Source organism: Corallococcus sp. BB11-1 (assembly GCF_026626625.1).
GTDB lineage: Bacteria > Myxococcota > Myxococcia > Myxococcales > Myxococcaceae > Corallococcus > Corallococcus soli.
In genome coordinates this window covers 1-191,845 of the sequence record NZ_JAPNJY010000029.1, presented here as the reverse complement: position 1 = coordinate 191,845, position 191,845 = coordinate 1, and the positions used below count along the sequence as shown (strand labels likewise).

The following is a 191,845-nucleotide window of genomic DNA, read 5'->3' as shown; positions in this document are numbered from 1 at the left end:
GCCCCGCTGAAGAAGGAGCAACGTTCCATGGATGAGACGCTCAAGGCCCAGTTCGACCAGACGGTGAAGTCGCACCCCATCGTGCTCTTCATGAAGGGCAACGCGCTGTTCCCCCAGTGCGGCTTCTCCGCGCGGGCGCTCCAGCTGCTGCAGCCGCTGGGGCCGGTGCACACGGTGGACGTGCTGGCGGACCCCGCGGTGCGCCAGGGCATCAAGGACTACTCCAACTGGCCCACCATTCCGCAGGTCTACATCCACGGGAAGTTCGTGGGCGGCTCGGACATCCTGACGGAGCTGGCGGAGCGGGACGAGCTCCAGGCCCTGGTCGCCGCCGGCGGCAAGTAGTCACGGCACCCCGAAGCAGGGGGGCGTGCGGGCCCGGGGGAGACCCGGGCCCCGTCCCCCGCTTAGGATGGGCGGCGGTCGCCTAGAGGGGTCCCGCCGCCTTGCTCACCGTCACACCACCTGAATCCAAGCCGCAGGACGAGTCCACCGAAGTGCCCGGGGTTCCGGTCGCGGGGGGCACGTCGCCGCCGGCCGCGAACGTCGCCGTCGCCACGTCGGCCGCCGTCGTGGACCCGGACGACCTCGTCAGCACGGAGAAGGCGCCCACGCTGGTGGACCGCGTGCAGGCCTTCCGTGCGAAGTACGAGAAGCAGGAGATGGCCCTCTTCTTCTTCGCGGGCTTCCTCTACGACGTCCTCACGCTGAGCTCCATCGACGACAAGCAGACGATGGTGCAGAACTTCGTCTACCTGGCGCTGCTCGCGGGCCTGCTGATGCTGGAGCAGCGCTACACGGCGGACGCGGAGCCGCCGAAGCTGCTCGCGAAGGTCTGGCGCTTCCGCGAGGACGCGGTGCACTTCCTCCTGGGCAGCCTGCTCAGCGCCTTCACGCTCTTCCTGTTCAAGAGCTCGTCGGGCATCACGCCCCTGTTGTTCCTCGCGGTGATGTTCTCGCTGCTGGTGGCCAACGAGCTGCCGCGCTTCCGGCAGTTGGGGCCCGTCATCCGCGTGGCCCTCTTCAGCCTGTGCGTGACGCTCTACTTCGCGTCGCTGCTGCCGGTGCTGCTGAGCCGGGTGGGGTGGTGGATCTTCACGCTGTCCGTGGCGCTGGGCTCCGGCAGCATCTACGGCATGCTGCGGCTGCTCAAGCGCTGGCGCCCGGATGAGAAGGCGCTCCTGCGCACGGTGGCGGTGCCGGGCTTCGGCGCGCAGGCGGCGCTGCTCGGGTGCTACTTCCTGGGCGTGATTCCGCCGGTGCCCCTGGCGGTGCAGTACAGCGGCATCTACCACCAGGTGAAGCGCGTCTCACCGGGCGTGTACCACCTGACGTCGGAGCAGCGGCCGTGGTGGAAGGTCTGGACGCTGTGGCACCACGGCGACCAGGACTTCACCGTGCGGCCCGGCGAGCAGCCGGTGTACTTCTTCCGCATCTTCGCGCCCAAGGGCTTCGAGCGCTACCGCGTGCGCGTGCGCTGGTATCACGACCACCCGCAGAAGGGCTGGACGCAGCAGGGCAACGGCTTCCTCGCCACGGTCAGCAGCAACGGCACGGAGGGCGGCTACCGCTACTACGCGCAGCCGGGCACCACGCCGAAGCCGGGGGACTGGCGCGTGGTGCTGGAGACGGAGGACGGGCATGAGATCAACCGCCTGGGCTTCACCGTCACGCCCGACACGCGCACGGAGCCGCGCCCCACCACCGTGGACGTGTCCGCGCTGAAGGTCATCAAGCCCATTGCGCTGGCGGAGTGGGAGAAGAGCCACCCGCGCGCGGCGCCGGCCGTCCCGGAGGCGCCGTCCGCCGAGCCCCAGGGCGTGGTGGAGCCGGGGCCTACGGCGCCTTGAGCAGCGTCACCTGACCCAGCAGCACCGGGACGGCGGTCTCCACGCGCAGGATGCGGGGGCCCAGGGAGAAGGGCTGGAAGCCGTGGGCCTCCAGCAGCTCCGCCTCGAAGGGCACCCAGCCTCCGTCCGGCCCGATGGCGAGCACCACCCGCCGCGCCTCGGCCACCCCCGCCGCCTGCAACGGCTGCTTCGCCGGGGGGTGGGGGAGCAGGCGCAGCGCTTCGGTGCCGAAGACGGCGTCCAGCTCGTCCTCGACGAAGGGGCGGAAGCGCTCGCGGACCAGGACCTCCGGGGGGCGCGTGTCCCGGGCCTGCTCCAGGCCCTGGAGGAGCAATTCGCGCACGAAGGCCGCGTCCAGCACCTTGGAGTCGAAGTAGCTCTTCTCCACGCGGGCCGCGTTCACCAGCACCACCCGGTCCACGCCCAGGGAGGCCACGGCGGGCAGCACCTTCTTGAGGGCCTTGGGGCGGGGGATGGCCAGCAGCAGGTCCACGCCCGCGCGGGGCGGTGGGGCGTCGGTGAGGGTGACGCGCAGGTGGAGCAGGCCGGGGGCGTTCTGAAGCACCTCGCCCGTGCCGGTGAGGCCGTCCAGGCGACCCACGCGCAGGGATTCGCCGGCTTCGGCCTTGAGGACGTCGCGGGCGTGCTGGGCGCGGCGCCCGGTGAGCCGGGCGGTGCCATCCGGCTGGAAGTCCTCGTCCAGGAGCAGGAGCAGGTTCACGGTAGGCCCCATGTAGCCGTTCCCGGGCGGGTAGGGGAGGGGGCGTCCTGCCTGCCTGCGTCCGGGCCCTGGCCCCGGGCCGTCCGCGCGGGAGCGTGATAAAGGGCCGGCGTGCGTTCCTTCTGCGTCCGTTGCCTGCGTCCCGAGAGCGCGTGTTACTGCGCGCACGTTCCCCAACTGGAGACGCGCACGCGCGTGGTGTTCCTCCAGCACCCCCGGGAGCGGCGCGTGGCCATTGGCACGGCGCGCATGGCCCACCTGTCGCTGCCGAACTCCGAACTGCACCGGGGCGTGGACTTCACCGGCCACGCGCGGCTGGAGGAGCTGGCCCGCAACCCGGAGCGCGTCGCCGTGCTCTTCCCCGGCGAGGACGCCATCTCCGTGGAGGACGCCCGGGTGAACCCGCCGCAGACGCTCATCGTCGTGGACGGCACCTGGCCGCAGGCGAAGAAGGTGGTGATGCGCAACCCGCTGCTCGCGGGCCTGCCGCGCATCGGCTTCGTGCCGCGCCGCCCGAGCAACTACCGCATCCGCGCCGAGCCCGCCGACCACTGCGTCTCCACCATCGAGGCGGTGGCGGAGATCCTGGGCCAGCTGGAAGGCCGCCCGGAGCACTTCGACCGCATGCTGGGCGCGTTCGAGTTCATGGTGGACACGCAGCTGGAGCGGCAGGAGACGCGCTCGGGGCCGGGCCGCCGCCGCATCTACAAGGGCGAGTGGCGTCCGCCCCTGGAGCTGCGCTCGCTGGCGGAGGCCTCCGAGCAGTTGGTGCTCTTCTACGCGGAGGCCAACGCGCACCCGCTGGAGGCGGACATCCCGCCGGAGCTGGTGCACCTGGTCGCGCGCCGGCTCTCCACCGGGGAGCGCTTCGAGGCGGTCATCGCGCCGGAGCAGCCGCTGGCCTACAGCACGCCGCTGCACGTGGAGCTGTCGGAGGAGGCGCTGCGCGCGGGGGAGCCCCGTGCGCAGGCGCTCGCGCGCTTCGAGGCGTTCCTGCGCCCGGAGGACGAGCTGACCGTGTGGACCACCTTCGCGTTGGACCTGCTGTGGAGCGGCGGCCTGTCGCGCAAGGCGGCGCGCAACGTGCGGCTCGCCACGGCGCGGGCGCTCAAGGGCAAGGCGGGTGGGGTGGAGCAGGCGGTGGAGATGCTCGGGGCTCCGGCGGTGGCGCCGTGGGCCCAGGGGCGCGCGGGCCGGCGCATCGCCGCGCTGGAGTCCGTGGTGCGGGAGCTGGTGGCCCGGGGGCTGGCGACGCAGCCTCCGGCGCGGCTGCCTCGCACCGGCACGGAGGGCTGAGCCGGCGCATCAGGACGCGGGACGCCGCGGGGCCCGTGGGGTGACGCGGGGGCGTCTCGGCGAGGCCGGGCCGTGCGCTACTGGCCCAGGCGGGCGGTGCCCACGCTGGCGCCCAGCGTCGTGGAGCCGGAGCGCCAGGGCTGGGCCTGCTCGCGCACCCAGCGACCCAGGCGGGCCACGAGGTAGCAGCCCGCCAGCAGCGCCACGGACACGCCCAGCGCCGCCGCGATGCCCAGCCGGGGCCCGATGCGCTGCGCGAGGCCGGCGATGTCCGCCCAGCCGTACACCACCGGCAGGTGCAGCACGTAGAGCCACAGCGACAGCCGTCCCAGCGGCGCCAGCAGCCCGCTCAGCCGCCGCGGCAGCAGGTTCACCGCGCCCAGCACCAGCAGGCCCTGCGCCACGCGGAACATCACCATGGTGGGACTGGTGGGCGTCCACTCGACGGGCACCCAGCGGGTGAGCGCCAGCAGCCCCCCACCCAGCGCGATGAGCGCGAGCCCCTGGGGCCAGCCCGGCTTCAGCAGGTGCAGCGCGTGCGCGGCGAAGGCGCCCGCGAAGAAGAAGCCCGCCCACGGGAAGAACGGGAAGCGGCTGCCCTCGCCGTTGCCGATGAACTGCTGCACCGGCACCGGCAGGAGCGCGCCTGCCTTCCAGAGCACGGCGCTCGCCAGGGGGATGCCTACCGCCAGCCCGCCCAGCGCGAGCGCCCGCGCGCCCAGGTTCGGCGTCAGCACCAGCGCGAACGCGCCCACCAGCAGCGCCGCCCCGATGCACTGGAGCGCGTCGAACTGGAACACCTTGGCCAGCATGGCGTTGGAGTAGCCCAGGTCGCGCACCGCGCCCCAGCCCGGCCAGTGCAGCAGGTACCCCAGGAACAACAGCAGCAGCGCCCGGCGGATCCGACGCCCGAAGGAGTCCTTCGCCGCGCCGGGACGCGTGCCCAGCGCCATCACCACCGCCCAGCCGCTCACCAGCAGGAACAGCGGCGCGGTGATGCCCCGCAGCTCCCAGTAGCGCTGGACCCACGGGTGATCGCGGAGCGCGGGAGCGAGCAGCGCATCCAGCGTGTGCCCCATCACCATGGCGACAACAGCCAGACCCCGCGCACCATCGAGCGCGGGGTGACGGGTCTGCCGGAAGCTGAGCGAGGCGCCGAGTCCGTTCAAAGCGCTCGCGAGCATAAACCCAGCAGTGGGCCTCGTCTCCAAAACGCACCAACCGTGAGGGTTGGCAGGCTTCAGGTCCGCCCCATATTTCACTCGGGGAGAGGGTCGCACCTCCGCTCCCGGATGCTACAGGATGGATGCATGTCCCCGCGCACCGCCTTCGTCTCCGCCCTCGCGCTCCTCGTCGCCCCGACCTCCGCTGTCGCCCAGGCAGGGGATGACTGGTTTGGCCCCGACAAACCCAAGCACTTCGCCGCGTGCCTGGCCGCGTCCGGGGTGGGCTACGGGGCGGGCGCGCTCGTCTTCGACACACCGGGAGCACGGGCCCTCACCGGCGCGGGGGTGGGGCTGGGCGTGGGGGTCGCCAAGGAGGTGTACGACCGCGCACGCGGCGGCGCCTTCTCCATGAAGGACCTGGCGTGGGACGCGGCGGGCACGGCCACCGGGCTAGTGGCCGCGTTCCTCGTGGATCGCTTCATCACCCAGGTGCTGCTGCCCCCGCCCCGGAGCGTCGCCGTCGCTCGCGGTGGTGGTGGTGGGGGGCTCCGGCGCGTCAGGGCGGGCGCGGCGCTCCACGAACTTCAGCAGCAGGTCGCGCTGCATCCGCGGCTCGACGAGCAGCAGGCGTCCCTCGGGGTCTCCAGTGTCGGTGACGAGCACGGTGACCTGGCGGCGCGGGCACTGGTTCATGCAGCCGGTGGGCATGACGCGGACCTGCCCGGCGAGGCCGCGGTCGGCCAGCTCCCCCTGGAGCCAGCGCGGCAGGTCCTGGCCCCCGCTCCGGGCGCACTTCGTCAGGCACTTGCGACAGACGAGCACCTCCACCTCACGCCCCTTGTCGCCCGCATCGTCCTGCATCCGTCGTCCTCCGTGGTCTTCGCTTCCCGTCCGGGCCTCCGCTTCCAGGCGGATGCCCCGGTCCGGGCTCCCGGCACCTCGCCGGCACCGTAGAGGAAGGGGTAGCGGCGAGGGTCTTGTTCCGCAGGGACCGTGGGCCCCGTCCGGCGGGTCGCTGCCCGGGCAGGCGCCGGACTGATGGACACCGGTAGGCAGGGTGGGGGATGCGACGTTCCGTCAGGGCGCGATAGAGGCAGGGCGCTGGTACGCTGCGCCCGCGCTGTGTCGCTCGCGGAAGGCTCCCTCCACATGCTGCGAACTCGACTGCTTCCCTGGTTCACCCTGTCCGCCCTGGGCCTTGGCACGCTCGCCGGTTGTGAGCGCTCTCCGGAAGCGCCCGCCGCGCCCGCGCCGGTGCCCGCCGCCGCCGCCGTGAAGCCGCCCGCGCCGCCCGCGGTGCCGGATGCCGCCGCGGTGGCGAAGTTGGCCTCGCACTTCTTCCAGGCGCCGCGCAACGAAGCGCCGCTTCCCGTGGACACCGAGGCGCAGGTGGCCCTGGGGCGCATGCTCTTCCACGAGCCCCGGCTGTCGAAGAACCATGACGTGTCGTGCAACACCTGCCACGGCCTGGACACCTTCGGCGTGGACAACAAGGCGCTGTCGGACGGACACCGGGGCCAGAAGGGCAGCCGCAACTCGCCCACCGTCTACAACGCCGCGCGCCACATCGCGCAGTTCTGGGACGGCCGCGCCGCCACGCTGGAGGCCCAGGCGGAGGGCCCCATGATGAACCCGGTGGAGATGGCCATGCCCGGCGCGAAGCACGTCGAAGCCACGCTGTCCTCCATGCCCGAGTACACCGCGCGCTTCCGCGCCGCCTTCCCCAAGCAATCCAAGCCGGTGACGCTGTCGCACGCCGCCAGGGCCCTGGCCGCCTTCGAGCGCACGCTCACCACGACGTCGCGCTTCGACCGCTTCCTCGCGGGCGAGCACGCGGCCCTCAGCGTCGCGGAGCAGCGCGGCCTGGAGGCCTTCGTCACCACCGGCTGCACCACGTGCCACAACGGCCCCGCGGTGGGCGGCACGTCGTTCCAGAAGCTGGGGCTGGTGGAGGAATACCCGAAGCTCACCGACGCGGGCCGCTTCGACGCGACGAAGAACGAGGACGACCGGGGCTTCTTCCGCGTGCCCACCCTGCGCAACGTGGAGAAGACGGGGCCCTACCTGCACGACGGCAGCGTGGAGGACCTGCCCACCATGGTGCGCCTGATGGGGCGCTACCAACTGGGGCGCACGCTGAAGGACGGCGAGGTGGACGACATGGTGGCGTTCCTCAAGAGCCTCACGGGCGAGCTGCCCCCGGCCGAGCACATCTCCGCGCCGCCGCTGCCTCCGAGCACGAAGCGCACCCCCAAGCCGGATCCGTCTTGAACGTCGCGTCCTGGCCGGCGGGTGGTAAACCTCCCGCCCCATGACCTTCTTCTTCCATCTCCACTCGGGGCTCCGTTACCTGGCGCTGCTGTCCGGCGTCATCGCGCTCGCGTACTTCGCGTTCGGCGTCGCCACGAAGAAGCCGTTCGACAAGGTGGGGCGCATCATCGGCGCGTCCTACTCCGGCTTCGTCCAACTGCAGGTGCTCGTGGGCATCGGGGTGCTCGTCACGCGCGGCTACTACCCGGCGCTCATCGGCCACATCGTGATGATGGTGCTCGCGGTCGGTGTCCTCCAGGGCTGCCTGTCGGCGAACCGTCGGCGCACGCCGCCGGGCTACGTGCTGCCCCTGGTGGGCACCGTGCTGTCGCTGGTGTTCATCGCGGGTGGCGTCATGGCCATCGGTCGCGGGCTGTTCACGTCCACCGCGTTCTGATGCGTCCGGACACCGGGCTCGCCGTGGGGACGTGGACCTTCGCGGCCCACGTCCCTGTCGAGCAGGGCCCCTTGTGTCTTCGCCAGCGTCGGGCGGCAGGCTGGGCCCGGACGCGTCGCCGCTAACGCCGGGCGCGGCGGCGCAGGGCCAGCGGCACGAGCAGCGTGAGGAGCATGGGCAGCAGGCCCGGGCTCGCGCTGCACCCTCCCTCATCCTCCTCCGGCGCTTGCGGGTCCGGGTTGGAGCCCGTGCCCGCGTCCGTCCCCCCCCCCGTGCCCGCGTCCGCGGCGCCCGAGCCTGCGTCGGCCGTGCCGCCCGTTCCAGCATCCGTGCCGCCCGTTCCGGCGTCAGGCGAGCCCGCATCCGCCGCGCAGTCGCCCAGCGAATGTTCGAGCGCGCCCAGCGTGTACGCCGCCGTCGCCGGCCGGGGCCTCGCGCAGAAGTCGTCCGGCACCGACGCGTTCCGCGCGGCGGCGCCGATGAGGGTCGACACGTCGCCCTTGAGCGTCAGGTCCCCCTTGAGCGGCGCCACGTACCAGGAGGCCCAGGTGGCGGTGGTCACGTTCGTCCGGTTCGTGCCCGCGGTGAAGGTGCCGCCTTCGCGCACGCGGATGACGGACGACAGCACGTTGCCGTGGGCCTCTCCGGTGGAGGCGGCGAAGCGGAAGTCCACGCCCGTGGTGCCCACGAACGTGTTGAACAGCACCCGCGTGTTCGTGGCCTTGTTCAGGTAGACGGCGACGTCGGAGCAGTTGGCGACGATGTTGTTGCGCAGCACCCCGTCCGAGTGCTCCGGCGTGCACGGCACCGACGCATCGAAGGCCGGCGCGCAGAACGCGGCACCCGTCCCGCCTCCGCCGAAGGACAGGCCGATGCTCGTGTCCGCCAGGGCGCGGTCCTTCGCGCAGACGACGAGGTTGCGCTCGAAGAGGCCCCGCTTGCCGCCGCTCTTCATGAAGGCGCCGTGGGCGATGCCGCCCTGCCTGGAGAAGTCATGCAGGTAGTTGTCGCGGACCACCCAGTCCTCGCCGGTGTCGATGTTCAGCTTGTTCACCGGCTTGCCCGTCACGCGGGCACGCGTGTCGTAGATTTCATTGTGTTCGATGAGGCCCCGGTGGGGGATCTCCCAGACGCCCGCGTCGTTCTTCTGCGCATTCGACTTCAGCTGTGAGTTGAAGTCGCGCACGCGGCTGTTTCGCAGCACGAAGCCCTCCGCATGGCCGGTGACGTGGAAGGCGTGCTCGCAGTCGTTGTCGTTCGCGCAGATGCCCTCCACGGTGAGCCCGTCGAAGGTCCAGTACCGGCCGGACACCTTGAAGCCCTCCACCGCGTTGAAGCGCACGAGCGCTCCGTGACGGTTCGCCGCGCGCACGGTGATGGGCAGGCTCTGGGTGCCCTCCGCCTGGCAGTTCAGGTTCGCGTTGACGGTGTACGTGCCGTTCGCCAGGACGATGTCGTCACCGGCCTTCGCGGAGGCGAGCGCGGCCTGGAGTTCGGTCACGTTGGAGACGTTCTTCACCGCCGCGCCGCCAGTCAGGGGCAGCAGGAGCAGGACGAGGGAGGTGGTCCGCATCAGGGGACTCCGGGGGAGGAGGGGAAAAAGACCCTATCGGATTCCCATGCGGCAGGCAGCCGGCCGGTCGCAGGGCTCCCGGTCGCTAGGGAGGCGACGCGCGCGTGAGCACCTCGTGTCTCATGGCATGCCATTCCAGGTTCTCGCGGCGGGGCCGTTCGACACTCATGGGCGCGGGGCTCGCGGGGGCGCTGCTGCTGTCCCCGGGCGCGTTCGCGCTCCCTCCGGCGGGACAGCCGCTGCCGGCCTTCTCCGCCCGGGACCTGACCGAAGGGGCCCACGCGAGCGAGGAGCTGAAGGGGCGTCCCGCGCTGGTGGTCATCATCACCGACAAGGACGCGGGCGAGGCCATGCGCGGGTGGTTCGCGGAGGCGGACACGCGGATGCCGGACACGGTGCGCCGCCAGTCGCTCATCACCCTCAAGCTGCCGTTCATCGTCAGCGAGGGCGCGGCGCGGGGGAAGGCGAAGAAGCATGTGCCCGAGGGCTTCTGGAAGGACACCTGGCTGGACAAGAACGGCGGAATGGCGAAGGCGCTGGGCCTCGCCTCCAGCCGCACGCCCTATGTCCTGGCGCTGGATGAGGACGGTCGCGTGGTGGCCAGCGTCCACGCGACCGTGGACTCACCGGAGGCGCGGGCCATCTGGTCCGCGCTCTCCCGGCGATGAGCCTGGGGGCCTGCTAACCCCCTTCAGGGAAGTCGGGTAAGGGGCTACCGGTTACGTCATGGAGAGGTGGCGTCCATGGCGTGGCAGCCAAAGCACTGGACGGCGCAGCAGCTTGAGGAGCGGCGGCTTGCAGCCGGACAACTCCTGCGACGGGGGCACCTGTCGCAGGCGGAGGTGGCGCGCCGTGTGGGTGTCAGCGAGGCCTCCGTCAGTCGTTGGGCGCGGCGACTGCACGAGGCAGGCGGCAGTCCACGCGGGTTGAAGGCGAGGCCGCGCACGGGCCGGCCGTCGAAGTTGAGTTCGGGGGAATGGCGGCAGGTGGCGGAGCTGGTAGGGGCAGGGGCGCGCACCTGCGGTTTCCCTACCGAGCGCTGGACGCTGACGCGAGTGGCGCACCTCATCCACCGCACGTTCGCAGTGCGCTACCACCCCAACTACCTGGCCGAGCGCCTTCACCGGCTGGGTTTGAGTCCGCAGCAGCCCCGCACGCGAGCCAAGGAGCGTAACGATGCGTTGGTGGAGGCATGGCTGAAGCGCGACTGGCCCCGCATCAAAAGGGGGCTCGAAGAAGCGGGCGGGCCATTGCCTTCGTGGACGAGACAGGTAGTTCGTTTCGGGCCCGCGTAGCGTCTACCTGGGCGCCCGTCGGGCATCCGCCCACCTTGCGCCGTCGTGACAAGCGGCGCGAAGTCTCCAGCATCGTCGCCCTCGTTGCTCCGTACGGCCGCAGGCCGGCGCGCCTGTATTCGCGCCACCGAGAGGGCAGCTTCACCAGCCAGGACATCATCGCGGCCCTGCGCTACTTCCGCGGGAAGGTGGGCCGTCCTCTCACCATCGTGTGGGACGGCCTCAACCAGCACCACAGTGCCGAGACGCTCGACTTCGTCGCCCGCCACCCCGAGGACTTCCGCCTTGAGCGGCTGCCAGGCTACGCGCCAGACCTCAATCCCGAGGAGGGCTGCAACGGCGTGGTGAAGGCCGAGCTGCGCAATGCCACGCCCGACTCTGTCGTCGAGCTGCGCGCCCAGGCACGCGCTTCATTCGTGCGCCTGGGCCACCGCCACGACGTTCTCGCCGCCTTCTTCCTTCACGCTGGCTTGCGCCTTACCGGACTTCCCTGAAGGGGGTTAGCGCCCGTCCAGGATCTCCTGCAGCTTCTGCTTGTCCGAGGAGAAGGGGAACGCCTGGAACAGCTCATAGCTGTTGTTCATGTCCAGCAGCGTGGGCCGCATCACCCGCACCACCTCCAGCTTGTCGTTGGAGAACGAGAACTGGTTGAGCACCGTCAGCACGTGCGTCACCAGGAAGTGCTCGCGCGGGGCGACCTGCCCCAGCACCCGCATCTTGTCGCGCGCGAAGCTCTCGCGGGCCATCGCCTGGGTGAGGCTGCGGAACTGCGCCTCCGCGATGGGCCGCACCACCGGCAGCGGCACCGGGTGCTGCGGGCCCGGGTAGTTGCCCGGCGGGGGCGGCAGGCCCGTGCCGTACGGCGCGGCGTCGTCCACGTACTCGCTGAGCTTGTCCAACTCCTCCATCGCGGCGCGGATGCTGGCGCGGCCCTGGTTGTCCCGCGTGCGGGCCATCGCGTCGCGCAGCGCCTTCTCCAACTTGTCGATGCGGCGCTCCATCACCTCGCGGTCGACGACGGCCTGGTTGCGCATGGGCGGCTGCGGCGGCATCGGCTGCGGTGGCCGGGGCGTGGAGTGGCCCGGCGGCGGCGGGCGCCGCAGCTCGGCGGCGGCGGCCGCGGCGGCGTTGACGGGCCCCTCCGTGCGCGGCGCGGTCTGGGCCAGCGAGGCGGCGGAGGAGAGCAGCACGACAGCGAGGGTCAGGGCCTTCATGATGTGCATCCTTGGGGGTGTTCGTACCTCGGAGCATCAGACGGGACGGGGGGCCGTACATTCAACCCCCCTTCCGTCGGACGCGCGGGAAGGCACGTCACCGCGCCCCTGGAGCGCGTGGGACCCAGCCTTGATGCGTCAGGGCGTGGCGCCGCGCTTGGAGACGACCTGCCCCTCGGGGGTGACGTCGTAGACGACGGGCACGCCGGTGGCCAGCTCCAGCGCCACCACGGCCTCGCCGGACAGCTTGTCCAGGCGCATCACCAGCGAGCGGTTGGAGTTGCCGTGGGCCACGACGAGCACGTTCTTGCCCTGGCGCAGGTCCCCGGCGATGGCGCGGTCGTAGAAGGGCAGCACGCGCTTCGCGGTCATCTCCAGCGACTCGCCATTGGGGGGAGGCACGTCATAGGAGCGGCGCCAGATGTGGACCTGCTTCTCTCCGAACTCCTTGGCAGCGTCCGCCTTGTTGAGGCCCTGGAGGTCGCCGTAGTGCCGCTCGTTGAGGGCGGCGTCGCGGATGACGGGCGGGCGCTGGCCCAGCGCGTCCAGGAGGATGCTGAGCGTCTCCTGCGCGCGGCTCAGGGCGGAGGTGTAGGCGACGTCGAACTTCAGGCCCTTCAGGGCGTCAGCGGCCTTGCGGGCTTCGTTGCGGCCCTGCTCGGTGAGGGGCACGTCCACGAAGCCCGTGAAGCGGTTCTCGTGGTTCCAGAGGGACTGACCATGACGGACGAGGGCGAGGATGGGCATGCCCCCTCTGCTAGCGCATCCGGGGGGAGCGGGAAAAGGGGCAAGGCCGCTCCCCCTGTCCGGCCCGTTGGTTCCCGGGCACGCTGGGGCGCTCAGGTGCCCAGCGCCGCCAGGCCCCGGGGCCGCAGGGCGCGCGTGAGCGCCACGATGCCGAAGAAGAGCAGGGCGGCCCCCGCGGTGATGGGCCGCACGCCCAGCCGGTCCGACAGCATGCCCAGGCCCCAGACGCCCATCATGTAGCCCAGGTTCACCAGCAGCAGGAACAGGCTGCTCACCCGCGCCTGGAGCTCCGGCGGCGTCCTCGCCTGGCACACCGTCTTCAAGCCCGTGAAGGCCACGAGGTACACCGCGCCCAGGAAGAACATGGCGACCATCGCCACGGGCAGGGTGGGGGACAGCCAGAAGAGCGCGGAGCACAGGCCCACGAGCAGCACGGACGCCTCCAGCATCCCCCGCCGTCCCATCCTCGCCACGACGGCCCCCGTCCCGAAGGCCGCGAGGACCGCGCCCGTGCCCTGCGCCGTCAGCAGCAGCGACGTGGTGGCCGCGTCTCCCCCCAGCACCTTGAGGGCGAACACCGGCACCAGCCCCACGAACGGGGAGATGAGCAGCCCCACGAAGAACGACGTCCCCAGCGCCAGCGCGATGCCCGCGTCCTCCCACGCCAGCTTCATGCCCCGGACGATGCCGGCCCACAGCGCCTCCCGCTTCGGCATCACCGCCTGCACCGCGCCGTTCATCTGGGCCAGCACCAGCAGCACCGCGAGGAACGACAGCGTGTTGAAGAACAGCGCCCCGGCGATGCCCGCCTGCGTCAGCACGAGCGCCGCGACCACCGGCCCGATGATGCGGCCCAGGTTGAACTGCGCCGAGTCCAGGCTGAGCGCGTTGTGCAGGTCCTCCGGCGGGACGACCGCCACCGTGAGCGCGGTGGCGCACGGAATCACCAGCGTGTTGAGGGCGCCGTTGAGCAGCGAGATGGCCGCCACCCACGGCACCGTGAGGTTTCCCGTCGCGGCCAGCACCGTGAGCAGCGCCGCCAGCAGCCCCTGGAGGCACACGCACACCGCCATGAAGGTTCGCCGGTCGAAGCGATCCGCCAGCGCTCCACCCAGGGGCGCGAGCAGGAGCGACGGCAGGTGGGCGAGCGCGGCGACCCCGCCCGTCCACCCCGCCTTGCCCGTCACCTCCGTCACGTACACGCCCAGCGCGACGGTCTCCATCCACGTGCCGATGTTGGACACGAGCATGCCCGTCCACAGCCAGGCGAAGTCACGGTGCGACAGGGCCCGCAAGGAGGACGCGCGCGAAAGCAGGGAGGAGGCCACGGGGAGCCCGGTTCTACAGCGCTCCTTCCCCGCGTGCTCGGTGGGCGCACGCCTACACGTTGACTCCCTGCCTGCCATGGGGGACGGGGGGAGGCATGACGCGGCACAAGGTCCTGGTCGTCCCCCGTGAGATCGCAGGCGAGCGGTTGGATCGCTTCCTCACGAAGCATGTCCCCGGTCTCACGCCCGAGCGGGCCCGCGCGCTGCTGGAGTCGGGGCGGGTGCGCATCCGGGGCAAGAAGGCGCAAGCCACGCGCAAGCTGTGGGGCGGGGAAGAGTTGGAACTGGAGACGCCCGCGCCCCGCGCCTCTTCGGCCGCTTCGCTGGAGGGGCCCGACCTGCCGGTGCTGCACGACGACGCGGCGTTGATCATCGTGGCCAAGCCGCCGGGGCTGGTGGTGGAGCCGGAGGGCCGCGCACCCTCCGTGGTGGGGCTGCTCGCGGCGCGCTGCCCACCGTTCGACGTGGAGGGCGTGGCCCAGCCGGGCGTGGTGCACCGGTTGGATCGGGAGACGAGCGGCTGTCTGGCGCTGGCCCGGACGGATGACGCCGTGGCCGCGCTCCTGAAGGCGTTCCAGGAGAAGCGCGTGGACAAGCGCTACCAGACGCTGGTGCTGGGACAGCCGCCGGACACCGGCCGGCTGGAGGGCCCGTACGCGCGCGACCCCAAGGACCCGCGCCGCTTCACCACCCGCGTGCCCTCCGCGCGCAGGGCCGCCCTGACGTTCACCGTGCGCGAGCGGTTCCGGGACGGGGCCCTGCTGGACATCGACCTGGACACGGGCCGCACCCATCAGATCCGCGTGCAGCTCTCCGAAGCGGGCTTCCCCGTGCTGGGAGATGCCGTCTACGGCACGCCAGCGGCGCGCACGCACCCGGCCGCGCTCGCGGTGGGACGGCAGGCCCTGCACGCGTGGCGCCTGGAGGTGCCCACCTCCGCGACGGGGCAGCTCATCCAGGTGGAGTCCCCGCTGCCCGACGACTTCCTGCGTGGGCTGGCCGTGCTGCGCGGTTGAGGGCGAAGCCTCTCCACCAGGGCAGGCCCGCTCAACGCCAGGACAGCCACCCGCCACGGGGGGCGGCCGTCTCATTCAAAATAAGAAGTTTCTTATCATCCGGGCTGATCGGCCTATCTCTTGACATCAGGCATTGATGGATTTAGTACGTCCTGAAAATGAGAATGCTTATCATTTTCATTGCCGGACTGCTGTCTACAAGCGTCCGTGTTGGATGACACGTCCCCCTTCTTCCACCGCAGAGAGGCCTTCTCCGATGAAGCATCCTGTTGCCTTCCCTTCCTTGCGACGCTCCGCCGCCGTGTTGGCCCTGACCCTGTTCACGGGCTGTGGTGACTCGGAGGAGCCGGGCACCGACGACAACGGGTCGCTGTATGCCATCACCACGCAGCTGCTCGTTGAAGACCCGGTGCAGAGCTACGTCGTCGTGACGAACCAGGCGGAGCAGACGGCGTCGCTGTCGTTGGACAACGCCATCAAGGTGTCGGGCCGGGCGCTGGGCGTGGGCATCCCCAAGTCCGGTTCGCTCTACGTGGTGAGCGACGAGAGCCCGGTGGTGACGCGCTACACGCTCAACGGCGCGGGGGGCCTGGACGCGGCCGGCACGGTGAGCTTCGCGCCCCAGGGTGTGACGTCGCTGGGCGAGTACCAGGCCAACTTCCAGTTCGTCTCCGAGACGAAGGCATACTTCTTCGACGGAGCGACCGCGCAGGTCGTCATCTGGAACCCCACGGCGATGACCGTGACGGGCACCCTTCCGCTGAAGGCGCTGGAGATTTCCGACACCGTGCTGGCCTTCTCGGGCGCGGTCGTGCACGTGGGCTCGCAGATCATCATGCCCGTGGGCTGGCGTCCGGTGTCGGGCGTGGGCATCACGAAGAAGGCGGGCGTGGTCTCCCTCGACACGGCGACGGACACGGCCACCATCGCGACGGATGAGCGGTGCGGCTACACGCACGACGCGGCCCTCGGCCTGGATGGCAAGGTCTACATCGCGACGGAGGCGTATGGCGCGGCGGTGTTCCGCGTGGTCCCGGACTCGCCGGAGCCGTGCCTGCTCAAGTTCGATCCCCAGACGCGTGCCTTTGACGCGACCTTCTACCGCTCGCTCCCGGCCCTGGTGGGCGGCGGCACCGCGGGCGCGCTCATCCCCGGGGCGCCGGGGACGGCCTACGTGCGCGTGCTGGATGAGAGCATCGCCCCGGTGACCGAGGGCACGCATCCGCGCACGATGGCGAGCGGGACCGGCTGGCAGTGGTGGGAGCTGAAGCTGGACACGCTGACCGCGACGCGCAAGGCGGACTTCCCCTCCACCTCCGGCAGCGTCTTCCTCTTCGAGTCGGAGAACCAGACGCTCTACACCGAGTTCGGCGCGGGCGCCGCGTCCACGACGTTCCGCGTGCTGGGTGAGAGCGGCAAGCCCACGGTGAGCACGCAGGGGCTGTCCTTCTCCTTCGTCCAGTTGCGCTAGCACCGTCATTCATCGAAGCAACCCGGGCCCCCGAGCCCGACGGGCGAGAGCCTGTCGGGTGGGGGCCCGGCTCGTAGGCACCACCTGGTTTCACCCTCCATGGAGATTCGATGCGTCATCTGTTCCGTATCGCGGGCGTGTTCGCTGTTTCGTCGCTGTGGGCCACTCCGGCCTTCGCCACCAGCACGGGCATCACCGGCCAGTCCGGCAAGGACGGCGTGATGTGCAGCACGTGTCACAAGGGTGGGGATGTCCCCACCGTCGTGTTGGAAGGCCCCACGACGCTGGAGCCGGGCGCCACCGGCCAGTACACCTTCATCATCCGGGGGGGAGCGGCGAAGACGGGGGGGGCGGACATCGCGGTGGACAGCGCGGACGCGAAGCTCCAGGCCGGCACCGGGACGAAGCTGCTGGGCGCGGAGCTGGTCCATTCCGCGCCGCTGGCCTTCACGGGAAACGAGCTGCGCTTCAACTTCTCCCTCGTCGCGCCTGCGACGGATGTCACGCTCAAGCTCTTCGGGGCCGGCAACTCCTCCAACGCGGACCAGAAGAGTGACGGGGACCGCGCGGCGGCCACGACGCTGAGCGTGACGGTGGGCAAGGGCACGCCCGTCGTGGACCCGCTCCCGCCGGAGGGCGACGAAGGGGGCTGCTCCGCCGCGGGCAGCGCGCCCGTGTGGGGCCTGGCGCTGGCCGGGCTGGCACTGCTGCGCCGCCGCCGGAGCTGAAGAACTCCCAGTCCGTGAGCGGTGCCGGCGTCGCCACCCTGACGCCCGGCACCGTGGTGGCGGACGCTCAACCCGAGACGGGGTCCACCGCCGTGTCGAAGAACGACACGTTGCCTTCCACGGTGCCAATCCCGCGCGCCGTCAGTCCCAGGATCAGCGTCTGGAGATACATCCCCACGCCCACCGCGTCCACGAGTCCCAGGTCCCGGTGCATGCACAGGATGCCGGCCGTCGGCGCGCCGAAGAATTCGTAGTTGCGCTGGGCCGCCCGCGCCCTCCCTGCCTCATCGTCCCGGGCCACCCCCATCGCTCCGTAGACGAGCGCCCCCAGCTCCCGGCGGTGCGCCCGGAAGGAGGCGGGCAGCGGCGCCAGCTCCCTCGGATTTGAATGCACCTCCTGTCGCAGCGCCTCCCGCAGGCGCTCGATGCGTTCGCCTTCCACGATGAACAGACGCCAGGGTGGATGTTTGAGTTGGAGGGCGCGAGCTGCGCGAGTGACAGCGCCTCCGCGAGCAGTCCGCGAGGAACAGGGGTGGGCAGGAAGCGGCGGACCGAACACCGGCTTCGCACGAGCGCCTCGAAGTCGAACATGGGTTTCCTCAAACACAGCGCAGGGGCCTGTCACGATAGAAGGCGTGCCTGCCGGGCAACAAGGGCAACACTCCTTGTGGTCCCGCCAGCAACAGGCGCCCGCGGCAGGGGCTTACGTGCCGGGGTGTTCCAACCCCTCTCTTCAGAGTGTGGCGTGAATTGCCATTGCCTCCTCCAGGCCCTGCCTTCCGCGCCGGAGACAGGTTGGTACGGCGCGTGAAGTGAGGGCTTCCGACACTTCTGGAGTGGAGGCAGGACCATGCAAAGCCGCAAATGGCGAGTCATCTCCCGTGCAGGCGCCACCGCCATGACCCTGGGCCTGATGTCGGGCTCCGTGGCCATGGGGGCGGAGACCCAGCCCGGTTCGGAGCAGGGCTCGAGCACCCCGCCCAGCCGCATCGTCGCGGGCCGAAAGCTGCACCAGCCGCCTGGGTTGGGCGGGACGGGGATGGAGGCCCGCAAGAGCGTGCAGGCGTTCATCACCTGGGCGGGCCAGTCCGTGGTGCTGGAGCAGGAGGACGCGCGCCAGGTGCTGCGCGCCGCCGCGGACAACCCGGACATCATCCAGGCCTTCGCCGAGGAGATCCTGGAGACGCACAAGGAGGGCGACGCCAGCCGCACGCTGGTCGCGCTGGGCCTGCTCGGTGAGATGCGCACCCACGAGGGCGCGAAGTTCCTCGCGGAGTTCGTCCGCATGCCGCTGCCCACGAAGGGCACGGTCATCGAAGGGGAGCTCCAGGAAGAGGCCCAGCAGGCGCGCCTGCAGGCCAAGGCGGTGGCCGGCATCGCGTACCTGCGGAATCCGGAGTTCGACCGGGAGGTGCTCTACCAGGCGGGCGCGCACCCCTCCGTCATCGTTCGCGCGGAGGCCATCAGCGCCTTCCTGTGGAACCGGGGCGATTCGCTGGAGGCGCGCAAGGAGGTGGAGCCGTACGTCCGCGCCGAGGAGCGGCTGCTGCTGGAGCGCGTCCGGCGCGTCAGCGGCGAGAAGGCGGAGACGTTCAACCGCAAGCTCAACGCCTACCTGAAGGCCCACCCGGAAGTGCAGGCGCCGAACCCCGAGCCGAAGGAGCCCCGGCCGCCCGAGGAGAAGCCCTACACCTTCGACGTCACCCCTCCGAAGTTCTGACCTGACCTCACAACCGGGGAGCGAGAACGCCCATGAATCTCAAGCAATGCATGACCCTGATGTCGTCCCTCCTGGCCCTGGGCCTGGGAGCCGAAGCCGGCGCCGTCTGTGTCCAGACAGGTGCGAGCCAGGCGGACCGGGACCTCTGGAGCACCCACGGCTGCTGGCGGGACTTCTACCTGTGGCAGTACCGGGCCTACGGCCTGAAGGGTGGGGAATGGAGCAACCGCGGCTGGAGTGACGCCTGCAACGTGTCGCTCGAGTTCCCCAAGCACTGGAACGCGGCCTATCTGCTGACGTACGGCATGGAGGACAACTTCGCCCAGTCGTTCCACGGTACGGAGGACTACCGGGGCACGGCGGAGGCGCCCAGCAGCAACTTCCACGACAGCCTCTACCACGGCATCTCCGACCGCACGGATGTCCTGGGCACGTTCATCCCCCGGTTCTGGCCATGGGACAAGGACAAGGTGGAGACCGCGTGCCCGGTCTACAACTCGAGCGCCATCAACTCCAACCCGGCCTCCCGCGCGGGTGACTACATGCACGAGGGCTGGCACGCCAACTTCGACAAGTACAACATCCACAATGGCAACACCGGCGGCCACCGGCCCGGGCCCCAGGGCGCCTGCACCCTCAGCAGCTGTGACTACTTCTACTTCCATGGCATCAGCAAGTATGCCTTTGGCGCCATGTGGGAGAACAACGGGACGGCCAGCCGCTTCCACTCTCCCCATCAGGTGCAGGTGGAGTTCCTCTGCGACGTGGCGGACCAGTCGCAGTGGTGGATTCCGTTGAGCGTGCGGCAGACCGCCGCGGCGGACGCCAACGGCCGCGCCGTGTCGCGCTTCATCAACGGCCCGGGGTACAGCTGCGGCAGCCCCCGTCCCTGGTAGACGCGAGCAACCCCGATGGCGCATTCGGAGCGTGAAGCCATGACGCCGTTTCGGATGCGCCTGTCTCCCTGCCTGAGCCCGCTCGCGCGGGTCTGCTGTTCCAGTTCCCAGCCACGTCCTCTTCGACCACGACCTCCTGGCCCGGGCGCCGTGACTTTCGTGTTGAATGGGCTTCGTGCCCCCGAACCGACTCGACGCCCTGGGTGAAGCGACGACCCTCCTGGAACTCCGCGCACGTCTGCGCTCGCATCGCTGGGCGCCGGAGCTCGACGCCTTCGAGCGCGCTCCCGGTGCTGTGCGGCTCCTCGCCGCGGGCCTTGATGCTCCAGAAGAAATCGACACGGGGAACGGCCCCTACGTCGTCCTGGTGGAGGGCCCGCTCAGGACGACAGGCCATCTGCACCTGTGGACGGACGACTATCAGCCCGGCCTCGTGATCGTCCGGGGCGACCTGGAAGCGCGGACCCTGTCGTTCGGCAACGGGGCGCGGGTCTTCGTGGAAGGCTCGGTGCGCGTGGAGGGAGAACTCTTCGGCCAGTATGGGGACCACAATGCCGTCCTCATGGCCGCAGGAGAAATCCGGGCGAGGGCCATCTTCCTGGACACGACCGCCGGGGTGTACGCCGAGGGCGGTGTCCAGTCCCTGATCCATGCGCCGCTGCGCATGTATGAATCACTCGCGCCAGACATCGAGAACGAAGGGGTCGGGGATGGGGTCCACAGCTTCGATCCGGCGGTGCTGGATGCCTATGGCGACCTCGACTTCCGCAAGGCGATCCAGGCCGCGCGTGAAGGGCGGCCCCTGTTCCTGCCCGGCATTGAAGAGCGCTTCCCCCTCCGACTGACGCTCCGCGCAACGCGGTAGCCCTGGCGCATCCAGCCCCGACGCGTCGGGTTGGGCGAGGGGCTCGGCCGTGGCGGGACGCCTGGAAGGCTGGTGCGGACGCGGGACCGGGAACAAGATGGCCGCATGGCGATCTTCAATGGCAACTACCCTGCGGACATCTATGAGGCAGCGGGTGAGTCCTCCTCCATCACCGACCTGGCGGACTCCGTGGGGTTGCTCTGCATCCAGGGGCAGAAGTTCATTGGCGCGTCGGGCCTCACGTTGAGCACGTCCCAGAAGTACTTCAGCCAGCCCCACTACCCGGATGGCATCAAGGGCGGCCGGTTGTGTGATGCGCTCGCCAACGAACCCGCGGTGTGGATGGTGGGGACGGCGTGGGTCTACAACCGCAGCCAGATCGCGACCGCCGGTCACAACGTCATCAGCCTTCTTGAGGAGGTGGATGGCGCGAAGGTGACCGACCTCCGCTTCGTCACGGGGTACTACCGGAAGTCGAGCAGCCGCTCCTCCTTCACCTACAAGGTCTACAAGATCAAGGCGCGCGAGATGACCGCCCACGACACGGCGGTGCTCACCATCGAAGGGTACTTCGAGACGAAGCTCATCCTGGATCAGGCGAGCAAGGCGGAGGCAAGGACGGTGGCGAACGGCGATCTGATCCAGATGCTGGGCCACCCCCTGGGGCAGCCGTTGAAGTACACCGAAGGGACGGTCGCTGCCGCCGATCCCCACCGCGATCGCAGCACCTTCGACACCTGGCTCAGCGGGGTCTCCGGCAACTCCGGCTCGCCCGTGTTCTGGAAGGGCAAGGTGCTGGGAATCTTCACGGGCGGCGGCTGGCCCAACGAGTTCGCCGACGGGAAGGACGGCGGCGGCTACAGTCACGCGACCTACGACAACAGCAACATCGATCACTCGGGCACCGCGGCCTACGTCTCCGACATGGATTGACCCGGGGTGGGGCGCGTCGCGGTAGGCTGTGCCCATGTCCTATCAACGCCCCCCGGTGAAGGCGCCGCGTCTCTCAGGCATGGCCCTCAAGGCCTTCGTCAACACGCTGGAGCGGGGCGGCGTCGGGCCCGCGCTGGTGGAGAAGTTGCTGCGGGACAGCGGCATTGACGTCTGGCGGGAGCTGTCCGCCGGAGATGCGCCGCCCATCCAGTATCCGCTGCCGCCCGGTGCGCCGCCGACGGAATCCCAGACGCCACAGGAGCAGGCCGCGCGCGCGGTCGCCGCGTCTACTTCGGAGCCGAAGCGGGAGCCGAAGCGGGAGACGGTCGCGGCCTTCGCGCGGGCCTACCGTGACGGCGGGACGGAGCCCGTCACCGTGGTGCGAAGGCTCCACGAGGCCATCGAGCGGCTGGACGGTGGCGCGGACCGCCTGGGCCTCTTCATCGCGCGCAAGCCGGAGGAGGTGCTGCGGGCCGCGGAGGCGGCGGGGGAGCGGCTGCGCGCGGGCAGGCCCTTGAGCGTGCTGGATGGCGTGCCCGTCGTCCTGAAGGACGAGGTGGACCTGGCGGGCTTCCCCACGTCGCTGGGCACGACGTTCCGCACGCAGGTGGCCACGGCCGATTCGACGGTGGCCGCGCGCCTGAAGGCCGCGGGCGCCATCATCCTGGGCAAGGCCAACATGAATGAGATTGGCATCAACCCCATCGGGTTGAACCCTCATCACGGCGCCGCGCGCAACCCGTGGAACCGGGGCCACATCACCGGCGGAAGCTCCAGCGCCTCGGGCGCCGTCGTGGCGGCGGGCCTGTGTCCGCTGAGCATCGGCGCGGACGGCGGAGGCTCCATCCGGATCCCCGCCGCGCTCTGCGGCATCGTCGGACTCAAGGCCACATGGGGGCGCATCCCGGAGACCGGCGTGCCACCGCTGTGCTGGAACGTGGCGCACGTCGGTCCCATGGGCCTCACCGTGGACGACGTCGCGGCGATGTATGCGATTCTCTCCGGCCCGGACGGACATGACGTCGTCGCGCGGCAGCAACCCGCGCACCACCTGTCAGGCTACGAGGACGGCGCGCTGAAGGGCATCCGCCTGGGGCTCTGCACGCCCCACTTCGAGGACGCCGACGCGGACGTGGTGGCCCGGTGCCGGGAGGCGGTGCGGGCCCTCACCGACGCGGGCGCCACGGTGGTGGAGATTCCACCGCCCGACCTCAACACCCTCCTCTGGACGCACAGCTGCATCATCCTGAGTGAGATGACCGAGGCGATGCTCCCCCAACTGAAGGCGAAGGCGTCCGTGTTCGGCCTCGACTCGCGCACCAACCTGGCGCTGGGGCGGCGCTTCCGGGCCACGGACTTCGTCCACGCCCTGCGGCACCGGCACCGACTGACCCGGGAGCTCTTGTCCGTCATGGCGGACGTGGACGTCATCATCACCCCGACGACGGCCACCACCGCCCCGGCCATCCCCGAAGCCACGCTCCCCGACGGCGAGTCGAACCTGCCGGTGGTGGACGCGCTGATGCGCTTCATCCGCCTGGCGAACCTCACGGGCTGCCCGGCCCTGTCGGTGCCGGCGGGCTTTGATCGCGCGGGCCTTCCCGTGGGCGTGCACCTCATGGGGCGGCCGTTCGAAGAGCACCTGCTGCTGCGCCTGGGGCGCGTGGTGGAGCGCGCGGTGGAGCGCCGCACGCCGGGCATCCACGTGAGCGTCCTTCCCTGAGGGCGCGGGCCTGACGCGAACGTCGGGCCCTCCACACCCGGTCGCGGGCGCTGCGTCCCGGCCCGACCGCGGGGCCCGCGCGCATCCGGCATTTGTTAGCCTTGGCTTCGTCCCGCCAGGGTGGCGCGGACAGGAGGCGACACCGGGATGGATTCACACGACGCGCGCCTGGAGCGGTTGGAAGCCCGCCTCCGGCGGTTGCAGGGACTCACCGGCGCCGCGCTGGTCCTGGCCGTCCTGGGCCTGGGGGCCGCGGCCCTCCGGAGCCCGGTGCCGCCCGCAGGAGAGGTTGTCGCCTCCCGCCTGGTGCTCACGGATGCGAAGGGCCGCACCCGGGCCACGCTGGACACGAACAAGGGGGGCGGCGCGTCCCTGGTCCTGCACGACAGTGCGGGCCGTCCCCGGGCGCTGCTGGGCGTGGGCACGGACGACTCGCCCCATCTCCGCTTCTCCACCGCGGAGGGCGAGTCGCTGGCCGAGCTCACGGTGTTCTCCGACGAGGCCCCCCGCCTGACGTTGTCCAAGTCCGGCGGCGTGGACCTGTTCTCCGTGGGGCTCCAGGTGGACGGCTCATCGCGGCTGGAGCTGGCGGACGCGGATGGCCGCCCCCGCGCCATCCTGGGCGCGGACGAGCATGGCCAGCCCGGCCTGCGCCTGGTGGACCGTCGCGGCCAGACGCGGGCGGCCTTGCGCGTGGGCAGCTCGGACGAAGGGAGCCTGGTGCTGGAGGGCCGCGAAGGCGAGCTGTTCCGCGCGCCCGTCGTCCAGTGAGCCGGAGCTTGAGCGGCGGGTGCCCGCCTCGCATCGCACCCGCCCGGGGCCTCCTCAATCCCAGCCGCGCAGCTGCACGCGCACGCGCCGCACCAGGAACTCCCATTCCTGCCGCTTGACGGTCGCCAGCACCCGGCCGCCCACGATGGTGAGCCCGGTGAGCGTCATCACCAGGAAGCCGATGCGGTGATCCCGCAGGCCCGCGTCGAGCAGGTTGGCCACCACGTCCAGGGTGAGGAACAGCGTCCCCAGCGCCAGGTAGGCGCGGATCTGCAAGGCCATCCCCAGCGCCACGCCGAGCAGACACACCGCCCCGAAGACGAGCGCATACGTCCCGTCCTCCGACTCGCCCATCCGCATGGCCAGCTTGGCCGCCGCGGGCACGTACAGCAGCAGGCCCCCCAGGATGCGCACCGCGTTGCGGGCCGCCTGGGGAAGGCTGGACGTGAAGAGCTGCCCCATCATGAGCAGCAGCAGGCCCAGCGGTGCCAGGTATACCTCCAGGCCCTCCAGCCCGAACGCGAGCGCGGCGATGAGCAGCGCCAGGTTGCAGGCGGCCGCCGCGAACGCGCCGAACATCCGGCTGCGCTCCACCGCGCCCAGCGCCGCGTACAGCAGGCCGGAGCCACCCGCGAGCAGGGCGGCCTCGCCCGTCGCGTCACCGGGGAGCACCAGCGCCATGCCAATGGGCAGCAGCGCCGCGAAGCGCCGCGTCGCCCGCTCCACGGGGCGCACGCCCGCCCTGCGCGCGAGCACCGTCACGCCCACCAGCACGAAGCCCAGCGACAGCGCGAAGAGCGCGTCGTGTTCGCGGCGAAGCCCTTGCGCGTACAGGCCTCGCACCAGCGCGTAGACGCCCACCACCGACACCTGCACGAAGTACACGTGCCGTCCGGTGTGCTCGCGCCAGGCGCAGTGCAGGGACACGCCGACCGCCAGTCCAATGGCCGCGAGCGCCAGGGGCAGGGCCTCCTGCGTGGCCTGCCCCTCCACCGCGACGATGGCGAGCAGCACCCCGGTCGCCACCAGCCACAGGTCGCGCCCCCAGCGCATTCCACCCGCCACATCGCCCCTGTACCGCGCGGTGACGCGCTGGGCGACGTGCAGCGCCAGGGCGCTCCCCGCGGCGGCCAGGGCCAGCGCCGCTCCGGAGACCGTGAAAAGGCTCCGGTAGCCCGGCGCCCATCCTGACCCGCTCGCGCTGATCACGATGAAGGCCATCAGCGCGCAGACGGCGGCGCCTCCCAGCAGCATCGTCGCGGTGCTGGCGATGAAGCCCGCGAGCGCGCCCCGCCATTGGAACGCCGCGATGAGCAGCGTCGCGGCGATGAGCGCGAGCGTCAGCGGATGGGCGGCGGAGACCATCCACGTCCCCCCCATGCCCAGCAGCATCCGCCACAGCAGGGTGGGCACGGCCAGCGTCGGCCCCGTCTCACCCGTCACGGCCAGCGCGTACGCCGCCCCGGAGAGGAGGAAGGGCAGCACGGCCAGCTGGGTGCGAAGGCGCGTCTTGCCCTCGTCCAAGCCCCGCCGCCGCGCGACCCACGGACCGAGCGCCATCACGCCCAGCCCCAGCAACGCGAGCGTGGGCCCGGGCCACGCCTCGAAGAAGGCCGCGCGGTGGGCCTGGGCATGGACGAGCAGCAGCAGCCCGCCGCCCAGGACGACACGCCCGGCCTTGCGCGCCCCCCCGCTGAACAGCACGGCCCCCGTCGCGAAGGCGAGCCCCGCCGAGGCAATCCCGGGCTGGAAGAACGCCGCCGCCGCCACGAGCCCCACGGCCGTGATGGCGCACTGGCGCAGGACCTGGAGGAAGGGCTCGGGGAGGTCCTGGTCGTCAGGCCAGAGCATCAGGCGGCGCACGAAGGCGCGCCCCGCGCCCAGGCCCGCCACCGCGATGGCCGCCCCCGCATAGACGAGTCCGGCGGCGGCGATGCCCGCGAACGCCCGCTGCCAGGAGAGGAAGAGCGTGTCCCCCGGGGCCAGCCAGGTCGACGGCTGGAGCCACACCAGCTCGTACGGCCCGGTGAGCACCACCGGCGTGGCGAGCACCCATTGCCCGTCCGGAGGGCTCAGCGCCATCAACGGGGCCCCGAGCAGGGCCTTCTGCGCGGCCCAGAGCGCGGCACCGGGGAGCCCCAGCAGCAGGCCCAGGTACGCCAGGGGCCGCGCGCGGAACGAGGCCGCCAGCAACAGCGTCAGCAGCGCCGGGCCCAGCACCAGGAGCGGGGGCACCACGCCCAGCGCGAAGGATGGACCCGGCCACCCCACCCGCACGGCGGAGCGCAAGAGGACGACGACCAGCGCGGCCACGCCCAGGCGCGGCACCGCGTGGTAGAGCGGTCCATGCAGCGGGTTCTCCAGGCGCCGGCCGAGCCACGGACCGAAGCGCCGCGTCGCCAGCGCCAGCGCCCACAGCGCGATGCCGATGAGCGGCAGGCGCCAGGCGCTCACGTCGGGCGGAAGCGGCCGTCCAGCCCGGTTGATGATCGCGGCCAGCGCGATGAACCCTCCGCCCGCGGCGAGCGTCACCACCGAGCCACGCAAGGCGAACGCCACGAAGCCGCGCGACACGAAGGCCAGGAGCGCGGTGGCCACGAGCAGCCCTCCCGCGAGCAGGAACCCGGGCCGCTCTGCGTCGGCGGGCACGGGGACCCAGTTCACGAGCGTGAGCGCCGCGACGCCGACCTGCACGAGCGCCGCCGCCGCGAACCCATCCGTGAAGAGCGGGCGCCCTTGCGCCCCGAACGGCAGGGGGAGGAGGTCCACCAGCCGTCGCCCCTTCGCCTTCAGCGTCTCCCCGGCGCCGGGGCCGCGACCACGCAGGGCCGCGATGACCGCGAAGCCGAACCCCAGGGACGCGGCCACGAGGGCGGCGCGCACCGAGGTGAAGTCGGAGACGGTGCCCATCGCCTGCGACACCGCGAGCGCGAGCCCGGAGGCCGCGACGAAGCCCACGACCCGGCTCGCGTCCCTGCGCAGGCGCAGCAGCAACACCGCCGTGGCCAGGGCCGTGGGCGCGCAGCCGAGCAGCGCGCGGAGGCTGGCTCCCTCGACCGAAGCAAGGACGTCCGGCAGGGCAGGGGACACGCCCACGGCGAGCGCCACCCCGAGCGCGGCCATCCCCAGCGACAGGTCCTCCAGGGGCCTGAGCGCGTCGCCCCAGCCGGTGCGCCGGGTCCACCCCTCCTGCGCGAGCCCCGCGAGGCCGTAGCCCCCGGCCGCGAGCGCGAAGACGGCGAGGCTCGCCACGTCCGAGGCGAGCCACGGTGTCCCAGCGACGAACGCCAGCGCCCCGAAGAGCGCGGCGACTCCGCCCAGGTAGTGGAGGCCCCGCCAGCGCCGCCCCCCCGCGACGTGGGCCGCGACCGCGACGCTCAGCCCTGTCAGCGCCTGGGGCCAGAAGCCGCTGACGCCCGGGTCCCACGACAGCACCGCGACGGCGGGCATCGCCGCGAGGGATGCCACGACGCCCCAGGCGAGCAGCCGGATGCGCAGGCCGCTGGCCACGGTCGTGCGCGCCACGAGCAGCAACGCGGAGGCCACGGCCGCGGCCCCGAAGCCCCACCATGAGGGTTCCAGGGGCGCCAACGTGCGCGCCAGCAGCGCCCCCGCGAGCAGCGCGGCCAGGACCCCCGGATGCACCAGCGCCCGGCGCCGGTACTCCAGCAGGAAGAAGAGCAGCGCGGCCAGCACGGGCGCGCCCGCGGACGCCACGTCCACCCAGGCGTCGTCACCCGGCATGACGGAGAACCCGCTCAGGGCTCCGGCGAGCGCGCCGCTGGCCACCACCGCGTGCGCCAGCGTTTCGAACACCGGACCCGCGCGCGGATGCGCCTCCCGGACGGACTCCGTGGACGCGGCCATCGCCACCACGGACGCCAGCGCCATCGCCCAGAGCGTGAGACCCGCGAACAGGGGGCTGCCTGGCTCCAGCTCCTCGAACCCGAAGGGCGCGCTCGCCACGCAGAAGACCGCCAGGCAGAGCGCGCCATAGAGCGCCGCGCCCGCGCTGACGAACCCCGACTTGGCCGGGGACGCCCCGCGCGCGCGCCACACCGTGGCCCCGAGCGCCACCACCCCGGCGGACGCGCACAGCGTTCGCAACCAGGGCGCGTCGTCCAGGCCCATCAACGGAAGCCCCGCCAGCAGCGACGGGAACAGCGCCACCGCGAGCGACGTGGCGGACGCCCCATGCAACAGCCGCCCCGCGCTCCTCAACGGCAGGAGCCCGACGGCCGCGACCCCCAGCGCGACGGGGACGCCCAGGACTGGCGACAGCGCCACCAGCGCCGACAGCGCGACGAACACCACCGGCAGCAGGGCCAGGCCGATGCCCGCCAGGACGCGCCCGGCCGACAGCGAGCGCCGCGACAGGAACACCCCCAGTCCGATGAAGGCCGCGTGGTAGCCGAACAGCGCGCCCGTGACGATGAGCTGCCGGGGCACGCCGCCCAGGGCCCGCCACGCCTCGCGCACCCCCATGAGCGAGCCGCCCAGCACCAGGACCGCGCCCAGGAACCACCAGATGTATTCGTGGAGGCGGGGCGCGCCTTCGCCCTCGTCGAGCGCGACCATGGCCTCCAGCCCGCCTCCCAGCGAGCCCATGAGCCCCTGGGAGAACAGCGCCTGCCCCGAACCCAGCGCCGAGCCCAGCTCCTCCTCGCTGGAGTCCTCCCGGCGGCCCGAAGAGGCCTTCAGCGCGGCGGCATGTCTCAGCGCGGCCTGCTCCCGCTCCGCCTTCGCCGCCGCGTCCAGCGAGTGCGCGAGGGCGGCCACCCAACCCGGCCGCCATCCCCCCGCGCGACGAAACGACGTGGCCACGTCCTCCGCCCAGGCCTCCACGCGCACCGACGCGTCCTCGGAGGGCACCACCGGGGGCGTCGCGACCGGCTCGGCCTCCGTGACGGCGGCCTCCGGGGGCGCGTCGAGCGACGCTTCAAGCCGGTGGGCGGTGTCCGCGTCCACCAGCCCGTCGAAGCGCCAGCGCTCGATGCGCCGTCGCAACAGGACCCGAACGAAGTCCTCGAGGTGCGGCCCCGTGGCGGGCACGAGCGTGGCGCCGCACTCAGGACATGAGGCCTCTGGGGCGGTGGCGCGGAGTTCCGCACAGACTGGACAGATCATGGGCCGTCAGCATAGCGGGGAGCCCTCACACGTGGGTCGCCCCCCTGGTGACACTGTCACCCGCGCCAGCCCTCTCGAATCCGGAGAATCTGGGGCCGCCGGCCTCGAAAGGGGGCGGCCGTCGGGACCGCCACGGGCAAGGCGGCGGCCCCGAAGCCCGTCTCAATCGCAGTAGTACGTCGGCGCCAGCTCCAGGACGCGCTGCTCGGCGATGGGGGAGAGCGCGCGCAGGCGCGAGAGGAAGAGGGGCGCCTTCATCCCCATTCCGATGAAACCCCAGACATACGAACGCTCCTGGGACTCGGACAGGTGCTTGTGCTCCTCCGGCGTGAACGCGCGCCCCACCGCCTTCTCCAGCGTCTGGAGATCCAGCGCGAGCTGGGCGCTCAACGTCCCCCGCAGCGCCTGGAGCAGCTCCGCGTACTCCGAGAGGGCCGCGTCCAGGGTGTCGGGCTCCCGGGCGAGGATCTTCTGCGCCTCCAGGAAGTCCAGCCGGGTGTGCTGCGCCTCTTCGAGCCAGTGGTGCTTGAGCAGGTTGCAGAACAGCGGATTTAGCGTCTCGGTCTTGTTGCCGCGGACCGTCTCCAGATAGTGCTGCTGGGTCATCAGCTCCAGGTGCAGGTTGAAGATGAGCACCCCCAGGTTCGACTTCGTCATGATGGCCCGCGCCACCTCGACGTGGTTGTCGAGCAGGGCGGGGACGACCTTGAACCCCCGGGCGAACGCGCCGGTGAAGCGCGCGAAGAGCTGCTGGTGCTTCAGCTCCTCCTCCGTGAAGCGCAGGAGCGCGCGCATGTGCGTCGCGTTGCCGTGCAGCTCCAGGCCGGCGCGCTGGGCGGCCAGGGCCACGGCGTACTCCTCCAGGAACAGGAACAGGTGCGCATAGCTGTTGGAGCGGATGTGATTCAGCAGCAACCGCTCCTCGGCGTTCAGGAAGGGAATGGCCTCCGTCCCCGTCAACGCATCCGAAAGGAACCGGTGGTTGAAATCCAGGACGGTGTCCTTGGGCAACAGCTCATCAAGACGCCAGGAAACCTTCTCCGAGCTCTGGATGCAGGATTGGTACTCCGAGGTTTGATTTAGCATTCGCGAATCAAAAGGCTCTTTCCCGTGGCGAGTCAATCACTGCCCGTGTGAGAGGATTTGTCGCAAGGCGTCAGCCTTCCTGGGGGCGAGGCGCCCCTCCACCTGCCAGGTGGGGAGGGCGGATTGTTCAAATATTCCCGCGAAACATGATTATTCATGAAGAGGCCGAGCGGGCGCGGAGGGGGTGTCTTCACGGCCCTGACCTGTACAGTCTTGCCTTCAGAAAACCGGCCCTACCTGTTGATTCCAGTTGTGCATGAAATCTTGGGTCGCGTTGTTTTCAGGACACATTGTTGGTACTGTTGATTTCTGGATTCAGTCCTCTTCGTGGCGGTCGGCCCACCCCACGGCAATGGCTCACATTGGTGAGGACGGGGGTTCGTGTGTCTGTACTCCCGAAGGGGCCTGGTACCCACCCATCGTCTCGTTGAGTCTCCATGGCCTCCGCCCGAAAGCGGCTGACCCGGAAGCATCCCCACGACATCCCCTCGCCTGATCCAGCTCCGCCCCGTGCGGGATGGACGCGCTGACGATGGGACCGGGGGACATGACATCGGAAGCCACCGCGGAGTGGGAGAAGGTGCTGGGCATCTTCTCGGACGAGGCCGAGGGCCTGGTCGCCTCCATGGAGGAGAACCTCATCGCGCTCGAGGTGGCTCCCGCGGACTCGCTGCTCCAGGCCATCCTGCGCGGGGCGCACACGCTGAAGGGCGCCGCGGGCTCGCTCGGCTTCCAGGCGGTGACGGACTACACGCACGGCGTGGAGGACCTCCTCCAGGCGCTCATCGACCGGCGCGTGGCGGTGGACGAGGAGCGGGTGTCGCTCCTGCTGGGCGCCGTGGACCACCTGCGGGACCTGAGCCGGGCGTCGCTCGCCGGCGTGGACTCGCTGGGCGCGGTCCACCGGGCGCACCTGGCGCGGCTCAAGCAGGGCGCCAGCCCCCATCCCGCTCCGGAGGCGGCCTGCGCTCCGGCGCCAGCCAGCCTCCCGCGCATCCAGGACAACCCCGGGGTGAAGCGGGGCCGCTCGCGGATGGACCTGGAGCGCCTGGACCGCATCGTCACCCTCACCGCGGAGCTGTCCGTGGCCCGGGGGCGCATGACGCAGTTCCTGTCCCGCGCGGAGGAGTCCGGCGCGAGCTGGGAGGATGCGCTCGCGCAGCAGCGGGAGATGGATCCGCTCTTCGAGGAGCTCCAGGAAGAGGTGATGAAGGTCCGGATGGTCCCGGTGGGGCCGCTGTTCCGCCAGCACCTGCGCACCGTGCGCGACCTGGCGCGCTCCCAGCACAAGCAGGCCCTGCTGGAGCTGGAGGGCGAGGACGCCACCCTGGACACCGCGGTGCTGGATGCGCTGCGCGACCCGCTGCTCCACCTGCTGCGCAACGCGCTGGACCACGGCATCGAGTCGCCCGACGAGCGGCGGGCCGCGGGCAAGGACCCGCGCGGGCACCTGCGGCTGCGGGCCTTCCATGACGCGGGCAGCGTCGTCGTGGAGCTGACCGACGACGGCCGGGGCATCCAGCGGGACAAGGTGCGCGAGCGCGCCCGGGAGCGGGGCCTGGTCACGGCCCCCGAGCGGCTGCGCGACGACGAGCTCCTGCGCCTCATCTTCGAGCCCGGCTTCTCCACCGCCGCCTCCGTGACGGAGCTGTCCGGCCGCGGCGTGGGCATGGACGTGGTGCGCCGGGACATTGAAGCGCTGCGCGGCTCCGTGTCCATCCAGAGCCAGGAGGGCCGGGGCACCACCCTGACCCTGCGCCTGCCCCTCACGCTCGCCGTCATCCAGGGCTTCGCCATGGGCGTGGGCGACCAGGTCTACGTCGTCCCCATCGAAGGCGTGCAGGAGTGCATGGAGGTCCCCGCCGACGAGCGCACCACCCAGGCGTCCGGCGTCCTGTCGCTGCGCGGCCAGCCGCTGCCGTACCTGCGGCTGCGTCAGGTCTTCGACCTGGGCGGTGGGCTGCCGGCCCGGGAGAACGTCGTCGTACTCAAGCACCCGGATGGCATGGTGGGCCTGGCGGTGGACGAACTCCAGGGGGAGGGCCAGCGGGTCATCCGGCCGCTGGGCAAGCTCTTCCAGGGCATCCCCGGCATCTCCGGCTCCACCATCCTGGGCGACGGGCGCGTGGGCCTGCTGCTGGACACGCCCTCCCTGGTGCGCCGGGCCATCCACCGCGCCTCCGAACACCCCGAAGCCCCGCCCTCCCCGCAGGATTTCCCTCCTCCCACCGACGCGCCCCGCGCGCCCTCACGGCAGTCCCCCCTTCCGGAGTAGCCATGTTCAACAACCTGAGCATCACGGCGAAGCTGGTGTTCGCCTTCAGCGCGATGGTCGCCATCATCATCGGCATCGTAACGGTGGTCTACATGACGCTCGACAAGGTCGCGGTCTCCGCGCTGGGGGACACGGAGAGCCAGCAGATGATGATCGCCGTGCGCACCCTGGAGGGGGACATGGCCGACCTGGAGACGGGGCAGCGCGGCTTCCTCATCACCGGCGACGACAAGTTCCTGGAGCCCTACAACCAGGCCCGGCTGAGCGTGTCGCAGAACCTGGACCGCATCCGCGAGCTCACCCAGCGCGACCGCCGCCAGCAGGAGCGCCAGCAGGAGATCCGCGACCTGATGCAGCAGTGGGTGGCCCAGCACCTGGAGCCGCTCATCGCCCAGCGCCGGGACGTCACCGCGGGCCGCGGTGACATGGCCCAGCTCATCGCGGTGGAGCAGGCCGCGCGCGGCAAGCAGACCGCCGACCGCATCCGGATGATGCTCACCAAGCTGGCGGACGACGAGGCGTCCCTGCTGCACGAGCGCACCACCCGGACCTCCGCGATGGCGCAGGACCTGTACAACGTCATCATCATGGGCGGCGTCGTGGGCGTGCTGCTCGCGGCGCTGCTGTCCTTCCTGCTCACCCGCAGCATCGTGCAGCCGCTCACCGAGGCCGTGAGGGTGACGACGCAGGTGACCGCCGGCGACCTCACGGCGAACATCACCGCCCGGGGCACCGACGAGACGGGCCGGATGATGGGCGGCATGCGGGACATGATCCAACGGCTGTCGGGCGTCATCAGCGAGGTGCGGGGCGCGGCGGGCTCGCTGTCGTCCGCTTCCCTCCAGGTGGCCTCCGCGGCGCAGGGCCTGTCGCAGGGCACCAGCTCCCAGGCGGCCTCCGTGGAGGAGACCACCGCCAGCCTGGAGCAGCTCAACGTGAGCATCCGCCAGAATTCGGAGAACAGCCGGGAGATGGAGCAGACGGCCCTGAAGGGTGCCCGGGACGCGGAGGAGAGCGGCCGCGCGGTGAAGGAGACCGTGGAGGCGATGAACGCCATCGCGGAGCGCATCTCCATCGTGGAGGAGATCGCCTACCAGACGAACCTGCTCGCGCTGAACGCCGCCGTGGAGGCCGCGCGCGCCGGAGAGCACGGCCGGGGCTTCTCCGTCGTCGCCACGGAGGTGCGCAAGCTGGCCGAGCGCAGCCAGAAGGCCGCGAAGGAGATTGGCGGCCTGGCCTCCTCCAGCGTGAAGGTCGCCGAGCGCAGCGGCCAGTTGCTGGCCGAGCTGGTGCCCGCCATCCGCCGCACGTCGGAGCTGGTGCAGCAGGTGACCAACGCCTCGCGCGAGCAGTCCATTGGCGTGTCGCAGATGAACCGGGCGATGACGCAGGTGGATCAGGTGACCCAGCGCAACGCCTCCGCCGCGGAGGAGCTGTCCTCCACCGCGGAGGAGATGGCCACCCAGGCGGAGTCCCTCCTGCAGATGATGACGTTCTTCCGGTTGGTGGAGGGCTTCGGCTTCAACGCGCCCTCCAGCCCGTCGCGGCCCCAGGGCCACCGGCTGCCGGCCTCGCCCGTCCGGGGCCTCCAGGCCGCGGCGCAGGGGTCGCTCGGCGCGTCCCCGGTCTCCGCCCTGTCCCGGCTCCAGAACGGCGCGGACGGCCCGGCCCACCAGGACTTCCAGCGGTTCTAGGGGAGACAGCCCACCATGAACCAACCCATCGAACCGGGCGGCGGCGACCGCTCCAGCTACCTGAGCTTCATGCTCGCGGGCGAGGAGTACGCCGTGGGCCTCCTGCGGGTGCGGGAGATCATCGAATACCGCCCCATCACCCGCGTGCCGGGGATGCCCGTCGCCGTGCAGGGCGTCATCAACCTGCGCGGCAGCGTGGTGCCGGTGGTGGACCTGGCCGTGAAGTTCGGCCTGCCGCCCCGGCCCATCACCCGCTGGTCCTGTTTCGTCATCGTGGAGGTGTCGCTCGACGGCCAGCAGACGGTGCTGGGGCTGCTCTCGGACACCGTGCGCGAGGTGCTGGAGCTGGGCCCCGACGACATCGAACCCCCGCCGGCCTTCGGCACCCGCGTGCGGCTGGAGTTCCTGCGGGGCATGGGCCGCCATGGCGACGCGTTCATCCTGTTGCTGGACCTGGACCGGCTGCTGTCGTTGGAAGAGCTGCTGCGGCTGACGACCGCCGCCGACGAGGCCACGGCCCCGGTGCCCCCTCCGGCGTCCGTGGCCCCGGCGCCGGAAGTCCCGGGCAGCGGGTGAGGCCATGAACGCCCATGGACCGGAGTCGCACGCGTTGCCTCCCGCGCTGTCGCACTCGGAGCTGATGCTGTTCCAGCACCTGGTGGAGGCGGAGACGGGCATCCACCTGTCCATGGCCAAGAACGCGCTGGTGGCGAACCGGTTGTCACGGCGGCTGCGTGAGCTGGGGCTGGGCTCGTTCGCCGCGTACCACGCGTACGTCACCACGCGCGGGAACGAAGCGGAGAAGGTGCGGATGCTCGACAGCCTCTGCACCCACGAGACGTCCTTCTTCCGCGAGTCCCGGCACTTCGACCTGCTGCGAGAGCACGTCCTGCCGGAGTGGGCCGCGCAGGGGGCCCAGGGGCGGCGACCCCGGAGCCTCCGCGTCTGGAGCGCCGGGTGCTCCACGGGCGAGGAGCCCTATTCGCTGGCGATGACGCTCCTGGAGGCGTTCCCCCGGGAGTCCGGATGGAACCTGGAGCTCGTGGCCACGGACCTGTCCACCTGGGCCGTCCAGCGCGCCGAGGAGGGGCTCTGGAGCATGGAGAGGGCGCGCACCATCCCGCCGCACCTGCTGCGCAAGTACATGCTGCGTGGTGTGCGCAGTCAGGACGGGCTGATGATGGCGGGGCCGGAGGTGCGCCAGCCCCTGCGCTTCGCCCGCGCGAACCTGCATGTCCCGGCCACGTGGCCGCAAGGCAGGTTCGACATCATCTTCTGCCGCAACGTGCTCATCTACTTCGGCGCGGAGGCCCGCGCGCGAGTCATCCAGGGGCTGCTCGAACGCCTGCCGGAGACGGGGTACTTCTTCCTCGGGCACGCGGAGAGCCTCATCGGCATCACGGCGGCGGCCCGCTCGGTGAGCGCCAATGTGTACACGCCGCGTCCGGGGCCCGCGGCGCTGTCCCGCGAGTGAGCTGGGGCCGCGCCCCCCGCTTCCGCGCCGCGTAATTCCAGGGCACCCCTGACGCCAGCGCCCGGTGCGCGGCCAGGGGGCCGCGCGGGCTGAGGCAAACCCCAGGCGGGAGACAGCAGGCTGCTCGTCACGACGTCTTCGCAGTCGTTCATGAATGTCATGGACTGCCGGAGTCCTGGGGCGGGATTGCCACTCCCCTGGGGCGCGCGGACATTGACCGGAAGCCGTCGTCGGGGGCTGTGGTAGGGTTCACTCCATGTCCTTGTCCATCACCGGATTGGGCTTGGTTTGCACGTTGGGCCATGACGTGGTCTCCGGCTGTGCCGCGCTCCGCTGCGGAATGGCCCGACCCCATCCGCTCGACCTCCAGGTCGCATCCACCGGTGATGAGCCTGGAGTGGAATCGGTCGTGGGGCATCCCCTTCGGGGGTTCAGCGATGGCTTCGTGGGGTTGGGACTGTATGGGCTGCTCGCCGAGGGCGCCGTTCGGGACCTCCTGGCCTATTCCAGGGTCGAACCCGGCGATGGTCACTTCTGGGGCGACACGGGGCTGTTCCTTTGTCTCTCTCCGGCACGAATCCCTGAGCGGGACGAACTCGAAGCACGACTGCACGAGCGACTCCCTTCCCTCATCATGCGGCGCACCCGGTTGGGGATCCGCTCGGAGGAGCAGCGTGTGGTGCCTCAAGGGCACGTTTCCGTACTCGCGGCGATGGCGGCTGCCGCTGAGGCCTTCTCAGAGGGGCGGCTTCAAAGGGCGCTCATCGTCGCGGTGGACAGCCTGACGAGCGACCTGGACGTGCTCGAAGCCCTGGCCATGAGCAGACGCCTCAAGACGCCGAACCTCCCGGTAGGCCTGATGCCCGGAGAGGCGGCGGCGGCGCTCCTGGTCGAAAGTGAATCCTCGGTGCGTCGTCGTGGAGTGCGAGCCGAGGCGGTCGTGGAGGCGCTTCGTGTGCGCGAACTGCCGGCGCAGGAGGTTCCACCCGAGGGGCCGCCACCCGTGCTGCGCCTCTCGGAGGTCCTCGACGAAACGCTGGCGGGCGCCACGCGGGTGGGAGACGTGTACGGCGACCTCAATGGAGAACAGTCGCGTGCCATGGATTGGGGCATGGCCCTGGCGCGGCTGGATGCGAGGTCCGTGCTGACCAATGCCAGGGCCCACTGGCCGGCGATATCGCTAGGCGATACGGGGGCCGTCAGTGGTGCGATCTCCGTGGCTGCGGCCACCCGCTCGTTTGTCAGGAACTACGCCCATGGAGACGAGATCCTCGTATGGTCCAGGGCTGACTCAGGCAGCGTCGCATCAGGCCTCCTCATCCGTCCACGGGAGTGAACACGCATGGCATCCAGCGACAATCACCTGGCCTGGGATCCGAAGACCCTCAACCACACGGACCGGCCCTCCGGCTTCGGCTGCCTCTGGAGGCACACCCTCACGGACAACGCGGGGTGGAGTTCCCACCCATGCAACCATATGGCCAATGGCTACAGGGTGTCCCTGAGTGAGCGCAGCGCGCTCTACAACAAGGACCACCAAGCGATTGCCCGGCGGATGCGACTCGTGGGCGAGGACTTCGGGCTGCGGAGCAAGGCCCTGAAGCGCACCTGGAAGCGATTCCCTGACAACGCTGGCTCCAAGCGCAAGCTCACCCTTTCGGACTTCTTCAAGAAGGCGAGGGGCTCTCTCTACTGGCTGAGCCGAGGACCCGAGGGTTGGCACATTGGTGCGAAGCACCTGTCACCTGTTCCCAACCAGCGACTGAAGGTCGGCAGCCGTCCGCAGTTCCAGCCTCGCCAGAACAAGGTACAGGGCGGCTACGGCGCCTTCTATCCGTACGAACACAACTACCACCACCTCATTCCCATCGGAGCCGTCGAGGAGTGGGTCGTCGGGAATGGCGCTCCTGGCGGAGCAACGCGCTCCGACCAGGTGGTGAAGATCATCCTCATCTCGCGCTGGAACATCCACAACGAGAAGAACATGCTCCTGCTTCCTCAGCAGGAGTTCGAATCGCTCATCGTGGGGCTTCCGGCTCACTGCCCCTGGGGTGTGCCGAAGCACACGGCCTACCAGGCATCCCTCAAGGAACGGTTACGCGATTTGCGGAGCGAGGTTGACAGGGACCTTCGGCAAAAGAAGCATCCCAAGGACATCAAGGCCGATATTCTTGGTGCATTGACCGCCTTGTCGGAAGTGCTGCTGGCGCAGGTGAAAGCCATGCGGGCGGGTGCCCAGCTCGCGGCCGCCATCCTTTGAGCTACGAACCATGCCTTATTCCTATTACACATTCGGACATGCCTTGGATTCTCGCGCGGTGGAGATCGTCGACCTGCCGGATAAGGTCGAGGACTACTTCTACCTGCGCGATGGTGTTCCCATGGCGTCCTACCTGCCACCGACAACCCAACTCAGTCTGTATGAGGAGGCGGGCGACATGTTCACTGACTTCATCGACAACCCAGATCGAGTGCTCTACGTCTCTCAGCGGGTGGGCGAGATCCTGTCGAGCCGCGGCCTGGTAGGAGCCGCCGTTGAAATGCTGCCCTTTGTCCTGCTGGACAAGCGTGGGCGGCGCGTCCAGGAGTCCTATTTCATCGCCAATCCGCTGGTGAGCATTCCGTGTCTTGATTTCGAGCGTTCGAAGTACCGTCGTCGTGCCAGCAATCCGAATGAACTCGCGGAAGTCAATCTCTTGCATCTGCGCGAAGATGTCCTCCCCGAAGATGCTCAGCTCTTCAGGGTCGCGGAGTTCACGGACCTGATGGTGCTGCGCTCCGATCTCCTGGACGCCTTCCATCAAGCGGGGCTCACCGGGCTCGCGGTTCATCCTTCAGGCACAACCATCCCGGGTTGAGGCCGTTTCTCATGGAGCTCATTCTCGACAACCTCCTCTTCCTGCTGAGCCAGCGGATGCCCCGGCTTGAGTCGCCGTCGGCGGCGCCGGACGCGAAGCTCGTCCTGGAAACGGCAGCGCTCTGGCGCCAGTATGGTTGCGGCTTGCTTCTGTCGGAGTTGGACGAAGAAGGTTTCCGCGAGAGCCTCGAACAGGCGGCGACGCTCTACCGGGACCTGCTGGTGCGCCGGAATGGCTGCCCGGAGTCCGAGCACTACTACCTCGCGCGCAGCAAGGGGGAGCCGCTCTTCGATGCCCTGGCCGTGGGTGCATGGGAACTCGCACGGCAAATCGCGGCGGAGATGACGCCGGCCTGGATGCAGCGGATGGAATCCGAAGAGGACTTCCATTACTTCGGTGCGCTCATCGGCGTGCTCCTCCAGCGTGATGACCTGGACACGGAGCTGTCGGCTTACGAGCGCTGCCTTCAGGGAGGGCAGTCCTTCCGCTTCGACGTGGTGACGGCGCTGGCTGCCGCGGATGGGGATGCGTTCGACGCAGGACTGCAGGGGATGATCGAGGAGCAGTCGGCCTGGGTGGCGCGGCAACAGCGCTCCGGAGTCTTCGACCCCTATCGGCAGAAGACCTCCGCCTTTGTCTTCGTCGAGGGCGTCGCGCTGGTCCGCCTGGCGCGGCACAGGGCCCTGAAGACCCAGCAGCGGTATCGCCTCATTCCTGCGCCCGCTCTCAACGCTGGCGCTGCGTAGGCCGTCGCGGGAGCAGGCGTCTTCGCTGGGCAGGCCCCGCGCTGGCACCGGGACGCGGGGCGATGAAGCCGCGTCCCTATTGCCTCGTCCCGGCCTTGCGCTCGCGCAGCGCCTTGCACGGGTCGTCTTCCGGCATCGCCGGGGTGAACCAGACGTAGTCGTAGGGCAGGGACGGGGCGTCCACGGTCGCCGCGTAGTCCTGGGGCTTCAGTGCTTCTGGAGACACCTCCAGGAGCGCAACGCTCAGCACCTTCGCGTTCGGCTCCCGGCGCGTCAGGTGGGCGGGGACGGCCCGGTCCTTGCGCACGTGGCCGTTGCCGGTGATGAGCAGCGCGCCATTGCCCACCCTCAATCCCAGCAACTGGTCCGCCATCATCGCGTCGCGGGCCCGCTGGGCCAGCGCCATGGGCTCCAGCATCTCTTTGGGGAGGTGCCCGCAGTGGGAGCGGTCCAGTTCCTCGCGCACTGCCTTCGCTTCGGCTTCGGGGACGGGCGCGTCCAACTGCAACCGGGTGCGCAGCTCCGTTGGCAGGGCCTCCGGTCCCTTCATCACCAGCTCGCGCACCTGGGCGCGGGGCAGGTTGGCGGCGACGATGGGCAGCTGTGCTTCGAGGCCCGCGTTGAATACAGGCGCGTACAGGCTGAAGTCGGGCCAGCCGCTGTTCGCCCAGTCCAGTGCCTGGGCCAGCGCTTCGGCGTCACCCGGGTTCTTCTTCAGGGACGCGGCCACCGTGGACCACTGGGTGACGTCCAGCATCTCGAACGCGAGCGCGGGGCGTCGGCCCGCGGTGGTCGTCGCTCGCACCAACTCCGCCTGGAGCCGGTGGTGGTCTGGATGGTCGTGCCGCTCTCCCAGCAGGACGTACTGCGTGGAGACCACTGCCTGACGCAGGGCCTCCTCGTCCACGAACCTTCCGCCCGCCACATCCCAGATGCGGCCTGCCAGCGGGTGGTCCTGGTGCAGCGTGGCGGTCCACTGGGTGGAGGAGGCAGGAGGTCGCGCGTCCTTCACGGGGGCCTGTCTGCTGGCACAGCCTGCGAACATCAGGAGGGCGGCGAGGGTGGATAGAGGGCGTCTCATCCTCCCATCCAAGCTGGAATGCGTCGCGATTACTTCCTCGAAATGGAGCAGGCCCGCGCTCCCGAACAGAAGGAGGCGGGCCCATCTGCTGTCCTGCGAAAAAGCCCGACTCTACTTCGCGTCATCCTGGATGACCCACCATGGGGAGCAACTGGAGGTCAACGCGCGATGACCGTATACCAACCGTTGCAGCTCATGAGGGATTGGCCGCTACCGATGCAAGCGCGGACGGACAAGATCGTGCCGGAAGCAAAGGAGAGGTTGAGGGGAGGGCCATTGCCGACACCAGTCCGGTTCCAGATGGTAAAGATTTGGCCGTTGAAATTGAGCTGGGCCACGGCTGCGAGGCCATCCGCTGAATTGTCCCTGGCGTAGAGATTGTCATCATCCGTGAAGAGCGCGTCGGAAGCGCCGCCCGGGCCTGGAATGACGTCGGTCGCGAGCGCCGAGACGGGCCTGTCCGTACTTTCTGTCGGCCCCTGCGTGTCCGGCGTCTCCAGTCCCTGGGTGGGCCCTTCATCCCCGGGCTGCCCACCGCAGCCGAAAAGCAGACCGCACAGTGACAGCGTCAGCGCAAACTTCGAACCAGACATGGAATTCTTCCCTTTCATGAGCGCGGAATGGCGCTCATGAGGAGGAGTTAGGAATTGATTTCTGGTCTGTCAAGCAAGGCTTGAATTTCCCGTCCGCGTCTGTTTCCTGACAAAGACAGGGCCCGCGCTCCTGGAGGGGAGGCGGGCCCGTGTCTGACAATGGCTTGTCCGGCCGCGGGGGACTACTTGGAGTCCACCACCAGCACCATCCACCGGTCAGTGCCGTGGTCGATGCGCACGTTGGAGGCGCCGGCCTCCTGGAGCTGCTGCACCACGCGCTCCAGGAACTGGAGGTGCTCCTGCGGCGCGTCCACGAACACGTTGCGCACGCCCGGGCCCTTCGCCTTCGGCTTCTTCGCCGGGGCCGAACCGTTCAGCAGCTCCGGCACGGCCGCGGACTTCAGGAGCACGCCCGCGTCCTCCGTGGTGACCTCGGGACGGTCGTCATGGGCTTCCACTTCGGGCTCCTTGTGCACGGGCGCGCTGGGGCTGGAGGACAGGTCCTTCTTCGCCTGCTCGCGCAGCTCGTTGAAGGTGCGCAGGTTGATGGTCGCGCCGAACCGGTCCTTGAAGCTCTCCAGGGCGTCCTGGCGGCTCAGGTCGGGCTGGGTGCGGAAGAGGTCGAGCAGGAACGCGTGGCGCTCCTGCGACTGCTCCTGGGAGGTCCTGGGCATGGGTGTGTGGCTCCGGCGGTGTCGGGTGCTTGAAAAGCGGCGCACCCTATACCCGAGCCACCCCCCTGAACGAAAGCCGAGGCCTACTGCCGTCCGCGCGGGCCCGGACGCGCCGTGCGTCCTCCCGTGCGCCCCGACGGGCGCGGCTGCACCGGGCGGGGCCAGGCATTGGTCGCGAGTCCCTGCTGCTCTCCACCGCTGTCCCCCGCGCGGCGCAGGCGCGCGGCCTCCGCGGCGGACTCCGGCGGCACCAGCGCGTTGGGGCCCCGACCGATGAGGTCCTCCCGCCCGGCGAGCCGCAGCGCTTCGCGCGCCAGCGGCCAGTGCTCCGGGTTCCAGTAGAGCAGCAGCGCCTTCTGCATGCGCTTCTCGCGCAGGCCCTTCGCCGTGTACACGGGCTCCATCTTCAGTGGGTCCAGGCCCGTGTGGTACATGGCCGTGGCCACCGACATGGGCGTGGGGATGAAGTCCTGCACCTGCCGGGGCCGCTTGCCCTTCTCCTTCAGCCACTGCGCCAGCATCACCATGTCCTCCAGCGTGGAGCCGGGGTGGCCGCTGATGAAGTAGGCGATGTCGTACTGCTCCTTGCCCGCGTCCTCGCTCGCGCACGCGAACATGTTCTGGAAGCGCTCGAAGCTCTCGATGCCGGGCTTCTTCATCTTCTCCAGCACGCGCGGGGACACGTGCTCGGGCGCCACGGACAGCTGGCCTCCCACGTGGTGCGCCGCCAGCTCCTTCACGTACTCCGGCGAGCGCTCCGCCAGGTCGTACCGCACGCCGCTCGCGATGAAGACGTGCTTGATGCCCGGCTCCTCGCGCACCTGCTTCATCAGCGAGATGAGCGGCCCGTGGTCCGTCTGGAGGTTCTCGCACACGCCCGGGTGCACGCACGACAGCTTGCGGCAGCGGCTCTCGATGTCCTCGCTCTTGCACTTGAGCTTGTACATGTTCGCCGTGGGGCCCCCCAGGTCCGTGATGGTCCCCCGGAAGTCCCCCATGCGCCGCACCTCGCGCACCTCGCGCAGCACGCTCTGCGCGGAGCGGCTCTGGATGACGCGCCCTTCGTGCTCCGTGATGGAGCAGAAGGTGCAGCCGCCAAAGCAGCCACGCATCAGCACCACCGAGTGCTTCACCGTCTCGTAGGCGGGGATGGGCTCCTTGTACATGGGGTGCGGCACGCGGTTGAGCTTCAAGTCGTACAGCTCATCCATCGCCACCGTGGCGGTGTCGCCGGGCTTCGCGCCGGCGCCGTCCTCCAGCGGGCGTGCGGGCGGGTTCATGTAGATGGCCCGGTTGCCGTGGCGCTGCGCGATGGCGCGCGCGTTGCCGGGGTTGGTCTCCATCTGGAAGTCGCGGCTCATCACCGCGAAGGCGCGCGTGTCCGCCACCACCTCCTCGTAGGAGGGCAGCACCACCACCTTGTCGCGGTCCGCGGCGCGCTTCGCCGGGTCCGCTTCGATGGCCTTCATCGCCGCGTCGTTGATGAGGTGGGCGGTGCCCCGGATGTCCTTCAGGTCCTCGACGCGCTCGCCACGGTTGAGCCGGTCCGCGATCTCCCAGATGGGCCGCTCGCCCATGCCGAACACCAGCAGGTCCGCCTTGGCGTCGAAGAGGATGGACCGGCGGACCTTCTCGCTCCAGTAGTCGAAGTGCGCGATGCGGCGCAGGCTGGCCTCGATGCCACCCAGGACGACGGGTACGTCGGGGAAGGCCTCGCGGCAGCGCTGCGCGTAGACGATGGACGCGCGGTCCGGCCGGCAGTTGGTGCGCCCGCCCGGGCTGTACTGGTCCTCCGAGCGGTTCTTCTTCTGGGCCGTCAGCCGGTTGAGCATCGAGTCCAGGTTGCCCGCCGCCACCCCGAAGAAGAGCCGGGGCTTGCCCAGCGCCTTGAAGGGCTCCGCCGAGTGCCAGTCCGGCTGCGGGATGATGCCCACCTTGAAGCCCCGCCCCTCCAGGAAGCGCGCGATGAGCACCGGGCCGAACGCCGGGTGGTCCACGTAGGCGTCGCCGCTCACGATGATGATGTCGCACTGCTCCCACCCCCGGGCCTGCAGGTCGGCGCGGGTGACGGGAAGGAACGGGTGGGCGTAGCGCGGGGTGACAGAGGCCATGAGGGTCCTCCCCAATGAAGCGGGGCGGGGCCACCCAACCCCATCGGGCAGGGCTCTGTCCACTGTCGCGCCCGGTTGCCTCCCTGCCCCCCAGCCCCCCTCCCGGGAGGCCGACACACCCGGAGTGTCACCCAATACCAGACAGCCCGTGCTGGAATTCTCAATTCCTCGCAAAGGCTGCTCATGGGTCATTTGTGCTCCAAGTGGGTGTATGGCCACTTCATCCCCTGGTACAGCCTTTCGGGTATTGCTAGAAAATTATGTCTGTGGCAAAGAATGTTCACGGGCTCTGACTGTCAATGTCTGGCGGCAGACCCGTACCCACCCGCAGGCTTCGCGCCCTCTGGAGACAGACATGACACTCCTTCGTCCGCTTTCCCTCTTCGCCGCCCTCGTGACGCTGGGGGGCTGTGGCACCGACACCCATGACGAGAGCCCGGCGCTGCGTCAGTCCGAGGCGGCCGTGATGACGGGCATCGACCTGAGCGTCTCCGAGCTGGGCGTGACGTGCGATGGCCAGGTCCTGACGGTGACGGGGGCCATCCGCAACGAGGCGCCCACGGGCATCGACCCGTCGATCGCGGGCATCTACGCCGGGGACCCGGCCCAGGGGGGCACGCTGCTGACGACGGTGAGCGTGCCCTGGCTGGTGGGCAAGGAGCGCTACCCCTTCCAGGCGGTGGTGGAGGTGCCGGAGGGGACGCAGAAGCTGTTCGTGGTCGCGGACACCTTCGGCTTCTTCCCGGAGGACGACGAGCTGAACAACACCGCGTCCGTGACGCTGGCGGCCGGTGGCGGCTGCGTGGTGAACCAGCCGCCGGTGGCGCTGTGCAAGGACGTGACGGTGTCGGCCTGCGCGGCGCAGGCGTCCGTCAACAACGGCTCGTACGACGTGGACCTCTTCCCGCAGCCGCTGAGCCTCTCCCAGAGCCCGGCCGGGCCCTACCCGGTGGGCACCACGCCGGTGACGCTGACGGTGTCGGACGGGATGGAGTCGAGCACGTGCTCGGCCACGGTGAAGGTGGTGAACCCGTCCGCGCCGGTGGCCGGGGCGAGCAAGGACCTGGTGCTGCCGTTCATGGTCAACGCGGAGTACAAGCAGGTGACGCTGGCGGACTGCGCCCAGCCGGCGACGGACAGCTGCGGCGGGACGTTGGATCTGCAGCAGTCGGGCTCCATCATCCGGGTGGTGTCGGATGAGACGGAGGACGCGCTGTCCGGGCTGCGGCTGCTGGCGTGCAAGGACATCAAGCTGAGCGCGGACCGCAAGTCGGCGCAGCTGCGCGCGGAGTCCGGCCTGCTGGGCAACGGCCGCGTGTACACGATGGTCTATGAAGTGAAGGATGCGTTTGGCAACGCGACCACCAGCAGCTGCAAGGTGAAGGTGCCCAGCCTCCAGGGCATCCTCTCCGTGGGCCTGGGGCCGGTGTACTGCCAGGGCACGGCCTGCCCCGCGGGCACGGGCGGCGGGCTGCTCTGCTCGCTGCTGTAGTCCCAGCACGCACTGTCCTTTGAAGGTGGACGGCCCGGGGTGCGCGAGGTGCGCGGCCCGGGCCGTCGTGCGTGAAGGGGAGGAGCGCTTCACCGCCGGTGCAGGCGTGCGAGGGAGCCACGGCGTGCGTTGACGCAGATCGGAGCCTCCCCTAGCTTGGCCGGCTTCCCGGCGCCGCCGCTTCCGAAGGTGAGGAAGGGCCGTGTCGCGAACACCCCTCATGATGCGCAGGACGGACGAGGATTCGGGTCAAGGGGAGGTGCCGCGGGACGAGCGCGCGCCGGATGGCCTCATGCCCGTGCTCCGCGTGGAGTACGACACGGACGTCGAGGCCGGTGGACAGGTGGCCCCGGTGCTCCGGGTCCGGTCGGTCTGGCCGCCGCCGGAGGCCGGGGAGGAAGCGCTGCCGCCGGAGCCCGTCGCCGGGACGGCCGCGAGGGGCGCGGCCTCGAACGTCGTGCGTGAGGGCTCCGTGCGTGAGGGCTCCGTGCGTGAGGACTCCGTGCGTGAGGACTCCGTGCGCGAGGACTCCGTGCGCGAGGACTCCGTGCGCGAGGACTCCGTACGCGGCAGCGCGGGCTCGAACTTCCTGCGCGACAGCTCCGCTCGGCCTGCCACGCTGGATCTGCTCCGCACCGCGGCCCTGCGGCTCTCCGCGCCGAAGCCCGCGCGCGAGGCTGCTCGGGAAGTCATGGCTCGCGTGGTCACGGCTCGGGAGGTCCCCGCTCCGGAGCTCGTGCGCGTGGACGATACCGCCGGCAGCCCTCCTCCCGAGGAGGCCCCGGCCCGGGACGTGTCCGCCACCGGGGACATCACCCCCGCCGAACGCCAGGCCATGCAGGCCGCCGTGTCCTCCGGTCGCCGCAGGGAACAGTGGGTCGCGCCGACCTACCTCCCGGAGGAGCTGCGCGACGCGCTGGTGGCGGAGCGCGGCCAGTACCGCGCGCAGCGGCTCCAGGAGGCGCGCGAGGTGGGGCTGGCCGGGCCCGGCGTGCTGGGCCTCGTGCCGGTGCCCGCCGCCGACCCTGACTGGTCCGGGGGCTCGCTGCTCGGCTTCATGGGCGAGGAGCTGGTGTTCGCCGGGAACATCGTCCACCTGGACTTCGAATCCGGCCGCGTCTTCGCCGCTTCGGACTCCGGGGAGGACCTGGACCGCCGCGCCCTGTCCTGCGAGCGCTGGTGCTACCGGCCCTATGACTTCGCGGAGGCCCTGTGCGCGGCGGCCTCCGCCTACGAGGAGCGCGTCCCCGCCCTCACCACCGCCCTGGCGCGCGCCCGGGGGGAGAGCGCCGCCTCCACGCCCTCCGCCCGCGACGCGGAGCTCATCCCCGTGGACCGGCTCTGGCGCCAGCCGTGGGGCTGCGTCTGGGGGCCTCCCGGCACCGGCAAGACGACCGCCGTCGCGGACCTCATCGCCCGGGCCCTGCGCGCGTACCCGAACGAGCGCATCCTCGCGGTGGCGCCCACCAACCGCGCCGCGGACGAGCTGGTGCTGCGCGTCAGCGCCCTGCTGGAGCGCGAACCCATCCCGCTGCGCCCGCTGGCCCGCAGCATCTTCCGGGGCGGCACCGGCGCGAGCGAGGCCCTGGGGAAGCTGCCCACCGTGGCGCTGGAGGAGAACAAGACGAGCAAGCTGCGCAGCACCATCCAGGAGCGCGAGCGCGAGCTCACCCTGGAGCGCTCCCGGGGCGGCGCCGCGCCGGAGCTGGCCAAGATGCAGGCGGAGCTGCGCACGCTGCGCGGCCGCGTGAAGGACCCCACGCTGAAGGAGGCGGAGAAGGGCGACAGCCCCCTCATGGTCCTCACCGTGCACCGCGCGCTCCGGCTGGTGTCGGAGCTGGAAGGGGAGGAGACCTTCCAGCGGCTCGTCGTGGACGAGGCGGGCATGGTGACGCGCGCGGCGACGGCGCTGCTCGCCCCGCTGGCGAAGCAGGTGACGCTCGCGGGCGACCCCAAGCAGATTGGCCCCGTGAGCCGCGCGGCGGAAGGCGCGGGCGGCGGCGCCCAGACGTGGCTTCGCGCCAGCGCCCTGTCCCACCTGGAGGACGCGGTGAAGGACGCGGCGCGGCCGGACGTGCTGCTGCTGCGCACCCAGCACCGCATGCACCCGGACATCGCCCGCGTGGTGAGCCACTTCTGCTACGGCGGCGCGCTGGAGGACGGCGACCTGGTGAAGGACCGGGCCCAGCGCCCGGCGCCGGTGCCCGCGTTCCCCGCGCGCGCGATGTGGCTGGTGCTGGACGGCCTGAGCCGCGACCACCGCCGCCTCACGCACGGCCGCGGCGAGACGGGCTCCGGCTACCAGCGGGAGCTGTCCGCGGAGCTCGCCGTCACCCTGGCCCGGCAGGCCGTGCGCCTGGGCCTCACCGTGCTGTGCGTGACGCCCTACCGCGCGCAGGCGGCCCTCTTGCGCAAGCTGGGCAACGCGGCGGGGTTGCGCCACGACATGTTCAGCGCCTCCACCATCCACCGTCAGCAGGGCACGCAGTACGACGTGGTGATGGTGGACACCGTGGCCGGCGGCCGGCCCTTTCCGCCGCACACGCTCGTTCCCATCCTCAACGTGGCGGCGAGCCGCGCGAAGGACTACCTGCTGGTGCTCGCCTCGCGCGCGGAGGCCGGCGCGTCACCCGTGCCCCGGCGCTTCCTCTCGCTGCTGCCCCCCGTGCGCGTGCACCCGGGCACGCCGCCCCGGCTGGAGCTGATCGCCTCACAGCCGCGCCCGCCGCCGCCCCCGCCTCCGCCGCTGTTGCCGGTGGGCCTGGGCGGTGAAATCGACGGGGGCCGCGACGTGGGGCCCCTCTTCACCCAGGAGCAGGTGTCGCTCTTCGAGCGCCGCTTCGACGACGGACACCACCTGGTGCGCGGCGTGGCCGGCAGCGGCAAGACGTACGTGCTGGCGCACTGGGCCGCGCGCTACCTGCTGGAGAACCCGCGCGCCCGGGTGCTGGTGTCCTTCTACAACCGCTCGCTCGCGCCGCTCGTGGACAAGCTCCTCGTCGAAGCGCTCACCGTGCGCGCGGGCGCGTCCGCCGTGCCCGCGCTCAAGGCCCAGGTGACGGTGAAGCACGTGGGCGCGCTCCGGCGCTTCGCCCCCCAGGCCTTCGACGCCGTCTTCGTGGACGAGGCGCAGGACATGGACGCGAAGGCGCTGGCCGCCCTGCACGCGCTGGTGCGCCCCCGCGTGGGCGAGGACGGCCGCGAGTCCCGCTGCTTCCAGCTGTTCATGGACGACTCGCAGAACGTCTACGGCCAGGTGCCCATCGACACGCTGAAGGAGCAGCTGCCCGAAGGGCTGTCCTTCCGGGGCCGCACCCGCGTGCTCAAGGAGACCTTCCGCGCCACGCGCGACATCCTCGACGTGGCCTTCAACGTGGTGCTGGACCCGTTGCGCCAGCACCGCGTCACCGACCCCGGCATGCGCGAATACATGAAGGCCGGGGAGCTGGCCCGCGAACGGCTCCTGTGGCTGCCGGAGGAGACGCTGGAGGGGCTCTACCGCGTGCAGTCCACCGAGCGCGGCGGCGTGCTGCCCCAGGTGAAGGCCTTCGCCTCCAGCACCGGCGAGGCGCGCTGGGTCGCCAAGGAGGTCGCGCGGCTGGTGCGCGAGGAGCACGTCCACCCGGGGGACATCCTGGTGGTGGCGCCCGTCATGCCCGCGTCGTTCACGGACGCGCTGCGCAAGGCGGGCGTGCCCGCGGAGGCCTACGGGGGCAAGGGCGGACGGGACGTGGCGGACTTCCGGGTGAGCGGCGTGGACCACGTGCGCGCCACCACGGTGTTCTCCTGCAAGGGCCACGAGTGCCCCGTCGTCTTCTTCGCGGGCCTGGAGGCGCTGGACTCCATCGAGGCGTGGATGGCGGGGGCCCGCCAGCGCACCGAGCGCGAACACGAACGCATCCGCCGCGCGATGTTCTACGTGGGGGCCACCCGCGCCATGAAGCGCCAGTACCTCACCGGCGTGCGCGGAGGCCGCTTCCTCCAGGTGGCCGCGTCCTACGTGGAGACGCTGTCCGGCCACCGCACCGCACCTTGAAGCGGAAGGCGGCAGGGCACTTCACCCGCCGACTACATCCGCCAGGCCGTCGCTCCCGCGCGCTTGCCGAACACCGGCTGGCCGTACACCTCGCGGAAGCGGGCGCGCAGCATGTCGAACGTCTGCTGGAGGTCCGGCGTCGCCGGCTTCGCCTCCGGCAACTGCCCGCCCATCCGCGAGAAGCAGCGGCTCATGGCGCCGTCCAGCCACTGCGTCGCGGCGGTGGTGTCCTGGTCCTGCAACCGCTCGAACACGGACAGGGCGCGCTCCAACGTCTCGCCCACCAGCTCCGTGGCGTCGATGGTGCTGCCCGCGCACAGCTTCGCGGCCCGAACCTCCAGGGCCGGACGATGCGTGCGAACGAACTCCCCGAAGGCATGCAGATTCACGATCACCATTCTTAATCCCTCGCCCCGTCGCTGTCAGAACGTCCGACAACAAAAACCTTGGATCCCGGCTTTTATGCGCGCCCGGGTGGAAAATGGTGGTGGGGTTGACTGATAGGTTCCCTGGAGTCTCAGGAAGCAAGACAGCGGGGGGACTTCCTGCTGTGCGGCGGGCCTGCGAGCCTTCGTTAGGGGTGGGCGGGCAGAGCCCGGGCGCCAGCGCTGTTGTGGGGCCCGCCTGAACAGGGAGACGCGAATGCGCCGCGCGGTGGAACTGACGGACATCGGTGGGGGCTGTGAAGAGGGGCCGCGCGTGCTGCTCCTGCCGGGGCTGGGTGCCCGGGGCACGGGCTTCCGGGCGCTGGCCGAGCGGCTGGCGGACGTGGCCCGTCCCGTCCTGGTCGAGTACCCGGAGGGCGAGCATGCGGCGTGTGGCGCGCGGGCGCTGGCCGAGCAGGTGCTCCGGGCGGCGGGGACGGTGGACGCGGTGGTGGCCAGCTCCTTTGGCGGCATGGTGGCGGCGCACCTGGCCGCGGGCGGGGCGACGCGGGGCGTGGCATTCCTGGGCTCGTTCACGCGCACCACGCACGTCGGCCCCCGGGGCCGGCTCATCGCGATGATGGGACCCATCGCGGTGCTGGGACGTCCGGGGCGCGTGGCGGCGTCGCTGGCGGCGTGGCGGCCGGTGCCCTCCGCGCAGGTGGCGGACGTGGTGCCCACCACGACGCTGGAGCGCCTGACGACGCTGCGTCGCGCCTTCGCCATCCACACCGAACCGCCCCCGCCGGACCTGCGTGCGTCGAAGGTGGCGTGCCTGTGCATCCAGGGGGACCGCGACGTGCTGGTGCCTCCGGCGACGCTGGAGCGGCTGGTGGCGTCGCTGCCCGCCGGCACGCCCCGGCACCTGCTGCGCGGCGCGGGCCATGTGCCCTACTTCTCGCACCCGGAGGAGTGCGCGCGGCTGCTCGGGCCGTGGCTGCGGGAGCTGGGGCCGCTGGGGTTCGCGGCGGCGGCGGGCGCGGGCCTGGGCTCCGCGGCCTGAGGGGGCGCATGGGGCCGTCCGGAGCCTTGACGCACGGGGCCGGGACGACGGATCCATCCGTCCCGCGGGGGGGTGTACGGATGCGCGCCCGGGCGGTAGTTTGCGACCGCCGATGTCGACCCGTGCTCTTCGTGCGTTCCTCCTCCTGGCGTCCCTGTCCACGGCGGCCCACGCCGCCTCGGAACCTGCTTCCGGGGTGACGGCCTCGCCGGTGCTGCCCACCCTCCCCACCCAGGAGGTGGCCCCCGCGCCAGCGCCAGAGCCCCGGCGCACGGTGCTGCTCCTGGGCGACAGCCTCATCGCCACGGGCTTCGGGGAGTACCTCCAGACGCAGCTCTCCGCGCACCCGCGGATCCGCTGCGAGCGCCGGGCGAAGTCGTCCACGGGGCTGGCGCGTCCGGACTTCTTCGACTGGCTGGAGGTGGGCCAGCAGGAGGTCCAGCAGCACCAGCCGGACGTCGTGGTGGTCATCCTGGGAGGCAACGACGGACAGGCCCTGCACACCAAGGTGGGCCAGGCCACCGTCGCCTGGGGCAACCCGGACTGGGGTGAAGGCTACCGGCAGCGCGTGCAGGAGTTCACCACGGCCATCTCCGCGCCGGGCCGGAAGATCATCTGGTTGGAGCTGCCCGCGACGGGCCGTCACCGCTTCGAACAGAAGCTCGCGTTGATCCGCGGCCTCCAGCGCGAGGTCATCACCGCCCGCGAGGACGCCGTGCACCTGGACACCCGGCCCTTCTTCACCGACGCGCGCGGCCGGGCGCTGAACAAGGCCCCCGTGGAGGGCTTCCGCAAGCCCATGCGCCTGCGCATGACGGACGGCGTGCACTTCACCGTGGCGGGTGGGCGCTACTTCGCGAGCAAGGTGTACCCGGAGGTGCTGGGCGTGCTGGGGCTGGAGCCCGGGCAGAAGCACACCGCGCGCCCGGCCGGGGGGCCTACGCCGGCGCGGCAGGCCCGCGCCGCTCCGTCGTCACCGTGACGGGACGGCCCGGGCTTCAGGAGTGACCGGACCAGGAGGGCTCGCTGCCCGCGTCCGGGCGGAGCCTGCGGACGGCGCGCAGCAGCAGCTCCTCGTCGCGCGGGTTGGCCAGGAAGCCCCGCGCGCCCAGCTTCCGGGCCCGCTCGAAGCCCTCGTCGTCGGACGTGCCATGCACGATGAGCGAGCCCTCGATGTGGACCTCGCCCGCGAGCAGCCCCTCCATGGCCTGCAGGGGCGCGAGCACCACGTCGTTGTCGCGCGTGTGCAGCACCTCCAGCGGGGTGGCGACGCGGGACGTGATGCCGTTGCGCGCCAGCGTCCGCGAGATCAGCACCGCGGTGACGGGCGGCCAGCCGTAGAGCATCAGCGGTGGACTGGGCACCGCCGGGCGTTGGGGCTCCGGCGCGGACCCGGCCGCGTCGCGGATGCCATAGAGGGCGCTGAGCGCGCGGGACAGCGCGCCGTCGGAGGCCAGGTGCGGCTCCACGCGGGCCTTGCCGGACACGGCGCGCACGTCGTCCACCGCGTCCAGGGACAGCGGCGCGGGCACGGCCAGGTGGAGCACCTCGCGGTCCTCGCGCTGCTCCAGCCCGAGCGGCACGACACCGTACTGTCGGGCGATGCGCGCGGGCACCAGCGCGGTGAGGGAGCGGTCGAGCGGGTGCCGGTCCAGGTCCACCGCGTCCACGTCGAACTGGACGGCGAGCCCGCGCAGGACGTCCGCCTCCGTGCACACGCCTTCGCTCACCAGCGCGCGTCCCAGGGGGACCCGGACCTCGTGATGGTGCACGAGTCCCAGGCGGAGCTGGCCCCTGTCGACCACTCCAAGTTCCAGGAGGATTTCCCCCAACGGGCGTCTGGTGCCGATTTCCATGCCTTCTCAACGTGGCAACCCGACCCGCGCGCGACGACACCCGGCCGTGCGCCCGCCTGCCCGCTCGCCCTCATCGCGCGTGAAGGGGAGGGGGCGGCGGGGAGCCGGGGCCCTGCTACCCGCGCGCGGGGAAGAGGGCTTCGTAGGCCTCCGGCCGGAAGCCGACGGTCACCGACGTGGGGGGTGACGAGCACGGGCCGCTTCACGAGCTTCCCGTCCGCGGCGAGCCATTCCACCAGCTCCGCGTCGGAGGCCGCGTCGACCTTCTCCTTGCCCAGGGCGCGGTAGCTCTGGCCGCTGGTGTTGAGCCACTTGCGGACGGACAGCCCGCTCAGGGCAATCCACAGGAGGAGCTCCGAAACGGTGGGGGGCTGGTCGACGATGGGGCGCGTCCGGTAGGAGACGCCGCGCGCCTCCAACCATTTTTGCGCCTTCTTGCAGGTGTCACACCCGGAGTACGCGAGCACGAGGATGTCTTCGGACATGCGCGGCTTCTAGCAGACCCGACGCTGGCGGGACGCGCGTGCTGGCATCCATGGATCCTCACTGGGAAGAGTGCACATGAACCGCTCACGAAACCGCTCCGTCGCCCTGTCCGTCCTTTGTGCATGCCTGGGCGCGGTGGGGTGCGCGGGCGACGCCAGGCCAAACGCGGAGGTGCCCTTCGTGCCCGGCACTGACTCATTGGGAGGCGGCGACGCGGGAGCCCCGGAGCAAGACGCGGGACCCTCCGGGGACCGGGACGCGGGTGGCCCCAGAGACGCCGACGCGGGGCAGGCCGACGCGGGAGCCCCGGACGCGGGCTCCTCCGGAGGCACGGACGCCGGCACGTCCGACGGTGGCCTGACGCTCCCCACCAACGGCGGCACGCAGGTCACTGGCACGATGCCCGTGCGCCTGACGCTGGCGGGCTCTCCCTACCGCGTCGTGGGCAATGCGCAGTACGTCGTCACCATCCCCAAGGGCCAGACGACGACGGTGGAGCCGGGCGTCGTCATCGACTTCCAGGGCAACCCCGACGTGACACAGGCGGACGTGCGGGACGGGGCGCAGGACGTGATGAACCACCAGGACGGCCGCGTGGAGCTGCGCGTGTATGGCCGCATCCTGGTGCAGGGCACCGCGCAGGCGCCGGTGACGCTCACCTCCACGAACCCCTACGGCTGGTGGGGCATGAACTTCTTCGGGGACGCGTCGAAGGGGACCGGCCACCCGTCCTTCGTGCACATGGTCTTCGAGAAGGTCCGCAAGAACGAATACAACGGTGACCGGGACCGCACGCGCGGCGCGCTCTGGGCGTACTACCCGGGGCCGGTGACCATCCAGCACTCGCTCTTCCGCGACAACGAGTCCTCCGGCAAGTGCGGCGCGCTGGACCTGATGTTCACCGACGGCTCGGTGGTGACGGACACCGTCTTCGAGAACAACCGCACGCTCGACGTCGACCGCTTCGCCTCCGGAAACGGGGCCACCTCCGGCGGCGGCGCGATGTGCGTCACCCACGGGCGCAACTCCACAGTGCGCGGCAACACCTTCAGGAACAACACGCTGTCGGCCTTCCGGGGCAGCCACGCCAACGCCCTCGTGTCGCGCACCTACGAGGTGTGGCCCAACGGCTCCAATCACTACGACCTGGGGGGCGGGGGGGCGCTGCACTACTTCCAGCCCGACAACGACCTCATCGAGGACAACCGCTTCGAAAACAACACCGCGGTGGGAGGCCCCGGCGCGGCCCTCTACCTGGAGGACGTGCCCAACGCGGGCGTCACCTTGAAGGGCAACCAGTTCATCGGCAACCGCGCGGGCGCCGGAGGCGTCATCGTCTGCAATCGCGGCAGTGGCACCGGCGTCGAGTTGGTGCTGGGCGCGGGCAACACCTTCAGCGGCAACACCATCAACGGCGCCGTGGCCCCGCAGGTGACGGGCGACTGCGCGCGCTAGCCACACCGCTGAAGGGGCCAACACGCCGGTCGCCGACCCTTCCGCCTGGAGGGCGGACGGGCTGCCGTGCCCCCCGACCTGCCCCGGTGTACGTCGAAGCGCATCCTTCCGGAGACCGTCACACCCGGAGGTCTTGGACGCATGGAGGGCACCCGCGCGCAACCCATTCCCCCACTCGAAGGGGCGCTGGACGACGTGCCCACGAAGCGCCGCCGGGGCTGGTGGATTCCGGGCGCGCTGTTGCTGGTCGCGGTGCTCGCCTTCCTCTTCTCCCGGCACGCGGAGGAGAAGGACTTCCTGGACCTGCTGCGCCAGGCCCGGCCCGGTTGGTTGCTGGTGGCCGCCGCGTTCCAGGTGGGCACGTACCTGTGCGTGGCGGGCATCTGGCGGACGGTGCTGCGCCGCTCCCGGGTGCGCACCTCGCTCTGGTCGCTGACGCGGCTGTCGCTGATGAAGCTGGCGTTCGACCAGGTCATCCCCACCGGCGGCGTGGGCGGCTCGCTCCTCGTCGGGCGGGGCCTGCGCCGCGAAGGCGCGAGCGCCGGCACCGCCGCGGGCGCGGTGCTGCTGACGGTGCTGTGCTTCTACGTCGCGCAGGCGCTGGGCGTGGGCGTCAGCCTCTTCTTCCTCTGGCGCAGGGCGGAGCTGAGCGAGTGGATCCAGTGGCTCGTCACCGCCTTCGGCGTGCTGGCGGTGGCCATCCCCGTCGGCATCCTCTGGGCGACGCGGCACCGCGAGTGGAAGCCGGGCCGCTGGGCGAAGCGCATCCCCTCGCTGGGCACGATGCTCAAGGCCATCGCGGAGGTGCCCCCCGGCCTGCTGCTCGACCCCGGCCTGCTCGCGCGCGGCGTCGCCCTCCAGTTGGGCGTCTACGTGCTGGACGCGGCCACCCTGGGCGCGATGCTGCTCGCGCTGGGCCAGGAGGCTTCGCCCAGCACCGTGTTCGTCAGCTTCATGGTGGCCTCCATGGCGGAGACCGTGTCCATCATCCCCGGGGGCGTGGGCACCTACGAGGCCGCGTCGGTGGGCATGCTCAACCTCTTCGGCGTCCCCGTGGAGGCCGCGCTCGCGAGCACCCTGCTGCTGCGCGGCTTCACCCTGTGGCTGCCGCTCGGGCCCGGCTTGTACCTCCTGCGCCACACCTTCCGCGGGGGCCCCCCGGCCGGCAGGCAACCGGGCTGAGCCGACTGGCGGACGTCGCGGACCCCCAGGCTTCTCCGCGCGCCGTCGCGCCCGCCGCCGCTTCCCGTCGCCGCCCGGGTGCGCGATGGTTCGCGTCCGTGGACACCGGAAGCGGGGATGAAGCGCGGATGAACCAGGGCCCGGCGTTGTTCCTCCATCCCGGTGTGAAGGTCCGGCCCTGCGAGTGGGGGATGGGCGTCTTCACCGATGCCTTCATTCCCGCGGGAGCGCTCATCGAGGAGTGCCACTACCTCAAGGTCCCCCAGCGCCAGTGCCGGGGCGAGCCGCTGGACGACTACGTCTTCGAGATCCGCTGGCACCGCCACGAGAATCCCCGCGAGGGGGACTGGGTCGCGCTCGTGATGGGCTACGGGATGATCTACAACCACGCCAACGACCCCAACGCGTCCTACAGCCGCGCCGTGGACCTTGATGTGTTCCGTTATCACGCACTGCGGGACATCCACCCCGGTGAGCAGATCTTCATCAGCTACGGCGAAAACTGGTGGACCGCGAGAGGCGAGGAAGTCCCTCCCTGAGTCGCATCTGCACCGTGTGCGTACCTGACAGGTGCGTTCCCACCTCATGCTCCGTGGGGTGGTGAGGTTCCTCTTAAGGAATGGCGAAACGGGCGGAAATCAAATCCCCGCTGAAAGCGTCGGCCGCAAACAGTAGGATACGCTCGCCTGTGCGCCGGTCATCAGGCCGCTCGGGTGCGAGGAATGCCAGACACCATGTCACTGCGTCGTTTCTACCTGTCCTCCGCTCTCGTGATGTCCGCTTCCGCCTGCACCGGCAACATCGGTGGCGCGGATGAGACGCCGGAGAGCGCGGCGGCTCCCGCGCGCGTGCGTCGGCTGACGCGCGAGGAGTTCAACAAGTCCGCGTCCTCCGTGCTGGGCACCCCCGTCGACATCGCCCAGGGCTTCGCGGCCGAGGACACCATCCTCGGCTTCTCCACCCACGAGCGGCTCCAGGTGACGTCGCTGCTGGCGGATCAGATCGACACCGCCGCGCTCACGCTGGCGGAGCAGGGCAAGTCACAACTCAGTGACTTCTACACCTGCCCCAAGAGCGTCACCGCGGACGACTGCGCCAGGTCCTTCATCCAGAGGGTGGGTCAGCGCGCCTTCCGCCGGCCGGTGACGGCGGAGGAGGAGGCGGACCTGCTCGCGCTCTTCAACGCGGGCAAGCAGGGCGGCAGCATGAGCACGGGCGCGGAGCTGGTGCTCCAGGCGCTCTTCTCCTCCGCGTCGTTCCTGTACCGCACGGAGCTGGGCCCCGACTCCGCCCGCAAGGGCCAGGTCGTGGAGCTGACCCCCTACGAGGTCGCCTCCGAGCTGTCCTTCATGGTGACCGGCGGTCCCCCGGACGCCACGCTGCTCGCCGCCGCCCAGGCCAACACCCTGTCGTCGCCCGACGAGCGCGAGAAGCACGCGCGCCGCCTGCTCCAGACGCCGGAAGCCCGCCTGAAGCTGCGCCAGTTCTTCATTGAGTGGCTGGGCATTGGTGGCCTGAACAAGGTCAACAAGAACAACCAGGTGTACCCGGACTACAGCGTGGAGTTCCGCGACTCCATGGTGCGGGAGCGCGACGCCTTCATCGACTTCATCGTGAAGGACCACGGGGGCTCCGTGGAGGAGCTGCTCAGCGCGAACTACTCGTTCGTGGATGAGACGCTCGCGAACTTCTACGGCGGCCTGGAGCGCACCAACGTGGACGACGAGGGCATGGGCCGCGTCACGCTGCCCCCGGAGCGGCTGGGCATCATCACCCAGGCGGGCGTGATGTCCACCTACGCCCACTTCGACTCGTCCTCGCCCATCAAGCGCGGCAAGTTCGTGCTCACGCGGCTGCTGTGCCGCACGGTGCCGGCGCCGCCCGCGAACGTGTCCACCATTCCCCCGGCGGTGTCGGAGAACGCCACCACCCGCGAGCTCTTCGCGGCGCACACCGACAACCCGGCCTGCGCCAGCTGCCACAAGACCATCGACCCCATGGGCTTCGGCATGGAGAACTTCGACGGGCTGGGCCAGCACCGCACGGAGGAGAACGGCCGTCGCGTGGACGCCTCCGGTGGCGTGGTCGCCCCGGACGGCACGATGACGCAGCCCTTCACGGGCGGCGCGGAGCTGGCGCGCCACCTGGCGACGAACGACGAGCTGGTCAACTGCGTGCCCCTGCAGCTGGTGCGCTACGCGATGGGGCGCGACGAACACGCCTCCGACGCGCAGATGCTCGACGCCATGCGCACGGGCACCTATCGCCAGGACCATCTGAAAGTCACCGAAGCGCTCGTCGGTCTGGTGCGCTCGGCTTCCTTCACGCAGCGGCGTCTGCCCACCCGTTGAGCCAGAACCCCATGCCCCGCGACATCTCCCGACGCAGCCTCCTGAAGCTCCTGTCCGGCACGGCCATGGCGGCGCCCTTCGCGCACCTGCTCACCAGCTCCGTGGCCGAAGCGGCGGACGCCGCCCCGTTGCGCTTCATCGCGCTGTTCACCCCCCACGGCGTCCTGCCCGAGTACTGGACGCCCAAGGGCGGTGAGACGGACTTCAACATCGACTTCGAGAACTCCGTCCTCCAGCCCCTCCAGCGCCACCGCTCCAAGCTGCTGGTGCTGGACGGCCTGGACTACCGCGTCCTCTACGAGCACGGCCGCACCGGCCACGAGGGCGGCCCCGTCACCTTCCTCACCGGCAGCGAGGTGGTGGTGGACAGCGGCGACGAGCTGCCCGGCGGCCCGTCGTTGGACCAGGTGATTGGCAACACGGTGGGCGGCTCCACCCAGTTCCGCTCCCTGCAGCTGCACGCCTTCGAGCAGTTCGGCGCCCAGCACGTCTACAACAGCATCAGCTTCACGGAGAACGGCTCGCGCGTGCCGTTCGAGCTGAACCCCGCCAACGTCTACAAGCGGCTCTTCGGCAGCATGGGCGGCTCCAGCGCGGAGGCGCAGGCCATCCTGTCCAAGCGCAAGAGCCTGATGGACTTCCTCATCAAGGACGCCACCCGGCTGAAGAAGCGGCTGGCGACCGCGGAGGGCCGGAAGCTGGACACGCACCTGGAGGCGCTGCGCGACATTGAGCGGCGGCTCACCAACGTGGGCGCGCTGGGGTGCGTGAAGCCGGAGGCGCCGTCGGAGGCGCTGAGCGACCTGGGCAACCTGGACAACATGCCCGGCCTCACCCAACTGCACATGGACCTCATCGCCCGCGCGTTCGCGTGTGACCTGACGCGCGTGGTGACGATGACCATCCCCGGGCCGTCCATGCCGTGGATCGACATCCCGGAGGACATCCACAACGACATCGCGCACCGCACCGACACCCAGTCGCAGCCGGAGCGCACGGAGATCCGCCTGCGCATGGTGCGCGTGCAGCAGTGGTACTCCGAACAGCTGGCGCTGCTGATGGACAACCTGGCGGCCATCCCGGAGGGCAGCGGCAGCGTGCTCGACAACACCGTCATCCTCTGGGGCAACGAGCTGGGGGACGCGGCCGGCCACATGAACGTGTCCATCCCCACGGTGCTGGCGGGCGGCGCGGGCGGCAAGTTCCGCATGGGCCGCTATCTGGCCCTGCGCCCCAACGACCGCGACCCGCTGGGCAACTGGAAGGGCCCGGGCAACCCGCTGCCCGGCGCGGTGGAGCACAACAAGCTGCTCACCTCCATCGCCCAGGCCTTTGGCATCAACGTGGACCGCTTCGGCCACCAGGACTACACTGGCACGCTGAGCGGCCTCACCTGACGCTCACGGGCCGCCCACGGCCCTCCAGCCCCCTGCCTTCAAGGGGGCTGAAACGACAACGGGAGCGGGCCTGGTTTCTGGCCCGCTCCCGCTTTCATTTCCGGACTTCGCGTGAAGCGGTGGGGCTACCCGCCGAGCGCGCCGTTGATGAGGGGCGCGAGGATGCTCATGCCCGCGTCCTCGTTGTTGTAGTTGTTCGCGGGCTCGTAGATGCGCACGCGCTGGTTGCCGTTGATGAAGCGGTTCAGGAACACGTCCATCGACACGAACTCGCTGTGGCAGGCGTAGGACTGCCAGGGGCTGGAGGCGTACTCGTACCAGTACTTCTTCTCCATCTTCTGGCAGGCGTGCGCGCCCACGAACGTGATGATGGTGCTGCAGTGGCTGGCGTTGATGGGGCGGTGGTGCGGGATGAAATAGCTGAAGTTGTTGTACTTGTTCAGCTCGTTCACGAACGCGTCCTGGTCCTGCTTCCAGTAGGCGTGCACGGAGGCCTGGTCGTTGGGCGTCTTGAAGCGCTCATAGGAGTAGCGCGAGTAGTTGTAGTCCCGCGTGTAGCCCGTGTACGCCAGCTGGTCGTTCGGGAACTCGGTGGCCACCATCTTGTTGATGGTGCCCATGTCGTTGATGTTGAAGCTGGCCGGCAGCAGGCTGAACACCGAGTCCAGGTTCCACGACGAGCGGATCTTGTCGTGCAGGGGGCGCGACAGGGAGTTGCTGTTCGGCGCCATGAAGATGGGGCCGGAGTCATTGAGCAGGTAGCCGCGCGCCGGGTTGATGGCCTTGCGGATGAAGTAGTAGCCCGCCGACGTGGACGTGCCGCCCGCGCTGTAGCCCGTCACCAGCAGCTTCTGCACGTTGGTGAAGTTCTGCTTGGCGTAGTTCGCCGCGGCGATGGTGTTGGTGTAGCCGGAGTGGTGCCACACGAGGGGCGCCTGGCCGCCGGTGGTGTCCGTGTACGTCTTCACGTTGTTGCCGACGTGCACGTCGCCCGTGCAGTACGGCAGGTAGACGATGTTCCAGTCCTTCGTGGCGATGTCCTTGCGGTCACGGAAGGGCAGGCCCGGGTCCGCCCCGTTGACGATGGGGGACACGTACTTGGCCGTGAACTGCGTCATGTAGTCGTCGGGGATGCCGTTGGGGTTCGCCGCCCCCAGGATGCCCGTGCGGCCGCTACAGGAATCGTAGTCCCAGCACGCACCGCCACCTTCCATCATGAACAGCAGGTTGGGCGACGACGTGCGGTGCACGAAGAACTTGTACTGCGAACCGTTGCCGCACTTGGTGCCGGGCAGCGTCACCTTCTGCCAGTTGTAGGTGTTTCCGCCGTCCACCAGGACGTCGACGATGCCTTCCACCAGCACCTCGGCGCGAGCGGAGCTCACGGGGGCGGCGAGGGCCAGAAGGCTCATCCAGAGAAAACTTCTCATGCGGCTTTCCTCCACGGGGGGTTGGGTTTCGGCCGGGGATGATACGCTTTGTTTATCAGCCGGAAGCAGGGAAGCAGGGCATGAGCTGAAAATAGTGAATTTCACGGAGGGCGCAGCTTTCCAGCGGGGAGGACTGGAATTGCCGCCTCGCGTCAGGGATTGAACAGTCTTTGCCGCGTCGCGCCATCTGTCTCATGTATCATTTGCGCACCGCGTCGCGGTGGCCGCGTGAATGGGTTGCGGTGGGCGTCAGGCGCGCGGTATGGCCTTGGGCATGAGCACGCATGCGCGGTGGAAGCTGCCCCTGGCCTCGGCGGGTGTCCTGGTCCTGGCAATGGGCGCCTGGCTGACCCTGGGAGGCCCTCCCGCGGACGACACCGGGGCGGCGCCCCCGGCCGCCCCCGTGGCCATGACGCCGGTGCAGGGCCCCGCGCCCGTCTTCAGCGGGGGGGCCGCGGTGCCCCGCATGCAGGACGGCGGGCTGGACCTGGTGGGCGCGGCGGCGGCCCAGGTGCAGGCGGAGGCGCCCCCGGAGGAGCCCTCCGGCCCCTACCCGGTGGACCTGGAGGCCCTGCGCGCGAAGCTGCCGGACAACCTGTACTGGGAGACGGGCGTGCCCACGACGGAGCCGGCGGAGCTGCGGCGGCGCGCGGAGGTGGAGGCGAAGTGGAACACCCTCTTCGGCCGGGTGCAGTCCAACGAGGCCACGGTGGAGGAGGTGCAGCAGCACTTCGAGCACCGCCGCAAGGTGTCCGAGGACGCCATCACCTTCGCCACCACGATGCTCGCGGACTACGGCGACAAGCTGCCGACGCAGGACAAGGGCCTCCTGGAGTTGAGCGTGCGCCTGCACCGCGCGCGGCTGGCGGAGATCCCCCGGCAGCAGGAGGACGCGCTCGCGCGCCGCGAGGCCCATGCCCAGCGGCAGCGCGAGTGGCGTGAGCGCGGCGGCGGCCGTCAGCCCTGAAGGGCGTCCACCGCCCCCGGGAAGGTCCGGATGAGCGGGGAGCGCACGGCGGCGGAGGCCACCCACAGCTGGTGGGAGGAGCGGGTGACGGCGACGTGCAGGCGGCGGCGGGCCTCGTCGTCCGCGGGGTAGGCGCGGGCCGTCACGTCCGGCAGGACGACGTAGTCGAACTCCAGCCCCTTCACGTTGTCCACGTCCGTCACGTCCACGCCGGGCTCGAAGGAGAAGTCCCCCTCCAGCACCAGCCGGGCCCAGGGCATCTCCGCGATGACGCGGTGGAAGGATTGGGCGGCCTCCCGGCTGCTGGCGATGACGCCCACCGACGCGTGCGGCTCGCGCAGCACCAGGTCGCGCAGCGCGTCGCCCAGGAACAGCCAGGCCTGGGCCTCGTCGGGGAAGTGGTGGAAGCCCACGGGCGCGCCCTCGCGGCCGGCCTTCGCGGGGGAGGCGGGGGCCTGGGTGCCCAGCACGTGCTGCGCCAGCTCCACCACGGGGCGCGGGCAGCGGTAGGACACCTGGAGCCGGCAGGTGGCGGCGTCGCGGATGCCCAGCTCCTCCAGCGCGGCGTCCCAGCCGGCGAAGCCCGCGGTCGTCTGCTGCATCTCGTCGCCCGCGAGCGTGCAGCTGCGACTGTCGCCCAGCAACTGCCCCACGACGAAGAGCTCGAAGAGGGAGAAGTCCTCCGCCTCGTCCAGGACGACGTGCGCCAGCCGCTCCGCGCCCAGCGCGCCCCTCTGCGCCTTGAGGAACATCAGGATGGGCAGGTCGTCGAAGTCCAGCGTGCCCGCGAGCGCGTCCGGCGTGTCGGCTTCAATCGCCTTGCCGTCCACGGTGGCGAGCCGCTCCTCGTCGTAGTCCCGGTACTGGCGCTCCAGCGGCACGGCCGTCTGGAGCTTGGTGTGCTCCACCGTCTCCGCCACCACCGTGCGGGGCAGCTCGCCCTTCGCCTCCGTCACCACGGACTCCAGGAAGGCGCGGTCCATGAAGGCGTCCGCCAGCCGGATGCGCAGCCGCTCCAGGGTGAGGGGCTGCGCGCCCTTCGCCCTGGGCAGGCTCACGCGCTCCGCCAGCCTGTGGCGCAGCACGGGGTGGCGCTTGAGGCGTGAGACGAGCGCGGGCGTCTCCGGGGCCAGCTTGAGGCCCGGCACGCTGAAGGCCGAGCGCGCGGTGCTGAGCGACCAGGCCTCCAGCGTCTCCACGGACACCTTGCCCAGGCCCAGGGGCGCGAGCAGCCGGCGCGTCAGCCGGGCCAGGCCCTCCTCGGGGACGACGACCTTGGTGCGCGCCTGGGGGAACTTCTTCGCGTCGTCGAAGGCGACCTTCGCCAGCCGGTGCAGCGCCACCGTCGTCTTGCCGCTGCCCGCGCTGCCCAGCACCAGCAGCGGCTGCTCCGGCCCGGTGCTGACGGCCGCGTACTGCTCCGCGTCCAGGAGCGCCGTCACGCCGAAGGCGTCCTCGACGTGCGTGGCGCCCCGACCCACGCCCAGGGCGCCGGGCCGCGCGGCGGTGCCGGTGCCGCCGGAGAGCACGGAGGACGCGTCGCGCCCTCGCGCGTGCCAGCGGCCCTGCGCGTCGCGCTGGAGCAGGTGGGGGCCGGTGCTGATGCGGGTGAGGACGCCCTTCTCGATGATGACCAGCCGGCGGGCCTCCACCTCGCCCTCGGAGAGCCGGTCTCCGAAGTACTCCTCGTAGGAGTCGCCCTCCTCGTAGTTGTAGAAGACGCGGGCAACGGGGGCGAACCTCCAGTCGATGACGCGCACCCCGGCGGCCAGGTTGGCGAAGCTGGTGCGGCCGAGCAGGTAGTCGCGCTGTCCGGTGGGGCCCGCGAGGCGCAGGTGGGCGAAGTAGGGGGCGTTGCTGTCCGGCAGGGGCACGACCTCCTGCCGCTCCAGCATGGAGCGCACCTCGTTCATCTGGGTGAAGACGTGCGGCAGGTCCGCCGCGTGCGCGGTGGTGGCGTCGTCGCGCAGCACCTGCAACTGCGCCATCAGCCCCCGCGTGTCCAACGTCCGCTCCGCGGCCAGACGGCGCGCCTCCGCGAGGGCGTGCTGGACCCGCGCGAGCAGGGCCTCTTCCTCGGCGATGAGCGCGAGCGCCTCCGTCGACAGCTCCTGCTCCGGGCCGGCCATGTCCCTTCCTTTCGCGCCGCGCGAGGAGGCCGGCGCCACGCCGGTCTCCCATGCGCGCATCCAGCTTCGCGGCGCGTGCAAGTTGACGTCTGGTTCATCCCCGGTCAACCCGTTGGATTTTCGGGCCGTCTTGCTATGGTGAAGCGCGTGGTTGAGGCGCCGGTCCGGCCCTCCCACGTCGCTTCGCTCCTCCTTCGACTTCCGCCGTGGTGGGTTGCCTCCCCGGAGGACGAGGCGGGTGTCGCCGACTGGTCGCTCCGGGGGGCCGTCTGTCGGGTGGCGGCGCGCACCGGAGGCGGGTGGCTTCTAACGGCGCGTGGGGCTTGCTTGCGTCCGCGTCCAGCCCGAACACGGAGGATGCACCGGATGATCTCGAAGAACTCGTCGTTCCGCTGGACGCTCTCGCTCGCCGTCGCGCTGGGGGTCGCCACGTCCGCGTGGGCCCAGGACTCCGAGCCCCTGACGGAGACGGAGACGGAGACGCGCACGACGACCGTGATGACGGAGCCGGTGCGGCCGCAAGGGCGCATGGGGCCGGAGTTCGCGGTGAGCGGGAACGTGGGCCTGGGCGCGGGGTACGTCTACAAGGACGGACTGAGCTCCACGGGCACGGTGGAGAGCCTGAAGATCACCGAGTCCGCGAAGGTGTCCATCCCCATCATCGCGGAGCTGGGCTTCCGCGCGACGCCGAACTTCTACCTGGGCGTGTGGGGCAGCTGGGAGAAGGTCTTCACCAAGGAGAACCCGGTGTCGTGCCCGACGGGCTTCGACTGCTCGACCCATCAGTGGCGCGTGGGGCCGGAGGTGCGCTACCACCTCGCGCCCGACGCGGGGTTTGATCCGTGGATCGGCCTGGGCGTGGGTCTGGAGATCCTCAAGAGCCACGTGGAGGGCACGACGCAGGTCCCGGTGGCCCCGGGCGTCGTCGTCCCCGCGACCGTGGACACGCGCGTCACCGACAGGGGCCCGACGTTCGCGCGCCTCGCGCTGGGGGCTGACGTGCGCCTCACCCGGGCCCTTGCCGTGGGACCCATCATCACCGCGTCCATTGGCAGCTACACGGTGCGCACCGGCACCCAGACGCTGGACATCACCGGCGTGGGCGAGCGCCCCGGGGTGCTCGCCCGGGTGGATGACGGCTTCCACGCGCTGTTCACCGTGGGCCTGCGGCTGGCCGTGCTCCCGCTCTGAGTCTTGGATGAAAGCGGGACGGCTCCGGAACCCGGAGTCCGGGTGAGGTGTCTGGGGGCGCGCCCCCCACCTCCCCGGAGGGAGCATGTCTCGCAAGGTGTTCGTCGTGGTGGGCAGGCTCGCGCTCCACCGGGGAGGCCAACCGCTGTCGCTCACGTTCACCCGCGCCCGCCTCCGAAGCTCAGGCCGCCTTCCGCGCGGAGTTCTCTTCCAGCCACTGGGCCAGGTCCGCCGCGGTGCCCTTCTTCTCCATGGGCGGGACGAGCGCCGTGCGCCGCGACACCTCCAGCTCCCAGCTGGCGTCGAAGTAGGGGCCCACCTTGATTTCAGGCGCGAGCGAGATGCCCTTCTGCGAGTAGGGCGTCGCCTTGAGGCTCACCTCCGCGTCCTTGCCCGCGGCCTTCAGCGACCCCGGCACGTCGCCGGTGAGCAGGCGCTCCAGGGCGCCGCTCTCCTGGAGCTTGCGTGAGTTGCCCTCGATGCTGACCTCCACCGCCATGCCCACGCCGTTGCCCTGGTAGGTGCCGGCGCCGTCCAGCGACAGCGTCACCTTGCTCTTCTTGCCGGCGCCCATCTGCTCCTTCGCGGAGCCGAGCGTGCCCCTGGGGTCCTCCAGGAGCTTGTCCACCGTCACGCCGGAGGGAATGGGGAAGCGCGTCTCCATCTCCACCTTGCCGTTGACCTTGCCGGTGCCGCCCAGCGACACGCCGCCCTCGAAGGGCAGCTTCATGTTGTCTGGCCCCGTCACCGTGCCCTTCGTGCCCAGGCCCTTGCTCAGGCTGCCGCTGAGCTCCACCTGGAGGTTCTCCTTCAGCACGAGCTCGGAGGGCTTCCCGTCCTTGAACTCGATGCGCAGCGACTTCTCCCCCCGGCCCTTGACGTCCGCGCCCGCCGAGTCCACCAGCGTCCCCTTGAGGTCCAGCTCCGTGGTGAGCTGCGCGACGCTGGCGCCGCGCACCTCCATGGCGGACATCTTGCTCTGGAGCCAGTCCATGTCCTCCTGCGAGGGGGGCGGCCTGGGCGTGCCCGCGATGTTGCACTCCGCGCCGGACTGCACGCGCCCCATGATGTCCTGGGCCCTGGCCACGTCCTCCGGCGTGTCGAGCTTGTATTCGACCTTGCCGCCGCCACCGCCCAGCGCCTTGAGCTCCAGGCCCTTGAGCTTGCTGGTGCCAATCCCTCCCAGCACCTCCGCGTCCATGCTCAGCGTGTAGACAGGCTTCTTCTGCGTCGCGCCCGTCTTCGGGTCTGTCTTCTCCTCCGCGTCACAGCTCACTTCGTACTGGGCCTTCGTGTTCAGCCGGCCCAGCTTGATGCCACCGTCGAACCCGCCGGACAGCGAATACTTGTCGCCGGGCTTCATGGATTCGATCTGCTTCTTCGCGTCGAGCACTTCAGGCTTCGCGTTGCTCAGCGCCTTCAGCGTCCCGTCCACCTTCGACTCCAGCCAGGCATAGCCGGGCAGGTTCTGGCGCGCGGTCTCCTGCAACTGCTCCAGGACCCCTGGCGGCTCCGCGGACGCTCCGCCCGAGGCCCGCACCTCGGGCGCGACGACCCCCTCCACGCCGCCGGAAACCCCCAGGCCCCCGTGCAAGCCCTTCACCCCGCCCGCGGCGCCACCGGCCGCCTGCGGCCCTGCGCGGCCCCTCACCTCGAACACATCCGCCGTGTGTCCGGGAGCAGGCCGCTGCGCGGGCCGGTTCGCGGGCTCCTGCGTGGGCGGTGCGGGCGGCCGACGGGGGACGACCGGAATGGAGGGAGTCTGCGTGCGCGAAAGGAAGGTCATGGCCGGGCTCCTGGGCAGGGTGGAACCTGCCTCACGCATCCAGGACAGCCGGTCCGGGATTCTTTTGCATTGCCGGCCGCGCCTTTTCCGAACCCCCTGATTCCAGGAGGTCCGGAGCCGGCGACAGGCAACGCGGGGCTACTTGCCCAGGATTCCGCCGAGCATGCCGCCCAGTCCGCCACCGCCCTGGGTGCCGCCGCCGCCGCTCGCGAGCATGGGAGCCACCGCGAGGATCTTCCCCACGAGGCCGGGGTCCAGCCGGGACTTGAGGAAGTCGAGCAGCAGGGGTGCCACCAGGGTGGCCTTGCCCGCATCCAGGTTGAAGCGCTGGAGGATGGCCACCACGCCGGCCACCTCACCCGCGTGGGCCGCCGCGCCGCCCAGGGCGCCCATCAGGCCGCCACCGCCGCCGCCACCCATGAGGCCTCCCAGGGCGCCCATCAGGCCGCCGCCGTCCGCCGCGGGGGCCTGGGCTTCGGCCTTCTGCTGCCAGCCCTGCATCTCCGGGATGGCCTGGTCCATCTGCTTCGCGGCGTCCGGCCCCACCTTCTCCTGCACCGTGCCCTGCACCATCTTCAGGAGCGAGCCCGCGAGCCCCTGCGCCTGCGTGCCGTCCACTCCAAGCTGCTGCGAGAGCTGTCCGATGAGGTCCATGCCGCGCTCCTTTTGTATGTCCGCGTGAGAGGCGGACGGTTGTAGCGGGCTGGAGGGGAAAGCTCGCGGGAAACCGTGGGGGAGGCCTCGCGAGCGTTGGTCGTCGGACGCCCCGTGGCCGGCCCTACAGCCGGGTGAAGGACCAGCTCACGGCGCGACCGTCGGCGTAGGGCATGACCCCGTGGAAGGGGCGGGGGTCCGCGTCGAACACGAGCGGCAGGAAGTGCCGGTCCCCATCCCACAGGGACAGGGACAGGATGGACGACACCGGGACCCACGACAGGGAGCCCTCGGGGTTCTTCTCCAGGGGTGTGCCTTCGAAGGCGTCGATGCGGAAGATGAAGCCCAGCCAGTCCTCGCCGTGCTTGCCGAAGCCGGGCCAGGACAAGGTGCCCCGGAGCACCATCCGCGTGCACTCGATGCCGGCCTCCTCGCGGATCTCCCGGCGCATGCACGCGGCCACGTCCTCGTCGCGGTCCAGTTTGCCGCCCAGGCCGTTGTACTTGCCGTAGTGGGCGTCGTCCGGGCGGGCGTTCCGGTGGATGAGCAGCACCTGCTGGCCATCCGGCGACAGCACGTAGCCCAGCGTGGCGACGATGGGGGTGTAGGGCATGGGGCGGCCTCCTTGGGGCGGCGAAGGGACGCGTGGACATACCGCGCCCGGGCCCGCCGGCAAGAGGGAGGGCGCCCGTACTGCCCGTGGTGGTGGGAAACACAATCGGTAACCAGAGGGACATTTTCGCGGCACATGGGGGGCGCACCTTCTCGTCCTGTCAGCCCGGAAGCCCCGGGCCTTCGGCGACACGGGTCCTCGTGGGGGCAAACCCCTCCCAGTCGGTCCCCCACGGGGTCCCCGTGTCGTCAGGCCCCGGCTCCCGGGTGCGGTCATCCCGCGCGCGCCGCGCACCCACGAGGAGAGCATCACCATGAAGCGCCACCTGTTCATGCTGGGCCTGCTGCTGTCCGCTCCCGCCTTCGCCGAAGCCACCACCTCCACCTCGCAGGCCGCGCCCCGGCCGCCGTGCGAGCGCCCGTCCCAGGTCCAACTGCTGCTGGCGCACCGTCAGGACCTGGCCCTCTCCGACACCCAGGCCGAAGGCCTGGAGCGCATCCAGGCGGCGCTGGACACGAAGAACGCGCCCCTGAAGCAGTCACTCGAAGCCCTGCGGCCACCCCGCATGCCCGGTGACGGGATGCGGCCCCAGGGGCCGCCGCCCGACCGAGGCACGCAGGAGGACGCCGCGCGCCGCGCGAACCGGGAACAGGCCCACGGCCTCTTCGACCAGCTGCGCGCGAACGACACCCAGGCGTACCAGGAGGCCGAGCAGCTCCTGAGCGACGCCCAGAGGACCCAGGCCCGCGCGCTCATCCAGGCGGCGATGGACGCCCACCGGCCAGGGCGGGGAGGGCGGGGTGGCCGCCCTCCTGCCGAGTAGCCCCGGCAGCCCGGGCCGGGCCCCCCCGGTCGCCCGGGGGACGGGAGACCCGCCGGTTGGAATGTCGTTTCCTGAAAGTCACGAACTCCCCGTCAGGATGTCAGAGGGGCCCCGTATGTTTCCGGGAACATGGGGGCGCAGATGCAGACGATGTTGGTGTTCGTACCGGTGGTCCTGTTGGTGGGGGCCGTGTTGATGATTCCCCGTTCCCGTCGCCGCGTGCGGCGGTGGAAGGTGCGGGCCGGGTAGGGCGGATCCGGGGGCCGGATCCGACCCCCGAAAAGGGGGTGGAACGGAATGATCAGCGAACCGAAAACGTATGCTTGACTGAGGCGTGCGGGCTCGGTACAAGCGGCCTCACTGAAGCAACGGCGGGCCGCCAAGGGCGGATAGCTCAGCGGTAGAGCGGCGCCCTTACAAGGCGATGGTCACAGGTTCAATCCCTGTTCCGCCCAAGAGATTTTGTGGGGAGTTAGTTCAGTTGGTTAGAACGCCGGCCTGTCACGCCGGAGGCCACGGGTTCAAGTCCCGTACTCCTCGCCACTGAAGGGCCCGGAACCGAAAGGTTCCGGGCCTTTCGTTTTTTTAGCCTCCCGCATGCGTCCTCAGCGTGCCCCTCCGGCGTCTGTGTCCGGATGCGGGTCCGCCTGCGCGACAGCTTCTTCCACCGGGGAGGCCACTCCCTGCTCGCCAGACAGCCCGTCTCGCGCATTCGTTCGCAGCCGGGCACGGAGGTGGCCCTCCGCGTCCTCTTCGGCGGGCCACGGTCGCGGAGCTGGCTTGTCACCTGGGCATGCACTCCTCGGCTCCAGCCCTCACCCGCCACAGGGTCTATCCCGCCCATGGGCCCCCTGGCGGACCGGAGTCGGAGTGGGCGAGGCTCCCTCCATGTCCATCAACTCCTTGCAACGTTCGAGACTCCTCAGCGCGGCGCTCTTCAGCGCAGGGCTCGCGCTCGGCTGGCCCTTGTTCGCGGGCGCGAAGCTCCAGGGCGGAGTGTGTGATCCGCTGATTGACGAAGCCGAGGGCTTCCGGCTCCAGCTCGTCTCCGCCACCGCGGACGGCGTGTCCATCATCCCGGAGGAAGGCCTGGGACGGGAGAAGGAGTTCTTCGCCATGCGAGCCGTGCGTCCCGAGGACGGGACGACTGGCGAGGCCATGGCGGCCACGGTCTTCGAGGCGAAGCCCATCCGCGGCACCGCCGAGCTCTACCGGGAGCTGCGCCTCCAGAGGCAGCCATGAAGAAGCTCGGCATCGTCCTCGCGGGCCTGCTGACGAGCGGCCTGGGTTCGGCCTTCCTGACGGCCTGCTGCCCGGATCGCGAACCCCGCAAGTTCTTCAAGCTCCCCGCTGGCGTCTACGGCATGCGGGACAACGCTCGCACGCCCGAGGGTGACACGGGGTATCGCCTCGTCATCTCCGACGACGGCCTGCGCGCCGTCGAGGAGTTCGAGCGCGAGGGCAAGGCCTACCGGCAGGAGTACCGGATCACCGAGCGATGGGAGGGCGATGTCGCTCCCTGATTCACGGCCCGGGAGAATCCGTCGTGTCGTCGGGATTGAAGAAGCATGAGCGCACTGGCGCTGCGCGGGGAGCAGGGGAGCGAGCGGGTCTCCTGCTTCCGCACGACGGAGGCGCGACGTCCGCGTGAGCGGTGCCAGGCCGTGCTGATGACGTCCCGAGGACTTGGACAACGACCGGATGACCGCGGCATGAATCAGTGCGTCCGCTGCGCCAGCCACACGCAATGGTCGCCGCAGTCCGGATCGTTGAAGACCCGTTCGACCACCGAAAATCCATTGTCCGCCAGGCGCCGCGTGTATTCCTCCGGCGCGAGGCTGGAGTGGTACAGCGTCTCACCGTGATAGTCGCCGTAGGCTTCGCCGTGGTCCGCGCCGCTGGTGAACATCAACATCGCGCCGGGCAGGGCATGGTCGCGGAAGACCGGAAACATCGCCCGCTGCGCGTCGTGACCCAGATGGAAGAAGCTGTCCCAGGCAATCACGCCGTGGAATCGTCGCGAGAGCGCCAGGGTGCGCATGTCCGCGACCCGCCAATCCCCATCGAGCAAAGTGGCGCGGCAATGGGCGATGAGCCGCGGTGAGGTGTCGATGCCCGTCACGGCGCGGCCCCGCGACAGCAAGTAGCCACCGATTGGAGTGCCCGCTCCGCAGCCGAGGTCGAGGACGCTGCCGTCCGGCGGGATGTGGGTCAGGAATTTTTCAAGCCAGGGGCGCTCGTTCCACGGCGCGTTCCGCCGATCCGCGATGTAGCGCTCCGCGAGGCGGTCGTAGAGTTCGCGGATGAGGGATTCATGGACAGACATGCGCTGCTCCGGTGCGGTGGGACGCGCAGCGTAGCTCGGCCATGTCAGCTTGGCCGAGTGCGAGCGAGCGGTTGAGGCCTCAAGGCAGGCGGCGGAGTCAATCTTCGAGCTCTCCCTATGCTCACGTCCAAGGGAAGCGTGCTGCCTGCCTTCACGGCTGGATGCCGGTGAGCGCCAGGCGCAGCACCCGGCGCGCGGTGAGCGGGTCGTCTTCGTTGGCGACGGCAATCGCGTTCGCCAGCCGCATCAGGTCCTCCGTGGTGGCGTTGGCGTGAATCGCGCCCGCCGATGACGCCTTGTCCACCAGGACGCGCAACACGTCGCGCACCATGTCCGTACAACAGATGTCTTCGGCGGAGAGGCCCTCCGGGCCCGTCAGCAACGCGGCGGCGAGCCCTCGATGGGTCGCGGTATGGACCGTCAAATCCTCGAGCCATGCCGCCAGTTCGGCTGCGGGATTCTTGCCCGGCTGCGCGGTGGCCCGCGCGCAGAGCTGCGCGACACCCTCCCGGAAGACCACCTCCAACAGCGCCTGCCGCGACGGGAAGTGCCGGTGCAGGGTCGCCGAGCCCACCCCCGCCTTCCGGGCAATCTCCTCCAGCGACGCCTGCGCGCCATCCCGGGCGACCAGCTCCGCGGCCGCCGCGACAAGGCGCTCCCGGTTGCGTCGCCCATCCGCGCGCAACGGCTTCACATGCTCCACGACACTCCTCCTCGGGCTCCCTTCCTTGACAAACGGGGTCCCCCTCCGTATTCAATCACGGATATAAGCGGTGGGGTCCCCCGTTTACAAAAAGGAGCTGCCCATGAGCACGCAGACCGTTCTCGTTACCGCCGCCACGGGGCGCCAGGGCGGTGCCACCGCCCGGGCCCTGCTGGCCGAAGGCCACTCCACGGTGCGCGTGCTGGTGCGCGACCCGGAGGCGCCGAACGCCCGGGAACTCGCGGCGGCGGGTGCCGAGGTGGTCGTCGGGGACCTTGATGATCTCGCGTCGTTGCGCGCCGCGTGCGCCGGGGCACGGGCGGTCTTCTCGATGCAGTCCCCCATCCTCTCGGCGACGGGGATCGACTTCAGCAAGGAGCGCCAGCAGGGGAGGAACCTCATTGAGGCCGCGCTCGCCGAGGGCGTCGAGACGTTCGTGCACACCGCGACGTCCGGCGTCGGAGACCACCGCGACATCGAGGGCTGGGCAGAGGGACGCTGGAAGGCCCAAGAGGTGTACTGGGAGAACAAGCTCGCCACCTGCGAGCTCGTCCGTGGCGCGGGCTTCCGGCACTGGACCCTCATCCTGCCCTCCACCTTCATGGACCATCCCATGTTGGACCCCGCCGGCTTCGTCGACAAACGCCGCATGGTCACGGCGATCAAGCCGGATCGACCCATCCCGTTGATTGCCCCAGAGGACATCGGCAAGGCCGCTGCGGCGGCAATCCAGCATCCTTCGACGTTTCACGGCGTGACGCTGCAACTCGCGGGGGACGTGCTGACGCTTCCGCAAATCGCAGAGGTCCTCTCCCGCGTCGACGGCCAGGAGTACACCGTCCAGTCGGGCACCGTCGAAGAGGCCGTCGCGGCCGGGCTGCACCCCGGCGTGGTGCAAGGCTTGACGTACATGAACGTCGCTCCAGTGCTGGCACGGCCCGAACTCGCGCGCGCCTACGGTCTGACGCCCATGAGCTTCGAGACGTGGGTGAGCCAGCGTCGCAGGCTGGCCTGACCGCTCATCTCCCGGGAGAGGCAATCCTTGCCAGCCACCTTTCGCCCTCGGGAGAAGGGGCCGGCAGGGTCGCCAGCATCTTCAGGAGCCTGTCTTCAATCTCCGTGATGGAGCGGGCCAGGGCTTCTGGCACGAGCTGATCCACGTCCTCCAACTCCGTCGCCAGGTGGATGGCGTGGCGCAGCTCCGGATGCACTTCCATCGCTTCCAGGCGGGTGAGCAGTGCGGGTCCAAAGAGCCGGCTGCATGCATACGCTGGCGAGACAGCTCCCTGGAGGAGTGCACGGCACATCCCCAGGGCCGTGACCGCCACGAAACGCTGTACTTCCTCGGGCCCCGTTGCCTGGAGCGTCATGGCGTCCAAGGCGCTCACAGGTTGCTCCATCCAGGCTTGACCTTGAAGTCGAAGACCTTCCCAGAGGGACTTTCGAAGTAGTGGAGTGACACCTTTTTTTCGCCCACCCAGCCGTCCTTGTAGACCTTGACCCAGGTCCCCCGCTCGACCTTCCGAAGCTTCTCCAACAGCTCCTTGTTGGACACCTTGTTCCGGGTCGTCCCCTTCTCGACGGACTTGAATCTGGACGGATACCCAGGGGCGGCCTTCACGCTGTTGTAGACCTGCGCCAGGTCCTTGTCGGATGCGCCAACGGCGACCTTCCACAGGGTCGCGGCCACCGAGAAGGATTGGGGCTCGGCCGCCAGGACCGACACCGCGAAGGTTGAAAGCGGGGGCGCACACCCGACGCAAAGCACTCCCAGGAGCAGCAGGTACAGGCCACGTGGGGACATCCCGTTTTCGTAGCACGGCTCCGCAGGGTGTTCATGCGCCTCCTCCAGGATGCGGGCCAACCCTGGAGCAGGCGAAGATGATGGGGGCCGACCTTGACCAGGATGTACCGGTGGCTTCCACGTTCCCCGGTGGCAATCCTTCATCATCAAAGACGTGACGGACACACCGTTGCTCCTCGTCACCGAGGAGCTCGCGGATCAGCTTCCCGCAGGCAGTCCCGCGATGGCCTCCGCCCCGAAGCCGGGCGTGGGCGGTGCGCCGAAGAAGCGCGCGAGCTCGGCCTGGGCCTCGCGGGCTTGCGCGGCGCTGATGCGTCCCTCGCGCTCCAGCCTCACGAGGATGACTCCCGCCCGGGTGCGCAGGGCTTCGGGTCGCTGGGCCGGCAGCCAGCGGCGCGGGGCGGGCAGCATGGCCGCGAGCATCGCGCCCTGCGCCACGCTGAGCGCCCGCGCCGAAACGCCGAAGTGCTCGCGCGCCGCCGCCTCGATGCCGTAGACGCCCTCGCCCCACTCCACGACGTTCACGTACAGCGCGAGGATGCGCTGCTTGGACAGGTGGGCCTCCAGCCGGCGGGCGAGCAGCAACTCCTTGCCCTTGCGCAGCAGGCTCCGGTCCGTGGAGAGATAGAGGTTCTTCGCCAGTTGCTGGGTGAGGGTGGAGGCACCGCGACCCATGCGCGCCTCGCGCACCGACTGCTCGAGGGCGTTCTCCACCTCGGTCCAGTCCACGCCTTCGTGCTTGTAGAAGCGCGCATCCTCGGAGATCAGCACGGCGTCCCTCGCGTGCGGGGCCACCGTGCCCAGGGACACCCAGGCCTGGCGCACGCGGGGCTTCCTGCCCGCGTCGCGCGCCTCCTCGGCTCGCTGCGCCATGAGCGCGGTGGTGGGCGGGTTCTGCGTCCGCAGGGGGCTCACGTCAGGCAGCCGCACGTACTCCACACTGAGCCAGAGGACGAGCAGCAGCCACCCGCCGAGCGCCCATCGGCCCCAGCCCGGGCCAGAGCACTTCCCCACGACGCGCCGCGCGCCGGAGGTGAGCTGCTTCGTCTTCTGCGTCCGGATGGACGAGGCTCGCGCGGAGGGCGGTCGGGAGGCCATCGGTGTGCCTACATCTGCCCCGGTAAGCATCCGCTGTCCAGAAGACGGCCAGCGGCACCCGGTGACCCGCCCCTTGGGGAATTGAGCGGCAGGGCGCGGCTCGCGTGCCGCTTCCCGCGAAACATGCACCGTGAGCTTGCCCGGGTTCGGCGGCTCTCCCGCGCCGGGTGTGGAGCCCTGACTTGGAGTGGGCACTCCAGAAACGGAGCCCATGGGGGCGCCCCGCCGGAGGCGGCTCGCCAGAATCTGTCCGACTGTCGGACAGGTTCGCGCCATGCGCCCCCCATCGGGGATCATTCCAGTGGCTGAAGATGCTGCGCGGGGTGTGAAACGCTCAACTTCCACGAGCAGCGCGGACGTCGTCGGCGGGTTGTTCGCGCGCCGCGACGGGTGCTGCGCGCTGCAAGCGCGCTTGGGTCCGCTACTCCTCGATGGGGCAGCTCTGCATGCAGTTGTCGTGGCGCTCGAAGCACACGAGCATGTGGGTGGTGCCGAGGCGCAGGCAGGTGTTGAGCCGCTCGTCACACTTGTCCGTGCAGGCGCTGGACGCGCGGACGGGGTCGCAGAACGTCTCTTCGCACAGCACGCGGGACTCCTCGCACAACTGCGCGGCTTCGGACGTGTTGGCGCGACATACACCGCACGAAGAGCCACGAGCAGTCGTTACACGCCAGGGCCGCGACCTCTCCGCGCTCATCGCCCGCAGGAGCGGACCCGAACCCCGTGTCCTCGATGCCACCGCCACAACCCGTCATCAGTCCCGCGACCAGCATGATGCCCATGACAAGAGACTTCACCTGCATGTGTCGCCTGGAGCAGGACCTTGATGTCGACTCCGCCGAAGCCATGCTCTTCCTGGGCACCACCGTCATCATCCTGGGGCAGGTCTGGGGCAACAACATGGGGACCTGGAAGGTGAAGACCGCGGGCAAGCTGGAGCTGACGACGTCCTCGTCCTGCAACCCCAACGGCGAAAACGCGTTCGCGCCCAGCACCTCCATCTTCACCTTCGCGGTTCGTGGGGACGAGCTCTTCACCCGGTACGACGACGACGAGCAGGCGTGCGCACGGCATGCACGTCGGGCGGGGAAGGCGCGCACGAGCAGGAAGTCCACCAGGGCCTCGCGGCACCGGTCGCACGCATCCAGGTGGACCTCCGCGCGCACGCGCAGGGCTTGGGTCGGAACGCCATCCGTCAGGTCGAGCAGCTCGACCTCTTCCAGGTGCGGCGTGGACTGGGACATGGGTAGGGCCTTCAGCCTTCCCTCAGGAGGGACGCGATGCTCACGTCCAGGTTGCCGTCCAGGACGCGCAACAGGCTGTCGAGCCGCGAGGCGTTCAACGCCGACCCCACGGGGGACGTTGGCGAAAGCCTCCAACCTGGCGGAAGGGCCCGACTCCGCCCGCCTGAGCCCTCCCCGACAAGGCGACCCACGAGGGGGCTTCGGGGGGGGGCCACCTCGCGGGTCGCAGGCCGGCATGTCCTTGGGGCGCCAGGAATCCGCCGGTGGCCGCGAATCGCCCGGAACGGTGGGGCATCCCACCGGCGCACGAAGCCGGGCGCAGGCCCTGGAGGATGCGGACATGAAGATTGGAATCATTGGCGCAGGTCTGATTGGTGGGACCCTCGCGCGCAGGTGGGTGAAGTTGGGGCACGAGGTTTCCATCGCGAACTCACGCGGCCCCGACACGCTGCGCGAACTCGCGGCGGAGACGGGCGCGAAGGCCGTCACCGCCCAGGAGGCCGCCAGGGCCGGGGAGGTCGTCGTCGTGACCATCCCCCAGAAGGCGGTCCCCGAACTGCCGAAGGACCTCTTCGCCAACGTGCCCAGGGACGTCGTCGTCATCGACACGGGCAACTACTACCCCGTGCGCGACGGCAGCATCGCGGCGCTCGAAGGCGGCCAGGTGGAGAGCGAGTGGGTCGCGTCGCTGCTCGGGCGCCCCGTCATCAAGGCCTTCAACAACATCTTCTTCCAGAGCCTGCTGGAGAAGGGCACGCCGAAGGGGACTCCGGGGAGGATCGCGCTGCCGGTGGCGGGGGAGCCGCCCGAGGCCCGCGCCAAGGTCCTCAAGCTCGTGGAGGAGCTGGGCTTCGACGCCATCGACGCGGGCAGCCTCGCGGACTCCTGGCGCCAGCAGCCGGGCACCCCGGTCTACACCCAGGACCTGGACGCGGCCGGCGTGAAGAAGGCCCTCGCCGCCGCCGAGCGCTCGCGCCTCCCGGAGTACCGCGACGGCGCGAACACCTGGCTGAAGAACTTCCTGGCGTCCCAGGGCGGATAGCCACCAGGCGCCCCTCGCCGGGCCACGCTCAGCGGTTGAAGAAGGAGGCCTGCTGGAAGCGCATCCCGGCGAGGATCTGCTGGACGCGCTCGTCCGACAGCGTCCCGATGTATCCACCCAGCCGTGTCTTCTCCACCGAGGACACCTGCGACACGACCAGGACGCTCTGCCGGGGCAGGTTGCCCTCACCCACGTCGAGGAGCACGTTGCCGGGCTCGTTCGCCCGCTTCAGGTTCGACGTCAATGCACAGACAATCACGGTGTGGATGCGGGAGCGATTGAAGACATCCTCCTGGATGACCACGTGGGGGTGGGGGATGGCCGGAATGGACCCCCGCGACTCGTCCGACTCCAGCCAGAAGACGTCCCCTTGATGGATGTCCCCCGGCCCCCGGTCCATCCGTGTGGCTGTCTTCGTCTCCATTCGCGCCTCCACCGGTTCGCGCGCACGCATCCCCTGCCTCCTATCCCAGCGGGGGGGACGGGCAAAGCCCCGTAGGAGGAGGGGAGGGTGGGGCTCACGGCTCCCAGCGGACGCGGTAGGAGCAGGCGTGGCCGTCGAAGTCGAAGGGCTCCACGCGCAGGCTGCGGGCCCCGGCCTTCGTCAGGCCCGCTTCGATGATGCCCTGCAGGTAGCCCGGATTGCCGTTGCACTCGCTCACCCGGATGACGTGGTGCGCGGGGCCCTGGGTTTCGAGCTCGGTCTTCTGGTAGTTGTTCACGGTGGCGAAGCTCTCCCGGATCCGGACGACGACCCGCTCCGGACCGAAGATGGGCCACATCGACACGAGCGCCTTGCCCAGCATCGTCTGCTCCACGCCCTGGATGATGCCGATGCCGAGCTGCCGGTAGCCCTCGGAGACCTCCGCGTCCGGATGCAGGTGCTGCGCGGTGATCCGCAGGACCTCGGCGAAGACCGTCCGGGGCGTGTTCCGGGGAATCGGAACGTCGAGGTCCAGACCTGCGTCCCGCAGCTTGTTCCTGAGGTCTGGCGTGAGACGTCTGCCAATGGAACGGAAGAGCCCTTCAATCGTATGGCGATAGACGATCTCATCACTCATGTGACATCCCCCCCGGCACACGGCGTCCCATCCCGCCGCATTCACGCAAGCGTAGCGCATCCCTTCCGCGGACACGCAAGGCCACCTCACCGTGAACCGTTCACTCGTTCTTGAATAACATTGATACCTTGGAAGCCTTGAACTGCATCGCGCGCTTCGCACCGCGTCCCGGGTTTCGCGTCTCCCGCCCGATGAATCCAGTGACGCGGTCTCTTTCCTGGGGCTCTCCCTCTACATCGCGGTGCGTCCAGGCGATGGATGGAAGCGGGCACACCCATTGCTGTGTTCGTCTCCCAGGAGGCGTTCATGAACCCGTTTCGCGTCAGCGTCGTCGCAGGGGTCGTCGGACTCGTGTCCACCGGCTGCACCACCACGCTGTACAAGTCGAACCAGGTCAGTGCCCCGCTCCTGCGTGAGCAGGGTGAGTTCAAGGGCAGCATCACTCCCAGCGACGTGCAGCTGGCGTATTCGCCACGCGAAGGCGTGGGGCTGCTGGCCAATGGCTATTACGAATCCTACGAAGAGGGGCGGCGAGAGGCGAACGGGCTGCTCGCGGAGGTGGGAGGAGGCCTCTACGGACGCTTCCTGGAGAACGCGGTGTGGGAAGCCTACGGAGGCGTGGGCTACGGGCGCTCCACGGCCAGTGATCAGCTCGACGCGGGGGGCGGTGCCTTCCGGGACGTCGGCTTCACGGCGAAGGGCGTGCGGGCGTTCGTGCAGCCGAACCTGGGCTACGTCACGCCCTACTTCGAGGTGGGAGGAAGCCTTCGCATGTCCGCCGTGAAGTACCTGTCGCTGGACGTGCAGGGCTACACGGAGTCAGAGCGTGCGCGGGAGTTCCTGGGGGAGGATCAGGTGACGGACCCCGTGTGGCTCTTCGCGGAGCCCGCGCTGACGGCGAAGGTGGGCTACAAATGGGTGAAGGCCTTCGTGCAGCACACGTGGACGCTCAAGCTGGGCGGTGACGCGCTTCCCCATGAGGAAGACACCACCGTGGTCGGGCTCAGCGTGGACGTGGCGAGCTGGTACCACGACTTCAACTGGAGCTCCCGGGCAGCCTCCGCCAGCAACTGACGGGCTGGGACCTGGCGTGTCTCATCCCCCCAGGGGCCGAGCGTGTGCCCAGAGCAGATCCCAGGTCCAGGTCGGAGAGGTGTGCCCGGACATGACGACGCAAGCGACGACCTGGGTGGCAGTGACCTGGGCCCCCTGTCGTCGCGCCTCGGCGAACAACTGCGCGCGCAGCGAGACGCCGTCCACGTAGCTCGTGGACAACAGGCCCGTCCCGCCCAGGGGGACGGGCGGCGCGAGGTCCGGTTCGCGCGGCTCAAGCCCCCAGGCTTCGAGCACGTCCGGATACAGCTCGTCCAGATCGTACAGCGGGGCGTGGATGCCCCGGGCCCCACAGGGACAATCCCAACCAAAGCCCCGGGCCAGCATGCCCTGATGGAGCAGCCTGCCTCGCGACGGCGTGCAACAGAAGCCACACTTCACCGGGGCCAGGTCGCCCACCAGCTCTTCCTGGGCGTCGAATTCGATGCGGATCACGTCGGTGGGTTCAGGCTTCATGGGATGGAATCACATCACCTGGCCCCCGCGAGCAGTCGCAGTAGGTTCGGGCGGAAGGTGGACGTCAACCCCACTCGCTGGAGCCACGCCATGTTGAAGGTGCTCGTCTTTCTCACGAAGAAGCAGGATCTCGAGACGCAAGCATTCATCGAGTACTACGAGAAGAACCACGTCCCGCTGGTCTGCGGCCTGGCTCCCCCGCCCATCGTCTACAAGCGCAACTTCCTGGTGCGGGGCGATGCGCTGAACATGGACGACGGCTCAATCGACTTCGACGTCGTCACCGAAATGGTGTTCCCCGACCGGGAGACCTTCCATGCCTGGGGGGCCCTGCTCTTCGCTCCCTCCAACGGTGACGCGATCGCCAAGGACGAGCAGAACTTCCTCGAACGCTCACGGACCCGGGCCTACGTCGTCGAGGAGCGCGTGACGACCTCCGGGTGACCGGTGGCCCCTCCGCCTCATGCGCGGGCATCACGACCGCCCGGCCCCGACGCGGGGCCGAGCGGCGGGGGGCTCAGCCTTCGGCGGGCATGTCGCACGTCCAGTCGTGCTGGTAGGTGCAGACGCAGTTGCTCGTGGTCTGCGCGTCCAGGCAGCACTCGCGCCAGACGTTGGTCTGCGCGCACGCGGTGCCGATGAGCTCCCTGCACGACGCGGTGGCTGTGCAGGACGTGGGGTTCGTCGTCGGGCAGAACTGGTACGCGCCGTCACACTGCACGTGGTCTCCATCCGCGGCGGAGCAGGTCGTCCCCGTACAGGAGAGCGGCCCCGAGGAGCACATCGTCGAACAGGACACGAGGGCGCTCGACTGCTGGCCCAACGCCTCCGCTGTCGCCTCGGTGGTGTCCATTCCGCCGCAGGCCCCCAGGACCGTTGCGAGTGCCGCGATGACTGCCAGAGCATGCTTCATGGTGTGCCTCTCTCCTTGGGTTGACGTCAGGCTGTTGGTTTCGCGGCCACAGCCGGGGCCAGGGTGTTGGAATCCGAAATGCTCGGCCCCCGGGTGGAGAGGGCGATGCAAAGCTGCGCGGCCCAGTACAGCAGCATGATGGCGTAGCCCGCGCCGGGCAGGGGACGCACGAACAGCTTGATGGACAGCAGGCCGTCACTGGCGGCGAACAGCAGCGCGCCCGTGAACGCCAGCCATTGCTCGCGCCGCGAAAGCCCTGGTGCTCCCAGCAGGGCCCAGGCCCGCCAGCCCATCGTGCAGATGACGGCGACATAGGCCATCACGGGCAGCGCCATGTCTCCCAGCCCGGGCCCCAGGGCCACGCTGGCGCCCACGGCCAGGACCAGGAAGGGGAGCGCACGGGCCAGGTGCGGCCTTCGCGTCACGCTGAGGTACGCGGCCACATAGCTGACATGGGCCAGCAGGAACGCGCCCAGTCCCGGCAGGAACAGCTCCGGCCCCACGTCCAGCAGCACGTCTCCGAGCAGCGAGAGCGCCAGCCCGGCGAAGATCCACCGCGAATAGCGCCCCCGGGGCTGCCACAGCCACAGGAGCAGGCAGAGCATCGGCAGCGCCTTGGTGACCACCCGGATGTCCCGGCGCTCCAGGTCCAGCACCAGCAGGAAGCCCACCGCACCCGCGAGGCCCACGCCCGCGAGGATCCTCGCTCCTCCTGTCAGCTCCCGGCCCATGGCGGGCACCTTACCCCGGCGGTGCGCGCCAACCCCAGACACCTGCGTTTCCATCCTCTGGGATTTTTTCCGCGAGACAGGACCGCCTCCGGTGCCCGGTTCAATGACAGCTGTATTTATTCGCCAGGGCCCGGTGCGTCATTTTGGCTTCATCTTGAAGAATAGGCCCCACCGTGGCCCTGTTCAGAGGGAGGTGATGGGCTCGGCCGGCCTCGGCTGTCGCATGCGTCCGGGCTCCGCCCCTGAAAAAAGCTCGACCTTGGGCCTTGTGGCATTTGGGATGGGCTGGCACCATTTGGAACGAAATGCTGGATATGCCGGGATGGCGGATGTCGGTATGGATGCCATTCGAATGGAGATCAGCGTGCAACGAACGGATGTGATCCGGCTCACCGACGGCCGTCTTCAGCATCACGAGCACTTCGGAGATTCGTCGCGGGTCGTGTTGCGCGTCAGCGAGCGCTATCGGTTCGCCCTGGAGGTGCTGGCGCGGCGGGACGCGCGTCTGCGTGAGGTGGCGACCCGCGTCGAGGCGTTGGACGCCGTGACGGCGGAGACCGTGTTCGGCGATCTGCTGGTGCGCGCGGCGCTGGAGACCGCCATCAGCCGGCTGGAGACGTCAGGCGCGGACGGTGCCGCGGGCGAGGAGCTGCCCGGGTTGCTGGGGGAGGCCCTCGACTGCGTGGCGCGCACGCCGGGCCGTTGCCTCTCCCGCTCGGCGATGGGCCGCGACCTGTCCGTGGGCCCCGGGGGCAAGGTCTGGGTATGGGACCTCCCGGAGGAGCCGACGCCCCTTCGCGACCGGCTGCGCGAGAGCATCCGCACGGGGTTCATGCCGGGCGCGGAGAGCAGCGTCGACATCATCCGCCCCACCCCGGCCATGGTCGCGGGACTGGAGCGCGCCTGCGCGTTGATCCAGCGGCTGGTGCCGGAGATGACGGCCAGCGTCTTCCGGCACCTCCACTCCATCGCCATCGCGAACATCCGGGGCCCCCGGGGCCGGATGTTGACGGGCTCCGGAGGGGACGGCACCCCGTGCATGATCTTCATCGACCCGCACGAGCTGGAGAACCCCTGGGACACGGCGGGCCACATCCTGCATGAAGCCGTGCATCTCAAGCTCTCCGACCTGATTCGCACGGGCGCCATCGTGACGGACGACGGTCCCGTCGAGCTGGCCTGGGGCCGGAAGACGTCGCTGTCGAACAGCATCTTCGCCTACCACGCGTACGTGCACATGCAGGTGTTTCGCGCCGCCGTGGAGCACCTGGGGCCCGGCTGCCACGCGGAGTTCGGCGCGCCCCGGGACTACGTCGCGCCAGCACACGCCATGTCGGTGGTGAACAACGACACCCGCAAGCCCTTCTCCCGCGCGGAGGAGCGGCTCGACTTCCTGCACACGCAGCTGGAGGGCCCCCTGGCGTCGCGGGTGACGCCGTATGGGCGCGAGCTGAACGCCTGGCTCTGGGAGGCGATTCGTCCCCTGGAGGCCCTGGGGGCGCCGCTGTCCGGCGGACAGCCCACGCCCGTCGCGAAGCCGTCGGCGCCCGCGCTCGGACGGGCCCCGGCGCCGGTGCGCTATCGCCAGGGGAGGGACCTCTCCCTGCGCCGCTCCCCGTCCACGGAGGTGCTGTTCGCCCTGGACCCGGGCTCACGGAAGATCGTCACGCTGAACCTCGCGGCGTGGCTGGCCTTCGAGCTGTGCGACGGCAAGACCGAAGAAGAGATGCTGTCCTCCTACACCGCTTCGCTGGGACTCGGGGCCGAGCGCGCCTGGGCCCAGCTCGCGCCGACCCTCGAGGGGCTCGTGTCGAGTGGAATGATTGAACCGGTCTCCGAAGGGCGGGTGTCGTGATGGGCGCTTCGGACGTCATCCAGGCGGCGGACCGGGGTCTGGTCGCGCATCCCTCCTTCGGAGACTCGCCGAGGATCCTCGCGAAGGTCCTGACCCGCTATCGCTTCGGCCTGGAGCTGTTCGCCGAGCGGCTGCCCTCCCTGGCGCGCGCGGTGACCGCCGTGGAGGCGCTCGACGATGTCGACGCTCGCCGGATCTTCTTCGACCCGCTGGTGCGGCTGACGCTGGAGCAGGCCTTCTCCGACCTGGAGGCCGGCCGGCTGGCGTCGCCCCACCCGCTGGAGGAGATGCTGCCCGGCGCCCTGGAGGCGCTCCCCCTGGGGCTGTGCGAGTCGCGCATGCCGTCGCGCTTTCGCGTGGGCACGGAGACCCCGAAGTGGCTGTGGGACGTGGCCCAGCGCGGTGACGCCTATGCCAACGCGCTGCACTCGGCGTTCGACGGCATCTTCCTGACGAACCCCAAGAGCGGCGGGAAGCTGCTGAGCCCGGATGCGTCCGCCCAGGGGAAGATCAACGACTCCATCGCGCTGCTCTCCCAGTTGATGCCGCATTCGGGGGCGAGCGCGCTGAGGCACATCGAAGCCATCGCGCTGCTCAGCGCCCGGCTCGAAGGCGGCACCGTCCTGTCCGCCGCCGGTGGGGACCTGACGCCCTCCACCATCTTCCTGTCGCTGAAGGACCTGGGGAATCCCTGGGACGTCGCCGGGTGCCTGCTGCACGAGGGGCTCCACATGAAGCTCTTCGACGCCACCCGCTCGGTCTCCATCGCGGCGAAGCCCGAGGAGACCATCCAGGTGCCCTGGCGCGACGTGCGCTGGTCCATCGTCCGCACGGTGTTCGCCTACCACGTGTACGTCCACCTCGCGCTCTTCAAGGCCGCCGCGCTCTCGGCGGACCGTTCGTTGATTGAGCGGTTCGGGGACCCGTCCGCCTATGCCTCGCGGCCGCATGCGATGTCGGTGGTGAACAACGACGTCCGCTCCCGCTTCGGGCGCTCCGTCGACCGGGCGCGCTACCTGGGCGAGCAGCTGCTGACGGAGTGGTCACACCTGCTCACGCCCCAGGGACGGGACTTCGTCCGCTGGCTGAGCGAATCCCTGGCCCCTGTCGACCGGGAGGTCTTCAGCAAGGCGCCGGGGGGGCAGGCGGACGCGCTCGAAGGGGCGACGTACCGCAAGGTCAACGGTCTGCGGGCACGCCCTTCGACCCGGGGCGAGTGCCTGATGGTTTTCTCGCCAGACGCGCCAAGGCTGCATTGGCTCGATCTGAATGCGTGGCTGATCTTCGAACTCAGTGATGGCCGCACCTTCACTGAATTGGAGCGGGCGTATCTGGAGGCCATCGGGGGGCGTGTTGCCCCCGACGAAGCGCGCCGCCAGCTGCGTTCGGGACTGGAGACGCTTGTACGCAGCACCCTCGTAGAGCCAACCCGACAGCAAGGAGAAGCGCCATGAACAACGGATCGCAGTGGCTTGAGACCGTGAAGGACCTCCTGGCCAAGAAGGAGCAGCTGCAGGAGCCGACCGTGACGTGCGGTTCGAGTGCGGAGCGCCAGTGGTGGCCGCCGTACATCGTCTCCGACACGGCGAAGAAGGAAGACTGATTCAAGGTCGTCCGGTTCGCTGAACCGCCCGCCGTGTCCGCGCTCCAAGGCGGGCGCGGCGGGCCCCGGACCGGCTGTCATTGCAGTGTGGACCTCCCATACCCGCCGAGGGCATCCAGCGAATGAGCACCTATGACGTCGTGGTGGCGGGAAATGGCGCGCTGGGTCTTGCGACCGCGCGTTCCCTGACGCTCCAGGATCCAAACCTGCGCATCGCCGTGGTGGGGCCCGCGGGCAGGCCTGGAGGCGCCTCCGGCGCGGCCGGGGCCATGCTGGGCTGCTACGGAGAAGTGACCGCGCCGCTGCTGCGCACCGCTCCAGGCCGGGCCCGGCACGCGCAGAGCGTGCTCGCCGCGCGCCTCTGGCCCTCGTGGCTGGAGGGGCTGAACAGCGCGCTGCCCGCGGAGGACCAGGTGCGGCTGGATGCCGGCACCATCGTGTTCAGCAACGCGAAGTCCGGGACGATTGAAGACGAGAACTACGCCGCCATCCACGAAGCCGTGAAGGCGGACGAGGAGCCCTGGGAGGAGCTGGATCCCAACCAGGTGCCCGGCCTGAACCCCGCGGAGGACTGCCGGCCCAAGCGGGCCCTGTTCCTGCCGCGCGAGGGTTCGGTGGACGCAAGCCGCCTGCTGCGGGGGCTCACCCGGGTGCTGGAGCAGTCTCCGCGCGTCTCGCTCATCGACGGGGCCGTCAAGGCGCTCGACGTGCAGGCGGGGCGCATCACCGGGGTCCGGCTGGAGGATGGAAGGACGCTCGCGGCCGCGCAGGTCGTGCTCGCGATGGGCGTCGGGACGCAGGCCGTGCTGGACGAGCTCCCGGAGCTTGCCCGCCGCATCCCGCGCATCTTCAGCGGGGGCGGGACGTCACTGCTGCTCCAGGTGCCGAGGACCCAGCTCAAGCACGTGGTGCGGACGCCGAACCGCGCGTTCGCCTGCGGCCTGCATGGCATGCCGCGCGCGGGCAACCAGCTCTACTTCGGCGCGACGAACATCCTGATGGCGCGGCCCATGCTGCGCACCACGCCGGCGGACATGTTCTTCCTGCTCGAGTGCGTCCTGGAGCAGATTGATCAGGACCTCTGCGCCGCGCAGCTCGTCGGCTGGCAGGCGGGCAACAGGCCCGTCACCGTGGACACCTGTCCGTTGATTGGGCCGACGTCCGTGGAGGGGCTGTGGTTGCTCACCGGCACGTACCGCGATGGCCTGTTCCAGTCACCGCTGCTCGGCCAGCACCTGGCGCGGCGCATGTGTGGCCAGCCAGGGCTCATCAACGAGGACTTCCCGCCAGAGCGCAAACCCATCGCGCTCTACACGCTGGCGGAGGCGCGAGCGGAGGCGCTCAAACACTATCTGGCCATGGGCTGGGAGCACGGCATCCGGCTGCCGAAGGTCGGCTGGCACCGCTCGTTCCCCCGCTTCTATCAGCAGATGCTGGACTCGCTCTACGAGGAGCTGGGGGAGGAGGAGTTCGTGATGCCGCCAGAGCTCCTGGCCATCGTCGACGGCCACCGCGCGGTGATGGTGCCCTTCTTCCGCAACTACTACGCGGAGGTCCGCAAGGCCTGGGCCTGACGCACCCGGCCGCCCATGCCTGTCATGACAGAACCATGACAAAGGCATGGCGCGGCCATGAGCACCGCGCTTGACCCTACGCGGTAGGTTGAGCACCGTCGCCGCCCCAGCCCCGGTGCAACCTCCATGCGTGTGCTCACCCCCGACCTCCTCGTGGCCGCAGTCACTGAACTCTCCAAGGGCACCCGGCTCGTCCGGGCCAGGGACGTGGTCGCGTGGTGTGAGCGCAACCTGGTGGACCCCCAGGGGGACGGGCTCAAGCACCAGGCGCTCTGGGACGCGGACCAGGACGAGGCCCGCGGCCAGTGCCGGCTGCTCAAGTTCAAGAGCGGGGAGAGCAAGCAGTCACGGATGGGCTGGGCCCTGGTCGCCCATGGGGCCCGGGCGCGCGAAGCCGCGGCGCACCTGGGGTGGGGCGAGCAGCGCTGGAGCGGAGAGCGCTGGGACTGGCTGGGCGGCAGCGCTCCGGTCCCCACGCGGCGCTACGGCTCGGGCGGCGTGAATGGCCACGCGGAGCCGGCGGCGCAGGGCACCTCGCCGGGCTGAGTGGCTCGGGGAGGGTGCCCCGAGCCGGCAAGGCTAGACGATGGGCCGGAAGACCTTCAGCCCGGAGCGGCCGCCGGCGCCGAGCGTGTTGCGCTCGATGAAGTCGCTCACGGACGAGCGGCCGTCGCCGGTGGTGATGGCCGTGTGGCCGTAGATGCTGCCCAGGCGCGACGAGGTCTTCTCCCAGGTGAGGACCAGGCCCGGCGTCTTCAGCGCTTCCTCGAGCGACATGTTGACCTGCTTGAACTTGTCGCGCGGCAGGTTGTTGTCAATCTGGTTGCCATTGCCCCAGACCTTGACGCCGAAGGCGTTCTGGATGGCGCGGCTGACGCCCGTGGCGCACAGGCCCTGGCTGTTGTAGCCGCCCATGCCCATCGCGGCCGCCCGGCCCGCCTCCGCCAGCTTGCGCATCGCGGGCGTCGCCGGGCCAGAGCTTCCGGTGCCACGCGGAGCCCCCACCGAGCCGCCCCCCGCCGCGCCGCCGTTGCGACCCGCGCCGCCGGGCCCCTTCGCGCCACCGCCCCTGGCGGGCTGGAAGCTGTCCGTTCCGCCATGGCCGGGGACGCGCAGCGAGCGGCCCGCGTAGATGAGGTTGGGATTGGCGATGTTGTTGGTGCGCGCCAGCGCCGAAACGCTGGTCTTGAAGCGGGAGGCGAGCGCCGAAAGGGTGTCGCCCGGACGAATGCGGTAGTTGGACATGCGAATCTCCTGAGGCCATTTTCGCGATGTCCGTGATTGAGTTGCGCGAGTTTCCAGCTTTCTAGGAATCCGACTGGCTTTCCGTTGAGGGTGTTCCGGGAGGAGATCCACCGTCACCCGAAAATGTCAGTCGCGGCGATAGCCGAAGCTCTTGCGCATGAGCGCGACGTCATCAAGGAGCTGCGCGGCCGTCGCTGAGGCTGGCGACGGCCGCGCTGGCGGACTTCAGTTGGTGGGGCAGCTTCCGCCCGAGCAGTAGAAGCAGGCGCTGGTGCAGTTGGAGCCGCTGCAAAGCGAGATCTCGGGGCCGTGGCAGGTGGGCGACGAGATGTCCGTCATCGTGTAGGAGGTGTAGATGTCGCCGCAGGCGATCACCCGATCATCGGTGCCGCCATTGGCCTCCACCGACAGGCTGTTGCCCACGTACGTCGTGCCGCTGGCGGGCTTGCCCGTCTTCCACTGGCCATAGCTCACGAAGTTGGCGGCGTTCCCGGGGACGATCTCCGACCCCAGCTTGACGTGGAGCATGCCGTTGACCGGCACCTGGAGGGTGGTGGTGCTGGCCGTGCCCCGCTTGTAGTTGAAGTCCACGGGCCCGTTGCCGGTGCAGTTGGCGACGCCGAAGTGGGCGAAGTGTCCCGGGTGATTGAAGTTGGGGCCGCCCCACCAGTTCGTGGCGCGCAGGCGAACGACGCTCGCCGTCCCCTTGATGATGTCGCACGAGCGGAGCTTGGGCTCACACGTCCCCTTGTCGAAGGCCCCGAGCGTGTAGTCGCAGCCGCTGGTGCAGTACGTATCGCTCGGGTGGACGGTCTCGATGACCTCCTGGCTGGGGTCTCCGCACGAGGCATCGCCATAGACGGTGCCGACCCAGCCGCGGAAGAACTCCGAACAGCTCGCGGCCAGGGACTGGCCTCCGGAGTCGCGGGTCGAAGGCATGCTGGCGAGCGCCGCCGCGTTCTCACGCTGGAGCTTCTCCCGCATGTCGCGGTCCACCACGAGGCGCGCGTTCCGCATGAGGGCCGTGGGCAGCGCCTGGTTGGCGGGAGCCACCGCGAGGAACACCTCCGCCGCCGTGTGTGACTTGAGGAAGCGGGGGGCGATGAGGGGACGCAGCGGATAGGTCGCCGCGACCGCCACATCCACCTCGCCCTCGTCGTTCTCAAGGAAGACGACGTGGTTGCCGGGCGCCCCGCTGACCCGCGCGAGCTCACGCGGTCCGGAGGACGCGGGCGCTGCCGCTTGGACGGGGGACGCGCCGATGAGCCAGCCGGCGCCGACGAGTGCCAGGGCGAGGGAGGTCGAGGACGGTTTCATGGGGGATGCTCCAGGGGAGGAGGGCGTTCATTCGCCGTTTCCCCCAGAACGTGGGTTCCCCGTTTTTCTCCTCACTCCCAGGACGCGAATTCCGGGACGTGGCCAACGAAGGCGACACGGCCAGCGCGCGAGGTGGCGCGGGGCGTGCTCTACCTGCGGCCTCATGCCTTCCTTCCAAGCGCCGCCGCGCGCCCTGCTCTGTCTTCTTCTCGTGTTCATGTCCGCCTGTGGCGATGATCCGGAGCCGGGCGCTCCCTCCGACGCGGGCGTCTCCAGGCCGGATGCGGGCGTGGACGCGGGCCGTCCTCCGCCTGAAGTCGTCGCGGTGCCCAGGACGCAGGTGATGCTCGGCGGGCGTGAGTACCGCGCCTACCAGCGGCCGGGAGACACCTTCCGCGTCGTCTGCGAGGAGCCCTGTCCCCTGGAGGAGACGTACCTCTTCGCGCGCTACGCGGGGTTCCGGGCCGTGAAGGACGACCTGGTCTCCGTGGCGGGGGTGGACGTGTCGCCGCGGATGGTGCCGGTGGACATCCACCTGGCGGGCGACAGCCTCTGTGGCCCGAAGGGGACCGTGTCCGGCAGCGCGTTCATGAACCAGACCGGGCTGGAGCCGGGACCGGGCTCGAATGTCTGTCTCTGGGAGCTGGAGGCCTCCCGGGCGCCGCCGCCGGAGGTCCCGCGGCCTTTGACTGTCGAGAACGCCGTGGCGCTCGAGCACCAGGTGCTGGTGGCGCACGAGTACGCACACGTCGTGCTCTTCCTTCGCCACGAGCTGTCCCACGAGTGGCTGGTGCGGGCCATCTCCTACCGGGTGGGCGGACAGGCGGGCAGCCTCTGCGATGACGTCAACCAGCAGTTCGCCCCCACCGCCTGGGAGCTCTGCCAGCGCAACGGGCTGGACTACGCGCAGCTGGCGGAGGGCCTGCGGAAGACAGACACCCTGTGGTCGACGGGCGGGGGCACCGTGGCGCTGCACGCGGGCGTGCCGCTCGCCACGTCGGTGTACCAGTACCGGCGCATCCTGGATGCGCTGGCGGGCGGTGACACGCTGGCCGCCTGCGTCGCGGGTGGCGAGCTGCGGGCGAACCAGTGCGGGGACTCCGCCCGGTTCACGCCGGCGGGTGGCACCGTGAACATGTACGCGGGGCAGGTGCGGTGGGAGCTGCCCGCGGGGGCGCTGGTGGCGGACGTGCAGGTGGAGCCGGGGGCCTGGCGCTCCGGCATGGTCGTGCCCACGCCCTGGAACGCCTTCATGTCCGCGCACAACTACGCCTTCGAGCCTGCGTCCGGGGCGTTCAAGCAGCCGGTGCGGCTGACCGTGGCGTACGATCCGAAGCTCATTCCAGAGGGGGGCGCGGAGGCGTCGCTCACGCTCTACTGGAAGCCTGACGACGGGCCGGCCCAGGCAGTTGTGGGGGCCCAGGTGGACACCGGGGCGAACACCGTCAGCGCGTCCGTGTCGAAGCTGGGGCGCTACATCGTCTCGCCCCGCTGAAGCCCGCCGGGCCGCGGAGGGGAAGTCCCCCGCGGCCCGTGGGCCGTCACTCAGTTCGGGACGCTGAGCCGCAGCCGCAGCAGCGTCGGCTCCACCCAGGTGCTGGCTTCAGGGCCACCGGCGGCGGCCTGGGCATCCAGGGTGGCGTTGACGGTGTCCCTCAAGCGGTCGGCCCGAGACGTCACCGCCGGGTGCAGGTCCGCCAGGATGTTGTGGGTCGGCGGCGTGGTGGCGGCGCTGAACAACGCATACATGTCCATCACGTCGTTCATCACCGGGGAGACCTCCACGTCCTGGAGGGTGTCGTAGCCCGACATCACCGCGTCCTCGCCGTACAGCAGCCCGCGCAGGTTCTCGTCGTGCTCCAGCGACAGGGGCAGCGCCAGCGCCACGTAGGCCTGCCACAGCAGCCGCGTGCCCGTCATGCGCTTGGACTGGACCTGTAGCGGGTCACCGCCCTGGTTCATCCGCGCGGCGATGGAGCCGTAGAACTGACGCTGCTGGTCCTTCAGCACCTCCACCATCCGGGCGCGCACGGTGGTGCGCAACGCGGTGGCCATGGGGTAGTCGGACGAGGCGATGTTGGCCTGCACGTGGCCCCAGCGCGTCACCATCGCCTTGTGGGGGTCTTCCGCCGAGTTCGGGTTGTAGGTGGGCCGGTCCACCCCGCGCACCAGGGCGACGAACTCCATGCCGCCGGTGAAGACGTGGCCGAACACCCGTTCGGACTTCACCGAGTTCGTGGCGGTGTCCCAGTAGGTGTAGCGGACGTAGATGTTGGACTGCAGCCGGTACTTGCGCTCGTACATGCCGCCGAAGCCGGTGAAGACCTCGGAGTAGAGCTGCCAGCTGCCCTCGCCGCACAGGTCGATGGCGGCGCCATCCACGTTCATGTTGTCCGCGATGAGCAGCGGGCGCAGCACGTCATGGTTCCAGCGGGCGGGATTCACGGAGATCTCATCCGGCGCATTGTCCGCGTTGTAGTCGCCCCACGCGCCGCCCCAGCACGGCACGATGGCCTTGTTCGCCGGCTTGAGCACGTGCGCCGTCGGCTCCTGCTCCGGAGCGCCCCACGGGTCGACGCCGTACATCCCCCGGTTGGGGTCGGTCCGCCAGGTGTTCTCCGCGCTCTCGATGAGCGTCTTGAGCACGCTCCAGTCCGCCTGGTAGCGCTCGTGGAGCTTGGTGAACAGCGGCTTGCCAATGTTGCGCAGCGCCGTGTCCAGCTGCGTGCCGGCGGTGATGAGGTTGGCGTGGCGCGTGGTGAGCATGGTGGCGCCCAGGACCGGCTGCTCCTCGAAGAGCTGCGCGTAGGCCTCCGAGCCCGCCATCCAGTCCTTCGGGCTGGAGATGCGCTCGGCGTGCAGCATGCCCAGGTTCAACTGGAGCGGGAACTCCCGCAGGTAGTTGATGTTGTAGGTGAGCTGGTGCGAGGACAGCTCGTCCGTGGGGCTGACGTCCGGGTTGGCGCCCCGGCCGTCGATGCCGGAGAGGATGGTGGAGAAGCGCGCGTCCACCGCGCCCCACTTGGAGAACTGGTTCTCCGCGGGGACGAACTCCTCTTCGTAGCGCATGGGCGTGGGGTGGCGTGAGCTCCAGCCCAGGTAGGACCACGCCGACAGCTCGAACGCGTCGTTCTTCGTGTCGTTGAAGTATTCGTACATGCTCTGGTCCACGCGGTTCAGCCCCGCCTGGAGCGAGTGCAGCGACTGCTGGACCTCCTGCACGTTCTGGTTCGCCAGGCCCAGGTTCCAGTCCACCAGGGCGAAGCGGTCGTGCATGTCCCGGTGGATGTCATTGAGCTTCCGGTCCACCCGGTCGAAGCGACTGAACATGCGATCCTGGAGCTGTTCCACCAGCTGATGCAGCTTGCGGACCTCCAGGAGGATGGTCTGCTCGATGGGCGGCTCCTGCGGCTTGCGCAGCATCGAGAAGAGCTGGAAGACGGCGCTGACGATCTGCCCGGTGAACACCGCGCCGCTGACGATCTCAAAGCCCTTGGCGCCCAGGTCGAGCAGGCCGGTGACCTTCTCCGCGATCTTGATGGAGCTCTCCGCGTACTTCGACACCGCCTCCAGGGTGGTGCTCAACGCCTGGGTGAACCTCACCAGGTCGTCGGCGAAGTCCACCGCGCCGTCCCTCCGGAAGAGGTCCGCGACCACGCCGAGTCCGCCCGTGACGCCTTCCCGCACGCCGTTGAGCTGATCCTTCAGCTGCGTGCCCCGCGCGCGGGCCGCGTCGATGGCCGTCCGCAGCGCGGCCTCCTCCGGCGCGGCCGTGGCCGTCGTCATCGCCTCGTCGCCAGCGCCACCCGTCAGGGCCAGCGGGGTGACGGGCTTCTTCAGGGCGATGGCGGCGCGGTACGCCTGCTCCGCCGTGTTCAGGGCGTGGAGCATGTCGGAGTACTGCTGCACGGCGGACAGGCCCTGGGTGCTCGCGAGCACCATGAAGCTCCGTGCGTCCTCCGGCGTGGCGGACAGGCTCCCGTCCGCGCCGAGGCGGGGCAGGATGAAGCCCGCGAGCGGCCCCAGCGGATGCACGGCCAGCATCTGCGCGGCGTTGTGGGTGGTGTGGACGCCCAGCGCGCCCCCGATGCCGCCGCCATTCACGGCCGCTGCCAGCGCGGCGTTGCCCTGCGCGAGGTCGAACAGCTTGCCCCAGGTCTCCTGGGTGAAGGCTTCAGCCTCCGCGTAGCGCTCCACCAGGGAGTGGGCGTTGGCGAGGCCGCGCTCCAGGTCCAGGCCGTTGTGCATGCTGGCCAGCAGGGCGCGGGCGTGGGCCCGCAGCGCCCGGCCGGGCGCCGTGGTGGTGGACATGGCCGGCTCGGCGCGGGCGAGCATGCGGAGCATCACCCGCATCATCGGACCGCTGCCGTCCTTCGCGGGGTCGAAGGGGTAGGCGTTGAGCGCGGTGGAGAGGGTGTTGATGCCGGCCGTCAGCTCCGCCTGCGTCAGCGTCGGGTTGTCGCGGGCGAGGGCGTACGCCGCGCCGGCCAGCAGGTTCAGCTTGGGCGCCTTCTTGTACATGGCCACCGTCGCGTAGATGCGACGGTCCACCTCCTGCTTGGACAGGGAGAAGCTGCTGCGGCACTCCGAGCAGGTGATGGGCGCGTCATAGACGGGCGCGCCCGGGCTCCCGGAGGCGGCCCACTGCGCCGCGGCCTGGGCCTGCACCTGCGAAACCGAGGAGCTGCCGGCGGCCTGTCCGTCCACGAAGCCCGCGCCGCAGTCGGCGTCCGGCGCGGTGCCGTGGCCCGGGTCGCGGCAGGCGTTGTAGAGGGGCGAACCGCTGCCGGGGCCGCACGCGCCCACCATGGTCCCGCACGCCAGCGCGTCGGTGACCCAGGCGCCATTCACCTGGCACGTCCGGGGGGTCGTGCACGCCACCGTGCACGCCGACTCCACGGTGCCGCACTGGGGCCCCGTGCCCGTCGCGATGACCGGGTAGTTGGAGAAGGTGATGTAGCAGGCCTCCGGGCCGATGCTCGCGGCGGCCTTGCGGGGCGCCGTTCCCCCGCGCACGGACTCCTCACCGCCCGGCAGGTTTCCGATGTACCAGAGCCAGGTGATGCCCGCCCGCTGCTCAAGGGGCACGTTCATCCGCAAGTAATTGCCCGCGAGCCTGTCGCACGTCGTGCCCGAGAGGCTGTCGAAGGGCAGCACCGCTTCGTGGATCTCGCCGGTGTACCCGAAGTCCTCGTGCTGGCACGAGGCATAGGACGTACACGTCTTGGGGGTGGTGTCCTGGCCACACGCTGCGGAGTTCGTCCGCGCGTAGCACTCCAGGCTGTAGGTGAAGTTGCCGGAGCACACCCAGTCACCGCTGGCGATGTCGTCGGCCGTGCAGGACAGGCCCTGCTCCGCGGTGCCAAGGGCGACGGGGGCCTCCGCGGGCTCGGCGCTGGGGGGCACGGCCTCACCGCAGCCCCAGAGTCCCAGCGCGGCCACCACGCCCTGGAGCCAACGCAAGCGAAGGCCTTCCGTGCGCACGGGCGCGCCCGGTGGACGCACCCCTCCCAACAATGACGGTTCTTGCAGCGTTCGCATGGCGGGCTTTCCCCCCTCAAGCGGACCGGACATGGCCCGGGACGACGATGGTCGTCCGGGTTCGATACGGAAGGGCCGCGCAAGCCTGGTTCAATCTCCGACAAAAAAGTGGAGCGGCCGTCGTCACTGCCCTGATGCGCTCGACGTGGCGGGCAGTGACGACACGGCCGTCGTCACCGCCCTGGCTGCGTCCGCGCCCTGGAAGGCCTGGGCGGCCTCCCTCAAGAGACTGGTGAAGCGGCTCCTGGACTCCGGCGGGATGGGCACGGAGTCCGGCGCGATGCGGGGCTGCCCGGTGTTGACGCACCTGCCCTGTCGGGGGGGACGGCTACGGGAGGCATTCGCCCTTCTCCGCCTTCGCGACGAGGGACGCGGGCGGCAGGAAGTGCTTCCCGTAGCGCTCCGCGAGCTGGCGGGCGCGCAGGACGAAGGCGCGCGGCCCCGTGCCGGTGGGCCCCTCGTAGCCGTTGATGTACTGCACGACGCCGCCCGTCCAGGGCGGGAAGCCGATGCCGAGGATGGAGCCCACGTTCGCGTCCGCGGCGGAGCGCAGGACGCCCTCGTCGAAGCAGCGCACCGTGTCGATGGCCTCCGCGAACAGCATCCGCTCCTTCATGTCCTCGAAGGGGATGGTGTGGCCGGGCTTCGTGTAGTGCTGGGTGAGGCCCGGCCAGAGGCCCGTGCGCTTGCCGTCGACGTAGTCGTAGAAGCCGCCGCCGGTGGAGCGGCCCTTGCGCTGGTGCTGGTCGACCATCGCGTCCATCACCGCGTAGCTGCCGTGGACCTCCCACGTCTTCCCCTCGGCCTCGACGGCGGCCTGGGTCTCCTTGCGGATCTTCCGGGGCAGGGTGAGCGTCAACTCGTCCACCAACTGGAGCGGGGCCGCGGGGTAGCCGGCCTGGAGCCCCGCCTGTTCAATGGACGCGGGCGGCAGGCCCTCGCCCACCATGGCGATGGCCTCGTTGAGGAACGTGCCAATCACGCGGCTGGTGAAGAAGCCCCGGCTGTCGTTGACGACGATGGGCGTCTTGCCAATCTGCACCGCGATGTCGATGGCCTTCGCCAGCGCGGCGTCACTCGTCTGCTTGCCCGCGATGAGCTCCAGCAGCGGCATCTTGTCCACGGGGGAGAAGAAGTGCATGCCCACGAAGTCGGGCGGGCGCGTCACCCCTTCGGCCAGCAGGGTGATGGGCAGGGTGGAGGTGTTGGACGCGAGCAGCGCGTCCGGGGCCACCACGCCCTGAACCTCCTGGAAGACCTTGTGCTTGAGCTTCACGTCCTCGAACACGGCCTCGATGACCAGGTCGCAGCCCGCCAGCGCGGCGGGGTCCATGGCGGGGGTGATGCGCGCGAGGAGCGCTTCGCCCTTCTCCTTCGTGGACGAGCCCTTCTGGATGGCCTTCTCCACCAGCTTCGCGGAGTACTGCTTGCCCTTCTCCGCGGACTCCAGGCTCACGTCCTTGAGCACCACGTCGATGCCGGCCTTGGCGCAGACGTAGGCGATGCCCGCGCCCATCATCCCGGCGCCGAGGACACCCACCTTCTTCGCGGTGTGCTGGGGGAAGCCCTTGGGACGGCCGCCGCCGGAGTTGATGTGCTGCATGTCGAAGAAGAACGCCTGCATCATGTTCTTCGCGACCTGGCCCACGGCCAGCTCGGTGAAGTAGCGCGACTCGATGGTGAACGCGGTGTCGACGTCCACCTGCGTGCCCTCCACGGCCACCGCCATGATGGCGCGCGGCGCGGGCATGTTCGCGCCCTTGAGCTGCTTGCGCAGGTTGGCGGGGAAGGCGGGCAGGTTCGCCGCGAGCGCCGGGGTGGACGGCGTGCCGCCCGGAATCTTGTAGCCCTTCTGGTCCCACGGCTGCTGCGCCTTCGGGTTCGCCTTCACCCACGCCTTGGCGGCGGGCAGCAGCGCGTCCACGGACTCCACCACGTCGTGCACCAGGCCCAGCTCCTTCGCCTCCTGCGGGCGGTAGCGCTGGCCCTGGAGCAGCACCTTCATCAGCGCGTCCGTGATGCCCAGCATGCGCACCGTGCGCACCACGCCGCCGCCGCCGGGCAGCAGCCCCAGCGTCACCTCCGGCAGGCCCACCTGCGCGCCCTTCACGTCCGCGATGATGCGCCGGTGACACGCGAGGGCGATCTCCAGCCCGCCGCCCATCGCCGCGCCGTTGAGCGCCGCGACCACGGGCCGGCCGAAGGTCTCCAGCGTGCGCAGCTGCGCCTTGATCTCCTCGCAGAGCTCGAAGACCTGCTTCGCCTCGTCCTTCTTCACGCGGCGCAGGTCGTTCAGGTCCCCGCCGGCGAAGAAGGTCTTCTTCGCGGAGGTGAGGATGACGCCGGTGATGCTGTCCTTCTCCTGGACCAGCCGGTCCACCGCGGCGCGCATGGACTTCACGTACGCGGCGTTCATGGTGTTGGCGGACTGGCCCGGGTCATCCAACGTCAAGACCACGATGCCGTCGGCGTCTTTTTCCCAGCGCAGGGTGTTCTGTTCGCTCATGGGGTCGCTCGAATTCTTCAAAGGGAAGGGGGGGAGGTTCAGACGCGCTCGACGAGGGTGGCCACACCCATCCCGCCGCCGACGCACAGGGTGACGACCGCGCGGCGCGCCTGCCGCCGCTCCAGCTCATCCACCACGGTTCCGAGGATCATCGCGCCGGTGGCGCCCAGCGGGTGGCCCATGGCGATGGAGCCGCCGTTGACGTTGAGCTTCTCGTCCGGGATGCCCAGGTCCTTCTGGTACTTGAGGACCACGGAGGCGAAGGCCTCGTTGAGCTCGAAGAGGTCGATGTCCTTCACCGTGAGGCCGGCGATGCCCAGCAGCTTCTGGGTGGCCGGGATGGGGCCCGTGAGCATGATGGTGGGGTCGGAGCCGGAGGTGGCCACGGCGGCGATGCGCGCCCGGGGCTTGAGCCCCAGCGCCTTGCCGACCTTCTCCGAGCCCACCAGCACGAGCGCCGCGCCGTCCACGATGCCGGAGGAGTTCCCCGGCGTGTGGACGTGGTGGATCCGCTCCACGGAGTGGTACTTCTGCAGCGCCACCGCGTCGAAGCCGCCCGCCTCGCCCATCACGCTGAAGGACGGGTTGAGCTGCCCCAGCGAGGCCACGGTGGAGTCCGGGCGCATGTGCTCGTCACGGTCGAGCACGGTGAGGCCGTTCTGGTCCCGCACCGGGACGACGGACTTGTTGAAGTAGCCGCCCGCCCAGGCCTTGGCCGCCAGCGCCTGGGAGCGCGCGGCGTAGGCGTCCACGTCCTCGCGGGTGAAGCCCTCCATCGTCGCGATGAGGTCCGCGGAGATGCCCTGCGGCACGAAGTAGGTGTCGTAGTTGGTGGCGGGGTCCAGGGCCCAGGCGCCGCCGTCGGAGCCCATGGGCACGCGCGACATGCTCTCCACGCCGCCCGCGATGACCAGGTGCTCCCAGCCGGAGCGCACCTGCTGCGCGGCCAGGTTCACCGCCGTGAGGCCGGAGGCACAGAAGCGGTTGAGCTGCACGCCGCCGGTGGTCTCCGGCAGGCCCGCCGCCAGCACCAGCGTCCGGGCGATGTCCGCGCCCTGGTCTCCCACCGGGGAGACGACGCCCAGCACCACGTCGTCGATGCGCTGGGGGTCCAGGGTGGGGTTGCGCTGCTTGAGGGCCTCCACCAGCCCGATGAGCAGCGACACCGGCTTGGTGCCGTGCAGCGCGCCCTTCTTGCCCTTGCCGCGAGGGGTACGGACGGCGTCGAAGATGAATGCTTCCTGGCTCACGGGGAGCCTCCTTGGGAAACGGGTGAAGGTGCGCGGCACGCGGGGGCCGCGAACAGGTGGGCGATGGGGTACTCCGTCATGTAACCGTACCCTCCAAACAGCCGCGGGCGCCGGTTCGCGACGATGCGGGTGACGGTACGACAGGCGCGCCCCGGGGTCGCGCACTCCAGGCGGGCCATCGCGCTGGGCGCCGTGCCCGGCCGCTCCCGGGGCTGCTGGCCCGGCAACTGCCCGAAGCCCTTGCCCTCCCCGCCGCCCGGCAGGTTGCCCGCGTGGGCCCCCTGGTCGCCGGCCCCACGACGACGAGGGCGAGCACCCCAGGCCTTCGCGGCCCACGGGGCCAGACACCGGCGCGAAGGGAGGACACCCGCGGGAGGCACGCGGGTGTCGCTCCAAACGGCCGCTACAGCTCGTTGAAGATGAGCAGTCCCCGGGAGGAGTCCACGATGTACACGTAGCCGTCGCCGGGCAGCCGGACGCTGAAGACACCCTCGAAGATGCTGTCGCCCCGGTGGGGGTCGGTCTCCCGGAAGGTGTTGTAGTGCGCCAGCTGCGTGGGCTTCGTCGGGTTGGACACGTCCAGCACGCGCAGCCCCTCGTGGTACCAGGCCACGTAGAGGCGGGTGCCGCGCAGGATGAGGTTGTGCACGGACGTGATGGGCCTCATGCGGAACTCCCCCAGCTTCACGATGCGGGCGGGGTTGGTGACGTCGAGCACCCGCACGTGGGAGGCGTTGAACTCGCCGCCTTCGAAGGCGAGGGTGCGCCCGGCGAAGGTGCCCACCGCGCTGTGGTGTGAGTAGGCGAGGTCCGGGCGGGGATACGTGCCCAGCAGCTTCACGTCGTCCAGGTCGGTGACGTCCATCACCGCGTAGGGGCCGAAGGCGTTGCTGATGTACAGGCGGTTGCCATGCGCGAAGGTGTCGTGGGGGCCGCCGGAGTCCACGTCCCCGGGGACCGTGATGCGGGCGCGCGGCACGGGGTTCAGCGGCTGCGTCACGTCGTAGACGAAGGTGCCGGTGTTGGGGACCATGGCGTAGAGCCGGTCTCCGTCCACGAGCACCGTGTGGGCGCCGAAGTCCCCCGTGGGCAGGTTGCGCACGAAGGTGGGCGCCGCGGGCTGGGTGATGTCATAGACGAGCGTCCCCATGACGCTGCTGGCCACGTAGAGGGCGTCCCCCTTGGCCCAGACGCCATTCCAGAAGTTGTCCGAGGGCAGGCTGATGGACGTCCGGAAGACGGGGTTCTTCGGATCGCTCACGTCGAAGACGGTGAGGCCTCCGGGCCGGCCGAGGTGGGACAGGGAGACGACATAGGCGTGGCCCTTCGCGACATAGACGTCCACGGGCTGGCCCACCGCCACGAACCGCTCCGACACCAGCGTCAGCCCTCCGGAGGACTCGGGCTCTCCCGACGAGTGGGCGACCCGGTGGGCCTGGAAGGTGCCCCGCTGGTTCACCTTCCCCCGGCGGCAGGAGGCGAAGCAGCCGGTGACGATGCCCGGCGCCGGTGTCTGGCAGCCCAGCATGGCGACGGTCGTGCCCGTGCGCGTGAGCCTCCCCACGACGGCGAAGCGGCCTCCCTCCGTGTCCCGGTGGAGGAGTGGCTCGTCGTACATGGTGCTCGTGCCGCCGTCGGTCCTCAGCTGGAAGCCGAGGGGGGAGGTGGAGTCGGGAGGCCCGCCATCCGCCAGGAGCCTGTCATCCCGGCCGTTGGCCAGGTAGATGCCGTCCTGCGGGAGCGCGGCGAGGGCCTCCGGGTCGCACCGCGACATGTCGAAGCGTGACAGCTCCTCGCAGGCGTTGGTGGACGCGTCCTGCGCGTCGAAGGCGCACGGCGCGAAGGGGCCCGTGTCCTGCCAGTCTCCGCGCTCCTCGAGTTCGGTGTAGGTGCCGTCCCAGACGTAGGGGCCTGCGTCGGCCGTGCCTGCGTCGGCCGTGCCTGCGTCGGCCGTGCCTGCGTCGGCCGTGCCTGCGTCTGTGGTGGGAGGTGGGGGCGTGTCCTCACACCCGGCAAGGGTCTGGAGTGTCAGCAGGAGCAGCAGGGGCCGGAGGAAGGGGGGCATGTGGGCGACCTCGCGAGGAAGGCACCGCGCGGAAGGTCGCGCGGTGCCCCTCTTCAACGTGCCAGACCCGCCCTCTCTCTCACTTTCCTTGCGGAAGGACTCGCACCGGACCCGGGCGGGGGGGGCGACCTACCGCTGGGCCTGCGCGTTCGCGTCGAGCGGGGTGTTCATCCGGAACGTGCTGCCCACCGTCTCTGGCGGGAGCGCCGGTGCGGGCTGCTCCTCCAGGAAGACCGGCGGGGGCATGGACTGGCGGCTCATGCTGTCCGGCCCCAGGACGCTGCAGTTACCCGGCAGGTTGTCATTGAGGTCCGTGTTGTTGCGCACGTAGGCGATCCCGCAGGAGGGCGAACCACAGGACTGGACGCTCCGGAGCGGGTTGCCGCAGCCGTCGCCGTCCTTGTCCTCGTACCAGGCCTCCCGCATGTAGACGCCGCTGGAGGAGTCATTGCAGTCGTCGGGCGGGGTGGACAGGTACGCGCCCTGGACGATGTACGCCTGGGTGACGGGGTCCTTGAGGTCCGTGGGGTTGGTGCACCAGCGCAGCTTGAAGGCGGTGCCCGAGTGGCCGTCCCGGTCCGCGTCTCCGTACCAGATGGGGGTGCCGCCGTTGGCTTCGGGGACGTTCGGGTCGACGTCGTTCGTGTCCACGTCGCAGTCGTTGTCCACCTGGGCGGAGGCGCCCCCCGCCTCGCAGAGCTCCTGCCGTCCCGGGTTGCGGCTCGCGTTCGCGTCGTCGCAGTCCAGCTCGCGCCCCACGTAGCCGGAGGGCTGGGTGCAGCGCTTCTGCGTGTTCGCCGTCGTGCCGTAGGTGTCCCCGTCCGCGTCGCGGTACCAGGTGACGGCATTGGCGGCGTTCTGCGTGTCGCCGTCGCAGTTGTTGTCCACCTGTGTCTGACTGGTGGGCTCGCAGATCTCCGTCTGCGCCGGGCTGATGGAAGGCGTGGTGTCATCGCAGTCGGAGTGGCTGCCCACGTAGCCGGGACCCGGCACGCGGCACTTCGTCACCGCCGTCCCGCCCGCGCCGCCGTAGCCGTCGCCGTCCGCGTCCAGGTACCAGTTGGACGTGGCCAGCCCTTCGTCGACGAGGCTGTCACAGTCGTTGTCGAAGTCGTCGCACAGCTCGGGAGCCCCCGGCTTGACGTCACCCCGGTTGTCATTGCAGTCCGTCGCGGTGCTCACGTAGCCGGTGGTCGCCGTGCACGCCTGGATGCGGAAGCTGGGGTTGGTGGTCCCCACGCCGTCGCCATCCGCGTCGGCGTAGAAGGTCAGCTTCACGCCCTCGTCCACCGTGCCGTTGCAGTTGTTGTCGACGTTGTCGCAGACCTCCGTGGCGGAGGGCTTCACCGCGCTGTTCGCGTCGTTGCAGTCCGTGTTGCTGGTGGCGTAGCCCGCCGGGCGGGCACAGGCCTGCGTGGAGGTCAGCGCGGTGCCGAAGGTGTCATTGTCCGCGTCCCGGAAGAAGGTCGTCTTCACGCCCTCGTCGGTGTCGAAGTCGCAGTTGTTGTCCAGGCCGTCGCAGACCTCCGCCTTGCCCGGGTAGCGCAGGGCTGAAGTGTCGTCGCAGTCGTCGCTCAGGAGCGAGTGGTTGGGCGGCAGGGAGCAGGCCTGGGTGGACGCGAGCAGCGTCCCGTGGTTGTCGTGGTCCGCGTCCTGGTAGTAGGTCGTCTTGACCCCTTCGTCGACGACGCCGGAGCAGTTGTTGTCCTTGCCGTCACAGACCTCCGTTCCGGTCGGCCGGGTCAGCGAGTCCGTGTCGTCACAGTCCTGGTTGTTGGCCACGAACCCGTCCGGGCTGAAGCAGGCCTTCTGGGATTGGGCCGCGTTGCCGAAGGTGTCACTGTCCGCGTCGCGGTACCAGGTGCTCCACCGCGTCGCGTCGTCATCCACGTTGCCGTCGCAGTTGTTGTCCTGCGCGTCGCAGATTTCAGGCGCGCCCAGATAGACGGTCGCGTCGCTGTCGGAGCCGGGCGTGGCGCACTCCTCGCCCACGACGTCCGGGGTCCGGGTCCATTCCGCGCCCGGCGCGGCGCACTGGCGCACGCTGTTGGCGAAGTCCACGTGCTTGTCGCCGTCGGCATCCAGGTACCAGTCGAACGGGATGGTGGTTCCCGCGCCGACGTCGTCGTCCTTCAGCCCATCGCAGTTGTTGTCGACGCCATCGCAGATCTCCTCGGCGCCGGGGTTGATGGTCGCGAGGGCGTCGTTGCAGTCACCGCCGCTCAACGCGAAGCCGGTGGTCGGTTCGCCGCAGCGGATCTCGGAGCCGCTGTCCAGGCCGTAGCGGTCGCCGTCCGTGTCCGTGTACCAGGGGCGCGGGCCGACGCCGAACACCAGGTAGACGATGCCCGCGTTCGAGTTGAAGCCCGGCGCGCCGACCGCGAAGTCCGCCGCGCCATCGTTGTTCACGTCTCCAAGCCCGACCAACGCGCTGCCCGCCTGGTTGCCCCCGGAGGCCCCCATGTAGCGGGACACGGTGGCGAGCGAGAGTGAACCCGTGGGGAAGCCCGTCGGGGTGCCGTTCCCATACACCACATACACGGCGCCTGTGGCCGAGGAGTGGTTGGGCGCGCCGATGAGCAGGTCCCTGAAGCCATCGCCGTTGATGTCACCGGGGCTCGCCAGCGCCACGCCGGCCTGGTCACCCAGGATGCCCGTCATCTTGAGGTGGTTCGCCGCGCCCAGGGACACCACCGTCTGGGGCGCCTGCCGGGCGCCGCCATACACGAGGTAGGCCCGGCCCGGGAGGGCGCCGGAGCCGGGGGCACCCACCAGCAGTTCCTCATAGCCGTCGTTGTTCGCGTCGCCCACCGCCGTGACCGCCGTACCCGCGAGTTCACCCGCGTTCACCCCGGTGAGGACGAGGTCGGCGTCCGCCAGCGTCTTGGTGCTGCCCGTCAGGGGGCCATAGAAGACATACGCCGCGCCCGAGTCGTTGTTCGCTCCCACGTCGAGCCGGGGGGCGCCCACCACGAGGTCGCTCTGGCCATCGCCGTCCATGTCCGCCACGGTGACCGACGCGCCGGCCTGGACGTCCGCCTGCGTGGTGCCCGTTCCGAAGATCTTCAGGGCGGAAGAGGCCAGGCTCCCCGCCGCGGTGGCCGTGACAGCGCCGGGGAAGACGTAGACGGTGCCCGTATTGGGCGACCCCGTGCTCTCGTTGAGGGGAACGCCGACGATGAGGTCGAGGGCGTTCGTGCCCGTCACGTTGCCCACGGCCAGCGACTGCCCGGCGCCATCGTTGGCGGCCGCGCCACGAAAGCGCACGGAGGCGGCGGTCAGGGCCCGGTCACCACCGGTGATCTGCGCGCCGTCCACGGGATAGACGACACCCTGGTTGGCCAGCGGCGTGGAGTGGCCCGGCGCACCCATCACCAGGTCATTGCCCGTCCCCGCCGTGAAGTTGCCCGCGGCCAGGGCCGCGCCGAGCCGGTTGCCGGCCAGCTCCCCCTCATAGCGCGCGTAGTGGGTCCGGATGTCGGGCTGCCCGTTCGCGGTCGTGCGGACCGCGAACGCATAGCCCTTCAGCGTCCCAGTGCCAGGGGCCCCGACGAGGAGCTCCAGCGCTCCGTCTCCATCCAGGTCGCCCGCCGCGAGCGCCTGTCCTACGCGGGAGTTCGCCAGGCTGGGATTTCCCACGAAGCGACGCTCCAGTTGGAGCGGCAGGGCGGTGGTGACATTGGCCACGGGCAGCTTGCATTCAAGCGCGCCCGTGAGCGCGTTGAGCTGCTCGGTGGTGGAGGTGGCGGCGACCGCCTCGGGGCCCGGTTCGGGAGGTGGCGCCTCACACGAGACAAGGACGAGGCCTGGCAGCAGCAATGCGAGTCGAAACTTCAAGGGATTGCTCCAGGAAGGGGAGATTGATTCCTGGCGGGATGGCGACGGGCCGGTCATCACCTTCCAGGAATTCGGCCTGATCTACTTAAGTTCGATCAAGTTTGTTATATGGGTGCCATGCGACCTCAAAGCTTGCCCTGTCGGTGTCACAGGAAAGTCATTGGGGGACATAGCTTCTGGTTGTGTGCAGGGCCTGGGGTCATGCCTTCGCCAGCGGGAGTGTCGCGGGGGAGGACGCCAGCCGGGGTGTTCGCCGTCCGTCAGCGTGTTGCCACCTGGGGCCGGTGAGCTGCGCGGGACCTGATGGTTAGCCTCCTGCGGCCGGAGGCCAGATGCCTCCGACCGGGAGGCAGCATGGGGCAGGCAATGGGGGGGGCGGTCGCCGCCGTGGCGCTGGCGTCGGTGCTCACGGGGGGAGGGGCGGCGCATGCCCGTGACGAGGGCGCGGGCGCGCCGGCCGACTCCGTCCGGTGTGGTGACACCATCACCCATCACACGAAGCTCACGCGCGATCTCTCGTGCCCGGGCACGGACGTCCCAGCGCTCCGGGTCGTCGGTGAAGGCATCGTGCTGGATCTGGGCGGGCACACCGTGCGCCGCACCGGTGCCCAGATGGGGGACTCGCAAGGCATCGTCGTGGAGTCCAATGGCACCGTTCGCAACGGCACCCTCCGGGGGTTCCGTTGGGGGTACGTGCTCGACGCCAGCGCGGACAGCGTGCGGCTGCACCAGCTGGCGCTCATCGACAACGGGACCGCCATCTATCACCGGGGTGGCTATGCGCGGTTCCTCATCACGGACTCGCGCCTGCATGGGAACGCTACCGGGTTGAGCAGCGAGTTCGACGCGGCCACCGGCGAGTTCGACGTGCGCTCCTCGCTGTTCACCGGCAACGGGCGCGTGATGTTCGTGGATGCCCATTCCGTCGACGTGCTGGATTCGACCTTCACCTCGAACCAGAACGTCTTCGAGTGCTTCAATGGCAGCATCCGCGTCAGGTCCAGCACCCTGACGCTGAACGCCGTGGTGGGCCGGCTGCCATTCGACCCTGGCGGCGGCTTCGACTTCTGCGGCGAGCTGCGATTCGAAGGCTCGCTCATCGCCAACAACACCGCGCTGGCCCCACCGGAGGCTCCGGCCTGGGAGCCGTTCCGGTTCGTGATGCGCGACTCGTGGGTCCTCAACAACGGCAGCGGGCTGCGGGCCGGGGGCCGGACGGTCCTCATCGACGGCAACACCTTCTGGGACAACGCGGGCGGGCTGACGCTGGCCGACCTGCCGGAGTTCGTGCCCTTCGCGCTCACGGGCCCGGTTCGCGACAACCACTTCCTGGGCAATGGCGCGGACGGCCTCCGCGTCCTGTCTCCCAGCACCCCCACGCTCAGCGGCAACGTGGCGGTGCGCAACGCGGGGTGGGGCGTGCATGCGCCCACCGCCCATGACGCGGGCGGGAACGTCGCGCGGGAGAATGGCGCGGGAGGCTGCGAAGGCGTCACCTGCTCCGCCTTCTAGCCGCGGTGTCCAGGCTCAGGGGGCGGGCTTCGCCGCCCGGGCCAGGATGAGGTCGCGCACCGCCTCCGCCGTGCCGGTGGCGGACTGCGGGTTCTGGCCCGTCACGAGCCGGCCATCCACCACCACCTTCGCCGTCCAGTTGGCGGCGGGCTGGTGCTTCGCGCCGCGCTCCTCCAGCGTGGTGGCCAGCAGGAAGGGGACCACCTTCTCCAGCTTCACCGCGCGCTCCTCGTCGTCGGTGAAGGCGCTGACCTGCTTGCCAGCGACCAGGTACTTGCCGTCGCTCAGCTTCACGTTCACCAGCGCCGCGGGCCCGTGGCAGACCGCGCCGACGACGCGGCCGGCTTCGTAGACTTCGCGCGTCACCCGCTGCACCGCCGGGCTTTGGGGGAAGTCCCAGACGGCGCCGTGGCCACCCGCGTAGAAGACGGCGGAGTAGCGACCCACCTTCACGTCGTCCAGCTTGAGCGTCGTGCGCAGGGACTGCCGGAACGTGGCGTCGTTCCAGTAGCGCGCGTTGGTGGCGTCCTTCAAATCCAGGCCATCCACCGGCGGCTCACCGCCCTGGATGGACGCGAACTCCACCGGGATGCCAGCGGCCTGGAACACGGCCAGCGGATGGGTGACCTCTCCCAGGTAGAAGCCGGTGGGCTCGCCAGTGCTGCCCTTGGTGGCATGGCTGGTCATCACGATGAGCACGGGGGCGGGAGCGGACGGCTTGACGGTGGGCGCGGCGGCGGCGGCCATCCCGACGAGGGAGGCGGCGAGGAGGGAGGACATGTTCAAGGCTCCGGGGGAAGGGGCCCCTTCGTGGGGGCCAGTCACATCACCCAAACTATTGTCGCCGCCCCTGGCGATAAATGGGCCTGACGGCATGGCACCTTTGCTATCCAGGCATGAATGCCCCGGCGCTTCGACCACCTCAACGACGTGGAGGCCTTCATCGCGGCGGTGGAGCGCGGTTCGCTGACGGCCGCCGCCACGGCGCTGGGGACGACGCCCTCGGTGGTGAGCCGTGCGCTCGCCCGGCTGGAGCAGCGGCTGGGGGTGCAGCTGCTGCGGAGGACGACGCGGCGGCTGGGCCTGACGGACGCGGGGCGGCTGTACCTGGAGCAGTCGCGCACGGCCTTCGGACTGCTCGCGGAAGCGGAGCGCGCCATCCAGGGGCAGGGCGGCGAAGTCACGGGCAGCGTGCGTCTCAGCGTGCCCACGACGTACGGGCACTACCGCCTGCCTGCGAAGCTGCGGACGTTCGTGCGCCGGCATCCACGCGTGCAGGTGGAGCTGAGCATCTCCAACCGCAACGTGGACCTGGTGGCGGAGGGGTTCGACCTGGCCATCCGCCTGGGCGCGCTCCCCGACAGCGGGCTGGTGGCCCGGAAGCTGGAGGATGCGCCCATGTGCCTGGTCGCCTCGAAGGCCTACTTGAAGGAGGCCGGCACCCCCCGGTCGCTGGCGGACCTGGAGCGCCATGCCTGTCTGTCCTTCGTCATGCCCAGCACCGGCCGCGTAGCCCCGTGGATCCTCCGCGAGGAGGGCCGCGACGTCGACTGGACGCCCCCGACGGCGCTGCGGGTGGCGGACGACGTGCTCGGCGTGGTGTCGCTCGCGGAGCAGGGCATGGGGCTGTGCCAGACGTATGACTTCATCGCCGCCGACCGCCTGCGCCGGGGCACCCTGGTGGAGGTGCTGCCGAAGTCGCGCGGCCGCTCACGGCCCTTCTCCGTCATCTACGTCCCGCACCGCAGCCTGTCCGCGGCGTCTCGCGCGTTGATTGCCGTGCTGACGGACACCGCCTGACGGGCCGTTGCTACAGCCCGAGCGCCGCCTTGCACGTCTTCGTGTAGAGGTCCCGGAAGAGGTTGTCCGGGTCCGTGCGCTGCTTCACCGTCTGGTAGGTATCCCGGTTCCAGATGCCCCAGAACGTGTCCTCGTCGTAGTAGTTGTATGAGATGAGCGTCTTGGTGCCGTTGACCTTCCGCAGCGCGTCCTCGAACTCCTTGTAGAGGTTGCGTCCCGGAGGCTGCGGGAGGCCATACACCGCGAGGTCGAGGAACAGCGGGTCGCTTATCCCGGCCCACCACCGGGGTGTCAGCCATTCATAGTCGCGCGTCCGCCGGAAGGGCACGCACCACACCGGGTAGTGGCGCATCTCGCGGTGATACCAGTCCATGAACTCGGCCGTGCGCGAGAAGGGGACGAACACGTCCACGATGACCGGCGGGTCCTTCTCTGGAAGCAGGAGGCGGTGGAAGCGGTTCGCGGTCCTCAGCACGCTGTCGGAGTGGATGAACTTCCCGAACAGCGCGCGGGCCAGCAGGTTCCTGGGTTTGACGTGGGTGACGCCCCGGTTGTAGCGGAAGAGGTAGTCATACGTCGTGAGGTAGTCCTCCTTCCGGCGCGGGATGCTCTCGCAGTACGCGGTGAGCCAGTCGTAGCGGCTCACGTAGGGGGCCTTCTCCACGAAGTGCCCCACGCACAGCACGTGCTTCGTGGGGGAGAAGATCTGCCCATCCAGGTAGTCGGTGTCCTGCGCGCTGAAGTGCCGCCAGATGGCCTGCTGGAAGGCTTCCAGCGTGTCGTAGGTCTCATACGTCACGCGCACGTAGGGCGCGGCGCGCACCAGCTTGAAGCGGACGCGCGACAGGATGCCCAGCGTCCCGAACGAGCCGTGGATCATCTGGAACAGCAGCGGCTGCTCCGTGGGCGAGCAGTGCAGCACCTCGCCCTTGGCGGTGATGACCTCGTATTCCAGACAGGTGTCGTGGAAGCCGCCCTGGCGGAAGGACATGGACTCGATGGAGCACCCCGCGATGGCGCCTCCGAGCGTGATGGTCTTGTGCTCCGGGACGATGAACGGCACGAGCCCCAGGGGCAGCGTCGCGCGCACCACCTCGTCGAAGGTCACCGCGGGCTCGGCCGTGCAGGTCAGCCCCACCGGGTCGATGTCGAGGATCTGATCCAGGTCGCCCAGGTCCACCTTCTCGTCGTTGCGTCGCGAGTCATTGCGCTTGGGCACCTGGTGGGGCGGCGACTTCTTCCTGAAGGAGGCCGGGCCCGTGCCCTTGCGCTGCTTCAGCTGTCGGGCGATGGCTTCGACCTTCGCCGCGTGAAGCGCCTCCTGCCGCGAGGACCCCTTCGCCTCCCTCTCGCTGGCAACCGACTCCGTCGTCATCCGTTCCTCCGTCCCTCGTTCGCTGGAAGGGTGGGGACTCCAGGGTGTCCCGTGAGCCTTGTCCCCAAGGACAGGGCGCTGTCCGGTCGGCTGCCGGTCAAGCGGGAGCAGCCAGCGGTAGGCGCTGGGAGTGGGCCACCTGACTGTAGTTTTCTGGGGATGGCTGCCGCGGAGGAACCGCACTTCAGTCCAAGCGGCGGCGCGCCACGTTGACGCAACAAATCATCGGATTTGCCGAGAATTCCGTGCTTGAACCCAGCCTGGGTTGAACTTGACCTGGTTGGTCCCCCACGAACGGAAATCCCCCTTGATGACTCCCTCGGTTCCCCGAACGAACGGGCGCCACGCGCTCGTCCTGCTGCCGGTGTGGCTCGCCCTCGCCTGCGGCGGTGAAGCCCCTTCCGATGCACTGGCCTCCGTGGACAGCGCCCTGGGCGCGCCCGTCACCGTGTCCTTCCAGGAGCAGGTCGCTCCGACGGCCGCGTACACCGGCGCGTCGGATGCCACGCTCCTGCAGAACACCCCCACCGTGAACCTGGGCGCGGACGCGCTCATCCGGCTGGACCGCGACTACCCGACGAGCTCCGGGAAGATCAGCAACGGCCTGCTCCGCTTCGACGTGAGCGCCATCCCCGCGAACGCGACGGTGCAGTCAGTCCGGTTGAGCGTCAACGTGAGGAACTCCACGACGGGCGAGGGCTACTTCGTCCACGCGGCCGGGCGTACCTGGGTGGAAGCGCAGGCGACCTGGAACAACGCAACCAGCAGCACCGCGTGGAGCACGGCCGGCGCCAGCGGCGCGGCGGACCGGGGCGCCACGTCCTTCGCCACGCTCCTGCCGGGCGTGACGGGTTCCTACGGCGTGGACCTCAACGCGGCTGGTGTCGCGGCGGTGCAGGGCTGGGTGCAGGGCGCGGGCACCAACCACGGCTTCGTGCTGGATGCCATCACCAACATGGACGGCCTGGAGCTGGACTCGTCGGAGGCGGCCATCGCCGCCAACCGGCCGAAGCTGACGGTGACCTATGTCCTGCCGGACGAGCCGGGCAACCCCGGCATCCCCGGCCTGGACAACACGGGCACGACGATTCCAGACACCAACTACCCCATCCCCGCGGGCGCCATCTTCCTGGCGACGAACGGCAATGACAGCAACGCCGGGACGCAGGCCGCTCCGGTGGCCACGCTCAACCGCGCCATCGCGCTGGCGCCCTCCGGCGGCACCATCGTGGTGCGCGGCGGCACCTACCGCGACTGGTACAACAACGGGGCGGGCAACTACAGGGTCAACACCAAGCCCCTCACCTTCCAGGCGTATCCGCACGAGCAGGCCTGGTTCGACGGCACGGACGTGAAGCCCGCCTCGGCCTGGACCTCCGATGGCGCCGGCCACTGGTACATGGACTGGAGCACGCCCAGCTTCTGCAATGGCGGCTACTACAATTACAAATACGACGCCCAGCCCACGACGAACCAGGGGCCGTGCAGCCACTTCGACATGTATGGGGACCCGGCGAACCCCGCCGCGGGTGACCCGCAGATGGTCTTCATCGACGGGGCGTACGTGCACGAGGTGAAGACGCTGGCGGAGGCCACGCCGGGCAACTTCTTCTACGACTGGGACAACCGCCGCATCTACATCGCGACGAACCCCGCGGGCCACACGGTGGAGGTGGCCGCGCGCCCCGTCGCCATGGTGCTGGGCACCTCCGGCCACAAGGTGAAGGGGCTCGGCTTCCGGCGCTACGCGACGAACGAGTACAGCAACACGACGAACGCGGCGCTCTACATCGGCGCGACGAACTCCCTGGTGGAGAGCTGCGTCTTCACGCAGATGGCGGCCGGGTCGCTCAGCATCAAGCCGCAGGGCGGCGTGGTGCGCGGGTCGGTGTTCGCGAACAACGGCTTCACCGCCATTGGCTCCAACGGCTCCACCAACGCCGCCACGCTCGTCACCGACGGGCTGCTGCTGGAGGGGAGCGTCATCAACGCGAACAACACGGAGCGCTTCGGCACCAACTGCTCGCGCTCCTGCGCCCAGGCGGGCGTGAAGATTGCCCACATGAATGGCTTCACGGTGCGCAACAACGTCTTCGAGAACAACCTGAACGGCGCGGGCTTCTGGTGTGACGAGGACTGCCGCGACGGCGTCGTCGTCTACAACGTCTTCCGCAACAACAAGATTGGCGTCTTCTACGAGGTCTCCGACAGGGGGATCATCGCGTCCAACCTCATCTACGACAACACGTACGCCGGCATCCAGGCGTGCTCGTCGAACACGAAGATCTACAACAACACCCTGGTCAACAACGCGGCCATCAACATCTGGGTCTACGACGATTCGCGCAACGAGCAGGACAAGCGCGGTTCGGACATCGGCCCGGACACCGTGAACGTGGACGTGTCGAACAACATCCTGTCGGGCGGGAACATCACCACCCTGAAGGCCTCGCGCTCCGACAACAACTTCACCAACACCGGGCCGAACACCTTCTTCTCCGGGCTGGACTACAACAGCTACTACCGCTCCGGTGGCAGCACGAAGTCGCTGGTCAACTGGGTGGACACCGGCGGCGTGAACTACACGTCGCTGGCGGCGGTCCGCACCGCCCGGGGCTGGGAGAACAACGGTCACGACATCGCTTCGGGCGGCGACCCGTTCTTCGTGAACCAGGCGCTGCGCAACTACGTCGTGCGCTCCACCAGCCCGGCCTACAACAGCGGCCGGCCGCTGCCCGCGGACGTGGCGCAGGCGCTCGGGGTGTCCACCGGCACGGTGACGAGCCGGGGCGCGTTGAGCTGGCCGGGCCGGTAGTCCCGGCCTCGTTGGGGTGAGCGGGGCCCGGAATCCGCTGGGGATTCCGGGCCCGCTGTTTCTTCCGCCGCCCTACGTGGTGGGGGCTTCGAGCCGTTGGCGCAGCTCGGTGGTGCTCACGGCGTGGGTGCCGTCCCGGCCCATCAGCGTCTGTCCGTCCGCGGAGTAGAGCGCCGGGCGCCGGTACAGCATGCGCAGGGCGTGCAGGTGGGGATAGACGATGGAGGCCTGGGGGTTGAGCGCCCGCAGGTGCTGGCGCAGGAGCGGCGCGTACTTCGGGCTCTGGGCCGGGAAGATGTGGTGCTCCTGGTGGTAGCTGAAGTTGAAGTGCAGCCAGTCCATCACCGGGTGTGTCCGCACGCTGGCGGTGTTGATGAAGGGGTTGTCGTCCTCCTCCGAGGCCGGCTGCATCCAGTGGTTGGTGGCGATGTAGATCATCAGCGTGACGTTGCCGATGAGCAGCGGGAGCACCAGCGCGTAGAACGCGGCCCGGGGGCCCAGCACCCAGCCCAGCGCGCCCCAGCCGGCGGCCAGCAGCACCGTGAGGATGCGCTCCCGGGTGCGGTGCATGTGCACGCGCTGAAACGCGGGCAGCCCGCTGTGGTACCAGAGGAAGGCCTGGCCCTGGGCGGTGAAGAAGACGCTGAAGCTGATGAAGCTGAGCCACGTCCCCGACCCCGGGGAGATGAGGTGGAACAGCTTCGCGAACCCCTGGGTGTGCCAGTCCGTCCGCCGGGGGAGGATGTCCGGGTCGCGGACGTGGATGTTGGCGGCGCTGTGGTGCGCCTGGACGTGCCAGGCCCGCCAGTTGCCGGGGGTGACGAGGAAAGGCGCGAAGCCCGCCCAGCCGAGCACGGTCTCCATCGTGCGGCTGTGGAAGACCGAGTGGTGCAGCGCTTCATGCGCGGCGAGGCCCACGGCGGTGACCATCTGGCCCAACACCAGGGCGAGCAGGAGGCACGCCCAGTCGGGCAGCGGCCGGGTGCCGATGAGCCAGATCAACGCCGCCATCACGGGCACCAGGCCGAGCGCGACGATGCCACGCAGGGGCTGTCGCTCGAAGGCTTCAGGGGGCAGGGCGCGGCGCAGCTCCGAGCGGAGGCGTTTGGGATCATCCAAAGGAAGGTCGTTCATGGGGGCATCCTGGGGAAAGGGGCTTCAGGCCATGGGGCGGGCGATGCCACCTTCAACGAGCATCCGCAGCCGCCCCGCTTCGTCATGCGCCGCCGCGCTGCCGCAGAGCAGGAGGTCCCCCTCCACGCGCGGCGCGAGCGCGGTCAGGGCAAGGTGGCGGGGAGCGCCGCCATTTCCCCCCACCAGGTCCCGGTCGAACGTGGTCCGCTGGACGCGGATGGGCGCGAACACGTCGTTCGACACGCCCTCCACGTGCATCGCGCTCAGCCGCAGGGCCGCGTCCAGCACGAGCGCGGGGACGTGGGTGCCTGCCTCCCGGGGGCCTTGCGGAAGCCCGAGCCGCGCGAAGCGGGCGGTCGGCTCCAGGCGGATCTCCTCCAGGCAGTCGAACATCCTGCGCAGTTCGATGGGAGAGCCGGTGGCGCAGTGCGGGTCATGCACGGGCAGGCCGTTGCCCGCCGCCGTGGCGGCCGCGAGCTGGGCGGAGACCGTGGGCGGCTCCGCCGTCAGCGTGAAGCGGGCCTCGGCGTAGACGAGGTCGCGCTCCAGCACCACGCCGGACGGATGGACGATGTCACCCGTGAGCTTCACCTGCACGCTGTGCCGGCCCGGGGCGTCGCCCAGGGGCGTGCACTCGGCGCGCAGGGACTGCCGGCCGCCGGGCTTCACGCGGATGAAGCGGGAGAAGCGGGCGTCCTCGATGGTGACGGTCCGCAGCTCCGGGTGGCGGTCGCCCAGCGCGCTCTGGAGCATCAGGTCCAGCGCCCACGCCCCTGGCAGGGTGGGGGTGCCCCGGACGAGGTGGTCCTCCAGGCAGGGCACGTTCGCCGCGTCGACCACCAGTTCCCTGCGCGTGGGCCGGGGCGGTTCGGGGGGCGGCGGGGGCGCGGGCAGCAACTCCAGGCCATAGAAGGCGCGCTCGCTCTCCGTGAGCTGCACGTTGATGGGCTGGCACGGCAGGCCGTCCACCAACTGGAGGAAGAGCGCTTCGCCTTCGTCGGCGCGGATGCCGCGAAGCCGGCGGCTGGCGCCGAGCACCCGGTACTCAGAGCCCCGCGTCATGCCGATGCCGTCCCACGCGAGCCAGCCCACGCTGCACCACGCGACCTCCTGGCGTGCGTCGCTGACCCAGGCGCAGAGCCGGTCCAGGGCCTCGTTGGCCGCGCCGTAGTCCGCCTGTCCATCGTTGCCGATGAAGCTGAACGCGGAGGTCAGGACGTGGAAGGGCACGGGGTGCGCGAGGCGGCTCGCGCAGGCCTCGCGGAGGTTGCGCAGGCCCACGAGCTTGGTGTCCAGCGTGCCCCGGAACTCCGACAGCTTCCGGCGGTTGAGCTTCTTGGAGACCTGGGTGCCGGCGCCATGGACCACGAGGTCCAGCCTCCCGTGCTCGCGGAGGAGCTCCTCCACCACCCGGTCCACCTCCTCCGGCCGGGTCACGTCCGCGGCCCGGTAGTGCATCTGGCCGGGAAGCCGCGTGAGCCCGTCGAGCGTGGTCCTGAGCTCGCGCACGGCCAGGTAGCGCTCGAAGCGCGAGCGCAGCGCGGGCATGCGCTGGGTGCGGTCGCGGGCCAGCTCCTCGGCGTAGAAGTCCCGCTCCACCTGGCCCAGCTCCTCGTCGCGCGCCTGGAGCACGCGCTCCGGGGCGTCCGTCGGGGCGCTGCGCCCGACGAGCACCACCTTGCATCCGTAGCGCTTGAGGAGCGCTCCGGCGAGCACCGCCGTCACCCCGCGGCCTCCTCCCGTGAGCAGCACCACCGAGCCGGAGTCGAGGCCCGCCGCGGGGTGGGCCGGAACCTCCGTGGGCTGGAGCAGCCGGACGCAGCGGAGCGGTCCATCGAAGCAGACCTCGATGGGGTCCTGGTCGTCCCCGGCGCCCAGCTCAAAGGAGACCCGGTCGAGCGCCTCCGGGAGCGGCAGCGGGGTCGTGGAGAGGGCCCGGACGTTCCGCGCCGGGACCTCGCGCCCCAGGGACTTGAGCAGCCCGGCGAACAGGCCGGTCACCGGGTGCAGGGTCCGGTGAGGACCGACGCCACCGATGCACAGGCTCGCCAGCGCCACCGTTCCAGCGCCCAGGCCGGCGTAGGCACGCCGCGCGGACAGGAAGAGCAGCTCCAGGGCCTCGTGGCGCAGGGCCGTGTCGGAGACGACCGAGGCTTCGGCCGCCCCGGGTTCCATCCGGCAGACCGCGAGGATGACCTCAGGGTCGAAGCGGAGCGCATCGAGCCCGGCCTCCGCGGTCTCCTCCCGCGACAGGTCGATGCCGTGGATCCGCGCTCCGAGGTCGGAGGCCCCCGCGTGCAGGATGCGGTACTCGGGGCCGCACAAGACCGGCGCGTGGGAGGCGAGCTCACGGGCGAGGGACTCGTCCTGCGCGATGAACAGCACGCGCCGGCCCCGCAGCCGTGAGGCCCCCGCAAGCCGACCCTGGCGCTCAACCAGCACCGGCGCGTGGTAGCCGATGGCCGCCGAGTGGTCGAAGCCCTCGGACGCCTCAGGGGCCGGCGCCGTGTCCGTCTTCTCCGCCCGTGCTTCCGGACGCATGCGCAGCGGGCTGCCCTCCATGGGGTGGAGCTGAAGCTCCAGCCGGTCTCCCGTGGCGACATCCGGATGGAAGCGCAGCGTGGTGGCATTCCCTCCGGCGGCGGCGCGCACCGCCCGCAGGACCTCCAGGGCTTCCCGGGCCGAGTGCGGCGGAAGCGTGACGTGGGACCCGGCGTGGGTTCCCGCCCCGGTGGACATCCGCAGCTGACACAGGGGCTTCAAGCCGCGCTGCTCCGCCTTCGCGGCCGTGGTGACCGCCAGCATCGTCATGCCCTCTTCAGGCGCGGACGCCGCCGGCCCCTCTCCCGGACGGCGCACGTGGGGACTGCCCACGAGCACCAGGTCGAACCCGCTGGCCAGCAGGGCCCGCGAGGCCCGCAGCGACGCGGCCAGCGAGTGCGCCCCCGCGTCCACCACGAAGTTGGGCCCCTTGCTGTCGAGCGCCCCCGCCATCCGCCCTGGCGTGACGTTGGGCATCATCCCCTGGAGGGTGTAGGGCCCGGAGGGGCGCAGCGTGCCCACCACGGCATCATGGAGGCGCTCCACCAGCGGGATGACGGACGCGGACTCCGGCGTGCGCTGGACGTGCTCGCGCAGCCTGCGACGCGTGGACGTGGCCAGCACGCGCTGCGTGGCCTCCACGCCCCGGCGCGTCTTGCCCTCCAGCCCCAGGACGATGGCCGTCCCCGTGCGCAGCGTGTCGAAGCCGCCGAGCTTCCCCACGAGGCTGCTCGCGACGATGAGCCCCAGGTGCTGCGTGAAGTCCATGTCCTCGGTGATGTCCGGCAGCAGCCGCACGGACGTGGGCAGCCGCAGGGCTCCGGTGTCGAACCGCGCACCCGGTGACTCCGGCACCCCGTCCACCGGCGCTCCGTTCGCGTTCGGGAACAGGCCCTCGGCGGCCACCACCACCAGTTCCTCGCCCGCCGTGGACTTGGGACGCGGTGCGAGCGGTCCACCCCGGTACTCCTCCAACACCAGGTGCGCGTTGGTGCCACCGAAGCCGAAGCCGTTCGTGGCCGCCCGGCGGGGATGGGCGTCGTTCTCCGGCCAGGGTTGTTCGTGCGTGCTCACCTCGAAGTCCGGCCCGAGCGCGCGCAGCCCGGCGCCCGGCCGGTCGAAGTGGGACTGCGGCGGGAAGCGCCGATGCTCCAGCGCCTTGCACAGCTTGATGACCGACGCCGCGCCCGCGGCCCAGCCCACGTGGCCAATCAAGGCCTTGACGCTGGCGAGCTGGAAGCCCTTGCGCTTGCCTCCGAAGACCCGCCCGATGGATTGCAGCTCGGTGGTGTCCCCGGCCGGCGTGGCCGTGCCGTGCGCTTCGATGTACTGGATGGACCCCGGGTCGATGCGCGCCGCCGCGTAGCACGCCTCCATGGCGGCCACCTGACCGTCCGCGCGCGGGACGTTCGCGGAGCTGCTGCGCCCGTCGCTGGAGAGCCCGGCGCCACGGATGACGGCCTGGACCTTCAAGCCGGCCGCGACCGCATCCTCCAGGCGCATCAGGCCGACCACGCCCGCGCCCTCTCCGAAGATGACGCCATCCGCCCGCTCATCGAACGGCCGGCTGCCGGTGGCGGACAGGCCCTTGAACTGGGAGAACAGGCAGCTGTTGCCCGGACCTGGGGAGAAGACCCCGCCCGCGAGCACCAGGTCTGCCTCGCCACCCTCCAGTGCCTTCATTCCCAACGCGATGGCGTAGAGCGAGGAGGCGCAGGCCGCGTCGAGCAGCATCGTGGACACGCCCGGCCCCACGACCTCCGTCACCACCGCCTGGAGGGTGGGGTGGGGCGCCAGCTCGGAGGCCCGGGCTTCGACGCCGAGCGCCGCCCTCGCCACGGCGCCCAGCGCGGCGAGCTCCGGCGACTTATCTCCTTGAGCGTGGAGCAGGGCTTCTCCTGCCTCCAGGCACAACGCCTCGTCGTACTCCGGGGACCCGTCCCCGGTGGAGCCCAGCAGGCACTGGATGCGCCCCGGGACGCGCGGCGCGCTGGACCGCAAAGGTGCCATCGCCTGCGTGAGCGCATGCGCCAGCAACTTCTGCTCCCGGCCGTAGCGCTGGAATCGGGCGGCCTCCACGCCAGGGGACGGGAGGAGGTCGGTGTCATGCACCCGCCCCGTGAGCAGCGTGTACGTGCGATCCGGCGTGACCGCCGGGCCCACGAAGTCCGCCACCTGTTCAGGGTGCATCTGGCCCGTGTCCACGATGCCGCTGATGCCCTGCTGGATGTTCCTCCAGTAGGCCTCCGGATCCTTCGCGCCACCAGGGAGCATGCAGCCCAGGGACACCACCGCGATCTCCGGCGTCCCTTCGCCCCGAATGGCCGGGGACGCTTCAGGCTTGGAGGACGGCGCGCTTTCGGGCAGCACGCCGTCCAGCGACGTCACCGCGACGGGGGAGTCCGAGGGAAGAATGCGCTGGACGATGCGCGACAGCCGTCCTCCCGTACCGCAGTCCACGAAGCGTCCGCAGCCCGCCTGGACCAGCGCCTCCACCGCCCCGAGGAAGTCGAAGGGGCGCACCAGATGGGACGCGAGCGCTCCGGCCAGCTCCGCCCCGTCTCCCGCGTACACGCGCCGCTCGATGGGCGAATAGATGGGGCCGCGCGCGGGGTGCACCGTCAGCCCCGCGAGGCTGTCGCGAAACGCGGTGGCGGCGGGCGCCAGCTTCCGGTGGTGGAAGGGATAGCGGCTGGAGATGAAGGTGAAGCCCTTGCCCTGTCGCTCCAGGAAGGCGCGAAGCTGCTCCAGCTCCGCGCGAGGCCCCGCGACCACGGTCTGCCGCGCGTGGTTGCGGCCGGCGACCTCCAGGTTCCCGGTGCCGCAGTCCGCCAGCGCCTGGAGGGTCTCCGGTTCGGAGAGCGCGATGGCCGCGAGCGTGCCCAGCTGCTCCGAGCCCTGCTGGAGCGCCCGGATGCGCCGGCACACCACCTCCGCCCCCGTGCGCAGCTCCATCGCACCGGCCGCGGTCATGGCGGCGATCTCCCCGAAGCTGTGGCCCACGAACACGTCCGGCCCCACCCCCTGGCGCTGCATCCACCGGGCGCCGAGCACTCCGGACAGGAAGATGCCGAGCTGATCCAACAGGGGCGCCCGTTCGAGCGCCCTGGCGATCGCGGCCTCGTCCTCCGCCGCGAGCAGCGGGGTGAGGTCCATGCCCAGCGGCCGGCACGCCTCCGCGACGGTCGCCAGCTCCTCGCGCAGCTCCGGCTGGAGCGCCTTCAAGCGCAGGAAGAGGGCCGGCTCGAACGTGCCCTGTCCCGCGAAGAGGAACGCCGTGGCCCCGGGGGACAACTGGAGCGCCTGCGCTGCCGCCGGTGTCGTCTCCGGCGGGAGGGTGACGCGCCGGGAGATGCCGCGCGCTCCGTCCGCCAGCAGGGTCCTGGCCAGCTGCCGGACGGCCTCCGGGAACAGCGCGTTGACGGCGCCCCCACCCTGCAGGGCGCGGTCGCGGAAGCTCTTGGGGCCCTGGGGTTCGTGGATGCTGGCCAGGGACTCGAAGCTGCGCTGGAAGGACTCCGGGAAGGCGCGCAGGGTGCCCTGGGCCTTGTCCGCGCAGAGCACGGTCTGGTAGCCGCAGGCCACCGGGGTGCCGTCGCTCTTCAGCGTCCGGAAGCAGAAGCGCAGGGAGACCTCACCCCGCTCCTCCAGCGACGTGAGCACGACCAGCCGGTCACCCAGGGCCGCCGGGGCGAGGTTGCGCGAATAGCCTTCGTAGGTGAGCAGGAGCACCTGGTCGAAGTCGCGCCGGAACTCCGGCACCTCGAAGGCGTGCGGACTGAAGAGCAGGTGCTCCCGGCCCGCGCACTGGAACTTGAAGTTGGTGAGGAAGTGATGGCTCCCGTAGGCCATCGTGTCATCGAAATGGATGTCGTACGGGACGGCGAAGAAGTCCATGGCAGGCGCTCCCGGTGCGAGGTTCAAGACGGACGCGCGGCGGGCAGCAGCCCGTCCACGGTTCCAGAGAGGCCGGCGTCCACCACCCAGATGGCGCCGTTCACACGCTGGGTCTTCGACCCCAGCAGCAGCTCGGTCACGTCCGCGACGTCATCCGCCGAGCACAACCGGCCCCCGGGGGTGGTCGCCTCCCAGCGCGCCACGCGGTCGGGCGCGTCGGGGAACATTCCCAGCAGGTCCCCATGCACGGGGCCCGCGGACACGCAGTTGGTGCGGATGCCCTGCGGCGCCAGCTCCGCGGCCAGGTAGCGCGTGAGGGATTCCACGCCCGCCTTCACCACGCCCTGGCACCCCAGGTCGTGCATGTACCGCTGGGACATGGACGTGGACATGGTGACGATGCTCCCGCCCCCACGCGCGGCCATCAGCGGACGCGCGCGCATCGCGCACTCGTACGTGCCGGTGATGCAGGTGCGGAACGCCTTGTCCCAGTCGCGCGGGGAGATGCGGTCGAAGGGCCCGATGAGGCCGTTGGACGCGTTGCACACGAGGAAGTCGAGTCCCCCCAGCTGCTCCCCCACCGTGGAGAACAGCCGCTCCAGGTGCTCCTCGTTCGCGACGGAGCCCCACAGGTGGAGCGCCTTCCCGCCACTGTCGACGATGTCCCGCGCGGTCCTCTCCCCGTCCTCCCGGGAATGGAACGAGTTCACGACCACGGTCGCTCCCGCCCGAGCCAGCCGCGTGGCGATGACCTTGCCGATGCCCTTCCCGGAACCCGTGACGAGCGCGACCTTCCCCGCGAACGGCAGGTCCATCCGCGACGGAAGGGGCGCGGCGGCGACGCGCACGGGAGCGCGCGCCGGAGCGCCAGGCGTGGGCGTGGTGGAAGGCAGCAGCGCGCGGGCGGCCTCGCAGATGGAGGCCATCGTGCGGAGGCGCTGGGCCGGCTTCGGGCCCTCGGCCAGCCCCAGCTCCTTCATGAGCACGGCCATCACCTCCGCCTGCTTCACGGAGTCGATGCCCAGCTCGTCCTCCAGGTCCGCGTGCAACGTCAGCAGGTCCTCGGGGTAGCGGGTCACCCGCGCGAACACGGACCGCACGAGGGACTCCAGGTCGGGCCCGGGCGCGGCGCGCTCGGGCGCCACGGACACGGCGGGCGCGACACTCACGGGCGCGGCGGCGCCAGGCGCGGCACGCACGGGCGCGACGGAGGGCACGGGCGCGCTGGCGGCGGCTGGCGCGGTGGACTCCGCCATCACCTCCGTCACCAGCCCGGCGATGGCGCCGAGCGTCCGCGCCTTTCCTCCGCGCGGCAGACGGTCTTGAGGCAGGTTGAATTCGCGCCCGACGACCGCGGCGATCTCCGCGAGCTTCACGGAGTCGATGCCCAGTTCGTCCTCAAGCTGTGCATCCCCCGTGAGGATGTCGAGTGGATAGCGCGTGACGGATGCTGCGCACTGGCGCACCCGCTCCAGGATGTTCGAAGACGCACCGGCACCATGCTGCGATGGATGTATGGACATGCTGACCCCTGGCTGTTCAATGCTTGGCGGGGCGCAATGTGCAGCGGGGGTCTGACACGTCCTTTGAAACGCTCCGCGTTGTGTGACGTGAAGCCGCTCGCGGTGCGTTTCGCGAAATAATCAACGCGGTGGCGGAGCTTGCTCAACCGTCGTCACATCCGCGCGCCGCCAGCCCAGCCACAGTGCGACCAGCAGTGCGGGCAGGGTGATCAGGTCCGTGACGTCCACGGTGTGCATCGTGGGTTGAACGTGGGGAAGGGGCGCTCCTGAGAGCACCGCTCCAAGCACGCGGAAGGGCCATTGCACTCCACCCAGTGCCCAGCGCCACGCATTCCCAGCGTCTTCCGAAAGCTTCGTCGCGGCGAAGCAAAACCCCGTCAGCACCACGGCCCCCGTCACCACCGCGCGTGACGGACGAAATTCCCTCGCGCGGCGGTGGAACGCCTGCTCCCAGAGCGCCTGGAGCAGCAGGGGGAACATGGCGAGTCCGGCGACGTCGGAGAGCTTCCCCGTCCACCACGAGGGCCAGCGCGCCTTGAAGACGTGGTCGTTGAGGACGAGCAACACCACGGCCCCCAGCACCAGGGGGTGCAGCAGGCCACTGGCGGGGAAGGGCTTCGGGTGGCGCACGAGCGGGACCGGAGCAAACAGGATGCCACGTTCATCCCAGAAGGGACCACGGTCTCCGCGAGACACGACGGTGGCCACGCGCACGACAGGCCTGTCACATCCGCGCGGCCGTCGCGCCTGCCTGGGCATGGAGCGCGCAGGCTGCACTCCACCGGCGGGCCGGTCCGAAGGTGAAGGAAAAGCCCAGGCATCCCAGGGACTTGCGCGCCGCGCGGGAAAAAACGACGCCCGTGTCGATTTCCTCCGCCGTCATTCGTTGCGTCCATGAAGAAGGAAATCCCAGGAGCGCGCCCGCCGGAGCGCGTGAGGAGTCACGACCATGCGATTCATGATCATCCGCAAGGCAGACAAGGCCACCGAGGCGGGCACCCTCCCCGACGAGAAGCTCCTGGCCGCGATGGGCGCCTACAACGAGGAGATGGTGAAGGCGGGCGTGATGCTCCAGGGCGAGGGCCTCCAGCCGAGCGCGAAGGGCGCGCGCGTGAAGTTCACCAACGGCAAGCCGACCATCACCGACGGCTCCTTCACCGAGACGAAGGAGCTGATCGCCGGCTTCACCCTCATCCAGGTGAAGTCGAGGCAAGAGGCCCTGGAGTGGCTCAAGCGCTGGCCCGCGCTGGATGGGGGCGGCAACGTGGAGCTGGAGCTGCGTCAGGTGTTCGAGGACGAGGACTTCGGAAGTGAGTTCACGCCCGAGCTGCGCGAGCAGGAGGCGCGCATGCGGCGGGAGCTGGCCGCGCGCAAGACGTAGTCGTGGACGTGGGAACAGCGGGCCCCCGCCGCCGAGCGTCACCTCGACGCGCAGTGGCTCCGTACGCCGCCTTCACAGGCCTTCTTCTTCAGGGCCCTGGCTTTCTCCATGTCGCGCTCCACTCCGCGGCCCTCCTCATGGAGCATGGAGCGTTCATGGCAGCCCCGGGAGCGCCCCCGGTGCACGGGCGTTCTGGCCTCGCGGCAGCGCTCGGACTGGAAGAAGAGGGCCGCCAGGGTGTTCAGGATGGAGGCGTTTCCCGGCATCAGCCGCACCGCCCGCAGGGCCGGGGCGAGCCCCTTCTGCGGCTGCTCGACGCGCACGCAGTACCAGGCGAGGTCGTTCTGGGCGGCGGGGCTGTCCGGCAACAGCCCTGCCTTCAATCGCTGCTCGCCCCTCCACCGTGAAGTCGCGGAGGGAGGGTGTCCTCTTCCGGACGCAGGAGGGGTCGTCGCATCGGGATTCCGACGGGATGCTCGCGTCGTGGATGACCGCTCCCTTCGCGGTGGGCAACTTGCGCTTCGGCATGGCTCCTCCGAAAGCGTCCCGCACCCGAAAGAACTCCGACCCCTCAGGCTTCGTGCGCGTGCGCGGGGCCCGGGAGCACAACCTGAAGCACGTGGACGTGGACCTCCCGCGCGACGCGCTGGTGGTGTTCACCGGGGTGTCCGGCTCCGGCAAGTCGTCGCTGGCGTTCGGGACGCTGTATGCCGAAGCGCAGCGGCGCTACTTCGAATCCGTGGCCCCGTATGCCCGGCGCCTGATTGAGCAGGTGGGCGTGCCGGAGGTGGACTCCATCGACGGGCTGCCTCCGGCGGTGGCGCTCCAGCAGCACCGGGGCGCGCCCAGCTCGCGCTCGTCGGTGGGCAGCGTGACGACGCTGTCGAACTCGGTGCGCATGCTGTACTCGCGCGCCGGGACGTACCCTCCGAAGCTGGGCCGGCTGGACTCCGACGCGTTCTCCCCGAACACGCCCGCGGGCGCCTGCCCTCAGTGTCACGGCATCGGGCGGGTGTTCGAGGTGACCGAGCGCTCCATGGTGCCGGATGACAGCCTGAGCATCCGCGAGCGCGCCGTCGCCGCGTGGCCGCCCGCGTGGCATGGCCAGAACCTGCGCGACATCCTGGTGACGCTCGGGTACGACATCGACAAGCCCTGGCGTGAGCTGTCGAAGAAGGACCGGCAGTGGATCCTCTTCACCGACGAGCAGCCCACCGTCCCCGTCTACGCGGGCTTCACGTCCGCGGAGGTGAAGCGGGCCCTGGCCCGCAAGGAACCGCCCAGCTACATGGGCACGTTCACCGGCGCGAAGCGCTACGTGATGACCACGTTCGCGACCACCGAGAGCGCGATGATGAAGAAGCGCGTCGCGCGCTACCTGGTGAGCAGTGATTGCTCGCTGTGCAACGGCAAACGCCTGCGACGCGAGTCGCTGTCGGTGAAGTTCGCGGGGCTGGACATCGGTGAGCTGTCCCGACTGCCATTGGACCAGGTCGCGGCGCTGCTGCGCCCCGCGGCGGAGGGGAGGGCGGAGGGCATGGAGGCGATGGCCCGCGAGCACCCGGAGAAGGTCATCGTCGCCGAGCGCATCACGAAGGACCTGCTGGCCCGCATCCAGGTGCTGACGGACCTGGGCCTGGGCTACCTGTCCCTGGAGCGCACCACGCCCACGCTGTCACCAGGGGAGCTGCAGCGGCTGCGGCTGGCCACGCAGATCCGCTCCAACCTCTTTGGCGTGGTGTATGTGATGGACGAACCGTCCGCCGGCCTGCACCCGGCCGACACGGAGGCGTTGCTCACGGCCTTGGACCGGTTGAAGGACGCGGGCAACTCCCTGTTCGTGGTGGAGCACGAGGTGGACGTCATCCGCCACGCGGACTGGATCGTCGACGTGGGCCCCGCCGCCGGTGAGCACGGCGGGCGCGTGCTCTACAGCGGGCCGCCGGAGGGGCTGGCGAAGGTGGAGGCGTCCCGGACGCGGCGCTACCTGTTCGAGGAGGAGGCCCTGCGCCGCCGCGCGCCCCGGAAGGCCACGGGGCGTCTGCGATTGGAGGGCGTGAAGCGCAACAACCTGCGCGGGCTGGACGTGGACTTCCCTCTGGGCGTCTTCACCACCGTCACGGGCGTGTCCGGCTCCGGCAAGTCGAGCCTCGTGAGCCAGGCCCTGGTGGAGCTGGTGGCCGCGCGGCTGGGCCAGACGCTGGCGCCGGAAGAGGAGGAGGGCGAGCCGCTGGACCGCGAGCCGACGGTGGCCAGCGAAGGCCACATCGCGGACGGGATGCACGCGCTCAAGCGGCTGGTGACGGTGGACCAGAAGCCCATCGGGCGCACGCCGCGCTCCAACCTGGCGACGTACACGGGCCTGTTCGACCACGTGCGCAAGCTGTTCGCGGCGACGCCCCTGGCGAAGTCGCGCAAGTACGGCGCGGGTCGCTTCTCGTTCAACACGGCGGGGGGCCGCTGCGAGACGTGCGAGGGCGAGGGCTTCGTCAGCGTGGAGCTGCTCTTCCTGCCCAGCGTGTACGCGCCGTGTCCCACGTGTCACGGCACCCGCTACGACCCGAAGACGCTGGAGGTGAAGGTCCGCGAGCGGAACATCGCGGACGTGCTGGGGATGACGGTGGACGCCGCCTTCGACTTCTTCGCCGAGGAGCCGTCCCTGTCGCGGGTCCTCAAGGTGTTGAAGGACGTGGGGCTGGGCTACCTGCGCCTGGGGCAGCCCGCGACGGAGCTGTCCGGCGGCGAAGCGCAGCGCATCAAGCTGGCCACGGAGCTGCAACGCACCCAGCGCGGCGACACGCTCTATGTGCTGGATGAGCCCACCACCGGCCTGCACCCGGCGGACGTGGACAAGCTGATGGCGCAGCTGGACGGGCTGGTGGACGCGGGCAACACCGTCATCGTCGTGGAGCACGACCTGCGCGTCGTCGCCGCCAGCGACCACGTCATCGACGTGGGGCCCGGGGCGGGGAACGCCGGGGGCCAGGTGGTGGCCCAGGGGACGCCCCAGGAGGTGGCGAAGGTGAAGGCCAGCCGCACCGCGCCGTACCTGGCGCGCGTCCTGGGGTGACAGGGCTTCCGTCCTGTCTGGCGTCCTGAAGCGGCCGGAGGCGCGAGGTTCTGGGCCCAACGTCGTCACAGGTCGTCTAGATAGGGTACATCCGGGGCCCGTGACTCCCTCTCGCCCCTCGAAGGTGACGACGTGAACGACCGACTCCTGCGCACGGCGCGCCGCCAGCCCACCGACACCACCCCCGTGTGGCTGATGCGGCAGGCGGGCCGCTACCTGCCCGAGTACCGCGCCATCCGCGGCAACATCGCGTTCCTGGACCTCTGCAAGAACCCGGACCTGGCCGCGGAGGTCACCGTGCAGCCCGTCACCCGGCTGGGCGTGGACGCGGCCATCATCTTCTCCGACATCCTCATCCCCGTGGAGGCCATGGGCATCCACCTGGAGCTGGGGGACAAGGGGCCGCACTTCCCCAACCCCCTGCGCACCGCCGCGGACATCGACAAGCTGGGCGTCCCGGACCCCGTGGAAGGCACCGGCTTCGTCGCGGAGGCCATCCGCCGCACGCGCAAGGCCCTCAATGACTCCGTGCCCGTCATCGGGTTCGCGGGCGCGCCCTTCACCCTGGCCGCGTACATGGTCGAGGGCGGCGGGTCCAAGAGCTACATCGTCATCAAGCGCCTGCTCTTCGAGCAGCCGGCGCTGGCGCACCGCCTGTTCCAGAAGCTCACCGACACGCTCATCCCCTACCTCAAGATGCAGGTGGAGGCCGGCGCCAGCATCGTTCAAATCTTCGACTCCTGGGGCGGCGAGCTGTCCCCCTACGACTTCGAGCGCTTCAGCCTGCCGTACCTCACCCGCATGGTGACGGAGCTCAAGGCGACGGGCGTGCCCGTCATCCTCTTCGGCACCAACATGACGCCGCACCTGCCCTTGCTGAAGCGCACTGGCGCGGACGTCATCGGCCTGGACTGGCGCGTGAACGTGGACGAGGGCCGCCGCATCCTGGGCCCGGACGTCGCCACGCAGGGCAACCTGGACCCGCTGCACCTGTTCCTCCCGCGCGAGGAGCTGGATGCCCGCGTGAAGGACATCCTGGGCCGCGCGGGCCCCGTGGGGCACATCTTCAACCTGGGCCACGGCATCCTCCCGCCCAGCGACCCGGACGCCGCGAAGTTCCTCGTGGACGCCGTGCACCGCCACGGCGTCGCCCTGCGCCAGGGTGTCGCCCTCCGTTAAGGGGCTCCCAGGGCGGGCCGCCTGCGCCGCCCGCCCGCCTGCCGGGCAGTTGACTCTTGAGTCAATCCAGCGTTGACGCGGCGCATCGTGGGTCGTTAGAAGTGCGTCACTCGTCGCACAGAGGGTGAGGCACACATGGCAAGCGAGAAGCGCAACGGCCACCGTCGGGTGGCCATCGTTCGCGGATTGCGGACGCCGTTCGCGAAGGCGGGCACCGTCTTCGCGGGGCTGACGGCGCTGGACCTGGGCCGGATGGTGGTCCAGGAGCTGGTGCAGCGCAGCGACCTGGATCCGAACGAAATCAACCAGGTCGTCTTCGGTCAGGTCATCCCCACGCTGACCGCGCCGTCCATCGCGCGCGAAGTCGTGCTGGCGGCGGGGCTGCCCAAGCGCATCGACGCGTTCACGGTGGCGCGGGCCTGCGCCACGTCCATCCAGGCGCTGGTGGCGGGCGCCAACGCCATCGCGCTGGGGGACGCGGACGTCATCATCGCGGGCGGCACCGAGTCCCTGTCCGACGCGCCCATCTTCACCAGCCGCCCGCTGGCGCACGCGCTGGCCGCGTCGTCCAAGGGCAAGAGCCTGCCGGACAAGCTCAAGCCCTTCCAGAAGCTCAAGGGCAAGGACCTGCTGCCCGTGCCCCCCGCCATCGCGGAGTACTCCACCGGCGAGACGATGGGTGAGAGCGCGGAGAAGATGGCCAAGGAGAACGGCATCAGCCGCGAGGAGCAGGACCTCATCGCCTTCAACTCGCACCAGAACGCGGCCAGGGCGTGGAAGGAGGGCTGTTTCGCCGACGAGGTGATGCACGTCCTGGTGCCGCCCAGGTACGAGCAGTCCGCCACGAAGGACAACATCGTGCGCGAGGACACCAGCCTGGAGGCCCTCTCCAAGCTCAAGCCGGTGTTCGACCGCCGCTATGGCAGCGTCACCGCCGGCAACGCGTCCCCCCTCACGGACGGCGCCGCGGCGCTGCTGCTCATGAGCGAGGAGAAGGCGAAGGCGCTGGGCTACGAGCCGCTGGGCTTCCTGCGCTCGCACGCGTTCGCGGCGACGGACCCGGGGGACCAGCTGCTCCAGGGGCCGGCGTACGCGGCGCCCGTGGCGCTCAAGCGCGCGGGGATGAAGCTTTCGGACATCGACCTGGTGGAGATGCATGAGGCGTTCGCCGCGCAGGTGGCGAGCAACCTCCAGGCGCTGGCGTCCAAGGAGTTCGCGAAGAAGGCGGGCTTCAGCGGGCCGGTGGGCGAAGTGGACCGGTCGCTCTTGAACGTGACGGGCGGCTCCATCTCCCTGGGCCACCCGTTCGGTGCCACCGGGGCGCGCATCGTCACGCAGGCCCTGAACGAGCTGAAGCGTCGGAACAAGAACACGGTGCTGTGCACCGTCTGCGCCGCGGGCGGGCTGGGCGCCGCGGTCATCCTGGAGCGTGCGTGATGGCGACCAAGCATGAAGAGGTCGAGGCGAAGCAGGGCTTGAGCTACGGCGTCACCGACGGCGTCGCGGTCATCACCGTGGACCAGCCGGGCGCCGCCGTGAACACGCTGTCCCCGGAGGTGGGCACCGCGTTCACGCAGCTCCTGGAGCAGGCGGAGCGCGACCCGGAGGTGAAGGCGGTGGTGTTCATCTCCGGCAAGAAGGACAACTTCGTCGCCGGCGCGAACATCGACTTCCTGCAAACCATCAAGTCCCCGGACGAAGTCGTGGCCATCAGCCGCGCCGCGCACGCGGAGTTTGATCGGCTGGAGGCCTTCTCCAAGCCCGTGGTCGTGGCCATCCACGGCGCGTGCCTGGGCGGCGGCCTGGAGTGGGCGCTCGCGTGCCACTACCGCATCGCCACCGACAGCCCCAAGACGAGCCTGGGCCTGCCGGAGACGCAGCTGGGCCTCATCCCCGGTGCAGGCGGCACGCAGCGGCTGCCCGCGCTCATCGGCGCGCAGGCGGCCCTGGACCTCATCCTCACGGGCAAGAACGTGAAGGCGTCCAAGGCGAAGAAGCTGGGCGTCGTGGATGAGGTCGTCCCCGTGCCCATGCTCAAGGCGCTCGCGCTGAAGCGCGCGGCGGAGCTGGCGGCGGGCACGCTCAAGGTGGAGCGCGCGCACCAGGGCTTCAAGGCCGTGGCGGAGAGCGGCAGGAAGAAGGGCATCGCGGGCCTCTTCCAGGGCCTCATCCGCAAGGACCTGTGGGCGGAAGCCGCGCTGGAGGACAACCCCCTTGGCCGCAAGGTGCTCTTCGACCAGGCGAAGAAGGCGCTCCTGAAGAAGACGCGCGGCAAGTACCCGGCGCAGGAGAAGGCGCTGCAAGTCATCCGCGTGGGCCTGGAGTCCGGGCGCAAGGCGGGCCTGGAGGCCGAGGCGAAGGCGTTCGGGGAGCTGGTGTTCACGGACGTGTCGCGGCGGCTGGTGGAGATCTTCTTCGCCACGACGGCGCTGAAGAAGGAGAACGGCACGGCCAACGCCAGCGTGAAGCCTCGCGAGGTGAAGAAGGTGGGCGTGCTGGGCGGCGGCCTGATGGGCGGCGGCATCGCCTACGTGGCGGGCGTGCTCCAGGGCGTGCCGGTGCGCGTGAAGGACCGGGACGACGCGGGCGCGGGCCGGGCCCTCAAGCAGGCGCAGTCGGTGCTGGACGAGCGCGTGAAGCGCCGCTCGCTCACCCACCGCGAGTCGGCCGCGAAGATGTCCAACATCACCGCGGGCACCGACTACAGCGGCTTCAAGTCGGTGGACCTGGTCATCGAGGCGGTGTTCGAGGACCTGAAGCTCAAGCACCAGGTCATCGCGGAGGTGGAGGCCGTCACCGGCCCGGACACCATCTTCGCGTCCAACACCTCCAGCCTGCCCATCACGGACCTGGCCAGGGGCAGCAAGCGGCCCTCGCAAGTGATTGGGATGCATTACTTCAGCCCGGTCCACAAGATGCCGCTGCTGGAGATCATCACGCACAAGGGCACCGCGGAGTGGGTGACGGCGACGTGCGTGGACGTGGGCCGCAAGCAGGGCAAGACGGTCATCGTCGTCAACGACGGGCCGGGCTTCTACACGTCGCGCATCCTCGCGCCGTACATGAACGAGGCGGCGTACCTGCTGGCGGAGGGCGCGGACATCGTCCAGTTGGACAAGGCGCTCGTGGACTTCGGCTTCCCGGTGGGGCCCATCACCCTGCTGGACGAGGTGGGCATCGACGTGGCCCAGAAGGTGGGCCCCATCATGGAGGCCGCGTTCGGCAAGCGGATGGCGGCGCCCAAGGCGCTGGAGGGCGTCATCTCCGACGGACGGCTGGGCCGCAAGACGCAGAAGGGCTTCTACCTGTACGAGGACGGGAAGAAGCAGGACGTGGACCCCGCCGTCTACCTGCTCCTGCCGCACGGCAAGGACCGCAAGACGCTGGACCCCGCGGAGATGGCGGAGCGCTGCGCGCTGCAGATGGTGAACGAGGCCATCCGCTGCCTGGGCGAGGGCATCCTGCGCAGCCCCCGCGACGGCGACGTGGGCGCCATCTTCGGCCTGGGCTTCCCGCCGTTCCTGGGCGGCCCGCTGCGCTACGCGGACAGCCTGGGCCCCGCCCAGCTGCTGCGCAAGCTGGAGCACTACCAGGACAAGTACGGTGAGCGCTTCACGCCCGCGCCGCTGCTGGTGGAGAAGGTGAAGGCCGGCAAGGGCTTCTACGACGCGTGACGTCGTGAGGGGCGGGGCAGGGGAGGGGGGCTGAAGGCCCCTCCCTGTCCCGTGTCGGCTTGACGGGGGGGGCGGTTCTGGACCAAGGGCATGCCCTGAATGGTCCGCTCCGCTCCCCGTGCCGTCCTGTCCGCTGGTGCTGGCGCCCTGGTGGTCTGCACCGTGCTGGTGACGGTGGCCGCGCTCGCCTTCCCCCTGGGCTACAGCCCCGCGCGGGCCACCTGGGCGGGCTTCCCCACGCTGCTGGGCTGGGCGCACTTCGACGCTGGCTGGTACGCGCACATCGCCACGCAGGGCTACAGCTACCTGCCCGGCCACCAGAGCCCGGTGGCGTTCTTCCCGCTGTACCCGCTGGTGCTGCGGGGCCTGGGCCTGCTCAGCGTGGACACGTTCCTCGCGGGGATGCTCGTCACGATGCTGTGCGGGCTGGGGGCGCTGTACGTCTTCACGCGGTGGGCCCGCACGCGGGCGGACGAGGACACGGCGCGAGACGCGGGCCTGCTGCTGGCGTTCTACCCGTTCGCGTTCTTCCTCTACGGGGCCATGTATTCGGACGCGCTGTTCCTGCTGCTCGTCATCGGGGCGTTCCTGCTGCTGGAGCGGGGGCAACTGGGGCTCGCGGTGCTGCTGGCCGCCGTGGCCACCGCGGCGCGGCCGGTGGCGCCCGCGCTGGTGGTGGGGCTGCTCGCGCGGCGGTTGGAGTGGAAGCACGAGCGCGGCCAGAAGTGGGGCCTCGTGGACCTGATGCCGGTGTTCGCGGCGGCGGGCTTCGTGCTGTACGTGCTGTACCAGTGGAAGGCGTTCGGGGAGCCGTTCGCCTTCGTGAAGGCGCAGTCCGCGCCGGGGTGGGACCAGCAGCCGGGCTGGCGCACGTGGGCGAAGCTGCGCTGGTTCCAGGGCTTCCACCGGGACATGGCGCTGGCGGACGGCCTGCGGTTGGTGGGGCACGCCACCATCACCCTGGGAGCGCTCGCGCTGGTGTGGCCGTGCGCGAAGCGGCTGGGGTGGGGCTATGGCGTGTACACGCTGGCCATCGTGGGACTGCCCGCCCTGTCCAGCAAGGACTTCATGGGCATGGGGCGCTACCTGCTGGCCGCCTTCCCGCTGTTCCTCACGCTGGCGCTGCTGCTGCGGGAGCGCCCCCGGTTGCGCTGGGGCGTGCTCGCGACGAGCGCGGCCCTGATGCTGGCGCTGACGGTGGCCTTCGGCGCGGCGGAGTACGTGTCATGAGCGGGCTCATGGACCAGGCCCTGGGGTGCTACGCGGGGCTGCCCGCCAGCGAGCGCTTCCACGTGCACGCGCGAGCGTCGTCGGCGCCGCTGCTCGCGGTGGCGTCGCGCCTGCCGGCGGGGACGGTGGCGGACATCGGCTGTGGGCACGGGCTGCTGTCCGCGCTGATGGCGCTCGCGGTGCCGGGGCGCCGGGTGCTGGGCGTGGACCTGGACGCGCGCAAGGTGCGCTGGGCCCAGGAGGCGCTTTCGGGGCTGCGCAACGTGACGCTGTCCGTGGGGTCGGTGGAGCAGCTGGCGGCGGAGCACCCCGGGACGCTGGACGCGGCGGTGGTGTGCGACGTGCTGTACCTGCTGCCGGAATCGCAGTGGCCCGGCTTCCTCAAGGCGGTGCGCGGCCTCTTGAAGCCCGGGGGCCGCTTCCTGCTGAAGGAGGTGGAGGGGGACCGCTCCTGGAAGCACGCCAAGGCGCTGGCGCAGGAGTGGGTGATGGTGTCGCTGCTGGGGCGCACGAAGGCCAGCGGCGGCATGGTGCTGCGGCCCCGCGTGGACGGCGTGCGGATGCTGCGCGACGCGGGCTTCGAGGTGCGCGAGGTGGTGGGCCTGGGCGAGGGCTACACGACGCCGCACCTGCTCTACGACGCGGAGGCGCGCTGAGGCCGCGTCAGCCCAGGGCGCCGTAGTCCGCGAGCACGATGCCGCGCTCCACGAGCTTCGCCTTCACCCGGGGGCTGGTGAGCGCCGCCAGCTCCGCGTCCCAGCCGTAGCGCCAGGCCGGGTCCTCCGGCACGTGCGGCGCGCCCTCCCCGGGGTGGCACCCCAGCTCGAAGTCCCCGGCCGGCAGCGCGTCCAGCACCGCCAGCAGCGCGGCCTCGTCCAGCCGGCCCGCCTCGAACACGCCCCCCGCGCTCACCCGGCGCACGCCCGGCCGGGCCCGGGGCGCCGTGCGCGCGAGCACCGCCAGCACCGTCGTCTTGAGCGCCGGCCCGGGAGCGCGCAGCCACGACGCGCGCGGCAGCGCATCCGGCCACCGGAGGGGCAGGCCCTCCCGCGCCGCCAGGGCCTCCACCACGGAGCGCACCCCGGGCAACAGGTGCAGGTGCTGGTGCCCGTCCAGGTGGTCCACCTCCGCGCCCAGCTCCCGCGCGCGGGAGAGCTGCGCGGACAGCTCCAGCTCCAGCTCCTCGCGGCGCACCTGCCCGGTGAGCCACGCCCGGGCGAAGTCCGCCCAGCTCCCCCGGAGCCGCCCGTCCGGCGCCACCGTCCGCACCGACGCCGCGGGCGCGGCGCACGTAAGCCGGGTGGACAGCGCCAGGTGCACGCCCACCGCCAGCCCCTGCGCCCGCGCGAGCCCCACGGCCTGCTTCGCGGAGGGCCCCATGGACAGCAGCGTGGCGCTGGTGACGATGCCTTCGCGGTGCGCCCTCAGGATGCCCGCGTCCAGCGACGGGTGCAGGCCCAGGTCGTCCGCGTTGACGATGAGGCGCGTGCGCGGCGACATGCCGTGCCTACCCGCGCCCCGTGGTGCCCGTCACGGGCCGCAGCGGCTGCACCGACGGCGGCAGGCGCACCGGCTGCGCCGGCGGCGGCGGCGTGCGCGTCTCCGGGTACAGGCTCACCAGCTCCTTCACCATCTTCACGATGACCGACGGCGAGGCCAGCGTGGAGACGCCGCGCGTGCGCGGGAAGTAGTCCACGCCCATCTGGAACACGCGGAAGCCCTTGCGGATGGCCTTCACCACCAGCTCCGCGTCGATGAAGGAGCCCTGGCTCTTGAGCTCCATGGACTCCAGCACCCGGCGGTGCATCAGCTTGAAGCTGAAGTTCACGTCCTTGATCTGGATGTCGAACAACGCCCGGATGAGCAGGTTGTAGACGAACGAATACACGATGCGCTTGGGGCCCTCGCTCGTGCGATCGAACCGGAAGGCGCAGATCATGTCCGCCTCCAGGTACTCCATCAGGTGCAGCGCCCGCTCCACCTCCCGCATGTCGAACGGCAGGTCGATGTCCGAATAGAGCACCAGGTCCTTCGTGCTCGCCATCAGCCCCGTGCGCATCGCCCCGCCCAGCTTCAGATTCACCGGGTGGGTGATGACCCGCAGCTGCGGCACCTTCGCCGCCAGCGCGTCGCAGACCTCCTGGGTCCGGTCCGTGGACGCGTCATTGACGACGATGATCTCGAAGTCGTCCGTGAGCTTCGGCAGCACTTCGAGGGCGCGGTTCACGGCGCGCTCGACGTAGTCCTCCTCGTTCCAGGCGGGGAAGAACAGGCTGATGCTCGGGTACTTGGCCACGGTCGTCATCTCGCGTCGTTCCGTCGGAAAGGAAACGGCGCTCGGTACCAGAGGGCGAGGTTCCGAGGCAAACCCCATGGCCCTCCCCGTGACAAACCCCTATAGTACCGTCTAGTCATCATTTTACGGGGACACGGTGAAAACCAAGCCCTTCACGCTGCTGGTCGTCGATGATTCGCAGGCACTGCTGCCCCACCTGGTGCGCACGCTCGGCCCCGAGGACTTCGCCCTGCGGGTGGCGCGCTCGGGGCCGGAGGCCCTGGGGCTGACCCAGGAGGTAGACGGCGTCCTGCTGTGCCCCGGCGAAGCGAGCCCCGCCGAGGCCCACGCCCTCCTGGAGGCGCTCACCCCACCCGGCCCCACACCCCGGCCTCCGGTGGTGGTGCTGGCCCCCCCGGAGGACAAGGCCCTGAGGCTCGCCGCGCTGAGGCGGGGGGCTGAGTTGATTTTGACCCCCTGGGACGAGGAAGAACTGCGAATCCGGCTCTACCGGAGCCTGGAGACGCACCAGAAGTGGACAGAACTCCACTCCCAGGTCGAGGAGCTGCGCCGGCTGGCCGTCACGGACGGGCTCACCCAGGTGCACAACCACCGCTACTTCCAGGAGCGGCTGCGCGAGGAGTTCCGGCGCGCGCAGCGCTACGACGAGAGCCTGTCGCTCATCCTGGTGGACCTGGACCACTTCAAGAACATCAACGACGCCCACGGCCACGGCGCGGGCGACCGGGTGCTCCGGGAGGTGGCCGCGTCGCTCCAGCACAGCGTGCGTGAAACCGACCTGGTGGCCCGCTACGGCGGCGAGGAGTTCGCCATCCTCCTGCCCTGTACCCACCTGCCGGGAGCCCTCACCGTCGCGGAGCGCGTGCGCAGGGGCATCAGCGACCTGCATGCGGGGCCGGAGGGGGCCCTGCGCGTGACGGCCTCGCTGGGCGTCTCCAGCTTCCCCCACCGCGCCATCCTCACGCCCGAGCAGCTGCTGCTCACCGCCGACGAGGCCCTCTACCGCGCCAAGCGCGAGGGGCGGGACCGCATCTGCCTGCACCCGCCCGCCCCCCTGTTTTCGGCCCCGCCCTCACGGGTCGGCTGACCCAGGGGTCATGCACCCAGGGTCTGATTTGACCCGTTTGGGGGTGGTGGGTCTATGATGACCTTGCCCCTTTTTGTCAGGTCTTGGAAAATGGACGTGATTCCCGGGGTTTATCCAAATCTCTGGTTTGGCAAGGCCATTGCAATTGTCCAAACCCGGAAAGTCCATGGGAACCCTGGTGGCACAAGCACAAGCGCAGGACCCGGTCGCCCGAGGGCGGCTGCTGCTCGTGGACGACGAGGAGAACATCCTCAAGTCCATCCGGCGGGTGCTGCGGCGGGGTGAGTGGGACATCGAGACGGCGACGGACGCGGAGGCCGGCCTGCGCACGCTGGAGCGCTTCCACCCGGAGGTCGTCATCTCCGACTTCCGCATGCCGGGGATGAACGGGGTGGAGTTCCTCACCCAGGTGAAGCAGCAGGAGCCCCGGGCCCAGCGCATCATGCTGACGGGGCAGGCGGATCAGCAGGCCATCGAAGAGGCCATCAACCGCTCCGAAATCTTCCGCTTCATCTCCAAGCCCTGGAACGACAGCCACCTGGTGCTCACCGTCAAGAGCGCCTTCGAGCAGCACGCGCTCCAGACGGAGAACGACCGGCTCTACCGCGTCACCCAGGAGCAGAACGCGGAGCTGAAGCGGCTCAACGCGGACCTGGAGGAGCGCGTCGCGGTGCGCACGCGGCTGCTCTCCGCGGCCAAGCGCGAGTGGGAGCTGTCCTTCGACTGCATGGAGACGCCGCTCGCGGTGGTGCGCGCGCGGGACTTCGCCGTGCGCCGCGCGAACGTGGCCTACGCGCAGGTGGCGCGCCGCTCCATTGAAGAGGTGCCCTCCGACGTGCCGTGCCACCAGTACCTGTTCGGCCGGGACACGCCGTGCGCGGGCTGCCCGCTGCCCTCCGCGATGGAGAGCGGCAAGGGCGCGCGCGGCGAGGTGCGCGAGGGCGGGCGCAGCTACGTGGTGGCCGCCTATCCGTTCGCGGGCGACGACCGCGCGGTGTGCACCTACCGCGACGTCACGGAGGAGCAGGCGATGACGCGCCGGCTCATCGAGACGGAGAAGATGGCGGCGGTGGGGCAGCTGGCGGGCGGCGTGGCGCACGAAATCAACAACCCGCTGGGCGGCATCCTGGCCTTCGCGCAGCTCATGTCGCGCGACGCGGGACGCAGCGGCAGCGACCTGGAGTCGCTGAAGCTGATTGAAGAGAGCGCGCTGCGCTGCAAGCGCATCGTGGAGAGCCTGCTGAAGTTCAGCCGGCACAGCCGCGTGGAGGACCGCCGCCTCTTCGACGTGTCCAAGTGCGTGGAGGACGCCGCGGTGCTCTTCCGCGCGCAGCTCAAGTCCATGCCCCGGGTGGAGCTGAAGCTGGGCCTGAAGGACGGGCTGCCCAAGGTGTACGGCGACGCCGGCCAGCTCGCGCAGGTGGTGCTCAACCTGCTGCAGAACGGCCTGTACGCGCTGCCCGAAGGCACCGGGCGCCTGTCGCTGGAGACGGGCCGCGAGGGCGACCGGTGCTTCTTCGCGGTGACGGACACCGGGACGGGCATCGAGGAGCGCCACCTGCCGCGCATCTTCGAGCCGTCCTTCACCACCAAGCCTCCGGGCGAGGGCACGGGCCTGGGCCTGTCCATCGCCTACCGCATCGTCCAGGACCACGGGGGCACCTTCCAGGTGGACACCCACGTCGGCGATGGCTCCCGCTTCACCGTCTTCCTGCCCATTCCCCTGCAGCTCGAGAGGTTGCCGTGAACCAAGTCAAGCGCGCCAAGGTCCTCGTCGTGGATGACGACTCCGTCGTCCTCAAGGCCGTCACCCAGATCCTCCAGCGGGAGGGGCACCCCGTCGTCGCCATTGACGACGCGGTGGAGGGGCTCGCGGCGGCGAAGGACCCGTCCATCGACGTGGTCGTGCTCGACATCAAGATGCCGCACCTGTCCGGCATGGACCTCTTGCGCGCCATCAAGGCGGACCGCCCGGACGTGGAGGTCATCATGATGACGGCCTTCGCCACCGTGGAGACGGCGGTGGAGGCGGTGAAGGCGGGCGCGTACGACTACCTCACCAAGCCCTTCGAGAACATCGACGAGGTGAGCCTCACGGTGGCCAAGGCCGCCGAGCGCAAGTCCCTCAAGGACCGCACGCGCGCGCTGGAGGAGGCGCTCACCGCGCGCAGCCAGTTCGAGGACCTCATCGGGCAGTCGTCGCAGATGCGCGCCGTGTTCAAGCTGGTGGAGACCGTCAGCCACTCCACCGCCACGGTCCTCATCCAGGGTGAGAGCGGCACCGGCAAGGAGCTGGTCGCGCGCGCCATCCACTACCGCAGCGCCCGCCGTGACAAGCCCTTCGTCGCCGTCAACTGTTCGGCGCTGACGGAGACGCTGCTGGAGAGCGAGCTGTTCGGCCACGTGAAGGGCAGCTTCACGGGCGCCACGGGCAACAAGAAGGGCCTCTTCGAGGCGGCCGACGGCGGCACCATCTTCCTGGACGAGATTGGCGACGTGCCCCCGGCCACCCAGGTGCGCCTGCTGCGCGTCCTCCAGGAGGGTGAGGTGAAGCGCGTGGGCGCCAACGAGCCCGTGAAGGTGGACGTGCGCGTCATCGCCGCCACGCACGTGGACCTGTCGCGCGCCAAGGAGCAGGGCAAGTTCCGCGAGGACCTGTTCTACCGGCTCAACGTCATCACCATCGACCTGCCGCCCCTGCGCGACCGCCCGGAGGACGTGCCGCTGCTCGCGCACCACTTCCTCAAGGTCTACACCGGCAAGGCGGACAAGAAGGTCAACGGCATCACCCCCCGCGCCATGGAGGCCCTCACCTGCAACCGGTGGACGGGCAACGTGCGCGAACTGGAGAACGTCATCGAGCGCGCGGTGGTGCTCACCGCCAACGACGCCGTCGACGTGGAGGACCTGCCGACCGGCTTCCAGGCCGCGCCCCAGGCCGACTCGGCGGTGGAGGTGTTCAGCCTGGCGCACCTGCCGTACGCCCAGGCCAAGCGCCTGGCCATGCGCGCCTTCGAGCGCCGCTACCTGTCCGCGCTCCTGGAGAAGAACAACCACAACGTGTCCAGCGCGGCGCGCGCGGCCGGCGTGGACCGCTCCAACTTCCGCCGCCTGCTCAAGCAGTACGAGGTCGCCGGCCGGAGCATGAAGCCCCGGCAGACCAAGGGGCCGGACTCGGACACCGGGCCGGGCGTGCCCGTGCTCGAAGCCGTGTCCTGACGCTGTCGCCCCCTCGCGGGAGGACGGCACCTCAGCCGTCCTCCCCGGGTTCGCGCTCGCCCTTCGCCTCGCGCCGGGCGGCGAGCTGCTGCTGGATGGTCTCGTAGCGCTCGGACAGCTCCGCCTCGAAGCCGTTGCGCGTCGGGGTGTAGAAGCAGCGGGCGCGCAGCGCTTCGGGCAGGTAGTCCTCCGGGACGTAGTTGCCCTCGAAGTTGTGCGGGTACTTGTACCCGCCGCCGTAGCCCAGCGACTTCATCAGCTTCGTGGGTGCGTTGCGCAGGTGCATGGGCACCGGCAGCGCGCCCTCCTTCGTCACGGCCTCGCGCACGGCGGCGTAGGCGGAGATGACGGCGTTCGACTTGGGCGCCAGCGCCAGGTACGTCACGGCCTGGGTGAGGGGCAGGGTGCCTTCGGGCAGGCCCATGAGCTGGAACGCCCGGAGCGCGTCCACCGCCACGCCCAGCGCGCGCGGGTCCGCGTTGCCCACGTCCTCCGACGCGAAGATGACCATGCGGCGGAAGAGGAAGACGGGGTCCTCGCCCGCCTCCAGCATGCGTGTCATCCAGTAGAGCGCCGCGTCCACGTCGCTGCCGCGCATGGATTTGATGAAGGCGCTGACGACGTTGTAGTGCTCCTCGCCGCCCTTGTCGTAGAGCAGCAGCTTCTGCTGGAGCGCCTCCTCCGCCACCTTGCGGTCCACCTGGGTGCCGCCGTGGGCGGCCGCCGCCTCCAGCGCGGTGAGGGCCTTGCGCGCGTCGCCTCCGGCCGCGTCCGCGATGAAGTCCAGCGCCGCGTCGTCCACCGTCACCTTGCCGCCCAGGCCCCTGGGGTCCGCCACCGCGCGGCGCATCACCGCGACCAGCTCCTCCTGCTCCAGGCCCCGCAGGGTGATGACGCGGCAGCGGGACAGGAGCGCGGCGTTCACTTCGAACGACGGGTTCTCCGTGGTGGCGCCAATCAGCGTGACGGTGCCCTTCTCCACGTGGGGCAGGAGCGCGTCCTGCTGGGACTTGTTGAAGCGGTGGATCTCATCGATGAAGAGCAGCGTGCGCTGGCGGTGGAGCTTCCAGCGATCCTGGGCGCGGGCCACCGTCTCGCGGATGTCCTTCACGCCCGCGAGCACGGCGGACATCGTCTCGAAGGAGGCCCCGGTGGAGCGCGCGACGAGCTGGGCGAGCGTCGTCTTGCCCGTGCCCGGCGGGCCCCAGAGGATGAGGCTGGGCACCTGGTCGTTCTCCAGGGCGCGGCGCAGGAAGCGCCCCTCGCCGGTCAGGTGGTCCTGGCCCAGGTACTCGGAGAGGGTGGTCGGCCGCATGCGCTCGGCGAGCGGCGCCAGGGTGGCCGTTTCCTTCTGGCTGGCGTGGTCGAACAGGTCCATGTCGTCCCTGAACCTAGCGTCCCGGATGCCTCCGCGCCCTCCCCATGTCCCCGGGGGATGTCCGGCGTCGGGCAGGTGCGTCATTTCCCTTGCACCCCCGGCTGGCCGCCTGGACTAGAACCCTGGGGGCGTGCAGACCCTGGTCATCGTCGCGAAGCGAGACACCCCGCAGGCCGTGGCCCTGGCGGCGGAGATCCATGAGCGCTACCCGAACCTGACGGTGCTGGCGGACCGTGCCCTGGCGCATGCGCTGAACTGGCCGCGCGTGGAGGACCGGGACCTGGCCGCGCGCGCGGACGCGGTGGTGGTGCTGGGCGGCGACGGCACCCTCATCTACGCCGCGCGCCTGCTGGGCGGGCGCAACGTGCCCATCATCGGCGTCAACCTGGGCAGCCTGGGCTTCATGACCGAAGTGCCGGTGGAGGAGCTGTTCACCCGGCTGGCGGACGTGCTGGCGGGCGACTTCCACGTGGACTCGCGGATGAAGCTGTCGTGCCGGCTGATGCGCGGCGGCAAGGTCCTCATCGAGGACGAAATCCTCAACGACGTGGTCATCAACAAGGGCGCGCTGGCGCGCATCGCGGACCACGAGACCTCCATCGACGGCGTCCCCATCACGACCTACAAGTCGGACGGAATCATCCTGGCCACGCCGACGGGGTCCACCGCGTATTCGCTGTCCGCGGGCGGGCCCATCGTGCACCCCTCGGTGGACTGCACCATCCTGTCGCCCATCTGTTCGCACGCGCTGACCCAGCGCGCCATCGTGGTGCCGGCGGACCGCACCATCCGCATCACGTTGAAGAGCGAGACGGCGGACACGTACCTCACGCTGGATGGGCAGACGGGCCACTCGCTGCAGACGGGGGACTGCATTGAAGTGGTGCGCTCGCCCAACCGCGTGGGCCTGGTGCGAAACCCCCGCGTGGCCTTCTTCACCATCCTCCGGCAGAAGCTCCACTGGGGCGAGCGCTGAGCGCTGCTCCAGGGTGGGGCTCCCCTCGCGGCGCGGGCGTGGAGTACCCTCCCGCCCCGTGACGACGGGTGCGCACACGACGCGGTTCGGGAAGTACGAGTTGCAGGAGCGCCTGGGGGCGGGCGGGATGGCGGTGGTGCACCGCGCGCGCTTCACGCTGGCGCCGGGCGTGTCGCGCGCCGTGGTCATCAAGCGCGTGAGGGACCCCTACGCGCAGGACCCGGCCTTCGTGGAGATGTTCCTCAACGAGGCGCGCATCTCCATGGGCCTGAGCCACGGCAACATCGTCCAGGTCTTCGACTTCGGGCAGGAGGAGGGGGAGTACTTCCTCGCGATGGAGTGGGTGGACGGGCAGCCCCTGTCGCACCTGCTCAAGCGCTCCAGGCTGAAGGGGCTTGCGCACCTGCCCGCGCCGCTGGCGGTGGGACTGGTGGTGGAGGTCTGCAAGGGGCTGCACCACGCGCACACCCGCCGCGACGAGGAGGGCCGCCCGCTGGGGCTGGTGCACCGCGACGTGTCGCCGGACAACGTGCTCGTCAGCTACGAGGGCGAGGTGAAGCTCGCCGACTTCGGCATCGCCAAGGCGCAGCTGTCGGGGCGGCCGGAGACGCAGGTCGGCGTGGTGCGGGGCAAGTACCTCTACTTCTCCCCGGAGCAGACGCGCGCGGAGCCGTTGGATGCGCGCTCGGACGTGTACACGGCGGGCGTGGTGCTCTTCGAATTGCTCACCGGGCGCCGGCCGGTGGAGGGGGACGCGCACGCGGTGATGGATCGCATCGCCCGGGGGCAGCTGACGCCCGCGCACCAGTACGTGCCGGAGCTGGATGCCGCGCTCGCGTCGCTCCTGTCGCGGGCGCTGGCCCTGCGGCGCGATGACCGCTTCACGAGCGCGGAGGACTTCCAGCGCGCCCTGTCCGAGTGGCTCGCGAACCGGGCGCCCCTGTTTCCCTCCTCCACGCTGCGCCACCTGATGGGGTGGCTGTTCGAGGAGGAGCTCAAGCTCGCGGGCCAGGAGCCGCGGATCCCCGCGTCCTTCCTGCGCCAGGTGGGCATCTGGACCGGGGAGGACGGGCCGCGCGGCCCGGAGGAGCCCGCGTCGGCCTCCTCGGTGCACCGCGCCCTGGAGTCGACCGAGCAGGTGGAGACGGGAGCCGTGGCCCCGGTGGCGTCCGCCGAGTCCGGCCCGCGCGGTTCGGTGCCCGTCTGGGTCTGGGGGGCGCTCGTGGCGGTGGCCGTGGTGGCGTGGGGCGTCTGGCGCGCGGTGGCACCGGAGCCGCTGGTCCCGTCCGTGCGCAGGCTCCAGGTGGTGACGACGCCGCCAGGCGCGCAGGTGCGCTGGGATGGCGTCCCGGTGGGGATGTCGCCGACCGTGCTGGAGGTGCCCTCCGGGCCCGCGTCCCACCGGCTGGAGCTGCTGTTCGTGGGCTACCAGCCCTGGACCACCACCGTCTCGGCGTCGGCGGTGCCCGAGCGCGTGCAGGTGACGCTGGAGCGGCTGCGCCCGGAGCCGCCGCCTCCCCCATCCGTCCCAGGGGGCGTGAAGGGGGAGGAGTCGGTCCCCGGGAGCAAGGGGGGACCGGCTCCGGCGCCCCGGGGCATGAAGGGGTTCGTCTACTACTGGAACGACCGTCACCCGGAGGCGAGCGCGTCGTACCTGGTGGGCATGAACCAGCTCCGGCGCGGCAACGCGATGCAGGCCCGTTCGGACTTCAAGCGGTGCCTGGAGCTGGATGAGGCCTCCGTGCTGTGTCACCTGGCGCTGGGGCGGATGGGCGCGCGGGCGGGGAAGGCGAAGGAGGCTCGCGAGCACTACCAGCGCTACCTGGATCTGGAGCCGCAGGGCGACGACGCGGCCGAGGCCCGCCGCTACCTGTCGGGCGGAAAGAAGGGCCGGTAGCCCGGCGTCCCGCCATGTTCCTCGTCCTCTCCAAGGTGTTGGATCTGCTGCTCTCCCCGCTCACCTGGGCGCTGCTGCTGGGCGTGGGCAGCCTGCTGTGGCGCAGGCGCGCGCGCGTGTCGGTGGGGCTCCAGCTCGCAGCGCTCGCGGTGCTGTACGCCTTCTCCATCGAGCCCGTGGTGGCGCTGCTCACGCGCGCGACGGAGGGCGGCGCGGTGAGCACGCTCCAGCCGGAGACCGTCTACGACGCGGTCATCCTGCTGGGCGGCGGGCTGGACGCGTCGGCCACGGAGCGCTCGGGGCAGCCGGAGTACAACGCCGCGCCGGAGCGCATCATGCGCGGCTTCGAGCTTCTGCGTGACGGCCGCGCGAAGCAGGTGCTGCTGTCGGGCGGCACCCTGGACGCGAGGCCGGAGGCGGTGGTGGAGGCGGACGTGCTGGCCCGGCAACTGGAGCACTGGGGCATCGCGCCCGAGCGCATCGTGAAGGAGGGCCGCAGCCGCAACACCCGGGAGAACGCGCTCAACGCCGAACCCCTGGTGCGCGAGCACGGCTGGAAGTCGCTCCTGCTGGTGACGAGCGCCGCGCACCTCCCAAGGGCGGCGGGCTGCTTCGCGGCGGTGGGGCTGCGGCCGGACACGCTCGCGGTGGACGTGCGCTCCTCGCCCATTCCGCCGGGCCGCCTGAGCTGGCTGCCGCGCGCGGGCGGGCTCAGCCAGAGCACGGACATGCTGCGCGAGCTGGCGGGGCGGGTCGTGTACCGGCTGCGCGGGTGGACGACGCCGTAGCGCGCCGTCGCTACTTCATCGTCGGAGGCGCGCGCAGGCCCCCCCGCGGCGCGCCCCGCAGGGCGATGCGGCCCTGGGGCTTCGCGCGCGGCATGGGCTTGCCGGTGCTGAAGGCCCCGGCGAGCGCGTCCCACGGCGACGGCAGGCCCCGGCTCACGGGCAGCTCCTTGAACATCGTGTAGCCGTCGTTGCCGGAGGCGATGAAGCTCAGCGTGGCCAGTCGGTACACCGCCGCGTCGTCCAGCATCCGGCCCCGCACCTCCACCCGCGTGACGCGCTCCCCTGGGGGCTTGCGCAGGTCGTAGGTGAAGCGCAGGCCGGACACCTGCGGGAAGCGGCCGGGCGGCTTGCCGTCCACGCTGCTCAGGCTGACGCCGTTCTCCAGCGCCGCGCGCAGCGTCGTGCCCGTCACCTCCAGCATCACCAGCTCATTGCGGTAGGGCATGAGCGAATACAGCTCCCGCCGCGTCATCGTCCCCGCGGGCAGCACCCGGTCCGCGCGCACGGCGCCCCCGTTGACGAGCGCCACGTCCGCGCCCGTCGCCTCGCGGAACGTGTCCGCCAGGAACGAGCCCAGGTTCGTTTCGCCCAGCCGGTTCTGCGCGCTGCGAGCATCCAGCGCCACCGGGGAGCGGCCGATGCGCTCGGCCAGCGTGGCGAGCAGGGGCGCGTAGGGCTGCATCTGCGCGTTGAAGGCCGCGTCGTCCGGCACCTTCGCGGTGATGGGCACCACCTTCCACGCCAGCTTCTTCACCGCGCCCGTCTTCGCGTCCAGGTCCAGCGTGAGCCGGCCCAGGTCCACCGCGTCCTCGTCCAGCTTGAAGATGGGCGTGCCCGCGACGGTCTCCTCCACGCGGTCGTGGTCGTGCCCGCCGATGATGACGTCCACGCGCACGCACTTCGCCAGCTCCCGGTCCTGCTCCACCGCCAGGTGCGTGAGCGCCACGACGAGCTGGGCCCCGGCCGCGCGCACTTCGTCCACGGCGCGCTTCGCCGCCTCGCAGAACGGCGTGATGCGCGTGTCCGGCCCCGGCCTGGACGACGTCTGCGTCTCCGGCAGCACCACGCCGAAGATGCCCACCTTCACGCCGCCCACCTCGCGCAGGTCCCACGCCTTCATCCCGTCGAACACCTGGCCGGACTTCACGCTCATCACGTTGGCGCCCAGCCACGGGAAGCGCGACTGCTGGAGGCGCGCGCGCAGCACGTCGTCCCCGAAGTCGAACTCGTGGTTGCCCACGACCGCGTAGTCCACGCCGAGCGCGTTCCACGCGTCGATCATCTGCCGGCCCTTGAGCGCCTCGCCCTCCACCTCCGCGGAGGACTCCACCGACGGGGAGAGGGTGTCGCCCGCCATCAGCGTGAGGACGTTCGGGGACTCCTTCAGCGCCTGCTGTCGCAGCGTGGCCACGCGCGACAGGCCGCCCCGGTTCTGGGACGTGGGCTGGAACTGGTACACGTCGTTGAGGTGGAGCAGGGTGAGCCGGACGGTGTCCCCCGTGGCGGCGGGCTTCGGCGGAGCCGGCGTCGGCGCGGCGGCCCCCGCGGAGTGGGCGGCCAGCACCAGTGCGAGCGGCAGGAGCGCGGCCCGGGCGCTCACGGTCATCTTCATCATCGGGGGTCGTTCTCTTGCGGGGGCACGGGGGAGCGCCAGTCCCACTCGGCGTAGCGCACTCGGCGCATGAACGCGAGCAGGCCGGGCATGGCGCAACGCGCCAGATGCGCGTCCATCTTCCCGGAGGAAGAAGGGCATCCAAACGAACGCGCGCTCCCTGCTCAGACCGTGTAGCGCCGACCCTGCACCAGCGGTTCGATGACGCTCGTGCTCGCGTCGAAACCGTCTGGGTAGTGGATGAGGCGCATCTTCGCCCGCGTGGCTTCCGGCAGCGCGGCCAGCTTCTCGTAGGGCGTGTGCACGCCGTAGTTGGTCTCGTGGATGACGAGGTCCGCCTCCGACAGCCAGGCGATGAGGCCCTCGTCGAACGCGGTGTCCGCGCTGTAGCCCAGGCACCGGCCCCCGGCGCGGATGCGGAACGCGGTGGTGGGCACGTGGTGGTAGGTGAAGCGGCACTCGATTTCGAAGGGCCCGTGGCGCACCGAGCGCTCCAGGTGCAGCGGCGTGTGCGTGAAGTAGTCCTCGAAGTGCTTGTGGCTGGGGCCGGCGCCCTGCTGCTCGATGAGGCACTCCATGCCCGCGGCCAGGTGGCCATCCCAGAGGCGGCGCGTGACGCTCGGGTGCGCGAGCAGCTCCATCTTCCGGTGCAGCACGAAGAAGGAGAAGTAGGCCAGGCCCTCCAGGCCGGAGGCGTGGTCCGCGTGCAGGTGCGTGAGGGCCACGGCGCTGACGCGGTCCACGTCCAGCGCCACGCCGGAGGACTCGGACGCCTCGCGCATCATCTTGCGGATGGGGTGCGGGCAGTCCAGCAGCAGCACCTGGTCCTCGGCCTCCAGCGCCAGGCACGACGAGTAGTACAGCGCGGAGAACGCGTCACCGACGCCGAGGGGGACGAAGGACAGGCTCATGGGGGGCTCCGGAGGGAAGACGTCAGCCGCTCGCGCAGCATCGCGACGACGGCGGGAGGGCAGAAGGCGGACACGTCCTCGCCGCGCGCGATGCGCTCCTTGAGGGCGCTGCTGGACACCTCGGCCAGGTGCGCCTCGGCGGGCAGGAAGAGGGTGGACAGCTCGGGCGCGAGCGCGCGGTTCATCTGCGCGAGCTCCGTCTCGAACTGGGCATCGGTGGCGCCCCGCACGCCGCGCAGGAGCACGCTCGCGCCAATCTCCCGCGCGAGCTCCACGATGAGCCCTTCGGTGTGCGTGACGGTGACGTTGGGGTGCCGGGCCACCGCGCCTCGCACCAGCGCCACCCGCTCTGAAGCGGTGAGCAGCGTGTGCTTGTTCGGGTTGACCGCCACCACCACCACCACGTGGCTGAAGAGGCGCGCCGCCTGGCGCACCACCGACAGGTGCCCCGCGGTGACGGGGTCGAAGCTGCCGGCATAGAGCGCGATGGTCATCACGACACCCCACGAACAGTCCCGGCCGTGGGGGCCCGGAAGGAAGAAAACCGCCACGACGGTCCGCCCGAGCGCTTCATGCGTCCTCCCGCGAGCCCGCCCCGGCCGCGTCCAGCAGCCCCGCCGCCATGCGCTTCACGGTGCCCGCCGCCGAACCCGGGGGCACGAGCCCCGGCGCGCTCGCGGAGAGCACGAAGTAGCCCTGCATGGCGGCGAACAACCCCGCGGCCAGGGGGCGCGCCCGGCGCCGGCCCACCACCGCCGCCACGAGCGCCTCCAACTGCTCCAGGTCCGCCCGCACCACGGCTTCGTAGGCGACGCGCACCTCGGGCTGGCGGATGGCCTCCGCGCTGATGGTCACCCAGCCCGCCACCGCCGCCACGTCCGAGTCCGGCCCGGTGGCGAGGAACGCGTCCACGAACGCCTCCACCCGCCCCCGTGCGTCGTCCGCCGGGAGCCTGGACACCCGGGCCGCGAAGCGCTGCCGCGCGCGAGACGCCAGCGACTGCACCAGCGTGAGGAGGATCTCCTGCTTGTCCTCGAAGTGGTAGTGGACGAGCCCCGCGCTCAAGCCCGCCGCCCTGGCGATCTCCGCCACCGACGCGCCCTCGTAGCCTCGCTCGGCCATGGCCTTGAGCAGCCCGGCGACAATCTGTTCGCGGCGCGCTTCGGTGTTGGAGGGACGGGGCATGGGGGTTGTTTCTAGGTTGTGTGACCAACTTATAAACAGCGCCAGCGCGGACGTCAACCCGACCCGGGGGCGGGCGGGCCGGGGCCTCAAGGCCGGGGAGCGCCTAGAGCGACAGGAGGGACGTCACCTTGTCGTGCCCCAGCCGCTTGGGGCCCTCCAGGAAGTCGAGCGTCATGAGGAAGCTGAAGCCGACGAGCTGCCCGCCCAGCCGTTGGACGAGCCGGGCGGTGGCGTCGGCGGTGCCGCCGGTGGCGAGCACGTCGTCCACGATGAGGATGCGCTCGCCCTGGAGGATGGCGTCCTCGTGCATCTCCACGCCGTCCGCGCCGTACTCCAGGGAGTAGCGCTCGATGATGCGGCGGTGGGGCAGCTTGCCGGGCTTGCGGGCGGGGACGAAGCCCGCGTCCAGCGCCAGCGCGATGGGGGCGCCCAGGAGGAAGCCGCGCGACTCCACGCCCACGACCTTGGTGATGTGCTGGCCCCGGAAGGGCGCCGACATGGCGTTGACGACGCGGCCGAAGAGGCGCGGGTTGGCCAGCATGGGGGTGATGTCCTTGAAGACGATGCCGGGCTTGGGGAAGTCCGGCACGTCGCGCAGGACGGCCTGGAGGTCAGGGACGAGCGTGGGGTCGAGCGACATGGGGAAGCCTCCGGGAGGAGCGACGGTCCGTGCGGGTGTCCCCGTCCGTGGGGGGCCGGGAAGGCCCGGGAAGCCCGCGGAGAGGAGCGGCCGGCCCGGCGGGCCCCTGGACGGGGGCGCCTGGGGGGAGGGGCCGGAAAGCCGGGGGTCTGGGACGGGACCAGGACATGGCGGACGTTGATGATCTCACAGCTTCGCGCAGGCGGACGTCATCCGCCGGCGGACGCCCTGTTTTTTTCCCGCGCGCGGGGAAGCCTTCGCTGTGTTAAGCGAGGCGGTTCCCCCCGACCAAGGCCAAGGAGTCTGGGGCATTGCAAGCCGTGCAAACCACCGCCGACACCCGAGACCCTCTCTCCCCGCAAGACGGACTGTGGCTTCGCGCCCTCAAGGCCGAGGTCCAGCCCCCCACGTTCAAGAAAGGTCGAGAGGTGGCCGAGGGCCGCCGCGTATTCGGCCTGACACGTGAGCCCGAACGCATCCGCGCGCAGGTCGCGGCTCCGACGGGCGAACGCTACGACGTGGTCCTGATGCCGGCAGAGGGGAAGGTCGTTTCTTCCTGCACCTGCCCGGTGTGGAACACCACCGGCCCGCACTGTGAGCACGTCGTCGCCGCGGCGCTCATCTACGCCGCGCGCTTCCGACCGCCGCCACCGCCCCAGAAGGCCGCGCCGCCGCCGCCCCCTCCTCCGATGCCGGAGGAGGACGGGATGCACGCGGACGACGAGGTGGAGATCCCCAGCGACACGCCGGGGATGGAGGGCGTCACCCTGCCCGCGCTCGCCAAGGTGGAGAGCTGGCTGGGCCTGTCGTCGCTGCCGGACTACGAGTTCCTCTACCGGCTGACCCCCGCGAACACGAGCACGGGCGGCTCCAACGGCCGGCACTGGGTCGTGGACGTGCGCCGTCAGGACGCGCAGACCAAGGGCCCGGTCCACGTCAAGCGCCTGCTCCAGACGGGCAGCCGCATCGCGCCCCCGGACGAGCGCATCTTCATGGTGCTGGCGCGGCACGAGCAGCGCTACGACTCGCGCATCGTGCTGTCCGACGAGGACCTGGTGGAGGTGCTGGAATTGCTGCGCCAGCGCCGGGTCATCTACCGGGGCACGCCGCTGGTCTACATGGACGCGCCCGTGCGTCCGCAGATCCACCTGGAGTCGCGTCCGGACGGCGCCACCGCGCAGATCGAGCTGCTGTTCCCGGACGGCGTGGGCGCTGCGCTCAAGGACGTCATCGTGCTGGCGGGGCGGCGCACCTGGGTCATCCAGGCGCAGAACCTCCACCCGGTGGAGCCGGACTTCCCGCCGCGCCTGCTGCGCAAGTGGCTGCTGGAGCCGTCCATGGCCTTCCCGGCCGGACAGCTGGACCGGGTGCTGACGTTCTTCGCCGCGCACCTGCCGCGCTTCCGCATGTCGCTGAAGGCGGACGACATCGAGGTCGACGAGGCGGTGGAGCCGCGCTTCGTCCTCACGCTGGAGGGCGCCGCCGAGCGCGTGAAGGTGCAACTGGCCGCGCGCTACGGCCAGACGACGGTGGCGGTGTCACCCAACGCGACGCACCTGGGCTACGCCAGCGGCGTCGGCGAGGACGCCCGCAAGTTGTACCGCCGCCGCGACGAGGTGGAGCGCGCCGCGGGCAAGCTGCTCTTGGACCAGGGGATGCGCTTCGACGTGCCCACGCTGGCCTTCGAGGCGACGGGCGACGCGGCGCTGGAGTTCTGGGCGCGGGGCCTGGCGGGCCTCCCGGCGGAGTGGGAGCGCTACGGCGTCACGGCCCCCAAGGTGCGGCTGCGTCCGAAGCTCAAGCCGCGCATCCGCGTGGGCATGAGCGGCGTGCAGTGGTTCGACCTGGACGCGGAGTTCGTCACCGACGATCAAGCCGTGGACCTGGGCGCCATCCGCATGTGGCTGGACTCGGGGCGCAAGTTCGTGCCCCTCAAGGACGGCTCCTTCGCGGAGGCGGACACCGCGGAGATCAAGCGCGTGGCGGACCTCCTGGAGGAGGCCGGCGCCATGCCGGGCCGCACGCGCACGCGGCTGCCGCTGCACCAGGCGGTGGCGTTGGACCTGCTCGCGGACCTGGGCGAATTCACCGAGGTGGAGTCCAAGGCGCGTCAGGCCATGCTCGCGCTGCGCGAGACGGCGGGCGTGCCGAAGGTCTCCGTGCCGGAGGGACTCCAGGCCACGCTGCGCCACTACCAGGAGGCGGGCCTGTCCTGGCTCTGGTTCCTGCGCCGGCACGGGCTGTCCGGCATCCTCGCGGACGACATGGGTCTGGGAAAGACCATCCAGTCCCTGAGCCTGATGCAGAAGGTGGCCAACGAAGAGGGCCACAAGCCGTCGCTGGTGGTCGCGCCCACGAGCGTGCTCGCCAACTGGGAGCGCGAGGCGGAGCGCTTCACCCCGGGCCTCAAGGCCATGGTGTGGCACGGGCAGGACCGGCGCGAGCGGGCGGAGGACCTCAAGGGCATGGACCTGGTGCTCACGTCGTACGCGCTGGTGCGCCGCGACCTGGAGCAGCTGTCCCAGGTGGGCTTCCGCTACGTCATCCTGGACGAGGCGCAGAACATCAAGAACGCGGACAGCGCCACCGCGCAGGCGTGCAAGTCGCTGCCCAGCGAGACGCGCCTGGCGCTCACCGGTACGCCGCTGGAGAACCGGCTGTCGGAGCTCTGGAGCATCTTCGACTTCCTGATGCCCGGCTTCCTGGGCAGCGCGGAGGGCTTCAGTGACCGCTACGAGCAGCCCATCCAGGTGGCCAACGACCCGACCGCGAAGGACCGGCTGCGCCGCCGCATCCAGCCCTTCATCATGCGCCGGCTCAAGACGGAGGTGGCCAAGGACCTGCCGCCGAAGACGGAGAGCGTCGCGTGGTGCGAGATGGAGCCCGGGCAGGCCGCGCTCTACCGCGAGGTGCTGGAGGAGAGCCGCCGCAAGGTGAACGACTCCATCGAGAAGGTGGGCTTCAAGCGCAGCCGCGTGTCCATCCTGGCCGCGCTGATGCGCCTGCGGCAGGTGTGCTGCGATCCGCGCCTGCTCAAGATGCCGCCCGGCACGCTGCTGCCGTCCAGCGCGAAGCTCGAGCGCTTCATGCAGCTCGTGGAGGACCTCATCGCGGAGGGCCACCGCGCGCTCGTCTTCAGCCAGTTCACGGAGATGCTGGAGCTGCTGAAGCAGGAGGCCGACAAGAAGGGCATGAAGTACCTGTACCTGGACGGTCGCACCAAGGACCGCATGGGCAAGGTGGACGAGTACAACCGCCCGGACGGGCCGCCGCTGTTCTTCATCAGCTTGAAGGCGGGCGGCACCGGCTTGAACCTCACCGCGGCCGACTACGTCATCCACTTCGACCCGTGGTGGAACCCGGCCGTGGAGGACCAGGCCACGGACCGTACGCACCGCATCGGTCAGACGCGCGCGGTCATCAGCTACAAGCTGATCACCCGCGGCACGGTGGAGGAGAAGATCCTCAGCCTCCAGCGTCGCAAGCGGGAGCTGGCCGCCGGCGTGCTCGGCACGGACGGGGACGACATGGGCCGCACGCTCACGGAGCAGGACATCCAGGAGCTGTTCACCGAAATCTGATGGGCCCCAGGAGGTGGTGGAAAGGTTGTGGTCCCAACGGGCCCGCCTTCCCACCCGCCCCCCCGGCGTGCACCCGACCCGAACACCTGTGCAGTGTCATCGCGACCTGCTAGGGTGTTCAGGTGTTGGGGCGACGTACGGACCGCGAGGGCGCGCGTGCTGCTGGGACTTCGGATTTCGAACGTAGCGGTGATTGAGGAGGTGGAGGTGGCGTTTGGCGCCGGCCTCACCGTCCTCACGGGTGAGACAGGGGCCGGCAAGTCCATCCTGGTGGACGCGCTGGGCCTCCTGCTCGGGGGCAGGGCGGATGCGGACGTCATCCGGGCGGGCTGCGAGGACGCGGCGGTGGAGGGCGTGTTCGCCCGGACGCCGGTGCTGGCCTCGAGACTGGAGGAGCTGGGCCTTCCCGACCTGGGAGACGAGGTGCTGGTGCGCCGGGTGCTCGGGCGCACCGGGCGCGGCAAGGTCTACGTCAACGGCGCGCTGGTGACGCTGGGCGTCCTGGGGAAGCTCACCCGGGGAGCGGTGGACATCGCCGGCCAGCACGAACACGTGAGCCTCTTCGACCCCGGCCTGCACCGGGTGCTGCTCGACAAGTACGGGCACATGGAGGACGCACTGGCCGCGTACGGCCGCGAGTGGGCGAACCTGCGCGAGGTGGAGTCCCGCATGGACGCCCTGGGCGGCGACGACGCCAAGGTGCGCGAGCGCGCGGAGTTCCTGCGCTTCCAACTGGATGAAATCACGCGCCTGGACCCGGAGTCCGGCGAGGACCTGAAGCTGGACGCGGAGCGCCGGCGGCTGGGCAGCGCGCAGAAGCTCAAGCGCTACGGCGCGGAGGCGGAACTGCTGGTGGCCGGGGATGCGCCCTCGGCGGTGGAGATCGTCGGGCGCGCGCTGGGGCTCGTGCACGAGGGCGTCAAGTGCGACGCGTCGCTCGCGCCGGTGGCCCAGTCGCTCAGCACCGCTCTGTCGGAGTTGGAAGAGGCGGCGCGCCGGCTCAACCGCTACGTGGAGGGGCTGGAGTCCGACCCCGGGCGGCTGGGCGAGGTGGAGGAGCGGCTGGACGCGCTCAAGCGGCTGTGCCGCAAGCACGGCGTGACGCTGGACGGGGTCCTCCAGAAGCGCGGCGAGCTGGAGGCCGAACTGGGCACGCTGGAGAACCGGCGCGAAATCCTGGAGGAGCTGAACCAGGAGAAGAAGCGCGTGGAGGAGCGGGCGCGCAAGGCGGCGCTGGCCCTGTCCAAGGCGCGCAAGGCGAGCGCCGGGGCCTTCTCCCAGCAGGTGCGAGACGGCCTGGGCGGGCTGGCCATGGGCAAGGCCGCCTTCGAGGTGCGCGTGACGGCCGGGGAGACGCTGCGTCCGGACGGCCTGGACGAGGTGGAGTTCTTCTTCAGCGCCAACCCGGGCGAACCGGCGCGCGCGCTGGCCAAGGTGGCCTCGGGCGGCGAGGCGAGCCGGCTCCTGTTGGCCCTCAAACGTGCACTGGCGGACAGTGACGCGTGCGGCTGCTACGTGCTGGATGAGGCGGACGCGGGCGTGAGCGGTGCCATCGCGGACGTGGTGGGGCGGATGATTCGCGAGGTCAGCTCCCACCGTCAGGTGCTGTGCATCACGCACCTGCCCCAGGTGGCGGCCTACGCGGACGCGCACCTGCTCATCCGCAAGAGCGTCCGGGGCGAGCGCACCGTGTCCCAGGTGCTCCCCCTGGCGGCGGGCGCCGAGCGCACGCAGGAACTGGCGCGGATGATGTCCGGCGTGGAGGTGACGCGCGAGGCGCTGGGCGCGGCCGAGGCCCTGGTCCGCTCGGCCCACCGCTCCCCCCGGGCGCGCCGGGAATCAGGTCCGGAGGGCACCAGCCCCCGGGGCCGGCTGCGCCGGACGGCCTGAAACGGGCCCTGAAGGTGGGGGTGACCCAGGGGGGAGGGCATGACGCAGCGTGAGTTTTCGTCCGCGTCCTTGCCCCCTCATTGGGGCTCACATAGCATCCGGCGCGTGTCCAGCACCGCAGGGCAGACCGCGGCCCCCCGCCATAAAGTCATCTCCGCTGGCCTGACGGACGTCGGGCGCAAGCGCAATCACAACGAGGACAGTTTCCTCATTGACGATGAGCTCCAGCTCTACGTCGTGGCGGACGGAATGGGTGGGCACGCGGGTGGCGGTACCGCGTCGCGCATCGCCGTCGAGACCATCGACAAGGAGTTGAGGCGCGCGCGCGAAGGGCGAGACAATCCCTTCGTCAGTGTTCCCAACCTCCAGGAGTCGCCCATTCCAGAGGCGCTTCGTTCCGCGGTGGAGAAGGCCTGTCAGGCCATCTACCTCACCGCCCAGGACGACGCGCGGCTCTCCGGGATGGGAACGACCGTCATCTCCCTGGTGGTCCGCGACGAGCACGCCTTCTTCGCCCATGTGGGCGACAGTCGCGCGTACCTCATCCGCGGCGACCTCATCCAGCAGATCAGCGAGGACCATTCCCTGGTCAACGAGCAGATCAAGGCCGGGATGATCACCCCCGAGGAGGCGAAGCACTCCCGCTACAAGAACATCATCACCCGCTCCGTCGGTTTCGAGGAGGAGGTGCAGGTGGACGTCATGGGACTCGTGTCCGAGCCCGGTGACGTGTTCCTGCTCTGCTCCGACGGCCTGGCCAACATGCTGGAGGACCGGGAGATCCACGACGCCGTGGCCCGTGCCGGCAGCTTTGAAGAGGTGCCCAAGCTCCTCATCGACCTGGCCAATGATCGTGGCGGCGACGACAACATCAGCGTCATCGTCGTGCGCATGGGCGGCTGAAGTCCGCCCTCGACCCGGGTGCGGTGGGGCGCACCCGGCCTCTGTTGACCTTGACACTCTTCGAAGTCGGATGATAGCTGCCCCAACCTTTCCATCCACGGCAAAACGCCAGTGGGTGACGGTGCAGGGGGGGCGGTCGGCGGGAGAGGTGTTGCGCGTGCGCGGAGCGACTTAGCTTCTGGCGCCGGAAGTCCCACGTAAGAGCAGGGTTTCTCCAGGAGTGGTCCGTGGCCAAAAAGTCCTTCACGCTGATGGTCATCCCGGACCACGACGCTCCGGTGAAGCGCTACACCATCCAGCGCTCCTGGCTGGTGCAGGTGGGCATGGGCCTGATGCTGGTGGCGGGGCTGGGCGCGGGTGCGAGCATCCACTACCTGCAGGTCGCGGCAGACGCCTCGGAGAACCGCATCCTGCGTGAGGAGAACCTCACGCTGCGCTCCCAGCTCAAGTCGGTGCGTGAGCGCATCGAGCACATTGGCTCCACGTTGGACCGGGTGGAGCGCTTCGACCAGAAGCTGCGCGCGGTGACGCTGCTGTCGGACCCGCAGCGCAACCTGGCCATGGGCCCCACGGAGCCGGAGGCCGGCACCACGGCGCCCACGACGGACACCCAGTTCACGCAGCTGACCACCACCGACACGCCCAAGGTGCTGCTGGGCCGCCTGGACCGGCTGTCCGCGGAGGCCACCCGCCAGGAGCTGAGCCTCCAGGACCTGCAGGCCTACTTCCAGGACCAGAAGTCGCTGCTGGCCTCCACGCCGTCGGTGTGGCCGGCGCGCGGTTGGGTGACCAGCGACTTCGGCCAGCGCCTGGACCCGTACACGGCGGACCGGGTGACGCACGCGGGCCTGGACATCGCGGCCCCCCACGGCAAGGAAGTCACCGCGCCGTCGGACGGCACGGTGGTGTTCGCGGGCCTGGAGGGCGGGTACGGCAACGTGCTCGTCATCGACCACGGCTACGGCATCAAGACGCGCTACGGCCACCTGTCCAAGATCCTGGTGAAGGCCGGCGACCGCGTGAAGCGCGGCGCCCAGGTGGCGGCGGTGGGCAACACGGGCCGCTCCACCGGTCCGCACCTGCACTACGAGGTGCGCGTGAACGGCGTGCCGCAGAACCCGCGCAAGTTCATCCTCGAAGAGTAGTCCACGAGGCGTCGTCCACCCGGGGAAGGCGGTCCGGGGCTCGCGCTGTCCGAGCCCTGTCGACCCGCCCCGGAGTCCCTGCCGGAGCTTCAGGTTCCTTTCGGCTCCGGAAGGAACGCATCCAGGCGCAGGTGCCGGCGTTGCAGGCCGTGCGTCCGCCCGGTGCGCTCCATGATGTAGGCCCGCTCCACTTCCGCCCACAAGAGCGGCCCCAGCACCTGCCAATGCGACGGCTGGTGCACCGTCAGCTCCAGCAGCGCCACGGTGAAGCCCGGCACGTCGGTGGGCGCGGCGCCCGGGGGCAGGGTGGGGCGCAGGTCTTCCGTCAGCCGCGCGCGCGTGGTGTCCGCGCCGTCCTCGCGCACGGTGAGCTGGGACGTGGGCAGCAGGAGCACAGCGAAGCCGTCCGGCTGGAAGCGCACGATGCGGGAGGCCGGGTACTGCGCCGCGAGCGAGGCGACGATGGCCTTGAGCAGCGCGTCCCCGGCCGGGAAGCCGAAGCGCGCGTTGAAGTGGATCATCTCCTTCACGTCCACCATGACGGCGCCCACGCGCCAGCCGTCATGGTGCGCGTGCGTGGACAGGTCGAACTCCTCCTTGAGGAGCGTCCCCTGCGTCAGGGCCAGCACGTGCAGCGCCCCGGTGGCATCCGGCTGGCCGCGCCGGCGCTGCTCGGTGGCGATGAGCTCCTGGGCGGCCGCCTGCGGCGCCTCGTCCGCGTGCCCGGGCCGGGCGGCCCGGGGGTGGAGTGCGACGAGGGCGGTGGCGGTGGGATCGTCGATGGAATAGGGCATCGTGCCCGGGTGTGTAGCGCGGACGCCGCCCGGGCGCAGGCCGCATTCAGCGCATGCGTCGCGCGGTCACCGTCACCTCGTCCCGGTCGTGGTACAGCTGACGGACGGTGAGGCCCTCCCAGCCCCCGTCGTCCACGAGGATCTGCCGCACGCGCAGGAGCAGCGGGTTCTTGTCCTTCATGGGCAGCTTGATGTTGGCCACCAGGTTGCGGGCCCAGCGCCGGCGCCCCCACTTGGCCAACAGCTGCGCCACCTCCTGGGGCCGCCACGCCATGTCGCAGAAGAGCCAGTCGGCGGGCTCCTCCGGGGCGTAGGCGAAGGCGCTCTCCTGGACGTGCTGCACGCGGGGGTTCTTCGCGAGCTCCGGCATCAGCTTCGCCGGGTCCACCGCCACCACCCGCGCCCCGCGCGCCACCAGCCGCTGCGTCCAGCCGCCCGGCGCCGCGCCCAGGTCCACGCAGACGTCGCCGCGCCCCGGCTCGTCCGGCAGGCCGTCCAGGGCCTCCTCCAGCTTCATCGCCGCGCGGGACGGAGACTCGCCCGCGCGCTTCATCCGTCGCCGCCCGCCCGGCGCCAGCGACAGGGCCTCCCGGGCACTCACGGCGCCCAGGATGAGCACGCCGTCCGGCGCCACGCACAGGCCCACCAGCAGCGCGCCCGATTCTTTCGCCCGGTTGTCGTCGTCCAGCAGGCGGTTGGGGTGGAGCGCCGCGCGCACCGCGGCCTCCAGGGCCTCGGCGCGTCCGGCCTGCGTGTTGCCGCGCTCGCTGTCCGGCGTGAAGGCGCGCAGGAGCCAGGGCACGCGGGTGGGCAGCTCGGACAGGGCGTCCACGATGTCCTCCACGGGCACCTGCGCCCCGCCCGCCGGGGCCCAGGTGGCGATGACCTTCTCCGCCGCCCGTCCGAAGGCCGGGGGCACGTCCGGCCGGTGCTCGGACTCCACCAGGGCGGGGCCCAGGATGCGCGGGCCGGCCTTGGCCCAGACCAGTTCCTCGAAGAGGTGCGCTTCGAAGCCCTCCCGGCACGTCCACAGCCAGCGGCCCGGCTGGGCGGCGAGCGTCTGTGCGGGGATGGGGGGCACACGCGCCCGAGGTGGGATGCGCGGCGCCGGGGAGGCGGTGGGGGCGGGGGCCGAGCGTCCGGGGCCCCCCGCGCGGGGCTTCGTGCCGGCGCCGGGGCCGGGTTTGGCGCCGGGGCCGGGTTTGGCGCCGGGGCCGGGTTTGGTGCCGGGCCTGGGCTTGCCGGCCCCGGGGTTGGGGCCCGGCCGGGCGCCATGTGGCTTGGGGCCGGGCCGGGAGCCGGGCCTGGCGCCCGCCTTGGGGCCGGGCCTGCCATCCGCCCTGGCGCCTGCCTTGGGGCCGGACTTGAAGCCGGAAGAGGGGGGCCCGGAGCGGGACGGCTTGCCGGGACGGGAGGGGGCGCCTGGTCGGCGGGGGCCCGGGGAGGAGCGTCCGTCAGAAGTCTTGGCGGCGCGGGGACGTTGAATCTGCTTAGGGGACATTGCGTGGACTCGGTTCCGCTTTACTCTGGGCCACCGCGCGCCGGGCGGCCAGCCGAGAGGAAGTTTCGGGGGGCGCGCGTGGTTTTGGTCTGGTTCTCCCTTACATCTCCTGGGAATTCCCTTCACTCGCCGCCTTCCTTCGAGGATTCTCCGGCGAGAGAGCCAACATGATTGAATGGACGCTAAAGAAGCTCATCGGGACGAAGAATGAGCGCGAGCTCAAGAAGGCCCGACTGAAGATTGCTCGCATCAACGAGCTGGAACCCCGCATGAAGGCCCTCAAGGACGAGGACTTCGCGCGCGAGACCGCCCGGATGAAGCAGGAGATCCAGAACGGCCGTCCCCTGGACGAGCTGCTCTTCGAGGCCTTCGCGCTCACCCGGGAGGCGTCCAGCCGGATCATCGGCCAGCGCCACTATGACGTCCAGCTGGTGGGCGGCATCTTCCTGCACGAGGGCTGCATCGCGGAGATGCGCACCGGTGAAGGCAAGACGCTCACCGCGACGCTGCCCTCCTACCTCAACGCGCTGTCCGGCCGGGGCGTCCACGTCGTCACCGTGAACGACTACCTGGCCCGCCGCGACGCGGAGTGGATGGGCCGCGTCTACAAGTTCCTGGGCATGACGACGGGCTGCGTGCTCCACGAGCTGTCCGACAAGCAGCGCCAGGAGGCGTACCGCTCGGACATCACCTACGGGCAGAACAACGAGTTCGGCTTCGACTACCTGCGCGACAACATGAAGTTCCGTCTGCAGGACTACGTCCAGCGGGAGCTCAACTACGCCATCGTCGACGAGGTGGACTCCATCCTCATCGACGAGGCCCGCACGCCGCTCATCATCTCCGGGCCCACCGAGGACAGCACCGACAAGTACTACCGGGTGGATCAGGTCATCCCGGGCCTCGTGCCGGACCAGGACTACACCCTGGATGAGAAGCACCGCGCGGTGGCCCTCACCGACGACGGCATCGACAAGCTCCAGAAGCGCCTGAGCGTCGGCAACCTCTACGACCCGGGCGAGATTGAAACCCTGCACCACGTCGAGCAGGCCCTGCGCGCGCACACGCTCTACAAGCGCGACAAGGACTACGTGGTGAAGGACGGCGAGGTGCAGATCGTCGACGAGTTCACCGGCCGCCTCATGCCGGGCCGGCGCTGGTCGGACGGCCTCCACCAGGCCATCGAGGCCAAGGAGGGCGTGAAGATTGAGAACGAGAACCAGACGCTCGCCACGGTCTCGTTCCAGAACTACTTCCGCATGTACTCCAAGCTGTCCGGCATGACGGGCACCGCGGACACGGAAGCCGAGGAGTTCGCGAAGATCTACAACCTGGACGTGCGCGTCATCCCGACCAACCGGCCGGCGGTGCGTCGCGACGAGCAGGACGTGGTCTACAAGACGGAGCGCGAGAAGTTCGAGGCCGTCGCCGCGCAGATTGAAGAGCTGCACAAGGCGGGGCAGCCGGTGCTCGTGGGCACGGTGTCCATCGCCAAGAGCGAGGTGGTCGCCAACTTCCTCAAGAAGCGCGGCGTGCCCCACAACGTCCTCAACGCCAAGGCCCACCAGCGCGAAGCCGACATCGTCGCGCAGGCCGGCCGCAAGGGCGCCGTCACCATCTCCACCAACATGGCCGGCCGAGGCACGGACATCCTCCTGGGCGGCAACGCCGAGGTGATGACCAAGAGCGCCATGGGCCCGCCGCCGGAGCCCCCCGAGTCCCAGGATGGCCAGCCGGTGGACATGACCGCCTACCAGGCCGCGATGGCGGACTGGGAGGCGCGCTTCGCGGAGACCAAGGCGAAGAACGAGGAGCTGACGAAGCAGGAGCGCGCGGAGGTCATGGCCGCGGGCGGCCTCTTCATCATCGGCACCGAGCGCCACGAGTCCCGCCGCGTGGACAACCAGCTGCGTGGCCGCGCCGGCCGCCAGGGTGACCCGGGCGCCAGCCGCTTCTTCCTGTCGCTGGAAGACGACCTGATGCGCATCTTCGGGTCCGAGCGCATCCAGACGCTGATGGAGCGCCTGGGCATGGAAGAGGGCGAGGTCATCGAGCACATCTGGCTGTCGCGGGCCATCGAGGGCGCGCAGAAGCGGGTCGAAGGCCACAACTTCGACCAGCGCAAGAACCTGCTCGAGTACGACGACGTGATGAACCAGCAGCGGCGCACCATCTACAAGCTGCGCCGCCAGGTGCTCGCTTCGGGTGCCGGCATCCCGCTGGTGGAGTATGAAGAGGACCTGAAGACCCGCGTCAAGACGCGCTCCGAGCGCGTCATCACCTGGGCGGACTTCCGGGAGATGGTGCTGGACGCGGTGGAGGACGTGGTCGTGTCCCTGACGGACACCTACGCCCCCACGCGCAGCTCCGACACCTGGGACATCACGTCGCTGTCCGCGGCGGTGAAGGAGTCCTTCAACCTGGAGATGAACTTCGAGGGCACGGGCAGCCGCGACGAGCTCCAGGAGCAGATCTACGCGGCGGCGGAGAAGGTCTTCACCGCCCGCGAGCAGGAGTTCAGCGAAGACTTCATGCGCTTCCTGCAGTACCGGTACCTGGCCACCATCGACCAGCTCTGGAAGGACCACCTGCTGGCCATGGACCACCTGCGCCAGGGCATCGGCCTGCGCGGCTACGGCCAGAAGGACCCGAAGCAGGAGTACAAGAAGGAGGGCTACCAGGGCTTCATCCAGATGCTCTCCGCCATCAAGACGCAGTTCGTCAGCCAGATGATGCGCGTCCAGGCCCGCTCCGCCTCCAACGCCGCGGAGGAGACCGCCCGCATCCAGCGGCAGCTCGCCCAGCAGCAGCAGAAGGCCGTGGAGGGCCGCGCGAACGCCGAAGGGAAGATTGAAGAGGCCACCGCCACGCCCGTCGCCCAGCGCGCCGCCCAGGCCGCCTCGGACGCCCCCCGCGTGGGCCGCAACGACCCCTGCCCCTGCGGCAGCGGCCGCAAGTACAAGAAGTGCCACGGCGCCAACGAGGCCAACCCCTAGTTCCCGCCTGAAGCCCTGAAGCAGCGCCCTCCGGCGCGGTCGCCCTCCCTGGCAAGGGGAGCGGGGGCCGCGCCGGTCGCCTTCCTGGCCGGCCGCAGGGGAGGGGGGCGGGCCTGGACGGGGAGAACCCGGAAGGGCCGGGTGCTGAAGCTTGCGCCCCTCTCAAGCGTTCTGCTAAGGACGCCGCGCCCCGTTATGAAGGGGCAGGGCCGTACGCCCGAAGGCAGTCGAAGCACCCACTACTCACACGCGCGTGCCGGTCTCCGGTGCCCCTCCAGGTGGAAGGGCCAGGGCCGGGAACTCCAGAACGCGCGTGGCGGAACACAACCGGAAGGAACAAAGCACCATGGAAACCCAGCAGGATACGCAGACGCAGGCCCAGGCGATGGCCGCCGCGAGCGGCATCACGATGCGCCAGCTGCTCGAGGCCGGCGTCCACTTCGGCCACCAGACCAAGCGCTGGAACCCGAAGATGAAGCCCTACATCTTCGGTGCCCGTAACGGCATCTACATCATCGACCTGCAGAAGACCGTGACGATGGCCCGGTCGGCCTTCCGCTTCGTCGCGGACATCACGGCCCGTGGCGGGTCGGTGCTCTTCGTGGGCACCAAGAAGCAGGCGCAGGACGTCATCCGCGAGGAGGCCGCGCGCGCCGGTCAGTTCTTCGTCACCAGCCGCTGGCTGGGTGGCACGCTGACGAACTTCAAGACCATCAAGCAGGGCATCGACCGCCTCAAGACGCTGGAGAAGATGGCCGAGGACGGCACCTTCGAGCGCCTGCCCAAGAAGGAAGTCGCCCAGCTCGACCGCGAGCGCGAGAAGCTGGAGAAGAACCTGGGCGGCGTGAAGGACATGGCGAAGCTGCCCCGCTGCGTCTTCATCATCGACCCGAAGAAGGAGCACATCGCCATCCACGAGTCCACGCGCCTGGGCATCCCGGTGATTGGCCTGGTGGACACGAACTGCGATCCGGACGGCATCGACTTCGTCATCCCGGGCAACGACGACGCCATCCGCTCCATCAAGCTCTTCACGTCGAAGATCGCGGACGCGTGCCTTGAGGGTGCGGCGCGCTACCGTGCGTCCGGCGCCGCCGAGCGCGACGAGCAGGAGGAGCGTGAGGGCCGTGATGACCGCCGCGACCGCGATGATCGCCGGGGTCCCCGCCGCAACGACCGCCGCGACCGCGATGACCGCCGGGGTGGTGGTGGAGACCGTGGCGGCGAGCGCCGTGGCCCCCTCGTGGAGATGAAGGGCGTTGCCGCCCCCGTCGCCGCCGAGCAGCCCGCGGCCCCCGCCGAGGGTGGCGAGACGCCGGCGGCCGAGTAGTCGCCGCTGTCCTTCGCTTCCCCCGCAGCTTCCGGAGTCGGCCGGGCGGCACCTTCCAAGGCCCGCTGTCCGGCCGTCTCCGTTTTTTCGTTCCAGCGGTACCCCCTGAACTCATGGCTTCCGCCCACGGCGCACGCCGCCGTGCTCGGAGCAGAAGATAGAGAGAGACGCACATGGCTGAGATCAGCGCCCAGATGGTGAAGGACCTCCGCGAGCGGACCGGCGCGGGCATGATGGACTGCAAGAAGGCCCTGTCGGAGACGGCGGGCGACTTCGTGAAGGCCGAGGAGTGGCTGCGCAAGAAGGGCATCTCGCGCGCCGCCGGCAAGGAAGGCCGCGTCGCCGCCGAAGGCATCGTCACCAGCTACATCCACGGCGGCCGCATCGGCGTCATCGTGGAGGTCAACTGCGAGACCGACTTCGTCGCGCGCAACCCTGACTTCCAGGACCTGGCCAAGGACGTGGCCATGCAGGTCGCCGCGGCCAGCCCCAAGTACGTGCGCCGCGAGGAGGTCCCCCAGGACGCGATGGACAAGGAGAAGGAGATCCAGCGCGAGCTGCTCAAGCAGCAGGGCAAGCCGGAGGCCATGCTGGAGAAGATCCTCGTGGGCAAGATGGAGAAGTACTACGAGGGCGTCTGCCTCGTGGACCAGCTCTGGGTGAAGGACGACAAGAAGAAGGTCGGTGAGATGATCACCGAGCGCGCCGCCAAGATTGGCGAGAAGGTCTCCGTGCGCCGCTTCGTCCGCTTCGAAGTGGGCGAGGGCATCGAGAAGAAGAAGGAAGACCTCGCCGCCGAGGTCGCCAAGACGCTGGGCCAGGCGTAAAGCCCCCTTCGTCCCGCCGCATCCAGGGCCGCGTGCTCGTGGGTTTCCCTCAGGGGAGGCTCCCGGGGCGCGGCCCTTCGTATTCCTGGCCCCCACCAAGGCGGCCGGACGCCCGGCAGCGGACGGTGCGGGGCGCGGGACGACTTCCGTCGTTGATCGGGCGCGGGGCGGGGGATAGAAGCGGTCGCGTATGTCCGAATCCACCTCTCCCTACAAGCGCATCCTCCTCAAACTTTCGGGCGAAGCCCTGATGGGCGAGGGGAAGTACGGCATCCACCCTCCCACCCTCACGCGCATCGCTGAAGAAATCGCCGAGCTGTCCCAGGCGGGCATCGAGCTGGCCGTCGTCATTGGCGGGGGCAACATCTTCCGCGGCGTGGCGGGTGCGACGGAAGGCATGGACCGCGCGAGCGCGGACTACATGGGCATGCTCGCCACCTGCATCAACTCCATGGCGATGCAGGACGCCCTGGAGAAGCAGGGCCTGAAGACGCGCGTGCAGTCCGCCATCAAGATGGAGCAGATCGCCGAGCCCTACATCCGTCGGCGCGCGGTGCGCCACCTGGAGAAGGGGCGCGTCGTCATCTTCGCCGCGGGCACGGGCAACCCCTACTTCACCACCGACACGGCCGCGTCGCTGCGCGCGATGGAAATCAACGCGCAGGTCATCCTCAAGGCCACCAAGGTGGACGGCGTCTACAACGCCGACCCGAAGAAGGACCCCACGGCGCGGCGCTACAGGACGCTCACGTACATGGACGTCCTCAAGCAGAACCTCAACGTGATGGACTCCACGGCCATCTCGCTGTGCATGGACAACAAGCTGCCCATCATCGTGTTCGACCTGGGCACGCGCGGGAACATCCAGCGCGCCGTCATGGGGCAGCAGGGTGAGTTTGGCACCGTCGTCGGCGCCGCCGAGACGGTCTGGGCCTGAAACCCCGAGCAGGGCTGAACCAAGCTTCTGGAGGAGACTGCAATGGCTGACACCGTCGCGGAACTGAAGCCTCGTATCGACAAGACGCTGGAAGACCTCAAGCGGGAGCTGGCCAAGGTGCGCACCGGCCGCGCGAGCACCGCCATCCTCGACGGCATCCGCGTGGACCAGTACGGCACGCCGACGCCGCTCGCCGGCGTGGCCAGCATCAACGCGCCCGAGCCCCGGCTCATCACCATCAAGCCGTGGGACAAGGGCGTCCTGAAGGACATCGAGAAGGCCCTGCGCGAGGCGAACCTGGGCATCAACCCGATGAACGACGGGGAGATGATCCGCCTGCCCTTCCCGCCGCTCACGGAGGAGCGCCGCAAGGAGATCGTCAAGCAGGTGAAGACCAAGGCGGAGGACCACAAGGTGGCCATCCGCAACCACCGCCGCGACATCCTGGAAGCCCTCAAGACGCAGCAGAAGGACAAGAAGATCACCGAGGACGACCTCAAGCGCTTCACCAAGGACGTGGAAGACAAGACGGCCGCGGGCATCAAGCAGGTCGACACCATCTTCGCGGAGAAGGAAAAAGAGGTCCTGAAGGTCTGATGGCCACCATCCTCCTGGCCGAGCCGTCCGCCCCTGTCGCCAGCACGCTGCGCAGGTTCCTGGAGGGCGCCGGCCACGAGGTGGCCTGGGTGGGCGGTGCCGCGGAAGCGCGCCGCCTGCTGCAGGACCGTCCACCGGGAGTGCTCGTGGCGTCCGCGAGCCTTCCCGTGGACGGAGAAGCGCTGTGCCAGGAGCTGCGCCAGAAGGGCTCCCGGCTGCCCGTCCTGCTGGTGTACCCGCCGGACGAGGAGCACGCGGACACCCGCGCCGCCGGAGCCGGGGCGGAGGGGTGCCTGGTGGGCCCCCTCAAGCGCGGCACCGTCGTGACGTGCGTGAGCCTGGTGCTGCGCCTGGCGGAGGCCGGAGCGCGCGCCCTGACCCCGGATGCCGCCGCTCCACCCGCGCCCGCCGTGGCCATCCCGGCCCGCCCCGGGGGCCTCCCGGAGCGGCGGGCCTCGCGCACGGACCTGTTCTCGGTGAGCAGCTCCCCGGACTTCGACTTCCTCAAGCGCCTGCTGCTGATGGAGGTGAAGCGCAGCCGGCGCTACCGCTACCCCATCTCCCTGCTGCTGGTGGAGGTGGACCGCTTCACCGAGCACACCCTGAGCCTCGCGCCCCCGGCGCGCACCGCGCTGCTCGCGGAGGCGCTGGGCCTGCTGACGGCGGGGGTGCGCGACATCGACGTGGTGGTGCCCTTCGCGGACAGCCGCTTCGTGGTGTTCCTGCCCCACACGCCCCGCTCCGGGGCCCGGGTGGTGGCGGAGCGGCTGCGGGAGCGGATGCCGTCCCTGAAGGCCCTGCCGGGCGCCACGGCGTCCGTGGGCGTGGCGGTGTCCGAACCCCCGGCCGGCGGCGCCAAGGCGCTCACGCAGGGCGCGGGCCTCAGCTTCGGGGGGCTCTTGAAGGAGGCGGGGGACGCGCTGCGCCGGGCCCAGGCGGGCGGAGGCGACAGCGTGGTGGTGGCCCAGGCGGGGCCCGGCGCTCAGGACGGGTAGACGAGGTCCTGGCCGGTGAGGTGCTTCACGACGCCGGCGACGAAGGCGAACAGCTCCAGGCCGCGCCCCTTGTCGTCCTTCCAGGTGCGCGTGGCGTCGTCGTAGTCGAAGTGGATGCCCTGGCCCTGGCCGGCCACCCAGAGCTGCCGGACGGCGCGCTGGGTGTTGATGATGCACTTCTCACGGGAGCTGGACGTCAGCGTCACCATGTCGCCGGTGCTGTCGGCTTCCAGCACGTCCGGGTCGAAGGCATCCGCCGCCGCCATGATGCGCTTGAAGGCGGCGGCGACGAGCGGGTTGTAGCGGGCTTCGTCCATCATGGCCGCGCTCCCGGACGTCACTGGATGACGTCGAGAACCTGCTGGCCGGGGGCGGCGTAGAACAGGAACTTCAGGTGCTGGGCGGGGGGATTCTCACCCTTCTCGCCGGGGACCTGGTCCTCGGTGCTGGTGGGCGTGTCCGGCCACTCCATGGCGATGACCGTGCCCGGGTTCACCGGCTTGGGGAACGACTGCATCCCCAGGAGGTGCGCCGCCAGCGCGCCCATGGAGGGCTGGTGGCCGACGAGGACGAGGTTCTCGTCGTTGTTGTCCTTGAGCACGGGCTCCACCGCGCCCACCGGCATGTCCGGGAGCAGGCAGCGGTGCACGCGCAGGAGGCCTTCGTGCTTCGTCGAGAAGGAGAGGATCTGCGCCGTCTGAACGGTGCGCACCAGCGGGCTGGTGAGGATGAGGCTGATGGGCCCCATGCGCTCAGACAGCGACGTGAAGTGCTGGGCGATGTTCGCGCGGGCCTTCGCGGTCAGCGCGCGCGCCTCGTCGCCGAGACCCTCGGGGATCTCTGCGTCCGCATCGCCGTGCCTTACCAGGAAAATCCTCAAAGTCCCTCCACTGAACGCGACAAGCCCGCGGTTCGTACATGACCGTGGCCCGGTTGGTCAAAGGTAATGAGGCGAATGTTCAGTGGCCGGAACAGCCGGGGCAAGGTCGGCGTTCGGCAACCGGCGCTCGCGGGGGCCCGTCGCAGCATACACTGCCCCACGCCGGTGGCGTTCGCTGGAGGTGGCATGCGCAAGCTGTGGTGGTGGTTGCCCGTGGTCCTGGTCCTCTGCGCGTGTCGCAAGGATATGGACGGCGGGAGCCCGGAGGCGGGTGGAGAAGGAACCGGGACGGTTGCCCGCCTGGAGGGCGAGGCGGCCCCGGGCGCGGAGGGCGCCGGTCCCTACACGGTGACGAAGGCCAAGCTGGATGCGTACGTGGGCTACCAGCGCAAGATGCTGGAGGTCTACGGCTCGCTGATGCGGAGCCTGCAGGACATGGGGCCGCTGATGGACGCGGGCACGCCCCAGGCGCTGGAGGCCGCCCGCTCCGGCCTGAAGCTCATCGAGCGCAAGGCCCAGGCGGAGACGGACGCGCGCACGGCGGCGGGCCTCACCACCGACGAGGTCAACCGCATCGCGGAGGTCGTCACCTCCGTCATCAGCCAGCGGCAGATGGGGCGCACGCTCCAGTACGAGGAGGAGCTCAAGAAGCTGGAGGCGCTCCAGGCCCGCATGCCCGCCGAGCAGCAGCAGGAGCTGGCGCCGCAGGTGGAGTCCATGCGGCGGGAGGTGGAGTCCTTCCAGAAGCTGCCGGAGGCGCGCCGCGAGTTCGGCGACGCCAACGTGGACGTGGTGCTCACCCGCGAAGCCGACCTGACGAAGAACTATCAGGACATGCTCAAGGCCTTCGCGGGCGTGCGGCGCTGAAGGCTCAGACGCGCTTGAGGTGCGGGGCCTTCTTCAAGAGCTGCGCGAGGAAGGTGTCGCCAATCTTCTCCAGCACCGTGTTGCCGCGCAGGCGCTGGTTCAGGTTGACGAAGTCCACGTGGTCCAGCCGCTGGTCCTGGTTGTAGCAGGAGAACACCCACGTCTCCTTGCCGGTGAGCGGGTCCACGTGCCGCTGGAGGCACTGGGCGCAGATCTCCTTCATCATGCACTGCATCGGCGAGTTGATGGACCCGATGGCCTCGTGTCCGGGCTTCAGGTACGGCTGGAGGACGCCGTGCCGTGCCTCGGCCACCGCGCGCATCATCCGGTCCGAACCGATGGCGATGATGCGGTCCACCTCGCTCAGCGAAATCACCGGCGCCACGCCCAGCTTGCCCTCGGCGTAGGCCACCATCGCCTGCACCACGTTGCCCCGGAAGGCCGCGTCCTGCGGGCGGCGCACGTCCAGCAGCTCCCCGCCGTCCACGGACCAGATGACCTGGTCGGTGCCCAGTTCAATCTCCTCCTGCTTGAAGGAGTCCGCCTTCATCCGGTAGCCGGCGAAGTAGACGACGCGGCACCCGGCCGCCTTGAGCGAGCGCGCGATGGAGAAGAGGACGGCGTTGCCCAGGCCGCCGCCCACCAGCACCACCGTCTCGTTGTGGCCGATCTCGGTGGGGGCGCCCGTGGGTCCCATCAGCACGACGGGCTCGCCGGGCTTGAGCGCGGCGCACAGGCGGGAGGAGGAGCCCATCTCCAGCACGATGGTGCCCATCAGCCCCTTCTCCTTGTCCACCCACGCGCCCGTGAGGGCCAGGCCCTCCATGGTGAGGCGCACGCCGTCCACGACGGGGGCGCTCCGCTCGAAGTTCTGCAGGCGGTAGAACTGGCCGGGCTGGAAGTGGCTCGCCGCGAAGGGCGCGCGCACCACCACCTCCACGATGGTCGGCGTCAGCCGGTTCACCGCGACCACGGTGGCGAGGAAGGCCTCGTCCAGCTTCGCGAAGTGCTCCGCGCGCTTCGCCTCGCGCGCCGCCTGGGCGCCCGCGTCCGTGAAGTCCAGGCCCGCGACCTCCCTGGCGAACAGGCGCGCCACCTGGGGGTGCCCGTCCTTCGCGCTGGCCATGGCCTTCACCACGTTGCCCGCGTAGGTCGGGTGGTTGTCGCCGTAGAAGGACACGAAGCGGCCGCCCTGCTGGTAGGACGTGAAGAAGCCCACCTTGGCCTCGGGGTCCTCCGTGGCGGGCACCGACTGGAGCGTGAAGCCGTCCGGCGTGCCGTCCGCGGCCTCCACCAGCTCGTGGCCCTGGAAGTACTCCTTGCGCCCGTCCAGTTGGAAGGTGCCCGGGTATTCCTTCTCGTACGTGACGTTGGGGGACGTGCCCGCGGCCACGCACACCGTCTTCGCCGGCAGCTCGAAGAACTGGCCGCTGCCCTTGAGCTTGCCGTCCACCGTCACCATTCGCTCGAAGCGCAGGGCGCGCACCGCGCCGGAGTCGTCCGCCAGCGCTTCAACGGGGCTCATCCGTTCGATGAAGCGGATGCCCTCCTCCAGCGCCTTCGTCACCTCCTCGTGGTTGAGGCGGTAGGCGGGGGACTCGGTGAGGCCGCGGCGGTAGCAGAGGCTCACGCCGCCCCACGCGCGCACCAGGTGGATGAAGTCCGGCGAGCGACCCTCGGCGTGGGCCTTCTGGCGCTCGGCGCGCACCGCGCGGCCGTGCTCCAGGAAGGTCTGGTAGGTGGCGCGCTCCTCGGCGTCCAGGCGCGCGACGACGCCCTCCTCGCCCAGGTCCGCCACCAGCTTCTCATGGCGCTCCAGCGCCTTCTCCACCTGCACCGGGTAGTACGCCATCAGCTCCGTGGCGGTGTCGACGCCGGTGAGGCCGCCGCCGATGACGATGGCGGGCAGCTGCACCTGGAGGTTCGCCAGCGAGTCGCGCTTGAAGGCGCCCGTGAGCTGGAGCGCCATCAGGAAGTCGGAGGCCTTGCGGATGCCCCGGATGAGGTTGTTCTTCATCCCGATGATGGTGGGGCGGCCCGCGCCCGCGGCGATGGCCACGTGGTCGAAGCCCAGCGCCCAGGCGTCCTCCAGCGTCAGCGTGCCGCCGAAGCGGATGCCACCGTAGATGCGCAGGCCCTCGCGGCGCGCGAGCGTCAGGTGGATGAGCGTGAGGAAGTTCTTGTCCCAGCGCACGGTGATTCCGTACTCGGACACGCCGCCGAAGCCCTCCAGCACGCGCTCGTCCAGCTCGCGCGTGAGCCCGCGCCAGTCGCGGATGGGCGCGAGCGCGTGGCCGTTGCGGCCCACCAGCTCGTCGGGGAAGGGTTCAATCTTGAGGCCGTCCACGCCGGTGACGGCGAAGCCTTCGTTGAGCAGGTAGTGCGACAGCGTGTAGCCGGCGGGGCCCAGGCCCACCACCATCACGTTGCGGCCCACGTAGGGCAGGGCGTACGGGCGGCGGACGTTGAGCGGGTTCCAGCGCGTGAGCAGGCCGTAGATTTCAAAGCCCCACGGCAGCTCCAGCACGTCGGTGAGCGTGGCCGTCTCCGCCAGCGGGATGTTCACCGGCTCCTGCTTCTGGAAGATGCACGCCTTCATGCAGTCGTTGCAGATGCGGTGGCCGGTGCCCGGGCACATGGGGTTGTCCAGCGTCACCATGGCCAGCGCCGCCACGGAGTCACCCTCGCGCTTGAGCGCGTGCGCCTCCGAGATGCGCTCGTCCAGCGGGCAGCCGGTGAGCGGGATGCCCAGGGGGTTCTTCTTGAACGAGTGCCCCTCCGCCACCGGGTCCTTCGCGGGGAAGCCCTTGGAGCAGGAGTCCTTCTGCCGCTCGTGGCAGATGACGCAGTAGTCCACCTCGTTCATCACGTCGCGCGGGGTGCCCCGGCGGTCGGTGAGCTTGAAGCCGTCGCGGTGGCGCAGGTGGTGCTCCAGGCCCTCCGTCTTCTCCTCCAGCGCCGCGTCCGGGCGCTGCAACTGCACCAACTGGTCGAACACCAGGGGCTTGGGCAGCCGGAGCGTGGGCCAGGTGTGGAAGAGCGCCTTCGTCTCCGGGTGCAGCGCGCGGGCGTACGTCCACCGGTCCGCCAGGGACAGCAGCGCGCGCACGGACTGGAGCTCCGCCGCGTCGTCGCCCTTGGTCACCAGGCTGGAGCCGAACGCGTCCGCGCCCTCGGGGGCGGCGATGAGCGCCAGGCGCAGGGCGGCCCACTGCTCGCGCAGGGCGGGGGCGCGGTCCTGCTGCGCGGGAGGCAGGTTGCCGGAGTAGAGCCGCTCGACGTCGAGCAGCGTCAGGATGGACTCCGCCAGGCCGCGCTCCAGGTCGCCGTGCGCGAGCGCGTCCGGGAAGCCCAGCTGCATGAGCAGGCGCATCCGGCCGTCCAGCGCGGGGAACTCCGCGAGCGTGGGCCGGTCCTGGGCGCCCTTCTTGAAGACGCGGCGCGTGATGAATTCGCGCTTGAAGTCGAAGAGGGGCAGCTCGCCGCGCAGGTGGCGGGCCAGCCGGTCGGACTCCGTGCCGATGCCGAACAGCGTGGCGACGAAGCGCGAGACGTGGCGGGCCACCTGGATGAGCAGGTCGGACTCGGCCGGGCCGGACGGGGTGGTGCCTCCGGCCTTGCGGTAGGCGTCGAACGCCTGGAACAGGTCTGGGGCGTCCCCCTGGAGCTGGGCGTCGAAGCGCTCCGCCAGCCGGCGCAGGCCGCTGGGGCGGTACAGGTCCTCGAAGGAGAAACCCGGCAGGCCCAGGTGGAGGGTGGGAGCAGGGGCGGAGGCGGGTTCGGTCAAGGCGCGCATGTCACGGGGCAGGGGAGGTGAACCTGGGACAACGATTCCGGAAGGGGGCCTATTTCGCGGCGTGTCGTCCGGAAAGCAAGGGGGCTTACGGGCAAGGATGGGCCCAGCCGATGGCGGCCAGTGCCCCGGCTTGTCCCCATCCGACGTGTTGAGGCGGCCCTGCCTTGGGGTTACGGTGCGCCGCCATGATGGACAACGCCGCCCGTCGTGCCTCTGAACCGCACCTGGCTCCCGTGCCGGACGCCTGTTACCTGTGCAGGGGAGGGCGCCTGCGCCTGCGGCACCGGGCGCGCGTCGCCGGCACCCAACCCGAGGGGGCGGCCGCCTACAACTGCACGTCCTTTGGCCACCGCAGCCATCCGCCCATCTGGGGCTGCGAGGACTGCGGAATGCTGTTCCAGTGGCCCATCCAGTCCCCGGACGCGCTGCTGCAGGCGTACCAGGACGTGGAGGACCCCCTCTACGTCGCGGAGAAGGACAACCGCTACCACACCTTCCGCCGCGTGCTGCGCGAGCTGGGCCCGGCCCAGGGGCGCACGCTGCTGGATGTGGGCGCCTACTGCGGCTACTTCCTGGACGTGGCGCGGGAGGCGGGCTTCCGCCCGGAGGGGCTGGAGCTGTCGCGCTGGGCGGGCAACCACGCGCGGGGCCTGGGCTTCACCGTGCACGGTGTGCCCCTCAAGGAGCTGGCGGCGAAGGGGCTCCAGTACGACGTGGTGACGCTGTGGGACGTGGTGGAGCACTTCGCGGATCCGCGCGAGGAGCTGAAGGCGGCGCTGAAGCTGGTGCGCCCCGGCGGCCGCATCTACCTGTCCACCATCGACGCGGGCAGCCTGCTGGCGCGAGCCATGGGCGGGCAGTGGCCGTGGCTGATGGACATGCACCTCTTCTATTTCGGCCGCCGCACCCTGGCGACGCTGCTGGAGGAGGTGGGCTTCCGCGTCACGGACGCCCGGACGTACACGCACATCATCTCCGCGGACTACCTGCTGCGGAAGGTGGGGGCGAGCTTCACGCCCGCGGCGCCGGTGCTGGAGCTGCTGCGGCGGGGCGTGCCGTCCGGCTGGTCCATCCCGTTCAACCTGGGCGACAACATGCTGATGGCCGCCGAGCGGCCTCTCTGAGTCCCCCGGCGCCCATGCCCTCCCAGCCCATGTCTCCCCTGGCGCGGCGGGCGCTGCACCCGCTGGTGCTGGGGGTGTTCGTCCTGCTGTCGGCGTTCCACACCTGGCCGCTCGTGTCCCACCTGAAGGGGTACGTGCTGGGCGGCCGGGAGGACGTCTACATGAACATGTGGCACCTCGGGTGGATGCGCCAGGCGGTCTGGCTGCAGCCGCAGAACCCCTTCTTCGCGCCCTTGCTGCACTGGCCCCTGGGGGCGGAGCTGTACTGGCACACGCTGTCGCCCGCGAAGACGCTCTGGGGCGTGGTGCTGCTGCCGTGGATGCCGGTGGAGACGGCGTACAACGTCGTGATGTTCGGCTCGTTCGTGCTGACGGGCTACACGTCGTGGCTCCTGCTGCGCTACCTGCTGGAGCGCGCGGGTCACGGGCCGTGGCTGGCTGCTGCTGCGGCGCTCGCGGGGGCGTGCGTGTTCGACTTCTCGCGCTACCACCTGTTGCATGCGACGGCGCACCTGAACCTGTCCGCGCTGGAGGGGCTGCCGCTCTACCTCTACTGCTTCTTCCGGTGGCTGGACGAGGGCCGGCGCCGGTGGCTGGCGGGGCTGGCCGCCTGCGCGCTGTATGTGTTGCTGTGTGACTACTACTACCTCGTCTACATCGCGCTGTTCTCGCTGCTGTGGGTGGTGGCGGAGCGGTGGAAGCGGGGGCCGCTCGTGTCGCTGGACACGTGGAAGGACCCGCTGGTGCGCCGCGCGGCGGCGGCGGGGCTGGCGGCGGGGCTCGCGTGCGTGCCGCCCATCGTGCCGCTGCTGCTGCATGCGTTCCCAGCGCCGCTGCAGATCCACCACGGGGACTCCGACTATTTCGCGGACCTGTACGCGTTCTTCATCCCGGACACGCAGTCCGCGTGGATGGTGTCGCTGCCAGCGAAGGTGCGCGAGTTCTCCCTCGACATCGTGCGCACGAAGATGTCCACCAACGCCGAGGAGACGGGCACGTTCCTGGGCTGGGTGACGCCGCTGCTGGCCGCGTTCGCGCTGTGGCGGGGCGTGCCGGACGGGCGCCGGTGGCTGGGGCTGGGGCTGGGCTTCGCGGTGCTGTCCATGGGGACGGTGCTCAACATCGGGATGGAGGACCGGCTGTCCCCGGTGGTGCTGCTCTTGGGCATCACGCTGGGGGTGGCGCTGGTGCCCGCGTGGCGGGAGCGCGTGTGGCGGCGGGACGTGCTGCTGCTGCTGGCGATCGCCGTCTACCTGTCGTGGGCGGAGCCGCTGACGGCGTTCGGCCAGCCGCTCAAGGTGCAGATTCCACTGCCCTACGTGGTGTTCAAGCACGTGGTGCCGCTGTTCTCCCGGGGCGGCATGCCGGTGCGCTTCGTGCTGCTCACGATGCTGTCGCTGGCGGTGCTGGTGGCGTTCGCGGCGGCGCACGCGGGCGCCTGGGCGTCACGGTGGGATGCCCGGCTGGGCGTGGCGGTGGCGCTCGCGGTGGCCGTGGTGCCCAACGTGGAGTACCGGGGCCTGTTGATGTCCATGCCCCCGGTGCCCCAACTGCCCCCGGTGTTCGAGGAGATCCGCGACGCGCCCATGCCAGTGGCGGTGCTGACGGACAACGTGCAGGGGCAGTGGGAGCAGCTCTTCCACGGCAAGCCGGTGTCCTACGCGCGGTTGTCGCGGCTGCCGGTGCGCGAGTCGGCGCTGGTGGACTCGCGGTTGATCCGCGCGGCGGAAGGGATGCGCTCCGCCTTCACCCCCGTCCCGCCGGAGGAGCGCGAGGAGATGCGGCGCTTCCTGAAGGAGCACCACTTCAAGTGGTACGTGACCCACCTCTTCCACCCCGTCCGGCACCGATTCATCGAGGAGGAGCTGGGCGGGGAGCTGGTGCACCGGGACGGCTACGTCACCGTCTACCGGTTCCACTGAGGGCGCTCAGTCGCAGTCGGCGTACTGGGCGTTCTGGCGTTTCGGGTCGCTGGCGGAGACGGTGGTGCCGCTCACTTTCACGGTGACGACCTCGTCCGCGGACATCAGGGCGCCGCACTCGCCGGCCCCCGCGCCACACATGCGGGCAAGGACGAAGGAGCCCTCCTTGGACGCCTCCAGGCTCGTGAAGTCGCAGCTGTAGACCGTGGGGCCGTCGCCCGTGTTCTTGTTGACGTCCTCCTCGCCCACGGCGTCCGCCGAGCCGAGCACCTCGCCGCCCTTGTCAAAGAGGACGAAGTGGTACCGGGTCCGCGAACTGGAGTCCCACTGCCCTTCATGCTCCTTCGAGTCCTCGCGCTCCTCGCGGGTGAACACGCGCAGGGTTTCGCCAGAAGGGAGCTTGAGGGATTCCTCCCGGGCCTCCAGGGCGGCGCCTTCGTGCTGGGGGCAGGACTGCTTCTTCGCGGGGACCTTCACCTCGCGGGCGTAGGTCTCCGGGGAGAGCAGCTTGATGTGCTTGACGATGGGGGGCGCCTTGTCGGCGGCGCAGACGCCCATGAGCCACACCCAGAAGCCGGGCTTGAGACCGGGCACGGTCTTGCTCTGGACGAGCTTGGGATATCCGTCCTCGAGTGTCAGGCCCGTCTTTCCGAGCACGGTGCCGAGGTCGCCCCAGGACTCCTTCTGGGCCTCGGCGTCGGCCTGGGTCTTGGAGCCCTTCCAGATGATGGCGACGGCGTTGCCGGCGGCCTCGGCCCGCGAGGACCCGAACAGGGTCAGCAGGCCCAAGGCGACGATGCATGAACGCATGATGGTTCCCCCTTCGATTGCGACGCACAGCGCGTGCGTGAGGCTACTTCTTCTTCGGGCCGCCGCGCTTCGCCCGCGAACCGCGCGCGGGTGGTTGCGTGGCGGGCGCGGGCCCGGTGGGGCCGGGGGCTTCCTCGGGGCCGGGAGGCACCTTGTGGGAGGCAGGCGGCTTCGACGGGCGACCGCGAGTCCCTCCCGAGGAGGGCTTCGTGGAGCGGCGGGTGGCGGGAGGCCGCGAACGGGGGCGCTCCGGGCGCGAAGGCTCCCGCGTGGGACGGCCCTCGGCGCCTTTGACGGACTGCCCCCGCACGGCGCGCGGGGGCTTCGCGGGAGGACGCTGCTCCTTCGCGACGGAGGGCCCGGAGGCCTCACCGTGCTCCGCGTGAGAGGGCTTCGCCGGACGCCCATACGCGATGTCGGGCGGTGGCTTCGGCGGACGCGCGCGCCCGTCCTCGGACGCAAGGGGCCTGGGGCCGCGGCTGTGGCCGTCGTGCGCGGGCATCGAGGGATGGCCGTACTCGATGTCCGGCGGCGGCTTCGGGTGCCGGGTGGGCTCGAACCCGGGCGTCATGGACGGCCGTGCTCCTTCCGCGCGCGGGGCCCGGGCCGCCTGGGCGCGCAGCGTGTCCACCTCCCGGCGCAGCCGGAGGACCTCCGCGGAGAGCTGGGCGTACGAGTCGCGCACCAGCCCGTTGAACACGCGCTGGCGCCCCAGCGTTTCGTTGATCAACACCTGGCACGACTTGCGGAAGGCCCACTTGGCCAGGAGCACCACCTGGCCCGCGCCCCCGCGGTGCGTGTGCAGGGGCAGGGCGCGCGTGGTGTCCGCGTTCTCCTCCAGCGCGTGCATGTTGAACGTCAGCGGATCCACGCGGGGCTCGACGCCGTCTTCCGGCACCTCCGCGGCCTCCGACGTGGGCAGCCCGCGCGTGCGCAGCCGCTCTTCGATGCGGGCCAGCAGGGCCCCCGTGGGAATGTCCCGTCCGAGCAGCTTCATCGGTGTGTCTCCTCGACGATGCGCGCCATTTCTTCCCGGTACGCCGCGACCACCTGGGGCCACGTGTGCCGCTGCGCGTAGGTGCGGGCCCGCTTGCCCAGCGCGTCGCGGGCCTCGCCCACTTCGCGCAGTCCTTCAATGAACGACGCGAACCCCCGGTACACCCGGCCCGCGCCACTGCGCTCCACCTGTCCCACCAGCACGTCCGAGTGCCCGTTCACCAGCACCGGCGTCCCGTGCACGAACGCCTCCAGCGTCAACAGCGACAGGCTCTCGAACTTCGACGGCACCACCACGGCCAGTGCCCCCGCGAGCGCGTCGTGCTTGTCCTGCTCGTCGATGCGCCCCAGGTGCCGCACGCCCTCGCCGTCCAGCGCCATGTGCGCCTCGCCCGCGAGCACCAGCTCCGGCGCGTCCGCGTAGCGCTCGCGCAGCTTGCGGTAGAACGACAGCAGCTCCGGCACGCCCTTGCCCGGCTCCAGCCGGCCCACGAAGAGCAGGTAGCGGCCGTGCACGCCGTGCTTCTGCCGGAAGCGCTCGGGCACGGCGGGCAGCGCGTCCACCCCCACGCCCACCACCCGCGCCCGCGCGTGCTCCGGATGGAAGCGCCCGAACATGGCGACCTCCTCCGGCGTGTTGCACATCAGCACCCGGGGCCGGTTGAACACGTCCCCGTAGACGCCGAAGCGGATGGGCGGCTCGTCGTGCGCGGTGGGCACCAGCATCGCGCGGTCCGCCACCAGCGGCAGGCCCATCACCGTGGGCGCGTACAGGTACGTGAAGAACAGGTAGCCGTCGTATGCGTCCTGCGTGGAGGCCAGGTGTTCGATGAGCCCCGGGCTCAGCGGGCCCTGCTCCGCCACCCACTGCTCCTCGCGCAGCCGCTCGTTGTTCTTGTCGAACACCTGACGCGACAGCCCGTTGAACGCCTGGATGTTGCGCTTGCGCGTCACCGGGAAGCGCAGGACCTTCACCCGGCCCACGCGCTCCTCGCCCGGCGGGAAGGCGTTCTCCCACGACAGGTGGTTCTTCGCGCAGGTGGTCAGCACCGTGATGTCCCAGTGCGGCGCCAGCCGCTCCGCCACCTGGGCCGCGTGGCTCTCCGCGCCGCCCGTCACCTCGCCGTAGCGCTGCACCACCAGCGCCACGCGCGGCCGCTTCTTCGCCGGGGCCCGGCGGGGACGCGGCGGCGGGGGCACCACGCCCGTGAGCGCCCGCTCGAGCGACACCTGCGCCGCGGCGGGGGAGAAGTGCTGGAGCCGGCGCGTCTGGCCCTCGATGACGGACCGGCGCAGGTCCAGGTCCTCGCTCAGGTCCACCGCCAGCTCCGCGAGGAACGCGAAGCGCTTCTGGTCGAACCCGATGCCCGCCCCACCCATCGTCTCCGGCACCGCCGCCGCCGCGTACGCCATCACCGGGACCTGGGAGGCCATGGCTTCAATGATGGGCACGCTGAAGCCCTCGTGCTCGCTCATGGACACGAACACGGACGCGGAGCGGTACACGGCCACGAGCTGCGCATGCGACAGGCGCCCCAGGAACTCCACCCCGCCCAGGGCCTTCGCCTCGCGCTGGAGCCCCTTGAAGTAGCGGCTGCCCGCCTCATAGCCGCCCACGAGCAGCAGGCGCGCCTGGGGACGGATGCGCAGCAGCTCCCGGTGCAGCGCCAGCAGGTCCTCGAAGCGCTTGTGCGGCATCACCCGGCTCACCGACACCAGGGTGGGCCCGGGGCCGGAGAGCTCCGCGAGCATCCGTGCATCCGCGCCGGAGGTGGCGAAGCGCTCCGGTTCGACGAAGAGCTGCACGGTGTGCACGTTGCGGTGGCCCGCGACGCGCAGCTCCGCGCAGTTGTAGTCCGAGTCCCCGAACGACACGTCCAGGAAGGGCGCCATCGCGGCGACCTGCGCGCGGCCCGCGATGAGCGCGTGCTCCAGCGGCGTGCCCGCGTAGAAGCGCGCGGGGCTGATGTTGTGGAACACCACGCCGCGCTTGCACGGCAGGTGCAGCAGGCGTCCGCTCAGCGCGGACGCGATGCCGTGGTGGTACAGCACCAGGTCGTCCGGCCGGGGCTTCAGCGCGAGGGCGCGGTGGGCCATGCCCTCCAGTCCCGCGCCGACCTCCTCCGCGTAGATGTCGCCCGCGTGCCCCATGCGGCGCAGCAGGAGTTGAAGGTGCAGCGCGGCCTGCCCGGAGGCATCGCCGGGGCCGAAGCTCGGGATCAACTGGTGGACCGCCATGCGGTGCCTTGTCTAGCACAGGGGCATGGTATGAGGCGGCCCGTGTCGACCCTCGGACCCATCGCCCTCGACGCCACCCTCTGGGACGAACCCACCACGGGCATCGGCCTGTATACGCACTGCCTGGCGGACGCGCTCCAGGCCCAGGGCGTCGCGCTGAGCCTGATGGGCGCGCGCACGTCGGGCGACCATCCCCGGGGTGCCCAGAAGCGGACGGCGTGGACGCTGGGCTCGCTGCCGCGCGTGCTGCGGCAGTCACCGCCGCCCGTCTACCACGCGCTCGGCAACTTCAACCTGCCGCTCAGGCGCGTGCCGGGCACCGCCTACGTGCTCACCGTGCTGGACCTGGTGCCGCTGGACATGCCGAGCACGGTCTCCAAGCCGTTCCACTGGCAGTTCCGGATGTGGCTGGCGCGCAGCCTGACGCTCGCGGACCGGCTGGTGTGCATCAGCGAGTGCACGCGCGACGACCTGCTGCGCCGCTTCCCGCAGGTGGAGCCGCGCACCGTGGTGGTGCCCATCGGCGTGGACCACGTGAACGTGCCGGAGCTGGACGCCGCGGGGGAGGACTTCCTGCGCGCGCTGAGCCTGCCGAAGGACTACGTGCTGTACGCGGGCTCGCTCGACGTGCGCAAGAACGTGGACCTGGTGCTGGACGCGCAGGAGCGGCTCGCCGCGCAAGGGCGGCCCTTCACGCTCGTGCTCGCCGGGCAGAGCTGGTTCGGCTCCGGCAAGGTGGAGACGCGCATCGCGCGGCTGCGCTCCGAAGGGTTGGACATCCGGGCGCTGGGCTACCAGCCGTCCGCCATCTTCTACGCGCTGATGCGCCGCGCGGCGCTGTTCGTCTTCCCCTCGCGCTACGAGGGCTTCGGCCTGCCGCCCCTGGAGGCCATGCGCCTGGGCACGCCCACCGTGGTGTCCACCGCGGGCTCGCTGCCGGAGGTGTGCGGCGACGCGGCCCCCGCGGTGGATCCCGACGACGCGGAAGGGCTGGCGGCGGTCATCGACCGGCTGCTCGGCTCCCCCGCGGAGCGCCGCGCGCTGTCGGAGGCGGGCCCGCGTCAGGCCGCGAAGTACACCTGGGCGCGCACCGCGGAGGGGACGCGGGCCGCGTACGATGCGGCGCTCCGGCACCGCCGGTAGGCGGGGTGGAACAGGCTCACGGCGAACCGGCCCGCGAGGGCCCCTCAGGGAGGAACATGCGACTGCTCGTGTGGAGTGGAATCGTCTGCGGAGTGCTGCTCGGGTGCGCGGGCTCGAACGCCGCGCGCAAGGAGGAGGCCCAGGAGCCCCCACCGCCCGCGAGCGTGGAGCAGGAGGCCCCGCCCACCCCCGTGACGCCGCCGGAGCACAAGGCGCCGTCGCCGGCGGAAGCCGCGGAGGCGGCCGAGGGCAAGGAGGCCGTGGAGGTGATGCCGCTGGAGGTGACGGAGACGCCCGCGCCGCGTGACCCCATCGCCATCGAGTCGCAGAGCGTCCAGGGCAACATCCTGAAGCTCGGCGTGCGGCACGGCGGCGGCTGCAAGACGCACCGCTACGGCCTCGCGTGGGACGGGCGGTTCACGAAGACGGCGAAGGGCGAGCCCCGCGCGGAGCTGACCGTGCTGCACGACGCGAACAGCGACCGGTGCAAGGCGCTCGTCTACAAGGACCTGTCGTTCGACCTCTCCCTCTTGAAGCAGGAGTGGAGCGAGAAGGGCAACGGCGACCACGGCGCGCTGCACCTGGACTTCAACGGCATGCCGGAGCAGTCAGCGCGCTTCAAGTTCTGACGGACGCGCCCGGAGGACGGGAAGGGACCCCCTTGCGAGGCGGCGGTCCCTTCCTGGTCCCACCTCAGCGCTGGAGCAGGGGCTTCATCCCCTGGGCGAGCAGGTCCTCACGCAGGCGGGTGAGCACCTTGCCCAGCAGGTTCAGCCCCCGCCACTGCGCGGGGTCCTGGATGCGCGGGTCCTCCGCGTTCAGTCCCACGCCCCAGATGCGGTCCATGGGACTGGCCTCCACCAGCACGGTGCCCGCGGTGGACAGCAGCGTGTCCAGCAGCAGCCGGTGCTGCGTGAACTTCGCGTGGTTGCCCTCATACACGATGCGCTCGCGCTCCCGCTCCCACACGGCCGCGTCGAACGGGCTCACCTTGCGGCCCAGCGCCTTGTGCTGCTTGGGCGTGGCGGCGCGCAGCACCTGCTCCAGCACGCGCGTGTCCCCGAAGAGGCGCGCCTTGCCCGCCATCATGTACTGCTCCGCGCAGGTGTAGCGCACACCCTCCACCTCGAACACGGACGGGTGCCACTGGGAGAACGGCGAGTCCTCCTTCCAGAAGAACGTGAACCGCTCTGTCCTCAGCTCCATCGTTGCCTCGCTGGGTTGGTGTTGAAATGACACGAACGTGGGGCGGTGGAGGAACCTGACGGGGCCTTCTACAATGCCGGCCCTTCCGCCATGCGCCTTCAAGAAGCCCAGAAGCTGTTGGACCGTTGTTTCACTGGCACTCGGGAGGGCGCGCCCCGCCTCCATGAGCCGTCGGACCCGCGCTTCTCCGGGCGTGGGGGGGCGGTGTGGCTGGAGTACCGCTGGTACGTGCGCGAGCGCGGCATGGCGGAGGTGTTCCTCAAGTGGGACCGGGTGTCGGCGGGCGGTGAGAAGGCCGCGGAGGCCACGGTGCTGCGCACGCACCTGCTGGGCCAGTCCCCCATGCTGTCGCAGCGCGCGCTGCGCACGGTGGAGGGGGGCACGCCGGCGCCGGAGCGCATCCTGGACGTGCTGCGCGGGGACGGCATCCGCCGCGAGTGCGTGGCCCGGGGGCGCACCACCGTCACGGTGGAGCACTGGGAGAGCGCCCGTCCCACGGTGCTCCTGGACGAGGCGCGGTTCGAGGAGCTGGCCGCGCCCCTGGAGGCGGAGGACTCCACGCCGGAGTCGCGTCACGAAGCCGTGCAGCGGCTGTCGGCCGCGGAGCGCAGCCCGCGCGTGGTGGACGTGCTGCTGCGGATGGTGGCGCGCCGGCCGTCGCTGATGGCGCTGCGCATCCTGTCCGAGTGGGGCGAGGTGAAGGCCCGCGAGTTCCTCCAGCGGGACCTGGCCGCCCTCACGCCCGGCAACGCGGCGGACCTGTGGGCCCTCACCGCGTTGGACCGCAGGTTCGAGGCGTGGGAGGCCCTGGCGCGCCCCGTGTGAGGCACGCCAGGACGGCCGTCAGTGCGACGGCGCTCCGCCCACCCGGGGGCCCAGCACGTCGCGCAGCGCATCCGCGACGCTGAGCTTCGGGGACCAGCCCAGCGCGCGCAGCTTGTCCGCCGAGCCCACGAGGCTGGGGATGTCGGAGGGGCGCAGCCGCGCCGGATCCAGCTCGATGCGCGCCTGCACGCCGGCCAGGTGCAGCATCTCCTCCAGCAGGCTGCGGATGGTGCGGCCCTCGCCGCTGCAGACGTTGTACGCCTGCCCCGGCTGGCCCTTCTCCAGGAGCAGCCGGTACGCGTCCACCACGTCCCTGACGTGGGAGAAGTCGCGGATGGCGTCCAGGTTGCCCGTGCGCAGCAGGGGGTCCACCGTGCCCAGCGCGATGGCGCGGATCTGCGCGGCGAACGACGGCACGACGAAGGTGGGGTCCTGCCCGGCGCCCAGGTGGTTGAAGGGCCGGGCGAGGATGACCTCCATGCCGTAGCTGCGGAAGAACTGCTCCCCGGCCAGCTCCGCGGCGGACTTCGACGCCGAGTACGGGCTCAGGGGCACGTGCGGGTGGGACTCCGTCGCGAGGGTGCCCTCCGCGACGGGGCCGTAGACCTCACCCGAGCCCACCACCAGCACGCGCGCCTTGGGGGCGCTCTCGCGCAGGGCGGTGAGCAGGTGCAGCACGCCCATGGTGTTCACCGCGAAGACGCGCGCGGGGTTCTGGTGGCTCTTGGCCACCGAGCTGAAGCCGGCCAGGTGCAGCACCGCCTCCGGCTTCACCTCGGCGACCGCCGCCTTGACCTTCGCCTCATCGGCGATGTCGAAATGCAGGGCGGTGCTGCTGATGCCCTCGCCCCGGGGCCCATGCACCTCCACCACCTCGTCGCCGGCCGCCCTGAAGGCGCTGCAGGCATGCCGGCCGACGAAGCCATCCGCTCCCGTGACGAGGACGCGCATCTTACCGCTGCCCTGCCTTCACGCGCTCCAGGTCGGCGTCGACCATCATCTCCACCAGCTGCTTGAAGCGCACGGTGGGCTCCCAGCCGAGCTTCTTCTTCGCCTTGTCGTAGTCGCCGATGAGCAGGTCCACCTCCGCCGGGCGCACGAACGCGGGGTCGGTCTTCACGTACTTCTGCCAGTCCAGGCCCACGCGTCCGAAGGCGATCTCCACCAGCTCCTTCACGGTGTGCGTCTCGTTGGTGGCGACGACGAAGTCCTCCGGCGTGTCCTGCTGGAGCATGCGCCACATGGCGTCCACGTAGTCGCCCGCGAAGCCCCAGTCGCGCTTGGCGTCCAGGTTGCCCATGGGCAGCGTGTCCTGGAGCCCGTGCTTGATGCGCGCCACGTTGTACGTGACCTTGCGCGTGACGAACTCCAGGCCCCGGCGCGGCGACTCGTGGTTGAAGAGGATGCCGCTCACCGCGAAGAGCTTGAAGGACTCGCGGTAGTTCACCGTGATGTGGTGGCCGTAGGCCTTCGCCACGCCGTACGGGCTGCGCGGGTAGAAGGGCGTCTCCTCCGACTGCGGCACCTCCAGCACCTTGCCGAACATCTCGCTGGAGGACGCCTGGTAGAAGCGCACCTGGGGGCGGGTGTGGCGGATGGCCTCCAGCATCTTCGTCACGCCCAGCGCCGTGAACTCACCGGTGAGCACCGGCTGGTTCCAGCTCGTGGGCACGAAGGACTGCGCCGCCAGGTTGTAGACCTCGTCCGGCTGGGTGAGGTTCAGCAGGGCCGCCAGCGAGAATTGGTCCAGCAGGTCGCCCTGGTGGAGCTGGATCTTCCCCTGGAGGTGAGCGATGCGCTCGAACTTCTCCTCGGAAGAGCGGCGCACCATGCCGTGCACCTCGTAGCCCTTCTTGAGCAGCAGCTCCGCCAGATAGCTGCCGTCCTGCCCGGTGATGCCCGTAATGAGTGCGCGCTTGGTGGCCATGGCCCTTGTCTGTTCGCTGGGAGACGTGTTCGTTGTACCCGAGCCTTTCGCTGTCTGCCAACCGTTCCAGGGTTCCTGGAACTTGTCCCGGTCCGCGCCCATGCCTAGGTAGGGAGCGACCTGCCCAGGAGTTGCCCATGCGTAGTGCCTCCCTCTCCGCCTTGACGGCCCTCTGCGTGAGCACGGTCGCGGGGGCGCAGACGCCTCCGGTGGCCGTCCCCTACAGCTCCCAGACCCGGCCCGGCGCCCGCTCCGCCGGCACGGTGGACGACGTGGCGCTGTGGGTGAACTCCAGCAACCCGGCGGCCAGCCGACTCCTCACGTCGGACCGGAACAATGGCCTGTTCGCCTACACGCTGGACGGCACGGAGGTGCAGACCCTCACGGAGGGCACGTCGTCGAGCGTGGACGTGGTGTACGGCTTCCCGGTGGGCGACGGCGTGACGCAGGCGCTCGTGGTCAGCGCGAACCCCACGCTGTCGGGCCTGGTGCCCTACGTGCCGGATTCCGCTCCGGACGCGGGCGGAGGGCTCAGCCGCCTGTCGCCGACGGCGGCGCCGCTGGATGTGGGCACCAGCTACGGCATGGTGCGCCTGTTCCGCGCGGCGGACGGGACGTTCCAGGCCTTCGGAGGTCTGGCGGGCGGGGGGCTGCGGCAGCTGGTGTTGACCCCCACGGACGGGGGCGTCACGGCCACGCCGGTCCGGGACATCCCCACCGGCTTCGTGACGGGCCTCGCGGTGGACCCGTCCCAGCGCGCCGTCTACGTGGCCCAGCAGGGACAGGGGCTCTACCGCTACGGCTCGGACGTGGACGCCGGCATCGAGGGCCAGCAGGTGGTGCCCCTGGGGGATGGCGGCCTGTCGTCCGTCGGACGGCTGACGCTCTACGCGTCGTCCGGCGTGGATGGCTACCTGGTGGTGTCGGATCCGAACGCGAGCACCTTCGTCGTCTTCGACCGGCGCACGCTGGGCCGGGTGGGCGCGTTCCAGGGGGTGCAGGACGGTGGCTCCGACGGGGTGGACCAGTCGCGCGGCGTGGTGGCGTACCCGGGCGCGCTGGGCGCGGCCTTCCCGGAGGGGCTCTTCGTCGCGCATGACGCGCTCAGCAGCAGCACGTTGGGCGACAACCTGAAGCTCACCTCCTGGGGCAGCGTGGCCCGGGCCTTCACGCCGCCGCTGGCCATCGCGCAGCAGGTGGACGGGGGCACGGGCGGAGACGGCGGCACCGGCGATGGTGGCACCGCCCAGGATGGCGGCGGTGGTGGCGTCGTCATCCCGGGGCCCGGCAATCCGGGGGGCAGCGGCGACAGCCCGGACGGCGGCTGCGGGTGCTCCAGCACGTCGGTCCCGGCCGTCGCGATGCTGGGCCTGCTGGGCATGGCGCTCCGGAGCCGCCGGCGCCGGGGCTGACCGGGCAGGCGCGAAGCGGGTTGAAAGCGAAGGGGGCGCGGGATGAAGTGCGCGCCCCATGCGCTCCTTTCGTCTCACCGCCCTGGCCCTCGCGGCGCTCGTCTCCGCGTGCCGGGGTGGCCCGCGGCCCGCCGCTGAAGCCGTCACGCCCGCCGCTCCGCCCGCCGTCGCCGAGCCCCTGCGGCTCACGGTGGTGGGCACCAACGACTTCCACGGCTGGGTGATGCCCCACCGCGCCACGCTGCCGGACGGGCAGAAGGTGGAGCAGGGGGGCGCGGCGCTCTTCGCGTCCTACGTGGCCCGGCTGCGCGAGGACAACCCGGGCGGCGTGCTGCTGCTGGACGGCGGCGACATGTTCCAGGGCACGCTGGCGTCCAACCTGGGCGAGGGCGCCATCGTGGTCGACGTGTACAACCTGCTCGACTACACGGCGGTCGCCATCGGCAACCACGAGTTCGACTACGGGCCAGTGGGCCCGGTGCCGGTCGCCACGCGTCCGGACGAGGATCCGCTGGGCGCGCTCAAGGCCCGCGTGGCGCAGGCGAAGTTCCCCTTCCTGTCCACCAACGTGCGCGAGCTGGACGGCCGCCACCCGGCCTGGCTGGGCAACGACGGCACCGCCGTCGTCACCGTGAAGGGCGTGAAGGTGGGCCTGCTGGGCCTGTCCACGCTCCAGACGCCGCAGACGACGAACCCCGCGAACGTGGTGGGCCTGCGGTTCGAGTCGCTGGCCCGCTCCGCGCAGGAGGCCACGCAGGCCCTGCGCGCGAAGGGCGCGGAGGTCGTCGTCGCCGTCGCGCACGCGGGCGGCAAGTGCACGGACCTGTCCAACCCGCGCGACACCTCCGGGTGCTCGCGGGAGAACGGCGAAATCTACGAGGTGCTGGACGCGCTGCCCCCGGGCTCCGTGGACGCGGTGGTGGCGGGCCACACGCACCAGACGATGGGGCACTTCTTCGGCGACGTGCCCGTCATCGAGACGACGGGCCTGTCCCGCTCGTTCGGCGTGGTGGAGCTCTTCGTGGATCCGGTGAAGCGCCGCGTGCTGCCTGAGCGCACCCGCATCCAGGCCGCCATCCCGGTGTGCGGCGCGGTGGACGCCACGCTGAACACCTGTGATCCGCTGCGCCTGCGCGACGCGAAGGACGTGCGGATGGTGCCGGCCACGTTCCTGGGCGCGCCGGTGACGCCGGATGCGCGGGTGGCGGCGCTGGTGGCCACGGCGGAGGAGCGCATGGCGGTGGAGCAGCGCCGCCCGGTGGGCGTGGAGGTCACCGCCCGCATGCCGCAGGTGTACGACGCGGAGAGCGCGCTGGGGAACCTGATCGCGGACGCCATGCGCGCCGAGGCCCGCTCCGACGCGGCGGTGATGAACGCGGGCGGCATCCGCGCGGACCTGCCCGCGGGCCCGCTCTCCTTCGGCAAGCTCTACGAGGTCCTGCCCTTCGACAACACGCTGGCGGTGCTGGAGCTGACGGCGGACGAGGTGCGCCGCCTCCTCTCGCTCGCCTATGGCGGCCGGATGGGCGTCTTCGCGGTGTCCGGGCTGGAGGTCACGCTGGGCGCCTGCCCGGGGCCGGAGCGGTTCCGGGGCGTGACGCTGCCGGGAGGCGCGCCGCTGAAGGCGAAGAGGACCTACCGGGTCGCCGTGCCGGACTTCCTCCTGCGCGGCGGGGACGGGGTGGGGCCGCTGACGTCCAGCCTGCCACCGGAGCGGATCAGCCTGTTGCAAGGACGGGACCTGCGCGACGTGCTGGCCGCCTACGGCCACGCGCGGAAGAATGCCCTGAAGCCACCGGCACTTGGCCGCGTCCACATGGCGCGGAGCGAGGCCCCGTGCGCGGACGCGACGCCCTGAACCCCTGACGCCCCGGGCGTCCCTGGGGTTGGAAATTTTCTCCCTCCGCTGATCCGCTGGCACTGAACGGGTCCGCAACCCAGCGAAAGATCAGCGAAAGGCGCCCGGGCCGAATTTTCGGCCTGGGATCAGTTTCCAACGGGCGGAAACCTCCCTACTCTAGGGCACGCGAGATCCCTTGCCAGCCGGGCCCTGAGCCAGCGTGCGCAAGCAGGAGTTCGTGCGTGGGAGGGACAGAGATGCTCTACAAAGTGACCCCGATGATGGTCCCGGTGGCGCCCGAGAAGGAAAAGGCGCGTGAGCCGGGGCAGCCTCGCAAGCGGCGCAAGTCCTCCGTCTACGACGCGGACGGCCACGAGGTGCTCATCTCGCTGATGTGCCTGAAGTGCAAGACGCTCAGGCCGCTGGCGCAGTTCGGGCTGCGCAAGATGGCGGATGGCGCCATCCGCAACCAGCCCTGGTGCCGGGGTTGCCGCTCGGGCGCGGGCACGAAGAAGCCCAAGAAGGACGAGGCCCAGGCGGCCGCCACGAAGGTCGTGGCGGCGGTCACCGTGGAGCCCGTGCTCCAGGTCGTCGTCTCCGCCGTGCCGCTCGACGTGGCGCCGGTGGAGCCCACGCTCGTGGAGTTGAGCGCGGCGGTCCACGACGCGGCCGACGACACCGACGCGACGGCCACCGCCCCGGTCTGATCCGCCGGCCGGGACGTCCCACCCGGGTGGGGTGCGTGCTCGACGCGCGCGCCCCGCATGGGATGGATCCGCCCGGCGGTGCGTGCCTCCAGCCTTCAGCCTGCCGCTGACGGCCCCGGGATGATCCGCCCGGGGACCGCGGCAGGTGAGGCGCCCCGGTCCTCCAGGACGCCGTTGTCCGCGTCGTGGCTCAGGACAGCCGCAGGCCCGCCGGCAGGGTGTCGCCGAGCGCCCGCGCCTCGTCCGCGGCCTCCAGGGCCACCACCTCGCGCACCATCCGCACCCAGGTGTCGGACGCCTTGGCCGCGACGAGCGCCTGGGCGGTGCGCTCGCGCAGCTCCGGGTCCAGGTCGCGCGTGCGGTCGCCGGTGAGCCGCGCGAGCTGGGCGGCGGCGAAGGGCGCCCCGTCCACCTTGCGCAGGTCCAGCATCAGCAGCAGCTCCAGCCACGTCTCCGCGGTCTCCACGTCCACGACCTTGTGGCTGCTGCCGTAGAGCGGCACGCGCGCGCCCAGCCGGCCCAGGGCCCACGCCCACGGGCCGCCGGAGCGGGACTCGACCTTCAGTCGGGAAGCAATCCACCGGCCGGCTTCCGTCTTGTCGCCGGGGGACAGGTGCTCCAGCGAGGCCACGGTGCGGACCATCTCGTCCAGGCCCTCCGGCTGGATGCCCTTGAGCTTCGCGGCCTGCGCGGGGGCCTCCAGCGGGATGCGCCGGGCCAGGTGCGGCTGGAGGTAGGTGAAGAGCTTCTGCTGCTGCGCTTCGGTGAGGCCGCCCGCGATGCGGCGCCACATCACCCAGAACTCCGTCCACACGGCCTTGTCCTGGTGGTGCTGCACCAGCGCGTCGAAGAGGCTGAAGGTCTGCTCCGCGCGCCAGCCGTCCAGCGGGTAGCCGAAGCCGGGGCGCAGGCAGAAGCCGGTGAGGCTGTAGAAGACGCGCTCGTGGTCATCCGTGCGGCGGCGCTTGCTGGCCCCCGCGTACAGCGTGCTCCACAGCTCGCGCAGCACCGGCACGCGCCACGTGTCGCGCGGGCCCAGCACCTTCTCCAGGGTGCGCGACAGCTGCTTTACGTCCTTGGGGCCCAGCGGCAGCGGCTTGTTGCCATAGACGCGCTCCACGTTGTCCTTCGCCTCGGCGAAGCGCGCGGGCATGGACTCCGTGACGGTCAGCTCGTGCGAGCCGCCGGTGCCGCGCAGCTCGAACTCCAGGCGCCAGCGCTCGTCCGCCACGTCGGACACGCAGAACAGCTCCAGCGTGCCAATCTCCGTGAGCGCCGCCTGCAGGTGCACCGGCACCTCCGTCACCTTGCCCGCCGCGCCCTTGAGCAGCGTGTGGATGGGCGGCAGCGGCTTCAGGTCGTCCGCCAGGGGCACCAGGTCCCCCGGCTTGTCGATGCGGTCGCTCGTCGTGGAGTAGAGCGCGAACTGCACCGGCCGGCCCAGGGTGAGCGTGAAGGGGCGCTCGCCCAGGTCCACCTTCTGCCCCTCCTCGAAGCCGCGCGGGATGAGGCAGAGCGTGGGCTGCTCCGCGCTGTCCGCGCCGCGCTGGAGGCCCACGTAGTAGGCCCGCGCCGCGCCGCCGCCAATGCGCAGCCCATGCCCGCGCCGCACCAGGCCGTAGTACGCCGCGCCCCGGGCGACGGCCAGCTCCAGCGACTCATGCTTCAACAGCGGGATGCGCGGCGCCTGCGGCCACCACGCGGACAGCGCGTCCACCAGCCGCGCGGAGATCTGGGGCGAGTTGAACACGCCGCCGTTGAGCAGGATGGCGTCCGGGCGGGGCAGGGCGCCCTCCGTCGCGGGCGTCTCTCCCAGCGCCGCGAAGCCCGCCGCCGCGTGCTGCGCGAGGAAGGCCGCCAGGTGGCGGGTGACGGCCGGGTCCTGCACGTACGGAAGGCCCAGCTCCTGGAGCGCCATGCGCGCCGTGCGGCGGGGGCGCTCCCCGGCGGGGGACAGGGGGAAGAAGCCGTCCAGCACCAGCGCCTGCGCTTCGTCGCGCCCCAGCTCCGTGGACAGCGTGCCGCCCAGGAGCCGGCTGCCCTCGCTGATGAGCGACAGGCCGTACTTCTCCGGAGGCGCGCGCCCGAGCAGCTCCTCCTTCGCGGTCCGCGCGGCCTGGATGGCCTGCGTCCACTGCGTCGCGGACAGGCGCCGGCCGTCCCTGGACAGCTTCTCCTCCATGCGCCGCGCGAGCGCCGCGTCCATGTTGTCGCCGCCCAGCATCAGGTGGTCGCCCACCGCCAGCCGCCGCAGCATGGGCCCCTCCGGCGACACGCCCGCGTGCACCAGCGTGAAGTCGGTGGTGCCGCCGCCCACGTCCACCACCAGCACCAGCCGCACCTGGGCCAGCGTCTGCTCCAGGCCGGAGCGGTGCCGGGCGGTGTAGTCGTAGAAGGCCGCCTGCGGCTCCTCCAGGAGCGTGAACTTCTCCAGCCCCGCCTTGCGCGCCGCGCTCACCGTGAGGGCACGCGCCGCCTCGTCGAAGGAGGCCGGGACGGTGATGACCACCTCCTGCTTGGAGAGCGGCTCGTCCGGGTGGGCGTGGTCCCACGCGCGGGCCATGTGCGTGAGCAGCAGGGCGGACGCGTCCACCGGGGACAGCTTCTGGACGTCCGCGGGCGCGCCCCACGGGAGGATGGGCGCGGAGCGGTCCACGCCCGGGTGGCACAGCCAGCTCTTGGCGCTGGAGATGAGCCGGCCGGGCACGCGGGCCCCCTGCCACCGGGCCAGCTCGCCCACCACGTACGGGCCGCCGTCGTCGCCCCAGGGCAGCCGGAGCGACTCCGGGGCCAGCTCGTGGCCCCCGGGGACGTAGACGGTGGAGGGAAGGAGCGCGCGCGGCGCCACCTCGCCCTGACGGACGAGCTGGGGCAGGGGGAAGTCCTCGACGGGTGCCCCCGAGCCCTTGCCTGGATCCACGGATGCCACCGCGCAATGGGTGGTGCCCAGGTCGATGCCGACGATTCGCATACGCCTCCGGTGTGCGGGGCCTCTTCTACTCCTTCATTCGCACGTTGAGCTCCAGCTTCCAGCGCCCGGGGCCATCCTTCTCCAGGCACCGCAGCTCCAACGTGCCCACCTCCGTCACCGCCGCCTGGAGGTTCACCGGCGTCAGGTCCCCGAAGGGCGTGGGCTGCCCGGGCAGGGTCGTCTCGATGGGGGCCACCTCTTCCAGCCCCCCGGACGCCAGCTCCGAGTCCACGTCGTCCAGGAGCACGCCCACCCGGTCATCGCGCCGCACCGACGACGCGAAGAAGCGGAAGCTCGTGGGCTCCCCGGTGACGAGCCCGAACTCCTGCGGCGGCACGTCCGCCTGCGTCCCCTCCTCCATGCCGAAGGGCGCCACGCACAGCGCCTTCACGGGCGGCTCCATGCCGGGCACCGCCGGCATCGCCGTCTCCACGCCCACGTAGTACGCGCGCGCCGTGCCGCCGCGGATGCGCAGGCCGTGGCCCTGGCGCACCCAGCCGTAGTATGCCGCGCCCCGCGCCACCGCGAGGTCCAGGTCCGCCCCCTCCAGCTCCTTCGCCGGGGGCGCGCCCTCCGCGGAGAGCCACGCGTTGAGGACCTCCATCACGCGGCCCTTGAGCGGGCCGGCCTTGAAGACGCCGCCGTTGAAGAGCACCGCGGTGGGGTGCAGGAAGCCCTTGCCCGCCACGTCCACCGGCGAATCCGCGCTGGCCGCCAGCGCCAGCGCCTGCCGGGTGAGGAAGGCCGCCAGGTGCTTCGTCACCGCCGCGTCCTGCGCGTACGGCAGCGCCATCTGCGCAAGGCCCGTGCGCCGGGTGGTGCGGGGCAGGTCCGTGACGGGGGACACCGGGAAGAAGCCGTCCGTGAGGACGCGGTCCAACTCCTCCCGCGTCAGCTCCGTGCGCAGCGTGCCGCCGATGAGCGACGAGCCCCGGCCCGGGATGGCGATGGGCACCCGGTCCACGGCGGGGTCCGCGTACAGCGTCTCCTTCGCGTGCCGGCACCCGTAGGTGAGCCCGTTGAACTGCCACGCGTCCAGCTTGCGGCCCTCGGCGGCCAGGCGCTGGTTGAGCGTGTGCGCCAGGGCGAGGTCCATGTTGTCGCCGCCCAGGAGGATGTGGTCGCCCACCGCCACGCGCAGCAGTTCCAGGTCGCCCTCGCGGTCCTTCACGGTGATGACGGAGAAGTCGGACGTGCCGCCGCCCACGTCCACCACCAGGATGACCTCGCCGGGCTGCACCTGCCGGCGGAAGTTCTCCCCCATCGCCTCCAGCCACGCGTACAGCGCGGCCTGGGGCTCCTCCAGCAGGGTGATGTGCTGGAGGCCCGCCGCCTTCGCGGCCTCCAGCGTCAGGTCGCGCGCCGCCGCGTCGAAGGACGCGGGGACGGTGACGATGACCTCCTGGGCGGACAGCGCGTTGCCGGACTCCTCCTGCGCGCGGGCGAAGGTGTGGTCCCACGCCTCCTTCAGGTGGCGCAGGTAGCGCGCGGACGCGTCCAGCGGGGACACACGCTGGACCTCCTCCGGGGCCTGCCAGGGCAGCAGCGCCGCCCGCCGGTCCACGCCCGGGTGCGACAGCCAGCTCTTCGCGGACGACACGAGCCGCGTGGGCACCTTGGCCCCGTGCGAGCGGGCGAAGTCGCCGACGATGACGCCCGGCTCCTGGCTCCAGGGCAGCCCCAGGCTGCCTTCGGGGAACTCCTGCGCGCCGGGCAGGTAGAGGAAGGAGGGCAGGAGCGGGCGCGCCTCCACGGTGCCGGGCGCGGTGACCTGCGGCACGGGCAGCATGGACTGCGAGGGGCCGCGCGGCTTGCCGTCCTCGAGGTTGAAGTAGGACACCGCGGAGTGCGTGGTGCCCAGGTCGATGCCGATTGCGTATCGGGCCATATCGTTCAGGAACCCCTGTGGAGGGGGCCCCGAATCCTTTCACCTGGAAGGGGAGGGGACTTCACGGGAAGTGCTGCCTTGCGGCCCGGGCGGGCGTCAGGCGAGTTCGACCTCCGCCGGGGCCAGCACCCGGGGCTCCATGGCGGGGCTCACGGACGGGAACTTCACCTCCGTCGTGACCCAGCCGTGGTGCCGCAGCGTGCCCCCATAGGGAGGCTGGCCCGCGACGTTGCCCGTCAACCGGATGCGCTGCGCGTCGAAGCCGTTGGGCACCGTCACCGTGTCGCCTTCGCCCTGCGGCAGCACCGGCTGGAGCGTCAGGTACTGGTGGACCACCTTGCGGCAGCCCTCATGGACGATGCGGGCCGCCGCGCCCAC

154 protein-coding genes, 2 tRNA genes and 2 pseudogenes are annotated in these 191,845 nt (G+C 70.5%); 88 read left to right on the top strand and 70 right to left on the bottom strand.

Annotated elements, in window-relative coordinates; all coding sequences use genetic code 11:
* Positions 1 to 27 precede the first annotated feature (27 nt).
* Together grxD and OV207_RS25710 are read left to right on the top strand one after the other, a co-directional pair.
* A complete protein-coding gene (grxD, locus tag OV207_RS25715) occupies positions 28 to 345 on the top strand; it encodes a Grx4 family monothiol glutaredoxin (protein WP_193347755.1) in 318 nt (105 codons plus the stop codon).
* 101 nt (positions 346 to 446) lie between these two features.
* Positions 447 to 1,850, top strand: a complete 1,404-nt coding sequence (locus tag OV207_RS25710) for a DUF2914 domain-containing protein (RefSeq protein WP_267557745.1) — start codon at positions 447 to 449, stop codon at positions 1,848 to 1,850.
* On the opposite strand, the gene OV207_RS25705 is transcribed toward OV207_RS25710, so the two are convergent.
* Complete coding sequence (locus tag OV207_RS25705; protein WP_267557754.1) at positions 1,837 to 2,571, bottom strand: 16S rRNA (uracil(1498)-N(3))-methyltransferase; 735 nt, start codon at positions 2,569 to 2,571, stop codon at positions 1,837 to 1,839. The two genes, OV207_RS25710 and OV207_RS25705, sit on opposite strands and share 14 nt — an antisense overlap.
* 111 nt (positions 2,572 to 2,682) lie before the next feature.
* On the opposite strand from OV207_RS25705, the gene OV207_RS25700 reads away from it, so the two are divergent.
* A complete protein-coding gene (locus OV207_RS25700) occupies positions 2,683 to 3,867 on the top strand; it encodes a tRNA-uridine aminocarboxypropyltransferase (RefSeq protein ID WP_267557744.1) in 1,185 nt (394 codons plus the stop codon).
* 77 nt (positions 3,868 to 3,944) lie between these two features.
* On the opposite strand, the gene OV207_RS25695 is transcribed toward OV207_RS25700, so the two are convergent.
* A complete protein-coding gene (locus OV207_RS25695; RefSeq protein ID WP_267557743.1) occupies positions 3,945 to 4,952 on the bottom strand; it encodes an acyltransferase family protein in 1,008 nt (335 codons plus the stop codon).
* A 225-nt stretch (positions 4,953 to 5,177) separates the two neighbouring features.
* Here OV207_RS25695 and OV207_RS25690 point away from each other — a divergent pair, with 225 nt between their 5' ends.
* The 3 genes from OV207_RS25690 to OV207_RS25680 all read left to right on the top strand — a co-directional run bounded on the left by OV207_RS25690 (position 5,178) and on the right by OV207_RS25680 (position 7,740).
* Positions 5,178 to 5,987, top strand: a complete 810-nt coding sequence (locus OV207_RS25690; RefSeq protein ID WP_267557742.1) for a hypothetical protein — start codon at positions 5,178 to 5,180, stop codon at positions 5,985 to 5,987.
* A 195-nt stretch (positions 5,988 to 6,182) separates the two neighbouring features.
* Positions 6,183 to 7,304, top strand: a complete 1,122-nt coding sequence (locus OV207_RS25685) for a cytochrome-c peroxidase (protein WP_267557741.1) — start codon at positions 6,183 to 6,185, stop codon at positions 7,302 to 7,304.
* A 40-nt stretch (positions 7,305 to 7,344) separates the two neighbouring features.
* On the top strand, positions 7,345 to 7,740 hold the full coding sequence (locus OV207_RS25680) for a hypothetical protein (RefSeq protein ID WP_267557740.1): 396 nt from the start codon (positions 7,345 to 7,347) through the stop codon (positions 7,738 to 7,740).
* A 121-nt stretch (positions 7,741 to 7,861) separates the two neighbouring features.
* Here OV207_RS25680 and OV207_RS25675 read toward each other — a convergent pair whose 3' ends face one another.
* Entirely contained in the window at positions 7,862 to 9,313 is a 1,452-nt protein-coding gene (locus tag OV207_RS25675) for a chondroitinase-B domain-containing protein (protein ID WP_267557739.1), read from the bottom strand.
* A 167-nt stretch (positions 9,314 to 9,480) separates the two neighbouring features.
* On the opposite strand from OV207_RS25675, the gene OV207_RS25670 reads away from it, so the two are divergent.
* From OV207_RS25670 to OV207_RS25660, 3 genes are all read left to right on the top strand, one after another.
* Positions 9,481 to 9,981: a hypothetical protein gene (locus OV207_RS25670; protein ID WP_267557738.1), complete on the top strand. Its 501-nt coding sequence runs from the start codon at positions 9,481 to 9,483 to the stop codon at positions 9,979 to 9,981.
* Between the two features lie 75 nt (positions 9,982 to 10,056).
* The gene (locus OV207_RS25665) at positions 10,057 to 10,608 is read left to right on the top strand and encodes a winged helix-turn-helix domain-containing protein (protein WP_267553615.1); all 552 of its coding nucleotides are present in this window, start codon (positions 10,057 to 10,059) and stop codon (positions 10,606 to 10,608) included.
* Positions 10,506 to 11,102, top strand: a complete 597-nt coding sequence (locus OV207_RS25660; RefSeq protein ID WP_267553613.1) for a transposase — start codon at positions 10,506 to 10,508, stop codon at positions 11,100 to 11,102. Before OV207_RS25665 ends, OV207_RS25660 begins: the two co-directional genes overlap by 103 nt.
* Before the next feature lie 6 nt (positions 11,103 to 11,108).
* Here the strand turns inward: OV207_RS25660 and OV207_RS25655 are convergent, their stop codons facing one another.
* From OV207_RS25655 to OV207_RS25645, 3 genes are all read right to left on the bottom strand, one after another.
* On the bottom strand, positions 11,109 to 11,822 hold the full coding sequence (locus tag OV207_RS25655) for a DUF4476 domain-containing protein (protein ID WP_267557737.1): 714 nt from the start codon (positions 11,820 to 11,822) through the stop codon (positions 11,109 to 11,111).
* Positions 11,823 to 11,960: 138 nt separating this feature from the next.
* Complete coding sequence (locus OV207_RS25650; protein WP_193347765.1) at positions 11,961 to 12,569, bottom strand: 2,3-bisphosphoglycerate-dependent phosphoglycerate mutase; 609 nt, start codon at positions 12,567 to 12,569, stop codon at positions 11,961 to 11,963.
* A 92-nt stretch (positions 12,570 to 12,661) separates the two neighbouring features.
* On the bottom strand, positions 12,662 to 13,897 hold the full coding sequence (locus OV207_RS25645; protein WP_267557736.1) for an MFS transporter: 1,236 nt from the start codon (positions 13,895 to 13,897) through the stop codon (positions 12,662 to 12,664).
* A 95-nt stretch (positions 13,898 to 13,992) separates the two neighbouring features.
* Here OV207_RS25645 and OV207_RS25640 point away from each other — a divergent pair, with 95 nt between their 5' ends.
* The 3 genes from OV207_RS25640 (at position 13,993) to OV207_RS25630 (ending at position 17,112) form a co-directional block, all read left to right on the top strand.
* A complete protein-coding gene (locus tag OV207_RS25640; RefSeq protein WP_267557735.1) occupies positions 13,993 to 14,913 on the top strand; it encodes an RluA family pseudouridine synthase in 921 nt (306 codons plus the stop codon).
* A 301-nt stretch (positions 14,914 to 15,214) separates the two neighbouring features.
* Positions 15,215 to 16,384, top strand: a complete 1,170-nt coding sequence (locus tag OV207_RS25635; protein WP_267557734.1) for an MxcI protein — start codon at positions 15,215 to 15,217, stop codon at positions 16,382 to 16,384.
* Between the two features lie 110 nt (positions 16,385 to 16,494).
* Positions 16,495 to 17,112 carry an MXAN_6652 family MXYO-CTERM-anchored protein gene (locus OV207_RS25630; RefSeq protein ID WP_193347769.1) on the top strand — a complete coding sequence of 206 codons (618 nt, stop codon included), beginning with the start codon at positions 16,495 to 16,497 and terminating at the stop codon, positions 17,110 to 17,112.
* A gap of 67 nt (positions 17,113 to 17,179) precedes the next feature.
* Here the strand turns inward: OV207_RS25630 and OV207_RS25625 are convergent, their stop codons facing one another.
* Both OV207_RS25625 and OV207_RS37825 read right to left on the bottom strand, forming a co-directional pair.
* Entirely contained in the window at positions 17,180 to 17,554 is a 375-nt protein-coding gene (locus OV207_RS25625) for a hypothetical protein (RefSeq protein ID WP_420715261.1), read from the bottom strand.
* A 26-nt stretch (positions 17,555 to 17,580) separates the two neighbouring features.
* Positions 17,581 to 17,703: pseudogene (locus tag OV207_RS37825) on the bottom strand (nitroreductase family protein); the annotation flags it as partial.
* A 259-nt stretch (positions 17,704 to 17,962) separates the two neighbouring features.
* Here OV207_RS37825 and OV207_RS25620 point away from each other — a divergent pair.
* The 6 genes from OV207_RS25620 to OV207_RS25595 all read left to right on the top strand — a co-directional run bounded on the left by OV207_RS25620 (position 17,963) and on the right by OV207_RS25595 (position 24,020).
* Complete coding sequence (locus OV207_RS25620) at positions 17,963 to 18,832, top strand: hypothetical protein (RefSeq protein WP_267557733.1); 870 nt, start codon at positions 17,963 to 17,965, stop codon at positions 18,830 to 18,832.
* Positions 18,833 to 18,864: 32 nt separating this feature from the next.
* Positions 18,865 to 19,728, top strand: a complete 864-nt coding sequence (locus OV207_RS25615; protein WP_267557732.1) for a hypothetical protein — start codon at positions 18,865 to 18,867, stop codon at positions 19,726 to 19,728.
* Positions 19,729 to 19,894: 166 nt separating this feature from the next.
* Positions 19,895 to 20,593, top strand: coding sequence for a hypothetical protein (locus tag OV207_RS25610; protein ID WP_267557731.1), 699 nt, complete (start codon positions 19,895 to 19,897; stop codon positions 20,591 to 20,593).
* Positions 20,594 to 20,698: 105 nt separating this feature from the next.
* Positions 20,699 to 21,526, top strand: a complete 828-nt coding sequence (locus tag OV207_RS25605) for a trypsin-like serine peptidase (protein WP_193347773.1) — start codon at positions 20,699 to 20,701, stop codon at positions 21,524 to 21,526.
* Between the two features lie 34 nt (positions 21,527 to 21,560).
* Positions 21,561 to 23,249, top strand: coding sequence for an amidase (locus OV207_RS25600; RefSeq protein WP_267557730.1), 1,689 nt, complete (start codon positions 21,561 to 21,563; stop codon positions 23,247 to 23,249).
* Positions 23,250 to 23,396: 147 nt separating this feature from the next.
* Positions 23,397 to 24,020: a hypothetical protein gene (locus tag OV207_RS25595; protein ID WP_267557729.1), complete on the top strand. Its 624-nt coding sequence runs from the start codon at positions 23,397 to 23,399 to the stop codon at positions 24,018 to 24,020.
* A gap of 54 nt (positions 24,021 to 24,074) precedes the next feature.
* Here OV207_RS25595 and OV207_RS25590 read toward each other — a convergent pair whose 3' ends face one another.
* Both OV207_RS25590 and OV207_RS25585 read right to left on the bottom strand, forming a co-directional pair.
* Entirely contained in the window at positions 24,075 to 29,027 is a 4,953-nt protein-coding gene (locus tag OV207_RS25590; RefSeq protein WP_267557728.1) for a hypothetical protein, read from the bottom strand.
* A 282-nt stretch (positions 29,028 to 29,309) separates the two neighbouring features.
* Positions 29,310 to 30,233: a hypothetical protein gene (locus OV207_RS25585; RefSeq protein ID WP_267557727.1), complete on the bottom strand. Its 924-nt coding sequence runs from the start codon at positions 30,231 to 30,233 to the stop codon at positions 29,310 to 29,312.
* 547 nt (positions 30,234 to 30,780) lie between these two features.
* On the opposite strand from OV207_RS25585, the gene OV207_RS25580 reads away from it, so the two are divergent.
* The 8 genes from OV207_RS25580 (at position 30,781) to OV207_RS25545 (ending at position 39,280) form a co-directional block, all read left to right on the top strand.
* Positions 30,781 to 32,508 carry a chemotaxis protein CheA gene (locus OV207_RS25580; RefSeq protein ID WP_267557726.1) on the top strand — a complete coding sequence of 576 codons (1,728 nt, stop codon included), beginning with the start codon at positions 30,781 to 30,783 and terminating at the stop codon, positions 32,506 to 32,508.
* A gap of 2 nt (positions 32,509 to 32,510) precedes the next feature.
* A complete protein-coding gene (locus tag OV207_RS25575) occupies positions 32,511 to 34,202 on the top strand; it encodes a methyl-accepting chemotaxis protein (RefSeq protein WP_193347779.1) in 1,692 nt (563 codons plus the stop codon).
* A gap of 15 nt (positions 34,203 to 34,217) precedes the next feature.
* Positions 34,218 to 34,778 (top strand): chemotaxis protein CheW, encoded by a 561-nt coding sequence (locus tag OV207_RS25570; protein ID WP_267557725.1) that lies wholly within the window; start codon positions 34,218 to 34,220, stop codon positions 34,776 to 34,778.
* A 4-nt stretch (positions 34,779 to 34,782) separates the two neighbouring features.
* Positions 34,783 to 35,676 (top strand): CheR family methyltransferase, encoded by an 894-nt coding sequence (locus OV207_RS25565; protein WP_267557724.1) that lies wholly within the window; start codon positions 34,783 to 34,785, stop codon positions 35,674 to 35,676.
* Positions 35,677 to 35,932: 256 nt separating this feature from the next.
* Positions 35,933 to 37,012, top strand: a complete 1,080-nt coding sequence (locus OV207_RS25560; protein ID WP_267557723.1) for a hypothetical protein — start codon at positions 35,933 to 35,935, stop codon at positions 37,010 to 37,012.
* A 6-nt stretch (positions 37,013 to 37,018) separates the two neighbouring features.
* Complete coding sequence (locus tag OV207_RS25555) at positions 37,019 to 37,936, top strand: hypothetical protein (RefSeq protein WP_267557722.1); 918 nt, start codon at positions 37,019 to 37,021, stop codon at positions 37,934 to 37,936.
* 58 nt (positions 37,937 to 37,994) lie between these two features.
* Positions 37,995 to 38,534: an imm11 family protein gene (locus OV207_RS25550; RefSeq protein WP_267557721.1), complete on the top strand. Its 540-nt coding sequence runs from the start codon at positions 37,995 to 37,997 to the stop codon at positions 38,532 to 38,534.
* Between the two features lie 11 nt (positions 38,535 to 38,545).
* The gene (locus OV207_RS25545) at positions 38,546 to 39,280 is read left to right on the top strand and encodes a hypothetical protein (protein WP_267557720.1); all 735 of its coding nucleotides are present in this window, start codon (positions 38,546 to 38,548) and stop codon (positions 39,278 to 39,280) included.
* 76 nt (positions 39,281 to 39,356) lie between these two features.
* On the opposite strand, the gene OV207_RS25540 is transcribed toward OV207_RS25545, so the two are convergent.
* The 4 genes from OV207_RS25540 to OV207_RS25525 all read right to left on the bottom strand — a co-directional run bounded on the left by OV207_RS25540 (position 39,357) and on the right by OV207_RS25525 (position 43,739).
* Positions 39,357 to 40,361 (bottom strand): ChaN family lipoprotein, encoded by a 1,005-nt coding sequence (locus OV207_RS25540; RefSeq protein WP_267557719.1) that lies wholly within the window; start codon positions 40,359 to 40,361, stop codon positions 39,357 to 39,359.
* A gap of 158 nt (positions 40,362 to 40,519) precedes the next feature.
* Positions 40,520 to 40,954, bottom strand: a complete 435-nt coding sequence (locus tag OV207_RS25535; protein WP_267557718.1) for a hypothetical protein — start codon at positions 40,952 to 40,954, stop codon at positions 40,520 to 40,522.
* A gap of 182 nt (positions 40,955 to 41,136) precedes the next feature.
* On the bottom strand, positions 41,137 to 41,628 hold the full coding sequence (locus tag OV207_RS25530) for a hypothetical protein (protein ID WP_267557717.1): 492 nt from the start codon (positions 41,626 to 41,628) through the stop codon (positions 41,137 to 41,139).
* A gap of 83 nt (positions 41,629 to 41,711) precedes the next feature.
* The gene (locus tag OV207_RS25525; protein WP_267557716.1) at positions 41,712 to 43,739 is read right to left on the bottom strand and encodes a YgiQ family radical SAM protein; all 2,028 of its coding nucleotides are present in this window, start codon (positions 43,737 to 43,739) and stop codon (positions 41,712 to 41,714) included.
* A gap of 355 nt (positions 43,740 to 44,094) precedes the next feature.
* Here OV207_RS25525 and OV207_RS25520 point away from each other — a divergent pair, with 355 nt between their 5' ends.
* The gene (locus OV207_RS25520; protein WP_267557715.1) at positions 44,095 to 45,231 is read left to right on the top strand and encodes a hypothetical protein; all 1,137 of its coding nucleotides are present in this window, start codon (positions 44,095 to 44,097) and stop codon (positions 45,229 to 45,231) included.
* A 292-nt stretch (positions 45,232 to 45,523) separates the two neighbouring features.
* Complete coding sequence (locus tag OV207_RS25515; protein ID WP_420715260.1) at positions 45,524 to 49,267, top strand: AAA family ATPase; 3,744 nt, start codon at positions 45,524 to 45,526, stop codon at positions 49,265 to 49,267.
* A gap of 32 nt (positions 49,268 to 49,299) precedes the next feature.
* Here the strand turns inward: OV207_RS25515 and OV207_RS25510 are convergent, their stop codons facing one another.
* On the bottom strand, positions 49,300 to 49,665 hold the full coding sequence (locus OV207_RS25510; RefSeq protein ID WP_193347790.1) for a hypothetical protein: 366 nt from the start codon (positions 49,663 to 49,665) through the stop codon (positions 49,300 to 49,302).
* 244 nt (positions 49,666 to 49,909) lie between these two features.
* On the opposite strand from OV207_RS25510, the gene OV207_RS25505 reads away from it, so the two are divergent.
* Positions 49,910 to 50,695: an alpha/beta fold hydrolase gene (locus OV207_RS25505; RefSeq protein WP_193347791.1), complete on the top strand. Its 786-nt coding sequence runs from the start codon at positions 49,910 to 49,912 to the stop codon at positions 50,693 to 50,695.
* 112 nt (positions 50,696 to 50,807) lie between these two features.
* Positions 50,808 to 51,677: a DUF459 domain-containing protein gene (locus tag OV207_RS25500; RefSeq protein WP_267557714.1), complete on the top strand. Its 870-nt coding sequence runs from the start codon at positions 50,808 to 50,810 to the stop codon at positions 51,675 to 51,677.
* Between the two features lie 16 nt (positions 51,678 to 51,693).
* On the opposite strand, the gene OV207_RS25495 is transcribed toward OV207_RS25500, so the two are convergent.
* Positions 51,694 to 52,551, bottom strand: coding sequence for a general secretion pathway protein GspE (locus OV207_RS25495; RefSeq protein ID WP_193347793.1), 858 nt, complete (start codon positions 52,549 to 52,551; stop codon positions 51,694 to 51,696).
* A 115-nt stretch (positions 52,552 to 52,666) separates the two neighbouring features.
* A pseudogene (locus OV207_RS25490) lies at positions 52,667 to 53,036 on the bottom strand (Spx/MgsR family RNA polymerase-binding regulatory protein).
* Between the two features lie 76 nt (positions 53,037 to 53,112).
* Between OV207_RS25490 and OV207_RS25485 the strand changes: the two are divergent.
* The 5 genes from OV207_RS25485 (at position 53,113) to OV207_RS25465 (ending at position 59,422) form a co-directional block, all read left to right on the top strand.
* Positions 53,113 to 54,492, top strand: a complete 1,380-nt coding sequence (locus OV207_RS25485; RefSeq protein WP_267557713.1) for a right-handed parallel beta-helix repeat-containing protein — start codon at positions 53,113 to 53,115, stop codon at positions 54,490 to 54,492.
* Positions 54,493 to 54,633: 141 nt separating this feature from the next.
* The gene (locus tag OV207_RS25480; RefSeq protein ID WP_267557712.1) at positions 54,634 to 55,674 is read left to right on the top strand and encodes a lysylphosphatidylglycerol synthase transmembrane domain-containing protein; all 1,041 of its coding nucleotides are present in this window, start codon (positions 54,634 to 54,636) and stop codon (positions 55,672 to 55,674) included.
* Positions 55,675 to 55,802: 128 nt separating this feature from the next.
* Positions 55,803 to 56,213, top strand: a complete 411-nt coding sequence (locus OV207_RS25475; protein WP_267557711.1) for an SET domain-containing protein — start codon at positions 55,803 to 55,805, stop codon at positions 56,211 to 56,213.
* A gap of 195 nt (positions 56,214 to 56,408) precedes the next feature.
* The gene (locus OV207_RS25470) at positions 56,409 to 58,025 is read left to right on the top strand and encodes a DUF1592 domain-containing protein (protein WP_267557710.1); all 1,617 of its coding nucleotides are present in this window, start codon (positions 56,409 to 56,411) and stop codon (positions 58,023 to 58,025) included.
* Between the two features lie 11 nt (positions 58,026 to 58,036).
* Positions 58,037 to 59,422, top strand: coding sequence for a DUF1552 domain-containing protein (locus tag OV207_RS25465; protein ID WP_267557709.1), 1,386 nt, complete (start codon positions 58,037 to 58,039; stop codon positions 59,420 to 59,422).
* Between the two features lie 125 nt (positions 59,423 to 59,547).
* Here OV207_RS25465 and OV207_RS25460 read toward each other — a convergent pair whose 3' ends face one another.
* Positions 59,548 to 60,834: a pectin acetylesterase-family hydrolase gene (locus OV207_RS25460; RefSeq protein ID WP_304503338.1), complete on the bottom strand. Its 1,287-nt coding sequence runs from the start codon at positions 60,832 to 60,834 to the stop codon at positions 59,548 to 59,550.
* 292 nt (positions 60,835 to 61,126) lie between these two features.
* Here OV207_RS25460 and OV207_RS25455 point away from each other — a divergent pair, with 292 nt between their 5' ends.
* Positions 61,127 to 61,819 (top strand): hypothetical protein, encoded by a 693-nt coding sequence (locus tag OV207_RS25455; protein ID WP_193347799.1) that lies wholly within the window; start codon positions 61,127 to 61,129, stop codon positions 61,817 to 61,819.
* Here the strand turns inward: OV207_RS25455 and OV207_RS25450 are convergent.
* Positions 61,810 to 63,948, bottom strand: a complete 2,139-nt coding sequence (locus OV207_RS25450) for an ATP-binding domain-containing protein (protein WP_193347800.1) — start codon at positions 63,946 to 63,948, stop codon at positions 61,810 to 61,812. The genes OV207_RS25455 and OV207_RS25450 overlap by 10 nt on opposite strands.
* A 366-nt stretch (positions 63,949 to 64,314) precedes the next feature.
* Between OV207_RS25450 and OV207_RS25445 the strand changes: the two genes are divergently transcribed.
* Entirely contained in the window at positions 64,315 to 65,139 is an 825-nt protein-coding gene (locus tag OV207_RS25445; RefSeq protein ID WP_267557708.1) for a hypothetical protein, read from the top strand.
* Positions 65,140 to 65,320: 181 nt separating this feature from the next.
* Here OV207_RS25445 and OV207_RS25440 read toward each other — a convergent pair whose 3' ends face one another.
* From OV207_RS25440 to OV207_RS25430, 3 genes are all read right to left on the bottom strand, one after another.
* The gene (locus OV207_RS25440) at positions 65,321 to 66,925 is read right to left on the bottom strand and encodes a hypothetical protein (protein ID WP_267557707.1); all 1,605 of its coding nucleotides are present in this window, start codon (positions 66,923 to 66,925) and stop codon (positions 65,321 to 65,323) included.
* Positions 66,926 to 67,063: 138 nt separating this feature from the next.
* Positions 67,064 to 67,597 carry a DUF2780 domain-containing protein gene (locus OV207_RS25435; protein WP_267557752.1) on the bottom strand — a complete coding sequence of 178 codons (534 nt, stop codon included), beginning with the start codon at positions 67,595 to 67,597 and terminating at the stop codon, positions 67,064 to 67,066.
* 106 nt (positions 67,598 to 67,703) lie between these two features.
* A complete protein-coding gene (locus OV207_RS25430) occupies positions 67,704 to 68,192 on the bottom strand; it encodes an NUDIX hydrolase (protein WP_193347804.1) in 489 nt (162 codons plus the stop codon).
* A gap of 313 nt (positions 68,193 to 68,505) precedes the next feature.
* Between OV207_RS25430 and OV207_RS25425 the strand changes: the two genes are divergently transcribed.
* The 5 genes from OV207_RS25425 (at position 68,506) to OV207_RS25405 (ending at position 70,538) form a co-directional block, all read left to right on the top strand.
* Positions 68,506 to 69,015, top strand: a complete 510-nt coding sequence (locus OV207_RS25425; RefSeq protein WP_267557706.1) for a hypothetical protein — start codon at positions 68,506 to 68,508, stop codon at positions 69,013 to 69,015.
* Positions 69,016 to 69,398: 383 nt separating this feature from the next.
* A tRNA-Val gene (locus tag OV207_RS25420) sits at positions 69,399 to 69,470 on the top strand.
* A gap of 11 nt (positions 69,471 to 69,481) precedes the next feature.
* A tRNA-Asp gene (locus OV207_RS25415) sits at positions 69,482 to 69,558 on the top strand.
* 345 nt (positions 69,559 to 69,903) lie between these two features.
* Entirely contained in the window at positions 69,904 to 70,257 is a 354-nt protein-coding gene (locus tag OV207_RS25410; protein ID WP_193347806.1) for a hypothetical protein, read from the top strand.
* Positions 70,254 to 70,538 (top strand): hypothetical protein, encoded by a 285-nt coding sequence (locus OV207_RS25405; RefSeq protein ID WP_193347807.1) that lies wholly within the window; start codon positions 70,254 to 70,256, stop codon positions 70,536 to 70,538. The genes OV207_RS25410 and OV207_RS25405 overlap by 4 nt, the downstream gene beginning before the upstream one ends.
* Positions 70,539 to 70,732: 194 nt before the next feature.
* Here OV207_RS25405 and OV207_RS25400 read toward each other — a convergent pair whose 3' ends face one another.
* Positions 70,733 to 71,341 carry a class I SAM-dependent DNA methyltransferase gene (locus tag OV207_RS25400; RefSeq protein ID WP_267557705.1) on the bottom strand — a complete coding sequence of 203 codons (609 nt, stop codon included), beginning with the start codon at positions 71,339 to 71,341 and terminating at the stop codon, positions 70,733 to 70,735.
* A 151-nt stretch (positions 71,342 to 71,492) separates the two neighbouring features.
* The gene (locus tag OV207_RS25395) at positions 71,493 to 72,044 is read right to left on the bottom strand and encodes a TetR/AcrR family transcriptional regulator (protein ID WP_267557704.1); all 552 of its coding nucleotides are present in this window, start codon (positions 72,042 to 72,044) and stop codon (positions 71,493 to 71,495) included.
* 103 nt (positions 72,045 to 72,147) lie between these two features.
* Here OV207_RS25395 and OV207_RS25390 point away from each other — a divergent pair, with 103 nt between their 5' ends.
* Complete coding sequence (locus OV207_RS25390) at positions 72,148 to 73,059, top strand: NmrA/HSCARG family protein (RefSeq protein ID WP_267557703.1); 912 nt, start codon at positions 72,148 to 72,150, stop codon at positions 73,057 to 73,059.
* Between the two features lie 4 nt (positions 73,060 to 73,063).
* On the opposite strand, the gene OV207_RS25385 is transcribed toward OV207_RS25390, so the two are convergent.
* The 4 genes from OV207_RS25385 to OV207_RS25370 form a co-directional block, all read right to left on the bottom strand.
* The gene (locus OV207_RS25385; RefSeq protein ID WP_267557751.1) at positions 73,064 to 73,414 is read right to left on the bottom strand and encodes a DUF3969 family protein; all 351 of its coding nucleotides are present in this window, start codon (positions 73,412 to 73,414) and stop codon (positions 73,064 to 73,066) included.
* Between the two features lie 14 nt (positions 73,415 to 73,428).
* Positions 73,429 to 73,848, bottom strand: coding sequence for a hypothetical protein (locus OV207_RS25380; protein ID WP_193347812.1), 420 nt, complete (start codon positions 73,846 to 73,848; stop codon positions 73,429 to 73,431).
* 198 nt (positions 73,849 to 74,046) lie between these two features.
* Positions 74,047 to 74,946: a monofunctional biosynthetic peptidoglycan transglycosylase gene (gene mtgA, locus OV207_RS25375; RefSeq protein WP_267557702.1), complete on the bottom strand. Its 900-nt coding sequence runs from the start codon at positions 74,944 to 74,946 to the stop codon at positions 74,047 to 74,049.
* A gap of 421 nt (positions 74,947 to 75,367) precedes the next feature.
* Complete coding sequence (locus OV207_RS25370) at positions 75,368 to 75,532, bottom strand: hypothetical protein (protein ID WP_267557701.1); 165 nt, start codon at positions 75,530 to 75,532, stop codon at positions 75,368 to 75,370.
* 475 nt (positions 75,533 to 76,007) lie between these two features.
* Here OV207_RS25370 and OV207_RS25365 point away from each other — a divergent pair, with 475 nt between their 5' ends.
* A complete protein-coding gene (locus OV207_RS25365; protein ID WP_267557700.1) occupies positions 76,008 to 76,196 on the top strand; it encodes a hypothetical protein in 189 nt (62 codons plus the stop codon).
* Entirely contained in the window at positions 76,189 to 77,232 is a 1,044-nt protein-coding gene (locus tag OV207_RS25360; protein ID WP_324291568.1) for an NADPH-dependent F420 reductase, read from the top strand. Before OV207_RS25365 ends, OV207_RS25360 begins: the two co-directional genes overlap by 8 nt.
* A gap of 28 nt (positions 77,233 to 77,260) precedes the next feature.
* On the opposite strand, the gene OV207_RS25355 is transcribed toward OV207_RS25360, so the two are convergent.
* Both OV207_RS25355 and OV207_RS25350 read right to left on the bottom strand, forming a co-directional pair.
* Positions 77,261 to 77,632, bottom strand: a complete 372-nt coding sequence (locus OV207_RS25355; RefSeq protein ID WP_267557750.1) for a type II toxin-antitoxin system PemK/MazF family toxin — start codon at positions 77,630 to 77,632, stop codon at positions 77,261 to 77,263.
* 118 nt (positions 77,633 to 77,750) lie between these two features.
* On the bottom strand, positions 77,751 to 78,293 hold the full coding sequence (locus OV207_RS25350; RefSeq protein WP_267557699.1) for a DUF2378 family protein: 543 nt from the start codon (positions 78,291 to 78,293) through the stop codon (positions 77,751 to 77,753).
* A 306-nt stretch (positions 78,294 to 78,599) separates the two neighbouring features.
* Between OV207_RS25350 and OV207_RS25345 the strand changes: the two genes are divergently transcribed.
* Positions 78,600 to 79,367 carry a hypothetical protein gene (locus tag OV207_RS25345; RefSeq protein ID WP_193347817.1) on the top strand — a complete coding sequence of 256 codons (768 nt, stop codon included), beginning with the start codon at positions 78,600 to 78,602 and terminating at the stop codon, positions 79,365 to 79,367.
* 21 nt (positions 79,368 to 79,388) lie between these two features.
* On the opposite strand, the gene OV207_RS25340 is transcribed toward OV207_RS25345, so the two are convergent.
* The gene (locus OV207_RS25340; RefSeq protein WP_267557698.1) at positions 79,389 to 79,862 is read right to left on the bottom strand and encodes a hypothetical protein; all 474 of its coding nucleotides are present in this window, start codon (positions 79,860 to 79,862) and stop codon (positions 79,389 to 79,391) included.
* A 90-nt stretch (positions 79,863 to 79,952) separates the two neighbouring features.
* Here OV207_RS25340 and OV207_RS25335 point away from each other — a divergent pair, with 90 nt between their 5' ends.
* Positions 79,953 to 80,306, top strand: coding sequence for an EthD domain-containing protein (locus OV207_RS25335; RefSeq protein WP_267557697.1), 354 nt, complete (start codon positions 79,953 to 79,955; stop codon positions 80,304 to 80,306).
* Positions 80,307 to 80,379: 73 nt separating this feature from the next.
* Here OV207_RS25335 and OV207_RS25330 read toward each other — a convergent pair whose 3' ends face one another.
* Together OV207_RS25330 and OV207_RS25325 are read right to left on the bottom strand one after the other, a co-directional pair.
* Positions 80,380 to 80,775 carry a hypothetical protein gene (locus OV207_RS25330; protein ID WP_193347820.1) on the bottom strand — a complete coding sequence of 132 codons (396 nt, stop codon included), beginning with the start codon at positions 80,773 to 80,775 and terminating at the stop codon, positions 80,380 to 80,382.
* 26 nt (positions 80,776 to 80,801) lie between these two features.
* A complete protein-coding gene (locus OV207_RS25325; protein ID WP_267557696.1) occupies positions 80,802 to 81,548 on the bottom strand; it encodes a lysoplasmalogenase in 747 nt (248 codons plus the stop codon).
* Between the two features lie 322 nt (positions 81,549 to 81,870).
* On the opposite strand from OV207_RS25325, the gene OV207_RS25320 reads away from it, so the two are divergent.
* From OV207_RS25320 to OV207_RS25300, 5 genes are all read left to right on the top strand, one after another.
* The gene (locus OV207_RS25320) at positions 81,871 to 83,361 is read left to right on the top strand and encodes an aKG-HExxH-type peptide beta-hydroxylase (RefSeq protein ID WP_267557695.1); all 1,491 of its coding nucleotides are present in this window, start codon (positions 81,871 to 81,873) and stop codon (positions 83,359 to 83,361) included.
* Entirely contained in the window at positions 83,361 to 84,815 is a 1,455-nt protein-coding gene (locus OV207_RS25315; protein WP_267557749.1) for an aKG-HExxH-type peptide beta-hydroxylase, read from the top strand. Before OV207_RS25320 ends, OV207_RS25315 begins: the two co-directional genes overlap by 1 nt.
* Positions 84,812 to 84,964 (top strand): hypothetical protein, encoded by a 153-nt coding sequence (locus tag OV207_RS25310; protein WP_167508727.1) that lies wholly within the window; start codon positions 84,812 to 84,814, stop codon positions 84,962 to 84,964. Before OV207_RS25315 ends, OV207_RS25310 begins: the two co-directional genes overlap by 4 nt.
* A 122-nt stretch (positions 84,965 to 85,086) precedes the next feature.
* Entirely contained in the window at positions 85,087 to 86,538 is a 1,452-nt protein-coding gene (locus OV207_RS25305; protein WP_267557694.1) for an NAD(P)/FAD-dependent oxidoreductase, read from the top strand.
* Between the two features lie 126 nt (positions 86,539 to 86,664).
* The gene (locus OV207_RS25300; RefSeq protein WP_267557693.1) at positions 86,665 to 87,084 is read left to right on the top strand and encodes a hypothetical protein; all 420 of its coding nucleotides are present in this window, start codon (positions 86,665 to 86,667) and stop codon (positions 87,082 to 87,084) included.
* Between the two features lie 33 nt (positions 87,085 to 87,117).
* Here the strand turns inward: OV207_RS25300 and OV207_RS25295 are convergent, their stop codons facing one another.
* Together OV207_RS25295 and OV207_RS25290 are read right to left on the bottom strand one after the other, a co-directional pair.
* Positions 87,118 to 87,783, bottom strand: a complete 666-nt coding sequence (locus tag OV207_RS25295) for a LysM peptidoglycan-binding domain-containing protein (protein ID WP_193347824.1) — start codon at positions 87,781 to 87,783, stop codon at positions 87,118 to 87,120.
* 225 nt (positions 87,784 to 88,008) lie between these two features.
* Positions 88,009 to 89,100 carry a hypothetical protein gene (locus tag OV207_RS25290; RefSeq protein WP_267557692.1) on the bottom strand — a complete coding sequence of 364 codons (1,092 nt, stop codon included), beginning with the start codon at positions 89,098 to 89,100 and terminating at the stop codon, positions 88,009 to 88,011.
* A gap of 163 nt (positions 89,101 to 89,263) precedes the next feature.
* Here OV207_RS25290 and OV207_RS25285 point away from each other — a divergent pair, with 163 nt between their 5' ends.
* Positions 89,264 to 90,595: a hypothetical protein gene (locus tag OV207_RS25285; protein WP_267557691.1), complete on the top strand. Its 1,332-nt coding sequence runs from the start codon at positions 89,264 to 89,266 to the stop codon at positions 90,593 to 90,595.
* Between the two features lie 50 nt (positions 90,596 to 90,645).
* On the opposite strand, the gene OV207_RS25280 is transcribed toward OV207_RS25285, so the two are convergent.
* From OV207_RS25280 to OV207_RS25260, 5 genes are all read right to left on the bottom strand, one after another.
* Entirely contained in the window at positions 90,646 to 94,641 is a 3,996-nt protein-coding gene (locus OV207_RS25280) for a hypothetical protein (RefSeq protein ID WP_267557690.1), read from the bottom strand.
* 328 nt (positions 94,642 to 94,969) lie between these two features.
* A complete protein-coding gene (locus OV207_RS25275; RefSeq protein WP_267557689.1) occupies positions 94,970 to 97,147 on the bottom strand; it encodes a 3-hydroxyacyl-CoA dehydrogenase NAD-binding domain-containing protein in 2,178 nt (725 codons plus the stop codon).
* A 38-nt stretch (positions 97,148 to 97,185) separates the two neighbouring features.
* Positions 97,186 to 98,397 (bottom strand): acetyl-CoA C-acetyltransferase, encoded by a 1,212-nt coding sequence (locus OV207_RS25270; RefSeq protein WP_193347829.1) that lies wholly within the window; start codon positions 98,395 to 98,397, stop codon positions 97,186 to 97,188.
* Between the two features lie 403 nt (positions 98,398 to 98,800).
* Positions 98,801 to 100,462: an LVIVD repeat-containing protein gene (locus tag OV207_RS25265; protein WP_267557688.1), complete on the bottom strand. Its 1,662-nt coding sequence runs from the start codon at positions 100,460 to 100,462 to the stop codon at positions 98,801 to 98,803.
* A 129-nt stretch (positions 100,463 to 100,591) separates the two neighbouring features.
* On the bottom strand, positions 100,592 to 104,299 hold the full coding sequence (locus tag OV207_RS25260) for a MopE-related protein (protein ID WP_267557687.1): 3,708 nt from the start codon (positions 104,297 to 104,299) through the stop codon (positions 100,592 to 100,594).
* A gap of 354 nt (positions 104,300 to 104,653) precedes the next feature.
* Here OV207_RS25260 and OV207_RS25255 point away from each other — a divergent pair, with 354 nt between their 5' ends.
* Positions 104,654 to 105,811, top strand: a complete 1,158-nt coding sequence (locus OV207_RS25255; RefSeq protein WP_267557686.1) for a right-handed parallel beta-helix repeat-containing protein — start codon at positions 104,654 to 104,656, stop codon at positions 105,809 to 105,811.
* Between the two features lie 15 nt (positions 105,812 to 105,826).
* Here the strand turns inward: OV207_RS25255 and OV207_RS25250 are convergent, their stop codons facing one another.
* Entirely contained in the window at positions 105,827 to 106,591 is a 765-nt protein-coding gene (locus tag OV207_RS25250) for a type 1 glutamine amidotransferase domain-containing protein (RefSeq protein ID WP_267557685.1), read from the bottom strand.
* A 120-nt stretch (positions 106,592 to 106,711) separates the two neighbouring features.
* On the opposite strand from OV207_RS25250, the gene OV207_RS25245 reads away from it, so the two are divergent.
* Positions 106,712 to 107,611 (top strand): LysR family transcriptional regulator, encoded by a 900-nt coding sequence (locus tag OV207_RS25245; RefSeq protein WP_267557684.1) that lies wholly within the window; start codon positions 106,712 to 106,714, stop codon positions 107,609 to 107,611.
* A 10-nt stretch (positions 107,612 to 107,621) separates the two neighbouring features.
* On the opposite strand, the gene OV207_RS25240 is transcribed toward OV207_RS25245, so the two are convergent.
* On the bottom strand, positions 107,622 to 108,986 hold the full coding sequence (locus OV207_RS25240) for an FAD-binding oxidoreductase (RefSeq protein WP_267557683.1): 1,365 nt from the start codon (positions 108,984 to 108,986) through the stop codon (positions 107,622 to 107,624).
* Positions 108,987 to 109,296: 310 nt separating this feature from the next.
* On the opposite strand from OV207_RS25240, the gene OV207_RS25235 reads away from it, so the two are divergent.
* Entirely contained in the window at positions 109,297 to 111,801 is a 2,505-nt protein-coding gene (locus tag OV207_RS25235; RefSeq protein WP_267557682.1) for a DNRLRE domain-containing protein, read from the top strand.
* 72 nt (positions 111,802 to 111,873) lie between these two features.
* Here OV207_RS25235 and OV207_RS25230 read toward each other — a convergent pair whose 3' ends face one another.
* From OV207_RS25230 to OV207_RS25210, 5 genes are all read right to left on the bottom strand, one after another.
* Positions 111,874 to 112,935, bottom strand: a complete 1,062-nt coding sequence (locus OV207_RS25230) for a fatty acid desaturase family protein (RefSeq protein WP_267557681.1) — start codon at positions 112,933 to 112,935, stop codon at positions 111,874 to 111,876.
* A gap of 24 nt (positions 112,936 to 112,959) precedes the next feature.
* Positions 112,960 to 119,373, bottom strand: a complete 6,414-nt coding sequence (locus OV207_RS25225; protein ID WP_267557680.1) for a type I polyketide synthase — start codon at positions 119,371 to 119,373, stop codon at positions 112,960 to 112,962.
* Positions 119,374 to 119,396: 23 nt separating this feature from the next.
* A complete protein-coding gene (locus OV207_RS25220) occupies positions 119,397 to 120,896 on the bottom strand; it encodes an SDR family oxidoreductase (RefSeq protein WP_267557679.1) in 1,500 nt (499 codons plus the stop codon).
* 120 nt (positions 120,897 to 121,016) lie between these two features.
* Positions 121,017 to 121,610: a hypothetical protein gene (locus tag OV207_RS25215; protein WP_267557678.1), complete on the bottom strand. Its 594-nt coding sequence runs from the start codon at positions 121,608 to 121,610 to the stop codon at positions 121,017 to 121,019.
* A gap of 10 nt (positions 121,611 to 121,620) precedes the next feature.
* A complete protein-coding gene (locus OV207_RS25210) occupies positions 121,621 to 121,779 on the bottom strand; it encodes a hypothetical protein (RefSeq protein WP_193347840.1) in 159 nt (52 codons plus the stop codon).
* Positions 121,780 to 121,845: 66 nt separating this feature from the next.
* Here OV207_RS25210 and OV207_RS25205 point away from each other — a divergent pair, with 66 nt between their 5' ends.
* On the top strand, positions 121,846 to 122,277 hold the full coding sequence (locus OV207_RS25205) for a YciI family protein (protein WP_267557677.1): 432 nt from the start codon (positions 121,846 to 121,848) through the stop codon (positions 122,275 to 122,277).
* Between the two features lie 38 nt (positions 122,278 to 122,315).
* Here OV207_RS25205 and OV207_RS25200 read toward each other — a convergent pair whose 3' ends face one another.
* Positions 122,316 to 122,660, bottom strand: coding sequence for an SEL1-like repeat protein (locus tag OV207_RS25200; RefSeq protein WP_267557676.1), 345 nt, complete (start codon positions 122,658 to 122,660; stop codon positions 122,316 to 122,318).
* A 143-nt stretch (positions 122,661 to 122,803) separates the two neighbouring features.
* Here OV207_RS25200 and uvrA point away from each other — a divergent pair, with 143 nt between their 5' ends.
* From uvrA to OV207_RS25170, 6 genes are all read left to right on the top strand, one after another.
* Positions 122,804 to 125,347, top strand: coding sequence for an excinuclease ABC subunit UvrA (uvrA, locus tag OV207_RS25195; protein WP_267557748.1), 2,544 nt, complete (start codon positions 122,804 to 122,806; stop codon positions 125,345 to 125,347).
* Between the two features lie 132 nt (positions 125,348 to 125,479).
* The gene (gene hemE, locus OV207_RS25190) at positions 125,480 to 126,526 is read left to right on the top strand and encodes a uroporphyrinogen decarboxylase (protein WP_193347843.1); all 1,047 of its coding nucleotides are present in this window, start codon (positions 125,480 to 125,482) and stop codon (positions 126,524 to 126,526) included.
* Between the two features lie 135 nt (positions 126,527 to 126,661).
* Positions 126,662 to 127,963, top strand: a complete 1,302-nt coding sequence (gene fadI / locus OV207_RS25185; RefSeq protein ID WP_267557675.1) for an acetyl-CoA C-acyltransferase FadI — start codon at positions 126,662 to 126,664, stop codon at positions 127,961 to 127,963.
* Positions 127,963 to 130,200 (top strand): fatty acid oxidation complex subunit alpha FadJ, encoded by a 2,238-nt coding sequence (fadJ, locus tag OV207_RS25180; protein WP_267557674.1) that lies wholly within the window; start codon positions 127,963 to 127,965, stop codon positions 130,198 to 130,200. Before fadI ends, fadJ begins: the two co-directional genes overlap by 1 nt.
* Positions 130,201 to 130,299: 99 nt before the next feature.
* Positions 130,300 to 131,430 carry a mannosyltransferase family protein gene (locus OV207_RS25175; RefSeq protein ID WP_193347846.1) on the top strand — a complete coding sequence of 377 codons (1,131 nt, stop codon included), beginning with the start codon at positions 130,300 to 130,302 and terminating at the stop codon, positions 131,428 to 131,430.
* Positions 131,427 to 132,086 (top strand): class I SAM-dependent methyltransferase, encoded by a 660-nt coding sequence (locus OV207_RS25170; protein WP_267557673.1) that lies wholly within the window; start codon positions 131,427 to 131,429, stop codon positions 132,084 to 132,086. Before OV207_RS25175 ends, OV207_RS25170 begins: the two co-directional genes overlap by 4 nt.
* A 7-nt stretch (positions 132,087 to 132,093) precedes the next feature.
* On the opposite strand, the gene OV207_RS25165 is transcribed toward OV207_RS25170, so the two are convergent.
* Both OV207_RS25165 and OV207_RS25160 read right to left on the bottom strand, forming a co-directional pair.
* Positions 132,094 to 132,930 (bottom strand): ChbG/HpnK family deacetylase, encoded by an 837-nt coding sequence (locus OV207_RS25165; protein WP_267557672.1) that lies wholly within the window; start codon positions 132,928 to 132,930, stop codon positions 132,094 to 132,096.
* 7 nt (positions 132,931 to 132,937) lie between these two features.
* Positions 132,938 to 133,726, bottom strand: a complete 789-nt coding sequence (locus tag OV207_RS25160; RefSeq protein ID WP_267557747.1) for a glycosyltransferase family 2 protein — start codon at positions 133,724 to 133,726, stop codon at positions 132,938 to 132,940.
* 136 nt (positions 133,727 to 133,862) lie between these two features.
* Here OV207_RS25160 and OV207_RS25155 point away from each other — a divergent pair, with 136 nt between their 5' ends.
* The 3 genes from OV207_RS25155 (at position 133,863) to OV207_RS25145 (ending at position 138,032) form a co-directional block, all read left to right on the top strand.
* Entirely contained in the window at positions 133,863 to 134,813 is a 951-nt protein-coding gene (locus OV207_RS25155) for a diguanylate cyclase (RefSeq protein WP_267557671.1), read from the top strand.
* Positions 134,814 to 134,979: 166 nt separating this feature from the next.
* On the top strand, positions 134,980 to 136,560 hold the full coding sequence (locus OV207_RS25150) for an ATP-binding protein (RefSeq protein WP_193347850.1): 1,581 nt from the start codon (positions 134,980 to 134,982) through the stop codon (positions 136,558 to 136,560).
* Positions 136,557 to 138,032, top strand: a complete 1,476-nt coding sequence (locus tag OV207_RS25145) for a sigma-54-dependent transcriptional regulator (RefSeq protein ID WP_267557670.1) — start codon at positions 136,557 to 136,559, stop codon at positions 138,030 to 138,032. The genes OV207_RS25150 and OV207_RS25145 overlap by 4 nt, the downstream gene beginning before the upstream one ends.
* Before the next feature lie 31 nt (positions 138,033 to 138,063).
* Here OV207_RS25145 and OV207_RS25140 read toward each other — a convergent pair whose 3' ends face one another.
* Positions 138,064 to 139,410 carry a replication-associated recombination protein A gene (locus tag OV207_RS25140; RefSeq protein WP_267557669.1) on the bottom strand — a complete coding sequence of 449 codons (1,347 nt, stop codon included), beginning with the start codon at positions 139,408 to 139,410 and terminating at the stop codon, positions 138,064 to 138,066.
* A gap of 130 nt (positions 139,411 to 139,540) precedes the next feature.
* Between OV207_RS25140 and OV207_RS25135 the strand changes: the two genes are divergently transcribed.
* From OV207_RS25135 to OV207_RS25125, 3 genes are read left to right on the top strand one after another with little or no spacing between them, the layout of a single operon-like run.
* Positions 139,541 to 140,386, top strand: coding sequence for an NAD(+)/NADH kinase (locus OV207_RS25135; RefSeq protein ID WP_193347853.1), 846 nt, complete (start codon positions 139,541 to 139,543; stop codon positions 140,384 to 140,386).
* Between the two features lie 58 nt (positions 140,387 to 140,444).
* The gene (locus tag OV207_RS25130) at positions 140,445 to 142,283 is read left to right on the top strand and encodes a protein kinase domain-containing protein (protein WP_267557668.1); all 1,839 of its coding nucleotides are present in this window, start codon (positions 140,445 to 140,447) and stop codon (positions 142,281 to 142,283) included.
* Positions 142,284 to 142,297: 14 nt separating this feature from the next.
* On the top strand, positions 142,298 to 143,071 hold the full coding sequence (locus OV207_RS25125; protein ID WP_267557667.1) for a YdcF family protein: 774 nt from the start codon (positions 142,298 to 142,300) through the stop codon (positions 143,069 to 143,071).
* A 10-nt stretch (positions 143,072 to 143,081) separates the two neighbouring features.
* Here OV207_RS25125 and OV207_RS25120 read toward each other — a convergent pair whose 3' ends face one another.
* The 5 genes from OV207_RS25120 to OV207_RS25100 form a co-directional block, all read right to left on the bottom strand.
* A complete protein-coding gene (locus OV207_RS25120) occupies positions 143,082 to 144,686 on the bottom strand; it encodes a bifunctional metallophosphatase/5'-nucleotidase (RefSeq protein WP_267557666.1) in 1,605 nt (534 codons plus the stop codon).
* Between the two features lie 161 nt (positions 144,687 to 144,847).
* On the bottom strand, positions 144,848 to 145,594 hold the full coding sequence (locus OV207_RS25115) for an MBL fold metallo-hydrolase (RefSeq protein ID WP_267557665.1): 747 nt from the start codon (positions 145,592 to 145,594) through the stop codon (positions 144,848 to 144,850).
* On the bottom strand, positions 145,591 to 146,088 hold the full coding sequence (coaD, locus tag OV207_RS25110; RefSeq protein WP_193347858.1) for a pantetheine-phosphate adenylyltransferase: 498 nt from the start codon (positions 146,086 to 146,088) through the stop codon (positions 145,591 to 145,593). The genes OV207_RS25115 and coaD overlap by 4 nt, the downstream gene beginning before the upstream one ends.
* A 76-nt stretch (positions 146,089 to 146,164) precedes the next feature.
* On the bottom strand, positions 146,165 to 146,779 hold the full coding sequence (locus tag OV207_RS25105; RefSeq protein WP_193347859.1) for a TetR/AcrR family transcriptional regulator: 615 nt from the start codon (positions 146,777 to 146,779) through the stop codon (positions 146,165 to 146,167).
* A gap of 103 nt (positions 146,780 to 146,882) precedes the next feature.
* Positions 146,883 to 147,419 (bottom strand): adenine phosphoribosyltransferase, encoded by a 537-nt coding sequence (locus OV207_RS25100; protein ID WP_267557664.1) that lies wholly within the window; start codon positions 147,417 to 147,419, stop codon positions 146,883 to 146,885.
* Between the two features lie 311 nt (positions 147,420 to 147,730).
* Between OV207_RS25100 and OV207_RS25095 the strand changes: the two genes are divergently transcribed.
* The 4 genes from OV207_RS25095 (at position 147,731) to OV207_RS25080 (ending at position 154,938) form a co-directional block, all read left to right on the top strand.
* Positions 147,731 to 151,000: an SNF2-related protein gene (locus OV207_RS25095; RefSeq protein WP_420715259.1), complete on the top strand. Its 3,270-nt coding sequence runs from the start codon at positions 147,731 to 147,733 to the stop codon at positions 150,998 to 151,000.
* A gap of 156 nt (positions 151,001 to 151,156) precedes the next feature.
* Complete coding sequence (gene recN, locus OV207_RS25090; protein ID WP_267557663.1) at positions 151,157 to 152,890, top strand: DNA repair protein RecN; 1,734 nt, start codon at positions 151,157 to 151,159, stop codon at positions 152,888 to 152,890.
* Between the two features lie 105 nt (positions 152,891 to 152,995).
* Positions 152,996 to 153,793, top strand: coding sequence for a Stp1/IreP family PP2C-type Ser/Thr phosphatase (locus OV207_RS25085; protein ID WP_193347862.1), 798 nt, complete (start codon positions 152,996 to 152,998; stop codon positions 153,791 to 153,793).
* A gap of 227 nt (positions 153,794 to 154,020) precedes the next feature.
* Complete coding sequence (locus tag OV207_RS25080; protein WP_193347863.1) at positions 154,021 to 154,938, top strand: M23 family metallopeptidase; 918 nt, start codon at positions 154,021 to 154,023, stop codon at positions 154,936 to 154,938.
* 89 nt (positions 154,939 to 155,027) lie between these two features.
* Here the strand turns inward: OV207_RS25080 and OV207_RS25075 are convergent, their stop codons facing one another.
* A complete protein-coding gene (locus tag OV207_RS25075) occupies positions 155,028 to 155,732 on the bottom strand; it encodes a GGDEF domain-containing protein (protein ID WP_267557662.1) in 705 nt (234 codons plus the stop codon).
* Positions 155,733 to 155,778: 46 nt separating this feature from the next.
* Positions 155,779 to 156,813 carry a 23S rRNA (cytidine(2498)-2'-O)-methyltransferase RlmM gene (gene rlmM / locus OV207_RS25070; protein WP_267557661.1) on the bottom strand — a complete coding sequence of 345 codons (1,035 nt, stop codon included), beginning with the start codon at positions 156,811 to 156,813 and terminating at the stop codon, positions 155,779 to 155,781.
* Between the two features lie 587 nt (positions 156,814 to 157,400).
* Here rlmM and secA point away from each other — a divergent pair.
* From secA to OV207_RS25040, 6 genes are all read left to right on the top strand, one after another.
* Complete coding sequence (secA, locus tag OV207_RS25065) at positions 157,401 to 160,229, top strand: preprotein translocase subunit SecA (RefSeq protein WP_267557660.1); 2,829 nt, start codon at positions 157,401 to 157,403, stop codon at positions 160,227 to 160,229.
* 346 nt (positions 160,230 to 160,575) lie between these two features.
* On the top strand, positions 160,576 to 161,559 hold the full coding sequence (gene rpsB / locus OV207_RS25060; protein WP_193347866.1) for a 30S ribosomal protein S2: 984 nt from the start codon (positions 160,576 to 160,578) through the stop codon (positions 161,557 to 161,559).
* Positions 161,560 to 161,732: 173 nt separating this feature from the next.
* Complete coding sequence (gene tsf, locus OV207_RS25055) at positions 161,733 to 162,386, top strand: translation elongation factor Ts (protein WP_193347867.1); 654 nt, start codon at positions 161,733 to 161,735, stop codon at positions 162,384 to 162,386.
* A 190-nt stretch (positions 162,387 to 162,576) separates the two neighbouring features.
* The gene (gene pyrH, locus OV207_RS25050; protein ID WP_193347868.1) at positions 162,577 to 163,323 is read left to right on the top strand and encodes a UMP kinase; all 747 of its coding nucleotides are present in this window, start codon (positions 162,577 to 162,579) and stop codon (positions 163,321 to 163,323) included.
* Between the two features lie 42 nt (positions 163,324 to 163,365).
* A complete protein-coding gene (frr, locus tag OV207_RS25045) occupies positions 163,366 to 163,920 on the top strand; it encodes a ribosome recycling factor (RefSeq protein ID WP_120537644.1) in 555 nt (184 codons plus the stop codon).
* Entirely contained in the window at positions 163,920 to 164,915 is a 996-nt protein-coding gene (locus tag OV207_RS25040; protein WP_267557659.1) for a diguanylate cyclase, read from the top strand. Before frr ends, OV207_RS25040 begins: the two co-directional genes overlap by 1 nt.
* Here OV207_RS25040 and cyaY read toward each other — a convergent pair.
* Positions 164,903 to 165,235: an iron donor protein CyaY gene (gene cyaY / locus OV207_RS25035; RefSeq protein ID WP_193347870.1), complete on the bottom strand. Its 333-nt coding sequence runs from the start codon at positions 165,233 to 165,235 to the stop codon at positions 164,903 to 164,905. The two genes, OV207_RS25040 and cyaY, sit on opposite strands and share 13 nt — an antisense overlap.
* A gap of 17 nt (positions 165,236 to 165,252) precedes the next feature.
* Entirely contained in the window at positions 165,253 to 165,795 is a 543-nt protein-coding gene (locus tag OV207_RS25030) for a SixA phosphatase family protein (protein WP_193347871.1), read from the bottom strand.
* Positions 165,796 to 165,981: 186 nt separating this feature from the next.
* Here OV207_RS25030 and OV207_RS25025 point away from each other — a divergent pair, with 186 nt between their 5' ends.
* Positions 165,982 to 166,662 (top strand): hypothetical protein, encoded by a 681-nt coding sequence (locus tag OV207_RS25025; protein ID WP_267557658.1) that lies wholly within the window; start codon positions 165,982 to 165,984, stop codon positions 166,660 to 166,662.
* Positions 166,663 to 166,666: 4 nt separating this feature from the next.
* Here the strand turns inward: OV207_RS25025 and OV207_RS25020 are convergent, their stop codons facing one another.
* The gene (locus OV207_RS25020; protein WP_267557657.1) at positions 166,667 to 170,458 is read right to left on the bottom strand and encodes an FAD-dependent oxidoreductase; all 3,792 of its coding nucleotides are present in this window, start codon (positions 170,456 to 170,458) and stop codon (positions 166,667 to 166,669) included.
* Positions 170,459 to 170,643: 185 nt separating this feature from the next.
* On the opposite strand from OV207_RS25020, the gene OV207_RS25015 reads away from it, so the two are divergent.
* Positions 170,644 to 171,582: a class I SAM-dependent methyltransferase gene (locus OV207_RS25015; protein WP_227027015.1), complete on the top strand. Its 939-nt coding sequence runs from the start codon at positions 170,644 to 170,646 to the stop codon at positions 171,580 to 171,582.
* A 14-nt stretch (positions 171,583 to 171,596) separates the two neighbouring features.
* Positions 171,597 to 173,504: a hypothetical protein gene (locus OV207_RS25010; RefSeq protein WP_227027016.1), complete on the top strand. Its 1,908-nt coding sequence runs from the start codon at positions 171,597 to 171,599 to the stop codon at positions 173,502 to 173,504.
* A gap of 6 nt (positions 173,505 to 173,510) precedes the next feature.
* Here the strand turns inward: OV207_RS25010 and OV207_RS25005 are convergent, their stop codons facing one another.
* From OV207_RS25005 to OV207_RS24995, 3 genes are read right to left on the bottom strand one after another with little or no spacing between them, the layout of a single operon-like run.
* Positions 173,511 to 174,314, bottom strand: a complete 804-nt coding sequence (locus tag OV207_RS25005) for a hypothetical protein (RefSeq protein WP_193347874.1) — start codon at positions 174,312 to 174,314, stop codon at positions 173,511 to 173,513.
* 43 nt (positions 174,315 to 174,357) lie between these two features.
* Entirely contained in the window at positions 174,358 to 175,311 is a 954-nt protein-coding gene (locus OV207_RS25000; RefSeq protein WP_227027017.1) for a hypothetical protein, read from the bottom strand.
* The gene (locus OV207_RS24995) at positions 175,308 to 177,548 is read right to left on the bottom strand and encodes a glycosyltransferase family 4 protein (protein WP_267557656.1); all 2,241 of its coding nucleotides are present in this window, start codon (positions 177,546 to 177,548) and stop codon (positions 175,308 to 175,310) included. The genes OV207_RS25000 and OV207_RS24995 overlap by 4 nt, the downstream gene beginning before the upstream one ends.
* Positions 177,549 to 177,578: 30 nt before the next feature.
* Between OV207_RS24995 and OV207_RS24990 the strand changes: the two genes are divergently transcribed.
* Positions 177,579 to 178,691: a glycosyltransferase family 4 protein gene (locus tag OV207_RS24990; RefSeq protein ID WP_193347876.1), complete on the top strand. Its 1,113-nt coding sequence runs from the start codon at positions 177,579 to 177,581 to the stop codon at positions 178,689 to 178,691.
* Between the two features lie 56 nt (positions 178,692 to 178,747).
* Positions 178,748 to 179,320 carry a hypothetical protein gene (locus OV207_RS24985; RefSeq protein ID WP_193347877.1) on the top strand — a complete coding sequence of 191 codons (573 nt, stop codon included), beginning with the start codon at positions 178,748 to 178,750 and terminating at the stop codon, positions 179,318 to 179,320.
* Positions 179,321 to 179,384: 64 nt separating this feature from the next.
* On the opposite strand, the gene OV207_RS24980 is transcribed toward OV207_RS24985, so the two are convergent.
* Positions 179,385 to 179,897 (bottom strand): NADAR family protein, encoded by a 513-nt coding sequence (locus OV207_RS24980; RefSeq protein ID WP_193347878.1) that lies wholly within the window; start codon positions 179,895 to 179,897, stop codon positions 179,385 to 179,387.
* Between the two features lie 90 nt (positions 179,898 to 179,987).
* Between OV207_RS24980 and OV207_RS24975 the strand changes: the two genes are divergently transcribed.
* On the top strand, positions 179,988 to 180,722 hold the full coding sequence (locus OV207_RS24975) for a hypothetical protein (protein WP_193347879.1): 735 nt from the start codon (positions 179,988 to 179,990) through the stop codon (positions 180,720 to 180,722).
* A gap of 18 nt (positions 180,723 to 180,740) precedes the next feature.
* Here the strand turns inward: OV207_RS24975 and OV207_RS24970 are convergent, their stop codons facing one another.
* Positions 180,741 to 181,673 carry a GDP-mannose 4,6-dehydratase gene (locus OV207_RS24970; RefSeq protein ID WP_267557655.1) on the bottom strand — a complete coding sequence of 311 codons (933 nt, stop codon included), beginning with the start codon at positions 181,671 to 181,673 and terminating at the stop codon, positions 180,741 to 180,743.
* A 1-nt stretch (position 181,674) separates the two neighbouring features.
* Positions 181,675 to 182,649, bottom strand: coding sequence for a GDP-mannose 4,6-dehydratase (gene gmd, locus OV207_RS24965; RefSeq protein ID WP_193347881.1), 975 nt, complete (start codon positions 182,647 to 182,649; stop codon positions 181,675 to 181,677).
* Between the two features lie 137 nt (positions 182,650 to 182,786).
* Here gmd and OV207_RS24960 point away from each other — a divergent pair, with 137 nt between their 5' ends.
* The 3 genes from OV207_RS24960 (at position 182,787) to OV207_RS24950 (ending at position 186,608) form a co-directional block, all read left to right on the top strand.
* Positions 182,787 to 184,061, top strand: a complete 1,275-nt coding sequence (locus tag OV207_RS24960; RefSeq protein WP_267557654.1) for a myxosortase-dependent phytase-like phosphatase — start codon at positions 182,787 to 182,789, stop codon at positions 184,059 to 184,061.
* A gap of 58 nt (positions 184,062 to 184,119) precedes the next feature.
* Positions 184,120 to 185,919 carry a bifunctional metallophosphatase/5'-nucleotidase gene (locus OV207_RS24955; protein WP_267557653.1) on the top strand — a complete coding sequence of 600 codons (1,800 nt, stop codon included), beginning with the start codon at positions 184,120 to 184,122 and terminating at the stop codon, positions 185,917 to 185,919.
* Positions 185,920 to 186,158: 239 nt separating this feature from the next.
* Positions 186,159 to 186,608, top strand: coding sequence for a hypothetical protein (locus OV207_RS24950; RefSeq protein ID WP_193347883.1), 450 nt, complete (start codon positions 186,159 to 186,161; stop codon positions 186,606 to 186,608).
* Positions 186,609 to 186,798: 190 nt separating this feature from the next.
* Here OV207_RS24950 and OV207_RS24945 read toward each other — a convergent pair whose 3' ends face one another.
* The 3 genes from OV207_RS24945 to OV207_RS24935 form a co-directional block, all read right to left on the bottom strand.
* A complete protein-coding gene (locus OV207_RS24945) occupies positions 186,799 to 189,579 on the bottom strand; it encodes an Hsp70 family protein (RefSeq protein ID WP_267557652.1) in 2,781 nt (926 codons plus the stop codon).
* A gap of 25 nt (positions 189,580 to 189,604) precedes the next feature.
* A complete protein-coding gene (locus OV207_RS24940) occupies positions 189,605 to 191,467 on the bottom strand; it encodes an Hsp70 family protein (protein WP_267557651.1) in 1,863 nt (620 codons plus the stop codon).
* Between the two features lie 96 nt (positions 191,468 to 191,563).
* The coding region (locus OV207_RS24935) for a DUF2760 domain-containing protein (protein WP_267557650.1) at positions 191,564 to 191,845 on the bottom strand (282 nt) is incomplete at its 5' end.

What these genes read in the sequence shown, in the direction of transcription:
- grxD (WP_193347755.1), top strand. Translation starts at nt 28, where the DNA reads ATGGATGAGACGCTCAAGGCCCAGTTCGACCAGACGGTGAAGTCGCAC.
- OV207_RS25695 (WP_267557743.1), bottom strand. Translation starts at nt 4,952, where the DNA reads ATGGTGATGGGGCACACGCTGGATGCGCTGCTCGCTCCCGCGCTCCGC.
- OV207_RS25690 (WP_267557742.1), top strand. Translation starts at nt 5,178, where the DNA reads ATGTCCCCGCGCACCGCCTTCGTCTCCGCCCTCGCGCTCCTCGTCGCC.
- OV207_RS25685 (WP_267557741.1), top strand. Translation starts at nt 6,183, where the DNA reads ATGCTGCGAACTCGACTGCTTCCCTGGTTCACCCTGTCCGCCCTGGGC.
- OV207_RS25680 (WP_267557740.1), top strand. Translation starts at nt 7,345, where the DNA reads ATGACCTTCTTCTTCCATCTCCACTCGGGGCTCCGTTACCTGGCGCTG.
- OV207_RS25675 (WP_267557739.1), bottom strand. Translation starts at nt 9,313, where the DNA reads ATGCGGACCACCTCCCTCGTCCTGCTCCTGCTGCCCCTGACTGGCGGC.
- OV207_RS25670 (WP_267557738.1), top strand. Translation starts at nt 9,481, where the DNA reads ATGGGCGCGGGGCTCGCGGGGGCGCTGCTGCTGTCCCCGGGCGCGTTC.
- OV207_RS25665 (WP_267553615.1), top strand. Translation starts at nt 10,057, where the DNA reads ATGGCGTGGCAGCCAAAGCACTGGACGGCGCAGCAGCTTGAGGAGCGG.
- OV207_RS25660 (WP_267553613.1), top strand. Translation starts at nt 10,506, where the DNA reads ATGGCTGAAGCGCGACTGGCCCCGCATCAAAAGGGGGCTCGAAGAAGC.
- OV207_RS25655 (WP_267557737.1), bottom strand. Translation starts at nt 11,822, where the DNA reads ATGAAGGCCCTGACCCTCGCTGTCGTGCTGCTCTCCTCCGCCGCCTCG.
- OV207_RS25650 (WP_193347765.1), bottom strand. Translation starts at nt 12,569, where the DNA reads ATGCCCATCCTCGCCCTCGTCCGTCATGGTCAGTCCCTCTGGAACCAC.
- OV207_RS25640 (WP_267557735.1), top strand. Translation starts at nt 13,993, where the DNA reads ATGACGCGGCACAAGGTCCTGGTCGTCCCCCGTGAGATCGCAGGCGAG.
- OV207_RS25630 (WP_193347769.1), top strand. Translation starts at nt 16,495, where the DNA reads ATGCGTCATCTGTTCCGTATCGCGGGCGTGTTCGCTGTTTCGTCGCTG.
- OV207_RS25620 (WP_267557733.1), top strand. Translation starts at nt 17,963, where the DNA reads ATGCAAAGCCGCAAATGGCGAGTCATCTCCCGTGCAGGCGCCACCGCC.
- OV207_RS25615 (WP_267557732.1), top strand. Translation starts at nt 18,865, where the DNA reads ATGAATCTCAAGCAATGCATGACCCTGATGTCGTCCCTCCTGGCCCTG.
- OV207_RS25610 (WP_267557731.1), top strand. Translation starts at nt 19,895, where the DNA reads ATGGGCTTCGTGCCCCCGAACCGACTCGACGCCCTGGGTGAAGCGACG.
- OV207_RS25605 (WP_193347773.1), top strand. Translation starts at nt 20,699, where the DNA reads ATGGCGATCTTCAATGGCAACTACCCTGCGGACATCTATGAGGCAGCG.
- OV207_RS25600 (WP_267557730.1), top strand. Translation starts at nt 21,561, where the DNA reads ATGTCCTATCAACGCCCCCCGGTGAAGGCGCCGCGTCTCTCAGGCATG.
- OV207_RS25595 (WP_267557729.1), top strand. Translation starts at nt 23,397, where the DNA reads ATGGATTCACACGACGCGCGCCTGGAGCGGTTGGAAGCCCGCCTCCGG.
- OV207_RS25585 (WP_267557727.1), bottom strand. Translation starts at nt 30,233, where the DNA reads ATGCTAAATCAAACCTCGGAGTACCAATCCTGCATCCAGAGCTCGGAG.
- OV207_RS25580 (WP_267557726.1), top strand. Translation starts at nt 30,781, where the DNA reads ATGACATCGGAAGCCACCGCGGAGTGGGAGAAGGTGCTGGGCATCTTC.
- OV207_RS25575 (WP_193347779.1), top strand. Translation starts at nt 32,511, where the DNA reads ATGTTCAACAACCTGAGCATCACGGCGAAGCTGGTGTTCGCCTTCAGC.
- OV207_RS25570 (WP_267557725.1), top strand. Translation starts at nt 34,218, where the DNA reads ATGAACCAACCCATCGAACCGGGCGGCGGCGACCGCTCCAGCTACCTG.
- OV207_RS25565 (WP_267557724.1), top strand. Translation starts at nt 34,783, where the DNA reads ATGAACGCCCATGGACCGGAGTCGCACGCGTTGCCTCCCGCGCTGTCG.
- OV207_RS25560 (WP_267557723.1), top strand. Translation starts at nt 35,933, where the DNA reads ATGTCCTTGTCCATCACCGGATTGGGCTTGGTTTGCACGTTGGGCCAT.
- OV207_RS25555 (WP_267557722.1), top strand. Translation starts at nt 37,019, where the DNA reads ATGGCATCCAGCGACAATCACCTGGCCTGGGATCCGAAGACCCTCAAC.
- OV207_RS25545 (WP_267557720.1), top strand. Translation starts at nt 38,546, where the DNA reads ATGGAGCTCATTCTCGACAACCTCCTCTTCCTGCTGAGCCAGCGGATG.
- OV207_RS25540 (WP_267557719.1), bottom strand. Translation starts at nt 40,361, where the DNA reads ATGAGACGCCCTCTATCCACCCTCGCCGCCCTCCTGATGTTCGCAGGC.
- OV207_RS25535 (WP_267557718.1), bottom strand. Translation starts at nt 40,954, where the DNA reads ATGTCTGGTTCGAAGTTTGCGCTGACGCTGTCACTGTGCGGTCTGCTT.
- OV207_RS25530 (WP_267557717.1), bottom strand. Translation starts at nt 41,628, where the DNA reads ATGCCCAGGACCTCCCAGGAGCAGTCGCAGGAGCGCCACGCGTTCCTG.
- OV207_RS25525 (WP_267557716.1), bottom strand. Translation starts at nt 43,739, where the DNA reads ATGGCCTCTGTCACCCCGCGCTACGCCCACCCGTTCCTTCCCGTCACC.
- OV207_RS25520 (WP_267557715.1), top strand. Translation starts at nt 44,095, where the DNA reads ATGACACTCCTTCGTCCGCTTTCCCTCTTCGCCGCCCTCGTGACGCTG.
- OV207_RS25515 (WP_420715260.1), top strand. Translation starts at nt 45,524, where the DNA reads ATGCCCGTGCTCCGCGTGGAGTACGACACGGACGTCGAGGCCGGTGGA.
- OV207_RS25510 (WP_193347790.1), bottom strand. Translation starts at nt 49,665, where the DNA reads ATGGTGATCGTGAATCTGCATGCCTTCGGGGAGTTCGTTCGCACGCAT.
- OV207_RS25505 (WP_193347791.1), top strand. Translation starts at nt 49,910, where the DNA reads ATGCGCCGCGCGGTGGAACTGACGGACATCGGTGGGGGCTGTGAAGAG.
- OV207_RS25500 (WP_267557714.1), top strand. Translation starts at nt 50,808, where the DNA reads ATGTCGACCCGTGCTCTTCGTGCGTTCCTCCTCCTGGCGTCCCTGTCC.
- OV207_RS25495 (WP_193347793.1), bottom strand. Translation starts at nt 52,551, where the DNA reads ATGGAAATCGGCACCAGACGCCCGTTGGGGGAAATCCTCCTGGAACTT.
- OV207_RS25485 (WP_267557713.1), top strand. Translation starts at nt 53,113, where the DNA reads ATGAACCGCTCACGAAACCGCTCCGTCGCCCTGTCCGTCCTTTGTGCA.
- OV207_RS25480 (WP_267557712.1), top strand. Translation starts at nt 54,634, where the DNA reads ATGGAGGGCACCCGCGCGCAACCCATTCCCCCACTCGAAGGGGCGCTG.
- OV207_RS25475 (WP_267557711.1), top strand. Translation starts at nt 55,803, where the DNA reads ATGAACCAGGGCCCGGCGTTGTTCCTCCATCCCGGTGTGAAGGTCCGG.
- OV207_RS25470 (WP_267557710.1), top strand. Translation starts at nt 56,409, where the DNA reads ATGTCACTGCGTCGTTTCTACCTGTCCTCCGCTCTCGTGATGTCCGCT.
- OV207_RS25465 (WP_267557709.1), top strand. Translation starts at nt 58,037, where the DNA reads ATGCCCCGCGACATCTCCCGACGCAGCCTCCTGAAGCTCCTGTCCGGC.
- OV207_RS25460 (WP_304503338.1), bottom strand. Translation starts at nt 60,834, where the DNA reads ATGAGCCTTCTGGCCCTCGCCGCCCCCGTGAGCTCCGCTCGCGCCGAG.
- OV207_RS25455 (WP_193347799.1), top strand. Translation starts at nt 61,127, where the DNA reads ATGAGCACGCATGCGCGGTGGAAGCTGCCCCTGGCCTCGGCGGGTGTC.
- OV207_RS25450 (WP_193347800.1), bottom strand. Translation starts at nt 63,948, where the DNA reads ATGGCCGGCCCGGAGCAGGAGCTGTCGACGGAGGCGCTCGCGCTCATC.
- OV207_RS25445 (WP_267557708.1), top strand. Translation starts at nt 64,315, where the DNA reads ATGATCTCGAAGAACTCGTCGTTCCGCTGGACGCTCTCGCTCGCCGTC.
- OV207_RS25440 (WP_267557707.1), bottom strand. Translation starts at nt 66,925, where the DNA reads ATGACCTTCCTTTCGCGCACGCAGACTCCCTCCATTCCGGTCGTCCCC.
- OV207_RS25430 (WP_193347804.1), bottom strand. Translation starts at nt 68,192, where the DNA reads ATGCCCTACACCCCCATCGTCGCCACGCTGGGCTACGTGCTGTCGCCG.
- OV207_RS25425 (WP_267557706.1), top strand. Translation starts at nt 68,506, where the DNA reads ATGAAGCGCCACCTGTTCATGCTGGGCCTGCTGCTGTCCGCTCCCGCC.
- OV207_RS25410 (WP_193347806.1), top strand. Translation starts at nt 69,904, where the DNA reads ATGTCCATCAACTCCTTGCAACGTTCGAGACTCCTCAGCGCGGCGCTC.
- OV207_RS25405 (WP_193347807.1), top strand. Translation starts at nt 70,254, where the DNA reads ATGAAGAAGCTCGGCATCGTCCTCGCGGGCCTGCTGACGAGCGGCCTG.
- OV207_RS25400 (WP_267557705.1), bottom strand. Translation starts at nt 71,341, where the DNA reads ATGTCTGTCCATGAATCCCTCATCCGCGAACTCTACGACCGCCTCGCG.
- OV207_RS25390 (WP_267557703.1), top strand. Translation starts at nt 72,148, where the DNA reads ATGAGCACGCAGACCGTTCTCGTTACCGCCGCCACGGGGCGCCAGGGC.
- OV207_RS25385 (WP_267557751.1), bottom strand. Translation starts at nt 73,414, where the DNA reads ATGACGCTCCAGGCAACGGGGCCCGAGGAAGTACAGCGTTTCGTGGCG.
- OV207_RS25380 (WP_193347812.1), bottom strand. Translation starts at nt 73,848, where the DNA reads ATGTCCCCACGTGGCCTGTACCTGCTGCTCCTGGGAGTGCTTTGCGTC.
- mtgA (WP_267557702.1), bottom strand. Translation starts at nt 74,946, where the DNA reads ATGGCCTCCCGACCGCCCTCCGCGCGAGCCTCGTCCATCCGGACGCAG.
- OV207_RS25360 (WP_324291568.1), top strand. Translation starts at nt 76,189, where the DNA reads ATGGGTAGGGCCTTCAGCCTTCCCTCAGGAGGGACGCGATGCTCACGT.
- OV207_RS25355 (WP_267557750.1), bottom strand. Translation starts at nt 77,632, where the DNA reads ATGGACCGGGGGCCGGGGGACATCCATCAAGGGGACGTCTTCTGGCTG.
- OV207_RS25350 (WP_267557699.1), bottom strand. Translation starts at nt 78,293, where the DNA reads ATGAGTGATGAGATCGTCTATCGCCATACGATTGAAGGGCTCTTCCGT.
- OV207_RS25345 (WP_193347817.1), top strand. Translation starts at nt 78,600, where the DNA reads ATGAACCCGTTTCGCGTCAGCGTCGTCGCAGGGGTCGTCGGACTCGTG.
- OV207_RS25340 (WP_267557698.1), bottom strand. Translation starts at nt 79,862, where the DNA reads ATGAAGCCTGAACCCACCGACGTGATCCGCATCGAATTCGACGCCCAG.
- OV207_RS25335 (WP_267557697.1), top strand. Translation starts at nt 79,953, where the DNA reads ATGTTGAAGGTGCTCGTCTTTCTCACGAAGAAGCAGGATCTCGAGACG.
- OV207_RS25330 (WP_193347820.1), bottom strand. Translation starts at nt 80,775, where the DNA reads ATGAAGCATGCTCTGGCAGTCATCGCGGCACTCGCAACGGTCCTGGGG.
- OV207_RS25315 (WP_267557749.1), top strand. Translation starts at nt 83,361, where the DNA reads ATGGGCGCTTCGGACGTCATCCAGGCGGCGGACCGGGGTCTGGTCGCG.
- OV207_RS25310 (WP_167508727.1), top strand. Translation starts at nt 84,812, where the DNA reads ATGAACAACGGATCGCAGTGGCTTGAGACCGTGAAGGACCTCCTGGCC.
- OV207_RS25305 (WP_267557694.1), top strand. Translation starts at nt 85,087, where the DNA reads ATGAGCACCTATGACGTCGTGGTGGCGGGAAATGGCGCGCTGGGTCTT.
- OV207_RS25300 (WP_267557693.1), top strand. Translation starts at nt 86,665, where the DNA reads ATGCGTGTGCTCACCCCCGACCTCCTCGTGGCCGCAGTCACTGAACTC.
- OV207_RS25295 (WP_193347824.1), bottom strand. Translation starts at nt 87,783, where the DNA reads ATGTCCAACTACCGCATTCGTCCGGGCGACACCCTTTCGGCGCTCGCC.
- OV207_RS25290 (WP_267557692.1), bottom strand. Translation starts at nt 89,100, where the DNA reads ATGAAACCGTCCTCGACCTCCCTCGCCCTGGCACTCGTCGGCGCCGGC.
- OV207_RS25285 (WP_267557691.1), top strand. Translation starts at nt 89,264, where the DNA reads ATGCCTTCCTTCCAAGCGCCGCCGCGCGCCCTGCTCTGTCTTCTTCTC.
- OV207_RS25280 (WP_267557690.1), bottom strand. Translation starts at nt 94,641, where the DNA reads ATGCGAACGCTGCAAGAACCGTCATTGTTGGGAGGGGTGCGTCCACCG.
- OV207_RS25275 (WP_267557689.1), bottom strand. Translation starts at nt 97,147, where the DNA reads ATGAGCGAACAGAACACCCTGCGCTGGGAAAAAGACGCCGACGGCATC.
- OV207_RS25265 (WP_267557688.1), bottom strand. Translation starts at nt 100,462, where the DNA reads ATGCCCCCCTTCCTCCGGCCCCTGCTGCTCCTGCTGACACTCCAGACC.
- OV207_RS25255 (WP_267557686.1), top strand. Translation starts at nt 104,654, where the DNA reads ATGGGGCAGGCAATGGGGGGGGCGGTCGCCGCCGTGGCGCTGGCGTCG.
- OV207_RS25250 (WP_267557685.1), bottom strand. Translation starts at nt 106,591, where the DNA reads ATGTCCTCCCTCCTCGCCGCCTCCCTCGTCGGGATGGCCGCCGCCGCC.
- OV207_RS25245 (WP_267557684.1), top strand. Translation starts at nt 106,712, where the DNA reads ATGCCCCGGCGCTTCGACCACCTCAACGACGTGGAGGCCTTCATCGCG.
- OV207_RS25240 (WP_267557683.1), bottom strand. Translation starts at nt 108,986, where the DNA reads ATGACGACGGAGTCGGTTGCCAGCGAGAGGGAGGCGAAGGGGTCCTCG.
- OV207_RS25235 (WP_267557682.1), top strand. Translation starts at nt 109,297, where the DNA reads ATGACTCCCTCGGTTCCCCGAACGAACGGGCGCCACGCGCTCGTCCTG.
- OV207_RS25230 (WP_267557681.1), bottom strand. Translation starts at nt 112,935, where the DNA reads ATGAACGACCTTCCTTTGGATGATCCCAAACGCCTCCGCTCGGAGCTG.
- OV207_RS25225 (WP_267557680.1), bottom strand. Translation starts at nt 119,373, where the DNA reads ATGGACTTCTTCGCCGTCCCGTACGACATCCATTTCGATGACACGATG.
- OV207_RS25220 (WP_267557679.1), bottom strand. Translation starts at nt 120,896, where the DNA reads ATGTCCATACATCCATCGCAGCATGGTGCCGGTGCGTCTTCGAACATC.
- OV207_RS25210 (WP_193347840.1), bottom strand. Translation starts at nt 121,779, where the DNA reads ATGACGGCGGAGGAAATCGACACGGGCGTCGTTTTTTCCCGCGCGGCG.
- OV207_RS25205 (WP_267557677.1), top strand. Translation starts at nt 121,846, where the DNA reads ATGCGATTCATGATCATCCGCAAGGCAGACAAGGCCACCGAGGCGGGC.
- uvrA (WP_267557748.1), top strand. Translation starts at nt 122,804, where the DNA reads ATGGCTCCTCCGAAAGCGTCCCGCACCCGAAAGAACTCCGACCCCTCA.
- fadI (WP_267557675.1), top strand. Translation starts at nt 126,662, where the DNA reads ATGGCAAGCGAGAAGCGCAACGGCCACCGTCGGGTGGCCATCGTTCGC.
- fadJ (WP_267557674.1), top strand. Translation starts at nt 127,963, where the DNA reads ATGGCGACCAAGCATGAAGAGGTCGAGGCGAAGCAGGGCTTGAGCTAC.
- OV207_RS25175 (WP_193347846.1), top strand. Translation starts at nt 130,300, where the DNA reads ATGGTCCGCTCCGCTCCCCGTGCCGTCCTGTCCGCTGGTGCTGGCGCC.
- OV207_RS25170 (WP_267557673.1), top strand. Translation starts at nt 131,427, where the DNA reads ATGAGCGGGCTCATGGACCAGGCCCTGGGGTGCTACGCGGGGCTGCCC.
- OV207_RS25165 (WP_267557672.1), bottom strand. Translation starts at nt 132,930, where the DNA reads ATGTCGCCGCGCACGCGCCTCATCGTCAACGCGGACGACCTGGGCCTG.
- OV207_RS25150 (WP_193347850.1), top strand. Translation starts at nt 134,980, where the DNA reads ATGGGAACCCTGGTGGCACAAGCACAAGCGCAGGACCCGGTCGCCCGA.
- OV207_RS25140 (WP_267557669.1), bottom strand. Translation starts at nt 139,410, where the DNA reads ATGGACCTGTTCGACCACGCCAGCCAGAAGGAAACGGCCACCCTGGCG.
- OV207_RS25125 (WP_267557667.1), top strand. Translation starts at nt 142,298, where the DNA reads ATGTTCCTCGTCCTCTCCAAGGTGTTGGATCTGCTGCTCTCCCCGCTC.
- OV207_RS25120 (WP_267557666.1), bottom strand. Translation starts at nt 144,686, where the DNA reads ATGATGAAGATGACCGTGAGCGCCCGGGCCGCGCTCCTGCCGCTCGCA.
- OV207_RS25115 (WP_267557665.1), bottom strand. Translation starts at nt 145,594, where the DNA reads ATGAGCCTGTCCTTCGTCCCCCTCGGCGTCGGTGACGCGTTCTCCGCG.
- coaD (WP_193347858.1), bottom strand. Translation starts at nt 146,088, where the DNA reads ATGACCATCGCGCTCTATGCCGGCAGCTTCGACCCCGTCACCGCGGGG.
- OV207_RS25105 (WP_193347859.1), bottom strand. Translation starts at nt 146,779, where the DNA reads ATGCCCCGTCCCTCCAACACCGAAGCGCGCCGCGAACAGATTGTCGCC.
- OV207_RS25100 (WP_267557664.1), bottom strand. Translation starts at nt 147,419, where the DNA reads ATGTCGCTCGACCCCACGCTCGTCCCTGACCTCCAGGCCGTCCTGCGC.
- OV207_RS25075 (WP_267557662.1), bottom strand. Translation starts at nt 155,732, where the DNA reads ATGCCCTATTCCATCGACGATCCCACCGCCACCGCCCTCGTCGCACTC.
- secA (WP_267557660.1), top strand. Translation starts at nt 157,401, where the DNA reads ATGATTGAATGGACGCTAAAGAAGCTCATCGGGACGAAGAATGAGCGC.
- rpsB (WP_193347866.1), top strand. Translation starts at nt 160,576, where the DNA reads ATGGAAACCCAGCAGGATACGCAGACGCAGGCCCAGGCGATGGCCGCC.
- tsf (WP_193347867.1), top strand. Translation starts at nt 161,733, where the DNA reads ATGGCTGAGATCAGCGCCCAGATGGTGAAGGACCTCCGCGAGCGGACC.
- pyrH (WP_193347868.1), top strand. Translation starts at nt 162,577, where the DNA reads ATGTCCGAATCCACCTCTCCCTACAAGCGCATCCTCCTCAAACTTTCG.
- frr (WP_120537644.1), top strand. Translation starts at nt 163,366, where the DNA reads ATGGCTGACACCGTCGCGGAACTGAAGCCTCGTATCGACAAGACGCTG.
- OV207_RS25040 (WP_267557659.1), top strand. Translation starts at nt 163,920, where the DNA reads ATGGCCACCATCCTCCTGGCCGAGCCGTCCGCCCCTGTCGCCAGCACG.
- cyaY (WP_193347870.1), bottom strand. Translation starts at nt 165,235, where the DNA reads ATGATGGACGAAGCCCGCTACAACCCGCTCGTCGCCGCCGCCTTCAAG.
- OV207_RS25025 (WP_267557658.1), top strand. Translation starts at nt 165,982, where the DNA reads ATGCGCAAGCTGTGGTGGTGGTTGCCCGTGGTCCTGGTCCTCTGCGCG.
- OV207_RS25020 (WP_267557657.1), bottom strand. Translation starts at nt 170,458, where the DNA reads ATGCGCGCCTTGACCGAACCCGCCTCCGCCCCTGCTCCCACCCTCCAC.
- OV207_RS25015 (WP_227027015.1), top strand. Translation starts at nt 170,644, where the DNA reads ATGATGGACAACGCCGCCCGTCGTGCCTCTGAACCGCACCTGGCTCCC.
- OV207_RS25010 (WP_227027016.1), top strand. Translation starts at nt 171,597, where the DNA reads ATGCCCTCCCAGCCCATGTCTCCCCTGGCGCGGCGGGCGCTGCACCCG.
- OV207_RS25005 (WP_193347874.1), bottom strand. Translation starts at nt 174,314, where the DNA reads ATGCGTTCATGCATCGTCGCCTTGGGCCTGCTGACCCTGTTCGGGTCC.
- OV207_RS25000 (WP_227027017.1), bottom strand. Translation starts at nt 175,311, where the DNA reads ATGAAGCTGCTCGGACGGGACATTCCCACGGGGGCCCTGCTGGCCCGC.
- OV207_RS24995 (WP_267557656.1), bottom strand. Translation starts at nt 177,548, where the DNA reads ATGGCGGTCCACCAGTTGATCCCGAGCTTCGGCCCCGGCGATGCCTCC.
- OV207_RS24990 (WP_193347876.1), top strand. Translation starts at nt 177,579, where the DNA reads ATGAGGCGGCCCGTGTCGACCCTCGGACCCATCGCCCTCGACGCCACC.
- OV207_RS24985 (WP_193347877.1), top strand. Translation starts at nt 178,748, where the DNA reads ATGCGACTGCTCGTGTGGAGTGGAATCGTCTGCGGAGTGCTGCTCGGG.
- OV207_RS24980 (WP_193347878.1), bottom strand. Translation starts at nt 179,897, where the DNA reads ATGGAGCTGAGGACAGAGCGGTTCACGTTCTTCTGGAAGGAGGACTCG.
- OV207_RS24975 (WP_193347879.1), top strand. Translation starts at nt 179,988, where the DNA reads ATGCGCCTTCAAGAAGCCCAGAAGCTGTTGGACCGTTGTTTCACTGGC.
- OV207_RS24970 (WP_267557655.1), bottom strand. Translation starts at nt 181,673, where the DNA reads ATGCGCGTCCTCGTCACGGGAGCGGATGGCTTCGTCGGCCGGCATGCC.
- gmd (WP_193347881.1), bottom strand. Translation starts at nt 182,649, where the DNA reads ATGGCCACCAAGCGCGCACTCATTACGGGCATCACCGGGCAGGACGGC.
- OV207_RS24960 (WP_267557654.1), top strand. Translation starts at nt 182,787, where the DNA reads ATGCGTAGTGCCTCCCTCTCCGCCTTGACGGCCCTCTGCGTGAGCACG.
- OV207_RS24955 (WP_267557653.1), top strand. Translation starts at nt 184,120, where the DNA reads ATGCGCTCCTTTCGTCTCACCGCCCTGGCCCTCGCGGCGCTCGTCTCC.
- OV207_RS24950 (WP_193347883.1), top strand. Translation starts at nt 186,159, where the DNA reads ATGCTCTACAAAGTGACCCCGATGATGGTCCCGGTGGCGCCCGAGAAG.
- OV207_RS24945 (WP_267557652.1), bottom strand. Translation starts at nt 189,579, where the DNA reads ATGCGAATCGTCGGCATCGACCTGGGCACCACCCATTGCGCGGTGGCA.
- OV207_RS24940 (WP_267557651.1), bottom strand. Translation starts at nt 191,467, where the DNA reads ATGGCCCGATACGCAATCGGCATCGACCTGGGCACCACGCACTCCGCG.